The organism is Brevibacillus sp. NSP2.1 (assembly GCF_000470975.2).
In the GTDB taxonomy this organism is placed as follows: Bacteria; Bacillota; Bacilli; order Brevibacillales; family Brevibacillaceae; genus Brevibacillus; species Brevibacillus agri.
The window spans coordinates 2,369,459-2,598,667 of the sequence record NZ_CP048274.1; the positions used below are offsets into that span (position 1 = coordinate 2,369,459).

235 protein-coding genes, 3 tRNA genes and 4 pseudogenes (2 of these 242 only partly in view) are annotated in these 229,209 nt (G+C 53.7%); 178 read left to right on the forward strand and 64 right to left on the reverse strand.

The genetic code is table 11. From position 1 onward, the window contains the following. The 42 genes from uppS to M655_RS12160 form a co-directional block, all read left to right on the forward strand. Nucleotides 1–271 carry the end of an undecaprenyl pyrophosphate synthase gene (gene uppS / locus M655_RS11955; RefSeq protein ID WP_005834189.1) on the forward strand. 500 nt of this gene lie to the left of the window's left edge, so the window shows 271 of its 771 coding nt (coding positions 501–771); its start codon lies off the left edge, out of view; it ends in the stop codon at nt 269–271. 17 nt (nt 272–288) lie between these two features. Beyond that, a complete protein-coding gene (locus M655_RS11960) occupies nt 289–1,074 on the forward strand; it encodes a phosphatidate cytidylyltransferase (RefSeq protein WP_007786826.1) in 786 nt (261 codons plus the stop codon). Nucleotides 1,075–1,113: 39 nt separating this feature from the next. Next, on the forward strand, nt 1,114–2,262 hold the full coding sequence (locus M655_RS11965; protein WP_005834185.1) for a 1-deoxy-D-xylulose-5-phosphate reductoisomerase: 1,149 nt from the start codon (nt 1,114–1,116) through the stop codon (nt 2,260–2,262). A 42-nt stretch (nt 2,263–2,304) separates the two neighbouring features. Next, nucleotides 2,305–3,576: an RIP metalloprotease RseP gene (gene rseP, locus M655_RS11970; protein ID WP_026557317.1), complete on the forward strand. Its 1,272-nt coding sequence runs from the start codon at nt 2,305–2,307 to the stop codon at nt 3,574–3,576. Between the two features lie 50 nt (nt 3,577–3,626). Then, the gene (gene ispG, locus M655_RS11975) at nt 3,627–4,709 is read left to right on the forward strand and encodes a flavodoxin-dependent (E)-4-hydroxy-3-methylbut-2-enyl-diphosphate synthase (protein ID WP_005834181.1); all 1,083 of its coding nucleotides are present in this window, start codon (nt 3,627–3,629) and stop codon (nt 4,707–4,709) included. Between the two features lie 43 nt (nt 4,710–4,752). Further along, the gene (locus tag M655_RS11980; protein WP_141333627.1) at nt 4,753–6,501 is read left to right on the forward strand and encodes a proline--tRNA ligase; all 1,749 of its coding nucleotides are present in this window, start codon (nt 4,753–4,755) and stop codon (nt 6,499–6,501) included. A 99-nt stretch (nt 6,502–6,600) separates the two neighbouring features. Continuing rightward, nucleotides 6,601–10,905 carry a PolC-type DNA polymerase III gene (locus M655_RS11985; protein WP_026557316.1) on the forward strand — a complete coding sequence of 1,435 codons (4,305 nt, stop codon included), beginning with the start codon at nt 6,601–6,603 and terminating at the stop codon, nt 10,903–10,905. A gap of 165 nt (nt 10,906–11,070) precedes the next feature. After that, the gene (gene rimP, locus M655_RS11990; RefSeq protein WP_005834175.1) at nt 11,071–11,529 is read left to right on the forward strand and encodes a ribosome maturation factor RimP; all 459 of its coding nucleotides are present in this window, start codon (nt 11,071–11,073) and stop codon (nt 11,527–11,529) included. A gap of 45 nt (nt 11,530–11,574) precedes the next feature. Continuing rightward, the gene (nusA, locus tag M655_RS11995) at nt 11,575–12,666 is read left to right on the forward strand and encodes a transcription termination factor NusA (RefSeq protein ID WP_026557315.1); all 1,092 of its coding nucleotides are present in this window, start codon (nt 11,575–11,577) and stop codon (nt 12,664–12,666) included. A gap of 2 nt (nt 12,667–12,668) precedes the next feature. Further along, on the forward strand, nt 12,669–12,959 hold the full coding sequence (gene rnpM / locus M655_RS12000) for an RNase P modulator RnpM (protein WP_005834172.1): 291 nt from the start codon (nt 12,669–12,671) through the stop codon (nt 12,957–12,959). Beyond that, a complete protein-coding gene (locus M655_RS12005; protein WP_005834170.1) occupies nt 12,956–13,255 on the forward strand; it encodes a YlxQ family RNA-binding protein in 300 nt (99 codons plus the stop codon). Before rnpM ends, M655_RS12005 begins: the two co-directional genes overlap by 4 nt. Nucleotides 13,256–13,276: 21 nt before the next feature. Beyond that, nucleotides 13,277–15,832 (forward strand): translation initiation factor IF-2, encoded by a 2,556-nt coding sequence (infB, locus tag M655_RS12010; RefSeq protein WP_026557314.1) that lies wholly within the window; start codon nt 13,277–13,279, stop codon nt 15,830–15,832. Further along, entirely contained in the window at nt 15,832–16,113 is a 282-nt protein-coding gene (locus tag M655_RS12015) for a DUF503 domain-containing protein (RefSeq protein WP_005834164.1), read from the forward strand. Before infB ends, M655_RS12015 begins: the two co-directional genes overlap by 1 nt. A 24-nt stretch (nt 16,114–16,137) precedes the next feature. Continuing rightward, nucleotides 16,138–16,503, forward strand: a complete 366-nt coding sequence (rbfA, locus tag M655_RS12020; RefSeq protein WP_005834162.1) for a 30S ribosome-binding factor RbfA — start codon at nt 16,138–16,140, stop codon at nt 16,501–16,503. Further along, complete coding sequence (locus M655_RS12025) at nt 16,493–17,488, forward strand: DHH family phosphoesterase (RefSeq protein ID WP_005834160.1); 996 nt, start codon at nt 16,493–16,495, stop codon at nt 17,486–17,488. Before rbfA ends, M655_RS12025 begins: the two co-directional genes overlap by 11 nt. Next, complete coding sequence (gene truB, locus M655_RS12030) at nt 17,481–18,407, forward strand: tRNA pseudouridine(55) synthase TruB (protein WP_007786841.1); 927 nt, start codon at nt 17,481–17,483, stop codon at nt 18,405–18,407. Before M655_RS12025 ends, truB begins: the two co-directional genes overlap by 8 nt. A gap of 3 nt (nt 18,408–18,410) precedes the next feature. Beyond that, entirely contained in the window at nt 18,411–19,352 is a 942-nt protein-coding gene (locus M655_RS12035; protein WP_026557313.1) for a bifunctional riboflavin kinase/FAD synthetase, read from the forward strand. A gap of 133 nt (nt 19,353–19,485) precedes the next feature. Further along, on the forward strand, nt 19,486–19,755 hold the full coding sequence (gene rpsO / locus M655_RS12040) for a 30S ribosomal protein S15 (protein ID WP_025846085.1): 270 nt from the start codon (nt 19,486–19,488) through the stop codon (nt 19,753–19,755). A gap of 265 nt (nt 19,756–20,020) precedes the next feature. After that, nucleotides 20,021–22,168, forward strand: coding sequence for a polyribonucleotide nucleotidyltransferase (gene pnp, locus M655_RS12045; RefSeq protein ID WP_007786846.1), 2,148 nt, complete (start codon nt 20,021–20,023; stop codon nt 22,166–22,168). Between the two features lie 143 nt (nt 22,169–22,311). Then, nucleotides 22,312–23,283: a polysaccharide deacetylase family protein gene (locus M655_RS12050; protein ID WP_005834148.1), complete on the forward strand. Its 972-nt coding sequence runs from the start codon at nt 22,312–22,314 to the stop codon at nt 23,281–23,283. Nucleotides 23,284–23,400: 117 nt separating this feature from the next. After that, the gene (locus tag M655_RS12055) at nt 23,401–24,654 is read left to right on the forward strand and encodes a M16 family metallopeptidase (protein WP_007786849.1); all 1,254 of its coding nucleotides are present in this window, start codon (nt 23,401–23,403) and stop codon (nt 24,652–24,654) included. Between the two features lie 88 nt (nt 24,655–24,742). Then, nucleotides 24,743–25,003, forward strand: coding sequence for a YlmC/YmxH family sporulation protein (locus M655_RS12060; protein WP_005834144.1), 261 nt, complete (start codon nt 24,743–24,745; stop codon nt 25,001–25,003). Between the two features lie 137 nt (nt 25,004–25,140). Then, nucleotides 25,141–26,040 carry a dipicolinate synthase subunit DpsA gene (gene dpsA / locus M655_RS12065; RefSeq protein ID WP_005834142.1) on the forward strand — a complete coding sequence of 300 codons (900 nt, stop codon included), beginning with the start codon at nt 25,141–25,143 and terminating at the stop codon, nt 26,038–26,040. Beyond that, nucleotides 26,037–26,633 (forward strand): dipicolinate synthase subunit B, encoded by a 597-nt coding sequence (locus M655_RS12070; protein WP_007786853.1) that lies wholly within the window; start codon nt 26,037–26,039, stop codon nt 26,631–26,633. The genes dpsA and M655_RS12070 overlap by 4 nt, the downstream gene beginning before the upstream one ends. Before the next feature lie 55 nt (nt 26,634–26,688). After that, nucleotides 26,689–27,729, forward strand: a complete 1,041-nt coding sequence (locus M655_RS12075) for an aspartate-semialdehyde dehydrogenase (RefSeq protein ID WP_005834140.1) — start codon at nt 26,689–26,691, stop codon at nt 27,727–27,729. An 11-nt stretch (nt 27,730–27,740) separates the two neighbouring features. Beyond that, on the forward strand, nt 27,741–28,967 hold the full coding sequence (gene dapG, locus M655_RS12080; protein WP_026557312.1) for an aspartate kinase: 1,227 nt from the start codon (nt 27,741–27,743) through the stop codon (nt 28,965–28,967). 58 nt (nt 28,968–29,025) lie between these two features. Continuing rightward, nucleotides 29,026–29,892 (forward strand): 4-hydroxy-tetrahydrodipicolinate synthase, encoded by an 867-nt coding sequence (dapA, locus tag M655_RS12085; RefSeq protein ID WP_005834137.1) that lies wholly within the window; start codon nt 29,026–29,028, stop codon nt 29,890–29,892. A gap of 155 nt (nt 29,893–30,047) precedes the next feature. Continuing rightward, nucleotides 30,048–31,724, forward strand: coding sequence for a ribonuclease J (locus M655_RS12090; protein WP_026557311.1), 1,677 nt, complete (start codon nt 30,048–30,050; stop codon nt 31,722–31,724). A gap of 123 nt (nt 31,725–31,847) precedes the next feature. Next, nucleotides 31,848–32,681 (forward strand): ClpP family protease, encoded by an 834-nt coding sequence (locus tag M655_RS12095; protein WP_005834133.1) that lies wholly within the window; start codon nt 31,848–31,850, stop codon nt 32,679–32,681. Next, nucleotides 32,678–32,908, forward strand: a complete 231-nt coding sequence (locus M655_RS12100) for a YlzJ-like family protein (RefSeq protein WP_005834131.1) — start codon at nt 32,678–32,680, stop codon at nt 32,906–32,908. Before M655_RS12095 ends, M655_RS12100 begins: the two co-directional genes overlap by 4 nt. Nucleotides 32,909–33,029: 121 nt before the next feature. Continuing rightward, nucleotides 33,030–35,396 (forward strand): FtsK/SpoIIIE family DNA translocase, encoded by a 2,367-nt coding sequence (locus M655_RS12105; RefSeq protein WP_035422725.1) that lies wholly within the window; start codon nt 33,030–33,032, stop codon nt 35,394–35,396. Nucleotides 35,397–35,600: 204 nt separating this feature from the next. Next, on the forward strand, nt 35,601–36,326 hold the full coding sequence (locus tag M655_RS12110; protein ID WP_005834128.1) for a GntR family transcriptional regulator: 726 nt from the start codon (nt 35,601–35,603) through the stop codon (nt 36,324–36,326). A gap of 58 nt (nt 36,327–36,384) precedes the next feature. Beyond that, on the forward strand, nt 36,385–37,443 hold the full coding sequence (locus M655_RS12115; RefSeq protein WP_005834125.1) for a BMP family ABC transporter substrate-binding protein: 1,059 nt from the start codon (nt 36,385–36,387) through the stop codon (nt 37,441–37,443). 119 nt (nt 37,444–37,562) lie between these two features. Next, nucleotides 37,563–39,077: an ABC transporter ATP-binding protein gene (locus tag M655_RS12120; protein ID WP_174435221.1), complete on the forward strand. Its 1,515-nt coding sequence runs from the start codon at nt 37,563–37,565 to the stop codon at nt 39,075–39,077. Next, nucleotides 39,070–40,143: an ABC transporter permease gene (locus tag M655_RS12125; RefSeq protein WP_026557310.1), complete on the forward strand. Its 1,074-nt coding sequence runs from the start codon at nt 39,070–39,072 to the stop codon at nt 40,141–40,143. The genes M655_RS12120 and M655_RS12125 overlap by 8 nt, the downstream gene beginning before the upstream one ends. Next, nucleotides 40,143–41,102 (forward strand): ABC transporter permease, encoded by a 960-nt coding sequence (locus M655_RS12130; RefSeq protein WP_005834119.1) that lies wholly within the window; start codon nt 40,143–40,145, stop codon nt 41,100–41,102. Before M655_RS12125 ends, M655_RS12130 begins: the two co-directional genes overlap by 1 nt. 87 nt (nt 41,103–41,189) lie before the next feature. After that, nucleotides 41,190–42,380, forward strand: coding sequence for a stalk domain-containing protein (locus M655_RS12135; RefSeq protein ID WP_026557309.1), 1,191 nt, complete (start codon nt 41,190–41,192; stop codon nt 42,378–42,380). A 50-nt stretch (nt 42,381–42,430) separates the two neighbouring features. Further along, nucleotides 42,431–42,586, forward strand: a complete 156-nt coding sequence (locus M655_RS12140) for a hypothetical protein (protein ID WP_167333252.1) — start codon at nt 42,431–42,433, stop codon at nt 42,584–42,586. Nucleotides 42,587–42,814: 228 nt separating this feature from the next. After that, nucleotides 42,815–44,110: an EF-P 5-aminopentanol modification-associated protein YfmF gene (gene yfmF, locus M655_RS12145; RefSeq protein ID WP_007786875.1), complete on the forward strand. Its 1,296-nt coding sequence runs from the start codon at nt 42,815–42,817 to the stop codon at nt 44,108–44,110. A 2-nt stretch (nt 44,111–44,112) separates the two neighbouring features. Then, nucleotides 44,113–45,405 carry an EF-P 5-aminopentanol modification-associated protein YfmH gene (gene yfmH, locus M655_RS12150; protein ID WP_005834111.1) on the forward strand — a complete coding sequence of 431 codons (1,293 nt, stop codon included), beginning with the start codon at nt 44,113–44,115 and terminating at the stop codon, nt 45,403–45,405. A 9-nt stretch (nt 45,406–45,414) separates the two neighbouring features. Continuing rightward, nucleotides 45,415–46,149 (forward strand): elongation factor P 5-aminopentanone reductase, encoded by a 735-nt coding sequence (ymfI, locus tag M655_RS12155; protein WP_005834109.1) that lies wholly within the window; start codon nt 45,415–45,417, stop codon nt 46,147–46,149. A gap of 111 nt (nt 46,150–46,260) precedes the next feature. Beyond that, nucleotides 46,261–46,530, forward strand: coding sequence for a DUF3243 domain-containing protein (locus M655_RS12160; RefSeq protein WP_005834108.1), 270 nt, complete (start codon nt 46,261–46,263; stop codon nt 46,528–46,530). A gap of 738 nt (nt 46,531–47,268) precedes the next feature. Here M655_RS12160 and M655_RS28060 read toward each other — a convergent pair. Then, entirely contained in the window at nt 47,269–47,460 is a 192-nt protein-coding gene (locus M655_RS28060) for an S-layer homology domain-containing protein (RefSeq protein ID WP_081414703.1), read from the reverse strand. Nucleotides 47,461–47,484: 24 nt separating this feature from the next. Between M655_RS28060 and M655_RS12165 the strand changes: the two genes are divergently transcribed. From M655_RS12165 to M655_RS12235, 14 genes and pseudogenes are all read left to right on the forward strand, one after another. Further along, nucleotides 47,485–48,264: a YmfK family protein gene (locus M655_RS12165; RefSeq protein WP_005834105.1), complete on the forward strand. Its 780-nt coding sequence runs from the start codon at nt 47,485–47,487 to the stop codon at nt 48,262–48,264. A gap of 12 nt (nt 48,265–48,276) precedes the next feature. Next, a complete protein-coding gene (locus tag M655_RS12170; RefSeq protein ID WP_005834104.1) occupies nt 48,277–49,182 on the forward strand; it encodes a helix-turn-helix domain-containing protein in 906 nt (301 codons plus the stop codon). Between the two features lie 112 nt (nt 49,183–49,294). Further along, complete coding sequence (rimO, locus tag M655_RS12175) at nt 49,295–50,641, forward strand: 30S ribosomal protein S12 methylthiotransferase RimO (RefSeq protein WP_005834102.1); 1,347 nt, start codon at nt 49,295–49,297, stop codon at nt 50,639–50,641. Then, complete coding sequence (gene pgsA / locus M655_RS12180; protein ID WP_005834099.1) at nt 50,642–51,217, forward strand: CDP-diacylglycerol--glycerol-3-phosphate 3-phosphatidyltransferase; 576 nt, start codon at nt 50,642–50,644, stop codon at nt 51,215–51,217. It begins immediately after the preceding gene. Nucleotides 51,218–51,325: 108 nt separating this feature from the next. Then, a complete protein-coding gene (locus M655_RS12185) occupies nt 51,326–52,570 on the forward strand; it encodes a competence/damage-inducible protein A (RefSeq protein ID WP_026557306.1) in 1,245 nt (414 codons plus the stop codon). A 7-nt stretch (nt 52,571–52,577) separates the two neighbouring features. Next, nucleotides 52,578–54,167 carry a DEAD/DEAH box helicase gene (locus M655_RS12190; RefSeq protein ID WP_007786887.1) on the forward strand — a complete coding sequence of 530 codons (1,590 nt, stop codon included), beginning with the start codon at nt 52,578–52,580 and terminating at the stop codon, nt 54,165–54,167. A 169-nt stretch (nt 54,168–54,336) separates the two neighbouring features. Further along, on the forward strand, nt 54,337–55,395 hold the full coding sequence (gene recA / locus M655_RS12195; RefSeq protein WP_025846053.1) for a recombinase RecA: 1,059 nt from the start codon (nt 54,337–54,339) through the stop codon (nt 55,393–55,395). 75 nt (nt 55,396–55,470) lie between these two features. Further along, a complete protein-coding gene (locus M655_RS12200) occupies nt 55,471–56,118 on the forward strand; it encodes a RecX family transcriptional regulator (protein WP_005834091.1) in 648 nt (215 codons plus the stop codon). Nucleotides 56,119–56,398: 280 nt separating this feature from the next. Continuing rightward, nucleotides 56,399–57,940 carry a ribonuclease Y gene (gene rny / locus M655_RS12205; protein WP_005834089.1) on the forward strand — a complete coding sequence of 514 codons (1,542 nt, stop codon included), beginning with the start codon at nt 56,399–56,401 and terminating at the stop codon, nt 57,938–57,940. A 74-nt stretch (nt 57,941–58,014) separates the two neighbouring features. Beyond that, nucleotides 58,015–58,809: a TIGR00282 family metallophosphoesterase gene (locus M655_RS12210; protein ID WP_005834087.1), complete on the forward strand. Its 795-nt coding sequence runs from the start codon at nt 58,015–58,017 to the stop codon at nt 58,807–58,809. Nucleotides 58,810–58,927: 118 nt separating this feature from the next. After that, nucleotides 58,928–59,188 carry a stage V sporulation protein SpoVS gene (spoVS, locus tag M655_RS12215; protein ID WP_003385776.1) on the forward strand — a complete coding sequence of 87 codons (261 nt, stop codon included), beginning with the start codon at nt 58,928–58,930 and terminating at the stop codon, nt 59,186–59,188. Between the two features lie 107 nt (nt 59,189–59,295). Next, nucleotides 59,296–59,964: pseudogene (locus M655_RS12220) on the forward strand (dipeptidase). Between the two features lie 193 nt (nt 59,965–60,157). Next, entirely contained in the window at nt 60,158–61,936 is a 1,779-nt protein-coding gene (locus M655_RS12230; protein ID WP_005835612.1) for a 2-oxoacid:acceptor oxidoreductase subunit alpha, read from the forward strand. Continuing rightward, a complete protein-coding gene (locus M655_RS12235) occupies nt 61,908–62,774 on the forward strand; it encodes a 2-oxoacid:ferredoxin oxidoreductase subunit beta (protein WP_005835614.1) in 867 nt (288 codons plus the stop codon). The genes M655_RS12230 and M655_RS12235 overlap by 29 nt, the downstream gene beginning before the upstream one ends. 46 nt (nt 62,775–62,820) lie before the next feature. Here the strand turns inward: M655_RS12235 and M655_RS12240 are convergent, their stop codons facing one another. Next, a complete protein-coding gene (locus M655_RS12240) occupies nt 62,821–63,858 on the reverse strand; it encodes a YkvI family membrane protein (RefSeq protein WP_026557305.1) in 1,038 nt (345 codons plus the stop codon). Between the two features lie 53 nt (nt 63,859–63,911). Here M655_RS12240 and M655_RS12245 point away from each other — a divergent pair, with 53 nt between their 5' ends. From M655_RS12245 to M655_RS12255, 3 genes are all read left to right on the forward strand, one after another. Further along, complete coding sequence (locus M655_RS12245) at nt 63,912–64,661, forward strand: MBL fold metallo-hydrolase (protein WP_026557304.1); 750 nt, start codon at nt 63,912–63,914, stop codon at nt 64,659–64,661. A gap of 31 nt (nt 64,662–64,692) precedes the next feature. Further along, the gene (gene mnmM, locus M655_RS12250) at nt 64,693–65,253 is read left to right on the forward strand and encodes a tRNA 5-(aminomethyl)-2-thiouridylate-methyltransferase MnmM (RefSeq protein ID WP_005835620.1); all 561 of its coding nucleotides are present in this window, start codon (nt 64,693–64,695) and stop codon (nt 65,251–65,253) included. Between the two features lie 165 nt (nt 65,254–65,418). After that, nucleotides 65,419–66,519 (forward strand): YheC/YheD family endospore coat-associated protein, encoded by a 1,101-nt coding sequence (locus tag M655_RS12255; protein ID WP_026557302.1) that lies wholly within the window; start codon nt 65,419–65,421, stop codon nt 66,517–66,519. 242 nt (nt 66,520–66,761) lie between these two features. Here the strand turns inward: M655_RS12255 and cbpB are convergent, their stop codons facing one another. The 4 genes from cbpB to M655_RS12275 all read right to left on the reverse strand — a co-directional run bounded on the left by cbpB (nt 66,762) and on the right by M655_RS12275 (nt 70,883). Beyond that, the gene (cbpB, locus tag M655_RS12260; protein WP_005835623.1) at nt 66,762–67,238 is read right to left on the reverse strand and encodes a cyclic-di-AMP-binding protein CbpB; all 477 of its coding nucleotides are present in this window, start codon (nt 67,236–67,238) and stop codon (nt 66,762–66,764) included. A 212-nt stretch (nt 67,239–67,450) separates the two neighbouring features. After that, entirely contained in the window at nt 67,451–68,590 is a 1,140-nt protein-coding gene (locus M655_RS12265) for an acyltransferase (RefSeq protein ID WP_007786904.1), read from the reverse strand. A 53-nt stretch (nt 68,591–68,643) separates the two neighbouring features. Then, entirely contained in the window at nt 68,644–69,486 is an 843-nt protein-coding gene (locus M655_RS12270; protein ID WP_005835627.1) for a lipoate--protein ligase family protein, read from the reverse strand. 164 nt (nt 69,487–69,650) lie between these two features. After that, entirely contained in the window at nt 69,651–70,883 is a 1,233-nt protein-coding gene (locus M655_RS12275; protein ID WP_026557301.1) for an S-layer homology domain-containing protein, read from the reverse strand. Between the two features lie 463 nt (nt 70,884–71,346). Between M655_RS12275 and miaB the strand changes: the two genes are divergently transcribed. The 9 genes from miaB to hfq all read left to right on the forward strand — a co-directional run bounded on the left by miaB (nt 71,347) and on the right by hfq (nt 82,824). Further along, nucleotides 71,347–72,858, forward strand: coding sequence for a tRNA (N6-isopentenyl adenosine(37)-C2)-methylthiotransferase MiaB (gene miaB / locus M655_RS12280; RefSeq protein ID WP_005835632.1), 1,512 nt, complete (start codon nt 71,347–71,349; stop codon nt 72,856–72,858). A gap of 3 nt (nt 72,859–72,861) precedes the next feature. After that, nucleotides 72,862–73,305 (forward strand): YlbF/YmcA family competence regulator, encoded by a 444-nt coding sequence (locus tag M655_RS12285; protein ID WP_005835634.1) that lies wholly within the window; start codon nt 72,862–72,864, stop codon nt 73,303–73,305. A gap of 137 nt (nt 73,306–73,442) precedes the next feature. After that, on the forward strand, nt 73,443–74,003 hold the full coding sequence (cotE, locus tag M655_RS12290) for an outer spore coat protein CotE (RefSeq protein ID WP_005835636.1): 561 nt from the start codon (nt 73,443–73,445) through the stop codon (nt 74,001–74,003). 127 nt (nt 74,004–74,130) lie between these two features. Beyond that, entirely contained in the window at nt 74,131–75,399 is a 1,269-nt protein-coding gene (locus M655_RS12295; RefSeq protein WP_007786911.1) for a putative amidoligase domain-containing protein, read from the forward strand. An 85-nt stretch (nt 75,400–75,484) separates the two neighbouring features. Continuing rightward, a complete protein-coding gene (mutS, locus tag M655_RS12300) occupies nt 75,485–78,058 on the forward strand; it encodes a DNA mismatch repair protein MutS (protein WP_026557300.1) in 2,574 nt (857 codons plus the stop codon). 25 nt (nt 78,059–78,083) lie between these two features. Further along, the gene (gene mutL, locus M655_RS12305) at nt 78,084–80,444 is read left to right on the forward strand and encodes a DNA mismatch repair endonuclease MutL (RefSeq protein ID WP_026557299.1); all 2,361 of its coding nucleotides are present in this window, start codon (nt 78,084–78,086) and stop codon (nt 80,442–80,444) included. Between the two features lie 369 nt (nt 80,445–80,813). Then, on the forward strand, nt 80,814–81,599 hold the full coding sequence (locus M655_RS12310; protein WP_025846033.1) for a class I SAM-dependent methyltransferase: 786 nt from the start codon (nt 80,814–80,816) through the stop codon (nt 81,597–81,599). Beyond that, nucleotides 81,596–82,555 (forward strand): tRNA (adenosine(37)-N6)-dimethylallyltransferase MiaA, encoded by a 960-nt coding sequence (gene miaA / locus M655_RS12315; protein WP_005835646.1) that lies wholly within the window; start codon nt 81,596–81,598, stop codon nt 82,553–82,555. The genes M655_RS12310 and miaA overlap by 4 nt, the downstream gene beginning before the upstream one ends. Before the next feature lie 29 nt (nt 82,556–82,584). Then, on the forward strand, nt 82,585–82,824 hold the full coding sequence (gene hfq, locus M655_RS12320; protein WP_005835647.1) for an RNA chaperone Hfq: 240 nt from the start codon (nt 82,585–82,587) through the stop codon (nt 82,822–82,824). A 137-nt stretch (nt 82,825–82,961) separates the two neighbouring features. On the opposite strand, the gene M655_RS12325 is transcribed toward hfq, so the two are convergent. The 5 genes and pseudogenes from M655_RS12325 to M655_RS12340 all read right to left on the reverse strand — a co-directional run bounded on the left by M655_RS12325 (nt 82,962) and on the right by M655_RS12340 (nt 85,618). Further along, nucleotides 82,962–84,008 (reverse strand): vWA domain-containing protein, encoded by a 1,047-nt coding sequence (locus M655_RS12325; RefSeq protein WP_235694684.1) that lies wholly within the window; start codon nt 84,006–84,008, stop codon nt 82,962–82,964. Nucleotide 84,009: 1 nt separating this feature from the next. After that, nucleotides 84,010–84,333: a hypothetical protein gene (locus M655_RS28325; RefSeq protein WP_025846027.1), complete on the reverse strand. Its 324-nt coding sequence runs from the start codon at nt 84,331–84,333 to the stop codon at nt 84,010–84,012. 280 nt (nt 84,334–84,613) lie between these two features. Next, nucleotides 84,614–84,844, reverse strand: a complete 231-nt coding sequence (locus M655_RS28330; protein ID WP_007786926.1) for a hypothetical protein — start codon at nt 84,842–84,844, stop codon at nt 84,614–84,616. Continuing rightward, a pseudogene (locus M655_RS28335) lies at nt 84,840–85,136 on the reverse strand (MFS transporter); the annotation flags it as partial. The pseudogene M655_RS28335 and the gene M655_RS28330, both read right to left, overlap by 5 nt. 2 nt (nt 85,137–85,138) lie before the next feature. Continuing rightward, complete coding sequence (locus M655_RS12340) at nt 85,139–85,618, reverse strand: DUF6530 family protein (protein ID WP_005835649.1); 480 nt, start codon at nt 85,616–85,618, stop codon at nt 85,139–85,141. A gap of 272 nt (nt 85,619–85,890) precedes the next feature. Between M655_RS12340 and M655_RS12345 the strand changes: the two genes are divergently transcribed. Further along, nucleotides 85,891–86,247 (forward strand): GIY-YIG nuclease family protein, encoded by a 357-nt coding sequence (locus M655_RS12345; protein WP_005835651.1) that lies wholly within the window; start codon nt 85,891–85,893, stop codon nt 86,245–86,247. 134 nt (nt 86,248–86,381) lie between these two features. Here M655_RS12345 and M655_RS12350 read toward each other — a convergent pair whose 3' ends face one another. The 3 genes from M655_RS12350 to M655_RS12360 all read right to left on the reverse strand — a co-directional run bounded on the left by M655_RS12350 (nt 86,382) and on the right by M655_RS12360 (nt 88,717). Further along, nucleotides 86,382–86,807, reverse strand: a complete 426-nt coding sequence (locus tag M655_RS12350; protein ID WP_026557297.1) for a VOC family protein — start codon at nt 86,805–86,807, stop codon at nt 86,382–86,384. A 158-nt stretch (nt 86,808–86,965) separates the two neighbouring features. Further along, nucleotides 86,966–88,195, reverse strand: a complete 1,230-nt coding sequence (locus M655_RS12355) for a multidrug effflux MFS transporter (protein WP_025846021.1) — start codon at nt 88,193–88,195, stop codon at nt 86,966–86,968. 51 nt (nt 88,196–88,246) lie between these two features. Beyond that, entirely contained in the window at nt 88,247–88,717 is a 471-nt protein-coding gene (locus M655_RS12360) for a MarR family winged helix-turn-helix transcriptional regulator (RefSeq protein ID WP_005835655.1), read from the reverse strand. 203 nt (nt 88,718–88,920) lie between these two features. Between M655_RS12360 and infC the strand changes: the two genes are divergently transcribed. From infC to glnA, 7 genes are all read left to right on the forward strand, one after another. After that, nucleotides 88,921–89,412 (forward strand): translation initiation factor IF-3, encoded by a 492-nt coding sequence (gene infC, locus M655_RS12365; protein WP_005835657.1) that lies wholly within the window; start codon nt 88,921–88,923, stop codon nt 89,410–89,412. 147 nt (nt 89,413–89,559) lie between these two features. Further along, on the forward strand, nt 89,560–90,318 hold the full coding sequence (locus M655_RS12370) for a DUF4184 family protein (protein WP_026557295.1): 759 nt from the start codon (nt 89,560–89,562) through the stop codon (nt 90,316–90,318). A 173-nt stretch (nt 90,319–90,491) separates the two neighbouring features. Beyond that, the gene (locus M655_RS12375; protein WP_005835660.1) at nt 90,492–91,451 is read left to right on the forward strand and encodes an AAA family ATPase; all 960 of its coding nucleotides are present in this window, start codon (nt 90,492–90,494) and stop codon (nt 91,449–91,451) included. 229 nt (nt 91,452–91,680) lie between these two features. After that, the gene (hflX, locus tag M655_RS12380) at nt 91,681–92,973 is read left to right on the forward strand and encodes a GTPase HflX (RefSeq protein WP_025846016.1); all 1,293 of its coding nucleotides are present in this window, start codon (nt 91,681–91,683) and stop codon (nt 92,971–92,973) included. An 8-nt stretch (nt 92,974–92,981) separates the two neighbouring features. Next, nucleotides 92,982–94,259, forward strand: coding sequence for a methionine gamma-lyase family protein (locus M655_RS12385; RefSeq protein WP_007786938.1), 1,278 nt, complete (start codon nt 92,982–92,984; stop codon nt 94,257–94,259). A 320-nt stretch (nt 94,260–94,579) separates the two neighbouring features. After that, complete coding sequence (locus M655_RS12390; protein WP_005835664.1) at nt 94,580–94,990, forward strand: MerR family transcriptional regulator; 411 nt, start codon at nt 94,580–94,582, stop codon at nt 94,988–94,990. A gap of 34 nt (nt 94,991–95,024) precedes the next feature. After that, nucleotides 95,025–96,359, forward strand: coding sequence for a type I glutamate--ammonia ligase (gene glnA, locus M655_RS12395; protein ID WP_005835665.1), 1,335 nt, complete (start codon nt 95,025–95,027; stop codon nt 96,357–96,359). A 278-nt stretch (nt 96,360–96,637) separates the two neighbouring features. Here the strand turns inward: glnA and M655_RS12400 are convergent, their stop codons facing one another. After that, entirely contained in the window at nt 96,638–96,976 is a 339-nt protein-coding gene (locus tag M655_RS12400) for a hypothetical protein (protein WP_238504402.1), read from the reverse strand. Nucleotides 96,977–97,178: 202 nt separating this feature from the next. On the opposite strand from M655_RS12400, the gene M655_RS12405 reads away from it, so the two are divergent. Further along, entirely contained in the window at nt 97,179–97,574 is a 396-nt protein-coding gene (locus M655_RS12405) for a MerR family transcriptional regulator (RefSeq protein WP_007786942.1), read from the forward strand. Nucleotides 97,575–97,592: 18 nt separating this feature from the next. Beyond that, on the forward strand, nt 97,593–98,582 hold the full coding sequence (locus M655_RS12410) for an arsenic resistance protein (RefSeq protein WP_026557292.1): 990 nt from the start codon (nt 97,593–97,595) through the stop codon (nt 98,580–98,582). 272 nt (nt 98,583–98,854) lie between these two features. On the opposite strand, the gene M655_RS12415 is transcribed toward M655_RS12410, so the two are convergent. Next, a complete protein-coding gene (locus M655_RS12415; RefSeq protein ID WP_286086011.1) occupies nt 98,855–99,028 on the reverse strand; it encodes a hypothetical protein in 174 nt (57 codons plus the stop codon). A gap of 122 nt (nt 99,029–99,150) precedes the next feature. Here M655_RS12415 and M655_RS12420 point away from each other — a divergent pair, with 122 nt between their 5' ends. After that, nucleotides 99,151–99,624, forward strand: coding sequence for a hypothetical protein (locus M655_RS12420; protein WP_005835811.1), 474 nt, complete (start codon nt 99,151–99,153; stop codon nt 99,622–99,624). 614 nt (nt 99,625–100,238) lie between these two features. Here M655_RS12420 and M655_RS12425 read toward each other — a convergent pair. The 3 genes from M655_RS12425 to M655_RS12435 form a co-directional block, all read right to left on the reverse strand. Beyond that, nucleotides 100,239–100,877 carry a FusB/FusC family EF-G-binding protein gene (locus tag M655_RS12425; RefSeq protein ID WP_025846005.1) on the reverse strand — a complete coding sequence of 213 codons (639 nt, stop codon included), beginning with the start codon at nt 100,875–100,877 and terminating at the stop codon, nt 100,239–100,241. Nucleotides 100,878–101,048: 171 nt separating this feature from the next. Continuing rightward, nucleotides 101,049–101,312 carry a CD3324 family protein gene (locus M655_RS12430; RefSeq protein ID WP_005835805.1) on the reverse strand — a complete coding sequence of 88 codons (264 nt, stop codon included), beginning with the start codon at nt 101,310–101,312 and terminating at the stop codon, nt 101,049–101,051. A gap of 342 nt (nt 101,313–101,654) precedes the next feature. Next, on the reverse strand, nt 101,655–102,221 hold the full coding sequence (locus tag M655_RS12435; RefSeq protein ID WP_026557290.1) for a DUF4269 domain-containing protein: 567 nt from the start codon (nt 102,219–102,221) through the stop codon (nt 101,655–101,657). Nucleotides 102,222–102,348: 127 nt separating this feature from the next. Here M655_RS12435 and M655_RS12440 point away from each other — a divergent pair, with 127 nt between their 5' ends. Then, the gene (locus tag M655_RS12440; RefSeq protein WP_005835801.1) at nt 102,349–102,834 is read left to right on the forward strand and encodes a DUF456 domain-containing protein; all 486 of its coding nucleotides are present in this window, start codon (nt 102,349–102,351) and stop codon (nt 102,832–102,834) included. A gap of 61 nt (nt 102,835–102,895) precedes the next feature. Here the strand turns inward: M655_RS12440 and lexA are convergent, their stop codons facing one another. Further along, nucleotides 102,896–103,519, reverse strand: a complete 624-nt coding sequence (gene lexA / locus M655_RS12445; RefSeq protein WP_005835798.1) for a transcriptional repressor LexA — start codon at nt 103,517–103,519, stop codon at nt 102,896–102,898. A gap of 588 nt (nt 103,520–104,107) precedes the next feature. On the opposite strand from lexA, the gene yneA reads away from it, so the two are divergent. From yneA to M655_RS12465, 4 genes are all read left to right on the forward strand, one after another. Further along, complete coding sequence (gene yneA / locus M655_RS12450) at nt 104,108–104,449, forward strand: cell division suppressor protein YneA (protein WP_026557289.1); 342 nt, start codon at nt 104,108–104,110, stop codon at nt 104,447–104,449. Between the two features lie 92 nt (nt 104,450–104,541). After that, nucleotides 104,542–104,739 (forward strand): DUF896 domain-containing protein, encoded by a 198-nt coding sequence (locus tag M655_RS12455; protein ID WP_005835795.1) that lies wholly within the window; start codon nt 104,542–104,544, stop codon nt 104,737–104,739. A gap of 99 nt (nt 104,740–104,838) precedes the next feature. Beyond that, the gene (gene crcB, locus M655_RS12460) at nt 104,839–105,204 is read left to right on the forward strand and encodes a fluoride efflux transporter CrcB (RefSeq protein WP_005835794.1); all 366 of its coding nucleotides are present in this window, start codon (nt 104,839–104,841) and stop codon (nt 105,202–105,204) included. 39 nt (nt 105,205–105,243) lie between these two features. Then, nucleotides 105,244–107,484 carry a HelD family protein gene (locus tag M655_RS12465; RefSeq protein WP_026557288.1) on the forward strand — a complete coding sequence of 747 codons (2,241 nt, stop codon included), beginning with the start codon at nt 105,244–105,246 and terminating at the stop codon, nt 107,482–107,484. Between the two features lie 73 nt (nt 107,485–107,557). Here the strand turns inward: M655_RS12465 and M655_RS12470 are convergent, their stop codons facing one another. Further along, nucleotides 107,558–107,860, reverse strand: a complete 303-nt coding sequence (locus M655_RS12470; protein WP_005835790.1) for a HesB/IscA family protein — start codon at nt 107,858–107,860, stop codon at nt 107,558–107,560. A gap of 130 nt (nt 107,861–107,990) precedes the next feature. Between M655_RS12470 and ltaE the strand changes: the two genes are divergently transcribed. The 4 genes from ltaE to M655_RS12490 all read left to right on the forward strand — a co-directional run bounded on the left by ltaE (nt 107,991) and on the right by M655_RS12490 (nt 110,771). Beyond that, entirely contained in the window at nt 107,991–109,028 is a 1,038-nt protein-coding gene (gene ltaE / locus M655_RS12475; protein WP_026557287.1) for a low-specificity L-threonine aldolase, read from the forward strand. Nucleotides 109,029–109,286: 258 nt separating this feature from the next. Continuing rightward, on the forward strand, nt 109,287–109,508 hold the full coding sequence (locus M655_RS12480; RefSeq protein WP_005835787.1) for a hypothetical protein: 222 nt from the start codon (nt 109,287–109,289) through the stop codon (nt 109,506–109,508). Continuing rightward, a complete protein-coding gene (locus M655_RS12485; RefSeq protein ID WP_051353888.1) occupies nt 109,505–110,551 on the forward strand; it encodes a peptide ABC transporter substrate-binding protein in 1,047 nt (348 codons plus the stop codon). The genes M655_RS12480 and M655_RS12485 overlap by 4 nt, the downstream gene beginning before the upstream one ends. 19 nt (nt 110,552–110,570) lie before the next feature. Then, complete coding sequence (locus M655_RS12490; protein WP_007786962.1) at nt 110,571–110,771, forward strand: hypothetical protein; 201 nt, start codon at nt 110,571–110,573, stop codon at nt 110,769–110,771. Nucleotides 110,772–110,814: 43 nt separating this feature from the next. On the opposite strand, the gene M655_RS12495 is transcribed toward M655_RS12490, so the two are convergent. After that, on the reverse strand, nt 110,815–111,549 hold the full coding sequence (locus M655_RS12495; protein ID WP_026557286.1) for an alpha/beta hydrolase: 735 nt from the start codon (nt 111,547–111,549) through the stop codon (nt 110,815–110,817). 334 nt (nt 111,550–111,883) lie between these two features. On the opposite strand from M655_RS12495, the gene pdhA reads away from it, so the two are divergent. From pdhA to M655_RS12520, 5 genes are all read left to right on the forward strand, one after another. Beyond that, on the forward strand, nt 111,884–112,969 hold the full coding sequence (gene pdhA / locus M655_RS12500; RefSeq protein ID WP_007786964.1) for a pyruvate dehydrogenase (acetyl-transferring) E1 component subunit alpha: 1,086 nt from the start codon (nt 111,884–111,886) through the stop codon (nt 112,967–112,969). Between the two features lie 3 nt (nt 112,970–112,972). Then, the gene (locus tag M655_RS12505; RefSeq protein ID WP_005835781.1) at nt 112,973–113,953 is read left to right on the forward strand and encodes an alpha-ketoacid dehydrogenase subunit beta; all 981 of its coding nucleotides are present in this window, start codon (nt 112,973–112,975) and stop codon (nt 113,951–113,953) included. Between the two features lie 102 nt (nt 113,954–114,055). Further along, nucleotides 114,056–115,459, forward strand: a complete 1,404-nt coding sequence (locus M655_RS12510; protein WP_005835779.1) for a dihydrolipoamide acetyltransferase family protein — start codon at nt 114,056–114,058, stop codon at nt 115,457–115,459. A gap of 6 nt (nt 115,460–115,465) precedes the next feature. Further along, entirely contained in the window at nt 115,466–116,875 is a 1,410-nt protein-coding gene (gene lpdA / locus M655_RS12515; RefSeq protein WP_026557285.1) for a dihydrolipoyl dehydrogenase, read from the forward strand. Nucleotides 116,876–117,006: 131 nt separating this feature from the next. After that, on the forward strand, nt 117,007–117,168 hold the full coding sequence (locus tag M655_RS12520; protein WP_007786969.1) for an aspartyl-phosphate phosphatase Spo0E family protein: 162 nt from the start codon (nt 117,007–117,009) through the stop codon (nt 117,166–117,168). 22 nt (nt 117,169–117,190) lie between these two features. On the opposite strand, the gene M655_RS12525 is transcribed toward M655_RS12520, so the two are convergent. Then, nucleotides 117,191–117,913, reverse strand: coding sequence for a hypothetical protein (locus M655_RS12525; RefSeq protein WP_005835775.1), 723 nt, complete (start codon nt 117,911–117,913; stop codon nt 117,191–117,193). A 131-nt stretch (nt 117,914–118,044) separates the two neighbouring features. Continuing rightward, nucleotides 118,045–118,194 carry a small acid-soluble spore protein P gene (locus M655_RS12530; RefSeq protein ID WP_005835773.1) on the reverse strand — a complete coding sequence of 50 codons (150 nt, stop codon included), beginning with the start codon at nt 118,192–118,194 and terminating at the stop codon, nt 118,045–118,047. A gap of 208 nt (nt 118,195–118,402) precedes the next feature. Between M655_RS12530 and M655_RS12535 the strand changes: the two genes are divergently transcribed. Next, nucleotides 118,403–119,260 (forward strand): HEPN domain-containing protein, encoded by an 858-nt coding sequence (locus M655_RS12535; RefSeq protein WP_005835771.1) that lies wholly within the window; start codon nt 118,403–118,405, stop codon nt 119,258–119,260. Between the two features lie 32 nt (nt 119,261–119,292). Further along, complete coding sequence (locus M655_RS12540) at nt 119,293–120,864, forward strand: ABC-F family ATP-binding cassette domain-containing protein (protein ID WP_007786972.1); 1,572 nt, start codon at nt 119,293–119,295, stop codon at nt 120,862–120,864. 68 nt (nt 120,865–120,932) lie between these two features. Here M655_RS12540 and M655_RS12545 read toward each other — a convergent pair whose 3' ends face one another. Together M655_RS12545 and M655_RS12550 are read right to left on the reverse strand one after the other, a co-directional pair. After that, nucleotides 120,933–121,445 carry a DUF6886 family protein gene (locus M655_RS12545; protein ID WP_026557284.1) on the reverse strand — a complete coding sequence of 171 codons (513 nt, stop codon included), beginning with the start codon at nt 121,443–121,445 and terminating at the stop codon, nt 120,933–120,935. Between the two features lie 32 nt (nt 121,446–121,477). Beyond that, on the reverse strand, nt 121,478–122,542 hold the full coding sequence (locus M655_RS12550; RefSeq protein ID WP_026557283.1) for a phosphodiester glycosidase family protein: 1,065 nt from the start codon (nt 122,540–122,542) through the stop codon (nt 121,478–121,480). Between the two features lie 127 nt (nt 122,543–122,669). Between M655_RS12550 and M655_RS12555 the strand changes: the two genes are divergently transcribed. From M655_RS12555 to M655_RS12565, 3 genes are all read left to right on the forward strand, one after another. Next, the gene (locus M655_RS12555; protein WP_165328990.1) at nt 122,670–122,816 is read left to right on the forward strand and encodes a hypothetical protein; all 147 of its coding nucleotides are present in this window, start codon (nt 122,670–122,672) and stop codon (nt 122,814–122,816) included. Between the two features lie 160 nt (nt 122,817–122,976). Further along, nucleotides 122,977–124,248 carry a DEAD/DEAH box helicase gene (locus M655_RS12560; protein WP_005835763.1) on the forward strand — a complete coding sequence of 424 codons (1,272 nt, stop codon included), beginning with the start codon at nt 122,977–122,979 and terminating at the stop codon, nt 124,246–124,248. A gap of 36 nt (nt 124,249–124,284) precedes the next feature. After that, on the forward strand, nt 124,285–124,440 hold the full coding sequence (locus M655_RS12565) for a hypothetical protein (protein WP_005835761.1): 156 nt from the start codon (nt 124,285–124,287) through the stop codon (nt 124,438–124,440). A gap of 57 nt (nt 124,441–124,497) precedes the next feature. Here the strand turns inward: M655_RS12565 and M655_RS12570 are convergent, their stop codons facing one another. After that, on the reverse strand, nt 124,498–125,898 hold the full coding sequence (locus M655_RS12570; RefSeq protein WP_051353887.1) for an amino acid permease: 1,401 nt from the start codon (nt 125,896–125,898) through the stop codon (nt 124,498–124,500). A gap of 304 nt (nt 125,899–126,202) precedes the next feature. Then, complete coding sequence (locus M655_RS12575; protein ID WP_025845981.1) at nt 126,203–127,051, reverse strand: serine/threonine protein kinase; 849 nt, start codon at nt 127,049–127,051, stop codon at nt 126,203–126,205. Nucleotides 127,052–127,160: 109 nt separating this feature from the next. Here M655_RS12575 and M655_RS12580 point away from each other — a divergent pair, with 109 nt between their 5' ends. From M655_RS12580 to M655_RS12590, 3 genes are all read left to right on the forward strand, one after another. Then, nucleotides 127,161–128,279, forward strand: coding sequence for a DUF3900 domain-containing protein (locus M655_RS12580; protein WP_005835755.1), 1,119 nt, complete (start codon nt 127,161–127,163; stop codon nt 128,277–128,279). 21 nt (nt 128,280–128,300) lie between these two features. Continuing rightward, nucleotides 128,301–128,891, forward strand: coding sequence for a DUF1444 family protein (locus M655_RS12585; RefSeq protein WP_005835753.1), 591 nt, complete (start codon nt 128,301–128,303; stop codon nt 128,889–128,891). 168 nt (nt 128,892–129,059) lie between these two features. Then, entirely contained in the window at nt 129,060–129,980 is a 921-nt protein-coding gene (locus M655_RS12590; RefSeq protein ID WP_312027485.1) for an apurinic/apyrimidinic endonuclease family protein, read from the forward strand. 6 nt (nt 129,981–129,986) lie between these two features. Here M655_RS12590 and M655_RS12595 read toward each other — a convergent pair whose 3' ends face one another. From M655_RS12595 to M655_RS12605, 3 genes are all read right to left on the reverse strand, one after another. Continuing rightward, complete coding sequence (locus M655_RS12595; protein ID WP_005835750.1) at nt 129,987–130,925, reverse strand: hypothetical protein; 939 nt, start codon at nt 130,923–130,925, stop codon at nt 129,987–129,989. Between the two features lie 19 nt (nt 130,926–130,944). Further along, nucleotides 130,945–132,000, reverse strand: a complete 1,056-nt coding sequence (locus M655_RS12600) for a DUF2515 family protein (protein ID WP_026557280.1) — start codon at nt 131,998–132,000, stop codon at nt 130,945–130,947. A gap of 112 nt (nt 132,001–132,112) precedes the next feature. Further along, complete coding sequence (locus tag M655_RS12605) at nt 132,113–132,253, reverse strand: hypothetical protein (protein ID WP_007786995.1); 141 nt, start codon at nt 132,251–132,253, stop codon at nt 132,113–132,115. A 103-nt stretch (nt 132,254–132,356) separates the two neighbouring features. Here M655_RS12605 and M655_RS12610 point away from each other — a divergent pair, with 103 nt between their 5' ends. Beyond that, nucleotides 132,357–132,665: an iron-sulfur cluster biosynthesis family protein gene (locus tag M655_RS12610; RefSeq protein ID WP_005835746.1), complete on the forward strand. Its 309-nt coding sequence runs from the start codon at nt 132,357–132,359 to the stop codon at nt 132,663–132,665. Nucleotides 132,666–132,670: 5 nt separating this feature from the next. On the opposite strand, the gene M655_RS12615 is transcribed toward M655_RS12610, so the two are convergent. Both M655_RS12615 and M655_RS12620 read right to left on the reverse strand, forming a co-directional pair. Continuing rightward, complete coding sequence (locus tag M655_RS12615) at nt 132,671–133,120, reverse strand: DUF441 domain-containing protein (RefSeq protein WP_025845972.1); 450 nt, start codon at nt 133,118–133,120, stop codon at nt 132,671–132,673. A 114-nt stretch (nt 133,121–133,234) separates the two neighbouring features. Further along, nucleotides 133,235–133,546, reverse strand: coding sequence for a YfhH family protein (locus tag M655_RS12620; protein WP_005835742.1), 312 nt, complete (start codon nt 133,544–133,546; stop codon nt 133,235–133,237). A 98-nt stretch (nt 133,547–133,644) separates the two neighbouring features. Here M655_RS12620 and M655_RS12625 point away from each other — a divergent pair, with 98 nt between their 5' ends. The 3 genes from M655_RS12625 to M655_RS12635 are packed head-to-tail and all read left to right on the forward strand — an operon-like array spanning nt 133,645 to nt 134,909. Continuing rightward, entirely contained in the window at nt 133,645–134,409 is a 765-nt protein-coding gene (locus tag M655_RS12625; protein WP_005835740.1) for an SDR family NAD(P)-dependent oxidoreductase, read from the forward strand. Between the two features lie 30 nt (nt 134,410–134,439). Further along, on the forward strand, nt 134,440–134,649 hold the full coding sequence (locus M655_RS12630; protein ID WP_007787000.1) for a hypothetical protein: 210 nt from the start codon (nt 134,440–134,442) through the stop codon (nt 134,647–134,649). Further along, nucleotides 134,595–134,909: a GNAT family N-acetyltransferase gene (locus tag M655_RS12635; RefSeq protein ID WP_157179557.1), complete on the forward strand. Its 315-nt coding sequence runs from the start codon at nt 134,595–134,597 to the stop codon at nt 134,907–134,909. Before M655_RS12630 ends, M655_RS12635 begins: the two co-directional genes overlap by 55 nt. 302 nt (nt 134,910–135,211) lie before the next feature. Here M655_RS12635 and M655_RS12640 read toward each other — a convergent pair whose 3' ends face one another. Beyond that, nucleotides 135,212–135,835, reverse strand: a complete 624-nt coding sequence (locus M655_RS12640; protein WP_026557279.1) for a cell wall hydrolase — start codon at nt 135,833–135,835, stop codon at nt 135,212–135,214. Nucleotides 135,836–136,078: 243 nt separating this feature from the next. Beyond that, nucleotides 136,079–136,783: a peptidylprolyl isomerase gene (locus M655_RS12645; protein WP_005836293.1), complete on the reverse strand. Its 705-nt coding sequence runs from the start codon at nt 136,781–136,783 to the stop codon at nt 136,079–136,081. A 135-nt stretch (nt 136,784–136,918) separates the two neighbouring features. Between M655_RS12645 and M655_RS12650 the strand changes: the two genes are divergently transcribed. From M655_RS12650 to M655_RS12690, 9 genes are all read left to right on the forward strand, one after another. After that, entirely contained in the window at nt 136,919–138,067 is a 1,149-nt protein-coding gene (locus M655_RS12650) for a trans-sulfuration enzyme family protein (RefSeq protein WP_007787007.1), read from the forward strand. A gap of 132 nt (nt 138,068–138,199) precedes the next feature. After that, a complete protein-coding gene (locus M655_RS12655) occupies nt 138,200–138,763 on the forward strand; it encodes an RNA polymerase sigma factor (protein WP_007787010.1) in 564 nt (187 codons plus the stop codon). Further along, the gene (locus M655_RS12660) at nt 138,760–139,833 is read left to right on the forward strand and encodes a TolB family protein (protein WP_026557277.1); all 1,074 of its coding nucleotides are present in this window, start codon (nt 138,760–138,762) and stop codon (nt 139,831–139,833) included. The genes M655_RS12655 and M655_RS12660 overlap by 4 nt, the downstream gene beginning before the upstream one ends. Nucleotides 139,834–139,850: 17 nt before the next feature. After that, complete coding sequence (locus M655_RS12665) at nt 139,851–142,088, forward strand: DUF8725 domain-containing protein (RefSeq protein ID WP_005836302.1); 2,238 nt, start codon at nt 139,851–139,853, stop codon at nt 142,086–142,088. Then, on the forward strand, nt 142,082–143,014 hold the full coding sequence (locus tag M655_RS12670; protein ID WP_005836304.1) for an ABC transporter ATP-binding protein: 933 nt from the start codon (nt 142,082–142,084) through the stop codon (nt 143,012–143,014). Before M655_RS12665 ends, M655_RS12670 begins: the two co-directional genes overlap by 7 nt. Continuing rightward, nucleotides 143,011–143,877 (forward strand): ABC transporter permease, encoded by an 867-nt coding sequence (locus M655_RS12675; RefSeq protein ID WP_005836305.1) that lies wholly within the window; start codon nt 143,011–143,013, stop codon nt 143,875–143,877. Before M655_RS12670 ends, M655_RS12675 begins: the two co-directional genes overlap by 4 nt. A gap of 31 nt (nt 143,878–143,908) precedes the next feature. Continuing rightward, a complete protein-coding gene (locus tag M655_RS12680) occupies nt 143,909–144,082 on the forward strand; it encodes a hypothetical protein (RefSeq protein ID WP_005836307.1) in 174 nt (57 codons plus the stop codon). A gap of 124 nt (nt 144,083–144,206) precedes the next feature. Continuing rightward, nucleotides 144,207–145,685, forward strand: coding sequence for a PAS domain S-box protein (locus M655_RS28340; protein WP_286086012.1), 1,479 nt, complete (start codon nt 144,207–144,209; stop codon nt 145,683–145,685). Between the two features lie 40 nt (nt 145,686–145,725). Next, entirely contained in the window at nt 145,726–146,031 is a 306-nt protein-coding gene (locus M655_RS12690) for a DUF1292 domain-containing protein (RefSeq protein ID WP_005836311.1), read from the forward strand. A 92-nt stretch (nt 146,032–146,123) separates the two neighbouring features. Here M655_RS12690 and M655_RS12695 read toward each other — a convergent pair whose 3' ends face one another. Beyond that, nucleotides 146,124–146,501: a YflT domain-containing protein gene (locus M655_RS12695; RefSeq protein WP_005836313.1), complete on the reverse strand. Its 378-nt coding sequence runs from the start codon at nt 146,499–146,501 to the stop codon at nt 146,124–146,126. A gap of 513 nt (nt 146,502–147,014) precedes the next feature. Between M655_RS12695 and M655_RS12700 the strand changes: the two genes are divergently transcribed. The 11 genes from M655_RS12700 (at nt 147,015) to M655_RS12750 (ending at nt 161,872) form a co-directional block, all read left to right on the forward strand. Continuing rightward, nucleotides 147,015–148,985, forward strand: coding sequence for a DNA gyrase/topoisomerase IV subunit B (locus M655_RS12700; protein WP_026557276.1), 1,971 nt, complete (start codon nt 147,015–147,017; stop codon nt 148,983–148,985). A gap of 2 nt (nt 148,986–148,987) precedes the next feature. Continuing rightward, nucleotides 148,988–151,537, forward strand: coding sequence for a DNA topoisomerase IV subunit A (gene parC / locus M655_RS12705; protein ID WP_007787021.1), 2,550 nt, complete (start codon nt 148,988–148,990; stop codon nt 151,535–151,537). Nucleotides 151,538–151,543: 6 nt separating this feature from the next. Beyond that, nucleotides 151,544–151,870 carry a hypothetical protein gene (locus tag M655_RS12710; RefSeq protein WP_005836319.1) on the forward strand — a complete coding sequence of 109 codons (327 nt, stop codon included), beginning with the start codon at nt 151,544–151,546 and terminating at the stop codon, nt 151,868–151,870. A gap of 209 nt (nt 151,871–152,079) precedes the next feature. Continuing rightward, nucleotides 152,080–152,727 (forward strand): nitroreductase family protein, encoded by a 648-nt coding sequence (locus M655_RS12715; protein WP_025845950.1) that lies wholly within the window; start codon nt 152,080–152,082, stop codon nt 152,725–152,727. 153 nt (nt 152,728–152,880) lie between these two features. After that, nucleotides 152,881–153,561 carry a metallophosphoesterase family protein gene (locus M655_RS12720; RefSeq protein WP_007787028.1) on the forward strand — a complete coding sequence of 227 codons (681 nt, stop codon included), beginning with the start codon at nt 152,881–152,883 and terminating at the stop codon, nt 153,559–153,561. 224 nt (nt 153,562–153,785) lie between these two features. Beyond that, entirely contained in the window at nt 153,786–154,826 is a 1,041-nt protein-coding gene (locus M655_RS12725; protein ID WP_026557275.1) for a Gfo/Idh/MocA family protein, read from the forward strand. A gap of 46 nt (nt 154,827–154,872) precedes the next feature. After that, nucleotides 154,873–155,085, forward strand: a complete 213-nt coding sequence (locus tag M655_RS12730; RefSeq protein WP_026557274.1) for a hypothetical protein — start codon at nt 154,873–154,875, stop codon at nt 155,083–155,085. Nucleotides 155,086–155,216: 131 nt separating this feature from the next. After that, entirely contained in the window at nt 155,217–155,708 is a 492-nt protein-coding gene (locus tag M655_RS12735) for a MarR family transcriptional regulator (RefSeq protein ID WP_007780352.1), read from the forward strand. Between the two features lie 82 nt (nt 155,709–155,790). Continuing rightward, nucleotides 155,791–156,984, forward strand: a complete 1,194-nt coding sequence (locus tag M655_RS12740) for an MFS transporter (RefSeq protein WP_081414701.1) — start codon at nt 155,791–155,793, stop codon at nt 156,982–156,984. A gap of 65 nt (nt 156,985–157,049) precedes the next feature. Then, nucleotides 157,050–159,458 carry an AAA family ATPase gene (locus M655_RS12745; protein ID WP_026557271.1) on the forward strand — a complete coding sequence of 803 codons (2,409 nt, stop codon included), beginning with the start codon at nt 157,050–157,052 and terminating at the stop codon, nt 159,456–159,458. Nucleotides 159,459–159,601: 143 nt separating this feature from the next. Then, nucleotides 159,602–161,872: a S8 family serine peptidase gene (locus M655_RS12750; RefSeq protein WP_051353907.1), complete on the forward strand. Its 2,271-nt coding sequence runs from the start codon at nt 159,602–159,604 to the stop codon at nt 161,870–161,872. Between the two features lie 306 nt (nt 161,873–162,178). Here M655_RS12750 and M655_RS12755 read toward each other — a convergent pair whose 3' ends face one another. After that, nucleotides 162,179–163,822, reverse strand: coding sequence for a PucR family transcriptional regulator (locus M655_RS12755; RefSeq protein ID WP_005831009.1), 1,644 nt, complete (start codon nt 163,820–163,822; stop codon nt 162,179–162,181). A 165-nt stretch (nt 163,823–163,987) separates the two neighbouring features. Here M655_RS12755 and M655_RS12760 point away from each other — a divergent pair, with 165 nt between their 5' ends. After that, complete coding sequence (locus M655_RS12760; protein WP_005831007.1) at nt 163,988–165,496, forward strand: CoA-acylating methylmalonate-semialdehyde dehydrogenase; 1,509 nt, start codon at nt 163,988–163,990, stop codon at nt 165,494–165,496. A gap of 14 nt (nt 165,497–165,510) precedes the next feature. Continuing rightward, a complete protein-coding gene (locus M655_RS12765; protein WP_005831005.1) occupies nt 165,511–166,875 on the forward strand; it encodes an aspartate aminotransferase family protein in 1,365 nt (454 codons plus the stop codon). A gap of 136 nt (nt 166,876–167,011) precedes the next feature. On the opposite strand, the gene M655_RS12770 is transcribed toward M655_RS12765, so the two are convergent. Beyond that, nucleotides 167,012–167,326, reverse strand: a complete 315-nt coding sequence (locus tag M655_RS12770) for a MazG nucleotide pyrophosphohydrolase domain-containing protein (protein ID WP_005831003.1) — start codon at nt 167,324–167,326, stop codon at nt 167,012–167,014. Between the two features lie 95 nt (nt 167,327–167,421). Here M655_RS12770 and M655_RS12775 point away from each other — a divergent pair, with 95 nt between their 5' ends. The 3 genes from M655_RS12775 to M655_RS12785 all read left to right on the forward strand — a co-directional run bounded on the left by M655_RS12775 (nt 167,422) and on the right by M655_RS12785 (nt 171,068). After that, a complete protein-coding gene (locus M655_RS12775; RefSeq protein WP_005831001.1) occupies nt 167,422–168,006 on the forward strand; it encodes an LOG family protein in 585 nt (194 codons plus the stop codon). A 197-nt stretch (nt 168,007–168,203) separates the two neighbouring features. Continuing rightward, complete coding sequence (locus tag M655_RS12780; protein ID WP_051353886.1) at nt 168,204–169,538, forward strand: hypothetical protein; 1,335 nt, start codon at nt 168,204–168,206, stop codon at nt 169,536–169,538. A 258-nt stretch (nt 169,539–169,796) separates the two neighbouring features. After that, nucleotides 169,797–171,068, forward strand: a complete 1,272-nt coding sequence (locus M655_RS12785) for a hypothetical protein (protein ID WP_005830997.1) — start codon at nt 169,797–169,799, stop codon at nt 171,066–171,068. A 43-nt stretch (nt 171,069–171,111) separates the two neighbouring features. Here the strand turns inward: M655_RS12785 and M655_RS12790 are convergent, their stop codons facing one another. Together M655_RS12790 and M655_RS12795 are read right to left on the reverse strand one after the other, a co-directional pair. Next, on the reverse strand, nt 171,112–171,519 hold the full coding sequence (locus M655_RS12790; protein ID WP_007780332.1) for a hypothetical protein: 408 nt from the start codon (nt 171,517–171,519) through the stop codon (nt 171,112–171,114). A 9-nt stretch (nt 171,520–171,528) separates the two neighbouring features. Beyond that, nucleotides 171,529–172,044 carry a hypothetical protein gene (locus tag M655_RS12795; protein WP_026557269.1) on the reverse strand — a complete coding sequence of 172 codons (516 nt, stop codon included), beginning with the start codon at nt 172,042–172,044 and terminating at the stop codon, nt 171,529–171,531. 190 nt (nt 172,045–172,234) lie between these two features. Between M655_RS12795 and M655_RS12800 the strand changes: the two genes are divergently transcribed. From M655_RS12800 to M655_RS12825, 6 genes are all read left to right on the forward strand, one after another. Continuing rightward, entirely contained in the window at nt 172,235–173,581 is a 1,347-nt protein-coding gene (locus M655_RS12800) for an NAD(P)-dependent oxidoreductase (RefSeq protein WP_025845926.1), read from the forward strand. A 117-nt stretch (nt 173,582–173,698) separates the two neighbouring features. Then, the gene (gene preA / locus M655_RS12805; RefSeq protein ID WP_007780322.1) at nt 173,699–174,976 is read left to right on the forward strand and encodes an NAD-dependent dihydropyrimidine dehydrogenase subunit PreA; all 1,278 of its coding nucleotides are present in this window, start codon (nt 173,699–173,701) and stop codon (nt 174,974–174,976) included. Between the two features lie 101 nt (nt 174,977–175,077). Further along, a complete protein-coding gene (hydA, locus tag M655_RS12810) occupies nt 175,078–176,463 on the forward strand; it encodes a dihydropyrimidinase (protein ID WP_026557268.1) in 1,386 nt (461 codons plus the stop codon). A gap of 33 nt (nt 176,464–176,496) precedes the next feature. Beyond that, nucleotides 176,497–177,387: a nitrilase-related carbon-nitrogen hydrolase gene (locus M655_RS12815; protein WP_005830984.1), complete on the forward strand. Its 891-nt coding sequence runs from the start codon at nt 176,497–176,499 to the stop codon at nt 177,385–177,387. A 98-nt stretch (nt 177,388–177,485) separates the two neighbouring features. Continuing rightward, nucleotides 177,486–177,998: a hypothetical protein gene (locus M655_RS12820; RefSeq protein ID WP_005830982.1), complete on the forward strand. Its 513-nt coding sequence runs from the start codon at nt 177,486–177,488 to the stop codon at nt 177,996–177,998. Nucleotides 177,999–178,105: 107 nt separating this feature from the next. Beyond that, on the forward strand, nt 178,106–179,818 hold the full coding sequence (locus M655_RS12825) for a methyl-accepting chemotaxis protein (RefSeq protein ID WP_026557267.1): 1,713 nt from the start codon (nt 178,106–178,108) through the stop codon (nt 179,816–179,818). A gap of 80 nt (nt 179,819–179,898) precedes the next feature. Here the strand turns inward: M655_RS12825 and M655_RS12830 are convergent, their stop codons facing one another. Both M655_RS12830 and M655_RS12835 read right to left on the reverse strand, forming a co-directional pair. Further along, nucleotides 179,899–181,389 carry an NCS1 family nucleobase:cation symporter-1 gene (locus M655_RS12830; protein WP_005830978.1) on the reverse strand — a complete coding sequence of 497 codons (1,491 nt, stop codon included), beginning with the start codon at nt 181,387–181,389 and terminating at the stop codon, nt 179,899–179,901. Nucleotides 181,390–181,563: 174 nt separating this feature from the next. Continuing rightward, nucleotides 181,564–183,327, reverse strand: a complete 1,764-nt coding sequence (locus M655_RS12835) for a UbiD family decarboxylase (protein ID WP_026557266.1) — start codon at nt 183,325–183,327, stop codon at nt 181,564–181,566. A gap of 135 nt (nt 183,328–183,462) precedes the next feature. Between M655_RS12835 and M655_RS12840 the strand changes: the two genes are divergently transcribed. The 15 genes from M655_RS12840 (at nt 183,463) to M655_RS12910 (ending at nt 196,296) form a co-directional block, all read left to right on the forward strand. After that, nucleotides 183,463–185,061 carry an ATP-binding protein gene (locus tag M655_RS12840; protein WP_206699192.1) on the forward strand — a complete coding sequence of 533 codons (1,599 nt, stop codon included), beginning with the start codon at nt 183,463–183,465 and terminating at the stop codon, nt 185,059–185,061. Continuing rightward, the gene (locus M655_RS12845) at nt 184,997–185,746 is read left to right on the forward strand and encodes a response regulator (RefSeq protein ID WP_051353885.1); all 750 of its coding nucleotides are present in this window, start codon (nt 184,997–184,999) and stop codon (nt 185,744–185,746) included. Before M655_RS12840 ends, M655_RS12845 begins: the two co-directional genes overlap by 65 nt. Nucleotides 185,747–185,883: 137 nt before the next feature. Further along, complete coding sequence (locus M655_RS12850) at nt 185,884–186,921, forward strand: tripartite tricarboxylate transporter substrate binding protein (RefSeq protein WP_026557265.1); 1,038 nt, start codon at nt 185,884–185,886, stop codon at nt 186,919–186,921. A 111-nt stretch (nt 186,922–187,032) separates the two neighbouring features. After that, complete coding sequence (locus M655_RS12855) at nt 187,033–187,497, forward strand: tripartite tricarboxylate transporter TctB family protein (protein ID WP_005830968.1); 465 nt, start codon at nt 187,033–187,035, stop codon at nt 187,495–187,497. A gap of 12 nt (nt 187,498–187,509) precedes the next feature. Further along, on the forward strand, nt 187,510–189,036 hold the full coding sequence (locus M655_RS12860) for a tripartite tricarboxylate transporter permease (RefSeq protein ID WP_005830966.1): 1,527 nt from the start codon (nt 187,510–187,512) through the stop codon (nt 189,034–189,036). Nucleotides 189,037–189,212: 176 nt separating this feature from the next. Further along, nucleotides 189,213–189,803, forward strand: coding sequence for a GNAT family N-acetyltransferase (locus M655_RS12865; RefSeq protein ID WP_026557264.1), 591 nt, complete (start codon nt 189,213–189,215; stop codon nt 189,801–189,803). 94 nt (nt 189,804–189,897) lie between these two features. Then, the gene (locus M655_RS12870) at nt 189,898–190,314 is read left to right on the forward strand and encodes a DUF3054 domain-containing protein (RefSeq protein WP_007783927.1); all 417 of its coding nucleotides are present in this window, start codon (nt 189,898–189,900) and stop codon (nt 190,312–190,314) included. A 59-nt stretch (nt 190,315–190,373) separates the two neighbouring features. Beyond that, nucleotides 190,374–190,505, forward strand: a complete 132-nt coding sequence (locus M655_RS12875; protein ID WP_260507540.1) for a hypothetical protein — start codon at nt 190,374–190,376, stop codon at nt 190,503–190,505. Nucleotides 190,506–190,623: 118 nt separating this feature from the next. Continuing rightward, the gene (locus tag M655_RS12880; protein WP_007783929.1) at nt 190,624–190,992 is read left to right on the forward strand and encodes a hypothetical protein; all 369 of its coding nucleotides are present in this window, start codon (nt 190,624–190,626) and stop codon (nt 190,990–190,992) included. Next, on the forward strand, nt 190,970–191,611 hold the full coding sequence (locus M655_RS12885; RefSeq protein ID WP_237716644.1) for a thiamine phosphate synthase: 642 nt from the start codon (nt 190,970–190,972) through the stop codon (nt 191,609–191,611). Before M655_RS12880 ends, M655_RS12885 begins: the two co-directional genes overlap by 23 nt. Further along, complete coding sequence (gene thiE, locus M655_RS12890; protein ID WP_005830956.1) at nt 191,608–192,270, forward strand: thiamine phosphate synthase; 663 nt, start codon at nt 191,608–191,610, stop codon at nt 192,268–192,270. The genes M655_RS12885 and thiE overlap by 4 nt, the downstream gene beginning before the upstream one ends. A gap of 89 nt (nt 192,271–192,359) precedes the next feature. Continuing rightward, nucleotides 192,360–193,268, forward strand: coding sequence for a hypothetical protein (locus tag M655_RS12895; RefSeq protein WP_026557262.1), 909 nt, complete (start codon nt 192,360–192,362; stop codon nt 193,266–193,268). A gap of 79 nt (nt 193,269–193,347) precedes the next feature. Further along, the gene (locus tag M655_RS12900; protein WP_005830951.1) at nt 193,348–193,638 is read left to right on the forward strand and encodes an antibiotic biosynthesis monooxygenase family protein; all 291 of its coding nucleotides are present in this window, start codon (nt 193,348–193,350) and stop codon (nt 193,636–193,638) included. A gap of 344 nt (nt 193,639–193,982) precedes the next feature. Beyond that, nucleotides 193,983–195,521: a two-component system sensor histidine kinase NtrB gene (locus tag M655_RS12905; protein WP_007783935.1), complete on the forward strand. Its 1,539-nt coding sequence runs from the start codon at nt 193,983–193,985 to the stop codon at nt 195,519–195,521. Between the two features lie 271 nt (nt 195,522–195,792). Beyond that, nucleotides 195,793–196,296, forward strand: a complete 504-nt coding sequence (locus M655_RS12910; RefSeq protein ID WP_206699193.1) for a hypothetical protein — start codon at nt 195,793–195,795, stop codon at nt 196,294–196,296. A 17-nt stretch (nt 196,297–196,313) separates the two neighbouring features. Here the strand turns inward: M655_RS12910 and M655_RS12915 are convergent, their stop codons facing one another. Beyond that, entirely contained in the window at nt 196,314–196,991 is a 678-nt protein-coding gene (locus M655_RS12915) for a response regulator transcription factor (protein ID WP_007783939.1), read from the reverse strand. After that, nucleotides 196,988–198,190, reverse strand: coding sequence for a sensor histidine kinase (locus tag M655_RS12920; RefSeq protein WP_007783941.1), 1,203 nt, complete (start codon nt 198,188–198,190; stop codon nt 196,988–196,990). Before M655_RS12920 ends, M655_RS12915 begins: the two co-directional genes overlap by 4 nt. Before the next feature lie 196 nt (nt 198,191–198,386). Between M655_RS12920 and M655_RS12925 the strand changes: the two genes are divergently transcribed. The 11 genes from M655_RS12925 (at nt 198,387) to M655_RS12975 (ending at nt 206,879) form a co-directional block, all read left to right on the forward strand. Further along, nucleotides 198,387–198,773 carry a MarR family winged helix-turn-helix transcriptional regulator gene (locus M655_RS12925; RefSeq protein ID WP_005830943.1) on the forward strand — a complete coding sequence of 129 codons (387 nt, stop codon included), beginning with the start codon at nt 198,387–198,389 and terminating at the stop codon, nt 198,771–198,773. 77 nt (nt 198,774–198,850) lie between these two features. Next, nucleotides 198,851–201,976: an efflux RND transporter permease subunit gene (locus tag M655_RS12930; protein WP_026557260.1), complete on the forward strand. Its 3,126-nt coding sequence runs from the start codon at nt 198,851–198,853 to the stop codon at nt 201,974–201,976. A gap of 30 nt (nt 201,977–202,006) precedes the next feature. Continuing rightward, a complete protein-coding gene (locus M655_RS12935; RefSeq protein WP_007783945.1) occupies nt 202,007–203,236 on the forward strand; it encodes an efflux RND transporter periplasmic adaptor subunit in 1,230 nt (409 codons plus the stop codon). Between the two features lie 249 nt (nt 203,237–203,485). Further along, on the forward strand, nt 203,486–204,196 hold the full coding sequence (locus tag M655_RS12940; RefSeq protein WP_007783947.1) for a cytochrome c biogenesis CcdA family protein: 711 nt from the start codon (nt 203,486–203,488) through the stop codon (nt 204,194–204,196). Nucleotides 204,197–204,220: 24 nt separating this feature from the next. Then, complete coding sequence (locus tag M655_RS12945) at nt 204,221–204,754, forward strand: TlpA family protein disulfide reductase (protein ID WP_005830934.1); 534 nt, start codon at nt 204,221–204,223, stop codon at nt 204,752–204,754. Nucleotides 204,755–204,925: 171 nt separating this feature from the next. Next, nucleotides 204,926–205,123 (forward strand): hypothetical protein, encoded by a 198-nt coding sequence (locus M655_RS12950; protein WP_005830933.1) that lies wholly within the window; start codon nt 204,926–204,928, stop codon nt 205,121–205,123. A 157-nt stretch (nt 205,124–205,280) separates the two neighbouring features. Next, entirely contained in the window at nt 205,281–205,451 is a 171-nt protein-coding gene (locus M655_RS12955) for a YycC family protein (RefSeq protein WP_005830931.1), read from the forward strand. A 153-nt stretch (nt 205,452–205,604) separates the two neighbouring features. After that, a complete protein-coding gene (locus M655_RS12960) occupies nt 205,605–206,171 on the forward strand; it encodes a thioredoxin family protein (RefSeq protein ID WP_007783950.1) in 567 nt (188 codons plus the stop codon). Nucleotides 206,172–206,252: 81 nt separating this feature from the next. Beyond that, nucleotides 206,253–206,564 carry a hypothetical protein gene (locus M655_RS12965; RefSeq protein ID WP_005830927.1) on the forward strand — a complete coding sequence of 104 codons (312 nt, stop codon included), beginning with the start codon at nt 206,253–206,255 and terminating at the stop codon, nt 206,562–206,564. A 94-nt stretch (nt 206,565–206,658) separates the two neighbouring features. After that, nucleotides 206,659–206,743: transfer RNA gene (locus M655_RS12970), tRNA-Tyr, on the forward strand. Between the two features lie 50 nt (nt 206,744–206,793). Then, nucleotides 206,794–206,879, forward strand: a tRNA-Leu gene (locus M655_RS12975). Nucleotides 206,880–206,932: 53 nt separating this feature from the next. Here M655_RS12975 and M655_RS12980 read toward each other — a convergent pair. Both M655_RS12980 and M655_RS12985 read right to left on the reverse strand, forming a co-directional pair. Continuing rightward, complete coding sequence (locus M655_RS12980; protein ID WP_286086013.1) at nt 206,933–207,544, reverse strand: site-specific integrase; 612 nt, start codon at nt 207,542–207,544, stop codon at nt 206,933–206,935. Further along, nucleotides 207,541–207,924: an Arm DNA-binding domain-containing protein gene (locus M655_RS12985; RefSeq protein WP_202801634.1), complete on the reverse strand. Its 384-nt coding sequence runs from the start codon at nt 207,922–207,924 to the stop codon at nt 207,541–207,543. The genes M655_RS12980 and M655_RS12985 overlap by 4 nt, the downstream gene beginning before the upstream one ends. Nucleotides 207,925–207,999: 75 nt before the next feature. Between M655_RS12985 and M655_RS12990 the strand changes: the two genes are divergently transcribed. Further along, nucleotides 208,000–208,458, forward strand: a complete 459-nt coding sequence (locus tag M655_RS12990; protein ID WP_242507351.1) for a transposase — start codon at nt 208,000–208,002, stop codon at nt 208,456–208,458. A gap of 81 nt (nt 208,459–208,539) precedes the next feature. On the opposite strand, the gene M655_RS12995 is transcribed toward M655_RS12990, so the two are convergent. Further along, nucleotides 208,540–208,749 (reverse strand): PilZ domain-containing protein, encoded by a 210-nt coding sequence (locus M655_RS12995; protein ID WP_286086014.1) that lies wholly within the window; start codon nt 208,747–208,749, stop codon nt 208,540–208,542. 627 nt (nt 208,750–209,376) lie between these two features. After that, entirely contained in the window at nt 209,377–209,817 is a 441-nt protein-coding gene (locus M655_RS13000) for an EAL domain-containing protein (protein WP_007781794.1), read from the reverse strand. A 323-nt stretch (nt 209,818–210,140) separates the two neighbouring features. Here M655_RS13000 and M655_RS13005 point away from each other — a divergent pair, with 323 nt between their 5' ends. The 3 genes and pseudogenes from M655_RS13005 to M655_RS13015 all read left to right on the forward strand — a co-directional run bounded on the left by M655_RS13005 (nt 210,141) and on the right by M655_RS13015 (nt 212,342). Next, complete coding sequence (locus tag M655_RS13005) at nt 210,141–210,479, forward strand: helix-turn-helix domain-containing protein (RefSeq protein ID WP_005836684.1); 339 nt, start codon at nt 210,141–210,143, stop codon at nt 210,477–210,479. A gap of 309 nt (nt 210,480–210,788) precedes the next feature. Next, nucleotides 210,789–211,337 (forward strand): helix-turn-helix domain-containing protein, encoded by a 549-nt coding sequence (locus M655_RS13010; RefSeq protein ID WP_005836683.1) that lies wholly within the window; start codon nt 210,789–210,791, stop codon nt 211,335–211,337. 42 nt (nt 211,338–211,379) lie between these two features. Then, nucleotides 211,380–212,342, forward strand: a pseudogene (locus M655_RS13015) (NtaA/DmoA family FMN-dependent monooxygenase). A gap of 323 nt (nt 212,343–212,665) precedes the next feature. On the opposite strand, the gene erm reads toward M655_RS13015, so the two are convergent. The 5 genes from erm to M655_RS13040 all read right to left on the reverse strand — a co-directional run bounded on the left by erm (nt 212,666) and on the right by M655_RS13040 (nt 216,108). Then, nucleotides 212,666–213,514 (reverse strand): 23S ribosomal RNA methyltransferase Erm, encoded by an 849-nt coding sequence (erm, locus tag M655_RS13020; RefSeq protein WP_007781805.1) that lies wholly within the window; start codon nt 213,512–213,514, stop codon nt 212,666–212,668. Between the two features lie 545 nt (nt 213,515–214,059). Then, nucleotides 214,060–214,133: transfer RNA gene (locus tag M655_RS13025), tRNA-Gly, on the reverse strand. 398 nt (nt 214,134–214,531) lie between these two features. Next, the gene (locus tag M655_RS13030; protein WP_081414716.1) at nt 214,532–215,020 is read right to left on the reverse strand and encodes a GNAT family N-acetyltransferase; all 489 of its coding nucleotides are present in this window, start codon (nt 215,018–215,020) and stop codon (nt 214,532–214,534) included. A 78-nt stretch (nt 215,021–215,098) separates the two neighbouring features. Next, nucleotides 215,099–215,623 carry a GNAT family N-acetyltransferase gene (locus M655_RS13035; RefSeq protein WP_005834815.1) on the reverse strand — a complete coding sequence of 175 codons (525 nt, stop codon included), beginning with the start codon at nt 215,621–215,623 and terminating at the stop codon, nt 215,099–215,101. A gap of 290 nt (nt 215,624–215,913) precedes the next feature. After that, complete coding sequence (locus tag M655_RS13040; RefSeq protein WP_005834816.1) at nt 215,914–216,108, reverse strand: hypothetical protein; 195 nt, start codon at nt 216,106–216,108, stop codon at nt 215,914–215,916. Between the two features lie 224 nt (nt 216,109–216,332). On the opposite strand from M655_RS13040, the gene M655_RS13045 reads away from it, so the two are divergent. Together M655_RS13045 and M655_RS13050 are read left to right on the forward strand one after the other, a co-directional pair. Beyond that, nucleotides 216,333–216,539: a hypothetical protein gene (locus M655_RS13045; protein WP_026557257.1), complete on the forward strand. Its 207-nt coding sequence runs from the start codon at nt 216,333–216,335 to the stop codon at nt 216,537–216,539. Between the two features lie 241 nt (nt 216,540–216,780). Beyond that, nucleotides 216,781–216,963 carry a hypothetical protein gene (locus M655_RS13050; RefSeq protein ID WP_026557256.1) on the forward strand — a complete coding sequence of 61 codons (183 nt, stop codon included), beginning with the start codon at nt 216,781–216,783 and terminating at the stop codon, nt 216,961–216,963. Between the two features lie 328 nt (nt 216,964–217,291). On the opposite strand, the gene msrC is transcribed toward M655_RS13050, so the two are convergent. Further along, nucleotides 217,292–217,771 carry a free L-methionine (R)-S-oxide reductase MsrC gene (gene msrC / locus M655_RS13055; RefSeq protein ID WP_005834822.1) on the reverse strand — a complete coding sequence of 160 codons (480 nt, stop codon included), beginning with the start codon at nt 217,769–217,771 and terminating at the stop codon, nt 217,292–217,294. 205 nt (nt 217,772–217,976) lie between these two features. Here msrC and msrA point away from each other — a divergent pair, with 205 nt between their 5' ends. Next, entirely contained in the window at nt 217,977–218,501 is a 525-nt protein-coding gene (gene msrA / locus M655_RS13060; protein ID WP_005834824.1) for a peptide-methionine (S)-S-oxide reductase MsrA, read from the forward strand. A gap of 223 nt (nt 218,502–218,724) precedes the next feature. Here the strand turns inward: msrA and M655_RS13065 are convergent, their stop codons facing one another. Further along, complete coding sequence (locus M655_RS13065) at nt 218,725–218,922, reverse strand: hypothetical protein (protein ID WP_005834826.1); 198 nt, start codon at nt 218,920–218,922, stop codon at nt 218,725–218,727. A 324-nt stretch (nt 218,923–219,246) separates the two neighbouring features. Next, the gene (locus M655_RS13070; protein ID WP_007781960.1) at nt 219,247–219,594 is read right to left on the reverse strand and encodes a YkgJ family cysteine cluster protein; all 348 of its coding nucleotides are present in this window, start codon (nt 219,592–219,594) and stop codon (nt 219,247–219,249) included. 147 nt (nt 219,595–219,741) lie between these two features. Between M655_RS13070 and M655_RS13075 the strand changes: the two genes are divergently transcribed. Further along, the gene (locus M655_RS13075) at nt 219,742–220,020 is read left to right on the forward strand and encodes a DUF3862 domain-containing protein (RefSeq protein ID WP_005834830.1); all 279 of its coding nucleotides are present in this window, start codon (nt 219,742–219,744) and stop codon (nt 220,018–220,020) included. 66 nt (nt 220,021–220,086) lie between these two features. Here M655_RS13075 and M655_RS13080 read toward each other — a convergent pair whose 3' ends face one another. The 3 genes from M655_RS13080 to M655_RS13090 all read right to left on the reverse strand — a co-directional run bounded on the left by M655_RS13080 (nt 220,087) and on the right by M655_RS13090 (nt 221,635). Then, nucleotides 220,087–220,764: an O-methyltransferase gene (locus M655_RS13080; RefSeq protein WP_005834832.1), complete on the reverse strand. Its 678-nt coding sequence runs from the start codon at nt 220,762–220,764 to the stop codon at nt 220,087–220,089. A 102-nt stretch (nt 220,765–220,866) separates the two neighbouring features. Further along, nucleotides 220,867–221,307 (reverse strand): hypothetical protein, encoded by a 441-nt coding sequence (locus M655_RS13085; protein WP_005834833.1) that lies wholly within the window; start codon nt 221,305–221,307, stop codon nt 220,867–220,869. A gap of 31 nt (nt 221,308–221,338) precedes the next feature. Further along, complete coding sequence (locus M655_RS13090) at nt 221,339–221,635, reverse strand: hypothetical protein (RefSeq protein ID WP_148039194.1); 297 nt, start codon at nt 221,633–221,635, stop codon at nt 221,339–221,341. A 749-nt stretch (nt 221,636–222,384) separates the two neighbouring features. Between M655_RS13090 and M655_RS13095 the strand changes: the two genes are divergently transcribed. Then, a complete protein-coding gene (locus tag M655_RS13095; protein WP_005834837.1) occupies nt 222,385–222,831 on the forward strand; it encodes a YhcN/YlaJ family sporulation lipoprotein in 447 nt (148 codons plus the stop codon). Between the two features lie 140 nt (nt 222,832–222,971). On the opposite strand, the gene M655_RS13100 is transcribed toward M655_RS13095, so the two are convergent. After that, a complete protein-coding gene (locus M655_RS13100) occupies nt 222,972–223,211 on the reverse strand; it encodes a hypothetical protein (protein WP_005834838.1) in 240 nt (79 codons plus the stop codon). A gap of 282 nt (nt 223,212–223,493) precedes the next feature. Here M655_RS13100 and M655_RS13105 point away from each other — a divergent pair, with 282 nt between their 5' ends. The 3 genes from M655_RS13105 (at nt 223,494) to M655_RS13115 (ending at nt 224,988) form a co-directional block, all read left to right on the forward strand. Further along, nucleotides 223,494–224,426, forward strand: a complete 933-nt coding sequence (locus M655_RS13105; protein WP_206699211.1) for a bile acid:sodium symporter family protein — start codon at nt 223,494–223,496, stop codon at nt 224,424–224,426. A 78-nt stretch (nt 224,427–224,504) separates the two neighbouring features. Then, complete coding sequence (locus tag M655_RS13110) at nt 224,505–224,711, forward strand: hypothetical protein (protein WP_376744031.1); 207 nt, start codon at nt 224,505–224,507, stop codon at nt 224,709–224,711. Next, complete coding sequence (locus tag M655_RS13115; RefSeq protein WP_005834845.1) at nt 224,695–224,988, forward strand: YolD-like family protein; 294 nt, start codon at nt 224,695–224,697, stop codon at nt 224,986–224,988. Before M655_RS13110 ends, M655_RS13115 begins: the two co-directional genes overlap by 17 nt. A 237-nt stretch (nt 224,989–225,225) precedes the next feature. Here the strand turns inward: M655_RS13115 and M655_RS13120 are convergent, their stop codons facing one another. The 3 genes from M655_RS13120 to M655_RS13130 all read right to left on the reverse strand — a co-directional run bounded on the left by M655_RS13120 (nt 225,226) and on the right by M655_RS13130 (nt 226,893). Continuing rightward, nucleotides 225,226–225,450, reverse strand: coding sequence for a hypothetical protein (locus tag M655_RS13120; RefSeq protein ID WP_005834846.1), 225 nt, complete (start codon nt 225,448–225,450; stop codon nt 225,226–225,228). 162 nt (nt 225,451–225,612) lie between these two features. Then, nucleotides 225,613–225,813: a hypothetical protein gene (locus M655_RS13125; RefSeq protein WP_007781980.1), complete on the reverse strand. Its 201-nt coding sequence runs from the start codon at nt 225,811–225,813 to the stop codon at nt 225,613–225,615. Between the two features lie 69 nt (nt 225,814–225,882). Continuing rightward, nucleotides 225,883–226,893, reverse strand: coding sequence for a glycerophosphodiester phosphodiesterase family protein (locus tag M655_RS13130; RefSeq protein WP_005834848.1), 1,011 nt, complete (start codon nt 226,891–226,893; stop codon nt 225,883–225,885). A gap of 167 nt (nt 226,894–227,060) precedes the next feature. On the opposite strand from M655_RS13130, the gene M655_RS13135 reads away from it, so the two are divergent. Both M655_RS13135 and M655_RS13140 read left to right on the forward strand, forming a co-directional pair. Continuing rightward, nucleotides 227,061–227,306 carry a hypothetical protein gene (locus tag M655_RS13135; protein WP_005834849.1) on the forward strand — a complete coding sequence of 82 codons (246 nt, stop codon included), beginning with the start codon at nt 227,061–227,063 and terminating at the stop codon, nt 227,304–227,306. A 28-nt stretch (nt 227,307–227,334) separates the two neighbouring features. Further along, complete coding sequence (locus M655_RS13140; protein WP_005834851.1) at nt 227,335–227,685, forward strand: DUF952 domain-containing protein; 351 nt, start codon at nt 227,335–227,337, stop codon at nt 227,683–227,685. A 4-nt stretch (nt 227,686–227,689) separates the two neighbouring features. Here M655_RS13140 and M655_RS13145 read toward each other — a convergent pair whose 3' ends face one another. Continuing rightward, nucleotides 227,690–227,911 carry a hypothetical protein gene (locus tag M655_RS13145; RefSeq protein ID WP_005834853.1) on the reverse strand — a complete coding sequence of 74 codons (222 nt, stop codon included), beginning with the start codon at nt 227,909–227,911 and terminating at the stop codon, nt 227,690–227,692. Nucleotides 227,912–228,031: 120 nt separating this feature from the next. Here M655_RS13145 and tlp point away from each other — a divergent pair. Beyond that, nucleotides 228,032–228,253 (forward strand): annotated as a pseudogene (gene tlp / locus M655_RS13150) (small acid-soluble spore protein Tlp). 139 nt (nt 228,254–228,392) lie between these two features. Continuing rightward, nucleotides 228,393–229,209: the 5' portion of a tRNA 2-thiouridine(34) synthase MnmA gene (gene mnmA, locus M655_RS13155; protein ID WP_005834859.1), read on the forward strand. It continues 296 nt past the right edge of the window; the window shows 817 of its 1,113 coding nt (coding positions 1–817); it begins with the start codon at nt 228,393–228,395; its stop codon lies off the right edge, out of view.

A 229,209-nucleotide genomic window follows, 5' to 3' on the forward strand; every position in this document is an offset into this window, starting at 1 on the left:
GTTGGCACAGAAAGTAAAAGCGGGGGAGCTCGATCCGGGAGAACTGGATGAAGAAGCGATTTCCCGTTATCTTTATACAAGCGACATTCCGGACCCTGACCTCTTGATTCGCACCAGTGGAGAAATTCGCTTGAGTAACTTTATGCTTTGGCAGTTGGCTTACACAGAATTGTGGTTTACGGATGTGCTCTGGCCTGATTTTACCCGTGAACACTTTTTTCAAGCGATTGTGGAATACCAAGGCCGAGCTCGTCGCTACGGGGCGGTATAGCCGAGAGGTGGAATCAGTTGAAGCAACGAATCATAACAGGCCTGATTGGTGGAGCGGCTTTTCTCTTTTTTATCTACCTAGGTGGAGCCTGGTACTCACTATTGGTGTTTTTGCTGGCCGTCATAGGCCATTTTGAATTTATGCGGATGGCTGGCATTCAGCCATTCCATGTGGCAGGAATACTCGGCTACGCGCTCGTGGTCAGCTTGCTCTGGCCGTCGCTCGCGTTTTCGGAATGGCTTCGCATCAGTATGCCGGATCTGTTGCTGCCTGTCATCCTGCTTTTGTTGATTTACTCCGTTTTGCGGAAAAATCAGTTTCACATTGAACACGTCGCCCTTACGCTGGTGGGGGCGTTATACATAGGCTTCGGTTTTACATACATGGCCGCAGCCCGCAACCTCCCCGACGGACTGATGCTCACCGCGCTGGTGATCGCAGCGATCTGGTCGACGGATTCGGGGGCCTATTTTGTCGGGAAAGCGATCGGCAAGCGCAAGCTGTGGCCGGAAATCAGTCCCAACAAAACGGTCGAGGGTGCGCTTGGCGGCTTGGCAGCGGCTATTTTGGTCGTCATCGTCATCAATGCAAGCTTCGGCAGCTTGCCATTTGACAAGGCGCTCGTCATCGCGCTGGTCGCCGGTGTCGTCGGGCAGTTGGGCGACCTGGTAGAGTCGGCGTTCAAACGACATTTTCACGTAAAAGATTCAGGACAGCTCATTCCCGGACACGGCGGCGTGCTGGATCGTTTCGACAGTTTTTTGCTTGTCTTTCCGGTTTTGCATCTGCTAGGTATCGTCTGAAACCTGGTGCATATAGAAGAGATATAGAGGGTGAAATCAGTGAAAAAAATAGCGCTCTTGGGTTCAACCGGCTCGATTGGAACAAGCACGCTGGAAGTCGTGGAACAGCATCCCGAAGAGTTTTCTGTCGTCGCCATGGCAGCAGGGACGAATGTGGAGCTGCTCGCCCAGCAGGTCGAAACGTTTCGGCCTGAGCTTGTTTCGGTGGGGAACGAGCAGGCGGCTGCCCGGCTTCGCGAACGACTGGGGAGCGGATACAAGCCCGAGATTGTCTGCGGTTCAGAAGGGCTTGAGTTGGTTGCCCGCCATGAAGCCGCCAGCATGGTCATGACCGCTGTCGTTGGCAGTGTAGGGGTCGCTCCTACACTCGCGGCGATCGAGGCAGGAAAAACGATCGGGCTTGCGAACAAGGAAACGCTGGTGAGCGCAGGACCCGTCGTGATGAAGCGGGCGAAGGAAAAGGGCGTGGCGATCATCCCGGTTGACAGCGAGCATTCCGCTGTTTTTCAATGTCTGCAGGGAGAGCGGGCAGAAGATGTGGCGCGGGTCATTTTGACGGCATCAGGCGGTTCTTTTCGCCATTTGAGCCGCCAAGAGCTGCAGAAGGTGACAAAAGAGCAGGCATTGGCGCACCCGAACTGGAGCATGGGCGCAAAAATCACCATTGACTCGGCTACGATGATGAACAAAGGCTTCGAGGTGATCGAGGCCCACTGGTTGTTTGATTTGCCGTACGAACAAATCGACTGCGTGCTGCATTATGAAAGTATCATTCACTCTATGGTAGAATACAAAGACCGGGCCGTGATGGCGCAACTGGGCACGCCGGATATGAAAGTGCCGATCCAGTACGCCATGAGCTATCCCGGCAGAAAAAATCTGACTACGGAACCTCTTGATCTGGTCAAAATCGGCTCGCTTCATTTTGCTGCCATGGATTTTGAACGCTATCCTCTGCTACAATTGGCATATGAGTGCGGGAAAGCGGGAGGCACGTACACCGCTGTCCTGAATGCAGCCAATGAAGTGGCTGTCGATCTTTTCCTCAAGGGGGCGATTGCCTTCCTCGACATCGAAAAGGTCGTCAGACAGACGTGCGAGGCTCATAAGGGCGTGCATAATCCTGAACTGGAAGAGATTTTTGAAGCTGATCGGTGGGCGCGCACGCATGCGCTTGCGTCCGTATAACAAAACTGGATCTAGACACTCCAACGAAAGGTGGCTGTTCACTTGCCTTTTCCCAACATGGATTCCGTTGAATCAATTCTCGCGATCGTCGTCGTTTTTGGTGCGCTCGTTTTCGTGCACGAGCTCGGACACTTTCTTTTGGCAAAAAAAGCAGGGATTCTGTGCCGCGAATTTGCGCTGGGAATGGGGCCAAAAATTTTTCGCGTGAAGCGGGGAGAAACGGAATACACTCTTCGCCTCTTACCTATTGGAGGTATGGTCCGCATGGCGGGCGAAGACCCCGAGATGGATATGTTGAAGCCGCACATGGAAGTAAGCCTGGAGCGGGATGCGTTAGGAAAGGTAACCCATTTTTTGCTGGATGGACCGGGGAGCGCTTCCCCTCGGGCGATTACAGGTACGGTTGTTCGCTTTGACTTGGAAAAAGATTTGCATATCGTGCTGGATGTGGGCGGGGAAGAGCGCCAGTTTTCCGTTCATCCCCAGGCGCAACTGGTTAAAGATGGACAAGAGGTGCAAATCGCGCCTTTGAACAGGCAGTTTAAAGGCAAGACGATCTCGCAGCGCTTCTGGGCCATTTTTGCCGGGCCTTTTGCCAACTTCCTGCTGGCGTTTGTCCTGTTCATCGCGATCGGGCTTTTGTATGGGGTGCCAAAAGACATCCCGTATTTGGGCGAGGTCAGAGCAAACGGCCCGGCGGCCGAGGCGGGCTTGATGCAGGGGGACAAAATTATTTCCATTCAGGGACAGCCTGTGGCTTCCTGGAAAGAAATCGTCCAGATTATCAGTACGTCGCCGGGTAAAGAAATGAAGTTTGAGTACGAGCGCAATGGACAGCGCAACTCGGTTTTGGTCAAGGTCGCAAAAGACGAAAATAACGTGGGCAAAATCATGGTGACGAACCCATTGACGTATGCCCCGGGAGAAGTGTTGAAGTACGGCGCTTCCTCGACTTATGAGTTCACGGCGATGATTTTGAAAAACTTAGGGATGCTCTTTACCGGCTCTGTAGGGCTTAACGACCTGAGCGGTCCGGTGGGCATCTTCAAAATGACCGGAGAGTTCGCCCAGCAAGGCATGGCGATTTTGATGAAGTGGGCAGCCGCCCTCTCGATCAACCTGGGGCTGTTCAATTTGCTGCCGCTTCCGGCCCTGGACGGCGGTCGACTGGCATTTCTCGCGGTAGAAGCGCTGCGCGGGCGTCCGGTTGATCCGCACAAAGAAGGCATGGTGCATTTTCTCGGCTTCGCCTTTTTGATGCTGTTAATTTTGGTTGTAACCTGGAACGATCTGCAACGGTTGTTCTTTCAATAACGTACTATCATGATGAGTAGAAAACAGACAAAATTAAAGGATGGTGCAAAATGTACAAGCGCGAGGAGACGAAACCGGTTTTTGTGGGAGGCGTGCAAATCGGTGGCCAAAAAAGCGTAGTAATTCAATCGATGACGACAGCAGACACGCGTGATGTAGAGAAGACACTGGCCGAGATTCAAAGACTTCATGATGCCGGTTGCCAAATTGTCCGCCTGGCCGTCATCAATGAAGACGCAGCCCGCGCCATCAAAAAAATCAAGGAGCGTTCCCCGCTGCCGCTCGTTGCGGACATCCATTTCGACCACAGGCTGGCACTGATCGCTCTTGAGAGCGGCATCGACAAAATCCGGATCAACCCCGGAAACATCGGTTCCAAGGAAAAAACAAAACGCGTGGTCGAAGCTTGCCGCGAGCGCAATGTACCGATCCGCATCGGGGTAAACTCCGGCTCCGTGGAAAGAAGGCTGCTGGAGAAGTACGGCTATCCTTCGCCGGAAGCGATTGTCGAGAGCGCAGTAGACCACGTGGAAATTTTGGAAGACTTGAATTACGATAATATCGTCATCTCCCTGAAATCTTCCGACGTGCCGACGATGATCCAAACGTATTCGCTGATGGCGCAAAAGCGCAACTACCCGCTGCACGTAGGGGTGACGGAGGCAGGTACGCAGTTTTCCGGCGCGATCAAGTCTTCCGTCGGGATCGGGACCGTGCTGTCGATGGGTATCGGCGACACGATCCGCGTATCGCTGACGGCCGACCCGGTGGAGGAAATCAAGGTGGCGAAGCAAATTTTGCGCAGCCTCGATATCGTCAACAACGATCCGGTCGTCATCGCGTGCCCGTCTTGCGGCCGTTGTGCGATCGACTTGATCGGACTGGCGACAAAGGTTGAGGACGCGATCTCCACTTTGAAAGTTCCGCTGAAAGTAGCTGTCATGGGCTGCGCCGTAAACGGGCCGGGCGAAGCGCGCGAAGCGGATGTCGGCGTTGCGGGCGGCAACGGCGAAGGGCTGATTTTCCGCAATGGTGTCATTGTTCGGAAAGTGAAAGAAAACGAACTGTTTGAAGAGCTGATGAAAGAAATTAACGAAATGGTCAACGAGAAAAAACCTACCGAGGTAGGCTGATCGTCGTTGATTGCTGACGAGGCATAAGGAGGACACGCACGTGTTGAAGCAAAGTCAAATGTTGATTCCTACCTTGCGGGAAGTGCCTGCGGATGCGGAGATTGCCAGCCATAAGCTGCTTCTCCGCGCCGGTATGGCCCGCCAACTGGCTTCCGGGATTTATACGTACCTGCCATTGGCGCTTCGTACCCTGCATAAAATCCAGGCCATTGTGCGTGAAGAGATGAACAAGGCAGGGGCCCAGGAGCTGTTGATGCCTGCCATGCAGCCTGCTGAGCTGTGGCATCAGACAGGCCGCTGGGATGTGTACGGCCCAGAGCTTGTGCGTTTGCGCGACCGTCACGACCGCTCCTTTGCGCTCGGACCGACTCACGAAGAAGTCATCACCAGCCTGGTTCGCGACGAGATCAACTCGTACAAAAAGCTCCCGATCAACCTGTACCAAATCCAGACGAAGTTTCGCGATGAAGTGCGTCCGCGCTTCGGCTTGATCCGTTGCCGCGAGTTTATCATGAAGGACGCGTATTCGTTTGATACGACCCAGGAAGGACTGGATCGCAACTTCCAGGCGATGTACGACGCCTACACGAACATTTTCACCCGTGTCGGCCTGAATTTCCGCGCAGTAGAAGCGGACGCAGGCGCGATTGGCGGAAAAGGCACGTACGAGTTTATGGCCTTGTGTGACATCGGCGAAGACACGATTGCCTACTCCGAAGAAGGCGATTTTGCAGCCAACCTGGAAAAAGCGGAAGTCGTGTACAAGCCATCCGCGAAGCCGACGGAAGAAGCGCCAGCCCGCGAAAAAGTACATACGCCGGGGATCAAGACCATCGACCAGCTCGTCCAGTTCCTGAACATCGAAGCGAAGCAAATCATCAAGAGCCTCCTCTACCGCGTCGATGACAAGCTGGTAATGGTGCTTGTGCGCGGTGACCACGAGCTGAATGAAGTGAAGCTGAAAAACTTGTACGATGCGACAATCGTCGGTTTGGCATCCGAAGCGGATATCGTTTCCGTGACAGGGGCGCCTGCCGGATTCGTTGGCCCTGTCGGCTTGGATGGCGAAAAAGTGGAAATCATCGCGGACAACTACGTCCAGGATGTGTATGACGGCATCGTTGGCGCAAACGAAACCGACTACCATCTGACTCATGTTGTGCCAGGCCGTGATTTTGCCGTTTCCCGTTTTGCTGATTTGCGCAACATCACAGAAGGCGATGAGTGCCCGCGTACAGGCGGCGCGATCAAGTTTGCGCGCGGGGTGGAAGTCGGCCATGTGTTCAAGCTCGGAACGAAGTACTCAACAGCGATGGGAGCAACGTACCTGGATGAGAACGGCCGCAGCCAGCCGATGATTATGGGCTGCTACGGGATCGGCGTATCGCGGACGATCGCTGCTGTCATTGAACAAAACAACGATGAGAATGGCATCATTTGGCCTGTAGCTGTCGCTCCTTTCCATGTACATGTGATCCCGGTCAATGTTAAAGTAGAGGAGCAACGCCAAATCAGCGAACAAATTACCGAAGCTTTGCAAAAAGCGGGCGTGGAAGTTTTGTTCGACGACCGCCCGGAGCGTGCTGGCGTGAAGTTCAAGGATGCTGATTTGATCGGCCTGCCGCTGCGCATTACCGTATCGGACAAAGCGGCGCAAGAGGGCACCGTCGAAGTTCGCGTCCGCAAAAACGGGGAAACCGTGAACGTGAAGCTGGAGGACCTCGTATCTGAAGTGAAAACGATGCTTGCTCGTGTAGACCATACCGGGGCAGCCCTGTTCGGCAACGAGTAACTAGCAGGATTGAAGGAAGATTTTGTCGAATTTTACGGGGTACTCCCCTGGACACAATGGGAGTACCTCTTTTTCTTGTTTTTGGGAGGGTGGAATACCGTGGACCGTACACAAGAGCAAAAACAGCGCTTCTCTCTGCTGCTCAAGCAAATGGAAGTGCCTGACGAATGGGTCAACCGCTATTTTCTTGACGGACAGATTGACAAGCTTGAGCTTTACAAGCAAAACAAGGAATGGGTCTTTCATTTTACCTTGCCCAAGCTGCTGCCCGTAGAAGCCTATGCAGCGTTCACGAAGCGCCTGACGCAAACCTTTTCCCACCTGGCAAAAGTCGATGCCAGATTCCGCTACAAGCAAAAACCAGAGCTAGGCTTCGTGGTAGAGGAGTATTGGGATGCGCTGGTCGCAAGCTTAGAGCCGACGCTCAATTCGCTGGCCGTCACGCTACGCTCTGCCAGAAAGCAGGTCGAGCAGCAGGAAGTGAAGGTGTACTTACCGACAGAGATGACCGTCGAAGTCGCGAAGCGCAAACGGGCGGACAACGAGCTCTTAGCCGCTTTTCAAAAGGCGACGGATTGCTCCATGCGCTTTTCCTTCCACGGCGAAGAAAGCGATGAGGCTTATCAGGCGTTTGTCGAGCAGCGCAACGAGGAAGAGCGCGCGCTGGTCGAAGTCGTCATGACAGCCGCTGCCCAGGAAAGCAAAGGCTCGGAAAAGACAGAAGCCATCACGACCTTGATGATGGGCTACGAAATCAAGGACGCGCCGATTCCGATCTGCGAGATTCAGGAAGAAGAGCGCCGCGTCGTGATTCAAGGTACGGTTTTCAACGTCGAGGTCAAAGAGCTGCGTAGCGGACGTCATCTGTTGACCTTCAACGTGTCCGACTACACAGACTCCCTGACCGTGAAGATGTTCTCCCGCGACAAGGAGGACGTCAAGATGCTGGAGGCGCTCAAGGACGGCATGTGGGTCAAGGTGCGCGGCAGCGTGCAGCATGACACCTTTATCCGCGAGCTGGTGATGAACGCCAACGACCTGAACCAGATCGAACAGGTCATTCGCCGGGATCAGGCCGAGGAAAAGCGCGTCGAGCTGCATTGCCATACTCCGATGAGCGCGCTGGATGCGGTAGCTTCCGTCAAGTCGCTGATCTCGACCGCGTCGAAATGGGGGCACAAGGCAATTGCCATCACCGACCATGGAGTGGTGCAGGCGTTCCCAGAGGCGTACTCGATTGCCAAGAAGCACAACATGAAGTGCATCCTCGGCATGGAGGCGTATGTCGTGGAGGACGGCATCGACATCGTTTACAACCTGAACGCCGACAACAACTTGCCGATCGACGAGACGACCGAATACGTTGTCTTCGATACGGAGACGACAGGTCTGAATGCCGCCGAGCATACGATTATCGAAATTGCTGCCGTGAAGATGAAAGGGGCAGAGATCGTCGACCAGTGGACCGAGCTGATTGACCCGCAGTTGGAGATCGGCCCGAAGACGACAGAAATTACCGGGATTACGAACGACATGCTCCGCGGCAAAGACACGCTCGATGTTGTGCTGCGCAAGTTCAAGGAGTTTACCGGAGATGCCGTGCTCGTCGCGCACAACGCGGAGTTCGACAAGGCGTTCATCAATGCTTGCGCGAAGCGGATCGGCATGGAGCCGTGGAACAACCCGTTTCTGGACACGCTGCCTCTGGCGCGGATGATGTACAAAGGAATGCGCAACTACCGCTTGGGCTCGCTCGCCAAAAAGTTCAATGTCGAGCTGATTAATGCCCACCGGGCGTTGGACGATACAGTTGCGCTCGCCCACGTGTTCCAGCAAATGCTCAAAGACATCAAGGAAGCGCAAATCAAGACGCTGGCCGAGTTGAACGAGAAGAGCAACGAAGAAGCCGACTACAAGAGCGGCCGTCCTTTCCATGCGACGATTCTCGTGAAAAACAAGGCGGGGCTGAAAAATTTGTACAAGCTCGTCAGCCGTTCGCATGTGGAGACGTTTTTCCGTTGGCCGCGCATTCAGCGCAGTCAGTTGACCAAATTCCGCGAAGGCTTGCTGATTGGAACCGCATGCAAGGAAGGCGAGCTGATGCAGTCGATCCTGCGCGGGAAATCGTCTGAAGAGTTGAAGGAAGTCGCTGCTTTTTACGATTTTCTGGAAATTCAGCCGCTTGACCATTACTCGCCACTGCTTCGCAATGAAGAAATTCCGTCGCTAGAGACGATGAAGGGCTACCATAAGATGATCGTGGAAATGGGCAAGGAAATGGGCAAGCTCGTCGTCGCGACAGGGGATGTTCATTTTCTGAACCCGCAGGATGAGATTTTCCGCGATGTGTTCCTGTTGTCAAAAGGCGACCCGACTGCCGGGAATCAGCCGCCGCTGTATTTGCGCACGACAGATGAAATGCTGGAGTCGTTTTCCTACCTCGGCGAAGAGCTGGCCAAAGAAATCGTCGTGACAAATACGAATGCGATTGCGGACATGATCGAAGACGTCAGCCCGATCCCGGACAAGCTGTACACCCCGGTCATCCCGGGCGCAGACGACGAGTTGCGCGAAATGTGCTACAACAAGGCAAAGCTGCTGTACGGCGATCCGTTGCCGGAGCTTGTGGAAAAGCGGCTGGAAAAAGAACTGAACAGTATTATCACGCACGGCTTCGGCGTCATTTACTTGATCTCGCAGCGGCTGGTAACGAAGTCGCTGCAGGATGGATACCTGGTCGGCTCGCGTGGATCGGTCGGTTCTTCCTTCGTCGCGACCATGGCGGAGATTACCGAGGTCAATCCGTTGCCGCCGCACTATCGCTGCCCGAATTGCAAGCACAGCGAGTTTATTACGGACGGCTCGATTGCCTCCGGCTTCGACTTGCCCGACAAGGAATGCCCGCAGTGCGGCACCAACTACGCCAAGGACGGGCAGGACATTCCGTTCGAGACGTTCCTCGGCTTCAAAGGGGACAAGGTTCCCGATATTGACTTGAACTTCTCCGGTGACTACCAGCCGCGGGCGCACAAGTACACGCAGGAGCTTTTCGGCGAGGACTACGTGTACCGTGCGGGGACGATCGGCACCGTTGCGGAAAAGACAGCGTACGGCTACGTCAGAAAGTACGCCGACGAGCGCGGACTGACGCTGCGCAATGCGGAAATTTCGCGGATCGTCAACGGCTGCACAGGGGTAAAACGAACGACGGGACAGCACCCGGGCGGGATTATTGTTGTTCCGGACTACATGGAAATTGAAGACTTTTGTCCGATCCAGTTCCCGGCAGACGACAGCGAGTCCGAGTGGCGTACGACGCATTTCGACTTCCACTCGATTCACGACAACTTGCTGAAACTCGATATTCTCGGACACGACGACCCGACCGTCATTCGTATGCTGCAGGACTTGACCGGCATGGACCCGAAATCGATTCCGCTCGACGACAAAAAGACGATGTCTATCTTCAGCTCGACGGAAGCGTTGGGCGTGACGCCGGAGCAAATCGGGACGAATATGGGCACGCTCGGCATTCCCGAATTCGGAACGAAGTTCGTTCGGCAGATGCTCGAGGATACGAAGCCGACGACGTTTGCCGAGCTTGTGCAGATTTCCGGTCTGTCCCACGGTACGGATGTATGGTTGAACAACGCGCAGGACTTGATTCGCAACGGCATTTGTAAACTGCCTGAAGTAATCGGTTGTCGCGACGACATCATGGTTTATTTGATCTACAAAGGTTTGGAGCCGTCGCGCGCCTTCAAAATCATGGAGTCGGTGCGGAAAGGGAAAGGCGTGCCGGAAGAGGATCAGGAAGAAATGCGCAAAAACAACGTGCCGGAATGGTACATCCAGTCTTGCCAGCGCATCAAATACATGTTCCCGAAAGCGCACGCCACCGCGTACGTCATGATGGCCGTGCGGATCGCCTACTTCAAGGTGCATCGCCCGCTCGAATTTTACGCGACGTACTTTACCGTGCGCGCCGACGACTTCGACATCCCGCTGATGGTCAAAGGCTCGGCAGCGATCCGGCAAAAAATCGAAGAAATCGAGGACAAGGGTCACGACGCACAGCCGAAGGAAAAAGCGCTGCTCACCGTGCTGGAGATGGCTTTGGAGATGGTGGAGCGCGGCTTCCGTTTTGCCAACGTCGACCTGTATGAATCCGACGCTACCCGCTTCCTGATTAAAGGCGACTCGTTGATTGCGCCGTTCAATGCCTTGCCAGGTCTCGGGACGAACGCCGCGATCAGCATCGTGCAGGCGCGGGAGGAAGGCGAGTTTTTGTCCAAGGAAGACCTGTTGTCCCGCTCGCGTATCTCCAAGACGATTCTGGAGTATTTGGAGGAGCAGGGCGCGCTGAAAGGTCTGCCGGAATCGAACCAGTTGTCGCTGTTCTAGGGCAGCGAAGCGATGCAGCCGCATCCAAAGGTTGTCAGCGGAGGGCTGTTATGCTATAATTTTTTTGGAAATACTGGTTTTATACGCACGACAGATCGAGAGTGGGGAAACCCACTCTTTCTTTCTGGCTGCACCTCATGGTTCAAACGTAAAGGAGGTACTTGCTTGAGCAAGGTAACGGGCATCGTCACCGAACTGGTCACGCCCATTGTTGACGAATTGGGTTTGGAACTGGTTGACATCGAGTACAAAAAGGAAGGCAGCAACTGGTTTCTGCGCGTGTTTATCGACAATGAAACTGGCAACATCGACATCGATGACTGCAGCCTTGTCAGCGAGAAGCTGAGTCAAAAACTTGACGAAGTAGATCCGATTCCGACTGCATACTTTTTGGAAGTATCTTCGCCGGGTGCTGAGCGTCCGTTGCGCAAGGATAAGGATTTTACCAAAGCTGTCGGCAGGCACGTGCACATTACAACCAAAGAGCCGATAGAAGGAGCAAGCCTGTTCGAAGGCGAACTGATATCGTACGAGGACGGCAAGCTGACTGTTAAGGAAGCGAAAAAAACGTACGTGATTTCCCAGGAGCAAATTGACACGGCACGCATGGCCATCGTCTTTTAGATGCCAGCGGCCGGTGGGTAAGTAAAGGAGGAGGCAACGAAAGTCATGAACGGCGATTTTATCGAGGCTTTAGAAGCCATTGAGAGAGAGAAAGGCATCACCAAAGACGTGCTGATCGAGGCCATCGAAGCGGCTCTTATCTCTGGATACAAACGTAACTTCAACTCGGCCCAAAATGTGCGGGTGGATGTAAATCGTCATTCAGGTATGGTTCGCGTGTATGCACGCAAAAACGTGGTGGAAGAGGTTTTGGACCCGCGTCTGGAGATTTCTCAGGAAGCTGCCCAAGAAATCGATCCGAACTTCCGACTGGACGATATTGTGGAAATCGAGGTGACGCCTCGCGACTTCGGCCGCATTGCCGCGCAAACGGCAAAGCAAGTGGTGACCCAGCGCATTCGCGAAGCGGAGCGCGGTCTCATTTACAGCGAGTTCATCGAGCGCGAGGATGATATCGTCACAGGGGTTGTTCAACGTATGGACGCCCGCAATTACTACATTGATCTGGGCAAAGCGGAAGCGGTTATGCCGATCACCGAGAAAATGCCTTCCGAGGAGTTCAAGTCACAAGATCGGGTGAAGGCATACATCATTAAAGTAGAAAAAACCACCAAGGGACCGCAAATCGTCGTTTCCCGTACCCATCCGGGACTTTTGAAGCGCCTCTTTGAATTGGAAGTGCCAGAGATTTACGATGGTGTGGTTGAAATCAAGTCCGTTGCTCGTGAAGCAGGCGATCGCTCCAAAATCGCTGTCCATTCGATCAATCCGGACGTAGATCCTGTAGGAGCATGTGTAGGGCCAAAAGGCATGCGTGTACAGACAATCGTGACGGAGCTGAAAGGTGAAAAAATTGACATTGTTCGTTGGTCCGAAGATCCTGCCGAGTACGTGGCAAACGCGCTCAGCCCGGCCAAGGTGCTGCACGTAGATGTCAATCTCGCAGAAAAAGTAACCCGCGTCATCGTGCCGGATTACCAGTTGTCGCTTGCGATTGGCAAACGCGGACAAAACGCTCGTCTCGCTGCCAAGCTGACCGGCTGGAAGATCGACATCAAGAGCGAGTCTCAGGCAGAGCAGGAAGGCATCGACTACCCGAAAGAAGTAGAGGGCGATGAAGGAGTCGACAACGAATAGTCATGAAGCAAAAAAAGATCCCTTTGCGTAAATGCATTGTTTGCCAAGGAATGTTTCCGAAAAAGGAATTGATCCGCGTAGTCCGGACGCCCGCTGAGGAGATTGTCATCGACCTGACGGGAAAGGCGGCGGGACGCGGTACCTATGTGTGTCGGCAGGAAAGCTGTCTGAAGCCGGATGCGTTCGCATCGGGAAAATGGAAAAAAGTGCTGGAACGTGCCCTGAACATGTCCATCTCCGAAGAGAAGTACGATGCTTTTCGTGAGAAATGGCTGGAGATGATGGGACGATGATCCCTAAAGCAGCTCAGTTGCTCGGCATTGCGATGCGCGCGCGCAAAATCGTGACCGGGGAGGAATTGGTCATCACGGCTGTTCGCAACGGCCAGGCCCGTCTCGTTTTGCTCGCATCGGACGCATCTGACAATACGGCCAAAAAAGTCAAGGATAAATGTTCCTATTACGGGGTCTCATGTGTAACCACAGGCGACCGATATTCATTGGGACACGCAATCGGAAAAGATGGGCGCGTTACCGTGGCGGTGACCGATGGGAAGTTGGCTGAAAGCATTCAGCGTCTGCTCACCTAACTTAGAAAGGGTGAAGTTTATTTGAAGACACGTGTGTATGAATATGCCAAACAGCACAACATGAGCAGTAAGGAAATCCTCAATTTGCTAAAACGATTGAACATAGAAGTAGCAAATCATATGAGTATTATGGAAGAAGGGACGATCAAGCGGATCGAGGATCACATGGCCAAACTGCGTGCCGGCTCCAAGCCGGAAGCGCGCAATACGCCTGGCGATGCAAGATCAAAACAAATGGACGATCAACGACGCCCCAACGAATCCAGAGGACAACAAACCCAGTCCCACGCAGGGCAGGGGCAGCCGTCACAAGCTGCAAAAAACGACAGACAAAACGAACGCGATCGCGGCGATTTTTCCAGCAACAATCGTCCAGGCAGCACCAGCGGAAATCAGCCCGATCAGCATAGTCCTCAACACGGAAAAAATCAGGGGAAGAATCAGGAGAGAAGACCAAACCATATGAGAAGTCAACCAGCAAAACCGACTGACCGTAAGCCGCAAAACCAACAACGTCCACAGAGCCAACAAAGACCACAAAACCAACAAAGACCGCAAAACCAGCAGCGTCCTCCGCAACAGGCAACTGCCAGCCAAACGGAAGGCCGCACCGGGGATGAGTTTGAAGACAAAGTAAAACTTCCATCCAATGTCGGTTTGGAAAAACGCGAGAAAATCAAAAAAGCTCCACAAACGCAAAAGACGTTTGAAGACAACAAAAAGAACACGCCTTTCCGCGGCGGAAATAACCGCAACCAAAACAACCGTCGTGGCGGCAACAACCACCAGCGCGGCGGACAAAAGCCACAGCGTCCAGTGCTTGAGACGCCTAGCAAAATCACCTTTACCGAGTCGTTGACGGTGAACGAGCTGGCTGTGAAACTGCGCAAGGAACCGGCGGAAATCATCAAAAAGTTGTTTAATTTGGGGATCATGGCAACGATCAACCAATACCTGGAACGCGAAGCGATCGAGCTGATCTGCGCTGATTACAACGTAGAAGTCGAAGAAAAAATCGTCATCGACGAAACCAACTTCGAAACGCTCGAAGAAGTAGATCCGCCTGAGTCGCTCGTAGAGCGTCCGCCAGTCGTCACCATCATGGGTCACGTTGACCACGGGAAAACAACGTTGCTCGACGCCATCCGCTCCACGAACGTAGTAGCGGGGGAGGCAGGCGGGATTACCCAGCATATCGGTGCTTATCAGGTCGAGATCAAAGGCAAGAAGATCACGTTCCTCGATACACCTGGTCACGCGGCGTTCACGACCATGCGTGCCCGCGGTGCGCAAATTACCGACATTACGATCCTCGTCGTTGCTGCCGATGACGGCGTGATGCCACAAACCGTAGAGGCGATCAGCCACGCGAAAGCGGCAAACGTGCCGATCATCGTCGCTGTCAACAAGGTGGATAAACCGGAAGCCAACATCGACCGCATCAAGCAAGAGCTTACCGAGTATGAGCTCGTTGCGGAAGAGTGGGGCGGGGACACCATTTTCTCTCCACTGTCTGCGAAGCAGCGCACTGGGATCGAAGAGTTGCTTGAGTACATCTTGCTCGTCGCAGAGGTTCAGGAGCTGAAAGCAAACCCTGACAAGCGTGCGCGCGGTACGGTAGTCGAAGCTGAGCTCGACAAAGGCCGTGGTCCTGTAGCGACCATTCTGGTACAGCAAGGAACGCTGCGCGTCGGCGATCCGATCGTAGTCGGCTCTACCTACGGCCGTGTACGTGCGATGGTCAACGACAAAGGCCGCCGTCTGAAAGAAGCAGGTCCTTCTACCCCTGTGGAAATTACCGGTCTGAACGATGTACCGCAAGCGGGCGACCAGTTCCGCGTGTTTGAAGACGAGAAAAAAGCCCGTGCAATCGGGGAAGCGCGCGCAGCCAAGCAGCGTGAATCCGAGCGCCGTGCAAGCTCTCGCGTATCGCTGGACGATCTGTTCCAGCACATTCAGGAAGGCGACATCAAAGAGCTGAACCTGATCGTAAAAGGCGACGTGCAAGGTTCTGTAGAAGCTCTGCGCGGCTCCCTGGAAAAAATCGACGTCAACGGTACCCGCGTGAAAATCATTCACACTGGCGTCGGCGCGATCACCGAGTCCGACGTTACGCTGGCAAACGCATCGAATGCGATCATCATCGGTTTCAACGTGCGTCCTGAGCCAAACGCTCGCAGCATGGCTGAACAGGAGAAAATCGACATTCGTCTGCACCGCGTGATCTACACCGTGATCGAAGAGATCGAGCAAGCCCTGAAAGGCATGCTGGACCCTGTGTACAAAGAAAACATCATCGGTCAGGCAGAAATCCGCGAAGTCTTCAAAGTATCCAAAGTCGGCAACATCGCCGGTTGCTATGTAACCGAAGGAAAACTGAGCCGCGATGCAGGTGCTCGTCTGATCCGCGAAGGCATCGTCATCTACGAAGGCAAGCTGGACACCTTGAAACGCTTCAAGGACGACGCCAAAGAGGTAAACGCAGGCTACGAGTGCGGTCTGACCTTGGAACGCTTCCAGGACCTCAAAGTCGGCGACGTGGTCGAAGCCTTCGTCATGGTTGAAGTGAAGCAATAATGGTAGCAGGGGTGCAGATTGAACTGTTTCTGCCCGCTTGCCAAAACTTGAAAGAAAAACGGGCCATCGTCAAAAGTCTCATTGGCAAGCTGCGAAGCCGCTTCAACGTCTCCGCAGCGGAGATGGCTTATCCCGAGCAGTGGCAGCGTACCGTGTTGGGTATCGCTGCCGTTGCTAATGAAATGTCATTTTTGCAACAAGAAATGCAGGCTGTCGTGCGGTTCGTGGAAAACCATCCCGATGTGGAGTTGATTCGGGTCGATACGGAATACTACGAATAGGGCAGCCAGCGGAGGTGAGAATAGATGAACAAAACACGAATGAGCCGCGTCGGCGAAGAAATCAAAAAAGAACTGAGCCTCATCTTGCAACGTGGACTGAAAGATCCTCGCGTCGGCTTTGTTACGGTAACGGATGTAGAAGTGAGCAGCGATCTCCAGCTTGCGAAAGTATTCGTCAGCATTTTCGGCAGCGAGGAGCAGCGCAAAGACTCTCTGGCAGGACTGACGAAAGCCAAAGGCTACCTGCGTACCGAAATTGGCAAACGCGTCAAGTTACGCCATATTCCCGACTTCGTCTTCAAGTTGGATGAGTCGATTGACTACGGTTCCAAAATTGAGTCGATCCTGCGGGAAATCTCCACAGAAGGAGAGAAACAGGATGAATCCTAATCGAGCAGCAGTAGAGGAAGCGGCCCGCTTTTTCCGGGAGCATGACCGCTTCCTGGTTCTTTCCCATGTCAATCCAGATGGCGATGCTACCGGCTCTGCGCTTGGAGTCGTGCTCATGCTTGAACAGTTGGGAAAAGAGTACGTAGTGGTGAACGAAGGGGAAACGCCGCTCAAGTTTGACTTTTTGCCGCGTTTTGACCGCTTGCGCAACCTGCGCAAACAACCGCTGACCGAAATGTTCGAGGCCGTAATCGCCGTAGACTGTGCCGATGAGTCACGGATGGGCGATGTGCGGCCTTTATTTGCATCTGGCGCCGCTGTCCTCAATATCGACCACCACCCGACCAACGACATGTTCGGAACGGTCAACCTGGTGCGGCCGGAAGCGGCGGCGACAGCGGAAATTTTGTTTGAAGTGGCGGAAGAGGCGGGAATCGCGTTCAACGAAGAACTCGCCTTGTGCATCTATACCGGCCTTTTGACAGACACAGGCGGCTTTCGCTACTCCAATACGACGCCACGGGTAATGGAAATCGCGGCCCGCTTGCTGACCTACGGGGTGAAGCCGGGCGAAGTGGCGGAGCGATGCCTGGAGGAAATCACGTTTGCGCATGTCAAAGTATTGCGCCGCGCCCTGCAGACGTTGCAGTTGTCCCACCAAAACCTCGTCGCCTCCATTTGCGTGTCGGTCGATGATTTTGCCGAGGCAGAGGCGAAGCGCGAGGATGCAGGCGGACTGGTGAACTACTGCCGCAACATCGAAGGCGTCGAGGTCGGCGTTTCCTTTGTGGAGTCGGAGCCGGGAATCGTCAAGGTCAGCATGCGCGCGAGAGATCGCGTGGACGTGTCGGCTGTTGCCAAGCAACTCGGCGGCGGAGGGCATGCCAAAGCTTCCGGCTGCACGGTCAAAGGGACGATCGCGGAAGCGAAACAAAAAGTATGGGACGTACTGGAGCCAGCATTAGGAGTGAAACACGATGAGTAACGCGCACGGCGTGCTGGTAATCGACAAGCCGGCGGGCATGACTTCCCACGATTGTGTGGCGCGCATCCGCCGGCTGTATGGAACGAAAAAGGTAGGACACACGGGAACGCTCGACCCCGATGTGACAGGCGTGCTGCCGATCTGCGTGGGCAACGCGACTCGCCTGGTAGAGTATTTGCAGGATTTGCCCAAGCGCTACAACGTCGTCTTGCGGCTCGGCTCCGCGACGACGACGGAGGATGCCTCCGGTGAAGTGCTGGAGCAAGCTCCGGTAGACGCAGCCGCGATTACGGTAGAGCGCATCGAGCAATTGCTGCAATCGTTTTTGGGAGAGATCGAGCAGGTCCCGCCGATGTTTTCCGCGGTAAAAGTAAACGGGAAGCGCCTCTACGACCTGGCCCGCGAAGGCACGGTCATCGAGCGCCAGCCGCGCAAAGTGACGCTGTACGAGCTGACGCTCCACGAGATCAAGGCAGACGGGGACAGCGTCGATATCTCGTTCACGTGCACATGCTCGAAAGGGACGTACATGCGCACCTTATGTGTTGACCTCGGTCGCGCTCTGGGTTATCCTGCCCATATGAAACTGCTTCGGCGAATCAAGAGCGGTCCGTTCGTAGAGGAGGAGGCGATTCCTCTTCAGGAACTGGAGGAGCGGGCTGCGAGTGGGGAGGACCTCTCCCGTTATCTTGTCTCCATCCCACAGGCGATTTCATTTTTGCCGTCTTATCAGGTCAAACCGGAGCGAACCCGTGCGGTGCGCAATGGACTGGCGACTGCGCTGCCAGGAGTCGATGCCGAGGTAGGCAGCCTGATCTGCCTGTTTGCAGGCGAAGAGCTGCTGGGGATTCATCGCGTGTGCCGTGGGGACAAAGGTCTTTTCGCCAAAGCAGAAAAAGTCTTTCCAGCCGAGGTGTAAACCGTGAAAACGATCTCCCTGACCTATCCACTACCAAATGAGTTGCAAGCGACGCCATGCGCGATTGCGCTTGGCTATTTCGATGGCGTACATATTGGACATCGCCGGGTGATTCAAAAGGCGATTGACACCGCAAAAACGAACGGATGGGAGAGTACGGTGCTGACGTTCGACCCCCATCCGCGCGAGGTTCTTGGGCAAAGCGGCTATACGAGCTACCTCACTCCGCTTTCCGACAAGCTGGAGCAATTCGAAAAGATGGGGGTAGACAGGACGTATGTCATGAAGTTCGATATCGGGTTTGCCGCGGTTTACCCGGAGGACTTCATTACCGAGTGCATGCTTCCCCTCGCGTGCCGGCATGTCGTGGTCGGCTTCGACTACACGTTTGGCTACAGGGGAATGGGAACCGCCCATACGCTGCAAGAGATGAGCAAAGGCCGCTACGGGCTCGACATCATCAGCCCGGTCAACCGGCTGGGGGAAAAAGTGAGCAGCACGATCATCCGCGAGTATCTCCACCACGGAAATGTCGAGCAGGTGCGCCATCTGCTGGGCCGCCCGTACAAGGTGCGCGGCAAGGTCGTTCACGGCGACAAGCGCGGGCGCACGATCGGCTTCCCGACGGCGAACGTCCGGGTCGGACAGCCTTATCTCATCGGCAAAAACGGCGTGTACGGCGTGCGCTTCACGGTCGATTCCAAGAGCTACTTCGGCGTGATGAATGTCGGGATCAAGCCTACGTTTGAGCTGGAGAAGAAAGAAAAATCACTAGAAGTGCACATTTTCGAGTTCTCTGGTGACATTTACGACAAGGAAGTCGAAGTAGAATTTCTGTTCTACATCAGGGAAGAGCAAAAGTTCGGCGGTGTGGATGCGCTGATCGCGCAAATCGGCCGCGACGTAGACATGGCGAAACGAAAATTTGCCGAGGGAATCTCGTAACGGAATCTCTTTGCTTTTCCTGAAATGATATGCTATAATTCAAAACGTTGTACAGATAACCGTAGCTTGGCTGTCCGATGCTCACCGACGGCAGACTCGGCTAACGGGATATAAAATAAGGAGGTGAGTCATGATGGCATTGTCTCAAGAACGTAAAACTCAACTGATCCAAGAGTTCCGTACTCACGAGAACGACACCGGTTCGCCGGAAGTTCAAATCGCTATCTTGACCGAAAACATTAACAACCTGAACGGACACTTGCGTACGCACAAAAAAGATCACCACAGCCGTCGTGGTCTGTTGAAAATGGTAGGTCAACGCCGCAACCTGTTGACATACCTGCGTGAAGCAGATGTTCAACGCTATCGTTCGGTAGTAGACCGCCTGGGTCTGCGCCGCTAGTCAGCGTTTTGTAAAAAGCGGGTTCTTCCCGCTTTTTCTATCGTGTAGGAGAGCTTGGCGCTTCTTGCTGTCAGGCTCTCTGAAGCGATAACACAAAGCATGCGATACAGGCGCAATGGAATTGGCTTCAACAGAAGCTTTTTTTATTATCCAAAACGACTGCCAAAGCTCACCATTTAATTTTCACGGTGGCAGGAAATAATACATACAGGTAGAAAACAAAGTGTAGATATGCACATTGTCGCAAAGGAGGACTGCTAGCATCATGGAGCAACAATACCGTACATATGATTTTGAACTGGCAGGCCGCAAGCTGACGCTGGAATTTGGCAAAATGGCCAAACAGGCGAACGGCTCGGTTCTGGTTCGGTACGGCGATACGGCAATCCTGTCTGCAGTTACAGTCTCGAAGGAGCCGAAAGCGCTCGACTTCTTCCCGTTGACTGTCAACTATGAGGAACGTCTCTATGCGGTCGGTAAAATTCCCGGCGGCTTTATTAAAAGAGAAGGTCGCCCAAGCGAAAAAGCCATTTTGGCAAGCCGTTTGATTGACCGCCCGATCCGTCCCCTTTTTGCAGAAGGATTCCGCAACGACGTACAAATTGTCAATACTGTTCTGTCGGTTGACCAGGACTGCTCTCCGGAAATCGCCGCTATGATCGGGACGTCTGCCGCTTTATGCGTTTCCGAGATTCCGTTTGAAGGACCGATTGCCGGTGTCATCGTTGGGCGCATTGACGGCGAGTTCATCATCAACCCGACTGTGGAGCAGGCAGAAAAAAGCGATATTCACCTCGTAGTCGCAGGTACACACAAAGCGATCAACATGGTGGAAGCAGCCGCTAACCAAGTGCCAGAGTCCGTTATGCTGGAAGCGATCATGGCCGGCCATGAGGTTATCAAGCAACTGGTGGAGTTCCAAAACCAGATCGTAGCCGAAATCGGCAAAGAAAAAATGGAAGTCATCCTGCATGAAGTCGATCCGGAAATCGATCAGGCTGTGCGCGAATTTGCAGAAGCACGTCTGAAAGAAGCCGTTCGGATTGAAGAGAAGCAGGCGCGTTACGACGCGATTGACAACATCAAGGAAGAGACGAAGGAACATTTCGCTGCCAAAGATCCGGAAGCTTATCCAGAGCAGGAGAAAATGATTAGCGAAGTGCTGGGCAACATCGTCAAGGACGAAGTTCGCCGTCTCATTACAGAAGAAAAAGTTCGCCCGGATGGACGAGCTTTGAACGAAATTCGTCCGCTTTCCAGCGAGACTGGCATTTTGTCCCGCACGCACGGTTCCGCGATGTTTACCCGCGGTCAAACACAGGCGTTGAGCGTCTGCACACTGGGCGCGCTGGGCGATGTGCAAATTCTCGATGGTCTTGGACTGGAAGAATCGAAACGATTCATGCACCATTACAACTTCCCGCCTTACAGCGTAGGGGAAGCTCGTCCGCTGCGTCCTCCAGGCCGTCGCGAAATCGGGCACGGAGCGTTGGGTGAGCGTGCAATCGAGCCGATCATTCCTTCCGAGCACGAGTTCCCGTACACGATCCGCCTAGTTTCCGAAGTCATTGAGTCCAACGGCTCGACATCGCAAGCTTCCATTTGCGCGAGCGTGCTGGCTCTGATGGATGCCGGGGTACCGATCAAGGCTCCTGTAGCCGGTATCGCCATGGGCTTGATTATGAGCAAGGATGAACAGTCTTTCTCCATTTTGACAGACATCCAGGGCATGGAAGACCATTTAGGCGATATGGACTTCAAGGTAGCAGGTACCGAGGCTGGCGTAACGGCGATTCAGATGGACATCAAAATTTCCGGGATCAATCGGGAAATTTTGCAGCAAGCGCTGGAGCAAGCGCGCGAAGGTCGCCTGCACATCCTCAAGCACATGATGAGCACGATTTCCGAACCGCGCAAAGAGCTGTCTCCTTACGCGCCGAAGATTTTGACCATGACCATCAACCCGGACAAAATCCGCGATGTAATCGGCCCACAAGGTCGCGTCATCAACAAAATCATCGAAGAAACCGGCGTCAAAATCGACATCGAGCAAGATGGACGTGTGTTCATCGCTTCGATCAACCACGAAGCGAACATGCGCGCGAAGCAAATCATCGAGGACCTGGTTCGCGAGGTTGCGGTCGGCCAGATTTATCTGGGAACCGTCAAGCGCGTAGAGAAGTACGGGGCGTTCATCGAGCTGTTTGCTGGCAAGGAAGGTTTGTGTCACATCTCCCAACTGGCTGAGGAACGCGTAGCCAAGACGGAAGATGTCGTAGCAATTGGCGACAAGGTACAAGTAAAAGTAACCGAGATCGACGATCAAGGTCGCATCAACTTGTCCCGCAAAGCCGTGCTCAAGGAACAAGCGGCCGCAGCTCAGGCCGACAAGGCACCGACCCAAGCAGAATAAACGACAAACAAAAGGCTTCGTCACTCGAAGAAATTCGTGTACGGAAGCTTTTTTCTTTTGGCCAAAATGTCTAAGTCACTCGCCTCGTTCATACATTGGACAAAGAGAGACTTGTACGTACAAAGAGGAGGGCTGGCTCCACGATGGCTGAAAGAAAGAGGAGGCTGTGGGTTACGGTCTTTGTCGCAGGAGCGATGGCGCTGCTGCTGCAATACCAGCCGATCCACCAATACATCAGCTTTGTCAAAAACGATCAGGTCGTGACGGCGGAAAAAATTTTGGATGAAAAAGAGCGGTTGCGGGCCCAGATTGAGCAGTGGAAGGAAGGACGGGAGGAAGCGCCTGTCGATGCCGTCGTGGATCAGACGTGGAAAGCGATCCCTGGCTACAACGGACGCGTCGTGGACGTGGAAGCGTCCGTGGAAAAGATGCTCGCTGCCGGAGTGACCGGGCCGGAAATGCTGGTCTACAAGGAAGTTCCGCCAGCCGTCTCGCTCGATCAGCTTGGGGCGCAGCCCATCTACCGGGGAAATCCGAAGAAGCCGACCATTTCCTTCATGATTAACGTAGCCTGGGGCAATGAATACTTGGATTCGATGCTGGATACATTGGATAAGCACAAAGTGAAGACGACGTTTTTTCTGGATGGCTCGTGGGTCAAGCGCTATCCGGAAGAGGCGAAAAAAATTGCCGCGCGCGGCCATGAGATCGGCAATCACGCCTACTCGCATCCGGACATGAGCACGCTGGGGACGCAGCGCATCCACCAGGAGATCAGCCGCACACAGGACGTCATTTCCAAAACGCTGGGGATCAAGCCCGCCTTGTTTGCTCCCCCTTCCGGATCGTTCAACAAGCAGGTCGTGCAAATCGCGCACGCCTCCTACCAGATGAAGACGATCATGTGGACGGCCGATACCGTGGACTGGAAAAAGCCTTCCCCAAGTTTTGTCATCAAAAAAATCAGCGGCTTGATGGGCAACGGCGTCCTTGTGCTGATGCACCCGACAGCAGCCTCAGAGGCCAGTCTGGACCAGTTGCTCACGATTGCCAAGCAAAAGGGCTTGCACCCGGTCACCGTATCCGAGGTGCTCTCCAGCCGCCGCCTGCCGTGATGCGAAAACGTGTTCATTTTATTGTGGAGATAAAAGAAGTTTGCTATAGTTAGACGTGTTTACATTCACTTCCCGAAAGTTTGCGGATAGAGAGATGATTAACCGAGGAGGATTTGTGTGATACAACGTCATACGTGTGATAACGGTCTTAGAATTGTGACGGAACGTATTCCGTCTGTTCGCTCTGTTGCGCTAGGCATCTGGGTGGGGACCGGTTCGAAATATGAGAACGAGAAAAACAACGGGATTTCCCATTTTCTTGAACATATGTTTTTTAAAGGAACGAGTACGCGCTCTGCGAAAGAAATCGCGGAGACTTTTGACGAGATCGGCGGAAACGTAAACGCCTTTACTTCCAAAGAATATACTTGCTACTATGCGCGGGTGCTCGACCAGCACGCTCCGATTGCGCTGGACGTGCTGGCCGACATGTATTTCGACTCCGTATTCGATCCGGAGGAGCTGGAAAAGGAAAAAAACGTGGTCATCGAAGAGATCAGCATGTACGAAGACACGCCTGACGATCTCGTCCACGATTTGATCGCAAAAGCGACTTACAGCACGCATCCGCTCGGCTATTCGATTTTGGGAACGGAAGACGTGCTGCGCAGCCTGAAGCGTGATGACCTGCTCAGCTACATCAACGCCCACTACCTCCCGACGAACACGGTCGTAACGGTTGCCGGCAATTTTGACGACAGCCTCATTGAAGAGATCAAAAAGCGTTTCAGCGGCTTCGAGCGACCAGGCAAGCTCGCGCCTTTAGCGGAGCCTGCGTTCGCGGCAAACGCGATCGCCCACAACAAAGCTACAGAGCAAGCGCATCTGTGCCTGTCGCTGCCGGGCTTCAAGGTGGGGCATCCGGACGTTTACTCGCTCATTTTGCTGAACAACGTCCTGGGAGGCAGCATGAGCTCGCGGCTGTTCCAGGAAATTCGCGAGGAGCGGGGGCTTGCCTACTCGGTCTACTCGTACCATTCCTCCTACAAGGAAGCGGGCACGTTTACCGTCTACACGGGCACGGCGCCTGAGCACGTGGGGCAGGTGTTCGATATCGTGACGAACGTCTTGCGCGATGTGGCCGATCACGGCATCACCGACAAGGAGCTGAACAAAGGGAAGGAACAGTTGAAAGGTAGCCTCATGCTCAGTCTGGAGAGCACCAACAGCCGGATGAGCCGCCTCGGTAAAAATGAGCTGCTGCTGGAGCGCCATCTCAGCCTCGATGAAATTATCGCCAAAATCGACCGTGTCTCGCACGAATCGGTCCTGGCTGTAGCGCAAGAGCTGTTCCGCTCGAAGCTGGCGATGGCGATGGTAAGCCCGCTGGATGGATACCCGTCCAATGTGAAAAACGATCTGTTGCTCTAATAGCTTCCTCTGTGAAAAATCCGGCATAGCCCGGATTTTTTTGCGTATATCAACAGTAACGTACACAAGGACAAAGGGGGGCTTCTCCATGCGGCTTAGCGAACTGGGCGGGAAGGAAATCATCGGTTTGGACAACGGGGAAAAAATGGGGGTCATCAGCGACTCCGACCTCGTCATCCACCCGGAAAACGGCGTCATTCAGTCGATCATTTTGCCCGGCGGCAGCTTCTTTGGCTTCGGAAAAAAACGGGAGGACCTGGTTATCCCGTGGAGCTCGATCGTGAAAATCGGTCCGGACATGGTCATCATCTCGCTTGCGCAGGTAGAGACACAAGCTACGCAAAAGTAGGCGGGGGTGTCACCGAAGTAGCGGGAGTCGAATAGGATGGGGGTAGACCGCATGGATTTCCGTCAACTTTTTCAAGAGGAAAACCTTTGCGTTCCGATCATTTAATGCAGTAAAATGTGTGGAAAGGGGAACGCAGCATGCTAACGGGCATACATGTTGCCTTCATTGGCGGAGACGCTCGCCAGTTGGAAGTCATCAAGCGATGCATTCAACTGGACGCCAGTGTCACGTTAGTTGGCTTCGACAACCTGGAAAGCAATTTTACAGGGGCAACGAAGAGACCATTAACATGCGATGTGTTGAAAGACGTGGACGCCCTCATCCTGCCCATCGTAGGAACCGATGACCAAGGCTTTGTGGAAAGCATCTTTTGCTCGAAACAATTGCAGCTTCTGGATCAACACGTGGAAAGCTTGCCGAAGCATTGCGTGGTATATACGGGAATGGCAAAACCTTACCTGAAAAAACTGTTGGCATCCAAGCAGACTCCCCTCGTGGAGCTGCTGGATCGCGATGACGTAGCCATCTATAACTCCATCCCGACGGTGGAGGGAGCACTCATGATGGCGATTCAAAATACGGATATCACGATTCATGGATCTCAGTCAATCGTTTTGGGATTAGGTCGAACAGGTTTGTCTATGGCCCGGGCCCTGCATGCACTGGGAGCGCGTGTTAGAGTGGGGGCTAGGCGTCAGGAACACTTGGCACGCATCTATGAGATGGGATTGACTCCCTTCCCGATCAGTGAGCTAAAGCAACAAGTCACGAATGCTGATTTCATTTTTAATACCGTCCCGCAGTTACTCCTCACGGCAGAGATCATTGCGCAAATGCCGCAATCGGCGTTTATTCTCGATCTTGCCTCCAAGCCGGGAGGGACAGATTTTCGATACGCCGAAAGACGAGGCATCAAAGCGCTTCTCGCTCCCGGATTACCTGGAATCGTTGCACCGAAAACCGCAGGGCAGATTTTGGCCCAGATTTTGTCGCGTCTCATTGCGGAGCAGAGGAGAACCAGGGGGGAGTCAACATGAGCATGCTGCAGGGAAAGACCATTGGCTTTGGATTGTCAGGATCGCATTGCACGTTTGAAGAAACCATGCCGCAAATCAAGCGGTTTGTGGACGCCGGAGCGAGAGTGATTCCGATCGTTTCGAATACGATCATGACGACGGACACGCGCTTTGGAACCTCGCAGAGCTGGCAACAGCAGCTCAAGGATTTGACAGGGGAGGAACTGATTTCGACGATTCCCCAGGCAGAACCTTTGGGACCTTCAAAATTGTTGGACGTGATGGTGATTGCTCCCTGCACGGGCAGCTCGACCAGCCGTCTGGCAAATGCCATCACCGACAGCGCGGTACTCATGGCGGCCAAGGCGACCATGCGCAATTTGCGACCGCTTGTCATCGCAATCTCCACCAATGATGGTCTGGGATTAAACGCTGCCAATATTGCCAAGCTGTTGGCGGCGAAGAATATCTATTTCGTGCCGTTCGGGCAGGATGCTCCGGACAAAAAGCCAAACTCGCTCGTTGCCCGCATGGACCTGTTACTGGAAACATGCGAGGCGGCATTGGAAGGTAGGCAATTGCAACCCTTGCTCATCGAAAGATTCAACTACTAAACCAAACACAAAAAAACAATTCACCTGCTTTTCGCGATTAGGAGGAGAGTAAGAGATGGCTAACCAACTGACTTACAATGTAGCAGTAGTCGGTGCGACTGGCGCAGTCGGACAACAAATGATTCGCTTACTGGAAGAGCGCAACTTCCCGATTAAACAGCTCAAGCTGCTTGCTTCCGGACGTTCTGCCGGCAAGACAGTCACGTTCAAGGGACAAGAAGTTGTCCTGGAAGAAGCTACTCCTGAGAGCTTTGCGGGAATCGATTTTGCCCTGTTCAGCGCGGGAGGAGGCGTGAGCAAGGAACTGGCTCCTCACGCTGTGCGTCACGGCGCCGTCGTAATCGACAACACCAGCGCATTCCGGATGGACCCGGATGTGCCGCTCGTTGTGCCAGAGGTGAACATGGACGCCGCTCTCGCTCATAAAGGAATCATTGCGAATCCAAACTGCTCTACCATTCAGATGGTAGCCGCTCTGAAACCCTTGTATGATCGTTTTGGAATAGACCGCATTATCGTTTCTACTTACCAGGCAGTGTCTGGTGCCGGCCAGTCCGCAATCAACGAGCTGCGCGACCAGAGCCGCGACGTTCTGGACGGAAAAGAAGCAGAATGTCATGTCCTGCCTGTAGGAAAACTGCCTGTTCACCATCAAATTGCCTTCAACGCGATTCCGCAAATTGATGTGTTTACTGACAACGGCTTTACTTACGAAGAGATGAAAATGGTCAATGAAACCAAAAAAATCTTCGGTGATGACACTGTGCAGGTTTCTGCCACATGCGTACGCATTCCGGTCGTTTACGGACACAGTGAGTCAGTTTACGTGGAGCTGAAACAGGATTACGACCTGAACGAGGTAAGAGCTCTCCTGGAGAACGCCCCAGGCGTTGTGGTGGTAGATGCGCCGCAAGAACAGCAATATCCTCTGGCTACGGATGCTACCGGCAAGCTAGATGTGTTTGTCGGCCGCTTGCGTCGTGATCTCCATCATCCTCGAGGACTGCATATGTGGATCGTTTCTGACAACCTTCTCAAAGGTGCAGCATGGAATACAGTACAAATCGCTGAAGAACTCATCAAAGCAAGAGCATAGGGGAGAGGTTTGTGAAGATTCTCGTCCAGAAGTTCGGTGGTTCTTCCTTGACGACGGAAGATTGCCGGATGAGGGCAATCTACCATATAGAAAAAGCGATCGACGAAGGCTATGCCCTCGTCGTTGTCGTATCGGCCATGGGGCGCAAAGGCGACCCGTACGCAACCGATACACTTTTGCAGTTGGTTCGCAGCAATGGGAACCAACTGCCTCGCCGCGAGATGGATATGCTGATGCATACAGGGGAGATCATCTCCGCGACTGTCATGTGCAGCATGCTCAATTCCCGCGGCATCAAGGCTACTATCTTGACTGGCGGCCAGGCCAACATCGTGACGAGCGACGATTTTACGAATGCGCAAATTATGTCGATTGACCCGAGCCGCATTTTGCAAGACCTGCATGCAGGCCAAGTCGTGATCGTGCCCGGCTTCCAGGGGCGGACAGAGAATTGGGAAATTACGACGCTGGGACGCGGTGGCAGCGACACGACAGCTACAGCTCTCGGCGTTGCCCTGCAAGCGGAGATGGTAGACATTTTTACGGATGTAGAGGGCATCATGACAGCGGACCCGCGCATCGTCGAAGAAGCGCAGCCGCTCGAAATGGTGACGTACACCGAGATTTGCAACATGGCTCACCTGGGAGCAAAAGTGATTCATCCGCGGGCGGTAGAAATCGCGATGCAGGCCAACGTGCCGATTCGCGTTCGCTCTACGTTTTCGGACGACCCTGGCACACTTGTGACGACCATGCTGGAGATCGGCAAGAAGGGGTATTCGGTTCAGGACAGGGTCGTCATAGGGATTGCCCACGTGCCGAACATTACCCAGATCAAGGTGGCCAACAAGGAAGGCTACTACGATACACAACTGCAAGTATTCAAAACGATGGCAACGAATAACATCAGTGTCGATTTCATCAACGTGAATCCGCTGGGGGTTGCCTACACCGTTCACGACGAGATGGGACCGAAAGCAGCGCGGCTCTTGACAGATATGGGCTACGAACCGCAACTGCTGCCGCATTGCGCAAAGGTTTCCGTCATCGGGGCAGGAATGACAGGAGTGCCGGGCGTCATGGCACGAATCGTTGAGGCTCTGACGCAAGAAGACATTCAGATTTTGCAATCGGCCGACTCCCATACGACCATTTGGGTACTGGTGCATGAGGCGGAAATGGTGCGGGCCGTACGTGCCTTGCATCAACAGTTCAATCTGCATGCCCACCATATGTGAGCACTCTTATTTTCATTTTTGATGCCTACTGATTACAACAAGAGGAGTTGGAAAGCTAGTGGCACGTTTTGGTCGGCTGGTTACCGCCATGGTAACGCCTTTTAATGAACAATTACAGATTGATTTCGATAAAACGGAGCGCCTGATCGATCACCTGATTGCCAACGGGACGACAGGCATCGTACTGAGCGGAACGACAGGCGAGTCGCCGACGCTCTCCCGCGCTGAGAAGCTGGAACTGTTTCGCCACGCCGTTGCGTATGCAAAAGGCAAGTGCCACATTATCGCCGGAACGGGCAGCAACGACACCGCGTCCAGCATCGAGTTCACCCAGGAGGTTCAGTCCATCGGCGTAGACGCTGTCATGGTTGTGGCTCCTTACTACAGCAAGCCGTCCCAGGAAGGTCTGTACGCTCATTTCAAAGCATTGGCAGAGTCGACGGACCTCCCTGTCATGCTGTACAACGTACCTGGCCGCTCGGTTGTGAACATGACGGCAGAGACGACCTTGCGTCTGGCAAAGCTGCCCAACGTCGTTTGCATCAAGGAAGCTTCCGGCAACCTGGGGCAGATGGCGCAAATTATCGAGCATGCTCCGGAAGGCTTCGAACTGTACAGCGGTGACGATGGCTTGACGTTGCCCATCCTGTCGATTGGCGGGGTAGGCATTGTCAGTGTGGCGAGCCACGTTGTCGGCCCGCAAATGACCGAGATGATGGACGCCTTCTTCCAAGGAAAACACGCGGAAGCGGCGAGCATTCACCGCAAACTGATGCCTGTGTTTGAAGGGCTGTTCGCGTATCCGAGCCCGGGGCCGACCAAAGTCGCGCTGGAAAAGCTCGGCGTTTCCGTGGGGGGAGTACGTCTGCCATTGGTGGAGCTGAACGAACAGGAAAAAGCATTTGTTCACTCGTTGTTTGCCTAACTGAAAAAAGCACGAGATGCGTAAAAGAGCCATTCCACAATTGGGATGGCTCTTTTTCCTTGTGTTCGGGTTTTCACTTCGGGTATAATGAAAATAAGTGATTTGGGGCGGTTTTTTTGAGTGGACATGACAACTAAATATAGGAGGTTACACGTTTGGCAAAGTCGAATCACTCTGTTCTCATTTTCGCCCTGGGCGGAGTCGGCGAAATTGGGAAGAATATGTATGTGGTACAAAGCGGGGACGACATCGTAGTGATTGATGCCGGATTGAAATTCCCGGAAGAGGAAATGCTGGGAATTGACATGGTGATTCCGGACATCACCTACTTGGAAGAGAACCGCGACAAAGTTCGGGGTATCATTATTACGCATGGACACGAAGATCATATCGGCGGCCTCAGCTATGTGCTGAAGCATTTGAAAGTCCCGGTTTATGCGACAAAACTTACCCTCGGCCTGATTGATGCAAAATTGAAAGAAGCGGGTATTCTAAACGAAACGAAGCGAGTATTGATTAACAGCGATTCAGAGGTCGTCCTCGGAAAAATGAAAGCGACTTTTTTCCGGGTGAATCACAGTATTCCGGATTGTGTGGGAGTATGCCTGGAAACGCCTGAAGGCTACGTCGTCCACACAGGAGACTTCAAGTTCGACCAAACACCGATCAACAACCAGGCTGCCGATCTGGCAAAAATGGCCATGATTGGCGATCGTGGTGTATTGTGCTTGCTGTCTGACAGTACGAATGCGGAACGGCCTGGATTTACCGGATCGGAACGCTCTGTCGGCATCGCGATCAAAGACGTCTTCAGCAAGGCGACGGGACGAATCGTCGTCTCTACCTTCGCGTCGAACGTGCACCGCATCCAGCAAGTCGTGGATGCAGCCGTGCAGTTCAACCGCAAGCTGACAGTTGTCGGCCGGAGCATGCAAAACGTCATCAATATCAGCAGAGAGCTGGGCTATTTGTTCGTTCCGGAAGGCTTGATTGTCGAGAGCGACGAAATCAACAAGCTGCCTGCTGAGCAAGTCGTTATTTTATCTACTGGAAGCCAAGGAGAGCCAATGTCTGCGCTCACACGCATGGCCCGATCCGCCCATCGGAAAATTGACATCCTTCCAGGAGATACGGTCATTATTGCAGCGACCCCGATTCCGGGAAATGAAAAGTATGTAGCGCGCACGATTGACCAGCTTTCAAGAATTGGCGCTGATGTGATTTATGGCGGCCATGGACCTAACGGAACCGTCCACGTCTCCGGTCATGGCAGTCAGGAAGAACTGCGACTGATGCTGAATTTAATGAAGCCTAAGTACTTTATTCCCGTTCACGGCGAATACCGGATGCTGAAAATGCATTCCTTGCTGGCTGAACAGGTGGGCATTCCAGAGGAGAACATCTTTTTGCTGGATAACGGCGACGCGGTGGAAATCTCCGGGGGCCGGGCGCGTTATGGCCCGAAAGTCCACGCAGGCAATGTCCTGATTGACGGCCTGGGTGTCGGCGATGTTGGAAACATCGTACTTAGAGATCGCAAATTACTGTCCCAAGACGGCATACTGGTAGTTGTCGTTACACTCAGCAAACAAAATGGCACGATTTTGTCTGGTCCAGACATCATCTCTCGCGGTTTCGTCTACGTGCGTGAATCCGAGGAGCTGCTGGATGAAGCGAATCGCATAGTGACCCAAACACTTGTCAAGTGCATGGAAGAAAATGTAAACGAATGGTCATCCCTCAAAAACAACGTAAAAGAATCATTGGGACGTTATTTGTACGAGCAAACTCGTCGCCGTCCGATGATCTTGCCGATTATCATGGAAGTGTAAGGCTAGGAAAAGAGTCAGGAATCCCCCAAAACAACGGGGTTCCTGGCTTTTTTTGGTCTTTCGCGGCGCATGATTTTCCCATCTGCTATCCATACTACAGAGGAAAGGGAGGGAGGATCATCCATGTCGAAGCAACCGTACAACCAATTTTTAAATAGGCCGCCTTTTACAAGCTCACTGGCGAACAACGACAAAGGCGCAGCCTCGGAAAGCACGCCTCCGGACGGACAGGAGCCTGCTGCTACGCCGCCTGCGGAAGCGCCAGCCCAGGAAGATCCGAAGAAAAAGCTTCTGGACTCGATCAGCCAATTGGGGCAAACGAACGTACCGCAGTTGGAAAGCAATATTTATTGTATGACCATTATCGGACAAGTAGAAGGGCATATTCAGTTACCGCCGCAAAACAAGACGACCAAGTACGAACACCTCATCCCGCAACTGGTTGCAGCCGAGCAAAACAGCAAGATCGAAGGAGTTCTCGTCATTTTGAACACCGTGGGCGGAGACGTGGAAGCAGGACTCGCGATTGCCGAGATGGTAGCCTCGATGTCCAAACCTGTCGTGACCCTTGTTCTCGGCGGCGGTCACAGCATTGGCGTTCCGATTGCGGTTGCCGGCACGTATTCGTTTATTGCGGAAACGGCGACGATGACGATTCACCCGATTCGGCTGACCGGACTCGTGATCGGCGTTCCGCAAACCTTTGAATACTTGGACAAGATGCAGGATCGCGTCGTCAGCTTTATCGCCCGTCATTCGAATATTTCCGAAGAGAAGTTTCGCGAGCTGATGACGCGCACAGGCGAGCTGACGCGTGACATCGGAACGAATGTCATCGGCGTCGATGCCGTCAAGTACGGCTTGATCGACGAGGTCGGCGGTCTGGGCAAGGCGCTGAAAAAACTGAATGAGCTGATTGAAAAAGCAAGAAACGGGGAGGGGCGGGTTCTTCAATGATTTTATACTCGATTATCCCGACGGAGACGGTTTTTGCCAACATGGACCAGGTGGAAAAGCAGGAACTGGAAGAGATTACGAACGGCCATGCGACTATGCTGGTGGAGCGGACCGGACCGTATGAGGGAAGAATCGTCAGGCTGATTAGCCCGGACCCGCAAGACTATTTGAAAGCCCATTACGCCCCCGGACAAAAAGTTCAGTTTCACCCCGAATGGCTCGTCTAAGAAGTCCTGTATTTCTATGAATTTCCTGTGTTATACTAATGATGTACGAACAGCAGCCGAACAAAATACGGCTGCCTTTTTACCATTTTTGTACATAGCGTTAGTGAGCACAGAAGGAGGCGTGCCATTGAGTAGGAGAAAAAGAGAGCGGTCACAAGCGGCATTGGCCTCGGTTGTCAAAATAGAGCTGCTCGGATTGCTCATTATTGTGCTGTCCTTGATCGGACTTCTGGAAAGCGGATGGCTGGGCAAAAATATTCTGGCGTTTATGTTCCGGTTCGTTGCCGGCTCCTGGGATTTTCTCATCCCTGTGCTGATGATCGGAATGGCTGTCCACATGATGTTTACGAGACAGGCGCCGCGGCTCACCTATCGCGTGCTTGGGATTGCGCTGATCGGTGTAGCGATCCTGACGTGGGACCATATGATTTTGTACAAGCAGATCACGGCTGACGGCAAATTCGCCGAGCAGAGCATCATTCGGGTCACATGGGACAGAATTTGGCTCGATCACAGCCAAAAAGTGTCCACGACCGGAGTGGGCGGGGGCATGGTGGGGGCGCTTTTCTTCGCTGTCACAAACGGCCTCGTCGGAACGATCGGGACTGGCTTAATTATCGTCTTTTTGTTTCTCGTCGGTCTTATGTTTCTGTTCAATCTTTCTTATGTGAACATTTTGATGTTTGTCCGGGACAAAATCGCACTTTTCTACGGCAAGGCGAAGGAGACGGTCAAAGACTCCGTGCAGCTTTTGCAGGAAGAGGGCGAGCGCCGGAAAAAAGAGGCGAAGGAAGCGGACGCGCAGCGCAAGCAGAAGCTGGCAGAAGCTGGCGAGCCTGACCCGGATGCGATTTCTGTGCGAGAGCTGAAGGCGAACTTCGACGAGCAGGCAGCGGAGCAGCCTGTCATTCCTGTCATTCACGATTTTGCCGACCGGATCGCGATGGAAGACGATGGGGGGCCGGCAGAGCCTGCGCAAACGCCCAAGCCTGTTGCCGCACAACCGAAACAGGAAATTACGTTTGCCCTGGAAGGCGACGAAGAGATTTTCGGGACGCTGGAGACGGCAGAAGAACAGCCAGCGGTGCCATATGAGCTGCCGAGCTTGCAGATGCTGTCCAGACCGCGTTCAACGGGAACGGCCAAAGATGTGGACCACACCTCGAATGCGCTCAAGCTGGTGCAAACGTTGAAAAGCTTTGGCGTAAGCGCGACGGTTTCCGAAGTGCATCGCGGCCCGGCCGTCACCCGCTACGAGGTGCAGCCAGCCACGGGGGTAAAAGTGAGCCGGATTGTCAGTTTGACAGACGACCTGGCGCTGGCGCTTGCAGCCAAAGACATTCGCATCGAGGCGCCGATTCCAGGCAAATCGGCGATCGGTATCGAGGTTCCCAACTCCGAGGTAGCCGTCGTGTCGCTTCGCGAAGTGCTGGAATCGCCGCAATATCAGGATGCGCCAGGCAAATTGACCGTTGCTTTGGGCCGCGATATTTCGGGCCAGCCGATCGTGGCCGATCTGACGAAAATGCCGCACTTGCTGGTGGCCGGAGCTACGGGCAGCGGGAAGTCAGTCTGCATCAACGGCTTGATTATGAGCATCTTGTTCAAGGCGAAACCGGACGAAGTCAAGCTGATGATGGTTGACCCGAAAATGGTCGAGCTGAACGTTTACAACGGCATCCCGCATTTGCTGGCCCCGGTCGTGACAGATCCGAAGCGGGCTTCGGTCGCGCTGAAAAAAGTCGTGGCCGAAATGGAGCGGCGCTACAACCTGTTTGCGAAAACGGGCAGCCGCAACATCGAGATGTACAATGCGCAAGTGCAGGGCCCGCCTTTACCGTACATCGTCGTCATCGTCGACGAGCTGGCTGACCTGATGATGGTCGCCCCAGGCGAGGTCGAGGACGCGATTTGCCGCCTCGCGCAAATGGCGCGCGCTTCCGGCATTCATTTGATTATTGCGACACAGCGTCCTTCTGTTGACGTCATCACAGGGGTCATCAAGGCGAACATCCCTTCCCGGATCGCCTTTGGCGTCTCCTCGATGGCGGACTCCCGCACGATTCTCGACATGGGCGGAGCGGAGAAGTTGCTGGGCAGAGGCGACATGCTCTCCTTGCCGATGGGAGCCTCCAAGCCGATTCGCGTGCAAGGCGCCTTCGTCTCTGACAAGGAAGTCGAGGAAGTTGTCCGCTTTGTCAAAGAGCAGCAGGAAGTGCGCTACAACGAAGAAATGATTCCGGGAGAAGTGCAGGAGGAGCAGCAGGCTGTCGTGGATGACGAGCTGTACGATCAGGCTGTCCAGATCGTGTCAGAAGCGCAAACGGCCTCGGCCTCGCTTTTGCAGCGGCGTTTGCGGGTAGGCTACACGCGCGCGGCCCGGTTGATCGACATGATGGAAGCGCAAGGAGTCGTCGGCCCGTACGAAGGGTCGAAGCCGCGAGAGGTCCGTGTGCCTCGTCCTTCCATCGAATCCAATATTTCCTAAATCCCTTGACTTTGCTGGTGTCGTGCAACTGGCAAAGTCATTTTTTCTGGCCGCAGTTAAAAATATTTGACTTGCATGATGGACGACCCTCATGTAAAATTTTTAACAGATTGAGGGGAATTGTTGTTATCACGTCTCATGAGAATCAGAGGTCTGACGTCCTACCTGTTGGGATGGCTAGCGGACAACAGGAGTGAATTGACGATGAGCATCAAAGGGAATGTTCGATCACTTTTCCTCTTGGTTATGGACAAAATCAAGAGTGATATCGAAACCGGACAACTGCGTCCCGGTGAACGCCTCCCATCCGAAGCCGAACTATCCAAGCAGTTAGGCGTAAGCAGGGCAACCCTTCGCGAGGCGCTCCGTCTTCTGGAAGAAGAGAAAATTGTCATTCGCAGACACGGTGTAGGGACATTTATCAATTCCAAACCTGTTTTTTCAGGCGGAATTGGGGAACTCTTTAGTGTGACGGATGCAATTGAACGCCAAGGATACACAGCAGGAACGATGATCCTGAAGACGTACTTTGGCGAGGCAGGAGACGAGGAGCGGAAAAGCTTGGCCTTGAATCCGGGCGAAGGCGTGCTGACGGTAGAGCGCATTCGGACGGCCGACGGCGAACCAGTGGTCTACTGTATCGACCGTATTCCTGCGCGCTTGGTGCCAGAAGGCTACACGGCTGGCGGGGAGTCCATTTTCAAATGGCTGGAGAGCGCTACAGGGGTGCGAATTTCGTATGCAGTGGCTCACATTGAACCCATGGGCTACAATGAAAAGGTTTCCAATCTGCTGCACTGCGACAAATCTACACCATTGCTCTTGCTCAAGCAGATTCATTACGACGAAAGTGAAAAGCCGGTTTTATACTCCCATAACTACTTCAGAGCTGACAAAATTCACTTTCACGTCGTGCGGAGACGGTTGTAATCGTGGGGGAAACCTCACTCAACAATTTTCATCAACCAAAAACAGGGGGTAATCTCAGATGAAGAAAGTTCTATCCGTGCTTTCTGTGGCAACACTCAGCCTGTCGCTTGTTCTTGCTGGCTGCGGAAGCAAACCAGAAGCACAACCTCAAGGTCAGACTGGCGCAAGCAATGGCGGCGCTGAAGGCGGTGCCAAAACAGCGATCCGAGTTGGTATGGTTACGGACGTTGGCGGCGTAAACGACAACTCCTTCAACCAAAGTGCCTGGGAAGGTCTGCAACGTTTCCAAACCGAGCTGAACCTGCCAAAAGACAGCGTAAACTATCTGCAATCCACCAGCGATGCTGAGTATGTACCTAACCTGACTCAATTTGTAAAAGACAAATGGGATCTGACTTGGGGTATCGGTTTCCTGATGGGCGATCACCTGAAAAAAGTAGCTGACGAAAACAAAGATGCGAAACTGGCGATCATTGACGCGGAAGTAGATGCGCCTAACGTGGAATCCGTTCTCTTCAAAGAGCACGAAGGTTCCTTCCTCGCTGGGGTAGTAGCAGCGAAAATGACCAAAACGAAAACAGTCGGTTTCGTTGGTGGCGTTGAAATCCCGGTTATCAAACGTTTCGAAGTTGGTTTCGAAGCAGGGGTAAAAGCGGCTGATCCTAGCGTTAAAGTAATCAAAGTGTACACAGGTGCATTTGACAAGCCTGACCTTGGCAAATCCACTGCTTCCCAAATGTACGGTCAAGGCGCTGACATCATCTTCCACGCTTCCGGCGGTACAGGTGATGGCGTATTTAACGAAGCAAAAGACCGCAAAGCTAAAGGCGAAAACGTTTGGGTAATCGGTGTAGACAAAGACCAATCCCTGACATTCGGTGACGAGATTACTCTCACTTCCATGGTAAAACGCGTTGACGAAGCTGTATTCCGTGTATCCAAAGACCTGTCCGAAGGTAAATTCGAGGGCGGTAAAATCAAATGGCTCGGTCTTGCTGAAGACGGTGTAGGCTTGGCTTCCACTTCCAATAAGAACGTTCCAGAAGACGTACTGAAGCTGGTTGAAGAATACAAGCAAAAAATCGTTAAAGGCGAAATCTCGGTGCCAGACAAGTAAAACGATGAAGCGGCAAATGGACAAGGCTGGTTCTAGGAACTGGCCTTGTTCTTTACCTTCACACTAAACCCAAAAAAATGGGGTGAGCATGGTTGAGTTCGGTAAAAAAAGTAGTTGAGATGCGAGGGATTACCAAGCGGTTCCCGGGGATTGTGGCAAACGACAACATCACGCTTTCTGTCAAGCAAGGCGAAATTCATGCGCTTCTCGGCGAGAATGGCGCAGGCAAGTCGACGTTAATGAACATTTTGTTTGGCCTGTATCAACCAGATGAAGGCGAAATCCTCATCAACGAAAAAGTAGTGAAGATTACAAGCCCTAACGTTGCCAACGAGCTTGGCATCGGGATGGTGCACCAGCATTTTATGCTTGTGGAGACGTTTACGGTAACAGAAAACATTGTATTAGGAAACGAACCGAAAAACGGGTTGCAAATAGATATCCAAAGCGCTGAAAAAGCGGTGGAAAAGCTGTCAAATCAATACGGGCTAAAGGTTGATCCTAGAGCAAAGATTCAGGATATTTCAGTAGGGATGCAACAACGCGTAGAGATCTTGAAAACGCTTTACCGCGGGGCCGACATCTTGATTTTTGACGAGCCGACTGCTGTTCTTACCCCTCAGGAAATTCATGAACTCATCGAAATCATGCATAACTTGGTCAAAGAGGGCAAGACCATCATCCTGATTACCCACAAGCTCAAGGAAATCATGGCCGTCTGCGACGCCTGCACGATTATCCGTCGCGGGAAAGTGATTGACTCCGTGCTGGTTAAAGACACGAACCCGGACGAACTGGCAGCCAAAATGGTGGGGCGCGAAGTCAACTTCCGCGTGGATAAAACCGCGGCGAAGCCGAAGGAAACCATCCTCGCTGTCGAAAACCTCACCGCCATGGGCAACCGCGGCGTCAATGCGCTGAACAATCTCAGCCTGGAAGTGCGGGCGGGCGAGATTTTGGGGATTGCAGGCGTAGACGGCAACGGGCAGAGTGAACTGATTGAAGTTTTGACCGGGTTGCGGAAAGCAACCAGTGGCCGTGTCCTTCTCAATGGCAAAGACATTACGAACCAGTCGCCGCGGGATATTTCCGAATCGGGCTTGTCGCACATTCCGGAAGACCGTCATAAGCGCGGATTGGTTCTCGATTTTACCATGAGCGAGAATATGGTGTTGGAAACGTATTTCCACCCGACGTTTAACAAAAACGGCTTTCTCGACTATGGCGCGATTGACAAGCATGCGGCCAAGCTGATTGAGGAGTTTGACGTGCGCACGCCGTCGATCTACACGCCAGCGCGAGCATTGTCCGGAGGGAACCAGCAAAAGGCGATTATCGCCCGGGAAGTGGACAAGAACCCGGATTTGCTGATCGCGGCGCAGCCTACACGCGGTCTGGACGTAGGGGCGATCGAATTTATTCATCGCCGTCTGATCGAGCAACGCGACAAAGGCAAAGCGGTTCTGCTGCTTTCCTTGGAGCTGGATGAGGTCATCAACGTCTCTGACCGGATTGCCGTGATTTATGAAGGTAGCATTGTAGGAATTGTCGATGCGAAATCGACGAGCGAGCAAGAGCTGGGCTTGATGATGTCCGGCGGAAAACGAATGCCTGGAGGAGGAAACGATGAATAAAGTGATTGCCGTCTTTACAAAAGAATCGTTCCTCGTTCCTGTCGTCGCGATCATTCTCGGCCTGCTGACCGGGGCGATCGCCATGCTGGCAGGCGGCTTCAACCCGATTCAGGCTTACATGGCCCTGATTGAAAAGGTATTCGGAAGCGCGTATAACTTCGGGGAAACGATCCGGCAGATTACACCGCTGATCTTTACGGGTCTTGCAGTGGCGTTTGCCTTTCGGACAGGACTGTTCAACATTGGGGCAGAGGGGCAGTTTATTGTAGGGATGATCGCTGCGACGACAGTAGGGGTTTCTTTTGATCTTCCTGCTTACATCCACGCTCCTCTCGCTGTGATTGCAGGTGCGGTAGCAGGCGGCCTGTGGGGCTCGATTGCCGGTTACTTGAAAGCCGCTCGCGGCGTGAACGAGGTTATCACCAGCATCATGCTGAACTGGGTCGCGCTGTACTTGGCAAACTGGGTCATGAATGCGTTTTTCATCCCGGCCGGACAACAGCGTTCGGAAATGATTAAGGAATCATCCATGATTACGATTAGCTGGCTCTCGCAAATGTTTGACAGTGCCCGCTTGCACTGGGGAACCTTGCTTGCTGTGCTTGCCGCTATCTTTTTCTACGTCATTCTTTGGAAAACGAAGTCCGGCTACGAATTGCGTGCCGTAGGTCTGAATCCGCACGCTTCCGAATATGCGGGGATGAACGTAAACCGCAACGTCGTCAATGCGATGTTCATCGGCGGCATGTTCGCGGGGATTGGCGGCGCTTGCGAGATTTTGGGCGTGTTCCATTACCAGGCGATCATGACTTCGCAGCCAGGCTATGGCTTCGACGGTATCGCTGTCGCGTTGATCGGCGGAAATACGCCGCTTGGCGTCGTGCTTGCCGCCATCTTGTTCGGGATTCTCACTTTCGGGGCAGCCGGCATGAAGTTCGGCGCTGGCGTGCCTGTTGAGCTGATCCGTGTCGTAATCGCTTCGGTCATCTTCTTTGTGGCGGCGCACGGCATCGTGAAAATTTTTGTCAAACCAATCTTGAAGAAGAAAAAGGAAGGTGGAAACTGATGGATTGGGGAGTCATTCTTAGCAACCTCGTTCATGATACCATCGTGTTTTCCACTGCCCTGATTTTTGCCTCTCTGGGCGGGCTCTACTCCGAGCGCTCTGGTGTCGTGAATATTGCGCTGGAAGGCATGATGATTATCGGTGCCTTTACAGGTGCCGTCATTACGTACGCGTTCCAAGATTCGCTGGGAGCATTCGCTCCGTGGATCGGCTTTATTTTGGCGGGGATCGCCGGTTCGATTTTTGCCCTTCCGCACGCTGTCGCTTCCGTTACCTTCAAAGCGGACCAGACAGTCAGCGGCGTGGCCTTGAACTTTTTGGCGGCAGGTCTGTCCGTGTACTTGACCAAAATCATCTTTAACGGCGCGGGCCAGACAACGACCTTGTCCAGCGTCTTTGCTAAGTGGGAAATTCCGCTTTTGCACGACATCCCGTATTTGGGACATGCTATCTTTGAAGCGTATCCGACGAGCTATTTGGCGTTTATCGCGGTCTTTTTGACCTGGTACCTGATCTTCAAAACTCCGTTCGGCTTGCGTCTACGCGCGGTCGGTGAGCATCCGCGCGCTGCTGACACGGTAGGGATCAACGTGAAAAGAATGCGTTATACCGCTGTCATGATTAGCGGTGCGCTGGCTGCTTTGGGCGGGGCGACAATCTCGCTGACGACGACGAGCAACTTTTCCCATAACACCGTATCCGGCCAAGGGTTTATCGCGATTGCCGCGTTGATTTTCGGAAAATGGCATCCGGCCGGAGCGATGGGCGCTGCCTTGTTCTTCGGGGTTGCCCAAGCGATCAAGTCTTTGGTGCAGATTTTCGGACTGACCAAGTTCATTCCGACCGAGTTTATTTTCATGCTGCCGTACGTACTGACTATTTTGGTCATGGCTGGTCTGGTTGGACGCTCCAACGCTCCTGCCGCACTGGGCAAACCGTACGATACCGGCTCTCGTTAAGGATCAGTTGACATAATTTGCGTCTGGAACCCGTTCCTTTCCGTATGCGATAATTTTTCTTGTGAGATTGCGCGGGGAGGGAAAGAAATGAACTGCTGGCTACATAAGCGCAGCCGTTTACGTTCTGCCGGGATTCTGGGCGCTTTTTTTGCCTGTCTTGGTCTGTGGCTGTCTGGCGGACTAGCCAGTACGGCAGCGGCAAAAGAGCCAGGTCCGGTCATATCGCTGGTAGTGGATGGCAAAGGGGTGGAGTCTGACGTTTTGCCGCTGCGCCAAAACGGACGGATGCTCGTGCCGATCCGGGTGATTGCCGAAGCGACAGGGTCGCAGGTCGAGTATGATGCCGAGCAACAGCGCGTGTCTTTTGGCCAAAAAGGCAAGCATGTCTCGCTCGATGTCAACAGTCGGCTGGCGTATGTGAACGGGGAGCGGGTTACGCTGGAGGCGCCGCCGATTATCGTCAATCAACGTACGCTCGTGCCGCTGCGCTTCGTCAGCGAGGCGCTCGGCTACCAGGTGGAGTGGGACGCGACGTCGTCCGTGGCGCACGTGCAGACAAAGCCTGTGGAGGATCGTGCCGTCACGGTAGAGGAAGCCGCCAATCCGTACGTGGTGCAGCCAAATGACACGCTCGGGGCCATTGCGCTTCGCCACGGGACGACGATGAGTGCGATCAAGAAAAACAACTACTTGTCCAGCGATCAACTGACGATTGGGCAAATTGTGTTTTTGCCGCACGCGGCGAAAAAAGCGGAGCATCCTCTGGCAGACAAGGTCGGAAATAAACGCTTGCTCGGTCAGGAATACTTGTTTCCGTTCAACGATGCGAGCTGGTACGAGCCGTATGGCGACAGCTTCGGTTCCGATCGCGAATGGACGGAGAGCCACAACGGCAGTGTCCGCAGGCATGAAGGCATCGACATCATGGCGCCAAAAGGGACGCCGATCTATTCGGTTTCGGACGGGACGATCAATCGCGTAGGCTGGAATACGTACGGCGGCTGGCGGATCAACATTACCGATAAAAACGGGCAGTTTCGCATGTATTACGCCCACCTCAGCGCCTACGCTCCCGGCCTTCGCGTCGGGGGGACGGTCAAGGCAGGACAGTTGATCGGATTTGTCGGAGATACAGGCTATGGCGGTCCAGGTACGGTGGGGATGTTTGCGCCTCATCTGCATTTCGGGCTGTATCGGAATGACAACGGACGAGCTGTCGATCCGTACGACTACCTTCGTTACTGGGAGCAAAACAAAGTGGTAAGCTTGTTTGGGTAATGGGACAGACTATACGGTAAGGAATCCTGACGAATAGGAGGGCTTTTCGTATGTGGATCTGTCCATACTGTGGAGGAAATCACGGCTTGCCTTTTCACGACGAGCAGTTGGAGGGCGTGCTTTGCCTGTCTTCTGATTGCGGCCGGTTCGTGGAAGAAGGCGTCACTTCGGAAGACACCAGAGATTGGGATTATATGGATATGTAGCATCGAGAGCGAGCACGCGCCCGAAAAGGCCGGCTTGCTCTTTTTCTTTTTCGCGAAAAAAACGCAGGAACAGCCGGACGCCAAAGGACGAAAGCGAGGAGTCTTACGGCGGGCCGCAGGCGCATACGATGGAAAACAGGCAGTTATAATGGAAGATTCTGATGAAAGATGGCCTGCCAATTGGTTACAATAGAGAAGTATAAGCAGATGGAGAAGGGAGAAGTTGCCATGAAAGCACAGACGTCTGAGATCGCGTTTCAAAGCTCCCAAATGAACGGGATGAACGTACATATTCTTCCGACCGCCAAATTCAAGACTACGACGATCGTGACGATGATTGAACAGGCTCTGTCGGAGGAACACGTGACCAAGACCGCGCTGCTGGCGAACGTCATGAAGCGGGCGAGCGCCCGTTTTCCGGAGACCAAGCTGTTGCGTGCGCACCTCGACTTTTTGTACGGCGCCATTTTTGATGTAGATGTCATGAAAAAAGGCGAACGGCAAATCCTGCAAATTTATATGGAGGTGCCGAACGAGAAGTACTTGTCTAAAGAGGACGCGCTATTGGAGCAGGCGATTCAGTTCGTCGGCGACATGCTGGTGCGGCCGTATGTGCAAAACAATGCGTTTGCCGAGAAGTATGTGACGCAGGAAAAAGAAGCGCTGCGAAAGCGGATCGAGAGCCTGATTGACGACAAGATGAAGTACGCCAATCAGCGCGTCACAGAAGAGATGTGCAAAGGAGAGCCGTTCTCCCTGCTGGTCCAGGGGCGAGTGCAAGACTTGCCGGCGATCACGGGCCAGGAGCTGTACCGCTATTTTCAGGAAATCACCACAACCAATCCGATCAACATGTTTGTCGTCGGGGATGTCGAGCCGCAAACAGTGGCCGATGCGATCCGCACGCACATCCCGCTTGCGCGCAAGGCAGCGGGCGAGTTGCAGCTCGGTGGCGCGACCAAGCAAGTTGCGGAAGAAAAGGAAGTCGTCGATCGCCTCGATGTGAACCAGGCCAAGCTGAATATCGGCTGCCGCACGCAGGTGACGTACAAGGATGACGACTATCCGGCCTTGCTGTTGTACAACGGCATTTTGGGCGGATTCCCGCATTCCAAGTTGTTTGTCAATGTCCGGGAAAAAGAAAGCCTCGCTTACTACGCTGTATCGCGCCTGGAGAGCCATAAAGGAATCATGATGATTATGTCCGGCATCGACGTCGGCAAATACAAGCGCGCAGTCGAGATCATCAAGGAACAGTTGGAGCAGATGCGGGCAGGCAATATTTCCGAGGAAGAGCTGACGCAGACGCGAGCTACCTTGTCCAACCAGTTTCGCGAGCTTTTGGACAGCGCCCGCGGCATGATTGATTTCACTTACAACGGCGTGATTAGCGGCCGCAAGCGCAAGCTGGATGAACTGCTCGCGGGAATTGAGCAGGCCGGCATCGAAGACATCAAACGGGTGGCGAATAAGGTAGCGATCGATACGATCTACTTGCTGCGCGACAAGAAGGGAGAGGCGTAATTATGCAGACGACTGTTTTTGAGCAAGTAAACGAAACCGTCTACCACGAAACATTGGACAATGGGCTGCAAGTTTTCCTGGTTCCCAAGCAAGGCTTCAGCAAGACGTACGCCGTATTTACCACACGCTATGGCTCGATTGACAGCCACTTCAAGACGCGCAGCGGCGAAGAGATTAATGTGCCGGACGGAATCGCGCATTTTCTTGAGCACAAAATGTTTGAGAAAAAAGATCGCGACGTCATGCACGAGTTCAGCAAAAACGGAGCCTCCTGCAACGCGTTCACCAGCTTCAACCGCACCGCTTACCTTTTTTCGTGCACAGACAAGCTGGACGACAACCTGAATCTGCTGCTCGATTACGTGCAGGAGCCGTACTTCACGGATGCCAGCGTGGAAAAGGAGAAAGGGATCATCGGTCAGGAAATTACGATGTACGACGACAATCCGGACTGGAAAGTGTACATGAATCTGCTCAAGGCGATGTACCAAAAATATCCGATCAACATCGAAATCGCGGGCACGATCGAAACGATCTCGCACATCACCAAAGAATACCTCTACCAATGCTATGAAACGTTTTACCATCCGGCGAACATGCTGCTTCTGGTCGTAGGCTCGTTTGAACCGGAGGCGATCATGAAGCTGATCCGCGAGAACCAGACGAAAAAGGAATTTCCGCCCGCTCCGCAAATTACCCGGGTATTTCCCGAGGAGCCTGCCGCACCGGCTCAGGAAAAGATCGAAGCGTTTCTCACCGTCGGTCTGCCCAAGTGCATGATCGGCATCAAGGAAAAGGAAACGGGACTGACCAAAGAAGCGTTGCTGCGCAGAGATTTGACGACGAAGCTCGTGCTGGATATCGCGTTTGGCACCAGTTCAGCCATTTACGAGCGGCTGTATGAGAGCGAGCTGATTACGGACAGCTTTGATTTTGACTACAGCAGCGAACAGGACTACGCCTATACGATCATCGGCGGAGACACGCCCGACCCGGATCGGCTCGTGGCGACGATCAAGGCAGAAATCGCGCAGCTCAAGCAAAAAGGGATCGGCCAGGAGGAGTTCGAGCGGGCCAAGCGGAAAAAGATCGGCCATTTCCTGCGCTCGCTCAACTCCGTGGAGTTTATCGCCAATCAGTTTACGAGCTTCAAGTTCAACGGAAACGATCTGTTCTCCGTGGTGCCAACGTTGGAGTCAATTACACGCGAAGAAGCGGAGACGCGCCTGCAGGAGCATTTTCTCGAGGAGCAAATGGCGGTATCCATCGTGCGTTCCGCTTCGCCGCAGGAGTAGAACATGAGCATGACGGAAAAAATGCCTTGGGCATTGGTGACGGGGGCTTCCGGAGAAATCGGCCAGGCGATCGGTACCTACCTGGCGGAAGCAGGGGTGCCCCTTTACCTGCATTACAACCGCTCAGAGCACAAGCTGGACCGGCTGGTGCATCTGTGCTCTGAGCGCGCTGTCCCTTGCGTCAAGCTGCAGGCTGACTTGCGCGATCCTGGGCAGATCGCGGCGATGTTCGGGCAGATGTCAGCGCCGCCGCTTCTCGTTGTCAACAACGCCTCGGCCGATCACGTCGGGTTGTTTACCGACGTGTCTGTCGAGACGTTTGACGAGCTGGTGGCGATGAACGTTCGCTCCGCCTTTTTGGTTTGCCAGGCTGCCTTGCCTGCGATGCTGCGCGAGCGCTACGGACGAATCGTCAATGTCTCGTCGATCTGGGGACTGACTGGCGGCTCCTGCGAGGTGCTTTACTCTTTGACCAAAGGCGCGATCAACACGTTTACCAAAGCGCTCGCCAAGGAAATGGCCCCGAATGGCATCACGGTCAACGCGGTTGCTCCCGGAGCGATCCAGGGCGGGATGATGGAGCGTTTTTCCCCGGATGAAGTGGAGATGATCGCGGACGAAATCCCCGCGAACCGCCTGGGCGACCCCCGCGAGGTGGCGGCTGTCGTGCGTTTTTTGCTGTCCGCAGACGCAAGCTACGTCACAGGCCAGATCATCAGTCCAAACGGCGGCTGGTACACGTAAGTCCTGTTCCCGCTCTCGTGAATAATTTCCGAGAAATGGTGGAAGTCTACCTCTTGTGTGGGCGGTCGGTAGAAGACCGTTGCCGCAACGAAAAAAGGAGGGAATTTCCTAATGTCGATTTTGGACAACTTTCGCGACTGGAAAGAGTTTCTCGGAGAGCGAGTAGAGCAGGCGAAACAGGCTGGTATGGAAAGCCAGACACTGGAAAACGTAGCGTACCAGATTGGAGGCTATCTGGCAGAGCAGGTCGACCCGAAAAACGAACAAGAGCGTCTGTTGAAGCAGCTCTGGGATGCGGGCGATCAGCAGCAACAGCAAGCACTCGCTTCCCTCATGGTGAAGCTCGTTCAAAATTCCGATAATGTCAATCGTGGCAACTAGACGTTTAAATCCCCTATTCATGGGGATTCCAGACTGTCGACAAAGTACCTGTCGGCAGTTTTTGTTTTGTCAAGCGTCTTTATTTATGAACTACGTTAACGCATTAAAGTGGAAGAGGAATTACCATATAGGAGTTGTTGCGATTGTTACGAAAGACAGGCTACGAAAGACGGACTCAAGTTTCTTTCGTCTCTTTGGACGAACTTGTTCCGCAAGATCATCTGGTACGGAAAAAGTTTGCTCGTCTGAAACGGTGTAACCTTTGGTAACGTTAAATCCAACACCAGCACTACTTTTGGTATAATATACCAGTACTTTTAGAAGGGAATGGATATTCCAAAAAAATACAGGAGTGTGATTCATTCATGGAAAAAATGATAGTGAAAGTCGTGCTATACAGCTTTATTGTCAGTTTTTGTGCTCAAATTTTATTCAAAAGTCGATACCAAAGTGTACCTAAACCGGGTACGGATTTATTCGATATTGTTTATCTTCCCGTTGACGAGTACGTACTATCAATTCTTCGAAATTGTATTGTTGTTTCATTTGTTACCATGTTCGTGTTTATCCTCTGCTACTATCTTTATAAAATAATCAAAGCAAAAAAGAAATCTCAGTCATAAGTAAAACTCACCATGCAGAATAGTATGCCTTTTCGTGTGCTCTTAATCAATTTCCGCCTATGGGTACGATTCAGTCACCGAATGTGCATGTTCATCCCAAAATCTTGTTGAAACATTACGCCCGACCACTAGGCCCTCGCCTTCTTCGTTCGCACATGACTGACAAATCGGCTGCCTCTGCCCTGGTAATTGGATCATTCGGGCGAAGATTCCCTTTATCGTCACCCTGAAATCCCCTATTCATGGGGATTTTTCTTTTCGCGTTTGTCGAATGATACGAACGTGATATACTACAGAAGAAGATCATTTTGGGTGGCGGAGAGGATTGTATATGGAAGCGAAAAAAGAATGGTACATGGAGTACGAAATTGCCCGCAACCGTCCGGGTCTGTTAGGGGACGTGTCTTCTATTCTGGGGATGTTGAACATTAATATCGTGACGATCAACGGCGTGGATACGATGCGACGCGGCATGCTGCTCTTGACGGACGACGATGAAAAAATGGAGGTTTTGCGCAATGTTGTGCAAAAAATGGACAACATAACCATAACGAGGTTGCGTCCCCCGACCATGCTCGACCGTCTTGCCGTTCGGCATGGCCGGTACATCGAGCGTGACAGCGAGGACAAAAAAACGTTCCGTTTTGTGCGCGACGAGCTGGGGCTTTTGGTAGACTTCATGGCCGAGATTTTGAAAAAAGAGGGCCATCAGCTAATCGGCATCCGGGGAATGCCTCGCGTGGGGAAGACGGAGTCGATGATTGCAGCAAGTGTCTCGGCGAACAAGCGCTGGACGTTCATTTCCTCAACTTTGCTGCGACAAACGGTGCGAAGCTCCTTAGCCATTGATGAAATGTCTACCGATCATGTATATTTGATAGATGGGATTGTTTCAACGCTGCGATCGACAGAGAAGCACTACACCCTGCTTCGGGAGATTATGAACTTTCCTGCCGCGAAAATCATTGAGCATCCGGATATTTTTGTGCGGGAGTCTGAGTACGAAATGTCTGATTTCCACTACATTATCGAACTTCGCCACTATCCAGATGAGGAGATTACATACGAGCTGATTAACAATCGCGGCTTTGATAATTTTGACATGAATTAAGGAGGGGCAACTGTGTCTGAGCTAGGTCAAGTCTTGCAAAGGGCCCGCGAGGAAAAAGGAATCACGCTCGACGACATCCAACGTATCACCAAGATACAGCGGCGATATTTGGAAGCCATTGAAAGAGGTCATTTTCATGTACTTCCTGGCCACTTTTATGCGCGTGCGTTCATAAAGAGCTATGCGGAAGCCGTCGGTTTGGACCCGAATCACATCCTGACGCATTTTCAGGCCGATTTGCCAGCCCAGCCGCCAACGGAGCAAGTGGAGAGATTGCGTCGCCGGAGAGTTGCTTCCGCGAATAATCCGCTGCAGGCGGGGCGTTGGGTCACCAAAACTTTGCTGGTGTTGTTCATTGCCTTGATTATCGGCGTTATTTACATCGCAGCAGTAAATAACAACGGCAATATCAGCACGCAGCCTGTACCGAGCGGAACAGTCACTCCTGGAGCGGAAATCGTCACTCCGGACAAAGGTGGAGGGGTTCCCACCTCGCCGATCGCGCAGCAGCCGCAACCGCCATCTACTGTCACGCCTCCCCCTGAGCCGGGAACGACGACACCCGAGCCGGGAGAGGTCACTTCTCAGGCGACGATCACGTTCGATTCGCAGCAAGGTTCCATGTACAACTACTCCCTGCAGGGTGGAGAAAAAATCACCGTCCACCTGAAAGTGAAGGAAGACAGAAGCTGGTTCGGGGTATCGGAAGGAAAAGGCAAAAAGTACGTCGAGGAAGGCGAACTGAAAAAGGGAGCCAAGGAAGAAATCACGATTGAACTGGGGAAATCGGCGTATGTGCGTCTCGGAAAGCCGACCGTTGTCGAATTGACGGTGAACGGAGCGGTAGTCGATACGTCCAAAATGAAGTTCATGCCGTCGAACATCACCATCAAAATGAAAGAAGCAGCAGCACAGTAGGCAAGCGTAATGCTTGCCTTTCGTACTTTCGTCTCTTTTGACACTTCCTTTAGGCTTATATTATACTGGATAGGTGTAATATGGGCTGGTGTGACCAATTGGAGGAAAAAAGATGGCAGAGAAGGTAGGTACGCGAGAAAAAGTAGCGATTGTTACGCTGGGCTGTGAAAAGAATCTTGTCGATTCGGACATGATGGCCCATCTGATAGATGAAAAAGGCTATGAACTGGTTGACAATCCGGAAGAAGCAACCGTGGTCATCGTCAATACCTGTGGTTTCATCGATGCAGCCAAGGAAGAATCTGTGAACAAGATTCTGGAAATGGGTGAATTGAAGGAAACCGGCAAGCTGAAATCGCTTGTGGTGGCAGGCTGTCTCACACAACGCTACAAAGAGGATATCTTGAACGAGATTCCCGAGGTGGACGGCATTGTCGGTACAGGCGATTTTATGTCGATTACAGGGATCATTGAAGAATCGCTGGCGGGCAAGCGTCCGATTTTTGTGGGCAACCCGATCTTTACGTACGAAGATGTAGTAAAGCGGAAGGTGAAGGAAGGCACGTACTCTGCATACATTAAAATTGCCGAGGGCTGCGACAACGCCTGTACCTTCTGTAGTATTCCCCTGATGCGGGGTGGCTTCCGCAGCCGGACGATTGAATCCATCGTCGAAGAGGCGCGCCACCTGGCTGCGCAGGGGATTGTGGAAGTGAGCCTGATCGCTCAAGATTCCACGAACTACGGTACAGACATTTACGATGGAAAGCTGATGTTGCCAGAGCTGTTGAACCGTTTGGCGGAAGTGGATGGAATCGAGTGGATTCGTCTGCACTACGCCTATCCGGGCTTTTTTACAGACGAGCTGATCCACACGTTTGCGACCAATCCAAAAGTGTGCAAATACGTGGACATGCCGCTGCAACACTCGGAAGACCATATCCTGAAAAGAATGCGTCGTCCGGGGCGACAAACGGATATTCGCGAGCTTGTGGCGAAAATCCGCGCGCAGGTGCCGGATGTAGCGCTGCGCACCTCGTTGATCGTAGGCTTCCCTGGAGAGACAGAAGAGGACTTCGAGCGCCTTTGCGAGTTTGTGAAGGACATCCGCTTCGATCGACTGGGCGTGTTTACGTATTCGAATGAGGATGACACTCCTGCTTCCCGCTTGCCCGACCATGTCGACGAAGAAGTCAAGGAAAAGCGCGCGAACATGCTGATGGAAATTCAGCGTGAGGTTGCAGGCGATCGCAACGGTCGCTTCGTCGGCCAGGAGCTGGACGTTCTCATCGAACGCTACGAGGGACGCAACGATATTTATGTTGGCCGGACGCAATACGACGCCCCGGAAATTGACGGGGAAGTATTCGTCACAGGGTTCAAAGGCAAATTAGGCTCTATCGTAAAAGTGAAGATCACACACTCCTATGAATACGATTTGGCCGGGGAGGTAGTCTAGGTGAATCTCGCCAACCGCATCACCCTCGCCAGGATTTTCCTGGTGCCGGTAGTCATGTTTTTTCTGCTGGTGCGTTACAACATCGGGACATTTTCCATTGGCAGCCTGACGATGACGTATAACGAGCTGATTGCGGCTTTGGTGTTTATCCTAGCAGCCAGTACGGACGGACTCGACGGTTACATCGCTCGCAAACGCAAGATCGTGACGAATCTGGGAAAATTTTTGGACCCGCTTGCAGACAAATTGCTGATCTCCGCAGCGCTGATTTCCCTCGTGGAGATGCAGCGTCTGGAAGCGTGGATCGCGATTGTCATCATCAGCAGGGAATTTGCTGTAACAGGTCTGCGCCTGGTCGCTGCGGCAGAAGGTCAGGTAATTGCTGCCAGCGCATTGGGTAAACTGAAGACATGGGTTCAGATTGTGGCGATTACCGCTGTCATGATCCGCAACTTCCCCTTTGAATTTTTCGGGATTCCGTTTGACGAAGTCGCCACGTGGGCTATGGTCGTTATCACGCTTTATTCCGGGTACGACTACTTTGCGAAAAATCGCAACGTCATCCAATACTCGTAGCTACGGGTATTGGTCTCTTTTTTCACAAGACTCTTCTCTATAGCCGCTATCGGTGATAAACTGTTTGGTTAGAGGCTTTTCTACTCTCAAAGAGAATGGATGAGGAAAATGAGAGCGGAGATTATCGCAGTAGGTACCGAGCTTTTGCTAGGCCAAATTGCCAACACAAATGCCCAGTTTCTGTCGCAGAAGCTGGCGGAAATTGGCGTGGGAGTCTATTTCCATACGGTTGTGGGAGATAACTCAGAGCGATTGCGGCAGGTCATTGCGCTCGCATCCGGCCGATCCGATCTCGTCATTTTGACAGGGGGGCTTGGACCGACCCAGGATGACCTGACAAAAGAAACGGTGGCAGCACACGTGGGCGTCGGGCTGGAAACGAACCAGGAAGCCATGGAAAGAATTGAACAATTCTTTTTGCAACGTGGGATTGTCATGACGGAGAACAATCGGAAGCAGGCGCTGGTGCTCTCAGGCAGCCTTGTCTTTTCCAACGACTTCGGGATGGCGCCTGGGATGGCGATCCGTCATGACAGTTGTACGTTCGTGCTGCTCCCTGGACCGCCAAGCGAGCTGTACCCGATGGTGGATCGCTACGTGATGCCGTACTTGACAGACCTGTTGCCAGAGAAGCAAGTATTCCATTCCCATGTGCTGCGCTTCTACGGAATCGGGGAATCCGCTCTGGAGGAGCGGCTGCTGGATTTGATTGAAAAGCAGGACAACCCGACGATCGCGCCGTATGCCAAGGAGTTTGAAGTGACACTCAGGCTCACGGCGAGAGCGGCTACGGCAGAAGAAGGGGAAGCGCTGATTTTGCCGGTGGAAGAAGAAATTCGCAAGCGTGTTGGCGAGTATGTGTACGGGATGGGAGAAGATTCGTCCCTGCATGCCGTCTTGGTGAGCGAGCTGAAAAAGCGAAACGAAACGATCGCATGTGCGGAAAGTTGTACAGGCGGCACGGTCGCTTCGCTGATTACGTCCGTTCCCGGCAGCTCGTCTGTTTTTCAAGGCGGCGTAGTCTGTTATACAAACGATGTGAAAAACCGGCTGCTTGACGTGCCCGAAGAGGTTTTGAATACGGACGGTGCGGTCAGTCGGCAAACGGCGCAGTTGCTTGCAGAAAATGTGCGAGCCAAGCTGGGAGCCACATACGGCGTGTCCGTGACGGGTGTGGCTGGACCCGACCCTTCGGAGGGCAAGCCTGTTGGCCTTGTCTACGTCGGAATTGCGGGTGAAGGGATGCCCACAGTAGTAAAAGAACTGCGCCTGGCTGGCAGAAGACAGGCGATTGTTGGGCGTGCCGCCAAATTTGCGCTATTTTATGCGCTGCAAATGCAAAAAGAAAGGTGACGTTTTCATGACGATGTTTTCTGATTTTCCTTTACATAAATCCATTTTGCAGGCGATCCACGATATGGGCTTCGAAGAGCCATCGCCGATCCAGGCCGCTTGCATTCCGAAAGTGCTGGCTGGGGGAGACCTGATCGGCCAAGCACAGACGGGAACGGGTAAGACCGCAGCTTTCGGGATTCCGCTCGTGGAGAAAATTACGCCAGCCAACCGCGTACAGGCTATCGTGCTGACTCCGACGCGCGAGCTTGCCATCCAGGTTGCCGGAGAGCTGCTGCGCATCTCCAAATACAACAAAGTACGCACGCTGCCGATCTACGGCGGACAGTCGATCGGCCACCAGATTCGCGCCCTGCGCCAAGGCGTGCAGATCGTAGTCGGGACGCCCGGCCGCGTCATGGACCACCTGCGCCGCAAAACATTGAAGCTCGATCATGTACATACACTCGTTCTGGATGAAGCGGACGAAATGCTGGACATGGGCTTCATCGAAGATATCGAAACGATCATCACACATATGCCGGAAGAGCGTCAGACTCTGCTTTTCTCCGCAACGATGCCGCCTGAAATCAAGCGCCTGGCGACCCGCTACATGAAGCAGCCGCAAACGATCGCGGTCAGCCGCGAAGAAGTGACAGCGCCATTGATCGAACAAGTGTATTACAAAGTGTTTGACCGGAACAAAGTAGAGAGCCTGTGTCGCATTCTCGACAGCGAGGACGTGGAGCTTGGCATCATCTTCTGCCGCACCAAGCGCGGGGTGGATGAGCTGTCCGAAGTGCTGCAATCTCGCGGGTATTTGGCGGACGGCTTGCACGGCGATCTTTCCCAGGCGCAGCGCGACAAGGTGATGAATGCCTTCCGCGAAGGCTCCATCGAGTTTTTGATCGCCACCGACGTAGCGGCGCGCGGGATCGACGTAGGAAACGTATCCCACGTCATCAACTACGACATTCCGCAAGACTCCGAGAGCTACGTGCACCGGATCGGGCGTACAGGCCGCGCCGGACGCAAAGGAATCGCCATGACTTTGGTGACTCCGCGTGAAGTTAGACAGATGATGTTCATCCAGAAGCAGACAAAAGCACAAGTGCTGTCCCGCAACGTTCCGTCGCTGGAGGAAGTGGCTGAGCGCAAGCAGGAGCAGCTCCGCGAGCAGTTGACCAGCCTGCTGGAAAGCGATGCGATTGCGGATATGTACCAAAAAGTAGCGGAAACGCTCGTTGGCCAATACCCGGCTGAGAAGGTTGCGGCTGCGGCACTGCACCTGGCTTTCCATACCGAAGCAGGGCAAATTCAGGAGACCGAAGCGTACAACTTCGGAGAGACGGGTGCGGCAAAAGGCATGGTGCGTTTCTTCCTGAACGTAGGCCGCAACGCGAACATGAAGCCGCAAGATTTGGTTCGCGAAATTTCCGAGTCGGTCGGCATCCCGGGCAAAGCGGTGGGCCGCATCGACATTTTCGAAAACTTCACGTTTGTGGAAGTGCCGGAGGAAGTGGCGGCGTTCGTCTACGAATCGCTCCGCCAAACCCGGATCAACGGCAAGCGCATCAACCTGGAGCCGGCGAAGCCGCGCGGTGCGAAGCGCTCCTAACTTCGCTACAGGTGAAAAACAGACAGCCATTTCGCTGGAAACCTCCAGGAAATGGCTGTTTTTTGTGATGCGAATATTTGTTCGCAAAAAACACTTGGCAAACGGTTCTGTCTCGATGTATGATGAAGACAAGCAAAAGAGATGCGAATAGTGAAAGGGTGTGTACCATTTGTCAGATCGTCGCGCAGCTTTGGAGAGTGCATTGCGTCAAATAGAAAAGCAATTTGGAAAAGGTTCCATCATGAAGTTGGGAGAAGTGTCCAACGTTCAGATTTCTACCGTTTCCAGTGGAGCGTTAGCTTTGGATATCGCATTGGGTGTGGGTGGATTCCCGCGCGGCCGGATCGTCGAGATTTACGGTCCAGAGTCTTCCGGTAAAACAACCGTAGCACTGCATGCCATCGCAGAAGTGCAAAGACAAGGCGGACAAGCAGCTTTCATCGATGCCGAGCACGCGCTGGACCCTGTCTATGCAGCGAAGCTGGGCGTGAACATTGACGAGCTGCTGCTCTCCCAGCCGGATACCGGGGAGCAAGCATTGGAAATTGCCGAGGCGCTCGTACGCTCCGGTGCAGTCGATATCATTGTCGTGGACTCGGTAGCGGCGCTCGTTCCGAAGGCAGAGATTGAAGGCGAAATGGGAGACTCCCACGTAGGTCTGCAAGCCCGCCTCATGTCGCAAGCCCTGCGCAAGCTGTCCGGTGCGATCAACAAGTCCAAGACGATTGCGATCTTCATCAACCAGTTGCGTGAAAAAGTAGGCGTGATGTTCGGGAACCCGGAAACAACTCCTGGTGGACGCGCCCTGAAGTTCTACGCGAGCGTGCGCCTCGATGTCCGCAAAGCCGAAGCGATCAAAGTCGGCAACGACATCATGGGTAGCAAGACCAAGATCAAAGTCGTGAAAAACAAAGTAGCGCCACCGTTCAAGGTCGCTGAAGTGGACATCATGTACGGGGAAGGGATCTCCAAAGAGGGCAGCATCCTCGATATCGGTTCCGAAATCGACGTCGTGCAAAAAAGCGGTGCGTGGTACTCCTTCAACGAGGAGCGCCTCGGCCAAGGACGGGAAAACTCGAAAGTCTTCCTCAAGGAAAACCCGCATATTGCAGCGCAGATCGAGGCAAAAGTTCGCGAGTACTTCAGCCTCAACCCTGGTTCCGTTCCAGAGGCAGAGCCGGTGATCGATCCGGAGCAAGAGGAAGAGCCAGCATTTGACCTCGATTAATGAGCGAAAAGTCAACAGCCTGTCGATGAGACAGGCTGTTTTGTGTGAAAAACGACTGGAGAGGAGCGAGAGCGCATGAAGAGCGGCCAAATTACTGCCGTTCACCGCGATAACAAGCAGAGGCAGCGCTACCATATAGATTTGGACGGGGAGTATGCGTTTACGGTACATGAAGACATACTGGTAAAGTACAACCTGTTTAAAGGCACGGAGGTAGACGAGGCATTTTACAGCGAGGTGCTGGTCGCAGAAGAAAAGCACAAGGCGTATTTGGGTGCGTTGAAGTATTTGGGGATGCGTCCGCGCACGCGCAGTCAACTGCATGCGTACTTGCTGGAAAAGGGCTTCGAGATCCGCGTCGCCGACGAGATTTGCCAGCGCTGCGAGGAGCAAGGGTACATAGACGACGAAGCGTTTGCCAAGCAATGGGTGGAGGAGAGGCTGCGCCTGAAGCCGCGAAGCTCCTATATGCTGCGGATGGAGCTGGCACAGCGCGGAGTGGACAAGTCGATTGCAGAAGATGCCGTGCAGGGCGTTTCCAGAGAGGCTGAACTGGAAGCGGCGCGCGCTTTGGTAGAGAAGAAAGCGCGGCGCATCGAAGGAGCGCCGAATCCTGACGAGGAGAGAAAGCTGTTAGCCATGCTGATGCGCAAAGGATTCTCGCATTCCATCATCCAACAGATTCGGGGAGAATTGCGCCAGAGAAGGGTTGGAGAGGATTGACTCTATTTGCATGTTCTTGACAATTCTTGTTCACAAATAATAAAATAGGTTTGTATTTACTTGGTGTATCATAACTTTTTGCGCTTTGCTCACTCGTTGCCTGTGAAACAACTGAACAACCGTGCGACAGCAGTACGGATTCAGCGGACCGAGTAAAATCGGTCCTGTTTTTTAGCGAATGTTCAAATGCGAGAGCAAAACGAAAGCGGCACTCCATGAAAAACGAATGCTTGGAAAGCGGGGAGATGTCTTACAATAAGGAGGTGAAACGAAAAAGCCTATGGATCCTATACTAACAGTTGTCATCGTGCTCGTCGCCCTGCTCATCGGCTTGGGTGCTGGCTACTTCATTCGTAAATCGATTGCGGAAGCAAAAATCTCCAGTGCGGAGGAAGCTGCGCGCCAGATCGTCGAGGAAGCGAAACGGGATGCCGAAGCCGTAAAAAAGGAAAAGGTGCTGGAAGCCAAGGATGAAGTGTTCAAGCTTCGTTCCGAAGCAGAAACCGAGTTGCGTGAGAGACGCAACGAGATCCAGCGTCAGGAACGGCGTATTCTTCAAAAAGAGGAGACGCTGGACCGCAAGATGGAACAGTTGGAGCGCAAGGAAGAAGAGTTGTCTGAGCGCGACCGTACCATCGCAGAACTGCAAAGCAAGGTAGAGCACTTATATAAAGAACAAGTTTCCGAGCTGGAACGCATTTCCGGACTGACGCAGGATGAAGCGAAAAATATCATTCTGACCGATGTGGAAAATACCGTTCGCCACGAAATGGCTGTGATGATTAAAGAAATAGAGACACAAGCCAAAGAAGAGGCGGACAAACGCGCTCGTGAAATTATTACCACCTCCATTCAACGCTGTGCAGCCGATCACGTCGCAGAAACCACCGTTTCTGTCGTGACGTTGCCAAACGATGAGATGAAGGGCCGGATTATCGGACGGGAAGGCCGAAACATTCGCGCGCTTGAGACGTTAACCGGTATCGATCTGATTATCGACGACACGCCAGAAGCCGTCATCCTGTCTGGCTTTGATCCGGTCCGCCGGGAAATCGCCAAAACAGCGCTTGATAAGCTCGTAGCGGATGGCCGTATCCACCCTGCCCGTATTGAGGAAATGGTGGAAAAAGCACGCCGTGAAGTAGACGAGCGCATTCGCGAATACGGAGAACAAGCAACATTTGAAACCGGAGTACACGGCCTGCATCCAGACCTGATTAAGATTTTGGGACGCCTGCGTTACCGTACCAGCTATGGTCAGAACGTGCTCAAACACTCCATGGAAGTGGCTCATCTCGCTGGCTTGATGGCTGCCGAGCTGAAAGAAGACGTGAAGCTGGCCAAACGTGCAGGTTTGCTGCATGACATCGGAAAAGCGATCGACCACGAAGTGGAAGGTTCCCACGTCGAGATCGGTGTGGAACTGGCCAAGAAATACAACGAGCATCAAGTGGTTGTCAACAGTATTGCTTCTCATCACGGTGATACCGAACCAACTTCCGTCATTGCTATGCTCGTGGGAGCTGCAGATGCTCTGTCTGCTGCACGCCCAGGCGCACGCCGTGAGACATTGGAAACTTATATCAGACGTTTGGAGAAACTCGAAGAAATCTCTGAGTCGTTCGATGGCGTCGAAAAGTCTTATGCGATTCAAGCAGGACGCGAAATTCGCGTGATGGTTCAACCTGACAAGATTGATGATGCGGAAGCTACCCGTCTGGCACGGGAGATTACGAAACGAATTGAAAATGAACTGGACTACCCTGGTCACATCAAAGTGACAGTCATTCGTGAAACAAGGGCGGTCGAGTATGCAAAGTAAAGTGGCTGACGGCCACTTTACTTTTTTTCTAATCACGCAATAGTTGTGTATACTAGCAATGAGGTGAATGGTAGATGAAGCTTTTGTTTATCGGAGACATTATGGGATCGCCCGGCAGAGACATCGTCAAGACGTACCTGCCGCTTTTGAAAAGAAAATACAAGCCTACGTTCATTGTCGCTAACGGCGAAAATGCGGCGCATGGCCGAGGCATTACCGAGAAGATCGCCAAAGAGCTGTTCGAGATCGGTGTTCAGGCGATTACGCTCGGAAACCATACGTGGGACCAGCGCGAGATTTTCGATTTTATTGACGAGGAGCCGCGGATGATCCGCCCGGCGAACTTTCCTGCGGGCGCGCCCGGAAAAGGCATTACGTACATCAAGCAGTCGGAAGGAGAGCTTGCAGTCATCAACCTGATGGGCAGGACGTTTCTCCCGCCGCTCGACTGCCCTTTCCAGATGGCAGACAAACTGGTCGAGCAGGCACGCAAGCGCACGAAGCTGATTTTTGTCGACTTCCACGCCGAAGCTACTTCGGAGAAACAGGCGATGGCCTGGTATCTCGACGGACGCGTCACGGCTGTAGTCGGTACGCACACGCACGTGCAGACCGCGGATGAACGCGTTTTGCCGCAAGGGACAGGATTTTTGTGCGATGTAGGGATGTGCGGTCCGAGCAATGGCATCCTCGGGATGGAGCGCGAGGCGGTCATCCGCAAATTTTTGACCCAACTGCCTGTCCGCTTCGAAGTGGCGCCAGATCCTGCGCAGTTGAACGCCGTCCTGATTACGCTCGACAAGGCAACCGGGCAAGCGAAGAAATTGGAGCGAATCAGAATTGACGTAGACCATCCCTTTATGGAATAATGAACGTAAGATTAGAATTTTTTGAATCTTTCTAGCGAGTTAGCAGGAATTTTTAGGGGTTATGCGAATATCATTCTAATGATGACAGGATTCCTATCAGACGGGAGGTTCAAAAAGGATGGAAGTATTAAAAGTTTCAGCAAAGTCTAACCCCAATTCCGTTGCTGGTGCCCTTGCCGGCGTTCTCCGTGAACGCGGTGCAGCCGAAATCCAAGCCATTGGCGCTGGGGCGCTTAATCAAGCTGTGAAGGCCGTAGCAATCGCACGAGGGTTTGTAGCGCCGAGTGGAGTTGACCTCATTTGTATTCCAGCCTTTACGGACATCGTGATTGATGGAGAAGAGCGTACTGCAATCAAACTAATCGTAGAACCCAGATAATAAAACTGCAAACGTATCGCCTGCCTGTTTGTTCGAAGAATGAACAGGTTTTTTCGTGTCCAAAAAAGCGGCTACAGACAAGTAGGAAGAAAAAGGGGAGAGCATGCATGAAAATATTCGACGCGCATTGCGATGTGTTGGGCAAGCTGTGGAAAGAACCGGAGCGTGACTTCTATAAAGAAGACGATTTTTTGCAAGCGGGTTTTCCTGCGCTCGCAAAAGGGAATGTGGATATACAGGTGCTTGCCTGTTTTGTGCCTGTTCACGTGCCGTATGGCCGCCGTTTTCATACGATACTAGAAATGATCGATATCTTTTATGAAAAGGTGGCGAGTGAACAATTCCGCCCGATTTACACAATGGCTGATTTGGACGAGCGCGTATTAAAGGGGGAGAAAGGGGCTATTCTGTTTGTAGAAGGGGCACATGCTCTGGAGGAAAGCCTCGTACAGCTTCGCACGTGGTATCGTCTCGGCGTCCGCGGCATGACGTTGACCTGAAATCATGGCAAATGCGTGGCGGATGGCAGCGGCGAACCGAATCCGGGCGGACTTACTGCTTTTGGTCGACAAGTAATAGAAGAGATGAATCGGCTGGGGATGGTCATCGACGTTTCCCATTTGGCGGACCCGGGGTTTTGGGACGTGATGGACCTGTCATCAGCAGCGGCGTATTCCCAGTTACTAGAAGCGCTGCTCAGACATTACAAAGAGGCGGAAGTATTGAAATTTGTGCAAGGAAATTGGTTGCGTGTTTTCGGAAACGTGCTACAATAATACATGAGGATATTAATGTACCAAGTTCAACATTAAAATTCAGGTCAAAAGTAAGTTGAGTAAAAGCACTTGCAATTTGACAGGGACAGGACTACAATTGTTACTGTCTATGCACAGAATTGTCACATCTTATCAATCTTTTTTTAGGTAAGATGGGCAGCTTGCTCACAGTCACTGAAAGGGTGGAATCTGAATGATTAGTCAACTTTCCTGGAAAGTTGGAGGACAGCAAGGGGAGGGCATCGAGAGTACTGGTGAGATTTTCTCGATGGCGATGAACCGGATGGGTTACCATCTGTACAGCTACCGCCACTTCTCTTCCCGTATCAAGGGTGGACACACGAACAACAAAATTCGCGTGAGTACAACGCCAATGCGTGCGATCTCCGACGATCTGGACATTCTCGTAGCGTTTGACCAGGAGACAATCGATTTTAACGCGCATGAGCTTCGCGAAGGTGGCATCATCATTGCTGATGCTAAATTCAATCCAAAGTTGCCGGACGGGTTGAAGCCAGTTCGCTTCTTCACTGTACCACTAACTGAGATCGCTGATGAACTGGGAACTTCCCTGATGAAAAACATGGTGTCGATTGGTGCGTCCAGTGCAATCCTCGGCATTCCAGTGGAAAGTTACCGAGCAATCGTTGAAGATATGTTCCTCCGCAAAGGCGAAAAAGTAGTAGAAAAGAACATGGAAGCGATTCGTCGCGGATTTGATTTTGTAAATGAACTGACTGGCGGCCAACTGCCTGAGTTCCAAATGGAAAAGGCTGACCCGCAAAAACAACTGTTCCTGATCGGTAACGATGCGATCGCTCTGGGTGCTGTAGCAGCAGGCTGCCGCTTCATGCCGGCATACCCGATCACACCGGCTTCCGAAGTTATGGAATACTTGATTAAAAAACTGCCAAAACTCGGCGGAACCGTTATCCAAACAGAAGACGAAATCGCCGCTATTACAATGGCGATCGGCGCTAACTTCGCAGGTGCTCGTTCCTTGACTGCTTCTGCAGGTCCTGGTCTGTCCCTGATGATGGAAGCAATCGGTCTGGCTGGTATTACAGAAACACCAGTTGTGATCGTAAACACCCAGCGTGGTGGCCCATCCACAGGTATGCCGACCAAAATCGAGCAATCCGACGTGAATGCGATGATCTACGGTACACACGGTGACATTCCAAAAGTCGTAATCACGCCAAGCACAGTAGAAGAGTGCTTCTACGATGCTGTTGAAGCGTTTAACATTGCGGAAGAATACCAACTGCCAGTTATTCTCATGACGGACCTGACTCTGTCTTTGGGCAAACAAACCGTTACTCCATTTGACTACAGCAAAGTAGAAATCCGCCGCGGGAAGCTGCTCGCTGGACAAGAATTGCCAGAAAAAGAGCAAAACGACCTGTTCAAACGTTATGAAGTAACCGAAGACGGCGTTTCTCCACGCGTCATTCCTGGTCAAAAATACGGTTTGCACCACGTAACAGGGGTAGAGCACGATCAAACCGGTCGTCCTTCCGAGAATGCTGCTAACCGTATCCAACAAATGGATAAACGTATGCGCAAGCTGGATGGCGTTTTGAAAACGTTCAAAAACCCTGTAACAGTCGATGCTCCTCATGCTGACGCGGATGTTCTGGTAGTGGGGATCAACTCCACCATCGGTACGATTCAAGAAGCAAAAGGCCGTCTGGAAAAAGAGGGAATCAAGGTCAACCATGCACAAATCCGTTTGCTGCATCCATTCCCGACCGAACAAATCAAAGCACTTGTGGACAAAGCGAAAAAAGTGATTGTTGTTGAGCATAACATCCAAGCACAAGTTACAAACCTCATCAAACAACACGTGGGAAGCGCTGAAAAAATCCAATCTGTGCTGAAATATGACGGTAACCCATTCCTGCCGAAGGAAATCTATGCTGAAGTGAAGGAGCTGGTAAAACATGGCGACTATGAAAGAGTTTCGAAATAACGTAAAGCCTAACTGGTGCCCAGGCTGTGGAGACTTCTCCATCCAGGCGGCGATTCAACGCGCCGCAGCGAACGTAGGTCTGGAACCTGAAAATCTGGCGGTTATTTCTGGTATCGGGTGTTCCGGGCGTATTTCCGGCTACATCAACTGCTATGGTTTCCACGGTATTCACGGACGTGCCCTGCCAATCGCACAAGGTGTGAAAATGGCAAACCGCGAGCTGACTGTTATCGCGGCTGGCGGCGACGGGGATGGATTTGCGATCGGTATGGGTCACACCGTTCACGCAATCCGTCGCAACATGAACATCACCTACATCGTGATGGATAACCAAATTTACGGTCTGACAAAAGGTCAAACCTCTCCGCGTTCCGCGACTGGTTTCGTGACCAAGTCTACGCCGCAAGGCTCCATCGAGTCCTCCATCACTCCAGTGGAACTGGCGCTGTCTGTTGGTGCAACCTTCGTTGCCCAATCGTTCTCCAGCGACCTGAAAGGCTTGACTGAGCTGATCGAAAAAGGAATCAAACACGAAGGCTTCTCCCTGATTAACGTGTTCAGCCCTTGTGTAACCTACAACAAAGTAAACACTTACGACTGGTTCAAAGAGAACATCGTGCCAGTAGACACGATTGAAGGCTACGATCCTCATGACCGCATCAAAGCGATGTCTACTTCGATGCAGTACAAAGGTTTGATTACCGGTCTGATCTATCAAAATACCGAGCAAAAACCTTACGAGGCGCTCGTAAAAGGCTTCAAAGAAGAAGGCTTGGCGAACCAAGACATCCGTCTGTCCCAAGAAGACTTCGACAAACTGGTTGCAGAATTTGCATAAGGTTTCGATGAAAAAACCTCTCCATCTGCGGAGAGGTTTTTTTGTACTACCAGGCGCGGTCACGCCACTGTCTGTAGACGAGCATCACCAGGAACAACACGACGAGCTGGCCAAACAGCGGGTACAAAAAGCGCAGCAGCGAGCTGAAGCCGATAAAGCTGACCAGGTAGCAGATGACGAGGATGCCGAGAATGATCGTGGCTCCGCGCAGTCGCGTCACCTGGCGAATTTGCTGCGCCAAGCCGAACACATTGGCTACGAGCGTCGAGAAAATTTCCGCGTACACCAGCAAGGAGAACAAAAACGGGATTCCCCTTCCCAGCCCTTGCAGCAGGGCGATCATCGGCATTTCCGCCTCCTGAATACCCGGCATTTTTACCGTCAACGAAGAAAAAGCCAGCAGCAAGAGCAGCCCAATTCCCAGCCCGCCGATGATTCCCCCGACGATCAGAGGCTTTTCGCTTGTGCTGTGCCGGCCGATCGGCACAAGAACCGCTTGTGTCAGCGTCACATTTAAGGCAACATAGTAAAGAGGGGAGCTGAGCCAGGCCCACGGCCGCAACGCTTCTATCGTGACGCCTGTATCCAGCCATGGTTTCGAGTACAGAAACACGAGCAGGGTAAAGGCAATGAGCAGGGGCACAAAAATGCTGTTCACTTGATGAATGGCAAACAGCCCTTTGCGCGTGACGAAAAAAATGAGAATCATGCTCAGCCAAATGCCAATTTGCGGGGACAAATGAAAAGACTCCCAGAAAATAGCGCCGGTAGCCGCTAGCATCACGGACGTCGTTCCTAGCATAACGGTTAGCAGCAGCGTATTAAAAACGGTGCCAAAAGGGTGCCCGAACAAATACGTGCTGACCTCTTGATAGGAATTGGCCTGGATCCGGTAGGAGATGAGCATTACCCGAATACCAGCCCACATGAATAAACTTGTCGCAATCACAATGCCAATCAAGCCATGTGTCCCGTATTGCACAAAGAACTCGACGATTTCTCTGCCTGATGCAAAGCCGGCTCCTACGACTGTTCCGATATACGTAAAAGCGATTTGCCATGAGGCTCTCCATGTTCCTTGCATCTCAGACCTCCTGTCCCACCTTATTCCATCCTATGAACGGGAGTGAACCGAATATGCGCGTAACCGTGCTTGGCTATCAATCTCCATATCCAGGCCCTGGTGGAGCGACACCGGGGTACTTGATCGAGACGAACGAAGTGAAGCTGCTCGTAGATTGCGGCAGCGGCGTGCTTTCCCAGCTCGGTGTCTATTTGCCTATTTACGAGCTGGATGCCCTGCTTTTGTCTCATTATCATCACGACCATGTGGCAGATGTGGGGGTGCTCCAGTATGGACTGATGGTGCATCAGTTGTTCGGGCAACGGCCTGCTGACCAGCCGCTTCCCATCTACGCGCCAGCGTTGCAAAAGCAGCAGACGAAAACGTTGACCTACCGGAATGCGACCCGCTTTTTCCCGGTCGAGGAGCAAAGCCAGCTCGCCATCGGGGATGTGCACGTTTCCTTCCTGCGCACGGATCACGGTGACGGGGACCTTTGCTACGCCATGCGCCTTGTGGCAAACGGGAAAACGATTGTCTACGGCGCCGACAGTGGGCCAGGGACAAACTGGCGAGGCTTTGCCGATCGGGCAGACTTGTTTATATGTGAAGGGACTTATTTGGACCATAATCGCCCAGCGAAGCCGAACGGGCATTTGTCCGTCCGCCAGGCAGCAGAGCTGGCGCAGGCGCACGATTGCCGGTCGCTTCTGGTCACCCATCTGTTCCACGGGTACGAAGAGAGCGAGGTACTAGGTCAGGCGGAGGCGTTTGTGGCAGGTCCAGTGTATGCGGCCCGCATCGGTTTGCAAATCGAGCTGTAGCAGCATGGATAGAAAGAGAGGAGAGAACGTTATGTTTCCAAATGTATTGGAAGTAGCACGAAAACTGATCCGCGAGCGCGTACAACAAGGCGAGACGGTGATCGACGCCACGATGGGCAACGGCAATGACACGCTGTTTCTCGCCCAGCTCGTTCAGGAGACGGGAAAGGTCATCGCCTTCGACATTCAGCCGCAGGCGATCGCCAAAACGAAAGATCGGCTGGAGCGGGAAGGCTTGGCAGACCGCGTAGAGCTGAAGCTGGCGAGCCACGAGGAAATTGAGAGCCTGAACGTGCAAGCCGCCGCGATCATGTTCAACCTGGGCTATTTGCCCGGAGGCGACAAAGAGATTACGACCCAGGCCAGCAGCACGATCCGCGCCATCGAGTCCGGCCTGCGCGTACTGCGGCCAGGAGGGATCATGACGGTAATGATCTACTGGGGCCATGCCGCAGGCGAAGTAGAAAAGGAGGCCGTGGAGGCTTTTTGCCACGAGCTTAGCCAGTTGGAGTTTCTCGTGTTGAAATACCAGTACATCAACCAGCAAAACCAGGCGCCGTTTCTTTTGGCGATCGAGCGCCGGGCCCAGTAGCGCATGTCCCCCTTTTCCCGGGCAAGCGCATATTCCGACAGGCTGCGTAAGCCTGGGCAAAAATTTTGTCAGCAGGCACAATAGGCTTGGCGGCTGCAAAATAGGCACGCCCTTGCCGTTTTTGGCACATACCCTATGTTGAGGAATGGAGCAAGGGGGATCTTTGTGGACAGAATCGGCATTATGTTAGATTGGGCCATTATGCAGAAAGGGATCAAAGGAGACATGTCGTACGAGCGCCTGCCGTATTATGTGGAAATCGGCAAAGAGCTGGGGCTGGAGCCTGTCTTTTTTCATCCAAGGCATGTCCTTGCAGGCGAGGAACGGGTGCAAGGCTATTTTTGGAATGGCAGCAGGCTCGTTTCCCGACTGGTCCCGATCCCGCGGGTCATCCACAACCGCGTCCTGACCGGGGACCAAAAAGCCCGCGCTGTCATTTCCCGGCTCAGCAAAAAGAAGACAGTCTTCAACGGTTTGGTTGTGCGCGACAAGCGAAAGGTGCACCAGATGCTGTGGAAGAACGAGCACATTCGCAAATACTTGCCCCACACCGTTCCCTATTCAGGTGAACAGCTTCGCCAGTTTCTCGATAAATACCAGGTGGTCTATGTCAAGCCGTCAATCGGTTCTGTGGGCATCGGTGTGGCAAGAATCGAACGCCACGGGAGCGACTACCACTTTATCGCCTCGAAAAAGCGCAAAGTGATGTCGCGTCCGGCGCTGCTGGCCGCCGTCCGGCGCTGGGTCGGCAACAAACGCTTTCTCATCCAGCGAGGCATCCCGCTGGCCCGCTACGGCGGAAAAACGTTTGACATTCGCGTGTCCGTGCAAAAAAATCGGGAGCGGGACTGGACGGTCAGCGGAATGGTCGCCAAAGTCGCCAACAGCAAAAACAAACTGAGCAACCTTTCGCGCGGCGGCAGGGCAGTGCCTTTCACAGAAGCGGTGGCAACGTTGTTCACGCCTGAGCAGCAAGCGGAGACGATCCAGCGCATCAGCGAAGCGGCTGTCGCTATTGCAAAGCAGTACGGCCGCCATTTTTCCTCGCTGGCGGATCTCGGGATGGACATGGGCATCGACGAGAAAGGCAACCCGTACTTAATCGAGGTCAATGTGCGGGACCAGCGGTATTCTTTTTTCAAGGCAGGGGAAAGGGCGATGTTCAAACAGACGTATCGCCATCCGTTGGAATACGCCTTGACCTTGCTGGAGGAGCAAAAGCTGCGCAAAAAACACGCGGCCCAATTTTTGCGGCTGCACGGATAACGACTGAAAAGCAGACGGTTGCCAGAGCGACGTCTGCTTTTTGCATTCTGAAGCAGGAGCTGTGGATTGACGAATAAAGATCGAAGTGATACAGCACGGCTATGTGCTCACTGACGAAGGAGAACAGCGGGGATGGCAGGAAAGCGACCTGAAGCACGATCATCGCAACGAGTAAGCTTGAGAGCGGAGAGTCGAAAAGAAAAGGACGGTGGCGCGGGCCTCCGTCTTTTTTGCATGCGGTATTACGCTTTTTCTTGTTGGGGCTGCTGGTTCTCGGCCAATGGATAGGGCAGGTTGCGAAAATGGCGATAAGCCAGGGCCAAAATGGATTTGCGCGTCAAAATTCCTTGGAAGTAATGGTCGGCATCTGCAATACAGACAAACGGGTGGTTAATGGACACTTCCAACGCCTTCAAAAATTCATCCGTATCGTGCAGGCGCGGCACTTTTGTGTCCATGACATCGTCGACGACGTACTCGGAGATTTTTTCCAGTTCAAAGCGTTCAAGTCCTAGCGATTTGTTGATAATCATGTTCGTGCTAATCAACCCGTGCAAACGGTATTGGTGGTCCAGCACCGGGACGGCCGAGTAACCGGATTTGATGAGAACGAGCAGGGCGTGCTCAAGCGAATTTCCTAATTGCACATGAGCAACTTTTGTGGACGCGATTATGAGCTCTTTGATCGGAGTATGTAACAATGGGATATCCTGATTCATCAGATCGACCACCTTTTCTGTCGTCTACGGCAGCTACACGCCGCCAGTGATCCTCTTCTATGATACCGTAAGAAAGAGGCCAGCGGTAGATGTGAACGAAAAAAGCCCGGCAGTTTGCCGGGCAAAGAATCGAGGTGTGGAACAATTGTCCCTAGTTCTAGTATGCAAGAACGGCTTCTTTTTTACATTAGGAGTTTGGAGGAAAGCAGGCGCTACGCCTTGTAAACCTCCGTTTTGTAGACCGGCTTGGACTTCGGTTTGCCTTTGCCTCCCGTCCAGTACGAGAACAGCGTGTGTTCGTACAAGAAAATACAGAGCGGCGGCGTAATCACGAACATGGCGAGCATGATGAGCGGCGTGGACCAATCCAGCCGGAAAATGACGTAGCTCTCCAGCAAAAACAGGATCAGTGGGTGGACGATGTAGATCGCCATGTTTTGCCGGGCCATGCGCGATAGCCATTGGCCGAGCTTGGGCAGCTTCCCGAGGTAGCGGGAAAGCGAGTAGAAGCTCACCAGGAAGCTCGCCGTGTAGAGCAAGTAGAGCGGTTTGAAAATGTTCAGGCTGTCGTAATACGAGACGGTGCCGTTCAAGTACTCGTAGGCAATCCAGGCAGCGGTCGCCAGCGTCACGATACAGGCTGGCACTTGCAAACGCCAGGTCCACGCGCGCCATTTTTCCAGGTTCAAGCCGGCATACGCCCCGAGAGCAAACGTAAAGATGTACATGTGCACGTAGTTTTGCCCGGCTACATAGGTGTGTTCGACGAAGGCAAAAACAGGAGACGCCGTCCAGTCGATTTCCCAAAGCGGGTTGATAAACAAGTACTTGTACAGGACGTACAGGCTGATCTGTCCGACGAACAGCACCACCAGGACGCGAAAGCTTAACAATCGCTCAAACCACGGTTTGAACAGGCAAAACAGCAAATTCAACTGCAGGTAGAGCGGAATGTAGTACAGATGGTAAAACGCGCTGCCCGTAAACAGGCTTTCGAAAAACGGCGCCGCCAAAACGACAGGATCGACGGTTTGCAGCTTGAATCCGGTAAAGATCGCGGTCCAGATGACGTAGGGCAAAACGATGGTGCGCCAGCGCTTTTTCCAGAAGGCAGCCCAGTCCAACTCCCGCTTTTGGTACCAGTAAAACAGCAGCAGCCCCGTGGCAAAAATAAACAGGGAGCGCCCAAAGCGCAGCAAGATGAGCAGGACGGCCTCCACTTCGCCGTTCCACGGGTAGTCCTGTTGATTTTCAATGAAAAAACCGAGAATGTGAATCGCAAGTACGGTCAGTGCTCCAAAAACAAAAAGGGCATTCAGATCCTGAAACGTCCCCTTTCGATCGCTATTCATAAATCCTCCCAAAGTCTCACCGGCTGCACCACCTGTCAAACAGATGGAACCATTTACTTGGGCAAACGCCATTGCGGTGTAGCCAGTTCTTTTGCGGTAAAGGAGAAAAGCTGCAAACGGTTAGCCAGATGGTGCTCTGACTCCGCCAGCAACTCATCCTGTACAGAAAAAGGAACGGGGAGTGCGGGCCACTGGGAGCGAATCGCAGCGAACAGCCGCGCCTTTACGTCGTCGACCGTCGTAGGCTGTCCCGTCAGCCCAGCAATGCTTCCGACTGTCGAGCCAACGATGGTCGGGATCGGCTTGTGGGCTTCCATCTCGTCAAGCCCGGCGATCGCGTAAAAGCGCTCCATCCACTCCCCGCGCGGCCTTTCCTCTATATTAATGCAAATCTGCAAAATGGACCCGTAGCGGGTACGACGCTGCGCCATGCCGCCGATTTTTTTGCCGTGCAGCGAAAAATCGTACTCTCCGGCACAGTAGGAGCCGACAACTTCTCCAAACTCCAGCACGCCATAATCGCGAAGTCCGACCCGCAGCATTTCGGCCACAAAGGAAAAAAACGAATCAATCGAAATCGTCGTGTCTGGCAAAAGCCAGGCGACATTGAGAACACCGGCATCCAGCGGGACACAGGCGCCGCCGGACGAACGCAGCACACATCCGAAGCCATCCTGGCCAAACTGGCGCAAAGCCTCTTCCAAATGGGGCAGCCTCGCGTCTCTGCGGCCCAAATACAGGGCCTGATCGTACACCCACAGGTGGATGACCGGCACGGCCGATTCGGCCTGCATACCGGCTGCCAATGCTTCGTCGCGAGCCAAAGGTTCGAGCGGTTGGCCCCGATAGACGCCCGAATCCATCCAGTGGAAAGGCTGATTGACAGAAAATGACATAAAAAAGGCTCCTTCACAGGACAAGAGTAGCTACCATTATACAACTGAACTGCGTACATTTCTAGGTTTTTGCCTGCCTTTTTTCTGGATGGGAAAAGCTTGCAGGCGAGTGCGGAGAAAAAAACACCCGACATGCAAGCTCGTGCGCGCCGGGTGTAGGAACATTATTTGACTTCTTTCAGGCTGAAATTGTCCAGATAGGTCATTTTGCGAGGCGCTTCTTTGGTTGCGTCCTCCTGGATGTACAGGCCGAGCTTCGTTCCTTCCTGCTTGACCTGTTGCTGGCCGAACAAATATTGATCGTTGACGTAGATCGAAACGGTGTTGCCTTTGACAGCTACCTTCAGTTTGTTGCTCGCTTTCAGCTTGTAGGAGCCGGATGCGATGATTTCGATGTCGTCTTTTTCAACATCGGTAACCTTGCCGAGAACGACGCGGTCTTTTTGCACGAAGACGACATTGGCTTTGCCGTCTTTGCCGTTGAAGTACAGACCTGCGAGGCCGTCTGTACCGGAGACGTTGACATCGACGCTCAACTCGTAATTTTCCGGTTTGGCCGACTCGTTCCAGATGAGCGGCAGGAAGTAATGATCGACATCATCGTCAATGGAGACAGCCGTTACTTGCTTGTTAAGGACGCCCCAGCTACCTGTAGCCTTTTTCGTATCCCAGTTTTTCAGGTCAGCGGCGGAAAAAGCGTCGCTGATGCTGATTGGCTCAGGCTTTGGCGGTTCCGGATCCGGGAAGACGACTTTTGTCTCGTCATCTTTGCGCTCCAGAATGGCGCGGTACAGCAAGGAAGCAGCTTCCGCACGGGTGATCGGGTCCTGCGGACGGAAATAGTTGTTGTAGCCTTTCATCAGGTCCGTTTGCAGCGCGATGGCGATGTACGGACGCAGAGCTGGCGAAATTTCGCCTTGGTCGCGGAACTTTTTGAGCTGATCGAGATCGGCTTTGTGTTTTTTGTCGTAGCCAAGCAGGCGAACGAGTGCGATCGCAATATCTTCGCGGACTGCAGGCTGATCCGGTTTGTACGTGTAGGTCGAGCCGGATTTGTAGCCAGTCAGGTACGGCTTGGCGTATTCGACGTAATAAAATGCCCAGTGGGAGCGCGGAACATCTTTGAACGTCTGGGTGACAGAGCTTTTCTGGATGTCCACATCGGCTGCCGCAATCATGATTTTGGCAAACTCTGCGCGGGTCACCTGGTTGTTCGGACGGAATGTGCGGTTGTCGTATCCTTTGATGATCCCTTTTTCAGCCATTTCTGTAATTTCCTTGTAGGCCCAATGGCTACGCGGAACGTCTGAGAACGACGGAGTCGAAGCGGCACTGACAAAAGGGATGGCAGTCAGGAACATCAACACCGATAAAAATAAGGCGAATGCTCGTTTCATGCTGACCTCCTCAATATGGCTCGTGGTTTTGGTAGCTGCTTCTTACGACGACGTCTGGGTTTGGAATGTTGCACAGGACAAGGCGAAAAGGGCAAAATAGGAAAAAAGACGGAGGTTGTCTGCAAAAACGTAAGGGAGCCAGTCGCGCGTAAATGGGGAAAAAGGCGGGGAGAGCGCAGGCAAAAGGGACGAGGGCATGCTGACAACCGCGACGATTTTTCGCGGTCCGACAGGCAGCCGTTTCGCTATCCCGCTATCCCGGCTTCGGCACGGCGGTCAGCTTTTCGTGCAGGGCATGGCGAAAGCCGATCCGTCCCGGTCTGGCAGCCGCGAGAAAATCGTGCAGTCATGGCCGTTTCGTACATTTTTTGCCTCATTATGCATTAGCTTTTGTATCCTCCAAAATGCTATAATTGTTTATTGGTGACTCATTAAACGAAATTACTAGCTGAGGTGATACATGATGACGGAATCGAAAGTGGCGACTCCGGACTTAAAATCCGCCAAGTCTCCGAAAACAACGGCGGACTATGCGAAATACTTTCAGCCGCCATCCTTGAAGGATGCGAAAAAGCGGGGAAAAGAAGAAGTGCAGGTGCACTACGATTTCGCGATTCCGGAAGACATGCGCGAGATCGGAAAAGGTAAGCGTTATCACGTCCGCACGTACGGCTGCCAGATGAATGAGCACGACTCCGAGACGATCGCAGGCATTTTGCAGCAGATGGGCTACACCTCGACAGACGAGGTAGAAGCGGCCGATGTCATTTTGTTCAACACTTGTGCGATCCGTGAAAATGCGGAGGACAAAGTGTTTGGCGAACTCGGCCACATGAAGCGGCTGAAAAACAACAACCCGAACCTGATTCTTGGCGTCTGCGGCTGTATGTCGCAGGAGGAGAAGGTCGTCAACAAAATTTTGAAAAGCTACCAGCAGGTGGACCTGATTTTTGGTACGCACAACATTCACCGCCTGCCGCAGTTGATGCGCGATGCGATGTTCAGCAAGGAAATGGTGATCGAGGTCTGGTCCAAGGAAGGCGACATCGTCGAGAACATGCCGAAGCTGCGCGAAGGCAACACCAAGGCATGGGTCAACATCATGTACGGCTGCGACAAGTTCTGTACGTATTGCATCGTGCCCTATACGCGCGGCAAAGAGCGGAGCCGCCGTCCGGAAGACGTCATCGCCGAGGTGCGCGATCTCGCCCGCCAAGGCTTCAAGGAAATCATGCTGCTCGGTCAAAACGTCAACGCGTACGGAAAAGACTTTGACGACATCGAGTACGGCTTTGGCGATCTGTTGGACGAGATCCGCAAAATCGACATTCCGCGCATTCGCTTTACGACGAGCCATCCGCGCGACTTCGACGATCATCTGATTGAGGTGCTGGCAAAAGGCGGCAACCTGGTGGAGCAAATCCATTTGCCCGTTCAGTCCGGCTCCACGGAAATTTTGAAGCGGATGGCCCGCAAATACACGCGGGAGCACTATCTGGAGCTGGTGCGCAAGATCAAGGCCGCGATTCCGAATGTCTCTCTTTCTACAGATATTATTGTCGGCTTCCCGGGCGAAACCGACGAGCAGTTTGAAGAGACGATTTCCCTGGTCGAAGAGGTCCGGTACGACTCGGCGTATACTTTCATTTATTCCCCACGGGAAGGGACGCCGGCCGCCGTCATGGAAGACAACGTGCCGATGGAAGTGAAAAAAGCGCGCCTCTACCGCTTGAATGAAGTGCTGGCCCGCATCGGTCTGGAGCAAAACAAAAAGCTGCAAGATCAGGTGCTGGAAGTGCTGATCGAGGGCGAATCGAAAAACAACCCGGATGTACTCGCAGGACGCACGCGGACGAACAAGCTCGTTCACTTTACCGCAGACAAGTCGTTGATCGGCGAGTATGTCCACGTCAAAATTACAGATGCCAAAACGTGGACGCTTCACGGCGAACTCGTTACCAAAGTCGAGGTGTAGAATATGGAACAAACAAACTTGTACACACAAAAAGAGATTCTGGACAAAGCGCGCGAGCTGGCTGCGATGATTTCGCGCACCAATGAAGTCGATTTTTTCAAACGCGCGGAACTGCAAATCAAGCACAATGAGCGCGTCCAAGACTTGATTGATAAATTGAAGCAAAAGCAAAAGCAGATGGTCATGTTTGAATCCATCAATAAGCCGGAACTGGTGAAAAAAGTCGAAGAAGAGTACAACAAGCTGCACGAGGAGCTGGACTCGATTCCGATCGTAACGGAGTTCAAGCAATCCCAGGTGGATGTGAACGATCTTTTGCAAATGGTGACGAATGTCATCACGAACACCGTATCCGAGCGTATTATTTTGGATACAGGCGGAAATCCGCTGACAGGCGAAACCGGCGGCGGGCCGGAAAAGAAACATAGCGGCGGCTGCTGCTCGTAAGGCAGGCGGCAGACGCGAAAGACGCTGACGCGATGGAGTTTTCCAAACAAGATACCCAATTTCAGGTGGGTGTTTGCACCCTAGCCGAATGCCCTGCATACAAATGTACAGAAACGTTGTATGGAGGAGGTAACGAAATGTCGGGTACAGACAAAGATCTACAGTGCCGGGAACTCATCGCGAAAGCTGTCTGCGGTAAAGGCCATAAATTCTCTACTACCACCCACACCATCATACCGTCGCAAACTCCTTCGACGATCCTCGGATGCTGGATTATAAACACGAACTTCCAGGCAGAGAAAGTCGGAGACGCGGTTGAAGTATCTGGTACGTATGACGTCAACCTGTGGTTCTCGTTTGCAAATAACACGCAAACCGAAGTCAAGCGGGAAACTGTCAAGTTCTCCGTACTCGTTCCGCTTACGTTCTTCGACAAAAACTGCAGAGGCGATCTGGAAATTGTCGCTCGCGCCGTGGAACAGCCGAAGTGCGTAAAAGCCGAGTTGAGTGCTGGAGGCACCATCACAGTCAGGGTTGAAAGCGAATTTGCCGTAGAAATCATCGGAGAAACCAAAGTCTGCGTAGTCGTCTGCAACAACTGCGATGACAAAGACTTCCACATGATTGGTGACTATGAAGAAAACAGCGACGAATTTGACGACTTTGATTCAGCCACCATGCTCGACGAGCTTGACTAAAGAGGAGAGACTCATCTCCTCTTTTTTCTTTTTTTCGCGGCGAAAAACCGGCAAGCGTCTACGCTCTCACTCTTCCCTGGGCGCAAACATAAGATATCGAAGAATACAGCATGGGAGTGTGGAGAGCATGATACGAGAAGGGTTGCAGGAGAGCGCCGCATCGCAGCCAATGACAGCCAACGCCAAAGAAGCGGTCGCTTTTTTGCACCGCCCCGAGGTCGGACGCTGGTTGCTGAAGCTGAGCGGGCTGCCTGTGGCTACGGGACGAACAGCGCCTCCCGGATGGCGAACCTACAAGCTTTGTCTCTATCAGGACCTGGTGCTGGACGTGGTGCGGAGCATGGAGCATCCGCAATGGCTGTTGCATCGTCTGGAGGAGCCTGACTACGAGCCGATTCCGTTTCCGTCCACCGATCCGGAGGTGCAGATGGTCAAAGCGCTGGCTGTCCGCAGCTTGTATGCTGTCGGAGCGGAAGCGGGGCAAGTCACGATCATAGCGGCATCTGCTCACCGGGCGAAGGTGGTTTCCGTGGCGCCGGATTGGCCGGCAGAGAAGGCGGATCGCTACATGCAGCGTGCGCGCGACTGGTGGCAGGAGCGCATGCGCAAGCAGCCGCAGGAGCTGAACAAACTGGGCGCCGACCCGGAGTTTTCGTTGCGCAGGGCAACGGGGGAAATGGCGCTCGCCTCTGATTTTTTGAAAATTAACGGGACGGTCGGCTGCGATACGACACGCTACCGGGAAGACCTGGCGCTGCATCAGCATCCGGTAGCCGAGCTTCGCCCTGCCCCGTCGGAAGACCCCGATGAGCTGTTTCTTCATATTTATGAAGCATTGATTTTCGCCATGAAAAAAATCGCCAACAAAGAGATCGAGTGGCTGGCGGGCGGGATGCCGTTTCCTGGCTATCCGATTGGCGGGCACATTCACTTTAGCGGAGTGTCGCCTACTTTTTCCTTGCGGCGGAAGCTGGACGCCTATCTCGCGTTGCCGCTCGTGCTGATCGAGGACGTCGGCTGCGTGTTGCGACGGCAACGCTACGGCTTTTTGGGCGACGTGCGGGAAAAGGCGTACGGTTTCGAGTATCGGACATTGCCCAGTTGGCTCGTGCATCCGGTCGTGGCGCGGGGAATATTGCATTTAGCCAGACTGGTCATCACGAGCCACGCCCAACTGAAAGCGACACCGCATTTGCAGTTGCCGCTGGTCAAGGCGTACTACCGCGGGGACAAGGAAACGCTGGAACCGTACGTCAGACAGGTGCGCAACGAGTTGCGGGAACTGCCGGGCTATTCGCTTTCGCGGGTTCATCTGGAAGCGTATTTTTCCTGCCTGTTGCGCGGGGACGTGTGGCTCTCTGACTTGGATCTGAAGAGCGCGTGGAACTTGCATTGAATTTTTCAACTGGAATCGAACATCAACATCGTGGCGCGATCATGGTATAATAGCGTCGAGATTGGAAGGCTAGGAGAAGAAAAAAATGGCGCAATATACCCCGATGATTCAGCAGTATCTGGCTATCAAAAAAGAGTACCCGGATACTTTCTTATTTTTCCGCTTAGGCGACTTTTACGAACTGTTTTTTGACGATGCTATCCTCGCGTCCCGCGAGCTGGAGATTACGCTCACAGGGCGCGACGGTGGCGGGGATGAACGCATCCCGATGTGCGGCGTCCCGCACCATTCGGCAGATGGCTACATCGCCGAGCTGTTGAAAAAAGGACACAAAGTAGCGGTGTGCGAGCAGGTGGAAGACCCGAAAGAAGCAAAAGGGGTCGTTCGCCGCGAAGTGACCCGCGTCATTACGCCCGGCACGATGATGGAGGGCAAATGGCTCACGGACAAGGAAAACAACTACATGGCGGCCTTGGCAGCCCTCGACGGCCGCATAGGGATCGCAGCCTGCGACATGAGTACAGGGGAAATGTACGTCACCTCCCTGCTCGGACAGACGGAGGCCGCGCTCGATGAGGCATTGCAATACCGTCCGAAAGAACTGGTGTTCTTCGGCTTTGATTCCTTGCCGAAAACGTCTTTGCCGTCAACGGTCGTGGAAAGCCAGCAACTGGATGCGTTTGCGGTGGACAGCCAGTACCCGGAAGCGGGAAAAGAGCTGGACGTCGCTATGCGCGCAGCCGTCAATGCGCTGCTCTACTACATCGGGACGACGCAAAAGCGCAGTCTCGCGCATATGCGGCTGTTGAAACGTTACGACAGCAAGCAATATTTGCAAATGGACGGCTTTTCCAGACGAAACCTGGAACTGACGGAGACGATCCGCGACAAGACGAAAAAAGGCTCCTTGCTGTGGCTGTTGGATCGGACGCAAACCGCCATGGGCGGACGGCTGTTGCGCAGATGGATCGAGCGGCCGCTGCTCGGACGTGCAGAGCTGGATGCCCGCCTGGATGCCGTCGAAGCGCTCAAGAGCGATTTGCTGCTGCGCTCCGATCTGCGGACTTGCCTGGACAACGTGTACGACCTGGAGCGGCTGGCTGGCCGCATCTCGTACGGAAACGCCAATGCCCGCGACCTGATCCAGTTGCGTTTGTCGCTGGAAGCAGTGCCGGAGCTGAAACGGCACTTGAGCCAGACGAATGCCCCGGTGTTGCAGGAGTTGGCCCAGGGCATGGATGAATGCGCGGACCTGGTCAGCTTTTTGCAGGCGGCGCTCGTCGACGATCCGCCGATCTCCGTGCGCGAAGGCGGGATGATTCGCACCGGCTACGATGAGTATTTGGACAAGCTGCATTCCGCAAGCCGCGACGGGAAGACGTGGATTGCCCAGCTCGAGCAGAGCGAGCGGGAAGCGACAGGCATCCGTTCGCTGAAAGTCGGTTTCAACAAAGTGTTTGGCTACTATATCGAAGTGTCGAAGTCGAACATCGCCAACGTGCCTGCGGGACGCTACGAGCGCAAGCAGACGCTCGCCAATGCCGAGCGCTACATCACGCCCGAACTGAAGGAACGCGAGGCGCTCATCCTCGAAGCGGAAGAAAAGATGATCGAGCTCGAGTACCAGTTGTTCACGGCTGTGCGCAGCGAGATCGCCGGACATATTCCGCGCTTGCAAAGCCTTGCCGAGCGAATCGCTTCTGTAGACGTGCTGCAGGCGTTTGCTACGGTCAGTGACGAGCGCGGCTTCGTGCGTCCACAGTTCGCAGACGACGGCGAATACGTCATCGTCGACGGACGCCACCCTGTCGTGGAAGCCGTGCTGGAGCGGGAGAAGTACGTAGCCAATGACGTGCGGATGAACCAGGACAGTCGCCAGGTTCTGCTCATCACTGGACCGAACATGGCGGGGAAAAGCACCTACATGCGCCAGATCGCACTGATTACCGTCATGGCGCAAATCGGCTGCTTCGTGCCTGCAAAAGAAGCGAAGCTGTCGATTGTGGACCAGATTTTTACGCGAATTGGCGCTGCCGACGACCTCGTTGGCGGACACAGTACGTTCATGGTGGAAATGCTGGAAACAAGGCACGCGCTGCAAAAGGCGACTGCCAAAAGTTTGATCTTGCTCGACGAGATCGGGCGCGGGACGTCCACGTACGACGGGATGGCACTGGCGCAGGCGGTCATCGAGTACATTTGCCAGCGAATCGGAGCCAAGACGCTGTTTTCCACGCACTATCACGAGCTGACGGGGCTGGCTGACACGATGAAGGGCGTCGTCAATGTGAACGCCCGCTGCGAGGAGCGGGACGGCAAGCTCTTGTTCCTGCACAAGATTGAGGAAGGCCGGGCAGATAAAAGCTACGGCATCCACGTGGCTGAATTGGCGGAAATGCCTGTCTGGGTCATTGAGCGCGCCCGCAGCATTTTGGCGGGCTTGGAGGCGGGCAGCCAAGCGACAGCCGACATGCAAATGTCGCTGGAAACATTATGGTCGGCCCCGGTTGCCGCCGTGCGCGAGGAGCCCGTATCGCTGTTGTCGCCGGAGGAAGAGGAGATTTTGCGCGATTTGCGCGAGCTGGATTTGAACGCGACGACCCCGATGGACGCAATGATGAAGCTGTATGCATGGAAGCAGCAACTGAAAAAACGATAGGACGATAGGCAGAGGGGAGGAGCTCATGGGAAACATTCGAGTGCTCGATGAGCAGCTCGCCAATATGATTGCGGCAGGCGAAGTGGTGGAGCGTCCGGCTTCTGTCGTGAAGGAGCTGGTGGAAAACGCGATTGACGCTAGCGCCACCTCGATTGAGATTCATGTGGAGGAAGGCGGCCTGGAGCTGATCCGCATCGTCGACAACGGACACGGGATGGATCGGGACGATTGCCTGCTCGCTTTGGAACGGCATGCGACGAGCAAAATCAGCACCCCGCGGGACTTGTTCCGGATTCGCACGCTCGGCTTTCGCGGCGAGGCGCTGCCGAGTATCGCGGCTGTCTCGCGGATGGAGCTGACCAGCAACCGTTCGAGCCGCGAGATCGGCACCCGGCTGCTGGTGGAAGGCGGCGAGGTCAGAGAGGTGGCGGATGCGGCGGCGGTGCAGGGGACGGAGATTTGCGTCCGCAGCCTGTTTTTCAATACACCTGCCCGGTTGAAGTACATGAAGTCGATCGCCACAGAGGTCGGCCACATTTCCGACTACGTCAACCGACTGGCGCTGACGCATCCCGGCATTTCTTTTACGTTGACCCACAACGGCAAGACGCTTTTGCAAACGACGGGCGACGGCAAGCTGCTGCACGTCATGGCGGCCATCTACGGCGTGCAGGTAGCCAAACTGCTCCTGCCGATTTCGGGAGAGACGCTCGATTTTCGCTGGGACGGCTTTTTGTCCAAGACAGAGGTGACGCGGGCGAACCGTTCCTATTTATCGACGCTGGTGAACGGCCGCTACGTTCGCAGCTACTCGCTCAACAACGCGATCATGCGCGGCTACCACACGCTGCTGCCGATTGGACGCTTTCCGATCGTCGCGCTGCAAATTGAAATGGACCCGACGCTGGTGGACGTCAACGTGCATCCCGCCAAGCTGGAGGCGCGCTTCAGCAAGGAAGACGAACTGTGCAGCGCGATCGAGCAGTCGGTGAAAACGACGTTGCGCCAAGGCTTGGGGATCGTACGGCCGATGGCGACCCAGCCAAAAGCGAAAATCTCCACGCAAGTCGTGCAGCCGCAGTTTGACCTGACATTTACGAAGCCAGCCATTGAGAAAAGCTCGCTGTTGGAGGCTAGTCCGAGGTTGCAGGAATGGATGGCGAAGCAGGAGAGCAACAAGGCGCAGGCGGGGCAGCCAGCGGGCATGGCAGACGCGGCAAGCCCTGCACACCTGGCCAACGCGGCAAGTCCTGCAAACCCTCTCTCTCCTGCCGGCCTGTCTTTCCAGGAGACGGAAAAGAAAACGGTACACGAGGCCGCTTCGCCCTATCCGCGTCCAGAGCAAGCTTTGCAAACTGGTGTTGGGGGCGGGGAGGCAGCAGGGCATACGGGGACACAAGCTGCGGCAGCGACGGGGAGCGCGTCTGCGGGTGTCGGCGAAGGGAACGAACATGGTCAATATCGCGAGCAAGACTATGCCCAAGCCCTAGACCAAGCCCAGGCTCAAGCTGGGACTGGGACGAATGCCCAGACTCTAGCTGCAGCCGAAACCCACGCACAGCCCGAAGCGGTTCAGCAACAGCCGCAGCTCCAGTCTCAGCGCTTCCAGCCGCTCAACCGAGCCGAGGAAACGGAGCCAGTCGCGCAGCCGATAAACGCACAGGCAGGGACAGCGGAACCGCCGACGGGCGCAGCATGGGCCCAAGCTGACGTCACCCGGCTTGACGAGCCAAGCGAACAGCAAGGCCAGGCGGCAACTCCAGCAGCACCAGCCAACGAAGAAACTACTACGTCGGCTGTTCCCGTCATGTACCCGGTCGGACAGGTGCACGGAACGTACATTGTGGCGCAAAACGATACGGGGATGTATTTGGTCGATCAGCACGCGGCGCAGGAGCGGATTTTTTATGAATACTTCATGGCCAAGCTGGCCGAGGAAGGCGTCGCGAGCCAAATGATGCTGTTCCCGCATACCGTCGAGGTGACGGCAGCAGAGGCAGCGCGGCTAGAAAAACGGTTGCCGCTGTTGCAGTCGTTTGGCCTGGAGGTCGAAGCTTTCGGCGGGCGAACGTTTATCGTGCGCGCGCACCCGCACTGGTTCCCGGAAGGAGCCGAGCTGGAAGTCATCGAGGAGCTGATCCAGTTTGTGCTGGAAGCAGGCGAGCACGGACAGGCTAGTGTCGTCCAGATGCGGGAAAAAGCCGCGATCATGATGTCGTGCAAAGCTTCGATCAAAGCCAACCGCTATTTGACGCACGCAGAGATGGAAAGCCTGCTGAACCAACTGCGCGAGACGAGCAGTCCTTTTACATGCCCGCACGGCAGACCGATCGTCATTCACTTCAGCGGCTACGATCTGGAGAAAATGTTCAAGCGCGTCATGTAGGCAAGCGCACAGACGCGAAGCAAACACCCCCCTTAGATGCTCTAGGGGGTCTTTCTGACTGAATCGGAAAGCATAAACGGCAAGAACAAACAACCCGATTCAGCAAGAATAACCTTCCGCTAAAACGCGTTCGCTCATCCTTGAGATGGCCGCGATAAAGGTTTTGTTATGGCTTGTCGGCAGACCGCTTTGTTTTCTCCTTGTAAAAAAATTCACAAGCCCGTAACTGGCGGAAGAAAACGTGATATGATAGCAGGTGATCGGACAAAAGTTTGGTACAGATTCTATTTGACCGCCAAATTAATCCTGCTTACAATAAAAGAGTTTCCGTCCAACAGGACGCAGACACACGGAAAGGAAAGCGGATACGTGATCGTAACGACGGGACTTGAGCCTGCTGAGGACACCTTGCGCCATGCGCTGGCATTGGCCGATGCGTTTGGCGTACCTGTAGTGAGACGCGGTGACTTTTCCCTCAGCCAGCTACGAAAACGGCATGGCGACGACGAAGTATTGGTCGTCTCTGCGCAAGGAGCGCGCCTGGAGGTGCCGGGGAAAAAGCCGTTCTTTTTTCACCCGAACACTGCGGCTTTTCGTATAAAGCGGCTGATGCGCGGCGATACTGATACTATGCTTGTTGCTTGCCAAATTCAACCAGGGGATGAAGTGTTGGATGCCACGCTCGGACTAGGGGCGGATGCGATTGTGTTTTCCCATGCGACAGGAGCAGAGGGGAAAGTGGTCGGCATCGAATCTGAACGAGTGCTTGCTATCATGGTCGAAGATGGACTCAAGCACTGGGCGTCTGACTCGGAACAACTGGAGAGAGCCATGCGTCGTATTGAAGTGCGGTGCGAAAACCATCTGGAAGTCTTGCAGGGATTGCCGAGCCGCTCTTTCGACGTCGTTTACTTCGATCCCATGTTTGAAATGACGGTTCACAGCTCGCAAGGAATCGCAGGAGTGCGCGAGTTTGCCAACCCGCAACCACTGACGGAGCAGGCCATTTCAGAAGCGCTCCGCGTAGCGAGAAGACGCGTGGTTATGAAGGAAGGAAAAACAGGCAAAATCTACGAGCGTTTTGGCTTCGTTCCATTTCGCTCCCGCGGCCAACAGGTCGTGTACAGCTACAAAGAGACAGGTGGAGGGGAGTGACCTTGCAGCAGAAAGAAAAGCTAGTCGTCATCATCGGCCCGACAGCAGTCGGCAAGACCCAACTGAGTCTGGATTTGGCCCAGCAGTTCAACGGCGAGATCATTTCCGGGGATTCCATGCAAGTCTACCGCGGCATGGACATCGGGACGGCCAAGGCAGAGCCTGCCGAGCTGGCGCTGGTGCCGCATCATCTCATTGATATCAAAAATCCGGACGAAGAATATTCTGTCGCCTTGTTCCAGGAAAGCGCCACCCGGCTGATTACGGAGATCAACCAACGGGAACGCCTTCCTTTTATCGTAGGCGGTACGGGTCTCTACATAGAATCGGTTACCCATCGGTTTCAATTTTCGCAAGCCGCCCAAGATCCGGAGCTGCGCGAACGGCTGCAGCGTCTGGCAGATGCGGAAGGCGTGGAAGCGCTGCACGCAAGGCTCGCTGACGTTGACCCGATTACAGCACAGCGCTTGCACCCGAACGATGTAAAACGGGTAATTCGCGCCTTGGAAATATACGAAAGCACGGGCTACAAAATGTCGGACTTTCAACTGCGGGCGCAGCACTCTCCGTACGATCTCGTCATGATCGGACTCACGATGGAGCGTGCCGTGCTGTACGAACGGATCAATCGCCGCGTCGAACTGATGATCGAAGAGGGGCTGGTCGAGGAAGTGCGCGGGCTTTTGGACAAAGGCTACGACGCTTCCATGGTGTCGATGCAAGGGCTGGGGTACAAGGAGTTGATCCCTTACCTGTACGGCGAAATTACGCTGGAAAAGGCGATCAACGACATCCAGCAGCGGACGCGGCATTTTGCCAAACGGCAGTTGTCCTGGTTCCGCCGCATCCCGGAAGTGCAGTGGTTTGACATGACCGATCCGGCTGGTCAAGCGAAGTCCGTGGAAACTATCAAGCAGATATTGGCAGGAAAGTTTCAACAATTGCCGAATATATAACATACAAGTCCTTTTAGGGGGTAGTGTACATGAAACAGACGATCAACATTCAAGATACGTTCTTGAATCATTTGCGGAAAGAAAACATCGCGGTTACCATTTACCTTGTGAACGGATTTCAATTGCGCGGGTATATTAAAGCGTTCGATAATTTCACGATTGTGATTGATAGCGAAGGCAAGCAACAATTAGTATACAAGCATGCGATCTCCACTTTCACTCCGCAACGCCCTGTATCGCTCATGTCTTCGGAAAACAACCAGCAATAAATCGCAAAACGCTCTGCCCACCAGCCAGGACTCTTGAAGTCCTGGTTTTTTCTTTTAGAAACCAAAAGGAAAAGGCGCCACAAAAGGCTTTCAGCGTCTGCACGGAAAGCCTTTGCGGCAAACCTGTTTATGAAAAGCTACAGATAGCGGGCGATCATCCGCACAAGCTTGGCAGGGAACTCGTGAAGGTTGGTCATATCCAAAAAACGTTCCTTGCCGTAGATGCCGCTAATCACCTCCTTGTCCTGGCCGATTGCGGCGGCAAGAAAGGCAATTCCTTTCCGTTCGTATTCCTGGATCGTTTGCTTCATGTCGGCAACGGCATAGCTTCCGGTATAGTCGTCCATCGCTTTCGGCTGCCCGTCGCTGATGCTGATGAGCAGCTTGGTCTGCTGTCGGCAAGCGGCCAGCCGTTCCGCCATAATTCGCAGAGCCATTCCATCGCGATTATTGCTTCTGGCGCGAATTTGCATCAGTCGGAAACGGTCGCTCGCGTCCGGTTTGTCCAGGTCTACATAGGCGAAGATGGACATTTGCTCCAAGCGGGAAACATCCGCGGTATCGCCAAAGATCAAAACAGAAATCTGGCAGAGCTGGCAAAATTCATACACCGCGATGACGGCCCGCTTGGCTGCTTCCAATCGCCCGAAGGCAGACATGGAGGCGGATTCGTCTACCCTTAGGCCCACTACCAGCGAAGGGGATTCAGCGGGCGGGCGCTTTTTGGCAAAATATTTGTAATCCCTGTAAGCGACGCTGTCTGCCTGAAACTTGCTGCCATAGTAACAATTCCGCGAAAAGTCGGAAGCCAGCTCATGCTCCAGGTAGGGCATTGTTTTTCTGGCAAGCTGTTGCACGATCGGCATCAGTTCTTTGCTCAGACGGACGTATTCCTGTTGGTCCTCCTGATCGTAGTCCGGACGGTGCACAATCAGCTTTACTTTTTTATGGATGGAATCAGCAACGACTTCTCTTGCCGCTTGATTCAGCTTTTTACGGAAGTCGCGTTCCTTTTGTTTTTCATCCTCCTGCAAAGGCGCTGGATTGGCCTGATGATAGCGGGGAGCTCCCGAAGTGGAGGTTTTTGTATGGGCAAAATCATCTGCCATATAGGAAGAGCCGTTGTCGTCGCTGTCGGCTGATTTTTTCAGGGCGATTCCTTTTTCAGCCAAGCCGTTGTCCATGTCAAAAGCCGTGTCGTCTATTTCTCCCGAAGTCTTGATTTCGATAGCATCCGGAGATTCTCGTTTTTTTTAGCTCCAGAGAGACTGCTTCTAAGCTGGCGAATAATCCTTGCTGGATAAGTGCTTCTTCCAGAAGCCGAATTTCTTCCGAGTCGGTCGTTATTTTGTAAATGATCTTGTGGTAAAGCGATTGTTTTGCGGAAGCTCCGCTGGCGATGGCATCTGCCCAGTAGAAGAAGGAGCGCATTCCCGCCACGCCTTTGATCGCGTTAGCCCGTGCGGTTTTGTCCAAAAGCAGAATCACATCCGCCAATACGGCCAGCATCTTCTCGTCATGAAAACCGGGCTGCCATCCAGTTCCAGGGCAGAGTTTAACGTCATTAACACCGCAGCGTCACGAATAACGTTCGGTTCCTGAATTTCCAATAAATATCCCTTTTGATAGGCCCTGACGATTTCGGAAGGGTAAAAGCGGTACTCGACATTTTCCCCCACGGTTTGTTCCGCCGCAAGCTTCAACAAATGCTTCATTATCCGTCAACTGTCTGTCCGGTGACAAATGATAGAGACTGTTTTCCGTCATTTTCTTTTCCTCCGAATCGTAGTTATGTGGTGCGATTCTCGCCCCTGCGCTTCTTCTCCACGACGAGGGGGAGCAGCAGAGCCGCACCGACGAAAATGAATCCTCCGCTTGCGGCATAGACCGCGCCAAGGGAGAACATCTCCTTGAGATAGCCGGACACGGACATGCCGATGACCATCATCCCCATGAAAACAGGCGTGATCGTGCCCGATACGCGGCCGATCAAGGCGCCTTCCGTGTTGCGGACGAGCAATCCACCCGCCGTTCATCAGCACGAGCAGCACCGCACCCACGGACAGGGCAGACAGTAGATCGCTCCAGACCATCGTCCGCTTTGGCTGCCAGCGATCGGCAAAAGTTCCGCCAATCAGCCCAAACAAAAAGATCGGAGCGAACTCTGCGACCGAGATCAGCGATACGTAAACAGGATTGTTGTTCGTCCATTCGCTTACGAACAGCAGAACGGCAAAATTCCGGACCCAGATGCCCAACTGCAACAGCACGCGGGAAAGGATAATCGTTCGTACATCAGGATTCCTGAACAATGTCAATACCCCATATCTTTTAATAGTCTCGCTAATGCGTGCAGACGTTCGCCTATCAGTTCATCGTCTTCGCTCAACACGCGGCTGAATTGCTTGATATCGTCATGAAGCGTGTCATTGTCCGTGCAGATCGCCACGTTCAACGCATCGCCTTGCAGAGCAATCCTGTCGATAACGGGCTTTTGCGGGTCGTAAAAATGCTCGTATCTGTATGCCTCGCGAAAATGGTTCAACGTGCGGCAAACGAGCAGCGACAGATCGAGAATGCGATGGAGCGGGAGTTCCTCCGATTCCGTCGACCAGGCTTCGCCTGTGGATTTCCATGCTTTGGCAGCGATGGCGGCTTTGCCGGTGTCGTTTTTCGCAGCCAAGCCAAGCGAAAGCGCTTTGACATCCGTATTTCTGGCAGAATGGCCGTCAACCCGATCGTAGTTTTCTGACACGACGACAGGCTTGTGTTGTGAAGTAGTTGGTAGTTTCATTTTCTTTCCCTCTTTCCTTTTCGAAATTACTGCAAAGTGTAGCGGAGATTTCATCGCGAAGCAACAGTTTTTTGTTAGGATTGACAAACATTTTTGTTTTGTGTTTATTATTATACAAACCAAACAGCAAAATGTTTGTTGTTTTTTTCTTCCCGGTTTCCTGGTCCGTCTCCTTTGTCGAGACGGAAGCCAGGCGAAGCTGATGTTCGAAAATCGCACAGGAAGTCGAATACAGGCTACAGGTGTAGCGGCGCGAAAAGAGAGGAGAAACCATGAAGCGGAAAGATGAACTGAAACAGGCGTTTAAAGAAGCGAAGACAGAGGCAGGGGTGTATCAAATTAAAAACACCCGAAATCAAAAAGTGTGGATTTGCAGCACCCGCAATCTGAAAACGATGAACGGAAAGCTGTTCACGCTTAAACTCGGTTCCCATATGAACAAACAGCTTCAAAGCGAGTGGGACGAGTACGGAGAAGAGGCGTTCGTCTGCGAAGTGCTGGAGGTTTTGAAGAAGAAGGAAGAGGGATACTTTGACGAAAAGGAGGAGCTTGAGAAAATGGAGCAAAAATGGCTCGACAAGCTTCAGCCGTACGGAGAACGCGGATATCACCAGAAGAAAAAGCAGTAGCAGCAGGGGCGCGGTGCCTCCGTAGCTAACCGAGTTTGCTCGCCAAAATAAACGAGGGCCAGTCTACACACGTTTTCGCGCGTTTCGACTGGCCCTCTGGTCTGGCCCTTTACAATCTACAAGCCAAGGAGCAGTTATTGCTTGTCTTCAGTAAAAATCTGGAAGGTGATACCGAACTTGTCGCGCACACTGCCATAGGCAGGGCTGAAAAATGTCTCTTGCAGAGGCATATGTACTTGCCCGTCCTCTTGGAGTGTGGCGAAGATGCGCTCCGCATCAGCTTTGTCCCCTATGGAAATGCAAATGGTCACCTGATCGCCTACTTGGTGAGGCAGTCCTGGGAACGTATCGGAAAGCATCAGATGGCTCTCGCCAATTTTGAGGGTGGCATGTCCCACGAGATTTTTCGCTTCCGCAGGCAAAGGGTACTCAGGGTTTTCCGGCATTTCGCCAAAGGTCTGCTTGTACAGCACTTCGGCACCCAGTGCTTGTTCGTAAAAGGCGATTGCTTCACTTGCTGTTCCGTTCAGGACGAGATAAGGGATCAAACGCAAAGTCATTGAGGAATCATCTCCTTGGGATATGGGCTTGTTTATGGAGGGAGCAAAAGCAGCGGCTTCTCCATATCCAGATTGTACCATAAAGAACGTTTGTTCGTAAACAGGGGGTTAAAAAACCGAGGACTGGCAAAGCGTCCTCGTCTGGCAGGAAAAGCTTTTTATGCCGCCGTCTTCCTGCGAATCATCAGGAGGTAGCAGAGGATGGCGCCGAGTGTAGCGAGCGCGATGACGATCCCCATCGGAACGGCTGTGCCTTCTCCGCCAATCCCGACCAACGGCGCGACGATTCCGCCGCTGATGAAGGAGAGCAGACCTTGCAGGGCAGAAGCGCTGCCTGCGGCCTTGCTCTGGTTTTGCATCGCCAGCGAAAAGCCTGTCGCACCGACGATCCCGACGCTCGATACGACGAAGAACAGCGGAACGAGGACAGCGACCAGCCCGGCCTGGAGCAAGATCATAGCGAGCAGGGCGACACCGCCGACTACGGCCAGCGAGATGCCGGTGACGAACAGTTTCGTTTCTTTGACTTTTCCTGCGAGCCTTCCGGTAATTTGACTGGCAATAATAATTCCGAGCCCGTTCATGGCGAAAATCATGCTGAAGCCTTGCGGAGAGACGCCAAAAATTTTCTGGAAGACAAACGGCGAGCCTGCAATGTAGGCGAACATCGCGGCTGTGACCAAGCCTTGCGACAAGGCGTAGCCCATGAATACCCGGTCTTTCAGCAGTCCGCCAAACGTTTTCAGCGTGTTGCCAATCCCGGCTTTGGAGCGGCGATGGACGGGCAACGTCTCAGGCAGGCCAAGCACGACGACAAGCAGCATGATGGCACCGATCAGCCCGAGCGCGACAAAGACGCCGTGCCAGGTAGTAAATTCCAGCAGTTGACCGCCGACAATCGGCGCGGCAATCGGCGCGATCCCGTTGATGAGCATTAGCAGGGCAAAAAATTTGGTCAGCTCGGTCCCGGAATACAGGTCGCGAACAGTCGCGCGGGCGATGACAATCCCCGCCGAGCCGGCCAGCCCCTGAACAAAACGAAGAAAGACAAACGTGTAAATCGAAGGCGCAACCGCACATAAAAAAGAAGACAAGGCATACAAAATCAGTCCGATCAAAAGCGGCATTCTCCGCCCGCGCACGTCGCTGATCGGTCCGGCAAAAAGCTGGCCGACCGAAAGCCCGATCAGGCAAGCGGTGAGGCTGAGCTGGGCCAGTGAGGTGCTCGTATGCAGGTCATCTGCGAGCAGCGGCAAAGCCGGCAAGTACATGTCCAGCGACAGCGGGCCGAATGCCGAGAGGGAGCCTAAAATGGTCGCGATCCACAGACGGCGCGACTTGCTGCCGGCAAGTGACGAGGAATCCAGTTCTTTGGCTACATGGTTCAAAGCAATGTTCAAACCTTTCTCTTGTGGAATGGGGAGAGCGACAACACCTGGCTACTCGTTTGGTTCAGCAGATGGCTCCGTATTTTCCAGGTAAAAGGTTTGCAGGTTGTTGTGCATTCTTTCCAACATGCCTTGCAAGACGATTTTTTCTTCGTCTGTAAAGCACTCGAAGCATTTCAGTTCGAGAATGCGCAGCGCTTCCTTGACGGCTTTTGTCGCCAGCCGCCCTTTGTCGGTGAGGAAAACCCGGGAGATGCGCTGGTCGCGCTCGTCGGCGCGCCGTTCAACCAGCCCGCATTTTTCCATGCGATTAATCATGACCGTAAGCGTTGCGGGTTTTACCTGGATACGTCGGGCCAGCTCCTTTTGCATCAAGCCGTCTGTTTTGGCGAGACGCATCAGGAGAATCGGCTGCCCTGGGTAGACGTCGTAGTTTTGAATGAGATATTCAACGTTTTTCTTATGAAGCTTCATCACATGGCCCATCGCATGTGTCAAAGCAGTAGAATAATCAAATTCCACCAAAGTACCCCCGTTTTGTTAGCTGGCTAACTAAAAATTAATGTAAATGACTCTCAATCCACAGTCAATACTGATCTATTATACAAAAACGAAGCACGTTCGTCATGAGGGAGTAAAAGAATGTTGTCTCCGAAGGAAGGAGAGAAAGTAGCGGTTGTAGAAACTAACCATTCCGAAACAGGAAAGGACAGGGTGACAACGCGATGATTTTGAATGAAAAAATAAAAGCGGCGGAAGTCAGCCTGACTGGCGTGAACGGAGAGGACCTCGGGATCGTCGACACGAAAGTCGCGCTGCAAATGGCGAAGGAGCAGGGCGTCGACCTCGTTTGCCTTTCGCTCGCCGCAAGCCCGCCGCCGTGCCAGTTGGTTGGCCGCACGAACTATAAAGAGCAGCTCAACCGCGAAAAGGCCAAGCAGCGCAAAGAGGAAAAAGGCAGAAAAGTAAAGGAGCTTCGCTTGAGCGCCTATATCGAAGAGCACGACTACGATACGAAAAAGCGGCAAGCGGAAAAAATTCTCGCGGCAGGGGACGCGGTGCAATTGACCGTGCGCCTGGAGAAAAAAGAAAGCCAGGAAGCGAAAAAATTGATCGAGCAACTCGTAAAAGAGCTTGCGCATTGCGGCGTGCAGGAAAAAGGCATTCAAGTAAGCGGCAAGCAAGTGGTCGCTGTCCTGCTTCCGAAGGAGCAATAGCTGTACGGGAAGGCCCGGCTCGTAGTGACAGATGGTATTGTCGCTTCGGCCGGGCTTTTTTTCGCAAGTGTAGCCATTGGCTTGCTTGCCGCGTCTTTTTCTAATAGAAAAGACAAGCAACCACCAAACAGAAAAGCGAGTGATTTCATGCCGTTTACCTTTTCGCACCCGGCGATCGTCCTGCCGCTGCGCAGACTGGGATGGGTATCCTTTCCGGCTCTCGTCTTTGGCAGCATGGCGCCGGATTTTGAATATTTTTTGCGCATGCAGCCGTGCAGCGTCTACAGCCACACGCTGCTTGGCCTGTTTTGCGTTGATCTTCCGCTCGTGATCGTCCTGTATGTTTTGTACCGCTACATCGTCGAAAAAGGACTGCTCGCCGTCTTGCCGCTGTGGGCGGCAAAAGGCTTGGCTAGCGGGCGGCCGCAGACACGAAGCCGCAGGCGGACGTGGGTATCGCTGGTAGTGTTCGCTTACTCCGCGCTGCTCGGAAGCTACAGCCATATCGCCTGGGATGCTTTTACCCACGACGGAGGCAGCATGGTCGAACGGTTCGCTTTTTTGCAACAGCGCATCCCGCTCCTTTTTCTCGACGTGCCTGTCTACAAGCTGCTACAGCACGGCAGCACGCTGCTGGGCGGGCTTGCCATCGCGTTTGTGCTCTGGCGCACCGGACGCAAGAACGATCACGTCGAGATCAAACAGGCCACACTGTACGGAAAAGGGCTGTTCTGGCTAGGAGTGGCTGTAATCGGACTGGGCGTCGTCGTTTGGCATGCCTTTTTCGTGAAAGGGGTGTCTCCCCTGATTCATCCGTTGCAGCAGGTCGTTCCTTTTCTGTCCGGAAGCCTGCTCGGGATTTGTCTGCTTGCTCCGCTGGCGAATCGGCCAGGTTTGAAAAAATAGGGCAGGTTTGCCTAGCTTCTGAGTATATTAATGTATGGCTGAAAAAGCATGTATTCGCACTGGCCCAAACTGGATGACACTTTTGAACATAAAGCATGGCTGCGCATCTGTAAGGACTGACAGGCAGGGACGAACGAACGTTTAGAGTGATGCACAAAGGCAGGTGACCGAACATGAGACATTCGGAAAGCAGTCTCTCCATTGATCCCAGCTCTGCTTCCACCTCTTCCAACTCAAACAGGATTCAAGTCGTTTTCAAGCGCAACGATTTATCCATCAAGAAGCCCGAAACGCTGCCCGAATACGTAAATGCATCCGCACCCAGCGAATTGGCCTCCTTGTTTGATGAGCTTGAAAATTTGATCGGTCTGCAAGAAGCGAAGAAGACCATGTATGAGATTTACGCGCTGATAAAAATCAACAAGGAACGGGAAAAGCATCACCTGAAAATTGAAAAGCAAGTGTTTCATATGGTGTTCAAAGGCAACCCGGGCACGGGCAAGACGACGGTTGCCCGTTTGTTCGGCAAAATGTTCCGCGAAATGGGCATCTTGAGCAAAGGCCATCTGATCGAAGTGGAGCGGGCCGATCTGGTCGGTGAATTTATCGGCCATACGGCGCAAAAAACGCGGGAACTGGTCAAAAAGGCACTCGGCGGCATTTTGTTTATCGACGAGGCGTATTCGTTGGCCAGAGGGGGCGAAAAAGACTTCGGCAAGGAGGCGGTTGACTGCCTGACGAAAGCGCTGGAAGACTCGAACAAAGATTTCATTTGTATTATTGCCGGGTACAACGACGAAATGGAGCAGTTTCTGGAGCTGAACCCCGGCTTGCCTTCCCGTTTTCCGGTTCACATCAACTTTTCCGATTATAGTGTGGAAGAACTTTTGGACATCGCCACTCTGATGACCCGCGAAAAGGATTTTGAGCTGACGAGAGAAGCGAAAGAAAAAATCCGCCGTCTGCTGACCGGAATCGTGAATGACCCGTTCCAGCAAAATTTCAGCAACGCTCGGTTCGTGCGCAATTGCATCGAGAAAGCGATCCGGGTGCAGGCGGTCCGGCTGATGAAAGCAAACGAGCTGACGCGGGAAGAGCTGCAGCGGCTAAGAGCCGAGGACTTTCAAGTGTGACTTCTCTACGATCCATCCGATCCCTCCGCTGCGGGGGATTTTTTTACAGATAAGAATTCTAGAAGCTTCTTATCCAGTATAAGGGCAACTAAAGCTGCACCAAAGGCTTGGCGCAGCCAAGTTTTCTAACCCTGCGCTTTGTTCTGTAGCGAATAGGGGCGGGGTGCATCGCGACCGTAACGAAATGGGCAAAATGTGGTATGATAGGGAGAAGAAAGGGCGTGAATCGGTGAACGAACTTATCAAAACAAAAGAAACTGCGATCTTGGTCGGGTGCTACCTGGATGGCCGTGATGAGGAACGGACACGTCTCTCCATGGAAGAACTGCACGAGCTGGCTGAAACGGCTGGCGTCGAAGTGCTCGATGTCGTGACGCAAAACAGAGATCGAATCGACTCTGCCTGGTATTTGGGGACGGGCAAGATTGATGAAATTGCCGAAAAGGCGCATGAGCTGGATGTGGACGTCATCATTTTCAACGATGAGCTGTCCCCGAGTCAGACGCGCAATCTGGACAAAATTTTTGATTGCAAGGTCATTGACCGGACCCAGCTCATTCTTGATATTTTCGCGGGGCGAGCGCAGTCGCGCGAAGGGAAGATTCAGGTCGAGCTGGCCCAGTACAACTATTTGCTGCCGCGTCTTGCGGGCCAGGGCAAGCAGCTTTCCCGGCTCGGGGGCGGAATCGGGACGCGCGGTCCGGGTGAATCCAAGCTGGAAAGCGATCGCCGCCACATTCGCAAGCGGATCAGCGAGCTGAAGCAGCAGTTGGACGACACGGTCCGGACGAGACAGCTCCATCGGGAACGCCGCAAGAAAAACAACGTGTTCCAGATTGCGCTGGTCGGCTATACGAACGCGGGCAAGTCGACGATCCTCAACCAGTTGACACAGGCCAACACGTTGCAGGAAGATAAGCTGTTTGCCACGCTGGACCCGACGACCCGCCAGCTCGTGCTGCCGAGCGGCCTGGAAGTGCTGCTGACGGATACAGTCGGCTTCATTCAAGATTTGCCGACGAGCCTTGTCGCCGCTTTTCGCTCCACACTGGAGGGCGTGAAGGAAGCCGACCTGATTTTGCATGTCGTCGACAGCCACCACCCGGATTTGCGCGTGCACATGGAAGTCGTGGACAAAATTTTGCGCGAGCTGAAAGCAGAAGAAATCCCGCAGCTCGTCGTATTCAACAAGGCGGACTTGCTGACCGAAGGCGCCTACCTGCCGCATGCAGACGAATCCATTCTCGTCTCTGCCATTCGCGAAGAAGATCAGCAACGGCTTTTGGCGAGGATCGAACAATTTGTGCTTTCCTCTTATAATGAAATGAAGTTGCGCGTCCCGGTCGAGCGCGGGGACATTTTGTCGCTCTTGCACCGCGAAGGCGTGGAGATGGAGCAGCAATTTAGCGAAGAGGAAGAATCGTACCTGGTCACCGTGCGCGTGAACCGGGACAATCCGATCTACGGCAAGATCGCTCCTTTTCTCCTGGACAAACCAGAGACTGTTGAAGAGAGTTGGTAAGATAGCAGATGTTTCAATACTTTTCCCACGGAGAAAAGCTTCGTCCGCTCGTACTGGAAGTAGAAGCGACGATCTCCGAAAGACATCGTCAAATTTCCGCGCTCGTGGACACCAATCAGTTGAAGGTGTTGCGGTCTTTTCAAAAGCATGAAGTAAACGAGTTTCACTTTTCACCGTCAACCGGCTACGGCTACGACGATTCCGGGCGGGCTACGCTGGAATCAATCTACGCAGACGTTTTTGGCGGAGAGGCGGCACTGGTTCGGCCGCACATTATATCCGGCACGCACGCGATTGCCATTTCCTTGTTCGGCATGTTGCGTCCTGGCGACGACTTGCTCTACATCACGGGCAAACCGTACGACACCTTGGAGGAGGTCGTGGGGGTGCGCGGCGAAGGACAAGGCTCGCTGAAAGACTACGGCATCGGGTACAGCTTCGTGCCGCTGACGCCTGAGGGCGAGATTGATTTTCTCGCGGTAGCGCAAGCGATCACGCCGAATACAAAAGTAATCGGCATCCAGCGTTCGCGCGGCTACGCGGATCGTCCGTCCTTCACGATCGCCAAAATCCGGGAAATGATTCGCGCTGTCAAAGAAATGAAGCCGGATGTGATCGTCTTTGTCGACAACTGCTACGGCGAATTTACGGAAGAGCAGGAGCCGCTGCACGTGGGCGCGGACATCATGGCCGGCTCCCTGATTAAAAACCCGGGCGGCGGGCTGGTCAAAACGGGCGGCTACATCGTCGGCCGGGAAGACCTCGTCAAGCTTGCTTCGTACCGGATGGCAGCGCCAGGCATCGGTGCGGAGGGCGGAGCTTCGCTGTACTCGCTGCTGGAAATGTACCAAGGCTTTTTCCTTGCGCCGCACGTCGTCGGCGAAGCGCTCAAAGGCGCGGTGTTTTCATCGGCTCTCTTGGAGCGCCTCGGCTTTCAGACAAACCCGCTCTGGCACGAGCCGCGGACAGACTTGATTCAGTCTGTCGCCTTTGGCAGTGCCGAGCGACTGATTGCCTTTTGCCAAGGGATTCAAAAGGCAGCCCCGGTCGACTCACACGTGACGCCGTATCCGAGCGAAATGCCCGGCTACGCAGACCCGGTCATCATGGCTGCGGGGACGTTCATTCAAGGGGCGAGCATCGAGTTTTCCGCAGATGGCCCGATTCGTCCCCCGTACCTCGGCTTCGTGCAGGGCGGTTTGACGTATTCGCACGTCAAAGTGGGGATTTTAACGGCATTGAACGGCATGCTGGAAAAAGGCTTGCTCGACCTGCCTGAAAAGTAAACCGGGTACAAGCGACGGCGCGGTCATAGACGAGACGGCATTCTCTACGCAGGGGATGCCGTTTTTTTGCGGCTGACACGCCGGAGAGCGGGTAGCTCCCCGCAGGAAGCGCCGACTGCGGAAAAAGCAAGCGGCTCAATGTCCTCATGAGGCGGTTTTAAGCGAAAGCGCCGGGGTTCGAGTGCCTGGCAGCGCGGGACAAACGTGGATTTTTACCAATGCGGGTCACTTTCTGCGTGATATTTTCTAACATCCGTTGACAGTGTTTATGCTTTTGCATAAAATAAGGCATAAGGATAACGATAGAGGAGGGACAAGTCATGAGTGATGACCTTCGCCGGAATATGGCCCTCTTTCCCATTGGGATCGTCATGAAGCTGACCGATCTCACTGCGAGACAGATTCGCTACTACGAGCAAAATGACCTGATTCAACCGGCTCGCACGGAAGGGAAGCAGCGGCTTTTCTCCTTCAATGATGTAGACCGACTGTTGGAGATCAAGGAACTGATCGAAAAAGGACTCAACATTGCCGGCATCAAGCAAGTGCTGAAGCTGCAAGAACCGGTCACCGAGCCGACGGAGATTACGCAAACGTCCGAAGGCAAGCGCAAGGACATGTCTGACAAGGAACTGCACCAGTTGCTCAGACAACAGATCATGTATCGCAATGCTGCCCGCCCAGGCGAGGACGCATTGATTCGTGGAGAGCTATCCCGCTTCTTCCACTGATATAAAGTTGTGAGAGAGACAGGAGGAGAGAAATGTGAGCAAGTACACAAGAGAAGACATTATGCGATTGGCCCAGGAAGAGGACGTGAGATACATCCGTCTGCAGTTTACTGACCTGCTGGGGATTATCAAAAACGTGGAGATTCCTCTGTCCCAACTGCCAAAAGCGTTGGACAACAAAATGATGTTTGACGGTTCTTCCATCGAAGGGTTTGTTCGTATCGAGGAATCGGATATGTATCTGGTACCGGACCTGGACACCTGGGTTGTATTCCCGTGGGGCAACGAGCATGGGAAAGTTGCACGTCTGATCTGTGATATCTATATGCCGGATGGCTCTCCGTTCGAGGGTGACCCTCGCTATATTTTGAAGCGCGCGTTGAAAGAAGCAGAAGAAATGGGCTTCTCTGCGTTCAACGTGGGACCAGAACCTGAATTCTTCCTGTTCAAGCTCAACGAAAAAGGCGATCCTACGCTCGATCTGAACGACCAAGGCGGCTACTTCGACTTCGCTCCGCTCGACACCGGCGAAAACTGCCGTCGCGACATCGTATTGACCCTGGAAAAAATGGGCTTTGAAATCGAAGCTTCCCACCACGAAGTAGCGCCAGGCCAACACGAAATCGACTTCAAATACGCGAACGCGCTGCAAGCAGCAGACCAGATTTTGACTTTCAAGCTGGTTGTAAAAACGATCGCGCAAAAACACGGCCTGCATGCAACCTTCATGCCAAAACCGCTCTACGGTGTGGCAGGCTCCGGTATGCACGCGAACCAATCCTTGTTCCGCGGCAACGAAAATGCGTTCTACGACGAGACAGACGAAATGGGCCTGAGCCAAACAGCGAAGCATTACCTCGCAGGTATTTTGCAGCACGCTCGCGGCTTCACAGCGATCACCAATCCGCTCGTGAACTCGTACAAACGTCTGGTACCTGGCTATGAAGCACCTTGCTACGTGGCATGGTCGGCGAAAAACCGCTCTCCATTGATCCGTATCCCAGCCTCCCGCGGCATGGGAACCCGTATCGAAGTGCGCAGCCCAGACCCGGCAACAAACCCGTACCTCGCTTTGGCTGTCATGCTGAAAGCCGGCCTGGACGGCATCAAAAACAAAGTGACTGTACCACCAGCGATCGACCGCAACATCTACGTGATGACCGAAGAAGAGCGCGAAGCAAACGGCATCGTCAACCTGCCAGCTACGCTCAAGGAAGCGATCGAGTGCCTGAAAGCCGATCCAGTAATCTGCGAAGCCCTGGGCGAGCACGCGCTGGTACACTTCATCGAAGCAAAAGAAATCGAGTGGGATATGTTCCGCACACGCGTCCACGACTGGGAGCGCGAGCAGTACATGAGCACTTACTAAAATGGAAAAATCCCCTTGCGCCTGCTGGTGCGAGGGGTTTTTGCTCTTGTGGGCAGCTTTCGAAATTCACGTCGATGTATTGCTTTTGCCCACAATTCGCCCACAAATTTTCTAGTTGTAGATTGTTAATATGTGTTTTTCAAATTTGTCCATCCTATCTGTTTTAATTTTTTGGAAATGTGGACGAACATATCCGGCAGGTTGGGATATCACACCAGCACCTGCAAACGGACCAGGCGAGACTGGGAAAGTATGCTCCACTAATCGTGGAGCTTTTTTTATTTGCATGTTATTCGTTTCATTTCCGCCTCCATTTCATTGCGTAAGAATGCTTTCGCTTCTTCGTTTCCGGTAAGCTCCAGCAAAATCGGGTTCTCTTCGCTGCTTGCAATGACCGTAAACGTTAAAAACGGGCAGCATTTTCGCTCCAGCCGCACCCATTCCTGCACAAGCCGTAACGTATCTTGATCCCCCGGAAATTGATACTGAACCCCTTTTTCAAGCTCCGCAATGCTAATCCTTCTCGAATCAAGCTCTTCCCAAATGCTTTTGTACTCCACTCGCTCCGCTTCCGTAAAGACTGTGTGGCAACAAGCGATAGGCATTTTTGGGCTCATTTTGTCTTCCCCTTTCACGTTTCAGCAAGAATGCCTGATTTTCTACAAGCTGAACGCCCAGAGCTACCGCACCACTGACTGGAAAAGCACAAGCACAGAGCGTATGCAACTAGCAACTGATTTCATTTACAGCACCTTCCGCAAAGAGATATAATCGAATCGTAAAACTTAAAGTTAACTTTAAGTCAAGGGGGGAGTTGTTATGTCTGGACTTAGCATTGGGCAACTTGCGGCAAGGGCAGGGGTAAACGCATCGACGCTGCGTTACTATGAATCCGTTGGCTTGCTTCCTGCTCCGGAACGTCAAAATGGGCAACGCCGGTATGATGAACAACTACTCGAACGTATCAGTTTTATCAAGATCGCGCAGCAAACAGGCTTTAGCATCCAGGAAATCGCGATTTTGCTAGAAGGTTTTGAAACCAGTGGACCACTGTCTGAGCGCTGGGAACAAATGGCGAAGCAGAAACGCTCCCAACTTGAGGAAAGAAAAAAACAGCTTGATTGGATGATACAAATATTAGACAGCGGGCTAAGCTGCAAATGCCTTACGTGGTCGGAATGCCTGAAAAAAATAGAAACTACGGGTTCGCGATAGGAAAGGGCTGGGCGAGAAATGATTTCAAGAGAACAATTAGAAAAGAATCAAGTGTGGCTTTATGCGTTCGTGCTCGTGATTGCTGCTGGATTCGGGTTGTTATGGCCAGAATCAGGCGAGAGCCTTGATCGTACGATTTCGTTCGTGCTTGCCATCTTGATGTATGGAATGTTTGCCCAAATCCCTTTTTTTCGTTTAAAAGAGGCACTCTCGAATCGAAAGTTTATGTATGCGCTCCTTCTCGTCAACTACATAGCCGTACCAGTCCTTGTCTGGGGGTTAACGCGGTTTCTTCCGGCCGATCCAGCAATCTTGTTAGGGGTATTTCTTGTTTTGCTTACCCCCTGCATTGACTATGTGATTGTCTTCACCCATCTTGGGCGTGGGAACGAGAAACTCGTGTTGGTTTCAACCCCGATCCTTTTTGTCACCCAAATGCTTTTTTTGCCCGTTTATCTATGGCTTTTTATGGGCGAGAAAGCAGCAGAAATCGTGAGTGTCGGGCCATTTCTCGAAGCGTTTTTCGGGCTTATTGTCGTCCCGCTGATTCTTGCTCTACTTACGCAATGGTGGTCAACAAGACAACCACGGGGAGAACGGTTTCTTGATGCGACAGCATGGCTGCCTGTGCCTTTTATGGCGCTAACGCTTTTTGTTGTCGTTGCCTCGCAAATTGCCAAACTGTATAGCTCTTTTGATTCGATCATCCAAGTGATTCCTGTCTATGCAGCATATATGGCGATTACACCGATTATTGCGCGGATTGTTTCCCATCTATTCCGTTTGGATACCGGAGCAGGGCGAGCTTTGATTTTTAGTGCAGGCACGCGTAACTCTCTGGTCGTTCTTCCGTTTGCACTGGCGCTGCCGGAACCGCTAAACGGAGTGGCGTCGGCAGTGATCGTGACGCAAACCATTGTAGAGCTGATTGGGGAGCTAGTATATATTCGGCTGGTTCCAAAGGTGCTTTTGCGAGGGGCGGAGGGAATTGCGGAGAAACAAAAGTGATTCGTTTACATAAATGAGTTAGTAGAACATTTTTTATTGGGGTTTTAACGAGGCTGATCCGCTCCTGCAACCAAGAGTGGGAGTGGATCAGAAGGAACTGGCGATTTCCTGCTTTCCGGACTAGCTAAAAAGAGAGAAAGCAGAAGCTACCATGAAAACAGCACTCAAGCTGCTTATAATGAAAATAGTCCCTCTTGTTCTTTTTGACCAGAACGGATTGAGCCAGGAGGGAATCCGAGCATTGTTGGCGAGGAACTATTTCTGGCGCTTTTTCACGAACAGCACAGCGCTGCAGCGACGACGCCTGCGAGGTAAATAATTGCGTACGATATGGCGCGCAAATAAGACAACTCTGAAGGAGTTCCGTTATAAATGGCGGTAGTAGCCGAGACGAGGATGATGCCGATGACGTAAACGGCCAGCCCGATCAAAATGCTTTTTCCCATGTCAATCTCTCCTTTGTGGCCTAGCTAGTGAGAGCATAACATGAATAAGGATTCTTTTCTATTTTTTGTAAAGGGTACAAAATCAAAAAGATAACATTGTTTCTTATAGGAAAGGAACCTTTATGAACCCGCAACTAAAACAACTCCTGCTCCACTTCGACGACGCAGCCGAATGGTATGCCCCGAAAGACTTCGATTACCGAAAAGAAATGCAGCAAGTAAAAATGGTAAAAGCCCGCTTGGAAGCTGAAACAGACAACCGTTTCGAACTGGACGACTGCGTACAGGACGCCTCGTTTTTCGCAGAGATGTACATCCTGGAAAAAAGCCAACACGATGCGAAAGCGAGCGGGGGAAGCTATGCGATGTGCTACGAGCTGGCGATCCGCTTTTCGGCCTTTGGACGGTTCGTGACGATCCATGGCGCTTTTGACGAGACGGGAAAGCAACCAGACCTGAACCGCATCATCGCCACGCTGCAGGAGAACGGCTACCGCTACATCCCCGCAGACGAGCTGAACACCTTGTACGATGGGAAAAATCAAGCGATGATCGGCGAATACACCTGGTGGAACCGATTTTTCGACTACTTGTAACAGCCGCATCCTTCTTTTGCCCGCCGCTTTGGACGAACCATTTTTGTCTAGCGGGGCTTAACCTATCCGATCCACGTACATTCAGTTCGCCCGGCATGCCGAAACAATCGTTATCTCGCTTCCGACCGGCCTATCTGGCTGTACCATGCTCAAGCCAATGGAAGCTGAGAGGGCAGTTCCCCCGCCTAAACAGCGAGTGGCGGAACAGTTTGGATGTACTCGCCACGCTGGCAAAATAAGAGAAACGCTAGCAACTCCCGTGAAAAAGATTAACCTCACCTAACTTTGGTCAGGAGACAGCAAATAGAGAAGCAAAGTATAGTAAAGGTACCCGAAAGGAAAATCCTCCCTTTCCGTTGATGGACGCCATTGTCGATGAAAATCGCCCTCCTGATGGCGTGGCCTTTGTGGAAGCTCTATTTCTCCGCGCAGTTTTCGCAAAGATAGCGGGCTTCATCAAAGATTCGGTCAAAAGAACGAATGCATCCTCTCGCCCGTTTGCCGTCAACTGCCCCTTGAGTTGCTTGAGGGGTATTTTTTATGAAAACGGCTCCTTGTTCGCTAAGCTTGAACAAGGAGCCGCCACTGTTTTTCGCGCATGATCGTGTTTCTGCTCATTTGACCATCGTAGCCAGAAAATCATGCAGTTTTTCCAGCGAACGAATATTTTGATTGCAAGTGACGCTGTCTTGACACAAGTAGTTTCCTTTTTTCAAATACGTGCCGTCGCCCGCCCCCCGCGCTTCCAGGACGAACATGCCGATGTCGGTAATTTTGTTGCAGATCGCACAAATCCCTTTTTTGGGCAGGGGAGTAAAAACGCCGTGAATGCCGATCAGCTTGTCAGGGTAGTAGGCGATAATGTACTTTTTGTCTGCCCCGCTGTCGAACCAGCTTACATACGACGTTTCGGCATACGGGATTTCCGCTGTCGCAGGCGGCTTGAGCTTCTTGACCTTCGGGAACATTTTTTTGATCGCTTGCTCGGTCAAAGCGGGAAAAGGGATGATATACGGCGAGAGCCGCAGCAAAAACTGTTTGGCTTCGTTCTTTTCCTTGATGGCTGCGAGTGGCGCAAGCAGTTGTTTTTGTTCCTCTGTCATGCCGGGGAAGAGCTGGAACACGGATTCCTGGGCGATTTCTTTGCGGGCCCGGATGACGTTAGGGTCTGTGCTGCTTGTGTATGCGTTCAACAAGGTTTGCACCTGTGCTTTGATGAAGTGATAGTGGTGGGGTGAAATAAATGGTTGCATCTTTCTGGTTCCTCCTTGCAGCGTACTCCGTCGGGCGTGAGGAGTCGTGATGGTGTTTGTACCTTCTACTGTAAAAGGAGCGGAGTGCGCTGCAAAGGGAAAGAACGATTGTAAAAAGAACTCGGCATAGGAAAAGCACTGACCGTCTCGTGGACGCGCCAGTGCTTTTGTCTATTTGGCATACACAATCTTTTTGATCGTTTCCGTCGAGAGAAAGTACTGCTCGGCCAGCTCCTGGATGGAGGCGCCTTCGCGAAAAGCGTTGCGGATCGCGCTGTTGCGTTCATCCAACTGTTTTCTGCCGCCGGTCCGGGTCCCCCATTTGTGATGGGCCGTCTTCGGTTTCGGAATGTAGATGATTTCTCCCTGCACGTACTTTTGGATTTCTGCGATCAAGGTTTCTGGCAGCATGCTGGCTGCATTCACATATTTCATTTCCGCTCGCTCCTTATTTTTAAAGTGAAAAATAAGGGGCAAAGCCAGGAAATAAGAAATGAGATACGTTAGAGAAGGCGATGAATTGTCTAAACGACTGTCCACCTCATGCAAAGTATCGCCTTATTCCCAGGCTTTGCATGAGACGCTGCAGTATCTGGCAAACCAATTCCATTCACCAACCACACACCCCCTCGTTCGCGTTTTCTCCCTGCGCGCCGCCAAGTGCCCGCGCAGTAGTTCCCATTATAAATCATCTGTCCGCCATTTGCACCGCGGCTCTGGCGATTTTTTCGCCACGCGCGCGCCGTCCGCCTATGCGACAAAGGAGCGGGGGACTCTTTACCTGGTCACAAGAGTGCGGAGCTGTTCTTCCGTCCACTTTTCCACATCCAGCAGCGCCTGGTATGGATCGTCTCCCGGAATGTTAAAATAGGAGGCAAAAGCAGGTTCGGTTTTCAGGCCGTCTTGCTTGAGCTGGCGGATGGCGCGGAGGGCGTCAGCGCCACCGAGCAGCAGCAAACGGTGCTCGACGACCATGTGCCGATACGCATTTTGCTGTTCGACCGGGCGCGGTTGGGCAAACAGCTCAAACCAGAAGCCGCAGGCAAAAAACGCAATCAGGCAGGTGGGCACGCCTTGCACGAGCAGACGAGCTTCCTCGTAGCCTTCATACGCCGCATACGAAGCGCGGACGACGTCGGCAAACTGCTCGAGGTCGTGGCACTCGCAAATAATGTCCAGATCGCTGTCCGCAATGTCGATGTCCAGAGGGATCGTACCTGCGAGCACGGGATCGAACGCTTGCAGCCGCTGCATGACCGCGGATTGGGCGATGGCCTGGCCCGCAGCTTTTTGTTTCGGTGTCCCGTTGTGCAAATAAGATAGGTCGCGCCAGTTTCGCGTCATAGTAACCCTCCGCTTTCGTTAAAATAGGCAGGTACTCCTCGCAGACGGCCTCACGGATTCGCAAAAGAAGAGTGCAACTTCAATCGGCTTTTTCTCGTATTACCTATGTGAGAGGAGTGCATAGAGAATGGATATTGTTCTTTGGATTATCGTGTTGGTGCTTTTCGCGCTAAGTATCGCCGGTATATTTTTGCCAGTACTACCCGATACGATTTTACTGTGGGCAGGCTTTTTGCTCTACCACTTTTTCATAGCCGATCCGGGAGCGGGGTTGCCAGCGTCTTTCTGGTGGGGGATGGTGGTGCTCAGTATCTTGCTGTACGGTGCGGATTTGTTGACCAACATGTTTTTCGTGAAAAAGTACGGCGGCTCCAAATGGTCTTCGGTGGCTGCGGCCGTAGGGATTGTTCTCGGAATCTTCGTGTTCCCGCCGTTCGGGATGCTGATTATGCCGTTCGTGCTCGTGGTGCTGGTGGAGTTGCTCGTGCAAAAGCAGCCGATAGAGAAAGCGGTAAAGGCAGGCTTTGGCTCGCTGATCGGCTTTTTGGGAAGCGCAGTTGTCAAAGTCGTGTTGCAGGTGAGCATGATCGTCTGGTTTTTCCTTGCCAGATAAATATAATGATAGAGACGAAAAAGGACAGCGGAGGCTGTCCTTTTTTCATGCGCTGGAACGATTAGTGGATGAGGCGATAGACGCCAATGACTTTTCCGAGAATGGTGACGTTGTCCAAAATGATCGGTTCCATCGTCGCGTTTTCCGGCTGGAGGCGGAAGTGGTTCTTCTCTTTGAAAAAGCGCTTGACGGTCGCTTCGTCTTCTTCTGTCATGGCGACGACGATATCGCCGTTGTTGGCGACGTGCTGCTGGCGCACGATTACGTAGTCGCCGTCCAGGATACCGGCGTCGATCATGCTGTTCCCGGAAATCCGCAGCATGTACACCTTGTCTGAAGTCACGATATTTTCTGGAAGCGGGAAGTACTCTTCGACGTCCTCAATCGCGGTGATCGGCTGCCCGGCGGTTACTTTCCCGATGACGGGAACGCGAACGACAGAGTCCTCGAAGTTGTCCTGGAAGCGGTCTTCCTCAGACAGCAGTTCGATGGCGCGAGGCTTGGTAGGGTCGCGGCGGATCAGCCCTTTCTTTTCCAAGCGCGCCAGATGACCGTGCACAGTAGAGCTGGAGGCAAGTCCGACAGCTTCGCCGATTTCGCGGACGGATGGAGGATAGCCTTTGTCCCGGACTTCCTTGCGAATAAATTCGATTATGGCTTGTTGTCTGCTGGATAATTTTGACATAGAGAGACACCCCTGATTTCTCGAACATGTTTTCCTATATTATACCATGGGAGCTTGCGTTCGACAAACATAAGTTCGATTTTGATGCGAACAGGAATTTTTGACAGGGTAAATGCATTTGATTCGACAGCATCGGCCAAATCTCGAAAAAAGCGCGGGCGGGCGGCCGGAGCCGTAAGTTGCAGCCGTTCCATTGTAATAGAGCCGGGCTAACTCCAAGTCGGCAAACAGTTCCATCGTCGCGGAGCCGGGCTTACGTCGAGCCACAAGCCGCTCCACTGTCGCAGAGTCGAGCTCACGTCAAACCGCCAGCCGCTCCAGTACCGAAGAGCCGAGCTTACGCCAAGCCACAAACCGCACCAACGCGGCACACTTGGACTTCTGTTCAGGTAGCAAGCAACCAGCTAGAAACGAGCTAAATCCACCCCAATAGAGTCGCCCGGCAGCGTCATCCGAAGCAAAAACGGCTGCGCACAGCAGCTCCGCGCGAATTTGCGAGACGGCGGTTTTTGTATTGACATGAACATATGTTCTCATTTATGATAGGGATACGAACTTATAGAACGTATGTTTGTAGGGGGTCATATTATGAATGCCATGTCTATCCATAACCGTTTCGAGAAAAAGCAGCCTCGCCGCGTCCGTTTGGGCATCACGAGAGGACAAGCTATTTTGTTTTTGCTGACGTTCTCTCTCTTTTTTTACTTGCTTACCGAACTGGTGTTTGCCTCTTCTGCGCATAAAGAGACGCTAAAAGGAAAAGAAGTGACCGTTCGCTCCGGCGACAGTCTTTGGACGATTGCTGTGCGCCATCATCATTCGGAAAAGGTGGATGTGCGCGATCTGATTTTCGATATCAAAATGGCGAACAACCTCGACAGCAATCTCATTTATCCGGGGCAGACCTTGTTCATCCCGGAAACGGACTGATTCGAGCACTTGCCCGCCATCCGCTCTCTTGCCAGTTCCGACTGATATGATATAATAAAGCGGCATTACTACAGAGTGGGAGGAACCGGAACGTGGTATCTGACGCAGAAATTAAACGAATCAACGAACTGGTCAAGAAATCTCGCGAGGTTGGCTTGACTGACGAGGAGAAGCAGGAGCAAAAAGCTCTGCGCCAAAAGTACATCGATGCGGTCAAGATGTCGCTTCGAGCGAATCTGGATTCCATCCGCTATGTGGAAGATCTTGAGGAAAATCGTCCAAAACAGTAAACTTACTTGTATTGATACGGCAGACATCCTTGCTTGACGCTCGGGTGTCTTTTTGTTCCTGACGACTTCTGCCAGTTTTGCAATTGAGGAGGGGGACCAATGGCATGGGTGGCTGTAGCGGTTGGGGGAGCAGTCGGCTCGTTGCTTCGTTATGTGCTGGCGCTGGTTGCCAATCAGCCGGGCTGGCCTGTAGGCACGTGGCTGGCGAACATCATTGGCTCGTTTGCCATCGGCGTTTTGTTTGTGATCGGCAAGGAGCGGGGAGGCTTCTCGCCTGAGCTGTATCTTTTGTTTACGACAGGCATTATGGGCGGATTCACGACGTTTTCCACATTTTCGCTGGAAGTGGTTTCGTTCTGGGGAGAGGGACAATGGCTGCGCGGGCTCGTTTACGCCCTGCTCAGTATCGTGGTCGGCCTGCTCTCTTGTGCCGCGGGAATCTGGCTTGCCAGACAAATGCAATAACGACCATCACATTGATAAAAGACGAGAGGGGGGATGGGTGTGAGTACCCAACACCGCGATTACGAGGCAGAACAGAACAAGCTGGATGAGACGATTGCATTGATCGATGGGGAGATCGCTCGGCTGCGCGAAGAGATTCGGGAAGCGACCGACGATTACGTCAAGCAGGTCGTGAACGCAAGCAAGGCAAAAGACCTGCGTTATTTGGAGGATCACGGACGCGACAAGCCGTACTTTGGCCGAGTCGATTTTCTCAAGGACGAGGTTTACGAGCTTGACCAGGTGTACATCGGAAAAAGAGGGATCGTCCGCAGCGATACGTTTGATTCGATCGTCGTGGATTGGCGAGCGCCCATTGCCAGTCTCTATTATTCCGGAGAGAGCAAGGATGCGTTTTACCGGATGGGGCGCGAGATCGTGCGCGGCGAGGTGAGATTGAAGCGCAACTTCGCGATTGAGGACGGAAAAATCGTCGGGATTTACGATGGCGCTGTAAAAGAGACGATCAACCGCGAGATGGGGCACCCGGACGAGTTTTTGCAGGAAGGCTTCATCGACGAATTTTTGAACGCCAATCTGAACTTGACGAATGACAGCCGCTTAAAAGATATCGTCGCGACGATCCAGTCGGAGCAAAATGACATCATTCGCGCGGAAAAAGATCGGCCGATCGTCGTGCAAGGGGTTGCGGGCAGCGGAAAGACGACGATTGCGCTGCATCGGCTGTCGTACCTGATTTACAACTACCAGGATACGATGATGTCGAAAAAATTTATGGTGTTCGCCCCGAACCGGATGTTTCTGACGTACATATCAGAGGTGCTACCCGAGCTTGGCGTCGACGATGTTCAGCAATCGACGTTTGTAGACTGGGCGGCGCGGCTCGTGAAGCCGCTCATGCCCAAAGGCTGGCGGATCGTGAGCCCGGACAAACCGCTGCAGTTGTTTTTTGAAGAAGGGCAGGACGAGCGGGAGCAGGAAATCACCCGCCATCGGCTGCGTTTCAAAGGCTCGCTGGCGTGCCGGGAAGCCATGGAAGAGTACATACGCTACGTGATCGAGACGAGAATCCCGTTCAAAAAACTGAGTTTTCTTTACAACAAGACGAAGCAAGTGTTCTCCATCCCGGGCGAGACGATCCGGCAGTTTTTTCTGGAGCAGTTCGGGTCCTTGCCGTACCATCGGCGCGTCGATGCGCTGCGCAAGCATTTGAAGCAGGAGATGAACAAACAGCTATTTTCGCATTTGCGCGAGCGAAAAGTCGACCTCGACAAGCAAGGGCTGGCCAAGTTTGAAAAAATGCTGGAGCAAATTTTGGATACGTACCTCGTCTCCTTCCCGCGGCTGGACATTTTCGAGTCGTACCGCGAGCTGATCGCAGAGGAGGAGCTGTTGCGCAAGCTTGTCCCTGCGGACATTTCCGACGAAGTGGTCCGCGATGTGAGCCGGTCTTCTGCGGCGCTGTTTGCCCAGGAGCGGCTGGAAGCGGAGGATATCGCGCCGCTGTTGTATTTGCAGCATATCATCGAAGGGATGAACAAGGCCGGGCATTTCGACCATACCGTCGTGGATGAAGCGCAAGACTTGAGCGCGTTGGAGATTGCCGTGATTGCGCTCGCGACGAAGCGCCACTCGCTGACGATTGTCGGCGACATCGCCCAAGGCATTCACAGCTACCGCGGCATTCACGCGTGGGAGGAGCTGACCCAGGGTATTTTCGAACAGCTTCGTCCCGCCTACTACACGCTGGCGCAAAGCTATCGCTCGACAGTTGAGATCATGCTGTGCGCCAACGAAGTGCTGCGGCAGATTGAGCTGCCGGAAGCCGTCTTGGCGAAGCCCGTCTTGCGCCATGGCGAAAAGCCGGTCATGGTCGAGGCCGATTCGCGCGCCAAGCTGTGGACGGAAGTCAGCTCCCGGGTGGCCGCTCTGCAAAAGGAAGGGTTGCAAACGATCGCGATCGTCACCAAGACGATTCAGGCGAGCAAAAAGGCGCACAAGGCGCTTGCAAAGAGCATTGCCGATTTGACGCTGCTCGGCAGCAAAGACAACCAGTTTCCGGGCGGCGTAACCGTGATGCCTGCCTATTTGACAAAAGGCTTGCAGTTTGACGCGGTCATCGTGGTCGATGTGGATGCGTATCAAAGCAACGAATGGGACGCGAAGCTGCTCTACGTGGCGATGACCAGGCCGGTGCATCGCCTCGTGCTGACGAAGATGGCAGGGGAGCAGGCGCCACTGCTGGCTGAGCTTTCGCCCGAGCTGTACACGCAGGCTTGAACGTGGCAAATAGTAAAAACCCCTCTGGCTGAATAAGCAGCAGAGGGGTTTTTGCGTGTGTGGCTCAAAGCGATTAATGGTCGCCTGTGTTTCCTTTGGACGGGTTGGTGATGACGAAGCCTTCTTGCGGCAGATACAGGTAGTCGACGATGATGCCGTCCAGAAGCGGCTCGTCTTTTTTCACGACAACGTCGATTTCCTTGTCAGTGGAGACTACTTCATCCTCTTCGGTCGGTTTGTCCAGCGCCAGGCCGTAGTGTGCATGATCGCCGTGCGCGTGAGTGATATAGACACGCAGCTTCAGGTCTTTGTCTTCTTCCTGCTCCATGATCGTGGTCAGTTGCTTCGCTGCATTGCGAGTGATCTTTACCTTCATCGGTCAAGTCTCCTAACTGTATGTATGTGAGTTTCTTCTCCATCTTAGCAAAGAGGGAATTGCAGTTGCAATGTGGAAAGTGTTCTGGAACATAGAGTTGCTAGACGAACATGCGGAAGGGGACGCTTTTATGAAAATGGATTTGCGCAGCGATACCGTCACGAAACCGACTGAAACGATGCTTCGCGCGATGGCGGAAGCCGAAGTGGGCGATGATGTTTATCGCGAAGACCCGACGGTAAACCGACTGGAGCAGCTTGCAGCGGAACGGCTCGGGAAGGAGGCGGCCTTGTTTGTCACCAGCGGCACACAAGGCAACCAGGTCGCTGTGCTGACCCACTGTGTCAATGGTGACGAGGTGATCGCGGAAGCGGAATCGCATATTTTTTATTACGAAGGGGGAGCGATGTCGGCTCTGGCTGGCGTGCAAACCCGGACACTCGCGGGAGAGCGCGGTGCCTTGCGCCCGGAAGACGTGGAAAAAGCGATCCGCGGCAACAACATTCATTTTCCGCGAACGAAATTGATTTGCCTGGAAAATACGCATAACCGGGCTGGAGGCGCGGTGGTCACTGTCGAGCAGATGAAGGGCGTCTATGACGTGGCGCAAAAGCACGGGATTCCGGTTCATCTAGACGGGGCGAGGCTGTTCAATGCGGCGGTCGCCCAAGGAGTCGACGTTTGCGAACTGAGCCAATACACGGATACCGTTCAAGTTTGCCTGTCCAAAGGGCTGAGTGCGCCCGTAGGCTCCATTTTGGCTGGGGACCGCGCTTTTATCGAAGAAGCGAGATGGTGGCGAAAAAAGCTCGGCGGAGGCTTGCGCCAAGCGGGCTATTTGGCTGCGCCGGGAATCATCGCCTTGACCGAGATGGTCGAGCGGCTGCGTGAAGATCACGAGCGGGCACAGCAGTTGGCCGCAGGCTTTCGCAAGCTGTCCCTGACTGTCGAGCCTGTCGAGACGAATATCGTGCTGGTCAGGACCGATTCGATCCAGGAGACAGCGGTTGACTTTTTGCAGCGGCTCGCAGACAGAGGGGTGTTGGCGGTCGACTTCGACGAATACGTGATCCGCTTTACGACGCACCGTCATATCGACGAGCAAAGCGTCGCCAAAGTGCTGGAAGTCGTAGAGAAGCTGCTGGGAGCAGCGAAGTGTTCCGGGTAACGATACAGGCTGTTTGAGCGAGAGCGAAAAGCCAGTCCAGCACCAGACAAGGGGCGGACTGGCTTGTTGCTTGGGAAGCGCTGAAGAAATAGAATGAATTTTTTGACAATATGTATAAAAATCTTTCGCCGCTAGCACATGATTTTCTACCAACTCGTCCGATTCCTTTTTTGCGGTGATGCGATAGCATGGTGGAGAGCAAAAGACTGTCAATCAGTCATCTTCGCGAACTCGACACAGACGAGGAGGACGCGAGAGTTGAAGAAACGAACAGGCGCGCTATTGATTGGGTTTCTGATTTTTCAATTCGTTGCAGGCTGTAGTTCGTCCCAGCCGTCGGCAACTGACAACCAGGGCACAGAAACAACGAAATCCGAGCAAGCCAAAACGCAAGAGATGGTCTTGAACTGGAATGCGGAAGGGGGAGAACGCCGACGGCAGACCCGGGCCTGGCATCAGACGGGACTTCCTTTGACGTGATTACGGCCTGTTTTGAAGGGCTGACGCGCTACGGGCCTGACGGAAAGATTGCGGGAGCGCTGGCCGAGAACTACTCCGTTTCCCCCGATATGCTGACGTACACGTTTCAATTGAAAAAAGACGCCCTCTGGTCCAACGGTGATCCCGTCACCGCGCACGATTTTGAATTTGCCTGGAAGCGCAATCTCGACCCGCAAACAGGCTCGGAGTACGCCTACATGCTTTATTTCATCAAAGGAGCGGAAGAATTTAACACGGGAAAAGGAAGCAAGGATGCCGTCGCGGTCAAAGCGCTCGATGACCACATGCTGGAAGTGCAGCTCAATTCGCCCGCGCCGTTTTTTTTCGAGCTGACCGCTTTCCCGACGCTGTTCCCGCTGCACCAAAAAACGGTCGAGTCCAATCCGGGCTGGGCGGCTTCTCCCGAGAACTACATCGGAAACGGCCCGTTCAAGATGGATGTTTGGGAGCATAAAAACAAGCTGGTGCTGGTCAAAAACGACAAGTACCATGACAAAGACGCGGTGAAGCTGGACAAGATCGTCTGGAGCATGATTACCGACACCAACACGTTGCAAGCGCTGTTTGATTCCGGCGATCTCGATTGGGGCGGCCACCCTGCCTATACGCTGCCTGTCGATTTGCTGCAAAGCTTGCAGGATGAGGGCAAAATTGTGCTCGACCCGTATCCGAATACCGTAGCGGTTACGTTTAATACGACCCAGCCGCCGTTTACGAACAAAAAAATTCGCCAGGCGTTTTCCTACGCGATTGAGCGCCAGCCGTTGGTCGACGGAATTGTCCTGCCGGGTGTTCCCGCTGCCTACGCCTGGGTGCCGCCCTCGATGAAGCTCAGCAGCAACGATTACTTCAAGGAAGATGCCGCCAAGGCGACGGAGCTGCTCGCAAGAAGGCTTGAAAGAGCGAAAAATAAATCCAGAAAGCCCCCGTCTGTCCAAGAGCGGCTCTTGCGGCATGGCGGGGGTTTTTCTCCGTCGTTCGCGTGTATTTCCCTTCTTCCAAAGAAATACTATAGCCATTGACTCTTGAGGGAAAAGAGGGATGAACATGATATCGGCCAAAGAGCGTGAGCGGCTGCAAAACCAGATGAAGCGCGACGAGAGCAAGATCGTCAACATCGTTCTCCAAAATGCGCAGCAGGTAGCAGGAGAAATTGAAAAAGCCACCCACCAGGGCATTTACATGGTAGATGGCCGTTATTACGGATACGAAGAGATCAAGGAAATCAACGGCTCGCTCTAGCCGAAAACGGACACGTCGCCAAGCCAGCCGAGTCTGGAAGCGGCTACAGGCGCGGCGGCGGGAAAAAGTGGCGAAGGGCATCCGGCAGCTCCTTTTGCCACAGGCCCCAGACGTGATTGCCCGGCTTTTCGGCATAGGACAGGTTGGCCTGTTTGGCCGTGAGCAGCTTTTTCGCTTCCCGGTTCCATTCGACGAAGTCAAACGTTCCGATATGCGTCTCCACGGCGGTTTCGTCCAGTCCCACGACCATCCAGATGCGCAGCCAGGACAGGCTCTCGCGGCTTTGGATGGCGTCGAGCGTCGGCTGGAAAAAGGCTCCCGACAGCGCAAGCACCTGCGAAAACAGCTCAGGCTGGTCCAGGGCGAGATGCAGCGCCACAGTGCCTCCGAGCGAATCGCCTGCAAGCACGCGGGACGCTTTGTCGCGCCTAACGGGATAGCGCTCCTCGATGTACGGCAGCAGCTCTTCGCAAAAAAAGCGTTTGTACTCTTCGTTTCTTGCGCCGACGGGGGAGTATTCGCTCGTCCGCTTGCTGCGGTCTACCGAGACGCCGACGACGAGGAACGGCTCGATGCCTTCCTCCAAAATGAGCTGGTTGGCGATGGTAGCGATTCGTCCCATCGTAAAAAAGTCATTCCCGTCCTGGCAGTAGACGACAGGATAGGACAGAAGCTCGTTGTAGCCCGGCGGGAGGTACACTTTGACCGAGCGGGGAGTGTCCACATGAATGCTTGGCACTTCTTCTTTTATGATCGTTCGTTTTACATATTCAGACATCGATTTACACTCCTGTTTGCTCAAATGTAAAACTAAGCCTTGAAAAAAACTGATACAGCTTTTATAGTAAATGATAACAGAGAGGAAATAAACCCTGTAATATCAATACTATAACACATTAAACAGACAATTTGTCTGCAGTATAACAGGGTGGTGCAAACGGCGCTGTAAGCCCTTTCTTGCACGAGACAACTTTTCTTCTGCTTTTTCCATTATTGGGGACACTTCCGACATCGTTCGCACTCGCCGCCATTGATTGAGCATCTGCTCGGTGAAACGCGGCAGGGCGCACGGCAGGCAGGAAGCCCCTTATTCTAGTGACGAGGTGAATGAGATGAGCGTAACCACTGCTGTTGAACAAACAGAGAACAACGCCCCGCTGCAAATTCTTGCACCGGACGGTACGGTTGTTCGTCCTGACTTGATGCCTGAGCTCTCTGATGATGAGTTGCGTGAACTGATGCGTAGAATGGTCTTTACCCGCGTGTGGGACCAACGCGCTATCAGCCTGAACCGTCAAGGTCGTCTCGGCTTTTACGCGCCTGTAGCGGGTCAAGAAGCAAGCATGATCGGCTCCGAGGCAGCGCTTTCCAAAGAAGACTTCATCCTGCCAAGCTACCGCGACATTCCGCAAATGGTATGGCACGGTTTCCCTATGCACAAAGCGTTCCTCTACTCCCGCGGACACATCGAGGGTGGACGGATTCCGGAAGGCGTCAACGTACTGATGCCACAAATCATCATCGCTGCGCAATGTACGCAAGCGACAGGTGTGGCGATGGGCTACAAGCTGCGCGGCGAAAAGCGCGTGGCGATCAACTACTTCGGTGACGGGGCAACCTCCCAAGGTGACTTCTACGAGGGCATGAACTACGCAGGCGTTTACAAGCTGCCTGTCATCTTCTTCTCGCAAAACAACGGTTACGCGATCTCCCTGCCGTTCGAAAAGCAAACGGCTTCTGAAAACATCGCCGTAAAAGCAGTGGCTGCCGGTATCGCCAGCGAGCGTATCGACGGTATGGACATCCTCGCTGTTTACTACGCGGTGAAAAAAGCGAGAGAACGCGGCGTGAACGGCGAAGGCGCGACACTGATCGAAGCGCTGACCTACCGCTATGGTCCACACACCATGGCAGGTGACGACCCAACCCGCTACCGCTCTGGCGAAGAGCAAAGCGAGTGGGAACTGCGCGATCCATTGATCCGCTTCCGCAAATTCCTCGAAGGCAAAGGCCTCTGGAGCGAAAAAGACGAGGAAGCTGTCATTGAAGAAGCAAAAGCAGCAGTTGCGGACGCGATCAAAAAAGCGGACGAAACGCCGAAAATGAAAGTGACCGAACTGATCGATGTAATGTTTGAGACACTGCCGCCTGCACTCGAAGAGCAAAAGGCAGAATTCCTGGCGAAGGAGTCGAAATAAGCCATGGCACAAATGACAATGGTTCAAGCCATTACGGATGCAATGCGCGTAGAGTTGAAGCGCGATGAAACCGTACTTGTCTTCGGGGAAGACGTAGGGAAAAACGGCGGGGTATTCCGTGCGACAGAAGGTTTGCAAGCTGAATTTGGCGAGCAGCGCGTATTCGATACGCCGCTCGCTGAGTCCGGAATCGGTGGACTGGCTGTAGGCTTGTCCATCAACGGCTTCCGTCCTGTAGCGGAAATTCAGTTCTTTGGCTTCGTTTTTGAAACATTCGACGCGATCGCTTCCCAGGCGACTCGTATGCGCTACCGTTCCGGCGGTCGCTTTTCCAGCCCGGTAACGTTCCGCTCCCCATTTGGTGGCGGCGTGAAAACACCTGAGCTGCACGCTGACTCCCTGGAAGGCTTGATGCTGCAAACGCCGGGTCTGAAAGTGGTTATCCCTTCCAACCCGTACGATGCAAAAGGTCTGCTGATCTCCGCGATTCGCGACAACGATCCGGTCGTGTTCCTGGAGCACATGAAGCTGTACCGTTCCTTCCGTCAAGAAGTGCCAGAAGGCGAGTACACCATCCCGCTGGGTAAAGCGAACGTAGTAAAAGAAGGCAGCGATGTTACCATCATCACCTATGGTGCTATGGTGCATACCAGCCTGAAAGCCGCAGAAGAAATCGAAAAAGCGCGCGGCGCGAAGGTAGAAGTCATCGACCTGCGCACCATCAGCCCGCTCGATATCGACACCATCGTCGCATCCGTGAAGAAAACAAACCGTGCGATTGTCGTGCAGGAAGCGCAAAAAACTTCCGGTGTTGCTGCGGAAATCATCGCGCAAATCAACGAGCGCGCCATTCTCCACCTCGAAGCGCCTGTGCTGCGTATCACTGCGCCGGATACAGTCTATCCGTTTGCACAAGCAGAGGATATCTGGCTGCCTGACGTGAAACGCGTGGTAGACGGACTCACGCAAGTGCTCGATTTTTAATCGGAAACAGACATAATGGCGGAAAAGTTGAGAGCTTTCCGCCTTCTTTCCGAAATTTGCAGGCTGTTCATTGAAGCGTAGTGTTTAAAAGGAGGAGATACTGTGAGTCGTTTTACATTCAGACTCCCGGAGCTCGGCGAGGGTATCCATGAAGGCGAAATCGTCAAATGGCACGTACAGCCCGGAGATTCCGTAGAAGAAGACCAAGTCATTATGGAAGTGCAAAATGACAAGGCGGTAGTAGAAGTTCCATCGCCTGTAAAAGGAAAAGTTGTCGAGCTGAAAGTGACAGAAGGGACTGTTTCTGTCGTCGGCGATCCTTTGATCGAGTTCGAAGTAGAAGGCGAAATTCCAAACCTGCCAGACCACGGTCACGGTGATGCGCATGCGGCTGAAGCTGCACCAGCTCCTGCTGCTGACAAAATGGAGCCGGGCTGCGACATCGGCTCCCAGGTGAGCGCAAATGCAAACCAGGCGCTGGAAACGCCAATGGCGCCGCAAGCGACAGCGACAGCGGTTGCCGCTCCAATCGACCGCAAGCACGTGTTGGCTACTCCTTCCGTGCGCAAATACGCGCGTGAAAAAGGCGTGCAGTTGACACTGGTACCTGGTACGGGCAAGCTCGGCCGCATCACCCGCGAAGACGTAGACCGCTTCGTAGCGGGCGGCGCTGTCGCATCCGCTCCTGCCGCACAAGCAGTAGAAACGGCTGCTCCAGCAGCAGTCGAAGCTCCGGCAGCGGCTCCAACTGGTGTTGCCCAAGCAGCATCTGCGCCAACCGTTCACTACAGCGCACAAGCTGGCGAACTGGAAGAGCGCGTTCCGCTGAAAGGCATCCGCAAAGCGATTGCCAAAGCAATGGTGAAATCCGCTTACACAGCGCCACACGTAACGATCTTCGACGAAGTGGACGTAACCGCACTGGTTGCGATGCGCAAAGATGCGAAACCACTCGCAGAAGAGCGCGGCGTGAAGCTGACTTACCTGCCAATGATCGTGAAAGCAGTCGTAGCGGGTCTGAAAAAGTTCCCAGAGCTGAATGCTTCCATTGACGATGAAAAACAAGAAATCATCTACAAAAAATATTACAACATCGGTATCGCGACTTCGACAGAAGACGGCCTGCTCGTTCCTGTCGTCAAAGCGGCTGACAGCAAGTCGATTTTCCAAATCGCTGGCGAAATCAGCGAGCTGGCGAAAAAATCCCGCGAGCGCAAAGCGAGTGCTGACGAGCTGAAAGGCTCTACCTTCAGCATCACCAACATCGGTTCCGCTGGCGGCATGTTCTTCACGCCGATCATCAACTACCCAGAGGTTGCAATCCTCGGCGTTGGTCGCATCAGCGAAAAACCAGTGGTGAAAAACGGCGAAATCGTGGTTGGCCAAATGCTGCATCTGTCCTTGAGCTTTGACCACCGCTTGGTTGATGGCGAACCTGCGCAGCGTTTCGTCAACTACGTGAAGCAGCTTCTGGAAAACCCGACGCTGCTCGTCATGGAGGGATAAGAGACAATGGTAGTAGGTGAATTTACGACAGAAGTAGACGTGCTCGTCATCGGTGCGGGCCCAGGCGGATATGTGGCGGCGATTCGCGCCGCCCAACTGGGGAAAACCGTAGCGGTTGTGGAAAAAGCAGAGCTGGGCGGCGTGTGCCTGAACGTAGGTTGCATTCCTTCCAAAGCGATGATCCATGCGGCACACACGTATGAGCACGCTCAACATACCGAATCCATGGGGATCACCATGGAAAACGTCAAAGTGGATTTTGCCAAAGTCCAGGAATGGAAAAGCGGCATCGTGAAGCAGTTGACAGGCGGCGTTGGCTCCCTGTTTAAAGGCAACAAAATCCAGGTAATCCCAGGTGAAGCGCTGTTCGTCAGCGAAAACGAAGTGCGCGTCTTCCACGGTTATGACGTGAACCGCTATCGCTTCGAGCATTGCATCATCGCGACCGGGTCCCGCCCGATCGAGCTGCCTGCCTTCCCGTTCGGCAAGCGCGTGCTGTCCTCGACAGAAGCTCTGTCCTTGACCGAGCTGCCGAAGAGCATGGTCGTGATCGGCGGCGGCTACATCGGCATCGAGCTGGGTACGGTGTTTGCGAAATTCGGTACCAAAGTGACGATTCTCGAAGGCTCCGATCAAATTTTGCCTGGCTTTGAGCCAGACATGCCGCGTCTCGTGGAGCGCAAGCTGAAAAAGCTCGGCGTGACCATCCATACCAAAGCGCTGGCGCAAGGCATGGAAGAGACCGAAAACGGCGTGATCGTGAAAGCCGAAGTCAAAGGCGAAGCGCAACAAATCGAGGCAGAATACGTGCTCGTCACCGTTGGCCGCCGTCCGAACACCGATGAGCTGGGCGTTCGCGATATCGGCATGAACTTGACCGATCGTGGCCTGATCGTCGTTGACAAGCAAGGCCGCACGAACATTCCTAACGTGTACGCGATCGGGGATATCGTGCCAGGTCCTGCGCTCGCCCACAAAGCTTCCTACGAAGGAAAAGTGGCTGCCGAAGCCATTGCCGGACATCCGGCTGAGGTGGACTACAAAGCGATTCCTGCGGTTGTCTTCTGCGATCCGGAAATCGCAAGCGTGGGTATCAACGAACGAGAAGCAAAAGAAAAAGGCATCGATTATGTGGTGGGACGCTTCCCGTTTGCTGCAAACGGCCGCGCTCTGTCTGTCAACGCAGGCGAGGGCTACGTGAAGCTGATTGCGGAAAAAGGCTCCTACCTCGTCCTTGGCGCGCAAATCGTAGGTCCGGAAGCTTCCAACATCATCGCGGAAATCGGCCTGGCGATCGAAATGGGCGCTACGCTTGAGGATATCGAGCTGACCATCCACGCTCACCCGACACTCGGGGAAGTGACGATGGAAGCGGCTGAGCTGGCGCTGGGTCGTCCGATCCACGTGATGAAATAACAGCGGCACCTGCGAAAAAAGCCTTGTTCCTATACGGATACAAGGCTTTTTTCTTCCACATCTTACCCTTTCCACCTGTTCTTATATAATGTAAAATAGTGGGAGACTGACGTGGGTGGAGGCTTGGCAGCATGGAAACTACGAGTAAGATGATTGATGACTTGCGCCAAAAGCTGGAACGTGCAGCCAAAGAAGCAGGCTACAATTTTCTTGACCCAGAAATCGTGAAAATAAGTCAGCAACTGGATAAATTGATCGTTGCGCATATGTTGCATGAAAAACGCCCTTCTTAAAGGGCGTTTTTAGTGGAAAAGCTCAGGAGAAGGAGTACAGCAGGTGAGCGTTCGTTCCCTTTTTGCTGAGACAAGGCTCCTGGGCATAATAATAGCTGGGATACAGGATTAACTGCTGCGCATGGTCGTCTGGGCCATGGCTCGGATATGTCAGGTGGCAAGTCTCTTCATCCAGGGAGAAGGCGGGAGAGAGCGACTGTAGGTAGGAAAGCAGGGCAGGAACGCTTTGCACGGCATAGTAAATGCGCTCCGCCTCTTTCACAAACTGCGGCGCGATGCTCTCCCAGTTCTCTTCAAAAAACAGTTGCCAGTAAGACGAGACGAACAGGCTGAAACGGCCTTTTACATAATCAGAGTCTTCCTTTATGTCCAAATACACTTGCGGAATCTCGTGCTGCTGCATCCATTGGTCGAGCATCGGAGTCACACTGCGGACAAATTGCTCGGTCGGCAGCGACACGAAGTATTCGTATTGATCGTCCACTCCCATCACGCCTTTTGTCTGGACGGGATCGAAGGAGTCGGGGAGACCATAGCGGAAGAGCGGGAGCAAATACTGCCATTCTTGCTTGAGGCGAGCGGATTCAAATTGCTCCAGCTTGTCCTCTGACCATGAAAAGAAGCGTTCAGGGGGAGTCGGCTGGGCGAGAGTGTGCAGGCTGGCTGCCAGCTCGTACAAAGGAGAGACGCTGTAGCTGATCGCGTTCGAAAGCGGGCCGTTGCCCGGAAGTGGAATGGTAATCATATTGGGCTAAACCTCCATTATGGATACTGCATCCATCATAGAGCATCCCTGTGGGACAATTCAATCATTTTGTTGTAAGAAAAAGGAAAACCCGAACGGACTGATTCCGCTCGGGCCTTTTAGCCAACAGCTTACCCTTCCCGCGTTTTGATGGAGCGGGAATGATTTTTTTGCTTGACTTTTTTGGAGCCAGCCAGCGGTTCGCCGGTCTGCTCCTGTGGCTTTGCCGCATTGTTGTATGTTTGGTGCGGATTTTCGTCGAGAATATGATCCTTTTCCATCAAATCATCTCCTTCTTTTCGTAGTTTGTCGCAATCCGATGGTGACGAACCATAGGAATTGCTGGTATTCTATAAGGAAGCGTGTCTGCGATTAGTAGGAATTGATATGTTGTCAAAAGAGCAGAAAGGCACGATACTGTTTATGTAGCGTCCGTTTGATTATGTAAACAAGAACCGCGCTTTTTTACGGATCTGAAAGGAGCAGCCAATGCCACTGTTGATTGCGCCCGTGTTTAATTCGATGACGACACAGCCCATTCGGATCGAGCTGCCTAATGCGTATTACTTGATCTCGGGGGCTGAGCGGCCGTACGAGATAGCTTCGCGTTATTTGCGAAACGAGATGGACGAGAACAAGCGCATTTTCGATTCGCGGGTCAACCGCAACAGCCTGTTTTTGGTTGCGGAGCACGCGGAGATGAAAGTGACGGATGACCGTCCATGGATCGAAGAGATCGAAAACAAGCTGAATTTGTCCGCCATAGATGGGACATGCTCGATTCCGTACGTCCTGACGATCAATGGCAACATGTGCGGGATCACGTACTTGAAGCGCTCCCTCGACGGAAGCAAATTCGAGTTTGACGAGGCGACCCAAAACGTGTTCGAGCGACTGATAAATCATCAACTGCCGTCGCTTGCTTTTCGCCGTTATTCCCTGTCGCTGGAGAAAAAAAGCAACGAAGACCAACTGCTCGATTTGTGGATTGCTCTGGAGTCGCTGTTTGCTCCCGACGGAAAAAAGGGCGAAATCACCTATAAATTGCGGGTGCGAATGGCGTATTATTTTGGAGAGTCGTACGCGCAGCGGCAAAAAATTGCCCAGTTTGTAAAAAAATCGTACAATCATCGTTCAGAGATCGTGCACAGCGGAAAAATGTTCGGCAACAAGCTGACAGATGAAGTCAATACGCTGCGGTTGATGGCGAGAGCGACGATTCTGAATACGGCGATGCACGGCATCAGCCTGCAGGATATGCGCGTGAGATTGGACGAGTTGATATTGACAGGCGAAACCTATGCACAACGGTATGCGCCGTCTTATTTTGAAAGTATTATTTTGTAGACCTCACAGAGGAAACAGGAGGAAGCGTTTGCATGAGTGTTTTGATTGTGGAAGATTTGTCCCATGGCTTTGGGGATCGCATTTTGTTTCGGGACGTGTCCTTTCGCCTGCAACCGAACGACCGCGTAGGTCTTGTGGGGGCTAACGGAACAGGCAAATCTACGATGATGAGCATTTTGACCGGACAAAACATCCCGGACAAAGGCCGCATCGAATGGATGCCGAAAATCCAGTACGGCTACCTCGACCAGCACACGAAGCTGCAAGCAGGGAAGACGATTCGCGACGTACTCAAGGATGCGTTCTTGCCGCTGTTGGAGCAGGAGCAGGAGCTGATGGCGATCGGCGAAAAAATGGCCGAGGCGTCGCCGGAGGAACTGGAAGAACTGCTGGAGCGCATGGGAGAAATTCAGGATAAGCTGGAGACGAGCGGGTTTTACCTGATCGACGCCAAGGTGGAGGAGATCGCCAACGCGCTTGGACTGAGCGCGATTGGGCTGGAGCGCGACGTCGCATCCTTGTCCGGCGGTCAGCGCACAAAAGTGCTTTTGGCGAAGTTGCTGCTGGAGCAGCCGACCGTCCTTTTGCTAGATGAGCCGACGAACTACCTGGACGAAGAGCATATCGTCTGGCTGAAAAACTACTTGCGGGAATATCCGTACGCCTTCATCCTGATTTCCCACGACACGGCGTTCATGAACGAAGTCGTCAACGTCATTTACCATCTGGAGTTCACGAAGCTGAACCGTTACACGGGGAACTACGAATCGTTTCTGGCGCAGTCCGAGATGAAGCGCAGCCAGCATTTTGACGCGTTTGAAAAGCAGCAGGAAGAAATTGCGCGCATGGAAGATTTTATCGCCCGCAACAAAGCGCGTGCGTCCACGACAGGCCGCGCGAAAAGCCGCCAGAAGCAGCTTGACAAAATGGAGCGGATCGACAAGCCGGAGACAGCGGCGAAGCCTTCCTTCATTTTCAAGGAAGCACGCGCGAGCAGCCGCTTTGTCATCGAAGCGGAAGACCTGGAGATCGGGTATTCGCATCCGCTGCTGCCAAAGCTGAGCGTGAAGCTGGAGCGCGGCGAAAAGGTAGCGATTGTCGGGATGAACGGCGTGGGGAAATCCACTCTGTTGAAAACGTTGCTCGGCATCATTCCGCCGCTCGGAGGCAAGCTGGAGCAAGGCGATTTCCTGCACCCGGCCTACTTTGAGCAGGAAGTCAAGCCGAAGCCGATCACCGCACTGGACGACGTCTGGAACGAGTTCCCGTCGATGAACAACCACGAGGTGCGCGGAGCGTTGGCGCGCTGCGGCCTGAAAAACGAGCATATCAACCGCAACATGAACGCCCTGTCCGGGGGCGAGCAGGCAAAGGTGCGCCTCTGTAAGCTTTTGCAGCGCGAGAGCAACTGGCTTGTCTTTGACGAGCCGACGAACCACCTGGATGTAGTCGCGAAGGAAGAATTGAAGCGGGCCTTGAAAGAATTCAAAGGCACTGTCCTGCTCGTCTGCCACGAACCTGAGTTTTACGAGGATTGGGTCACGCAGACGTGGGATGTAGAAAAATGGAGTCTAGAGCAAGCGAAAACTCCGATTAAACTGTAAAAACAAACAGGCAGCCACATTCGTGTGGACTGCCTGTTTCATTTGGCAAAAAACTACGTGGAAAGCGATCAGGTAACGGCGTTTCGCATGGTAATCATAGAAAATTGCAGGCTGCTGTCGAGCAGCGCTGCTTTTAGCGGCATCAGGGACGGGGTGATCCGCAGTTCAATGTTCGCCTGCGCGAGCCGGGCGAGCAAGTTGCCCATCGCGGTGACCTCCACAGGCTGAACGGACTTGCTGGAGACGAAGTAGCCCGCCCCTTCGTCGAGACAGGAAAACAGATCGGCAGCAAACGTGTACTGGTAAAGCACGGTCGTGGCAAGCGTACTGTACCAGCGGCTTTCTATCGCAATGACCATCCTGGCACTGCCAAGGCCGAGAAAGCGCTCCTTGTCTGCCGCAGTCGAATCCGCTTTGGCATAAAAAGCAATGCGCGGGCAGTCGCGCGGGAAGTAGTACATCGGCGCGCGTTCCGCGTCGATTGCCCAGACCGAAGGAGGCAGGCTGGGATGGCTGGGATGCGCGCGCGGGTGAAACGTCGCAATCGAAGGGTCTTCACTGTAATGAAAGACGTAGTCCATGGCAGCTCCTTTCGTCGACCGTCTGACGAGGGCTAAATCACCGCCCAGGCGTTCGGGAGGTAGCGGCCGCGGTAATACGGGCAAGACGTTTTCGTAATCGCCTCGCCGTTGTACAGCATCATCGAGCTGGAGCCGCCGTCCATCGCCATGGCGGTTACGATGCCGCGCTCTTCCAGCAATTCTGCCAGGTCGTTCATGCTCGCGCCGATTGAGTGGCCAGGCTGGCGGCCGTCGATGACGACGAAGACGATCGTGCCGTCCGCTTTTTGCCCAATCGCTGTTCGCGGCTGGATGCCCCAGCTTTTCGCAGGCTTGTCCTTGAACAAGTTTTTCCCGTTCACAATCAGTTGCGGGCGGAAGCTCATCGCATCGCGAACGCCCATTTTCACCAATTGCTCGGCCGTATAGCTGCCGGTAATCAGCTTGCCGTCGTAGGTGATGCCCAAGGCAGTTTCTCCGCTTTTTGGATTGTAGCCCTGGAGAATTTTCCCGTCGTGGATCACCACGCCGTATGCTTTGGCGCCTTTTCCGTAGCCATCCGGGTCGGCGAAGCCGCTCGCGTTGACGATGCCGATGGCGTTTGTCTTTTTGACGAACTCGTCGAGCAGATCGCCGCGGTCCTTGCGGTTGGTGACGACTAATTGTACCCGTTTCGGGTCGCTGATGTACATGATTTTTCCTTTGAAGTAGTAATTGCCTTTGGAAACGTCGATGTCTTCCACCTCGATCAATTGTTTCGGCTTTTCCGGTGGCGTTTCGACCACGGGCTGCTCCTGCGGCGATTCTTCCGGCTTGGCTGTTTCATCCGGCTCGGAGTTGATGACTTCCGGGTTGCGGATTTGTTGCTTCAAGGCGTTGAGCTTTTCTTCCGGCAAAAACGTGTACGGTGCCCAGTAGTCGTGCTGCGTCGTCAGGAGCGTCCCTGCCGCCCACTCGCGCAGCTCCTCGCCGCTTCTGGTGCCAAACAAAAAGATGATCCCGATGAGTGCAAGCGTAGTGCAAGTCAAGGCCGACACCAGTATCAGGCGCTTTACCCAGCGCCAAGGTCTTTTTCGTGTTGCGAGCTTGCGCGATCGCGCGCGTGACAAGGTTTGCATGAGTTCTCCACATCCATCTGACAATATGATTGGTTATTCCTTATAAAAGGACGAATGAATGGGTAAAAAGTTTCAGCAAAATAATAAAGGATCACCAGGGGAAAAATAGAAGCGGGAGGTGATGGCTGTGCGCGGCTATGATGAAGCTTTTCAACAGGAAGTAGAGGAGTATCGGAACAATCCCGACAAGGGCACACGCAACCAGACGACGAGTCGGGACCGTCACGACCTGGCCGAAAAGCAGGAAACCCGTAAGGACTCGAACAACGGGTAAAGCACGCCAGGCGAAGTCCGAAACACGGATTTCGCCTGTTTTTCCACATCCGGGACTTGCAGCCTGGGCAAGCGGTCATTCGTGAGCCGGGCCCTCTGTTATACACGGGCAAAGTGTGGTAAGCTTACCCAATGTACGAATATACGCCAGGAGGGTTCTTGTGAGCACCACGTTTGCTGATTTACAAATTAGCGCGCCGCTTGTTGCGATTTTGCGCGAACGAAAAATGGAGACGCCGACCCCCGTGCAAGCAGAAGCGATCCCGTTGATCGCAGCCGGGCGGGACGCCTTGATCGAATCTCCGACTGGGACAGGCAAAACATTTGCCTATTTATTGCCGCTGCTGACAAAAATGGATCTGGATAAAAAGGACGTGCAGGCGCTTGTGCTGGCGCCGACGCATGAGCTGGTCGTTCAAATTGCGAAAGAAGCCGAAAAGCTGTTGCCAGGAGCCGATCATGCGGTCGTTCCGATCATCGGCGGTGTCGATGTCAAGCGCCAGGTAGAGCGTTTGAAGAAAAAGCCGGTGCTGGTTGTCGCCACGCCAGGCCGTCTGCTGGAGCTGATCGAGCAGCGAAAGCTGAAGGTGCACGAAGTCAAAACGGTAGTCGTGGACGAAGCGGACCGAATGCTCGATGCGGGCTTCGGCAAGCCGGTCCAGGAAGTGATGAAAAAAACATTGCGCGACACTCAGCGTCTGCTGTTTTCCGCGACGATTTCCGAGCAAATTGTCGAGGCGGCCAAAGCTTTTACAAAAGACGCTGTGCTTGTGCGGGCGCAAGCACCAGAAGGCGCAGCCGGAGTCGCCCATCTGTACCTCGTCTCCGATCCGCGCAAAAAAGTGGACACGCTCAGACGCTTGCTGCGGCTCGTCAATGTTCGCTCCTCGATCGTGTTTGTCAACCAGATCGAAAAAGTGGACGAGATTGTTTCCAAACTGAACTACCATCATCTGGCCTGCCGACTGTTGCATCGCGATGCGTCCAAGGAAGAGCGGGCGCGGACGCTCCAGCAGTTCCGGGACGGCGTGTTCCCGGTATTGATTACGACAGACGTGTCCGCACGCGGCATTGACATACCGGAAGTGGAATGCATCGTGCATTACGACCCGGCACCAGACGCAGATACGTACATTCACCGCAGCGGACGCACGGGACGGATGGGACGCGCCGGGCTCGTCTTTTCGATCATCAGTCCGCAGGAGCGGTTTATCATCCAGAAGTTCGCCAAACAGACAGAGCTTGCCATCGCAGAAAAAGTGATGTCGCACGGCGCCCTGGAAGATCCGCGACCGGAGCGAAAGCCAGCAGGCAAGCCAACGGCAAAAGGCAGACCGCAAAACCGCCAGCCGGAAGCGGGCAAGCCGGTTGCCGCGAAAAGCGGCTCCTCCTCAAAACGCGTACATAAGAAGGGCGGCTTTGGAACAAAGTAGGACAAGAGGTACACATCTTGTCTGCAGGAGGTTTCCATGCGCAAAGATCGCTTGTATGAAGAGGATTTGCTGGTGAACGGCACGGTCGGCGGAGAGGTTTTGTCGAAGCAGGAGCGGCAGGTGCTTCGCCGCGAAGCAGGAGAATTGAAGGAAAAGATGGAAGCGGCCAAGCAGGAGCCGATTTCCGAGTAACCAAAAACAAAGGAAAGAGCAGAGCAGCCGACGCAAGCGGTGCCCTGCTCTTTTTTCCTAATGCTCGTCGCGGGTGAGATTGCACTGCTGCAAAGGAATCACCTTTGTCTTTTTCACGAATTTATAGCCGAGCCAGAGCAGGAGGAACATGGGCAAGCCGATGTAGGAGACGAGAATGCCGTTCCAGTCGATCGTCTCGCCTGTGAATGCGCTGTAGTTTTGCCCGACGATAATCACCGTACAGAGAATGAAGGCGAACACGGGGCCAAACGGATACGCTTTTGCCCGATACGGCAAGTCGTTCAGATCGCGGCCTTGGGCGACATACGCCTTACGGAAGCGGTAGTGGCAAATAGCGATGCCGACCCAGGCGATGAACCCGGACATGCCGCTGGCGTTGAGCAGCCACATGTACACGACGCCGTCGCCAAACAGCGACGCCAGAAAAGCGAGCATGCCAACCGCCGTAGTCGCGTACAGCGCGCGTGTCGGGATGCCTCGCGCGTTGATTTTGCGCAAAAACTTCGGGGCTTTGCCTTCCATCGCCAAAATCCACAGCATCCGCGCCGAGGCGTACATCCCGGAGTTGCCACAGGATAAAACGGACGTGAGAATTACCGCATTCATCACGGAGGCCGCGAACGCCAGCCCCGCTCTTTCATAGACGAGCGTGAAAGGGCTTACAGAAATGTTTTCCAAATCGCCGCTCATCAGGTTCGGGTCTGTGTACGGGATGAGCAGGCCGATGATTGCAATGGACAAAATGTAAAACAGCAAAATGCGCCAAAACACTTGCCGGATAGCTCGCGGCACGTTCACCCGCGGGTTTTCGCTTTCGCCAGCCGCGACACCGACCAGCTCGGTTCCCTGAAACGAGAAGCCCGCGACCATGAACACGCCGATCATCGCCATAAAGCCGCCGTGAAACGGAGCGTCGCCGACCGTGAAGTTTTTAAAGCCGACCGCTTCGCCGCCCATGATGCCGACGATCATCATCAGCCCGATCGCGATAAAGCAGATAATCGCAATCACTTTGATGAGTGCAAACCAGTATTCCCCTTCGCCGTATGCTTTGACGGAGAGGAAGTTCAGCGCGAACAAAAGTGCGAGAAACAACGCGCTCCACAGCAAGGAAGAGCTTTCCGGCAGCCAGAACTTCATGATGAGCGCGGCAGCGGAAATCTCCACGGCGATCGTCACCGCCCAGTTGTACCAGTAGTTCCAGCCGAGCGCGAAGCCAAGCGCCGGATCGACGAAGCGGGAAGCGTACGAGCTAAACGACCCGGAAACGGGCAGGAACGTAGCCATCTCGCCCAGGCTTGTCATCAAAAAGTAAATCATGATGCAGATCAAGCCGTAAGCAGCAAGCGCACCGCCTGGCCCTGCGGAGTGGATCGTCGAGCCGCTGGCGAGAAACAAGCCTGTACCGATGGAGCCGCCGATGGCAATCATCGACATGTGCCTTGCGCGCAGCCCTCTTTTCAACTCATACTGCTCTTTGTTCTCTCGTGTGTGCAGTGGAGTATGACTCAATATGATGCCCCCTTTTTTACAACGAATGAAAATTTATAATATTCAGGTTACAAATAGGATAGTTGATTTGGAGCCGATAATCTATTCGACGGGGTGTCATAAAAATGGGAGTGATTATTATCCAACATGTACAAAAATCCCCTTTTTCCTCACTGGGAATTGGCTGCTGTCCATGCACATAAAAAAGCAGAGCAGCCGTTGTCGGGACGGCGCTCTGCTTTTGCCGGGGTCATGTTTGTTGCGGGCGACTCTCGCTGCGCTCGTGGCGTTGCAAGTACAGCGCAAGCTCCTGCAGCCATTCGCGAACGCTGCCATAAGGCTCGTCCATCTGGAGCAGCTTGCGAATCATGCTGCGGATTTCTGGAGACAGCGCTAGCTCCTCCTCCCAACTGCGTTCCGGCGCGCCTTCCTCGGGAGAGTAGCCGGAATAGAGCAAAAACAGGAAAAAGTGCCCAAGCGCATACAAATCGCTGGCAGGCGCCACTTCGCGCTTCAACTGTTTTTCCGACGGATAGGCGCTGAGCGATTCGGCCATGTACGTCGGCTTGTCGCCGATGAACCGCGCCAGCCCGAAGTCGATCAAATACGGCTGTCCGTCCTGCCAGATGACGTTTGGAATGCGCACATCGCGGTGGATCAGCCCCTGGTCGTGCAGATGGGCAACGAGTTGGCCGATCTGCTGCATGTAGCGGGCGCACTCGTACTCATCCACTGTGATGCCGCGCTCGAACAGCATCTCCTCCAAAGTAGGCCCTGACAAATACGTCATCACGAGAAACGAGTCTTTGCGATACGTAAAGGCGTCCAGGCAGCGAGGAAATTGCGGATGGGACAAGGAGGACAGCACCTTGCGCTCATACGCTTGCATGGCCGCTCCCTTTGGCGTATGGCGCAGGCTGGGCTTGACCTGCTTGAGCACGACCTGTTCTCCTGTAGGCGTGTGGGTGGCGAGATAGGCGATTCCGTAGCTGCCCATCCCGAGTACGTGCTGAATGTTATAAGCGCCGATCGTCGTGCCCGGGCGATAGGGCTTGTCCAGGAAGGTGTTCGTCCACCATTCTTTTACGTGCGTCCACATAGCCGCTTCTCCTCCTGTTGTCATCTTACCACGAATGGAAAAAGCCTGACCTTTTTTCGTGCAGGTTTGCTATAATCAGGTTCGGTACATGTAGACAGGAGCGACGAGTATGAATTTTATCATTGACTGGTTATCCTTTTATTTGATTGAACAGCCTGAGGAAGAAGACGGCATCAAGCAGGTGCGCATGACGCGCTACCTGGGCCATGATGAATATCAGCGCAGCGAGCTTCGTGACTTTTTGGACGGGGAGTTTGCCCGCATCGCCAAACGCAAGGTCGAAATGAATCCGAAGACGGAAGGGACGCCGACCAAGCTCGGCCAATTCGTGGTGGAGCCGGGACATCCGCTCGACTCCAATCCGAACTACGCGCTGCTGAACCGCTTGCTTGCGGCCGAGACGCCTGGCGAGAGCAAGGAGCCGTGCCAGGAGCTGGTGCAGTCGTACTTGCGAACCTCGCAGGTGCGGGGCGGCGTGCTGATTGTCGTGCGCACGCGCCTGGAACTGCTTGATGAACGCTACGTGTTCATTTTGAAATGCGATTTTGAACAGAAAACGGCAGTCATTACGGATGAAAAAAGCCTGATTTCCAATGTGCGAATGGCGATCAACGCGAAAAACATGAAGTCGCTGATGTATCCGTACATGATCGAATCCGGGATGAACGATCCGTATCACGTGAAAATTCACCAGTTTTCCCATGCGCGCTACTTCGAGGAATTTTTGCGCTTTATTGAATATCCGCAAACGGTGACGCAACTCGTCTCCGATGAGGTCATTTCCTTGGCCCGTCAGCATATCGAATACACGTATCCTGAGGAATCCGAGGAAAGGGTGCGGGAGGAAGAAGCGATCGAACTGATCGCAGCAAGCCCGAAGCGGGAGCTGGCGGAGAAGTGGGAGCACGAGACGGTCATGGAAGCGATGCACATCATTACCGACCGCCAGCCGGAAGTCGAACTGAAATTCAAGCTCGATCACATGCAAATTCGCACACTGCTCGCCGATTACGGCTCGAATTTGCACATTGCCAAGGTGAACGGACGGTATTTGGTCGTGTTGGAGGGGGAGCAGCTCCAGTTTGAGCGGGGAGTGTCTCCGGTGGAGTTTGCGAAGCCAAAATCATTGGCCGAGGTCGTCAAGGAGATCGAGGAGCGCAGCAGCCACTACGCAAAGCCAATGGTCAGCATGCCAAGCGCCGTCGACGATACACCGCCTTGGGACTAAACGATGAGGGGGACTACCGCCATGCAGGAAAAAGGACTGATTCTGATCGGGCAGGAACAAAACGTGTATCCTGTCCTGCGCCATGTCTCTATCGCCGAGAAGTTTCCCGGTCGCTTTGTCGTCCGGGAGCACACAGCAGATACGCGCGTGCTGTATGCGCTTGACCGTGGCGAAGGCTACGCGCTGATTGAGACGGGCATGCTCGCTCAGGTCGGTTGGACAAACGAACAGCTCCACCAGTACGCGATGGACAATTTGCAAAAGCTGCCGTACACGGTGAAAACGCAGGAAGTGGCGGGCAACCGGATTCATTTTATCAGCCCGCCGGACGGCTACGCGGCAAGCCGGATTCTCCTGGACTCTCTGCTGCGCCGGTTTGACCAAGAAAAACGTGGAGACTCGCTCGGCGTGGCCATTCCGCATCAGGATGTGCTGATCGTAGCGGACATGACCGGGGAAGTCGGCGCGAACTTGCTCGCCCGCCTGACCTACGATTTTGCCTCCAAAGGCCAGGTGCCGATTGCCGTGTTGCCGTTTTTTTGGGAGGATGGAGAGTTGACGCCGTTTCTCGTCGTCTCGCACGACAAAGACAGCAAGCCGAATAACAAGTAGAAAGCGCGAGGGGCTCTCGCGTTTTTTTGTTTTGCAGCCGGGCAAGCAGGGGTTAATGCAGGCTCTAGCGGTCGAAGTTTGTTGCTTTTTTTGTCTGAGTTATCTTGTGGTAGAATCTGACTGGAAGCAAAAATTGCCAGGCAGGTCTGAAAAAGGGAGCGTCACTATATGCACATGCGCAACTTCATGATTGGCCAATACGGTCAATTCGATCACAAAAAGTACAAACGAGACTTTAAAAAAGGGTTTTACGGAATCGAGGCGTGTCTGCTTGCCGCAGAAGAAGACGTTCAAACCTTGCAGCGGGAAGCGCAAGTTAAAGGTTTTCAGATCGGCGTTCATTTTCCCCTCAGGGCGGGAGAATCTCCATTCAGGGACGCGTTGTTCATGCACCCCGATGATGGACTGCGAAGCGAAGCATTTGCGCTTGTCGAGCGCGAATTGCAGTACATGCAAGTGCTCAAGCCCGTTTATGTTTTGTTCCATTATCCAAAGCCCGTCATTTTGGATGATCGCGTCGACTGGCAAGAGTGGCGCTTTGCAGACGCCAGCGAGTACGTTTTTGAATCGGAATATTCAATTTCCGCTTTTGTGGAAAGAAGCGAGAGGTTGTTTGCTTGGCTTAGCGAAAAGGGAGAGGCGTATCAGTTTGTCCCCGTCTTGGAATTTGATGCGCTCAATCGGTACGTATATGAGACAGATGTGGTAGAAAAACTGCTTATGAAATATCCGAAGATCAAGCTGTGCCTGGACAGCGGCCGACTATTTTTGCAAGACAAAATCGACCCGCACTTCGATTCGAGGCGAGTGGTGAAGATGTATGCGAAATACGCCTGGAGTCTCCATCTGTGGACGATGAAAGCGACGGATGTTTTTTCCCACAATCATTATCCTGTGCTGCCAGCCTGTAAGCCTGAATTTGGCTGGGCGCCAATCGAAGACTACTTGCGGATTGTGAGGGAGATAAACTCGGATGTCAAAATTATGTTCGAGCATCGCTCCGAGCTGATCGACGACAAGCAACTGATGACCTGCTACACCTGGGTGGAACAACTGCTGTACGGGGAACGGGAGCGGGCCGATAGCTAAGCCAATCTACTCGCCAAGCAACAACTCCACAAACCGTCCCGCCTCGTGAATCAGCCAGTAGGGCTGCCGCGGTCCGTATATGTACAGGTCTGTCGCAACAGTAAGCATGTTGCGCACACGCTGCTCATCTCCCATCATGCGGGCACACACGCCCATGACCATCCACGGATACGTGTCGCCAGTCACAAACGCATCGAAGCGAGGAAATGCTTTCGTTATCCGCTCATAGAGCATGGAGGGGACTGTAGGCTCGCACAAGCTGTACACAATTGGAAACGCCTGTGAGGTGACATCTGGATACCATTTTCGCCAGCCGGGATGGGAGCGGTCGTACATTGCGTACGAACGGCGCAGGCGGCTGTACATGCCGGCAATTCCGGCCTTGCAGGCGGCGGCGCGCACAGAAGCCTCCTGTGCCAGCAGCGCATTGCCGAGCGAGGCAAACAAGTAGTGCGCGTCATCCAGTCCTTTAGCGACCTCGCAATTGTCCATCAAATATTTGACGCGAAACGAATGTTTGGCCCAGGTCAGGCCGTCTGTTTGCTGCAGCCGGGCAATCCCTTGCAGCAAGTACGCGAGCACGTCCTGATTGGCTTCGAGCCAGGAGCAATCGCCTGTGCTGCGGGTCCACTCCGCGACGACAGAGAAAAAAGTCGCGTGGTAGCTGTCTTCGCTGTCGGCTGCCCCCGTGTCGAGCTCTTGTCCGCGATCGAGGCGAAAGTCGTTGATGTAACCGTCCGCATTCAAATGCTGCACATACCAATCCATGTAAGCGCGGACCGCCTCCCACTCTTGTAGCCGGACAAGCGCGATCAAGGCCAGATTGGTAAAATACGGATTGATCTGATCCCGGCCAGGTCCCAGCAGAAAAGCCCCGCCAGGAAGCTGGCAGGACAAAAGATAGTCACGTTGATGGGCAAGCAGATCGCTGCGGGCGTCGTACATAGAGGTGTGGCCTCCATTCTCAGGTGAACGTTGTCACCAATTTTACGCCGTATTCCATCCAGTGCAAAGCCCGCATGTACGAGGCGGCGTCAATCGCAGGCAGTTGTGCGGGCTTTTCCACCTCCTGATGCCATTTTTCGTCCCGGAACCAGTCGACGCCATCGGCGGGCGCGTGCTCGACGTCAGCCCAGACGGCGTGCAAGGAGGGACTGTACAGCTTGGGCTGTCCGGGCATTAGCTGGTCGCCCTCCAGTCGCAGCTCGTAGCCTTTGTCCGCTTGCCTAGAGCGGCGGCGCGGGGTAAACAGATGCGGCCAATAGTCTGCGCGCGAGCCGGTATGCCGGATGCGCGTGCAAAACGTGCGCATTTTTTCCAGCCGCTGGCGATCTGCGAACAAAAGCTGGTACAAAGTCTTCCCGATGGCGATGCGCTGGATGAGATCCGGAAAATGATGGACGTTCACTCCGGCGATACTCAGTCTTTTGTCAGTAGGGTGCGCCTTGTAGGGAAACAAAATCTGGTTGAGAGAAAAAAGCGATTGCGTAAAAAACGCATACGTGGAAAAAATGCGTTTCATCGTAAACGGTTTATGTACGACGCGCTGCTCAATGTACTGCTGTTCGTTGACGATCAGGGCGCGCGTGAGCCGCGAGCTGTCGCCTGACGCGAGGAACTCCTGCCAGTACGGCTGCATGAATACGGAGACGCCAAGTGGTGCGAGCAGTGAAGTCAAATCCTCGCCACGCCGCTTCATCTCGGCATACAGGAGCAGTTGCGGGTAGGCATCGTAAAAAATCAGCCAGTTGCTTCGTTCCAGCATCCAGAAAAACGGCTCGATTTCCGCTTCGTCCAAGATGGCGGGAAGCCATTCGCCTTTCAAATCGGTCATGTTCCAACCGCCGTTGCGCGAGACGAGGTGGGCGAGCAGCGCCCAGTGGACTTCCTCATGCTGGCGGTAAAAATTGAGATACGCCTGGGTGCGGGTGACGTTGTTGCGGTTGGCGATGTCCGTTTGCCGCCTGATCTGGGCGACGAGTCCTTGGTGGTCGAGAGAAGTAATCGTTGTCATGGTCATGAATGCTCCTTGCCTTTTGCCATTGGAACAGGCCAGCGAGGGGAAATGGGGAAATGCTTTAGTTGTTGAGAGGGTGAAAAAAGCAGGTCATGAAAAACGACCCGCTTTCGTTTCAACCAATCATTTCCAGGACCAGAAGCCGAACGAGCAATTTTTCCTTGGCTTCTTCCCACGATTTGGCGAAGATGACAACATGCTCGGATTGAAACTGGGTTTCTGCGACAAACATGCCGTCCTGTTCGTAAATGTTCATAGATGATCGTCCTTTCCGCTGCCTTTCAAGCATTGTATGCTATCATCAGAGAGATGATGCATACAAAAGTGCTGGAAAAAGCAAGCAGGAAGGTGGAAACACGGTGAGAATCAAGCTGACGAAGGAAGCTGTAGACCAATTGCAAAAAGCGACGCGACCGGTGCGGATCAACGGCGAGCTGGTAGGCGGCTGTGGAATGACGGTCGAATACGCGCTCTGGCTCGATGAGGCGACACCGCAGGATCAGGTGATACAGGTCGAGGGGATGACGCTGTTGCTCGACCCGGAGACGATCGCGTACATCGGCTCGGAGGCGCTGACGATTGACTACCGTCCGCAGCAAGGCTTTCGCCTGGTCACGCCTGAGCAAATCGTGGCTTACGGCCTGTCGCTCAAAGAGCGCTGGGGCTGACGTTTTTACTTGGGCAAAAATTGCAGGATGAACGCGAGAATCCCGGCAGCGATGAGCGGGCCGACTGCGACGCCGCGGAAAAACGTGACGCCGATGATCGTTCCGAAAAGCAGTCCCGTGACGATCAACGGATTGCCAGCCATCAGCGCCGTTCCTTTTCCCGCCAGATAGGCGACGAACACGCCGATGACGACGGCCAGCACCGTTTGCCAGTGGGTGAACAGGTCCAGCATGGAGGCGGGAGTGATTTTTCCGCTCGCAAGCGGCGTGAGAATGCCGATCGTCAAAATGATGATGCCAATCTGCAAGCCATGCTGCTCAAGCACCGGGAAAAACCGTTCCAGCGACAGAAGCCGCATCAGCAAAAGAAGCGCTACCGCGATCGAGACGGTCGCATTATTTCCCACGATGCCGAGCGCAAGCAAAAGCAGCAGCGCAAGATTGATGACGTCCATGGCGATTGTGCTCGCTTTCGTTTTTGCCAGTAGTATATCCAGACGCGGCGGGGCTCGTGTTCGGCCAACAAAAAAAGAGATCAGCATGCTCATCGGCGCTGATCTCTTTTTTCGTTAGTCGTACCAAAGTTCCAGCATGCCGACCGGAAAGCCGGTCTGCTCGTCCGAATCAGGAAAGCGGCCCCAGGCAAACACGCCGTTGAAATAATCAATGGTAAACGGCTGATCGTAGTTGGCGACACTGTACTTTCCGCCAATGCGAAATTCTCCCGTCCCCAAGTAATACGACTTCGCCATGAAATACTTTTGCGTAATAATGGCAAGCTGTGACTCGTCACCCAGTTTCTTTTTCTCCTCGGCTTCCACGTGCAGGCGTTCCATCTCCTCCTGCAGCTCAGCGAGAGTCATTTGACTGTACAAACGCAACGGACTGCCTCCTTTCCATACAGGTATATTGTAGCAAAAGACAGGGGAAAAGGCGATGGATGGAGAATGCTCTAACGGGAATGGAGGAGAAGAAAACAATGACACGATTTGACTTGACTGGAAAAAAAGCAATCATTACCGGAGCGGGCAGGGGCATCGGAAAAGCGCTGGCTGTCGGTCTGGCGGAGGCAGGCGCACAGGTTGCGGTCGTCTCCCGAACCGAGTCGGACTTGCAGGAAGTCGTGCAAGCGATTGAGGCAAATGGCGGGGTAGCTTGTCCGATCGCAGCGGATGTGACGGAAGCAGGGGCGGCGGAAAAAGTCGTAGCCCAAGCCCTGGACGCTTTGGGCGGCTTGCATATCCTCGTGAACAACGCAGGCATGAACATCCGGAAAAAAGCCCATGAAGTGAGCGAGGCAGAGTGGGATCGCATCATGGACCTGAACCTGAAGGCGGCGTTTTTCTTGAGCCAGGCTGCCGCGAGGACGATGTGCGAGCAGCGCTACGGACGGATCGTCAACATCGCGTCTGTCGCAGGGCTTGTGGCGCTGCGCACGGGAGTGGCCTACGGAGCGAGCAAGGCAGGCGTCATTCAGATGACGCGCGTGCTTGCGCTGGAGTGGAGCAAATTCGGCGTCAATGTCAACGCGATTGCGCCGTGGTATTTCCGCACGCCGCTGACGGAAGCGCTGTTGAATGACGAGGCGTTTGTGCAAGAAGTGTTGCAGCGGACTCCAAGCGGACGGATTGGCGATGTGGAAGATTTGGTTGGCCCTACGATTTTCCTTTCGTCCGATGCGGCTGCCTACATATCCGGTCAAACGATTGCGGTAGACGGCGGAATGTCCGTGTACGGCTTTTGACGATTCGCCATGAAAAAGGAGACGGCAACCATGAATATGCGCATCGCAAGCGCCAAAGACGCACCGATTTTGACTTCGCTCATGCACGCCGCGTTTCAGGCGGCGGTTCCGCCATCGAGCGCCCTTTCGGAGACGGTGGAGGATGTCGCGACACAACTGGCAGAGGGGAGAGAACAAGCGGCCATTTGCTGGGAGGACGATCATCCGGCAGGGATGGTGCGGTTTTTAGTGGAAAGCTGACTCGCTTTACTTTTTTTCGGCTCTCCGTCGATCCTTCCCGGCAAGGCAGAGGAATCGGCCGTTCGATCATTCGCTGGCTGGAAGCGTGGGCGGCCCAAAACGGAAAAGCAGCGTTGACTTGCCGAGTGAGGATGGAAATGGAAGCAAACATGAGGCTGTACCGTTCGGAAGGCTTCGTGGTGACGCAGGAGGAAATCGTGCAAAGGGAAGGGACGACAGGCATCCCTACTGCGCATATGCGAAAAACCATCGGTAACTAGCAAAAAAAGGGGCATTCCCGCAGGGGGAATGCCCAATTATTTGGGGGCGATTGAGAAAAGGCACGATTGGCGCATGTGACTGGATTGCTCTCACCCAATACAGTCAATCAGCCAGCTACTGTTAGCGTAGGCATACGTAGATGGAACACTTCGATCTACCCATGCTTACGTTAAAGAAGTCATTCTAGGAAGAACATCGTACTTTTTCTCAATGCGTTGAAAAAGTGCTTACACTGACAAGATATCAGCTAAAAGTAAAATTGTGATAAAATGAAAATAAAGTATTATTAAATTTTTCGCGATTAACGGGCAAAACGGTGGTTGCCGATCACGACTGTCTGGGGCCTGGACCAGATCCATTTGGATGTGGCGGTATCAGGATTGAAGAAGTAGAGGGAGCCATTGGTCGGATCCTTTCCATTCACCGCATCCGCGACTGCCCTTCTGGCGCTCTCATTTGTTTGGGACGAGAGTCTGCCGTTACGGACTGGCGAAAACGCGTTGGGAGCGAAAATGACCTCCCGTACCGTATTTGGAAATTGTGAAGAAGCTACCCGATTCAATACGACAGCGGCAATCGCTACCTGTCCCTCATACGGTTCACCCCGGCCTTCCGCATAGACCAACCGGGCAAGCAGTTCCATATCCCTATCTGAAATTTTTCCTTTTCCATGCCGAATCACTTTGCGGCGATCGTCCCGGCTGACTTGGACAGAATCGCGCTTTACTTGTGTGGCAGGGATAGCAGTTTTTGTTTCCTTTTTGGCAGCCTGTACGGGAGCCGCTGTGGCTTGTACCGGAACAGGCGCTGTTTTCTTCACGTGAGGTGCCGAAGCGCTCGTCGGCGTGACGAACAGGCACAGAAGAAGCAAGGCAAAACTGTTGAGAAAGAAGAAAAAGCGCATTCGCGCTTCTCGTGTCTTCATGGTGAGAACCACTCCTTTTCGCTTTTTGCTTTTGATTGCGGAAGCGAATCGGGTCTTTAGCAAGTCTAGCGGGAATGGTTGGATAGCGCAAGAGGAAATTGGTCCCACGGTACTATTTACTAAAACAGAAAGTTGTGAAAATGAGAGGGGCGAAAAGCAGCAGATGCTTGTATCTCCTGTGCTCTCAAAGCAAAACACCACTGTGCAAGCACAGTGGTGTTTTGCTGTTCTAGTCTGAAAGTCTTACTTTTCGGTAATGGTTACGGTGTTGATTTTGATCGGTTGCTCCGGCACGCTCAGTTCGCCCGTTTGCGGATTTTTCTTCACTTTCGTGCCCGCAATTTTTTGCACGACATCCATTCCGCCTACGACTTTTCCGAAAATGGTGTAATTCGGTACGTTTTCCAAACCTTCTACATCTTTTCCGGAACCGATGAAAAATTGGCTGCCGTTTGTGTTGCGTCCAGCGTTAGCCATCGCGACCACGCCGACTTCGTATTTGTGGCCGTTTTTCAGCTCGTCCTCGAACGTGTAGCCAGGGCCGCCGGTTCCGTTGCCCAGCGGATCGCCCGTCTGGATCATGAAATCTTTGATGACGCGGTGGAAAGTCAGACCGTCGTAAAACTTGTCTTTGGCCAAAAAGACGAAGTTGTTCACGGCAATTGGCGCGTCTTTGGCGAACAGATCAATCGTAATGTCTCCCATTGTAGTGGAGATTTTCGCTTGATAAGTCTTGTTTTTGTCGATCTGCATGGCAGGAGCTTTGTCGTACTTTTTCTCGCCAGTAGGGCCTGGAGGCTGGGCAGGCTCCTTGGAATCAGGTTTTGCAGTTGGCGTAGTCGGCTGAGTAGGCTCTGTCGGAGCCGTTTCGTTGCTTGCACTGGAACAACCCGTAACCAAGGCGATTGCCATCAGACATGTGAACAGGGTCATGAAAAACTTTTTCATCTTGTGCACCTTCCTTTGTTTCTTACCTATTGGGTAGTTCGGTTTCGAATTATAGCACAAATGGACAGGCAAATGCCAATCAGCTAGTCTGTCCAGCTTCTGGCATGGTATGATGGTAGAAAAAGGGTGATCGACGTGGGCGAACGATTCGAAACGACTACCGTGCATATTGGACACGCGCCTCTGAGGCAAGCGGAGAGCAAGTCTACCCCGATTTACCAGACATCTGTTTTTGCCTTCGATAGCCTGGAAGAAGTCGAAAAGTACTACGCGGGCGAAGGCGAATATTTGTACACGCGCAACGGCAATCCGAACCAGGCCGAGCTGGCTTTTGCCGTTGCCCGTCTGGAGCAAGCGGAGGCGGGGGTCAGCGCGGCATCCGGCATGGGGGCGATCATGGCTGGCTTGCTTTCGATCCTCTCCCCCGGCGATCACGTTCTCGCCTCTCACGAAATATACGGAGGCACTTACGCGTTGCTGCAAAAAGAACTGTCGCGTTTTGGCATCGAGCTGGAGTGCATCGTGCTTGACGAGGGGACCCATTTGGCGAGCCGCGTACGGCCTACGACAAAGCTGTTTTTCGTGGAAACGATTACCAATCCGCTGCTCACGGTGGTCGATCTGCCTTCCTGGATTCGCCAGGCAAAAGAACTCGGCCTGTTTGTCATGGTCGACAATACGTTTGCGACGCCGTATCTCGTCCAGCCGATCACCTTTGGCGCGGATTTGGTCGTGCACAGCGGAACCAAGTACATCGGCGGGCACAGCGACGTGACGTGCGGTGTGCTGGTCGGAAGCCGTCCGCTCATCGAGCGCGCGACGGAAATCGTCGTCAATTACGGCGCGTCCCTCAGTCCGTTCGAAGCGTGGCTGGCGGCGCGCGGGCTGAAGACGTTGGCGGTCCGAATGGAGCGGCAATGCGACAATGCGCGCGAAGTGGCCAGGTTTTTGCAAAGCCATCCGGCTGTCAGCCGCGTCTACTACCCGAGCCAGGAGGCGACGTCGTTTTTCGCCAGACCGAAGCAAGGGGCGATGGTGTCGTTTGCGCTTCGGGATGAGAGTGAGATTTACGAGTTTTACCGGGCCCTGGACTGGATCCAGTTCGTGCCGTCTCTGGCCGGAGTAGAGACGAGCGTTTCCCATCCGGTTACGACCTCGCATCGCGCTTTTTCCGAGGAACAGCGGCAGGCGACCGGGATTACGATGGGACTGGTCCGCATGTCTGTCGGGATCGAGGCCATCGACGACATTTTGAGCGAGCTTGGCCGTGCTTTAGGGAAGTAATTGAAAAAAGGATGGTCCGTTGTAACTTCTTGACGGGCCGTTCGTATAACTTAAATAGGATGGAGCCGGGAGGAATGGCGTGCTTGTATCCCGGCTCGATGCAACAAAATGGGAGAAACCGAGGAAACCGCAATGGGAATGGCGATAAAGCGTTCCGCGCAACCATCGGACCCAGCATCTGGAGACTATTACGAATCTCGTCCTTTTACCGAACTGTACGACGAGTATTTCGACCGCGTGAACCGTTATTTGCGCTGCCGTGTCCAGAGTACGTGGGATGCCGATGATCTGACCACCGTGGTCTTTTTGAAAGCGCTGGAAAAATTCGATCAATACAGCAGAACGAGTCCGTTTGCCTCCTGGATATTCCGTATTGCTCACAATACATACGTGGACTTTATGCGAAAAAACAGGGAGCTTCCCGTCGACCAGGAGGACTTTTTGGGAAGCGAACCGGATGATACGTGGCAGCCGGAACGGCAGGCGTTGACCAACGAGGAAATTCGTCTGCTTCGTGACCGGCTGGACTTGTTGTCGCAGGATCAGAAGGATGTCCTCATGCTTCGCTATTTTGCCGACCTGAAAATCAGTCAGGTCGCTGAAGTGCTTGGCAAGACAGAATCGAGCATCAAAATGATCTCCTATCGGGGCTTACAAAAACTTCAGAAGATGTACGAAAGGGGGGACTCCGAATGAGAGAGGAGGAGAAATACCCCCAAGGTCACAATGACGATCAGACTGTAGCTCAACTCCTGACCCATTTGAAGCGTATGCGCCGTTCTGTCCCTGTCAACTACCAGTTGAAGGCTGATTTGAGAAAGCAGTTGCTGGAACGAATGAAAGAACTGGAAGCAAAAAAAGGGCAGGCTCAAGGAGGACAACAGCCGTGGAAGAGACGCAAGCTGCTCTGGATTAGCTGTGCGGCGCTGGTTGTTGCGCTGTCCGTCGGGGTTTGCCTGTGGTGGGGCAGAGGTGCCGTGACGATCCAAAAGCATGAGGTGCTCACTTTGCCTGCCGAATCGTCTGTGGAACAGGTGGATATCGACAGGTCCGCGACACAGATTGCCTACATCGCCCATCAGTCCGAGCTGCGGACGCTTCCGATCGACGGCGACACAAAGCCTGCCACTGTCAAATTGCCTCCGACAAAAGGCAAGTACGTGGCGGTGGCCTGGTCGAACCAGGGCAAGCAAATCGCGGTTGTCGAGCAGGCCGAGCAGATGTCCCGGCTGTGGATCGTGGAGCTGCCAACGGCGTACAGCATGGGCAGCAGTCGTCTTTTAAAGGAAGAAGAAGGCGTCGCCTACAGCTCTCCAAGCTGGTCGCAGCATGACGACTCGATTGCCTATACCCGCTCGAAAGGCGGCAATGACGAAATTTGGGTCAGCAGCACCATTTCCTTTCAGGAATGGAAGCTGACCGAGGGCTCGCAGCCGGAATGGTCCCCAGATGGACGCTTTTTGGCGTTTCGCAAGGAAGGGGCCGTGCAGGTCATGGAAATGCGCACAGGGCTGATTTCGATGCTCGGACAAGGCCAGTGGGCTTCCTGGCGCTCCGAGCAGGAGCTGACCTATACGCAGCCGGACGGCCAGTTAATGGTAGCCAACGTGGGAGACGAGCCTTTCGTGACAAAAGAGCTGCAACTGCGCAACCAGCATGCTGCCGAGCTGATCCGCGGGAATTGGGCGGCAAAAGGAAAGCAAATCTTGCTTATTTCGCGTGAAAGTCAGCCGCGGGAGCTGGTTGTTTCACTGGCGTCACGATAACGAGCGGAGGAACAAGCATGAAATGGAAATGGATGTTGGTCTTTGCGGTCGCCTGGTTCGGCCTGGGCTTTGCGGGACAGCCGGCGCTGGCGGAGAACAACATGGATATAGAAGTGAATTTGCCTTTGGGCGGCATCGTCAAGTACGAATCATGGGTGCGGCTCGGTGTGACGATCACCAGCCAGGAAACAGACATCTCGGGCTTCGTGGAGCTGTCGCGAAAGCCTCTGTCCAAAAATTTGCGGCAATCGAACTTTCGTCGGCCAGTCAAGCTGGAACAAGGCAAGAGCACGACGCTGTTTTTCGACTTGCCGATGCAAATCTTGCTCGATAACTGGTACGTTCACGTCACGCAAAACGGACAGGTCCTAAAATCCGAAAAGCTGCGCCTCCCTTATCCGAAAGACGGGCAGACGATCGGCGTCGTGGATGAGGGCGGAAACGCGTTTCATTTTCTCGCGGTGAACGCCTCCCAATCGAAAATGAATCGGCCGATCTCGGTGCAAAACTTGACTCCGGACATGCTTCCGGACCAGTCGTGGATGTACGAGAGTCTCGACGTGCTGGCGATTAGCGGCAAGCAAGGAGCGTTGATCGACGACGCGCAGCTTGCCGCGATCAAGGAGTGGATCAAGCTGGGAGGAGTCGTCATCCTGTCGGCAGGGCCGGGGCAGGATGGACTGGTGCAAAGGTTCGCGGACATTTTGCCGATTCAGGCGGGACAAAAAGGGAGCGTGCCACTTGCAGAGGCGCTACGCACGTATGCAGGTGACAAGCCCGCCCCGCCCGGCAAGCTGGGCGTGTACAACAAGGAGCTGCCGCTATATGTCGCGAAAAAGAGCGGCCAAGGAGTTTTTCTGTTCGTCAACTACGATGTGACCGCTGAGCCGCTGGCTTCCTGGCAGCACAATTTGCCGTTGTGGCAAAACGTCATGGTCCAGCAAGGCGTGACGACTGTGTTGGAAAACAAGCGCTATTTCGACCAGATGTCGCGTTCTTTGTTGGAGCTGAGCAAAAAAATCCCCGACGTGCAAACTCCGCCTCCTGTCTGGATGGTGGTCATGTGGGGCGGCTATGTGCTTTTGGTGGCGCCGCTGGCTTATTTCGTGCTGAAAAAAGCCGGCAGACGGGAATGGGCGTGGGGAATCATTCCGGGAGCGGCCATTCTGCTGACGGTCGGGATTTTCGCGATCGGAAAGCCGCTCGTAGTGAAAACGAACGTCAGCTACACGATTTCGGAAATCAGCGTTTTGGATGAAAAGTTGGCCAAAGTGCGAACCGGGACTACTTTTTTGGCAGTCGACAAGGACGGCTATGACGTGATCGTGGAGCCGTCGATTGTCGCTGTTCCGTTGACGCAGGGCCGAAACGACTACGAGCCGGAAGGAATAACAGACGGTTCACGGCTGTTGTCTTACCGCAATCTGCCGTACCTGACTCCGAAACAGGCAATCGGCTTTGGCGTCATGCACGACATCGGCGCGTTTGAGGTGGATGTGCATGTCGAGGAGAACAGGCTGGTCGGACAGGTGAAAAACAACACGGTGTACTCCTACGAGCAGTCGTTTCTCGAGGTCGGCTTGCAGCGTATTCCGATTGGCGCGCTGAAAAAAGGAGAAGAGAAACAGATTGACGCCGTGCTGGAGTCGCTGTTTATGCCGCGGGATCAGCAGCAGGACGAACAAGATTCGCCCGAAAAACGGCGCAAAGAAATGCAGGAGAACATCATCGGCTATGCCCAGGGCGGCCAGGTGCGGCTGATCGGGATTACGACAGAGCCGGTTCCGCTGATGAAAATGCAGGAGCCGCATCAGGCTCACTACTGGAATGTCGTCAACCAGACGGTCCAACTCCAGCCGCAAGCCGAAGGAGATGTGATCCTGCCGTACGGACTGCTCAATGCAGAGCTGTTTGAAGCGAGCGGCGACTACGAATCGAACTCGGGCTACCTCTGGCAGCTCGGAAAAGGAAGCATTACGTTTGAATTGCGGACGGACGCGACGAACCTGGAGTTGAAGCGGTTGCTTGTTCCGCTTGACCACAGTTCGTACCGCCCGTTCCGAATCGAGTACTTCCACCAGAAAAGCGGGAAGTGGCGGACGGTGGAGCACGGGACAAAGCTGGTGCTGGAGCAAGAACTTCAGGATGCCTTGACAGCCAACCGCACGCTGTTGCTTCGTTTTTCCAACAGCACAGCTTCGCGCCTGTCGCTGCCAACGCCGTTTTTCCAGGTTGAAGGGGTGAGAAAGTGGTAATTGAAACCGTGCATCTGGGGAAGCGCTACGGTACCCTGCAAGCTTTGTCAGACTTGAATCTGTCCATCGCGCCGGGAAAAGTGTTCGGCTTCATCGGCCCGAATGGCGCCGGAAAATCGACGACGATGCTGATTTTGTCCACGCTGCTGGAACAGAGCGAAGGCGAAGCGTACGTCTGCGGCTACAACGTTCGCAAGGACCCGGCCAGCGTGCGCCAGTCGCTCGGCTACATGCCCGACTTTTTTGGCGTGTACGACAACTTGACGGCTGTGGAATATTTGGAGTTTTACGCGGGCGCCTTTAAAATCCCGGCGCGCAAAAGACGCTCGCTCGTAGCCGACCTGCTGGAGCTGGTCAACCTGGCGCACAAGGCGGATGCGTTTGTCGATTCCTTGTCGCGGGGGATGCAGCAAAGGCTGGGGCTGGCGAGATGCCTCGTCCACGATCCGGCGGTCCTGATTCTCGACGAACCGGCGTCTGGCCTGGACCCGCGGGCGCGCATCGAGCTGCGGGAGATTATCAAGCAACTGCGCGAGATGGGCAAAACGATTCTCATCAGCTCGCACATTTTGCCGGAGCTGGCCGAGCTGTGCGATGATATCGGCGTGATCGAAAACGGGAAACTGATCGCGTGCGGCTCTGTCCACGAAGTAAGCAGCAGAGAGACAGGCGGAAGCGTCATGCAGCTTCGCGCGCTGCGCAACCTCGACAAAGCGGCGCTGCTGTTGGAAAGCTCGCCGCATGTGAACCATCTGGAGGAATACATGGGCGGCTTCCGCTTTTATTTTCAGGGCGCCGAGCAGGAAAAGGCCGACCTGTTGCAAGAGCTGATCGACGAGCAGGTGGCGGTCGTCTACTACGGTGACGCGAAGAAAAACTTGGAGGACGTTTTCATGGCGATTACGGAAGGAGTCGGTATGGAATGAACGGCTTCCTTTTCAACCCGATTCTCGTCAAGGAAATGCGCGAGCGGTTTCGCTCCCGGAAAACGGTGTGCATCCTGGCGATTTACCTGCTCATCATGGGCGGGATTCCGCTTGGTTTTTTGCTGACAGATACGTTGCGGGCAGAGGCGCTGGGCGAGAATCGCAACCTGTTTCTCATATCGGCGGCGATTCATTATGCGATGGTCTGCTTTGTCGCGCCTGCCCTGACGGCGGGGGCCATCAGCGGCGAGCGCGAACGGCAGACGCTGCACATTTTGCTGACGACGCAGTTGTCGCCTGCCACGATTGTGTGGAGCAAGCTGATTACGTCGCTGGCTTTTTCCACGCTGTTGCTCGTCGCCTCCATGCCGCTGTACAGCATTGTCATGCTGTACGGCAGCGTGTCGCCGGAGCAGATGGCGCAGTTGATTCTGTTTCTGGCCGTCAACATTTTCTTTTTGGGCTCGCTTGGGCTGTTTTGCTCGACATGGATCAAACGCACCTCGATTAGCACGATTACTTCGTACGGGATCGCTTTCTTTTTCGTCGTCGGAACCGGGCTGCTCTTTTTCTTCATCGGCGAATGGCTACAGCAAAGCTACCCGGACATGTACCCCGATCAAGGCGTCTGGAATTTGCCGGAGCTGCAAGTGCTGGCGGGGATGAATCCGATCATCGTCCTGTTTGGCATACTGGGAGAGACGCTGGACCACTCCGAGCAGCTCGCCTTTTCGCCGTGGCTGTTTTTTTCCTGCTTTTACGTCGTGCTGGCGCTATTGCTGATGGTGTGGAGCGCGTATTTGCTCAAGCCGATCCGGCGAAAATGGTGGAGTTGGAAGAAATGGTCTGTTCGTGTAAAATAAAGGGTGTGTGTCGGAAAAGGGAGGGCTTTTTGTGAGCAAACAGGAAGAAGTGCAAATTATTGATTTTGAAGAATTGCTCAGATCGATTGAGAGTCGTCTCGCTTCTGCGGGCATGTACGTGCAGCGTGAAGCGATCATTACGATTCTGCAAGCCGAGGAAGCGTTTTTGCTGGAAAAAGGCGTGCTTCAAGAGTACAGCGAGTAAAAAGCGGACAACCTGCCATGACGGTAGGTTGTTTTTTATAGCGGGAAGGTTTGCCCGGAAAAAAGAGGAAAAGCGTCTTCTGTGGTGAATTTGTCCATATCCTTATGACAGAAGAGGTGAATGGTTGTTGCGTGCACAAGGCGTCGAGGCTGGGGTGCTTTCACCCAAAGAGGAATGGTTCCACATTATTCAAAACGTACATAATCATATTTTTACCTTTATCCGGAATGAACAAGACGAATTTGTCCTGGATCTGTCGGAAGGCAAGCTCGCGTATGAGTTTGGCGTTGACACGGAAAAATTAAAAGGAATGCGCGCAGAAGATATTTTACGCCAGTACGGGATCGAATCGATCATGCCTTACTACCAGCTCGCTTTCGCTGGACAGACGATCGAATACGAGCTTGCGTTTGGTGAACGCTACTTTTCCTCCGTCCTGACGCCGATTTGCCGCAATGGCATCGTCACTGAAATCATAGGCTCTGCCACAGAGATTACGGAATACAAGCAGATGAAGCAGCAGATGCAGGAGGCAGAAGAGCTGTACCGCAGTCTGGTCGAGGATACACTGGTCGGCGTCTACATCGCGTATGTGGACGAGCCGGGGTTTGTTTACGTCAACCCGAGGCTCGGCGATATTTTCGGCTACAGTCAGGAAGAACTGGTGAAAATGACCGCTTCCGACCTCGTCATCGAGGAAGAGCGGGACATTGTTCGCACGCATCAGGAGCGCAGAATCAACGGGGATCGCTCGAACATTCACTACCAGTTTCGCGGTCTGTGCAAAAACGGCAATCGGATTGATGTCGAGGTGCTGCAAAAAACGAGCACGTACAAGCAAAAGCCGGCTGTGATCGGGATTGTGCAAGATATTACCGAGCGTAAACAGGCAGAAGAGCTGGTGCGCAAGTCCGAGCTGCTGTCGGTGATCGGGCAGATGGCCGCGGGGGTGGCCCACGAGATTCGCAATCCGCTGACGTCGCTGAAAGGGTTTGTCCAACTGCTCCGGGCACACTCCGGCGGCAAGGACGAGTATTACCGGATCATGTTGTCCGAGCTGGATCGGATCGAATTTATCATCAGCGAATTTCTCGTGCTCGCCAAGCCGCAGGTCGTATTCCAGCGGAAAAGGGAGATGCAGCCGCTCCTGGAGCAGATCGTCATGATTGCCGACACGCATGCGATCATGTACAACGTCCAGATACTCACCAGCTACGCCGACAATCTGCCTGCCATCGTCTGCGAGGAAAACCAGTTGAAGCAAGTGTTTCTCAATTTGTTGAAAAATGCAGTGGAAGCGATGCCGAATGGCGGGGTCGTGACCGTGTCGGCGAGTGTCGAGGACGGGATGATGCTGATTGCCTTTACCGACCAAGGCTGCGGCATCGCCGAGGAACAACTGCTGAAACTGGGCGAGCCATTTTTCACCACGAAGCCGAACGGGACGGGGACTCGGGCTTATGGTCAGCTACAAAATCATCGCCAATCACGGCGGGACGATTTCTGTGTGCAGCAAGGAAGAGACAGGGACGACTTTCGAAATCAGATTGCCGGTGCGATAGCGCCATTCACCTGTTTGCTTCTGCCGGAAAAAAAGGTATGATGGTGTAGAGAACCAATATCAGCATAAGGACGTGAACGCATTGACAGAAGATAGCAAAGACCTCGAATTGGGCGATATCATTACGCTGGACGATGAAAACGGTGAACCGTTGGGTGATTTTGAAGTAGTGGCGATGTTCGACCTGAACGGTAAAGAATATATTGCCTTGACGGAAGCGCTCGAAGACGAGGAGGCCGAAGAAGAGCTGGATGAAGAAGTAGACATCTTCGTATTCCAGATCGACGGCGGCGAAATGGTTCCATTGGAAGAAGACGAAGAAAGCGCTGTGTACGCGAAGCTGAACGAGGTTCTGGAAGGCATTGAACTGATCGACAAAGGCGAATAATCGTGTGCCCGCGTTGTTGCGGGATGCTCGCAAGCGTAAAAAAGCCACTGCCTGGTTTGAACAAACCGGCAGCGGCTTTTTTGATGGGCAGATCAGTCGTTCATTTTGATGATGTTGTCTTTCAGGTCGCGGACGACCAAAAGGCAGGTGTAGTCCGTTTCTTGCAGCTCCCTGACCAGCGCGGAGCATTCATCCTTGGTCAGCCCGAGCTTTTCGAGCCGGGTGCGCAGCTCCTCGCCGCCGTTGTCGAAGAAGTGGGCTTTGCTGTCGATGTCGCCTACAGCACTTTCAAAATGCGTACTGTATTTATAAAAATTGTCGCGTTGATTCGAGTGGTTTTTATCGGGATTCCACTTCAACACCCAAATGTCATCCTTATGATAGCCGGACGAGTTCAACGCCTGAATGTCCGAAACCAGCTCCTGATCGTACCGATGAAACTTGACAAACGGCTTGGTCGCACTTATCAACGTTATTCCCCCCTATGTCGCCTCAGGAATCGATGCTCTAATAGGTTGCCCGCCCGCGCGGTATAGATGAATGGAAATAGTTGCGTGCGCGATGTCGGAAGAAATTGCTTGAACGAGCAGGGATTTTCCAAAACGAGCAAGAAATAAAGTAAAGAGCGCAGGCGGGGACTGGTTTCGCTTTGACCTCGCTTTGCTGCAAATGCTACACTAATGACGAAGCGTCATATGCTTGGGCTAAACGGTTTCGGCCTGACGCCAGTGGATACGGGGAATACTGTGCAGGATCGGCCATCTCGCTAGGGGCGGGGTGGTTTTTTTGCCCCATTTTGTGACTAGCGTTGAATACTATGGGAAGCATACGGTACAATAGCGATTAAGTGTTCGCTTTTTTTGTGAAATATTCCCTTTCGGACGGAAAGGATGTTTTCCCAAGAGCAAGGCGATGACCTGTGCGGTTACCAAAACGAAAGCCTGTTTTGGACGCTTTTTCGAAAAGTAGAGGGGAGAGCGCGATTGAAGGAAACAGACACACTACATACACTGACCTATACCGAGGAAGATATCCAGGTACTGGAGGGCCTGATCGCCGTCCGCAAGCGCCCTGGGATGTACATAGGCTCGACCGGAAGCAGAGGTTTGCACCATCTCCTGTGGGAAATCGTCGACAATGCCAAGGATGAGGCGTTGGCTGGCGTCAATGATACGATCATCGTCACGTTGTACAAGGATGGCAGCGTCAGCGTCGAGGACCACGGTCGGGGAATTCCGACGGGGATGCACAAGACGGGACGGCCCGTTCCGGAAGTCATTTTTACGACGCTTCACGCCGGAGGAAAATTCGGCGGCGGCGGCTATAAAAAAAGCGGCGGTTTGCACGGCGTAGGCTCCAGCGTCGTCGTGGCCTTGTCCAAGTGGCTCGAAGTGGAGATTCACCGCGAAGGCAAGATTCACAAGCAGCGCTTTGCCTACGTAGTCGACGAAAAAGGCACCGAGCACGTCGGCAAGCCCGTTACAGACCTTGAAGTGACCGGAACGACCAAAAGGACAGGTACGACTGTGCGCTTCCTGCCGGACGAGGCAATATTTGGAAGCGCGCGCTTTGACTACGAGACGATTCGCGATCGTTTCCGGGAAACGGCGTTTTTGCTCAAGAAACTGCGCATGGTGCTGATTGACGAGCGCGGCCCGGAGAAGAAGCGGGAAGAATTTTACTTCGAGGACGGTCTGAAGTCGTACGTCTCCTATTTGAATGAGGGGAAAAACACGCTGCACCCGATCGTTTATTTTGAAGGGGAAAAAGACAACGTCTACGTCGAGCTGGCTTTTCAGTACAACGACGGCTACGCGGAAACGCTCGTCTCCTACGTCAACTCGATCGTCACGACAGACGGCGGTACGCATGTCACCGGATTTCGCAACGGAACGACCCGGATTTTCAACGAGTTCGCGCGGAAAAAAGGGTATTTGAAGGACAAAGATCCCAACTTGACAGGAAATGATTTGCGGGAAGGTTTCCTCGGTGTGCTGTCATTGCAAATGGCTGATGTCCAGTTCGAGTCCCAAACCAAGGACAAGCTGGGCAACGAAGAAGCGCGGGCGATCGTCGAGCAAATTGTCTCCGAGAAGCTGGGCTTCTTCCTCGAGGAAAATCCGGAAATAGGCAAGCTTTTGATCGACAAGGCGTTGCGCTCCGCTGAAATTCGCGAGGAGCTGCGCAAACAGCGCGAAGCTCTGCGCGGAGACAAAAAAGGCAAGACGGCGAAAAAACGCAAATCCATTTCGGAAAAATTCACGCCGCCGCAATACCGGGATTCCAAACGCAATGAACTGTTTCTCGTCGAGGGTGACTCTGCGGGCGGCTCTGCGAAGCAGGCGCGCAACTCCGAGTTCCAGGCGCTGTTTTCTCTGCGGGGAAAACCGTTGAATACGGAAAAGGCCAAGCTGTCTGAAGTGTTGGCGAACGAGGAGTTCCGCACGATTCTGGAAGTGCTGGAGACGGACATCGGGGAAGACTTCGACATCGAAAACTGCGCGTTTGACAAAGTCATCATCATGTCCGATGCGGACGTCGACGGCTCCCACATCCAGACGCTTTTGCTTACGTTTTTCTTCCGCTACATGCGCCCGATGATCGCCGCCGGTCATCTGTACATCGCCCAGCCGCCTTTGTACCAGGTGAAAAAACAGGTGAAGGGCAAGCAGACGGAGTCGATCTACTGTTGGAGCGACCACGAGCTGGAGCAGGCGTTAAAACGGGTCGGACGCGGCGCAGAAGTACAGCGCTACAAAGGCTTGGGCGAGATGAACGCCGATCAGTTGTGGGAAACTACGATGAACCCGGAGACGCGAAAACTCATTAAAGTCGAGCTAGAAGACCTCGCTCACTGTGAAAAGCTCGTGACGGTTCTGATGGGGGACAAAGTGCCTCCGCGTCGCGAGTGGATCGAGAACCACGTTACCTTTGAAGTGGGAGAGGATGAATAAACATGTTGTCCAATCAGATCATTAACCAGAGCTTCGCGGAAATCATGGGCAAGCGGTTTGGGGATTACGCCAACCTGGTTATCCTCTCCCGCGCGATTCCCGACGCCCGCGATGGCCTGAAGCCAGTGCAGCGCCGGATTTTGTACGCGATGTACCAGGAAGGCAATACGCACGACAAGCCGTACCGCAAATCGGCCAAAACAGTCGGGTACGTCATGGGTACGTACCATCCGCACGGCGACTCGGCGATTTACGAAACGATGGTGCGCATGGCGCAATGGTGGAAAATGCGCCAGGTGCTCATTCAGGGACACGGCAACTTCGGAAGCCTCGACGCCGACCCGCCAGCGGCGATGCGTTACACGGAGTCGAGACTGTCCGCGCTCGCTAACGAGCTTTTGCGCGATATTGAAAAAGATACGGTCATCTTCATCCCGAACTACGACAACTCGGCGCAGCAGCCGGCCGTGTTGCCGTCGCGCTTTCCAAATTTGCTGGTGAACGGCGCTACCGGGATTGCCGTCGGCTTTGCCACCGATATTCCTACCCACAACCTGGGCGAAGTCATTGACGCGGCGATCGCGCAGATGAAAAATCCGAACATCTCGCTCGACGAACTGATGAAGCACGTCAAAGGCCCGGATTTTCCGACCGGGGGCATCGTCCAAGGGGTGTCGGGTATTCGCAAGGCGTTTGAGACAGGCCGCGGCCAGTTCATCATTCGCGCGAAGACCCACATGGAAGAGCCAAAGGGCGGGAAAGTGAAAAAGATCGTCATTTCGGAAATTCCTTTCGAAGTGGTCAAGTCCAAGCTGGTCGCGCAAATAGACGAGCTGGTGATGGACCGCAAAATCGAAGGCGCGATGGCCGTCCGCGACGAGACAGGGCGCAAGGAAGCGGAAATGAACAAGGTCCGCATCGTCGTCGACATTCGCAAGGAAGCAGATGAGCAGGCGATTCTGAATTACTTGTACAAAAACACCGACCTGCAAATTTACTACAACTACAACATGAACGTGATCCACGAAGGAACCATCCGCCAGATGGGACTTAAAGCGCTGCTCGGCGCGTATATCGACCACCAGAAAGAAGTCGTGACGAATCGCTGCAACTACGACCTTGAGCGCAAGAGCAAACGCAAGCACATCGTCGAGGGGCTGATTCGCGCCAAATCCATTTTGCGCGAAATCGTCGATACGATTATGGATTCCGAAGACCGGTCCGACGCCAAGAAAAACATCATGGAGAAGTACGGCTTCACGGATGAGCAGGCCGATGCGATTTTGAGCATCCAGCTCGCCTCCCTGACCCGGCTGGACATCGTCAAGCTGGAAAAAGAGCTTTCGACTTTGGCCAAAGAGATCGAGGAGCTTGAAGCGATTCTCGCCAGCGAGAAAAAGCTGATTCAGGTCATCACAAGCGAGCTGAACGAAATCAAGAAAAAGTACGCCGAAGAGCGCCTGACCGAAATCCAGGGAGAGATCGAGGAAATCAAGATCGACATCGCGATGCAGATCAATGCGGAAGACTGCATCGTCACGCTCACCAACGAAGGATACATCAAGCGGACGAGTCCGCGCTCCTTCAAGTCAGTGGGCGGAACCCTGGAAACGTGCGGGGTCAAGGAAGGGGACAAGGTCCGCTACTTCGTGGAGACGAATACGTCCCATACCGCCTTGTTTTTCACGCAGGACGGGAAGTATTTCGCCACGCTCGTCAATGCTTTCCCGGACGACAAGTGGAAGGACATCGGTTCCGCGCTGGTCAACGTCATCCCGCTGGAAAAAAATCAGCGCATCGTCGGCTTTACGATCGTGGAAAACTTCAAGCAGCCGCTGTTTGTTTACCACGTCAGCAAAAACGGGCTGATTAAAAAGACCGCGCTGTCCGAGTACGAGACCAATCGTTCGAGCGCGTTGGTGGCTGCCAAGCTGAAATCAGAAGATGACGAATTTGTGCATGTATTTGTGACAGGCGAAGCAGGCGGCATTTTAGGGGCGACCCGAGACGGCATGGGCATTCGCTTCCCGCAGGGAGAAGTCAGCCCGACCGGCCGCGCTTCCAGTGGCGTTAAGGCGATTACGCTCGCGCCTGACGATGCGGTCGTCACCATGCTCCCGATTGAGGAAGAGGACAGCCGCGCCTTCACGCTATTGACAGCCGAAGGTGTGGTCAAGCGGACAGCGATTGCGGCCATTCCGCTGCAAGGCCGGGCCGGAAAAGGCGTACAGCTTATTCGCAAGCGCAAAAACCACCCGCACCAGCTTGCGGCAGTGTTCATCGACGAGACGGTGTACGCGTGGACGGCGCAAAACGAATGGACGCTGGTCGACACGAGCCTGGTCAACGTCAACGAGCAGGGCGGAATTGGTCGCCACCTGGTAGAAGGCGGCGTCAAATCCGTTGTGTTCGAAACCGTCCTGCCGACAGAGGAAGCAAAAGAAGAACCAGCAAAAGGCTCTGGAGAGGGCGAATCCGCGAGTGTGCAACCGAAGTCGACAGCGGCGCCTGTCACTTTGTTCGATCTCGAACCTGGCGAAGAGAAGGAATGATGGAAAATGGCAACTCCGTTTGAAGCTTTTGTATCCCCATTGAGCTGGCAGCAGGTGTCGCTTTTGCTCGATACCGTCCTGTATTTTGAAGACGCGCCCAAGCTGCTTTCGCTTCCGCAGGAGGAAGGCCCGAGCGTGCCTGTTCCGGTGACGGCAGACACGCTGAAAAAGATGCTGGCGAGTCTCGATGAGAACGACGCTTTTGAGCGCAAGCCATTCGCGCTTCGCTGGGAAGGCGGCGAGGATGCGGACAGCGGCCACCTCATCGTGCAACTGCCGAACAACGAAACCGTGAGACAACCCGCCGTCCTGTCGGCGTTCTCGCCTGTGTAGGCAAAAAGAGCGGATGAAGCAAACGCTTTGGCTCTCGTCCAGGCACCTGTACATGTTTTTTGTACAAGTGCCTGGACGTGCCAAAGCGTTTTTTTACGTTTTCTTACAGTTCAAAGGATTGCCAAAAGATTGGCAGATATGATACAGTTTGAACACTTCCGTTTTTTATAAACAAAGGTTAGTTACTTACCGATTGGAGGAGTAAGGAGATGGAACAAGTCATGAACAAAAAGGCTTTTTTTGACGTCATTTCTGAACGGCGATCGGTGCGTCATTACGATCCAACGGTGAAAATTTCCCGCGACGAGCTGAAAGAGATGCTGGCCGAAGCTACGTTGGCGCCATCCAGCTCCAACCTTCAGCCTTGGCGCTTCCTCATCATCGACGAGCAGGAGCTGAAAGAAAAGCTGCTGCCGATTGCGTTCAACCAGAAGCAAGTCGTCGAGGCTGCGGCGATCGTCGCCGTGCTGGGCGACTACGAGGGCTACAAGCAGGCTGAGCAAATTTACCAGAAAGCCATCGACGCAGGCTACATGACCGAAGAGGCGAAGGCGACGATGATCGCCAACATCAATCGCCGCTACGAAAATCGCGAGCGCAGTCTGATTAAGGAAATTGCTCTCGTGGATGGCGGGCTTGTTTCCATGCAGTTCATGCTCGTGGCAAAAGCGCGTGGCTACGACACGGTGCCCATGGGCGGCTACAACGCCGAATTGTTCAAAGAGGCGTTCAACATTTCCGACCGCTACGAAACCGTCATGCTGATCGCCGTGGGCAAAGCGGCGCAGCCAGGTCATCCGACCACCCGGCTCGATGTGGACGACATTACGTTCTGGAACGAAATGCCAAGCAAATAAACGGGCGTACGCACGACAGTCACGGGTCTTTTCGACCGTGGCTGTCTGTTTTTTGCCAGACAATCTTGCCCGCAGGGTAGAAATCGGGCGGGAGGGAGCGTACAATGAAACAGAAAAAGCGGAAGCGTACAGACAGAAGAAAGAAGGGTTAGGATGAATCGGATATTGGCAATCAGCGATATTCACGGGGAGCTGGACAAGCTGGAGTCGCTGATGGAGCTTGTGAATTACGATCCGCAGCACGACCAGCTCATTTTGCTCGGCGATTATGTCGACCGCGGGCCGAAGTCCAGAGAAGTCGTGGAAAAAGTGAAGCAGCTTCATGCGCAAGGGGCGATTGTCCTGATGGGCAATCATGACCATATGATGGTGAAATCGTTCGAGCAGGACCCGGTATTTATCGAGCGCTGGTTTCGCAATGGCGCCCAGGCGACGTTGGCCAGCTACGGCCACGCGGCTGCACAGACCGAATCGGGGACGCCAGCGTCTCTGGAAGTGACGCCGGAAGTGCAGGAGCACCTCGATTTTTTGGGCGAACTGGCCCATTATCACGAGACGGATGAATACATTTTTGTCCACGGTGGCGTGCATCCGCAGACGCCTGTGGCGGAAACCGACCCGTACAAGCTGATGTGGATTCGCGACGAGTTCCACAAAGGCTACCAAGGGGAAAAGACCGTCGTGTTCGGGCATACCCCGACGGAAAATTTGCACGGGAAGCACGACGTCTACTTCGGCGAAAACAACATCATCGGCATTGACGGCGGCGCTGTTTTCGGCGGGCGGTTGCATTGCCTGGAGCTGCCCAGCCGCAAAGTGTACTCGGTCGAATAAAACAACCAGTGGGAAAGGACGGCAGGCCCTAGGAAGGGCTTGCCGTCTTTTTCAGTCGCATGCCACGACAAAAAAGCGGGCCGAAGCGAAGTTTTCCAATGGAGCAAATATCTGTATAATGAGAATATTGCGAAATGATTTACCGACAAGCTGGACAACCTGCGACTTCAGCCTTGCTTCTGTCAAAAGGCGGACAGGAACCAGGAAAAAGGGGAGAGGATACCGTGACATTGAAAGTCGGCATTATCGGCTGCGGTTCGATCGCTACGCATCGCCATGCGCCTGAGTACAGCAGCAATCCGTACACACAAATCCACCTCGTCTACGACCCCAATCCCGAGCGCGCGCAAAAACTGGCAGCCCAGTACGGCGGACAAGTAGCTGGCAGTTGGGAAGAAGTCGTCCACCATCCGGAACTTGCAGCGATCAGCGACTGCTCGACAAACGAGATGCACCACATCATCACCACACAGGCGCTGCTCGCCGGGAAGCATGTGCTGTGCGAAAAGCCGATGGCGACGACGAGCGAGGGGGCGGAGACGATTCTCGCCGCAGCGCGCGCTTCGGGGAAGATTTTGATGGTCGACCACAACCAGCGCCTCGTACCCGCCCATCAAAAGGCGCGGCAACTGATCGCGGCAGGCGAGCTGGGAAAAATTCTTTCGTTCAAGACGAGCTTCGGGCATAAAGGTCCGGAGTATTGGAGCGCCAATCGGACAAAAGGCACGTGGTTTTTCAAAAAAGCGCGCTCAGCGCTCGGAGTGGCAGGCGATTTGGGCATTCATAAGGTGGATCTGCTGCGCTATTTGCTCCAGGACGAGATCGTTCAGGTCAGCGCGTTTGCAGACGTCCTGGACAAAAAAGACGAACAGGGCCAGCCCATCGAGGTGTGCGACCATATGGTATGCCTCCTGAAAACGCAGTCGGGCGCAGTAGGCACGGCGTCGTTCAGTTGGAGCTATTACGGCGATGAGGACAACAGCACGATTTTATACGGCGAGCGCGGCATCATGAAAATTTTTGCCGACCCGCAAAAGGACATCGAGGTCGTGACCGCAGGCGGCGAGCGAGCGGTTTACCAGATCGGTGCGATGCAGACCAATGACGCACAGACCAAAAGTGGCGTCATCGACACGTTTGTCGAGGCGATTCGCACGGGAACTGCTCCGGCGGTGACAGGAGAAGACGGGCTGTACGCCCTGCGCATTATCGAAGCGGCGATGGAGTCCGCTGCGACGGGGAGAAGCGTCGAGCTTTTTGTCTGATCGTAGCATGAGGGAGAAGAGCGTTGGTCACACTAGGAGGGGAGGTGTGACCGCTGTGGAAGGAAACATTCAGGTCAACGGCAAGGACTATCAGTGCGAATGCACATACGATGGCGATTCGCAGTACAACGTGCAGGTGCGAAACGGCAAAAAGGTGGTTGCGAACTATAAAATTTCGGCAGGCTCGGAAGGCGAAGTGCTGGAGTTTGCGCGCGCCCATTTTGCCGCCGACGTGGAATTGGGAAATGTGCAAGGGTAACGCTCAAGCAAGACCGCAGCTCGGGACGGCAGGGCTGCGGTTTTTTGCTTGCCACTTGTCTTCAAACGTGATACAGTGAGAATGTTTCCGAGGAAACAAAAAGGCGATTGGCAAAGGAGCTGACTTCTGAATTGGATCAGAAAACGAAAATTTGGAATCAGTGGCTCGCGCTTCTCCATAAACAGGAGGAGCAGAGCAAACGCCGCGAAGCGCTGCTCTTGCGCCTCATCCAGAACAGCATTCCCGAATACCAGCATCTGGGCAGCCTCTCGGTCACGGAGCTGCACGTCATTTCCGCGATTGGCCGAGATACCCGGATGAACGTAACGACGATTGCGCAAAACATCGGGGTCACGAAAAGCGCGATTTCGAAAATTACGGTGAAGCTGCTGAAAAAAGGGCTGCTGGAGCGCTACCAACTGGAAGACAACCAGAAGGAAGTTTTTTTCCGCCTGACCAAAGTGGGCGAGCTGGTGAACAGCATTCACGATAGCTTTCACGCGCGGCTGGAGAAAAACGTGTACCGCTTTTTGGACAACTACAGCGAAGCAGAGCTGGCGTTTGTCGCGCGGTTCATTGGCGAAGCGACAAAAGAGCTGGAAAAGAACTGGGCAGAGACGTGAAGGGAGACGGATTCGGGTTCTCCCTAACGTTTTCGTAAATTGTTTCCTTGGACACAATTATGAGAATGAGGTGAAACCGCAGATGGATGCGAAAAAAGTACTCGTCTTGTTGGGCGTGACCATTTTGCTCGGAACGTTTGCCCAAAATTTGTTTATGCCGATCCTGCCTGCCATGCAAAAGGCGTTTGCGACGAGCGAATACTGGATCAACCTGACAATCTCGCTGTTTACGGTCATGCTGGCTGTGATGCAGATCGTCTACGGGCCGCTCGTGGATCGGTTCGGCCGGAAAAAGGTGCTGATTCCGGCACTCGTCCTGTATGCGCTCGCTTCCGTCGGCTGCTATCTGGCTGATTCGATTGCTTCCTTGCTCGTTTTTCGCGCGATTCAAGGCGCAGGCTTCGCCGCGATCCCGATTGTGGCTGCCACGATGATTGGCGACCTGTTTGCGGGCAACGAGCGGGCGAATGCGATGGGAACGTACCAGATGATGCTGGCGGTAGGACCAGCCATCGGCCCGTTGCTCGGCGGCTGGATCGGGGGAGTGGGCGGACATTCGGCTGTCTTTGCGTTTTTGGCCGTAACCGCAGTTCTTTTGCTCATCGGGAACGGACTGTTGCTGCCGGAGACGAAAAACAGCCAGACAGCCGCGAGAAGCTTTCACTTGCGCGCCTACTGCGATATTTTCCGGCAGCCGACGGGAGCGGCCGTGATTTTGCTCGGCTTTGCGCAAATGTTTACGTATTACTGCTTCCTGCTGTTCATCCCCGTCGAGCTGACGCACCGCTACCACTTGTCCAGCGAGCGAATCGGTCTGTTGTTTTTGCTCACATCGGTCGTCTTTATGATTAGCAGCAAGCTGGCTGCCCGTGTGCAAAAGCGGTGGGGATCGCGCAAAGCACTCGTCTGGACAGCCGGAATGCACGCTGTTGCGACTTTTTTGTTCATGGCGGCAGCAGATGCATCGCTCGTCTTGCTCGTCGTGACAAGCGCGCTGTTCGCTCTGGCGCTCGGAATCGGGATGCCGGTGCATACTACGCTCTTGTCGGAAGTGTTTGAACAGGAACGGGCCACCGCGATTGGCGTCTACAACCTGATCCGCTACATGGGCATGGCGGCGGGACCCGTAGCGGGAGCGGCGATGTACGGAGCGGGCGGCACCTGGCTGGAGTTTGGCGCAGCGGGACTTCTGCTCGTGCTCGCGGTTCTGTTTGCCGCGAAAACGCGGGCGGGCTGCGCCTTGGCAAAAGCGCATAGCGGCAAGTTTGCCGCGTAACCTTTTCTTCCACCTGCAAATGTGCTACAACAAAGAATGACACAAAAGCGGGAGGAGCAAAAAGCATGCAACAACAACACGAGCGAGATCGGCAGCCTGCCAGAGAAGGCGCGCTGGTCGACCCCGCACAAATTCAAGCATACACAGAGGCCGAATGTTTGGCCCTTTTGCAAAAAATAGAAGAGGCACGTACCGACAGTCCGGACGAGCAGCGCGATCGGGCAGAAGCGGCGGTCCTGACCAGGCTGTCCGTTTTGCGCATGGCGAAAAAAGGCGGCTATGCGCTGGCGCAGGAGTGGCTGGAGCGGGCGCTGTCGCTTAAGCCGAACGATCTGTACGCACTGGGTGTACAACTGCGGCTCGCCTTTTCGCAACTGCGCAGCCATCCGTTTGAAACCGGGTTTCCGACCGTTCGCGAGACGGATAATGTCGTCGCCAAAAGACGAGCCGTAGAGGTGCTGCGCGAAAAAGCGCTGCTCGCCCAAGCGGAAATCGAACAGTGGCAGGCGATTGCCAAAGAAGCGCTGCATACGGCACATAAGCTGGGGGACGAGCAGGCGAGAGCGACAGCGGAACGTCTGGTCGACCTGTACGGCAGGCGGCAGAGGCTGCTGGCCGAGCTGCTGGAGCGCGTCCAATCGTACGGGGCATCGCTCTCCGGCGTGTTTTTCTCGGCAGAGATGTTGAACCAGTTGCAGGAGACGATTCGCGCCCTGAATTTGCAGGCACAGGAAAAGGTGCAGCTTTTGCCGGAAGACGAGCCGGACGTCGCCAGCGAAGCGCCTGCAGCCGAGCGCCACAGCAAGCTGTCAGCGCTGGAGCAGTTGGAGAGCCTGATCGGACTGCGTGACATCAAGCAGCGAGTGCGCCAGCTTGCCCAGTTTTTACAATACCGGAAACTGCGCGAGGAAAAAGGCTGGCACATGCACGATCAACTGCCGCTGCACCTCGTGCTGATGGGCAATCCGGGCACGGGCAAGACGACGCTGGCCCGTTTGATCGCTCGCCTGTACCACGAGCTGGGGCTGCTTGCCAACGGGCAGTTGATCGAAGTGGACCGCTCTCATCTGGTAGGCGGATACGTCGGGCAGACGGAGCAGCGGGTGATGGAGGCGATCAAGCAGGCGGACGGCGGAGTGCTGTTCATCGACGAAGCGTACAGCTTGAAGCGGCCGGACAGCTCGGGCAGCGACTACGGGCAAAACGCGATCGACACGCTGGTGGCTGCGATGACGAGCGGGGAGTACGCCGGACGGTTTGTGGTCATGCTCGCCGGCTACCCGGAAGAAATGCGGCAGTTTTTGTACGCCAATCCGGGCTTGTACAGCCGCTTTCCGCAGGCAGGCCACTTTGTTTTGCCGGACTACGACGCAGACGAGCTGGTGCAAATTGCGGACGCGGTAGCGGCGCGAAACGACTTTACGCTGACGGATGCTGCCAAGACGGCGTTGCGGGAGCGCATCGAAAAAGCGCAGGTGGACGATACGTTCGGCAATGCCCGCACCGTCACCAATCTGGTGCTGGACGCGATATTCGCCAAAGGGCGGGCGACCGCGGGCAAAGCGCTGCAATGGGACGACTTCACGATTTTGCGGCCGGAGGATGTCAGCGAAGCGCCCCAGCCGACTGCGGAATCGTCCGCCGAAGCACAGCTCCAGTCGTTGATCGGGCTTGAAGCGGTGAAGGCCGAGCTGAAAAAAATCGCCGCCTATGTCGCCGTGCAGCAGGAGCGGGCGGCCAGAGGCTTGCCCAAGAACGCGATTGAGCTGCACGCCGTGTTTACAGGCAATCCGGGCACGGGGAAAACGACGGTAGCGCAACTGTACGCGCAAATGTTGCAGGAGGTCGGGTATTTGAAGCGCGGTCACCTCGTCACGGCAAGCCGTGCGGATCTGGTCGCAGGCTTCGTCGGACAGACGGCGGCGCTCACCCGCAGAAAAGTGCGCGAGGCGTTGGGCGGTGTGCTGTTCATTGATGAAGCATACGCCCTGCTCGGACCGGGCCAGCAAGACTTCGGCCAGGAGGCGGTCCACACGCTCGTCGAGGAAATGACGAGACACGCGGAAAACCTGGTTGTGGTGCTGGCAGGCTACTCCAGGGAAATGAACGGGCTGCTCCTGAGCAATCCGGGACTTTTGTCGCGATTAAAAAAGTACATCCACTTCCCCGACTACTCCGTGGAAGAGCTTGTGCAAATTTTAGAGCAGGCGGCACAGAAGGCGGGCTATGTGATCGAGGACAACGCCGTGGCGGCGATTCGGCAAAGGCTGGAAAAAGCGTCCCAGGAGCAGCGGCTGCATGGAAACGGGCGGTTCAGCTACAATCTTTTGCAGGAGGCGATCCAGAACCAGGCGCTGCGCATTACGGGCATGTCCCGCGAGAGCTGGGACCAGGAGCTGCTGGCGACGCTTTTATGGAGCGACTTTCAACCGTTGCTGACATGGGAAAGCGAGGAAAATGGGACAAAAGCCTAGTTTTTGTCCCAGGCGTCTGCCTTCCTACTCTTTTGACAATTCACCCGATCCCGTATAATGGAAAAACAAGGCCATGAGGGGAAGGGTGTTTTTCTTTGCAAAAAAGATGGCAGGCAACATTATCGACAACAATCGCTTTGAGCATGCTGCTGGCAAGCTTGCCGGCAGAGGCCAGGCAGCAGCAGGGAGAGAGACGGGGACATATCGAGATCGAAGCCAAGGAAGAGCTGGCGATAGAGAAAACATCGTCGAGACGGAGCGCTTCTGACCTCGTCGTCATCCAGTTGTCCGGCCCGGTGCGCGAACAATGGAAAGAACAACTGGAAGATTTGGGTGCTACTCTGGGCGATTACATACCGGATTACGCCTTTTTGGCCAAGCTGGCTCGCGAGGAGCAACGCGCAGAAATCGAGCGGCTTTCCTTTGTGAAAAAAGTGATTCCGTATCATCCGCAGGCCAAGCTGGCTCCGCAGTTGCGATCCACCCTGGGAAAAACGAAAGCCGTAGAGGTAGCCGTAATTGGCTTCGACCAACAGGTGGACATGCTGCGCACCGTCAGCCGGCTGGCGGATGAAGCAGATATAAAAGAGATCGAGTCGCCAAAGATCGCGCCGCATATCTCCATCGTCACGATGAACGAAGACGCGATTGGACAAGTTATCGAATCGGAGGACGTCATCGCGATCGTCCCTGTCCCGGAAAATGAACTGCACAACGACATCGCAGCGACGATCATCCATGCGGACGAGCTGGCTTCTACAGGCTACACTGGCAAGGGACAGATCGTCGGCGTAGCGGATACAGGGCTGGATACGGGCGACCTGAAGTCGATGCACCCGGATTTTCAAGGCCAGGTCAAAAGCTTGTACGCCATGGGCAGAAAAGACGATGCCAGCGACAGGCACGGGCATGGCACGCACGTGGCCGGGGCTGTTCTTGGCACAGGCGAGGCATCGAACGGGCAGTACAAAGGGATGGCTCCCGACGCGAAGCTCGTCTTTCACTCGATTGAAGACCGCAGCGGCAAGCTGGTGACCGACGTGGAAACGATTTTGCAGGAAGCGTACGAGGACGGCGCCCGGATTCATTCGGATTCTTGGGGCGCCAATGACAAAGGAGACTACAGTTTAAGCTCGTTTTTGTTTGACCGATTTTTGTGGGAGCATCCGGACATGACCGCGCTGATCGCGGCGGGCAACTTTGGAGTGGCTGGCTATCAGAGCGTCGGCAGCCCGGCTACCGCCAAAAATGTGATCGCCGTTGGCGCGTCGGAAAACGTCCGCCCGAGCCTTGGCGACCACTCGGATAACAAGGACGAGGTATGGGAAGACAGCAGTCGCGGACTGACAGCGGACGGACGTTTGAAGCCGGATATCGTGGCTCCGGGCACGTCGATTTTGTCGACCCGCTCTTCGCTTGCGCCGAGCAAAAATTTTGACAAGCGCTTCAACGACTACTACGCCTATATGAGCGGTACGAGCATGGCGACACCGATTCTCGCGGGCGGCGTCGCGCAAGTCCGGCAGTATTTGGACGAGCAGGGGGAGAAGGAGCCGAGCGGTGCCCTGCTCAAAGCGATGCTGTTGACGAGCGCGGATGATCTCGGCGAAGACATGCGCAAGCAAGGCTTCGGACGGGCGAATTTGGAGCAGGCGATCCAGACGAGCTACAAAGACGTCAAGGACGGGTTGCGGACGCGCGAAAAGGCCGAGTACGCGGTCAAGGTGACAGACAGCTCGAAGCCGCTTGCGATCACGCTTGCCTGGACGGACTATCCGGCTTCGTTTGCCGCCCGGCGCACTCTGGTCAACGACTTGAATCTGAAGGTCACGACCCCGAGCGGCGAGCGCCTGAACGGAAACGACTTTTTCGAAGCGCCGTACGACGACCAGGTAGACAACCTGAACAACGTCGAGCAGATTTGGATTTTGCAGCCGGAAAAAGGGACGTACACCGTGACCGTGGAAGGCTACAACATTCCAAAAGGCCCGCAGCCGTACGCCATCGCCACGACCGGGAAATGGGCGAAGGTCAAGGATGAGGACGAAGACGGCCAGGAAGAGGATGACGACAACAGCGGTCAAGAGGGCAACGAAGACTATGAGATCAGAAGCGAATGGAAAAAAGGGACGCTGAACAAAAAGACTCCTTACAAGGAGTACGTCATCCGCAGCTTTGTAGCGGGAGAGATGAGCTTGTCGCTGGAATGGGACGAGGAAGCGGACCTGCAAGTGTACGTGTACGACAACAACAAGAAGGAGCTGGCTGTCGCGACGGGGACGGACAATCCCGAGGCGCTGTCGGTGAAGCTGCCGAAGTCCGGTCTGTACAAGGTGCGAGTGGAGCTTGCGGACGGCAAAGAAGCGAATTTTCGCATGGACTTGCGGTATCCGGGACGAACGAAAAAGCGCTAGTTACTCCCGACAGCGTGGCGAGCGCGATGAATAAACGGAAAAGACACAGCCTTTGCTCTTGACGCGAGCGAAGGGCTGTGTCTTTTTTTGTACAGATAAGAATGCATAAGCTTCTTATCCGGTATAAGGGCAAGTAAGGCAGCGCCTGGCCATTGGCGTAGCCAAGTTTTCTCATCCGCTTTCAGATGTGTGGTGGTCAAAATGCGTCTTTGCCCAAAAGGCGGCGAGAGCGTCGGCAAAAAGGGCGAATGCCTGGTTGTCCAACGTCGCTGCGCAAACGGTGAACGGCACGGGAGCTGGCCTTTTTTACGCAAGGACGCCTCCCTCTTCTTTTTGCAGCCATTCCCGCGCGCGCAGGGCGATCTCCAGACAGATGCGGCGCTCCGGGGAGGCGTAGTCGTCCCCGAGCAGCTCCGCGATTTTTTCCAGGCGGTGGTAGAGCGTCTGGCGGTGAATGAACAAGCGCTCGGCAGCCTCCTGCTTGGACAAGTTGGCGTCGAGGTAGACGCGCAGCGTGTGCACGAGGGCGGAGCCATGCTTTTGGTCGTGCGCAAGCAACGGGCCCAGATAGTCCGCGATGAAGCTCGCCAGCACAGGCTCGGTCGGGATATGAAACAGCAGGCGAAACAAGCCAAGGTCCGTGAAAAAAGGGCTCGTCGCTTCGCGCTGAAAAGCGAGGGCCTGCTCCGCTTCCGCCAAGTGTCTTCCGGCGTCAGACAACCGTTTGCCCACCCGCCCGATCCCGCAGCAAATCCTGGCGTCCGCTCCGAGCATTTGTCCGGCGATCCGCTTCATGTCTGCCCACGCCTTTTCCAGCGCCCGCCGTGCGTTCGCCGTTGTCTTTTGGTCGATCAGCAAAACGTAGAAGCGGTTGCCCGTGCAGCGGATGAACGGCCGAAAGCCTTGCCGCGTCAGCAGTGAGCGGAATATCGCCGTCAGATCGTGCGGCGGGAGGGCATCGTCTGTCTGGTCGGTGTTTTTTTCGCAAGACATAATGAGCGTGTAGTATGCAGGCGCCTTGCTGCTGCCGGACAGGCCGAGCAACGTGCGCATATGCTCCTCGGGCATCGCGCGGTTGGCGATGAGTTCGTCGAACAGACGGTTTTCCATGGCGCGCGTCTGTTCCTCGGCAAACATTTTGCGCAGGAAAAACTGGGCCATTGCCGAGACGGTGTTGTCCAGCGTCAACAGCAAATACTCGTCTGCCTCGCGCTCGTACAAGATCAGTCCGACGTAGGCCAGCAGGTGGCCCATTGCCATCACCGGCTGATAGATCAACTGCTTGGTCTGTGACAACGCGTGAAAGCGGACGCTGGCGTCGTTCGTGTCTGCTTGCGCAAAATGAGCGCGCATCAGCTCGGTCATCTCCAGTTGGACTGCGTGCGGCAAGGCCGGAACGTACTGGGCAGCGACGTCTGGCGAGTAAAACAGCACCTGGGTTTGCACTGCGGACTGGAAATGCTGGAGCAGCTTGGGGATGCCCGCCGCCTGCAGGCTGAGCTGCTGCAAGCCGCGGGAATACGCTTCGAGGTCGCGCAGCGCCTGCATTTGCCGATTGATGAGATGCTCGTGCAAATCTTGCGTAATATCGACGAAGCGCACAGGCTGATGGAAGACGATGAGCGGAAACTCGTGGTGGTTGGCCATCTCCAGCATGTCCGCCGGAATCGACGGGATGTACACTCCCAGCTCCACGCACAAGCCGGACGCTTTGCGCCGGATCAACTCGGCCAAATAGGCGAGCCGCTTTTCTTTCGCCTCGCCGAAGCCGAGTCCGGTGGAGAGAATCAGCTCGCCGCCATTTAAAAATTGGCCCGTATCGGCCGTCTCCAGAACGTGAACCCAGCGCACAGGCCGGGCCAGGCCCCGGTGGCCCGCCACGACCTCGGCGTGCCGAAACAACGGACGTTTGATCGCCTCGGCGATGGTCAGTCGCCAGTCATTGCTCATAAGCAGCCCCCTATCTGCCCGTCTTCCACAAACGATCCGAGGACGGGCAATTGACATGATGTATGATGAATCCTACCGAATGATTGTCATTTTGTCTAGTGATGAGCGGTTTTATTTTTTGATAAAATGGAATTGTCAAACAAATGATCGCAAGGAGTTGAAAGGATGAACACAGCCGCTGTTGGAAATCCATTGAAGAATTACGTAGGGGGACAATGGGTGGAATCGCAGGCAGCCCGCTTTGAGGACGTGCCCAACCCGGCGACGGGCGAACTATTGTCCCGCGTGCCGCTGTCGACGAAAGAAGACGTGGACAAGGCCGTTGCCGCTGCGAAGGAAGCTTTCGCAGGGTGGAGCGCGACTCCGGTCGTGGATCGGGCGCGCATCATGTTTCGTTTTCACAGCCTGCTGGTGAAGCACGAGGACGAGCTGGCGCGGATGATTACGCTGGAGAACGGCAAAAACCTCCCGGAAGCACAGGCAGAGCTGTTGCGCGGGCTGGAAATGGTCGAGTTTGCGTGCGGGATGCCGACGCTGCTCATGGGCGAGACGCTGCCCAATATCGCGGCGAATATCGACAGCCAGGCGATTCGCTTTCCGCTGGGCGTCGTGGCCGGGATTACCCCGTTCAATTTCCCTGTGATGGTTCCGATGTGGATGTATCCGATCGCGATTACCGCGGGCAATACGTTCGTCCTCAAGCCGTCGGAGCGCACGCCGCTGTCCTGCATTCGCATCGCGGAGCTGCTGAAGGAAGCGGGCTTGCCGGACGGGGTGTTCAATGTCGTGCACGGCGCCCACGATGTCGTCAACGGGCTGCTGGAACACCCGGATGTGAAGGCGATCTCGTTCGTAGGCTCGCAGCCTGTGGCGGAGTACGTGTACAAGACAGCCGCCGCCCATGGCAAACGGGTGCAGGCGCTGGCTGGCGCGAAAAACCACCATCTGGTCATGCCGGACACCGACCTGAAGCGGGCAGCGAAAACGATCGTCAGTTCGGCGTTTGGCTGTGCGGGCGAGCGCTGTATGGCGGCGAGCGCGGTCGTCGCTGTCGAGGACATCGCTGACGAACTGGTGGCGCACCTGATCGAAGAATCCAACGCGCTTGTGATGGGCAACGGGCTTGAGGCAGGCGTCGATCTCGGTCCGGTCATTCGCGATTCGCATTTGGCCAAAGTGCACAGCTACATTGAAAAAGGGCTTGCATCCGGTGCTGCGCTCGTGCGCGACGGACGGGAGGATGCGAAGCAGCACGAAAAAGGCTACTTCCTCGGCCCGACGATTTTTGACCAGGCCGATGCGGAAATGGTCATCGTGCGCGACGAGATTTTCGCGCCTGTGCTCAGCGTCATGCGCGTGAAAAATTTTGAAGAGGGCCTGGAAACGATTAGCCGCTCCCGCTTTGGCAACGGTGCGACGATTTATACCAACAACGGAAAATGGGGCAGGGAGTTCGTGCAGCGCGTGGAGGCCGGCATGGTCGGCGTCAATGTGGGCGTGCCTGCGCCAATGGGCTTCTTCGCCTTCTCGGGCTGGAAAGAATCGTTTTACGGCGACCTGCATGCAAACGGCAAGGACGGCGTCCTGTTTTACACGAAGAAAAAGACGGTTACCTCCAGATGGTTCGAAGATGGCGATACGAGCATCGGCTCGCAAAAAGTGTTCGTAAAATAAAGGAGGCTTAGGCGATGGAGCAAGATCAACTGTTGCAAGAGTACGACAAGGACAGCCTGCTTGCGGCCGACCGCGAGCACATGTGGCATCACATGTCGCCCTACAACCCGAATCCGATGATCGTGACAGGCGCAAAAGGCTCCTGGATCACCGATATCGACGGCAACCGCTACCTGGACGGCATGTCCGGCCTGTGGTGCGTCAACGTCGGGTACGGTCGGCAGGAGTTGGCAGATGCCGCCTATGAGCAGTTGAAACAGCTCGCCTACTTCCCGCTGACGCAAAGTCACGTGCCGGCCATTCGCCTCGCGGAAAAAGTGAGCGAGTGGCTGGGCGAGGAGTATCGCGTCTTTTTCTCCAATAGCGGATCGGAGGCAAACGAGGTCGCGTTCAAAATCGCCCGCCAATACCACCACCAGAACGGTGAGCCGGGCCGCTACAAATTCATCTCGCGGCACCGCGCCTACCATGGCAACACGATGGGCGCGCTCGCTGCCACGGGCCAGGCTGTGCGCAAAGAAAAGTACGAGCCGCTCGCGCCAGGGTTCCTGCACGTGCCGCCGCCTTATTGCTACCGCTGTCCTGCGGGCAAGTCGTACGGCAAATGCAATCTGGAATGCGCGCAATACTTCGATCAGGTCATCAACTGGGAAGGCGAAAAAACCGTCGCCGCCGTCATCATGGAGCCGACGATTACAGGCGGGGGCGTGCTCGTGCCGTCGCCGGAATACATGCCGAAGGTGCGGGAGATTTGCGACAAGTACGGCGTGTTGATGATCGTCGACGAGGTCATCTGCGGCTTTGGCCGCTCCGGCCAAAAATTCGGCCACCAAAACTTCGGGATCAAGCCGGATATCGTCACGATGGCCAAAGGCATTACGAGCGCCTACCTGCCGCTGTCGGCCACGGCGGTGCGCGCCGAAATCGCCGACAAGTTCAACGAGCAGGGCAACAACCTGCATTTCCGCCACGTCAACACGTTTGGCGGAAATCCGGCGGCTTGTGCGCTCGCATTGAAAAACTTGGAGATCATGGAAGAGGAAAAGCTGGTGGAGCGCGCCGAGCAGTTGGGGGACGAATTGCGTGCCAAGCTCGCCTTCCTGGCCGATCACCCGAATGTAGGCGACATTCGCAGCTTCGGCTTTTTGATGGGCATCGAAATGGTCGAGGACCGCAAAACGAAAGAACCCGCCGCGCCTGCGAAGCTCACGCAGGTCATCGGCGAGTGCAAAAAGCGCGGGCTTATCATCGGCCGCAACGGCGATACCATTCCGGGCTTCAACAACGTGCTGACTCTTTCGCCGCCTTTTTCTACAACCAGCGATGACATCGACTTTATCGCCCGCGTCATGAAGGAAGCGTTTGACACGTTGGAATAGGAGTTTGAGATAGAGCCTTTTGGCAAAAAATCAGCAGACGCCCCTTGCAGGTACCTGTGTGTGACTTGCAGGCCGGGGCGTCTGCTGTCATGTTTGGCTGTTCGCGACGGCGGAGGCGAACAAACCGTTCCGTCCGCTACTCGTACCGCTTCTGCAGCTTCGCCTTGTGGGCATCGAGAATCTCTTCAAACGGAATGTTGTACTGGTTGGCGAGCAAAATCAGGTTGCCCAGCACGTCGCCGAGCTCTTCCACCAGCTCCTGGCGCGCTTCGTCCGCCTGTTTTTCCCCTTCGTCCGGCCGATCGCGCCCGATTTCGATGCCGCGCACGGCGCGGGCAAGCTCGCCGGCTTCTTCCATGAGAAAGCCTACGCGAATAAACGGCCCGTACTGCGTCCAGCCCCGCTCCTCGTAAAAATCTCCTACCCATTTCTGAAATTCCGTGATATTCACATGTATCTGTCCCTTCTAGATTTTTGTATAATTGTACTATACACCAAAAAGTGGTGACGAAAGCCACTCAACTTTAATGGATCCAGGAGGATGGCATGAAACGTATCTGTGTGTTTGCGGGTTCCAATCCAGGCGTAAATCCGGCTTATGCCCAATATGCAGAAGCGCTGGGGAGAGAACTGCTTGCAAGAGAGCTGGAACTGGTTTACGGCGGCTCCAACATGGGGCTGATGGGACGAGTGGCGAATACGGTGCTCGAAGGCGGCGGCAAAGCGATCGGTGTCATGCCGACCGGACTGTTTCGCGGCGAGATCGTACATACGGGTCTGACAGAGCTGCATGAAGTCGTCACGATGCACGAGCGCAAAGCGAAGATGAACGATTTGTCCGATGGCTTTATCGCCTTGCCCGGGGGCTACGGCACGTTTGAAGAAATTTTTGAAGTGGTGAGCTGGGGGCAGATCGGGCTTCACTCGAAACCGATCGGGTTGTTGAATGTGGACGGCTTCTATACGCCGCTGATGGAAATGGTGCAGCACGCTACAGAGGAAGGCTTCATCCCGCGGATGCAAGGAGAGCTGGTCGTGTGCGAGAGCGATCCGGCTGTTTTGCTCGACCGTCTGCGCGACTACAAGCCGCCCGTCAAAGTGAACAAATGGTCGGAGTTGACCGAGAAGTAGTTGCGTTGAAAAAAAGCAGTTCGCATTGGCAGATGGAGCGAGCTGCTTTTTTGCTTGGCGGAAGGGCGTTTTTGCGTTGAACTAGAAAGGATTGACACACAGTAAGAACAGGTGATAAGGTAGATGACAATATATCATAGTGAACGCATAGGAATAGTAATGATATGTTTGGGCTTCATACATAAGGAGGAACCGTCATGATGAAATCGAACAAGTGGCTTCAGCTTTCCCACAAAGCGGCGCTCATCGCTGCGCTGGTTCTCCCGGCGACAGCGGGAGCAGCGGCTGCGAATCAGCCTGTGGCAGTCTTGGCCAAAGAAGCGGCGAGCGCATCGGCCGAGGCAGAGTACGGCAGCTTTTTGTTGCAGCAATACGGCATCTCGCTTGACAAGGCGGTGACGCGCGGGCAATTTTCCCAGGCACTCGCCAAGGTAGTTGCGGCTACCCAAAGTATAACGGAAAAAGAAGCGAGCGCGAAAGCCTACGTTCCCGAAGCGCAGGCGCAAGCGACGAAAATCGCAGCCTGGGAAGCAATCAGCGCGGCTGTGAAGGCAGCGGACTTGTCCGAGCTGGCTTACACGTACAGCGAGGATAAAGTGGCAGCGTCGCTGAAAGCGGCGGGCATTTCCTACCAAAAGGGTGGAGCGCTCTCCCTGCAGGCCGCACAGGAAGTAGCGGTTGCCCTTGACACCGGGCTTGTGTCCGCGAGCACGCTGGCCGCGATCAAGGCAGACGGGGACACGACCGGAGAGCTGGCTGTCCAACTATTGGGGAAAGTCGTGGAGTTCCACGGCGACTACAAAAACTACCTAGGCAGCGTGCAAGAGGCGGACATTTACGGCAAGCTCGCGCAAGCCTGGAGCGAATCGTCGATTATCAAGGCAGGAGAGCTGCAACAGATCATCGACACGGGCCTCAAGCAAAACCTGATTACCGGCTACAACCTGAAGGATGCTGCCTTCGATCCGCACTTTGATCCGGAGCGCACCATTACTTACGGACACAGCGATATCGCGCACGCCATTCAACTGATTGGCCTGTTGAAAAGTGAAGGCATCGACGCCAAAGTCCAGTTCGAGCCGAAAACATCCGCCTTCATCTATTTGAAAGAGTGGGGCGAGCCGACCGAGTCGGATGACTACCAGGTCGTGCAAATCGAAAACGGCAATTTTATCGCCTATGCAAAAGAATACGACCTGAGCTTCGAGTTTGCGAGCAAGGAGGAGAAGGAGCGCTTCCAGCCATTGGTGCTGAAATACGCGAAAAGAAACCAGGAAGACGTAACAGGGCTGTTGAAAGCGTCCTGGTGGCAGCCGCTCTACCACTCCCGCACGGAGCTGGCAGACTATCCGATCATTACGAACAACGTCATCAAGGAAGGCCGCTACATCGTCCAGTCGTTCTCCCTGAACGAAGAGTCGCCAAAAGTGGTGGCGGGCCTGAAAAAACTGAGCGACAAGCTGAACGTGGAAACGTACAAGTTCTGGGTTGACCAGCCATTCTACAACTACCTCCACGGCGAATCGAAATAAGCCTGTCCGTCTACGGAGAGGATCGGATAAATAGCGAAAAGCCTTGCTTTGCCCAAGCAGTGGGAAGCAAGGCTTTTTTCGCTCGCCCGCTGATCCGGATGGAGCACTAACGTATAACCCGCTGGCAAAAGCTTCAGGCTGTCCAGCAGTGGCCATTTTCACAAGGGACAAACAAAGAGAAAATGTTCGCAAAAATCCGGCATGTTTTGCTAAACTGGGATAGATAGACAAGGAAAGGCTGATCGGGGAGGGACTACCGTGTTCGCGAAATATGTGTTTCTTTTGCTTACGAGCTTTAGTTTGGCTGCAACCGCAACGGCAATCGGTTCGGCAGCCAGCGTGGCGACGGGCCTGCAACAGACTGCGCCGAGCCAGACCGCAACAGGTCAAGCGAATGCTGCGCAGGAGCTGGCGCAAGTTTCGCTCGTCCACGCGTTCCAGGGCGGCCAATGGCAACAGGACGCGCTGGGCAAATTTTTGGGACAAGCCGTCAAGTCGTTCGACGATTATGTGTATTATCAGGCGGGGATTGCCGTCAAGTGGGATGAAAACGGGCGAGCGTTCGGGGTGTTGGCAGAGCCTGGCTTCAAGGGAGAAATCGTTCCGGGCATTACCGTTCAGACGTCGCAGCAGGAGATTTTGCGCAAGCTGGGCACGCCAGCCTTCACAGAACAGGAGTACGGGCTGATCGGCTATTCTTACCAGGATTACTACTTGTTTGTCACGTTTGCCGAGCAAAAAGCGAAGGCGTTTTCCCTCTATCGCCGCGATCGCGTTCCCGACACGCGGGCGCTCGTCGATATGGCGCAGCATTTGCAAGCGTATGGCGAAAAGCTCGCCGAGCCGGCTGCTTCCGGGCCTTTTTCGATTTTTGCCGCCTGGGGTCAGCCTGATTTTACTTACCATCTGCACGGAATCGGCACGTATGCCTGGGAGTATCCGTCCAGAGGAATCGCCTACGACGGTGCGCCGGAAGAGGCGACATTGACGATCTACAGCAATTTTCCGGCAAAAGACGCGCTGCCTGCCTTGGCGAAGCTTCCCTATGTGAGCATCTCCCCGGAAGATGCGCTGTTTGTGGCCGAAAAGCAACGAATCGAGCAGGAAAAGGCCAATCTTTTGCAAGCGAAAAGCGAAGGGATTTTTGCGCCGGACCGAAAAACGGTGGCAGTCATCGACTCGGAAGTTCTCTACAGTTCCGCCAGCATCCGTTTTTACGATCCGAATGACAAGCCCGTCGCCCAGTTGTTTCCGGGGCATTACGTGAATAAAGCCGTCTGGCTGGACAACAACTGGATCTATTACGAAACGATGATGGGGGCTGGTGTCTACCATGTACCCACGCAAAAGGCGACTGTCATTTTGTCCTGGGACGAGCAGCAGGCGGCGCCGATCACGATGTTTGACGTCAACGAAACGCATCTCGACCTGGCGAAAAAGGAGATTGCGTTCGTGAGCGCGGACAGCCGCACGTACACCGTGCAATACCAGCTTGCCGGGGAGCGCGTCTTCCTTGCCTGGAAAAAATAAAGCCACCTCCACGTGTACTGGAGGTGACCAAACCGCTGTCTGTTCATTCGCTTTGCTCGCCTTCCTTTTCCGCCAAATACGCGCGCATGCCGCGCACGAACAGCTCGCGGATTACCTCATGCTGTGTCTTGCTGCTGACGAGCGCGCGAATTTGCTCCAGCTCTGCAACCAGCTCGGAATCCAGGTGCAGGTTGACGGTCTTTCCTTTGTGGCGCGGGTGAATTTCCCCGTGTCCGCCGCTCTCGCGGATTTGTCCGTCTACAATCGTGCGCGGATCGAGCTGCGCCGGGTCCGGTATGTACAGGCAAGGCGCTTCCAAAATAATATGGGTCAGTTCTTCGCTGAAACGAATGGCGAGGGGCTGCCCCTTTTTTTTGTGAAAATCGCGAATTTGTCGGGACAACTCCTGATTGTCCGCGGTATTTTCCAGCATGATGACGGCCAGTTCCATAGTGCCTCCTTACGGGAGAAACAACTCTTCTTCCGGTACTTGAAGCACGACTTCTCCCGTTGTCTCCAATTGAACTTGGTAGAAAAAGCGCAGGTCACGGCGCGACACAGCAGTGACCAATGCCCAGTCTGCGTCCCGGCTGGCACGGCGAAGCTGCACGCGGTCCAGCACTTCGTACGCGGGGACGAGCAGTCCTTTTTCGTACAAAAACGACAGCACCGCCTCGCGCGGATACAGAAACCGTTTGTTGCCCTGTTTGCTCGCCAAAAGCGGAAAGGCTTCCCGTTCGTCCACGCCCTCGCCCAAATAGCCGTGATCCGACCATCGTTTGATCGTGGCCATGCTGCCGATGCGGACCTGCTTTTGCTCCAATAGCTCGAGAATTTCCCGCGAGGACATGTACGCTTTGCGCTGTTCCGACTGCTCGTGATAGCGTTGTTGCTCGTTTTCCAGTTCGGCAAGCAGCGCGGCAAGCTCTGCGATTTGCTGTTTGACCTGCGCGATTTTGCGGGCGTAGTCCTTCATCGTGACAGACTCCTTTGCCGACGTGGTTACTGTTAGCCTATTCGGACGTGAAATCATTCATGACTGCGAGCGGCGATTGATTTCACTGCGAACATATGGCGATAGGAAATGAAACAAGCATAAAACGGCGATGTTGCACATTGATTAATAGCAAGCATCTTATTCGAGCTGGCAAGGAGGCTGTATATGGATGAGCGTCCCGAATGACCTGCAAAAAAACTTCAGCGAAGTGGTGAGCGCCCTCAAGCCGAAGGAAGCGATCGATGAAGCGAATCGCTGTCTGTACTGCTACGACGCGCCCTGTATCAAGGCTTGTCCCACCTCGATTGACATTCCTTCGTTCATTCGCAAAATCGCGACAGGCAATCTGCTCGGCTCTGCGAGGACGATCATGGAATCCAATCCGGTTGGGGCAAGCTGCGCGCGCGTTTGTCCGACGGAGGAGCTGTGCGAGGGAGCCTGTGTGCTCAATCACGCCTCCAAACCGATCATGATCGGGCTATTGCAACGCCATGCGACAGACTGGGCGATCCGCAACAACGCGGCCTTGTTTCAAAAAGGCGATCCGAACGGCAAGCGGGTGGCGATTATCGGAGCGGGGCCAGCCGGGCTGTCGGCGGCGCGAGAGCTTGCCCGGCTCGGCTACGAGGTCACGATCTACGAGGCAAAAGAAAGAGCGGGCGGGCTGAACACATACGGCATCGTGTCTTTCCGGCTGCCGCAGGAAATATCGCTCTGGGAGGTCGAGCAGGTCGAGGCGTTGGGCGTGACGATCAAGACGAACACGCGGATCGGCGTCGACATCATGCCAGACGAGCTCGTTGCCAACTACGATTCGGTGTTGCTGGCGGTGGGGATGAGCAGCGTGCCTTCCTTGCATATTCCCGGGGAAGAGCTGGAAGGGGTACTGGATGCGATTGCCTTGGTAGAAGATACGAAAACGAAGCCGCTTACCACGGACATGGTCGGCAAAAAAGTGGTCGTGATCGGCGCCGGAAATACGGCGATTGACGCCGCGACCTGTTCGAAGCGGCTGGGGGCGGACAATGTGCAGATTTTGTACCGCAGAACGGTGCAGGAAATGAGCTGCTACCAGTTCGAATACGAGTTCGCCAAGCAGGACGGCGTGGAGTTTCGCTGGCTCGTGGCTCCGACGCGCGTTTTGGGGAACAAAGGGCGCGTGACAGGGCTGGAGCTGATCCGGATGGAGCTGGGAGAGCCGGATGCGAAAGGCCGAAAACGTCCGGTACCGATCCCGGGCAGCGAGTTTTTCATCGAGGTGGACTTTGTCGTTAAAGCGATTGGGCAAAATCGCCACCTGTCGCTGATCGACCAGCTTGGCCTGCAGCATCAAAACGGCACCGTCACCGTCGAGGACGGCACCTACCGGACGTCGCACCCGAAAGTGTTTGCCGCAGGGGACGTCATTTTTGGCGGAGGAAAAACGGACGCGATGGTCGTCGACGCGGCCAATCACGGAAAGCGTGCCGCTTATGCCATCGACAAGGCGATCCGCGACCAGAAGCAGCTTGTCTAGGGAGGTAATGTACAGAAGATTCTGACCGAAATCTGAAAGCGTTATTTGCAGAGCGTGAACCTAGCAGGGGAGTACGGCGTGCCCGTGGCAGCGCCAAAAAGATGGAGGAGAGCAATCATGGCCGATCTTTCTATCAATCTAGCAGGGATTACATCCCCGAATCCGTTCTGGCTGGCATCTGCGCCACCGACGAACTCGGGTTACCAGGTCCAGCGGGCTTTTGAGGCGGGCTGGGGCGGAGCTGTCTGGAAAACGCTGGGAGAGCCGATCATCAACGTCACGTCGCGGTTTGCCGGACTGACTTTTGGCGGGCAGCGGGTATTCGGGTTCAACAACATCGAGCTGATTACCGACAAACCGCTTGAGGTCAATTTGAAGGAAATGGATGAGACGAAAAAACGGTTTCCCAAGCATACGCTGATCGCCTCGCTGATGGTCGAGCACAAGCAGGAGGCGTGGCATGAGATCGTCAAAAAAGTGGAGGCGATTGGCGTCGACGGCCTGGAATTGAACTTCGGCTGTCCGCACGGCATGGCGGAGCGCGGCATGGGTTCGGCTGTCGGGCAGCACCCCGATCTCATTCGCCAGCAGGTCGAATGGGTAAAAGAAGTGGCCCAGACGCCTGTCATCGTCAAGCTTACCCCGAACATTACCGATATTCGCTTTACTGCCAGGGCGGCTTCGGCGGGCGGAGCGGACGCGATCAGCATGATTAATACGATCAACAGCCTGATGGGGGTAGACCTGGACAAATGGCTGCCGATACCGCACGTGGACGGAAAAGGAGCGCACGGCGGCTATTGCGGACCAGCGGTGAAACCGATAGCCCTGAACATGGTCGCCGAGTGTGCGCGCGATCCGTTTGTCGGCGTGCCGATTTCGGGCATCGGCGGGATTTCCAACTGGCGGGATGCCGTCGAGTTTTTGCTGATGGGTGCGACTGGCGTGCAAGTCTGTACCGCCGCGATGCACCACGGCTTTCGGATCGTCGAAGACATGATCGACGGCTTGAACAACTACCTCGACCAGCGCAAAATCGCCTCGGTCATGGACATCGTCGGCAAGGCCGTGCACACGTATTCGGACTGGGGCCATTTGAACCTCAACTACAAAGTAGTCGCCCGCATCCACGAAGAAACCTGTATCAACTGCAACAAATGTCATATCGCCTGTGAGGACACTTCGCACCAATGCATTGATATCGTCAAGGACGCCGCAACGGGAAAAGAGCGGTTGGTAGTGCGCGAGGAAGACTGCGTCGGCTGCAACCTGTGCTCGATTGTCTGTCCGGTGGAAGGAACGATCGAGATGGTGGAGATTCCGACGGGCAAGCCGCCGCTTTCCTGGAACCAGCGCCAGGCTGCTTTGGCAGGCGGGGGCAGTTGCGAGACGTAAGTTCTAGGGCCGATGGCATGAATGGGGCGTCTGCGGCATAGCATGTACGAGGAACGGGATGTCTCATTTATGCACGGCAGGGGAAAGGAGCGAGGAAGGTCATGAAAAAATGGATTCGCAACGGGACGGTTGTGACGGCGTCAGACACGTATCAGGCAGACGTGCTGATCGACGGCGAAAAAGTCGTCGCGATCGGCTCGGACCTGCAAGCAACAGATGCGGAGGTTATCGACGCAACCGGGTACTATTTGCTTCCGGGCGGCATTGATCCGCACACGCACCTCGACATGCCGTTTGGCGGCACGGTTACATCCGATAACTTTTTCACGGGCACAAAAGCCGCCGCATTCGGCGGGACGACGAGCATCGTGGACTTTTGCCTGACGAGCAAAGGGGAGTCGCTCCACTCCGCGATTGCGACCTGGCACGAAAAAGCGAGAGGCAAAGCCGTCATCGACTACGGCTTTCACCTGATGGTGTCGGATGCCAACGACCAGGTGTTGGAAGAGCTGGAGTCGGTCGTGAACAACGAAGGGATCACGTCGCTCAAAGTATTCATGGCGTACAAAAACGTGCTGATGGCCGACGACGAAACTTTGTTCAAGACGCTGATCCGCGCCAAGGAGCTAGGGGCGTTGGTCCAAGTGCACGCCGAGAACGGGGACGTGCTCGATTATTTGACCAAGCAGGCGCTGGCCGAAGGAAATACCGATCCGATCTACCACGCCTACACCCGTCCGCCGGAAGCGGAGGGAGAGGCGACAGGCCGCGCGATTGCGCTCACGGCGCTCGCGGATGCCCAGTTGTACGTCGTGCACGTGTCCTGCGCCGACGCCGTTCGCCGGATCGCCGAGGCGCGCGAAAAAGGCTGGAACGTCTACGGAGAAACATGTCCGCAATATTTGGTGCTCGATATCACCGCGCTGGAAAAGCCGGACTTCGAAGGGGCGAAATACGTCTGGTCCCCGCCGCTGCGGGAAAAGTGGAACCAGGACGTACTGTGGAGCGCGCTGAAAAACGGGATTTTGCAAACAGTTGGTTCCGACCACTGTCCGTTCAACTTTTCCGGGCAAAAAGAGCTGGGCCGCGGAGATTTTACGAAAATTCCGAATGGCGGCCCGATCATTGAGGATCGCATGACCATCCTCTTTTCCGAGGGCGTGCGCAAAGGCAAAATCAGCCTGAATCAATTTGTGGACATCACCTCCACCAAAGTCGCCAAGCTGTTTGGCATGTTCCCGCAAAAAGGCACGATTGCGGTTGGCTCCGATGCGGACATCGTCTTGTTCGACCCGACTGTGCAGCGGACGATTTCGGTGGAGACGCACCATATGAATGTGGACTACAACCCGTTTGAAGGCATGCAGGTTCACGGCGACGTCATTTCTGTGCTTTCCCGCGGCGCGTTCGTCGTCCGCAACAAGCAGTTCGTCGGCCATGCGGGGGCGGGCCGCTACGTGAAGCGGTCGACGTTTGCCAGACCATAGCCAAATGCAAATGCTGGGGTGAGGAGGAGCAAGATGGCGGATAAAGTGACGATCGGGCTGATTCAGGCCAAAAATGACGTGCACGGCGACGAGCCGGTTCATCTTCACAAGGAAAAGGCGATCGAAAAGCATGTGAAAATGGTGCGGGAGGCTGCTGGCAAAGGGGCGCAGATCATCTGTCTGCAAGAAATTTTTTACGGCCCTTATTTTTGCGCGGAGCAAAGCACGAAATGGTACGAAGCGGCGGAAGAGGTGCCGAACGGCCCGACTGTGCAGCAGTTTTCCGCGCTGGGCAAGGAGCTCGGGACCGTGCTGATCTTGCCCGTGTATGAAAAGGTCGGCATCGGCACCTACTACAACACGGCGGCCGTCATTGATGCAGACGGCACGTACCTGGGCAAATACCGCAAGCAGCACATCCCGCATGTAGGGGTGGGCAGCAGCGGCTGCGGCTTCTGGGAAAAGTATTACTTCAAGCCGGGAAACTTGGGATACCCGGTGTTCGATACGGCTTTCGCCAAAGTCGGCGTGTACATCTGCTACGACCGCCATTTTCCGGAAGGGGCGCGGCTGCTTGGCCTAGGCGGCGCCGAGATCGTCTTCAATCCTTCCGCCACCGTCGCCGGCCTGTCCGAGTATTTGTGGAAGCTCGAACAGCCCGCACACGCGGTGGCAAACGGCTACTACGTCGCCGCCATTAATCGGGTTGGGACGGAAGCGCCGTGGAACATGGGGGAATTTTACGGACAGTCATACCTGGTCGATCCGCGCGGACAGTTTGTCGCTGTCGGCAGCCGCGATCAAGACGAGGTGATTGTGGCGGAGATGGACCGCGAAAAGATCAGAGAAGTGCGGGATACGTGGCAATTTTATCGCGATCGTCGCCCGGAGACGTACGACGACATGGTGAAGTTGCTGCCGTAAGACGAGGTGAGGGAGGCGCCAGGCATGCGTCTTCCTCCTTTTCCTATGTGGGCACGATTTTGGTTTTGCGAAAAACGCCGGAAAGGAGCGGCCAGATCATGAAGCAGACCGTTTATCGCGGAGTGGAGTATCAGGAAGCGCTGCGGGTAGTCAGGGCGCAGCGCTACGAACGGGCAGAACGCCGCCAGTTTACGAATGGAGCGAGCGCAAAGGCGGTGTTCGGGTCGGGCGTCTATTTGGTGAGCAATCCGGTCGTCGCGGCACAGTACGCGATCTGCCACGCCGAGACGATCGGGGACAAAGCCGCCGTGCTTCAGCAGCAGGTGGCTTTGCCGGGGCTGTTCTGTTTGGACGAGCGCTTCGGCGAAAATGAATTGCGCAGCGAGGCGCTGCGGCACAGGCACGGGGCAGATGAGCTGGCGCGGCGCGCGGCCGGGCTTGCGCACGAGGAATGGCTGGAATGGACCGGAGATGAGGTGCGGGCCTACCTGCTCGCCTGTGGATACCGGGGGATTCGCTACTGGATCAGCCCGGAACTTACGTACTATGTTTGCTATGAGCCTGACGCGCAAATCGAAGACATTTCGCTTCTCTCTGTGCTCGAAGTGTGAGAAATCACCCAAGACTATCGACGGATTCGCCAGAGTTTGGTAAGATTTGGACAGTATTCGAGCTTTTTCAACTTACTACTATGGACACGGGAGGATTACCTACAGCAATGAATCTACTACGTAACCTCAGCACTAGAGCCAAAATGTTCAGCTTGGTCGTCTTGATGGCGATCTTCTTGTGCAGCATCGGCATCACGGGTTATTTTCACGTGAAAGTATCCGGGGAACGGATGCAGGCCATGTATGAGGAGCAACTGCTTCCAGTGAAGTGGATTAACGACTGGCGACAAGACATTCGGGCTATTGACGGGTTGATCTACAAAATGATTCTCGATCCTGCCCCTGCTGTCTTCGCGCAGTACAAGGCCGAGCTGGACCAGCGCATCGCCTCTGCCGACCAGACGTTTAGGTACCTCCAGAACTCTCGCCTGGACGAAAAAGAACAAGAGCGCGTCAGTAAGCTGAAGGAGCTTCTGGAACAGTACAGCAAAGACCAGAACGAGGTTGTCCAACTGATTAAGGAAAACAAGACCGATCAGGCTTACGCCTACTATCGGGCGACGGACAAAACGCTCAGTTGGATCAATCAGGAACAACTGGAATGGGCGAACTACAAGTCTTCCCAGGCGGATCGGATGCAGCAGCAAAACTGGGACGATTCGAAAAAAGCGGTGCTGCTTTTGCTGATCGTCGGGGGAGCTTCGATCGTCCTGGCGGGCGGACTCGGATTTTTGATCTCCCGGATGATTGCCGATCCGCTGCGCGTCGTCGCAAGCCGCATGGAAGATTTGGCTCAGGGGAACTTGGCGGTTGCTCCGGTGACTTACGTAGCAAAAGACGAGGTCGGCAAGCTCGGGATTGCCTTCAACGAGCTGGTCGCCAACTTCCGTTCCTTGATCGAGCAAGTAAAAGTCGCAGGAGAGCAAGTCGCAGCTTCCTCCGAGGAACTGTCGGCAAGCGCCCAGCAATCCGTGCGGGCCACAGAGCAGGCGATGGGAAGCGTCGAGCAGATTGCGACGACGGCCGAAGTGCAGACCCAGCGCACACAGGAAAGCGTGCGCGTCATGGAGGAAATGTCTGTTGCCATTCAACGGATTGCCGACACGTCCAGCGCCGTTTCCGAAGCATCGGTAGTGGCAGCGGATGATGCGCAGCAAGGGAATATCCAGATTCAGCAAGCGGTCTTCCAAATTGATTCTCTCTCCCAAGGCGTGAACCACGCGGCAGACCTCGTTCAGCAGCTCGGCGTCCGCTCGGAAGCGATCGGGAAAATTGTCGATGTAATCACAGGCATCGCCTCCCAGACCAATTTGTTGGCGCTGAATGCGGCGATTGAGGCAGCGCGGGCCGGAGAGCAGGGCCGGGGCTTTGCCGTGGTGGCGGATGAGGTTCGCAAGCTGGCGGAGCAATCCGAGGAATCGGCGCGGGAAATCGCCCGCCTGATCGGAGAAATCCAGCACGAGACAACCCAGGTCGTCTCCGTCATGCTGGCCGGGACCGAAGAGGCGAAAAAAGGGGCTGCCGCCGTTCAGGAGGCGGGAAAAACGTTCGAGCGCATCGTCGTTTCCTCCAAGGACGTGGCAGGCCAAATCCAGGAAGTATCCGCAGCGACCGAGCAAATGTCGGCGAGCGTGCAGCAGGTTGCTTCCGCCATGGACGAGATGAACAGGCTGTCGGAGGAAGCGGCCGTACATACGCAGTCTGTCTCGGCCGGAGCAGAGGAGCAGCTCGCTGCGATGCAGGAAATTGCCCGCTCCAGCAACAATTTGAACGAGCTGTCCCACGAATTGCAGGAATCGATCAGCCAATTCAAATGGTAGTGTGTTTTTGCGGCAACAAGCAAAAGACTGGCAACCCGTTATGGTTGTCAGTCTTTTTTTGCCGTGATGCGGATTCCGATTCAGGAAGCGCGCGACTCCTGCGCTTGTGTCGTGATCTGGTCGTACTCTTTTTGGCTCATGATCGAGGCGTCGTTTTTCATCATCCACGTGTAGATCGCAAGCGAAATCAAGAGCCCGACCGTCCAGGCGTTGTCCCAAATGATATGGAAGCCGGGGATGTACTTGCTGACAAACGGAATCGCAATCCCGATCAGCATGGCCCAGATCGCTCGCATGTTAAAGCCTGTCTTGTAGGCGTACATGCCGTTCGGTTTGTACAGCTCCGTCAGATGGATGCGTCTTTTGCGCACGAGCCAGTAGTCAGCAATCGCAATTCCGTCAATCGGGCCAAGCAACGCGCCATACGTACCGAGCCAGAGGAAGATATAATTACCGAAATTTTCCAAAATATACCACGGCTGCATGAGCAGGGAGACGACACCGGCGATGATCGCTCCGGCCTCGTAGGAGAGACGGCGTGGCGCGAGGTTTTCCACGGCGCGGGCGGGGGCGACGATGTTGGCGGCCACATTGGTGGTCAAGGTGGCGAGAATGATGCCGATCGTGCCGAGGAAGATGGCGAGCGGCGAAAACTTCGCCAGTACGGCGGCAGGGTCCCACAGCGCTTCTCCGTAAATGACGACGGTAGCGGAGGCGACGGCTACCCCGATGAAGGAGAAGAAGCCCATGGTCGTCGGCAAGGACGAGGATTGGCCGACGATTTGCGCTTTTTGGCTTTTCGCGTAGCGACAGAAGTCCGGAATATTGAGCGCCATGGTTGCCCAGAAGGCGATCGCGCCTGTCAGTGCCGGGAAAAAGACCTTCAAAAACTCGCCGGCAGAGGTGAATGTGGATGGAGCGGAGAGCATCGGCCCCCATCCGCCTGCTTTGGTCAGCGCCCAGACGAGCAAGGCCAGGCTCATGATAATCAGGATCGGCGCTGCCCAGGCTTCCATCTTTTTGATCGCTTCCGGACCGCGATAGGCGACCCATACGTTCAGGAGCCAAAAGCCGAAAAAGGAAATCCACAGATGGCCGGGGACACTGGCCCAGTCTGTCATCGACATGAGCAGCGTATCAATGGCGGCTCCGCCGAACCAACAGTTGATGCCAAACCAGCCAGCTCCGATCAGCCCGCGAGCGACCGCTGGAATGTGAGCGCCCTTGGAGCCGAACCAGAGCCGGGCGAACACAGGGTAGGGGATGCCGAATTTCGTCCCGGCATGGGAGTTGAGAAGGATAGGGATAAGGACAATACAGTTTCCGAGAATAATGGTCAAGATCGCCTGCCACCAGTTCATGCCCAACGAGATCAGCCCGGCTGCCATCGCGTACGTGGGAAGACAGATCGACATCCCGATCCAGAGGCTGGCAAAGTTGTACGCGGTCCACGAATGCTCAGCTTTCGTCGTCGGCCGCAGCCCTTCATTGTAGAGCGAGCTGTCTTTGATAAGGTCTTCCCCTGCTTTTGTCAGGGTGACAATTCCATTTGCATCTTCCTGCGTCTTCATTTTCTTTCCCTCCTTTTTTTGACAAAATCGCTGGCATTCGGACAACCGCCCCCAGGTTGTCTCGAATACAAGTTGTAACATTATATTGGGGGAAAGAAGCCCTAAGTACAGCTTTTTCCCGGGCAAAAAAAACGTCTGGAACGATTCGTTCCAGACGTACGGCAGGTGGCAATGCTATGCTTTTGGGAAATATTCGTTCCAGCGTTTGTCGACCAATGCCGATATTTCCGGCAGCGTCTCTACTTCATCCGGGTAGAAAGGCTTCATCCGCGCATCGACGACCAGCGGCCCTTCGTAGCGGATTTTGTTGCGGACAATCGTCGACTTGGCGTACAGATCGTGAGCCGGGTCGAAACGAGTGAACACGGTCCAGAGGAAGCTGCTTTGCTTCTCGGCAATCGCCGCATCGTCCACCATGCAGATCATCGGCCAGTCTGCCAGATTTTCGTTGAGATAGGACAGCAACTCTTCGCCCAGCTCCGGCCTTTCGCTGAAGCTCGGCCCGGAAATGACCAGACATCCGGGGCAAAACGCGCGAATATCGGTTATGCTCGGAATGCCTTGTCCTTTGTACTCGCGTGGCAGCTCGCGGACGGGGTCGCCGATGCCGAGCATGATTCCTTTGGAGCCGTGGTTCAGCTTCCGTCCGGTGTAGTCGAGCGTATCGTTCGACGTATCGTTGACGATGAGCAGGTCGCGCTCCGGCTGGAAGCGAGCCAGGACGATTTCGAGGAAATGCTTGAAATTGCTCAGGTCACACGGCACATCGGTCACCATCAAAAACTTCGTCAACGTGAGCTGGCCTTCTCCCATGATGCGGAAGGCGTGCGCCATCGCTTCCTTATAGTAGCTTTCGCGCACAATCGCGCCGGCGAGCGCGTGGAAGCCTGTTTCCCCGTATGTCCAGAGCGCTTTGACACCCGGCATGACGACAGGGAAGAGAGGCGACAGCAGCCGTTGCAAATATTCCCCGATGTAATAGTCTTCCTGGCGCGGCTTCCCGACGACGGTGGCCGGATAGATCGCGTCTTTGCGGTGCCACATCTGCTTCACGTTGAACACCGGGAAGTCATGCTCCCAGGAGTAATAGCCGAAGTGGTCGCCAAAAGGCCCCTCAGGGCGTCTGATGTGCGGAGGAACTTCTCCCGCGAACACAAACTCGGCTTCCGCGACGATCCGGTGCGGATGGTTCGGCACCTCCGCCATTTTCAGCTTGTCGCCCATCAAGAGCGAGGCGAAGACCAGCTCCGGCACCATTTCCGGCAGGGGCGCGATCGCGGAGACGATCAGGGCAGGAGGGCCGCCGATCGTAAGGGTAACAGGCAGCGACTGGTTCCGTTTTTCGGCTTCGTGGTAGTGGAACCCGCCGCCTTTTTGGATTTGCCAGTGCATGCCCGTCGTGTTTTTGTCGTAAATCTGGATGCGGTACATGCCCAGGTTGTGCTCTTTTGTATCAGGGTGCTCTGTATAAACCAGCGGCAAGGTGACGAATGGACCGCCATCCAGGTGCCAGCTTGTCAAGGCAGGCAGCTTGGTCATGTCAACATCGGTTGTTGCGATTTGGGTCACAGGCGCTTGGGAGGCAGACACGGTTTTGGTGCCCGTGCGCATGACTTCCAACAGCGGCTCGCGCAGCTCCCACAAGCCGGAGAGCTTTGGCGGCAACAGCTTGTCCATCCCGTGCACCAGGTTGCGGACGACAGCCTCGGGTTTTGGCCCAAACGCCATGTCGACCCGCTCTACGGTCCCGAACAAGTTCGTGACCACGGGAAACGATTTTCCTTTGACATTGGTGAAAAGCAGAACAGGTCCGCCCTCTTCAATGACTCTGCGATGAATCTCGGCCAGCTCCAGATGGGGATCGACTGGTGCGTCGATCTCCACGACTTGTCCGGCGCGGTGCAATTGTTCTATGAACGAACGAAGGTTCGCGTGCATCTGTAGATACCTCCACATCCCCGTAATTCCCTTTTAACTGTACACGAACATAGGCGATGAAGCTACCTTTTTATCGGCCCGGGATGGTAAGATGAACCAAGAGGTGAGCGATTTGTGACTACTGCCCGAAAAGTGATGTCTCTGCAAACGAGAATGATTTTGCTCATTACGGTCGGCATTATTTTGATTATTTCGTCAGTTGGCGCCGTCTTCTCTTCCATCGTAGCCTCGTCGATCGAGGAACAGATCGGGAAAAAGGCGCTGAGCGTAGCCAAAATCGTCGCCCACGACCCCGAACTGCGCCGGGCTTTTCAAAGCAGCTCGCCGTCTGCGCTGATCCAGCCGATCGCGGAAAACGTCCGGCTGCAAACCGGAGCGGAATTTGTCGTCGTGGGCAACCGGGAAGGCATTCGCTACGCGCATCCGCTGCCTGACCGCATCGGCAAGTCGATGGTCGGCGGCGACAACGAGCCGGGGCTGACCCACGGACAGTCGTACATTTCCAAAGCGATCGGGAGCATGGGCCCTTCCTTGCGCGGCAAGGTGCCGATTCGCGACGACAATGGCGCGGTGGTCGGCATCGTGTCGGTCGGCTTTTTGCTGGAGGATATCGAAGAAGCCATTGGCGATTACCAGAAAAAAGTTCTGCTCATTACGCTGATCGCGCTCGTCTGCGGGATCGCCTTTGCCATCGGGCTGAGCCGCTATTTAAAAAGGCTGACGCTCGGACTGGAGCCGGAAGAGATCGCCGCTCTGTACGTGGAGCGCAACGCCGTGCTCGAATCCGTCCGGGAGGGGATCGTGGCGATTGACAGAAACAGCGAGATCACGATGATGAACAAGGCAGCGATCCGCATTCTCGAATTGCCGGAGGAAGACATTCACCGCAAGCACATTTTGGACGTGCTGCCGGATAGCCGCATGCCGGAGGTGCTGAAGACGGGGGAACAACAGCTCGACCGCGAGACGATCACGAGCGGCAAAGAAATCATCGTCAACCGCCTGCCGATCAAGCTCGGGGACAAGGTCGTTGGTGTCGTCAGCAGCTTTCGCCCGAAATCGGAGATCGACAAGCTCGCCTCGGAGCTGTCCCAGGTCCGGCGCTATGCGGATGTGCTACGCGCCCAGACGCACGAGTTCCACAACTTGCTGTACACGATCTCCGGGCTGTTGCAGCTCGGCTCGGTGCAGGAGGCGATCGAGCTGATTACGAGCGAGACATCGGCGCAGGAAGAGCTGATCCTGTTTGTCGCCAGACGGATTCCGGACCCGATGATTGGCGCTCTTTTGCTCGGCATGCACAACCGGGCGAAAGAGTTGAAAGTCCAGTTTGTGATCGACCAGGACAGCCATCTCGAAGCGCTTCCCGCGCATATCAACCGCCAGCAGGTGATCGTGCTGCTCGGCAATCTGCTGCAAAACGCGCTGGAAGCGGTCAACGATGCAGCCGTCTCGCAAAAGCGCGTCGACATTTACTTGGCCGACACGGAAGAAGAACTGCTGTTTGAGATAGCCGACTCCGGGCCGGGAGTGCCTGACGCATGGCGCGAGACCATTTTTGAAGACGGGTTTTCGACGAAAGCGGGCGAGGAGCGGGGGCTTGGCTTGGCAAAAGTGCGCGGAATCATCGAAGAGATGGGCGGCTACATCGTCGTCGGAAAAAGCGACTATGGCGGCGCGCTGTTCACCGTTTCCTTGCCGCGAGAAGGGAGGACTGGCAGTGAAGAAGCTTGAAGTGCTGATCGTCGAGGACGATTTGCGGATTATTGACATTAACCGAAGATTCGTGAGCAAGATCGAGGGATTCGAAGTGATTGCCACCGCCACCAACGGCAGCGACGCCAAAGAGCTGTTCGCCGCCATACGTCCCGATCTGGTTTTGCTGGACGTGTACTTGCCCGATATGCTCGGCACAGAGCTGGTCTGGTACATCCGCCAGCATTATCGCGAGGTGGACATCATCATGATTACGGCAGCCAAGGAGATGGAGATGGTCCAGGAAGCGCTGCGCGGCGGCGTTTTTGACTACATCGTCAAGCCGCTTGTGTTCGAGCGCTTTCGCGAGCGGCTGGAGAGCTATCGCGCCCATCTGGCACGGACGCGAGAGGCGACAGAGGTCGATCAGGATGTCATCGACCAGATGCTGACCAGGCGGCCGATCCAGGCGAAAATGCGCGAGTCAGCCGTGCCAAAAGGCATTGACCAGTTGACACTGGAAAAAGTGATCGAGGCGATCAGGCAGACAGGCGACAAAGGTGTCTCGGCAGAGGAGATCGGCCGCGAGATCGGCACCAGTCGGACGACGGCTCGGCGCTACCTGGAGCATCTGGTGCAGGAAAAAAAGGCGCGAGCCGACCTGATCTACGGCAGTGTCGGCAGGCCGGAGAGAAAGTACCGTTTTTTGCAAGAGCGGGCATGAACAATATGAACAAAAAGTTTAAAATTTTCTAAATATACCTTATGCACGAAAACTATTCCCCGCAAGACCCGGCATGATACGTTAATGACAAGCGTGGTAACGCTTACAAAAACGACGGGTTCGAGGGGGATTTTTGTTTGAAAAAGAAAAGATGCATGCTCATTACTTTGTCTGCTTTCTTTACGCTCGCGCTGGCCGCCTGTGGCGGGGTGAACAGCGGCTCGTCCGGCTCGGGCGCGCAGCCTGTGCCTACTGCATCCAACTATCCGGAAAAGCCGATCGTGTTCGTAGCTCCATCCGGGGCAGGCGGCGGCTGGGACAAGACAGCCCGCTCGCTTGGCAAAGTATTGAACGAGAGCAAGCTGGTGACCGAAGCGATTACGGTAGAAAACAAGCCAGGCGGCGGCGGGACCGTCTTCATGGCGGAATACGTCAGCAAAGACAAAGGCAACCCTTACAAGCTGTTCGTCAGCTCTCCGCCGATTCTCATCAACCATAACAAAAAAGAGGGGAACAGTCCGTTCGGTTTCCAGCATGTGACGCCACTGGCGCAAATGACGAAAGACTTTGGCGCCCTGGTCGTGCGAGCAGATTCGCCGTACAAGGATATGAAAAGCTTTTTGGACGAGCTGAAAAAAGACCCGACGAAAATGACGCTCGCAGGCGGTTCGGCTCCGGGTTCGATGGATCACCTCGTCAGCGTGTTGCCCGCCGCCAAATACGGCATGGACCCGAAAACGGTCAAGTACGTCTCCTACGACGGCGGCGGAGAAGCGATTGCGGCCTTGCTCGGCGGCAATGCCGACATGATCGCGACCGATGCCTCCGGCGTAGGAGAATATGTGAAGGCAGGCAAGGTTCGCGTGCTCGGCGTCACGTCGGAAGAGCGAATGGGCGGAGAGCTGAAGGACGTCCCGACCTTGAAAGAACAAGGAATTGATGCGACGTTTACGATCTGGCGCGGCGTATTCGGCCCGGCTGACATGCCTGCGGATGCCAAAGCGTATTGGGATACCAAGCTGAAAGAGTTGTCGGAGAGCGAAGCGTGGAAGCAGGAGCTTGCCGCAAACGGCTGGGAGAGCGAGTACAAGGACGCGGCGACCTTCACGGCGTTTTTGGAGGAGCAGGATCAGCTAGTAAAAGAGCTGTTGACCTCGCTTGGCATGGCGAAATAGGGAGAGGGCACTCCTCTCCTTTTTTTGCCCCGCTTTTTGCGGCGCGCGTCCGCTTTTCCTGGTGGAGAGAAAGACGCGTCTGCAACTCCCTTATCGAAAAAGGAGGTACGTATGAACGCAAGGTTTGATCGGTACGGCAGTATCGCTTTTGCGCTAGTGGGCGCTTTTTTCATCGCGGAGAGCCAGCATATATCGACCAGTGCATACGGCAGCCAGGTCGGGCCGAACATGTTTCCGTTCGGCTTGGGCATCTTGCTTGTCCTGCTCAGCCTGCGCCTGTTTTGGGAGACATTCCAGGCGAAAAACCGTGCCGTGGCAGAAGCGCCCGAAAAACTTTTGTACAAACGGTTTCTCCTGATGCTCGTGGCGACGGTGCTGTATGTCCTGCTTTTGGAGCCAATCGGGTATGTGATCGCTACCGCTCTGTTTCTTTACGTCACGTTTCTGGTCATGGGCAGCAAAAGCCAACTGCAATCGGCGGTTGTCTCCTTGCTGTTTTCCGTCGGCGTCTACGTGGTGTACGTGCAATTGCTGAAAGGAACGCTTCCAGGACTTCCAACCTGGCTCGGCGTCTAGGGAGGGATCGGAATGAGTGCGCTGGACTATTTGGCCGATGGATTTCTCATCGCTTTTCAATGGCATAACTTGCTTTACGCGTTTATCGGGGTGCTGATCGGGACGGCTGTCGGCGTGCTGCCGGGCATCGGGCCGATGAGCGGAGTGGCGCTGCTGATGCCGGTCACAGCTTCCTTGACGGCGGGCTTGCCGCCGGAGATGGCCGCGGCGAGCGCCCTGATTTTGCTGGCAGGCGTGTACTACGGCGCGATGTACGGCGGTTCCACCACGTCGATTTTGCTGAACACGCCAGGCGAATCGTCTTCGGTCGTCACGACCTTGGACGGGTATCAGCTCGCGCGGCAGGGACGGGCGGGAGCGGCGCTGTCGATTGCGGCCATCGGCTCGTTTGTGGCCGGGATCGTGGCGCTGGTCGCGCTCGTCTTTCTCGCCGATCCGCTCTCTGACCTCGCGCTGCAGTTCGGTCCGGCCGAGTATTTTTCGCTCATGCTGCTCGGCCTGTGCGCCGTGAGCGGGCTTGGCGGCAAGTCAATGACCAAGGCGCTGCTGATGACCGTCCTCGGGCTTTTGCTGGCCACGATTGGCATCGACAACGTATCGGGAGTCGCCCGCTTCACCTACGACATCCCCGACCTGTATCAAGGGCTGGAGTTTCTGACCATCGCGGTCGGCCTGTTCGCGCTAGGAGAGGTTTTCAAAACGATTCTGGAAAACGACCAGTCCTCGCAGGAAATTATCAAGGTCGGCCGGATTCTCCCGACGAAGCAAGACCTCAAGGAGAGTGCCGCTCCGATCGCGCGCGGTTCTTTGCTCGGCTTTTTCATCGGCGTGCTGCCGGGAGCAGGCGCGACGCTGGCCTCTTTCTTTTCTTATATTTTGGAGAAAAAATGGAGCAAGCACCCGGAGCGCTTCGGAAAAGGCGAGATCGCCGGAGTAGCCGCCCCGGAATCCGCGAACAATGCCGCCTCCGGAGGGGCAATGATCCCGTTGTTGACGCTCGGAATCCCGGGATCGGGGACGACCGCGATCTTGATGGGGGCACTGCTCATGTACAACGTCCAGCCGGGGCCGCTGTTGTTCAGCGATCATCCGCAAATCGCCTGGGGACTGATCGCGAGCATGTTCATCGGAAATCTGATGCTGCTCGTGCTGAACATGCCGTTGGTCAAAGTGTTTGCCAAAATTATTGAGACGCCGCCGCATTTTTTGATTCCGATGATTATCGCCATCTCTGTTTTCGGCGTCTACGCAGTACAGATCAGCACGTTCGACCTCATCCTGCTCGTCAGTTGCGGCATTCTCGGCTACTTTTTGAGCAAAAACGACTTTCCGCTCGCCCCGCTCGTACTGGGGCTGGTGCTCGGCCCGATGATCGAAAACAACATGCGCCGCGCGCTGACGACATCCAACGGCGACTTCTCGATTTTTTACACGAAGCCGCTGTCCGCCGTCTTTCTGCTGTGCGCGCTGGCCTGGCTCGTCGTGCCGCTGTTGTTGAAGCGGCGAGGAAAACAAGTCGTGATTAACGAAGAAGCCTGATTTTCCTTCAGGCATACAGCAGGGGATCCGTCCGCAAGCTGTTCGTCTGCCGGCTCGTTTGTCGCAAAGCTTCCTATCGCTTCTTGACAACGGCTTCCTCCCCCCTTATCATAGGAAAAATTTCGGGAAACTGTACTGCCCGGACAGCCGGGCAGTACAGCAGAGGAGAGACGAAGATGCGAACAATCGAGCCTGTCACATTGGAAGGAAAGCGGGTCAGACTGGAGCCGCTGCTCCCGGCGCATGTGGACGGAATTTTTGCTGCGGGGGCCTTTCCGCCAATCTGGTCGTACATGTCGGTGGAGATTCAGACGCGCGAAGACGCGCAAGCTTTTATCGAGCAGGCGCTGAAAAACGAGGCGGAGCAAACCGAGCTGCCCTTTGCCATCGTCAACCGCGCGGACGGGCAGGTCATCGGCAGCACGAGGTTTCTCGCCATTTCCCGCAAAGATCGCGGACTGGAAATCGGTTTTACGTGGCTGACCCCCGCCGTCTGGAAAACGGCTGTCAACACTGAGTGCAAATGGCTTTTGCTGCGCCACTGCTTCGAAGAACTTGGCTGCATTCGCGTCCAGTTGAAAACCGATGCGCGCAATCTCAACTCCCAGCGCGCCATCGCCCGCATCGGCGGCATCCGCGAGGGCGTGCTTCGCAATCATATGGTGATGCGGGACGGATACATTCGCGATTCGGTTTATTTCAGCATCCTCGACAGGGAGTGGCCGGAGGTGAAGCAACGGCTGGAAATGTTGCTGTTTGGTGAATAAAGGGGCGGGGCGATTGTAGGTCCAAAGCTGCATGTGTACAATAGGGATGAACCTTGAGGAATACCTCTAGTTGCGCTTAGAAAAGAGGGTGTACATGAGACTCCGCATCTTGCCAACCGGCTGCGTCCTGCTCGCCGGGGATCTGCTCGCCTTTTTGCTGTTTGTCTACTATGGAAAGCTGGCCCACAACTTGCCAGTCACGTTTCTCGGAATAGGCGAGACGCTGGCTCCGTTTTTGATCGGCTGGATCATCGCCATCCTCGTTTTTCGCACCTATGCGGAGCGCGCCTACTCGTCCTGGGGACGGCAGTTGCTCACGATGCTGTTCACGTGGACGCTGGCGGCTCCGATTGGCCTATTGATCCGCTCCTGGTGGACGGGCGTGCCGATCACGCTCATTTTTGCCGGCGTGACCTACTTCGTGACTCTGGCCTTTCTGCTTGGCTGGCGTCTGCCCTTTGCGCTGGTCCATGCGCTGTGGAAGCGGACCCGGCACCAGACCGTTCACTAATAAACCGTGCCAAATTGGTTACGCTATCCTGTGTGTGATGACCACAGGAGGTGAATCCGTTGGGCAAAAACAACAACAGCAAAGACTTGGGGAAAAACCGCGGGAAAACGCTCGATCACAACGATCAGAACACGAACCTGCGCCAATCCCACCACAATGACCGTAACGAAGGTACCTCCAAAGACCGCTGAGCTTTCAGCGGTTTTTTTCTGCTTTTCACCAGCCTGGCCCGCACAGCAAATGGTTCGATTCCGGACGAGTTGTGTTATAATAGGTTTTGTTTTTCAAGCGAGTGGAGGGGAAAACAGTATGACGGAACCGTTGCATGACGTACAGCCGGTGACCATGTCGTCACAGGCGTTTTTGATTTTGTGCCGACTCTACGACGGATGCTACGACGAGTTGAAGCAAAACGAGCAGCTTCGCGAGCTGGTCGAATCCATCGGGGATATGCTTTTGGCCGGAGTGGAGACGCTGGAGAAGCAAGAGATCAAGCCAAAAACGATTACCTTTCCACTGACGGTGCAGCAAGCGTTTTTCGTGCGGAGGCTAGTCGTGGAGCTGCTCGCGCAAGCGCCTGCCGGCAACGACGACAAGACGACGCGATGGCTGCAGGAATGCTTGACGGCGTTGTCCGGAGGCGGTGCCAGTGCCGATGCCAAAGCAGATGCGCACTAGCCGGGAGCTTCACGTCATTACGAGCGGCAGGCAAACGCTCGAAGAGGTGCTGCGGATGGCCGAGGCGGCCTATGCCGGAGGGATGGATTACCTGCATATTCGCGAAAAGCAGCGAACCGCCAGGGAATGCATGGACTGGGTTCGGGCTTTGGCGAATGTGGTTCCGCTCGCAAGCCTGCTGGTCAACGATCGGGTCGATGTGAGTGCCGCGTCCGGCTGTGCAGGCGCCCATCTGGCGTACCACAGTCTGGAGGTCAGCGACGCGCGGCAAGTGTTGCGGCGGGAACAAAAAGTAGGTCGCTCTGTCCATTCCTTCGCGGAAGCCGAACAGGCGGTGACAGCAGGGGCAGACTATTTGATGTACGGACACATTTTTCCAAGCGGCTCGAAGCCGAATCTCGCGCCCAGAGGGACGGGCGAGCTGATGAAAATAACGGCCAGGTGGACGGTTCCCGTGATCGGGCTTGGCGGGATTACGCCGGAGCGGACTGCTGAGGTACTCGCCGCAGGCTGCGCAGGCGTTGCCGTACTATCGGGAATTACCAATGCGGCAGATGCGAAGGCAGTGGCTATGGCTTATCGCGAGGCATTGGATCGTTGGGAGGGGAATGAAAAATGAACGACAGGCAAACACTTCGGGAAAAGATGGGCGTTTATTTGGTGATCGGCACCCAGGATTGCGGATTTTCCAGCGAGAAGACAATCGAAATCGCGCGCGAGGCGCTTGCGGGCGGAGTCGGTACGTTGCAGTTGCGCGACAAAGGCAGCAAGCTGACTTCCGAGGAGCGCCACGAGCTGGGACGGCAGCTTCAGCAGCTTTGCCGCGAAGCGCAAGCGCTGTTTTTCGTCAACGACGATGTGGAACTGGCTGTTCGGCTGCAAGCGGACGGGGTACACGTCGGACAGGATGACATGCAGTTGGCCGAGGTGAGAGCAAAAGTAGGCGAAGCCATGTACATCGGCGTGTCCGCAGGGACGGTGGAGGAAGCGCTCGCCGCCAAAAGCGGTGGTGCAGACTGCATCGGGGTAGGAGCGATGTTCGCCACTTCGTCGAAGGCAGATGCGGGCGAGCCGATTGGACCTGAGGGACTGCGCGCCATCCGGGAGGCTGTCGGCAGCGACTTGCCGATCGTGGGCATCGGCGGGATCACGCTTGAGAATGCAGAGCAGGTGCTACGCGCGGGAGCCGATGGCGTCGCTGTCATCAGCGCGATCAGCCGGGCCGACTCGCCCAGGAAAGCGGCGGCAGACTTGCTGCGGATTGTACGCTCGATCTAGCACGGACAAAGAGACGAATACATATGGTAGGGTAACATTACTCATTCACGAAGGAAACCGATACTGGCGACCAAAAGGAGGTGGAACCGATGAAAAATCGGATTTACCGGATCGGATACGAATGGGTCAGCAAACGGGAGTTGCTTGAGCGACTGTACTTGAACGACTGCATCCTGATGGAGCACAAGCGGCTCCAGCCGCCTCCGGACGATCAGGATACCGAATTGCCGCCGGAAAAAGAAGTCCATGCTGTCCTGATTCGCAGTCAGCGACGTCCGGGCGAATGGGTGACGTTTAACGGACTGTACGAGATTCAAACCCGCGAACCGATTCCGTGGATTGATTCTCCCCTGGAGTATCACCAGTTCGGAACGGAGTTGATTCCGGGCAACATCCGCCGGGAAAAAGCGCCCCAGGGCCGGATTCCGGCGAGGACGAAGCTGCAGATTGCCGCTGTTCGCCAGGATACCGTTTTTGTGACGGTACCCGGGCATCCATCCCGGCGCTACGAGATGGCTTTGGCTCATGCGCGCTTCGCCAAAGATTTTCCGACGGAACTTGAAATGAAGCTGCAAGTGTATGCGTTTCCACCGCGCCACGACATCTTCGTCGACTGGCTTTTGAAGGAAGGGCGGAAATCGGGAATCATCACACGGCCGAATCAGGAGAGAGTGGAGCGGTCCGCTTTCCAAGTATGGGATGACTTGCGCCAGGAGTACGGGCTCAGCGTCAGCGCGGCACTACTTGCGATCAAGCAGGCGCTGATCGTGCTGGATCGGGCAGGCGTGGAAACCGATTTTCCTTATCCGGTCCAGGAGCGCTCGGACCTTTCCTTGTTCAGCGAGACGGAGCGCGACGCTTTTTACTCGTACCAGTCCGTGCGCTGCGCCATGGCGGCTGTCGCGGCTTTGCTGACGGTTGATCCAAAAGACCCGTTGCAGGACACTTTGTTGATGGATATTATGCTGGAGCAGCAGATCAACCGCAGACGTGACTGACGCGTCTGCGGTTTTTTGTTTTTCGCTGCGTCGTTGTATAATGGAAGGGCAACCCATTTAGAAAAGGACGTGGACAAGCATGTACGTATCAATGAACCGATTGAAAGTTCCTGCCGATTACCAGTCTCACCTCGAACGCGCTTTTGGCGGCGGTGGCGAGCGGATGAAGGAAGTTCCAGGGTTTTTGGAGTTTCTCTTCCTCGCGCCGACAGAAGGCGACGAGTACATCGTCTTCACGAAATGGACAGATGAACAGGCGTTCCAAAACTGGACGCAGAGCGAAGCGTTCAAGCGCGCTCACGCTGGCACAAACCAGAACAGCCCGGTCAAATCCGACTTGCGCAACTACATCGTGAAAGCTCACTCATAGGAAAAAGGAAGCATTTGTCGTTGCTGGGCAAATGCTTTTTTTCTTAATCGTTGAACAATAAACGTTTTTTTGCCAAACTCATGCATGATCGTGATATGATAGAAGTAGATAAGAGAGCGGTTTCAATTAGCTTTCTGGCAGGAAAGTTGTCTACAAACAATCGCCGGCAGACGGCATGCGCGGCAACCCTCTCACGTCAGCGGGATCGGCTGGCGATAATCTACCTGTTTGTTGGACACTCTTCTTTACATCATGTCGGTTTTGTGTCCATAATAGAATCATTATCATACATACTTGAAGGAAGGCCTCAATGAAGCAAGAAGAAGAAAAGGAGTCAGAGCGTTTTGAAAAATCGAATAAGTAAGTATCTTACTCATTTGGCCCCTGCAGCGGTGGCCAAAACGTTTTCTTTTCTTTCTGAAAAACACGACCACTCTGCTTCGCTTCTGGGAGACCGCGCACATACTGAGGCTTTGCTTGTCCAACTGCTCTTTCGCTGGGCGGAAGTTGTGGAAGAGAATGATCCAACAGCAGCAGAACAAGAAATTAACGAAATCGCTTACAAGTGTTTGCTTCAAGGATTGAATCTTGCGACGCTGGTACAATGCCTGCGGGTGTGCCGGGACAGCATTGTCGAGCAGATGAACAACGACTCTGCCATGCTGGTGCAAAGCGAGGCGGAGCAGCTTGAGCTTTTACGGGGACAATACGCGTTTTTTCTGGCGATGGACCAGTTGATTGCCCAAGTCGTGGGCGTCTACAGCCAGGAGCATCGACCGCCGAGCCAGCAGCCACATACGGGCACGGCTCTGGAGCGGGCGCAGGGGGAACAATTCGCCCTGCTTGCCGAGCAGGAGCTGGTCCAACTGGTGCTGCATTCGAGCGACATAGCCGTTTTGATGATTGATCGCACGCTGAAAATTATCGAGGCCAACCATGCGTTGTGCCATCTGTTTGGCGTCAAACGCGAGCAAATTATCGGACAGAACATTGACGAAGCTTTCTTGCCGCACGAGAGTGAAAGGTTCGTCCAATGGGTCGTCGAACGCGGACAGTCAGGCCATTACATGGCAGAATACCGTGCAAAATGGACGACAGTCAGCACCAGTCCGATTTTTTACATGGGCGAGATGTGGGGAGCAATCGCCGTTTTTCGAAATATTACCGAGAGCAAACGATACGAGGAAGAGCTGAACAAGCGGGAAGCTTTGGCGGCTGTAGGACAACTAGCCGCAGGGATGGCGCATGAAATCCGCAATCCGCTTACTTCGATCAAAGGCTTCATCCAGTTGTTGCGCGAGCAGGGAGAGGCGGGGCGCAGCGAGTCCTACTTTTCCGTCATTTTGACGGAGATCGAACGCATCGACGGATTGTTGAACGACGTGCTGGTTTTGGCCCGGTACAGGGATGACAAAATCGTTTCCGAACGTTTTCTCGTGCTGGACGAGCTTTTTGGGGTCATTCGTTTACTGGAGCCAGAAGCCAATCGCAGGGGGATCAAGCTGGAGCTCGACATCACCCCTGGCGAATGGTACGTGTTCGGCTACCGTTCCCGCATCAAGCAGGCGATCCTGAACATCATGAAAAATGCGTTTGAAGCGCTGCTGACCCAAGGCAGCGTGGTGCGCGTCACCGTCTGCGCCTCCATCAGCCAGGTCGTCATCGTCGTCGAGGACAACGGGCCGGGACTGAGTACCGCTTGTCTGGACAATTTGTTCGTGCCGTTTTTTACGACCAAGCAGGAGGGGACAGGACTTGGCTTGTCCACGACCCAGCGCATCATTGCAGATCACGGCGGCGAAATTTTTGCCGACAACTCGCCGCGACTGAATGGAGCGCGCTTTGAAATCCGCCTGCCTCTTTCCGTATCGGAAAACACATAGAAGCTGTTTCCTTATCCAAAAAGACGGAGCAAACCATCCGTCTTTTTTTGTTGCCTTCCTCCGAAAAATGCGGCGTCTGTCCAATCCGGATTTCACGCCAAAAGGCGCAGTTCTGTGCGGGTTAATCTGTTTGAAGTAGGCATGAAGTCCTTTTAGCTCAAAAGGTTGCAAGTCTTTCGAATCAATCTCTATGTAAGATGTTGTCAAACTGTGTCGTTTGGTGGAATAATTTACAAAAAGGCTGAACGGAGTTGAACGTAGAGTGATCCGGATGTTGCATAAAAACGAAAAGAGGTGGAGCTACTGGGAAGCGTGGTATGACGAAAAAGACCGTCTGTACACGGTCCATTACGGTCAGGTAGGCGAGAGCGGCGACCACTATGCGATCGTGGCTGAGCAAATCGAAGGAAAGCCGACTCATGTGCTGCAAAACTGGGCGGAAGAAATGAAGGAAAAAGGCTATGCGGAACTGGCAAAAGAAGACTGGCAGAAGCTGGTGGTGAGCTTTCCGCACCTGTCGGAAGCAGATGTGGAGATGAGGTATGCTATCGAGGCGTTGCTCGATGAATGTCTCGGCCGGACTGGAAACGGGCATAGTGACGGAGGAGACGACAGCCGGGACGAGCTTGCCGTCATTTGCTGCGTGATCGACATGGAAAAAGCAATTGCCGCCGTCCAGGAAGCCATGTCTGCCGCCCGCCTGCACGACGGGCTGGTGATATGGCGCTTGCAGGACGACGGCACGCGTGTCTCGCTCTATCCTTCTGCCTGCTGAAACGAAAATGTTTCGTCTTACTTCACGATTTTGAGTCGAAGGGCTTTGGCGACTGCCTGGGTGCGGTCCTCGACGCCCATTTTTTGCAAAATGCGGTGCACGTGTGTTTTTACCGTGCCTTCCGAAATAAACAAATTTTGCGCGATCTGATCGTTTCGATACCCGTAGGCGATCTGTTGCAGGACGTCAAGCTCGCGGTCTGTCAGCTCATCGAGCAGGGCTGAAGGAGCAGAGGCGTGTTCGGAAACGCTGCGCTGAACTTGCAGGGCTTCCGCCAGCGCCTTGGCTGCTGTCGCGGTATGAAAAAGAGCTTCCCCCTGGGAGGCTCTGCGTATCAGGTCGAGCATCTCCTGCGAGTCGGCGTCCTTCAGCATGTAGCCGACAGCGCCTGCGCGGATTCCTTCCACGACGTAATTGTGGTTGTCAAAGGTGGTGAGAATCAATACTTTGACGGCCGGATGCATGTTCATGATCTCCCGTGTCGCTTCAATCCCCGACTTTTTCGGCATTTGCACGTCCATCAACACTACGTCTGGCACGATTTTTCCTACCAGCTCCACAGCTTCTTCCCCGTCAGAGGCTTCTCCGACGACCTCCATATCTTGCTGCATTTGTATCACGTAGCCCAACCCTTGGCGAATCATGTTTTGGTCGTCTACCAGGACCACACGAATTTTTTTGGCTTGGTCTGTCATGTTCGTATGCTCCCTTCTTTTTCCAGATGTTCCAGCGGCAATCTTACATCGAGTTTGAATCCATGCGGTTCTTTTGCCGAATAGGACAGGCTGCCGTTCAACTGCTTGATGCGCTCGGCAATCCCTGTCAGTCCAAACCCAGGCTTGATTTGATCCTGGGGAGTGATGTCACCGTCGTCCTGTATCGAGAAGTAGAGGGAGCCTTCCCGCTGCTCGATCATGACCTGAATTTCTTTTGCATTGGAGTGGCGCAGCGTATTTGTAATCGCTTCCTGTAAAATCCGGTAAAACGTGATCGTCAGCTCCTGGGACAGCGGGATATCCAGCTCGGATGAGATGAGCTCCATCTTGATCCCTGTATGCTTTTGCGCCTGCGACAGCAAAGCGCGCAGCGGAGTGAGTCCCAGCGATGTTTTGTCCATGGCGAGCGTATGCACGGAGGTGCGGATTTCTTCCAGGCTTTGCTTCGCTACGCCGAGCATGTTGCGCACGGCTTCCTGCGCGTGCTCCGGTCCGTCCTGCAGCATGTACTTCAGCGCGTGAAGCTGGACAATCAGCGAGGTAAGACTGTGACCCAGCGCGTCGTGAATGTCGCGGGCAATCCGCGTCCGTTCCTCCAGAACCGCTACCTGCAACGAGTGCAAGGCCGCTTCCTGAAGCTGGGAATGCGCTTCCTGCAGCTCGGTATGGGCTTGTTGCAGCTCCTCCAAATGGGCTTGGTTCGTTTTGTACGCCTCGCTTTGAATCCGGTATCCCCGCGCCCCGATATAGCAGCCGATGTACGTCAGGATAAACGGAATGATATGCGGAAATTGGAGGATGCCGTAAAAATACAAAAACAACGTGGTGCACGCGCCAAAAAAACTCGCGTAAGCCAGCGCACGCCGTCCTTCGATGTAAAAGCCGATAAAGACGGCGAGCGGGAGCATCATTCCGAAGCCTTCTCCTCCGGCGAACACGCTTTTTAAGAGCGCCATGGTGCCGAGCATAACCGTAGCTAGTTCAAATTGGTACGGCTTCCAGTTCCTTTTTGAAATCCAGAATACCACAATGTAACAAAAGAATAGTACAATCGTAAGAGAAAACTGTAAGGGAGTCTCGCGCATGAACGAATCTGGCAGCAAGGCCAGCACGATCAAAATGGAGAACCAGATGATTAGCAAACGTTTTTGAATCGCTTTTATACTCAGTTTCAGCAAAAAGATATCCTTCTTTCTCTGGCCGGATGCTCGTTTACTTTCATTCTAGCACGGGGTGTCGTCTATCTCCAGATAGACCCCTCGCTGACGGGAAATCAACCTGCTGATAGACTTCACTACTCATGACTATAGGTAGAATAAATCTTGGCTAATAAAAGATGTAGATGGGTCATGTGGGATAGTGAGGGAGGCTTTCATGAAAGAACTGATTCAGTTGGCTAAGCTCCTGAAAGAAGCGAGTGCCTTGTTTGCGTCCATTTCCAAAAAGGAACTGGACAGCACTGATCTGAACTGGCAGCAGGTGCTGATTTTGGAACAGCTCAGCAACGGTTCAAAAACGATGGGGGAAATTTGCAAGGCTGTCGATCTTCCGTACAGTACCACGTCAGGATTAATCAACAGGCTGGAGCAGGAAAATCTGGTGCGTCGTTTTCGAGACCAAACCGACCGCCGAATCGTGTGGGTTTCCTTAACGGAGCGCGTGTCTGAACAACGGGAATTGAAGCCGGAAGATCCTCACGCGATCTCATCTCTTCATGCGCTGCAACAATTGTTCTCCCAAAAGAAAGAAATAACAGGCTAATTGTCGCTTCCGGCAAATGGCAATGCCGAAAGTGTCACGATTAGCCATGTCAAGTTTTCCAGAAGAGGTGAGTGGATTTGAATCTGTCTGAACTCTCGATTAAACGTCCGGTCACGATGATTATGCTGACCGTGGCCATGCTGATTTTCGGTTTCGTCTCCCTGCCTCGCTTGGCGATTGACTTGATGCCGGAGCTGAATTTTCCGGTTGCCGTGGTCGTCACGTCTGTGGACGGGGGCTCACCCAGTGAGGTAGAAAAACTGGTGACAAAACCGATCGAAAATGCGCTAGGTACGGTTTCCAACCTGGACAGCATTTCATCCGTGTCTATTGAAGGGGCCTCGCAGGTCATCCTCATGTTTAACTGGGGAACGGATCTCGATCAGGCCACTCTCGATATGCGAGAGAAAGTCGATCAGGTGAGGAGCATGCTCCCTGATTCCGCGCATGCGCCGCGGGTATTGCGCATCGATCCGAACAGCCAGCCGATCATCCAGTTTGCCGTCACAGGCGAGCAGGATGTCAACAAGCTGAAAAAGCTCGCGGAAGACATGATCCAGTCGCGACTGGAGCGTATTGACGGCGTCGCGGCTGCTTCCATCAGCGGCGGTCAGGACCGAATCGTCGACGTCATCGTCGATCCGGCCAAGCTCTCCGCGTACGGACTGTCCCTGGAGCAAATCCAGCAGGCGCTCGCAAGCGGCAACCTGTCTGGCTCCGCCGGTTCCGTCCGTGAAGGGGACAGCAAGATGAACATCCGCGTCCAGGGTGAATTTGCCAGCGTGGAGGAAATCGCGCTGACGCCGATTTCGGTAGGGGCCAACTCCATTCGCCTGAGCGATATTGCCGAAGTCAGAGATACGCTCGAAGACATTACGCAGCTCAGCTACGTAAATGGCAAACCGAGCCTCGGTATCTCCATTACGAAAGCTTCCGGCGGAAACACCATCGAGGTGGCCGACGAAGTAAAAGCAGAGCTGGAGAAAATCAAGGCGGATTTGCCGGAGCACGTGCAAATCACTACGACGCTTGACACTTCGACCTACATCAAAGATTCGATCTACACAACAGCGGAGCACGCGCTGCTCGGTGGACTGGTCGGGATCATCCTGCTGTTCTTCTTCCTGGGCAGCCTACAGTCGATGCTGATCGCGATTATCGTGTTGCCTGTATCCATCGTCGCGACCTTCCTGTTGATGTACATGACAGGACAGACGATCAACCTGATCTCGCTTTCCGGTTTGACGCTGGGGCTGGGGTCATTGATCGACTTTGCGGTCGTTATGCTGGAGAACATCTTCCGCCAGCGGGAGCAAGGAAAAGGCATGATGCAAGCCGCGCTCGACGGCTCCAAAGAGGTTGGAACGGCCGTTATGGCCTCCGCCTTGGCGCAAATTTGCGTATTCTTGCCGATTGCCCTGACGGAAGGGATTGCTTCCGAGCTGTTCGGACCGCTGGCTTTGACAGTCGTGTTCTCGCATATTGCGGCACTCGTCTTCTCGATTTTGCTGGTGCCGATGCTCAGCTCGCGCATTTTGAAGAAAGTACCGAATCATGCGAATCACGAAAATTATCGTGGCATCAACCCGGTTACTTGGTTTAACATCGGGTTTGGCAAAGTGGAAAAAGGCTACCAAAAGCTGCTGGCATGGGCTTTGGGCCACAGAAAAACAGTCATGTTTTCTTCTGTCGTCATGATGGTCGGCTCGCTTGCCCTGACGCCGCTGATCGGGGCGGAGTTCATCCCGAGCATGGACCAGGGACAAATTTCTGTATCGGTTAAGATGCCAAACGGAACCGTTTTGGCTGAGACGGAAAAAGTCGCCAAGCAAGTAGAAGAGATTGTGAATCAAGTGCCGGAAAAAGACATTGTGGCGACGTCGATCGGCAGCAACGGTTCGCCGATTGCAAGCACGCTGTCCTCCAACCAGGCAACGATCACGCTGCTGCTCGTCGACGTGACAGAGCGCAAACGTTCCTCAAGCGACATCGCCATAGACTTGCAGCAGAAGCTGAAAAATATTCCGGGGCCGGAAATCAAGGTGAGCGCAGCAGAAGGCATGTCCATGGGCTCGCCAATCGAGCTGAATGTGCGCGGCGACGATTTGGCCGTCCTCAAAGACATCAGTGCGATCATCAAGGGCGAGGTCGAAAAAGTACCTGGCACGAGCAACGTTACAACTAGCCTGGAAGCGTCCAGACAGGAATTTGAAGTCAAGGTCGACGCGGAAAAAGCGAGCTTGTACGGCTTGTCGACAGGACAGATTCTCTCCAGCGTCCGGACGGCCTTCCAGGGGCAAACGGTCACGAAGTATCGTACAGGCGATGACGAGATTGACATTAACCTGAAGCTGCCTGAAAATTATCAAGAAGACATCAACTACTTGAACAACCTGCGGATTGCTGCGCCAGGCGGGGCACAAATCGCGCTGTCCTCGGTGGCTACCATCAGCAAAGTGGACGTGCCGCTCACGATCAACCGCTCCAACCTGACGCGCGAAGTGAAGGTTACGAGTGATCTGGCCGGGCGTGACCTGAATTCCGTCACACAGGAGATTACGGCGAAACTGAACAACCTGAATCTCCCGGACGGTTACAAAGTCGAGTTCGGCGGACAAAGCCAGGACATGGCCGAGTCGTTCGGCAGCCTCGCGCTCGCGATTCTGCTCTCCGTTGTGCTTTTGTACATGGTGATGGCGGCGCAGTTCGAGTCGTTTTACAGCCCGTTCATCATCATGTTCTCGGTTCCGCCGACGGTTACAGGGGTTCTCCTGGGACTTTTGGTTACCGGAACGACGATCAGCGTATCCGTATTGATCGGGTACATTCTCCTGATCGGTCTGGTCGTGAACAACGCGATCGTGCTGATCGACTACGTGAACCAGTTGCGGGCAAAAGGCTGGGAGCTGCGCGAAGCGATTCTCCATGCCGGACCAATCCGTCTGCGTCCGATTCTGATGACGACGCTGACGACGATCCTCGCGATTGGACCGCTGGCTTTTTCCGGCGGATCGGGTACAGAGACACAGGCACCAATGGCTATCACCGTTATTTTCGGTCTGAGCTTTGCGACACTCATTACCCTTGTTTTGGTTCCGGTCGTCACTTCGTGGTTTGACGATATCGGCAAAAAGCGTCGTGAAAGACGCATGAAACGGAAAGAAAAGAAACAAAAGAAAACCGTTCCCGCTTTGGAATCGTAAGAAGCGTTTGTGGGATGAGGAGGGACATTCATGAAACTTAGCATAAAACCCGTCATACTGGCCGTATTGGCCGTAAGCCTCGTGGCAGGTTGTTCCAGCCCGCAAGCGGAAACACCGCAGGCAGAAACGGTGGAAGCGGCAACACCTGTCCAGGTCGAAACAGTCGCCACAGGCTCCGTCACGACAGAGTCGGGCCTGACGGCGAAGCTGGCGCCGAGTGAAGAAGTACAGCTCACTCCGAAAATGGGCGGCAAGATCACTTCGCTGCCCGTGCAGCTCGGACAGTATGTGACAAAAGGCCAGGTGCTGTTTAAACTGGATGAAAAAGATTTGCAAAACAGCGTCAAACAGGCGGAAGCCGCATACGAGCTGGCCCAGGCGAGCTTGAATCAGGCTGGAAGCAGCTCGGATCAGGGACTCGTTCAAGCGCGCAACGGACTGAAGCAGGCGGAAGTCGCTTTGGCTGACGCGAAGCTGAACCAGCAGCGGATGAACCAGTTGTATACGCAGGGAGCGATCTCCGCCCAGCAAATGGAGCAGGCGAACATGCAGTTGACCAACGCGCAAACTGCTTATGACAACGCGCAGCAAAACTTGCAGGTCGCCCAGCAAAAAGCGAACGTGCAAGTGTCGGCGGCTTCGGCGAAACAGGCTGCGGTCAGCTTGCAAAACGCCCGTGAGCAACTGGCGAACGCGACCGTTACTTCGCCAATCAACGGCTTTGTCTCCAGCGTAAACGGAGCGGTCGGCCAAATGGCAGGGCAGCAGCCAGTCGTGGTAGTAGTCAACACCAACCCGCTGCTCGTAAAAGCGAACCTGTCCGAAGCGGACATCACGAAAGTCAAAGTCGGCACCGTCGTGAAAGTGAACGTGCAATCGACTGGAAAAACGATTGATGCCAAAGTAACGGCAGTCAGCCCTGTGATGGATTCTGCGCTCAAAGCGTATCCGATCGAAATTACGATCCCGAACCCATCCAATGAGCTGAAGTCCGACATGGTCGTCAATGTGACGTTCCCATCCGACGGAGCGAGCGGCGCGAAAGCTCTCGTCATCTCGCGCAAAGCAGTCTTTGACCGCGACGGCAAGCAATACGTGTTCAGGCTTGAGGGCGACATTGCGAAGCAGGTAGAAGTCACTACGGGAAAATCGTCCAGCGACAAGATCGAAGTCACAAGCGGCCTTGCAGAAGGCGACAAAATTGTCGTAACCGGAATCACGATGCTGCAGGATGGCAGCAAGGTTAGCATTCAGCAGTAAAACAGGAGATGGAAGGAAGAGGCGGAGCGATTGTCCGCCTCTTTTTTCTATGAATATGGAAAAAATCTTCGCCCAAGCCGCTGCCGCTGGGAAAAAGGGCGGAGGAATCGGTGCGTGTAGCCCATAACGGTGATAATGGTAACGTAATTGTCACGGATTTAAGACAAAGTGCCGGTTTCGCTTTTGAAGGGGAGAAAGATTCGTTACAATAAGGAATATAGTGGAGGAAACAACCATTCGGAGGTACATATGACTGGGAATCTTACGGTGTTTTTGGCGTTTGCGGCGGGGTTTCTCTCGTTTATTTCGCCTTGCTGTCTGCCGCTTTATCCGTCTTTTTTGTCCTACATCACCGGAGTGACAGTGGATGAAGTGAAAAAAGGGAAAGCCGTCTTCCAAAAGCAGGCCCTTTTACATACGCTTTTTTTCATCATCGGCTTTTCCATTATTTTTATTGCCCTGGGGCTGTCTACCTCGTGGATTGGCAATCTGTTCGTCAACCAAAAGGACCTGATCCGGCAGCTTGGCGGGATTTTGCTCATCATTATCGGCCTTGTCATGCTGCAAGTGTTTAAAATGGACTGGATGATGCGGTCGTTCAAGATCGATTTAAAATCGCGCCCTTTGGGGTATACTGGGTCCATACTGGTGGGAATGACCTATGCTGCTGGATGGACGCCTTGTGTCGGACCGATTCTCTCCGGCATTATCGTGCTCGGAGTCACCGATCCGTCTCGGGCCTTGACGTACACGTTGGCCTATACACTCGGGTTTGCCATTCCGTTCTTCGTCATGACGTTTTTCATCAGTAAAGTGAGCGCGATCGTCAAGTATTCGGATCAATTCATGAAAGTCGGCGGCGGCGTGATGATTTTGTTCGGCGTGCTGTTGTACACGGACAAACTGACAGACATTACGCGCGTGCTCATTCAATTGTTCGGAGGCTTTACAGGATTTTAAGATCAGTCATGCAGAGGTGACGAAATGAAAAAGCTGTTGCTGGCGGTGCTGGTGATTGCGGGAGCAGGAATCGCGGTATGGGAGAAGCCGGAGTCATCAGCGTCAGTCGTAGCAGATGTTCAGAAACCGGAAGTAGGCTACATGGCGCCTCACTTTACCCTGACTGGCCTGGACAATCAGACGTACAAGGTCGAGGGAAAAAGGAACAAGCCGTTGCTGCTCAACTTTTGGGCATCCTGGTGCGGGCCATGCCGGATGGAAGCGCCGGATTTGCAGAAAATCTATGAGAAGTACGGCGGACAGATTGACATGTACGGGGTGAACGTGACGAGCAGCGACAACCCCGAAGCCGCGCAAGCTTTTGTGCAAACTTACAAGTTAACCTTTCCCATCCCGATGGACGTAAGCGGCTCGGTGTCCAACCGTTATCTCGTACAGGCTTTCCCCACGACTTACTTGATCGACGCACAGGGCATTATTCGCAAAAAAATCATCGGAATGATTGACGCAAGCACGCTGGAGCTGGAGCTTCGGCAGCTTCAGAACGAGAAAAAGTAGCGAACGAAACATCCGAACCGCTGGCGCACGCTGCCCGGCGGTTTTCTTTTGCCGTCAAAGCGAGCGTTGGCCCATTTTGCCGACAGCGATCCCGTTTTGTATGTTTGCCTAAAGAACAGGGTTGTTCTCCCTCATAGACTGGAGTGAACCAGGGCAAAGGGAGGGGATCGGATGGCCAAGGGCAAAAAGGTAAAGAAAAGAAACAGTCGGCAGCACCCCAATCAACTGAATTTGAAAATCGTGACCTCCAGCACATGCCTGGCATGCAAGCAGCAATGCGCGCGCGGCTTGGCGTATTTGGAGCGCATGTCCCAGCCTGGTGCGATTGGAAACGGGGTTCCCTGTATTCTTACCAAACCAAAGGCGTAAGTGAAAACAGGTACCCGATCGTCAGGAGATAATCCCTGCCAGAAGGCTTAAAGCAGGGGATTATCTCTTTTTGATTGGGGCAGCCCTCTCTGGCAGCTTCGGACGCCATGTATTATACTGAAAAGACCGCATTTCGCAACCGAAAGGAGCTGTTTTCATGCGTCCCTTGCAAATCTCGCCGGAAACCGCAGTGAAGCTTGCCGAAGCCTTGAATGTTCCATTGGAGCGGCTGATGCACATGCCGCAGCACATTCTTTTGCAAAAAATGATGGAGCTGGCCAAGCAGGAGCAGGAAGCGGACAAGCAAGCGCCTGGCAAATCCGAGTAAGCTAGACAAGCCAGCGTCGCGTTTGTCGACCGCACACAGCCGCATCTCCGGGCAGGAAAAACGGCGAGCCGCTTTTCGCAGAAAAAGGACTTTTGCTCCTGCTGTGGAAAAGATACTAGAACAAGTCCACATACATACATGGGAGGCAAGCACATGGCTGCAAATGTCGCACATAAGTTTCGCACGGGACTGACGCCAAAAGCGTTCGTCGAAGGCATGACCAAAAATCAGGAGGCTTTCCAAAGCTGGTCGGAAGCGTTTGCTTGGGCAGATGAGCAGGAGCGGGCGTTTTTTGCCTCGCTGCAACATCGGGATGACCTCAGATGCCTGATTCTCGCCGCAGAATGGTGCGGGGACGTGGTACGAAACTTGCCCGTCGTTCTCCACGCGCTGAAAGAAACGGACATGCCTGTCGAAATCATGGTCATGGAAGACCACCTCGACCTGATGGATGAGTTTTTGACCATGGGCGGCCGCGCGATCCCGGTCGTTATTTTCGCAGATACAGGCGGACATGTCCTGGCCAAATGGGGCCCGCGCCCAAGCCACGTCCAGGCAGTCATGACCGCATTCAAGCAGCAAAATCCCGACCGCAACGCGCCGGACTACGAAGAAAAAATCAAAGTAGCGCGCGCGGAAATGCTCAAGCAGTACGGCGAAGGAACCGGCTACCAGCAAGTCATCGTCAAGGAATTGAAAGAGCTGCTTTCCGCGATTTAGGGAAAGGCAGAAGCGAAAAGGACGAATACAGGGCGGAGTCGCGGCTCCGTCCATTTTCATGCAGAAAGGCGGAGAAAGTGCATGCACTACTATGGAAACGAAACGATCATGTCGCTGGAGCAAGTTTTGCGCTTGCAGCCCTCTGAAGTGCAAATTTTGGAGTGGGTGCGCACGTACGAGTTTTTGGAAAATCGCTTCGGCATCGACGAGTCTGTGCCGTATTTTTTGGAGATCAAATGCGAGGCAGGGCAAGTGCTCATCCGCAAAAACCGCATCCTCGAATTTCCCGACTACGCCTGTGAGGAGCAACGTCATTTTCCGGAGGTGGAGCAGGCTCTCGCCGTTTTTCAGCAGTGGGCGCAGGAAATTTTGCAGCAAACGGAAATTCATTGAGTAAAATTTATTGAAGGATCAACTTGTTCATGGTAGATTTAAAAGCGTCGTCTCTGATAGATACAAGTGAAAATCAGCAGGCGCACGCTAAGCTGGGGAGATAGTGAAGTGGCTAAACACGGCAGACTGTAAATCTGCTCCCTCCGGGTTCGGCGGTTCGAATCCGTCTCTCCCCACCATTGATTTTTTAGCGAAAATGTGCTAGTATTAAACTACAGCTTGTTTACATGCCGGTGTGGTGGAATGGCAGACACGCTTGACTCAAAATCAAGTTCTCGCGAGGGAGTGGAGGTTCGAGTCCTCTCACCGGCACCATAATCTAGGAGAATGTTCTTTAGGATTAATAACCTAAAGAATTTTTTTGTTTTTTAAAGCTGTAAACATTCGCTCATTGCATGGGCTGAAGTGATTTTCGTACTGACATCCAAATGGGCATAAATATTTGCTGTTGTTGAGAAATCGCTATGCCCCAACCATGCTTGTATTTCTTTCATGCTAACTCCATTGGCCAGAAGTAGGCTGGCGCAGCTATGCCTCAAATCGTGATAGCGAATTCGTCGCAAATTATGCCTTGAGAGTACGATGGGAAAGTGTTGCGTAATATATCCTGGCTTAATTCGATGCCCTAGCTTGTCCAAATAAATGTAATCGAGGTAATCGGTGCAGTAAGAATCTTTATATAGGTATCTGTCTTGTTCTTGTTGTTTCTTTATCCGTAATAGAAGTTCTTCAAATGCTGCAACCAGCGGCAAGGAACGATGACTTGATTTATTTTTGGTACGGTCTTTCTCTACGATAATAAGTTTCCCTTCAACAGACGTTTCGATCACAGTATGTTGAATGGTTATGGTTTTATTCTTGAAGTCAATCGCATCCCACTTTAACCCGACTACTTCACTTCGACGTAAGCCATAAAATGCAGCGAGCAATACGGCTAATTCAATTGGATCGCCTTTGACCGCGTCGAATAACCTGTTCATCTCTTCTTTGTCATAAAAACTGCCGACAAATTTATTTTTTTCGGGCGTTCTACTTTATCCGCGGGATTCGATGGAATCATATCCGTTTTAAACGCATATTGAAGCGCTTTTCGGATGTTAGCGTGGTAGTGAATACGATGTTTCATCATTTCCAGCCACTGAAGCATAAAATCAGAAAACAATGGGTTTTCTTGATCTACTTGTTGGGGAACTTCAAAATTTTTACGAGCTTCAATAAGCAATGCTTCGGCTTTCTTCTTATTGCCTTTCACAGACAAACCCGTGGAAATCCACTTATTTTTCCTCTTTCCGCATTCGTCTTTATAATTTAAGACGATGTAGAAATAACCTTTCTTCTCCTGTAGGTGGCCTGCTACCAAATCATGTCCCTCCTTGACATAGCAGCCCCAATCTCCTACCATTGACGATAATCGGCAATTCAATACACTAAAGCGTTGGAAGCTACCCGAAAACGCACTCATGCTCGTGGGACACATCGTCGGGGCAGACATGAGCAGCGCCTGCTCCATACGATTCCTGACAAGCTGAAGCCCGAAGAGCTTCAGGAACTGAAGATTTGGTTAGCAGAAGATCCACATCTGGAACGACTCTACTTTGCGCTTCAAGACATAAGAACCGTGTATGCCGTTGAAACCCAAGAGGCAGGGGAGGAAGCGCTTCAGAAATGGATTGTCGACCATCTCTATTCTCCGACTCCTGCGGTTCGTTCCATTGCCAAAACGATTGTCCAGTGGCAAGAGCCCATTCAGCATTATTTTTCCTTTCGGGTAACGAATGCCAAGATTGAAGGGACACACAACAAAGTGAAGGTAATCAAACGAAGAGCCTACGGCTACCGCAATCTAGAGAGATTCAAGATTCGCATTAGACTGGAGTGTAAACCGGCTACATAACTACGAAAAACTGCGATAGAGGGAGATCAAGCACGTTTTACGGTGAAGAGCTCTTGAAACAGGTGCGCAACTTTATTATGGTTATTCCGTCTTCTTCCTTCTTTCAATTTCCATTCTTTGTATCACCTGAAGTAATCGTTGTTCTTCTTTGGGATCCGCTTCAATAAAGTCAATTCCATAAATTATTTCATTCATCAGTTCCTCTTTTCGTATAATCTTTCCTTTAAAAGTAAACTCCTCATCATCAAGCACAAAATAGAGTTGCAAAAAAATCTGTTTTCTGACAGGCAAATCAATTCACAGCTCAATTTTATACCTGTACGGCCGATGTTCTTTATCTTCCCTTCTCCTTTTCTTTGCATCAAAGGTTCCAATAATTTATCACCAAAATCGATAAACTCAAATATGCATACCTGATCCAGAAGATTTATTCGGAAAGCCCTTCTTCTTTCCGTATCTCTCAATTTGTGAACGCTCACCAAAATGTTGACCACTTTGCTCATCATAAAGTTACCCACCTGACAGTTTGAGCACACGTCATCATTTTCACACCTAATTGCAAATGTTTTTACTGAGCCAAGGATCGTCAAGGGCTTGCGTAGCAAGGGGTTTACCCTTTATCCTTGACGATCCTTGGTGCAGGAAATAAAATGCTACTTTGTGTGAAAAAAAGCATCGTAGGTGGTCAACTCGAAGATGAGCGTTTGCTCCAAAAATGGTCAACTTTTTGATTAGCATTCACATCAATTTGGCTTTTAGGTCAGTCAGTGACTCTTTTAATAGATAGATTTGGTCATCCTTTCTTCTTAATTGCCTCATATAGATCCAGTGTATTAGCAAAAGTATCAGAATAATCAAAAACACAGTCAGGATACTTCCCCATATCACCTTTTCCATATCACACACTTACCCCTTCTTTTAGTGAATCTCGCTGATCGGCAAGGGTTCTCCTAATAAGTATCCTTGCCCTAAATGAACTCCCAATAACTTAGCCATTGCTAAATTGGTTGGCTCTTCAATCCCTTCCAATATCAATTTCATGTTTTTTTGCTGGCAAAGCTTCAAGAGCATCTGAATCTCGTTTTGTTTTTTAATTGAAGCGGAAAGTTTCACGGCATAATATCGATCCAATTTCACAAAGTCTGGCTCAAGTTCAATGACAGTCTGCAACGATGACTCCCCTTTACCGAAATCATCAATTGCAATGGCATACCCCTTATCCTTCAAAAGATGTACCACTTTTAGCCAGAGCATGATGAACGGAGCAAATATCCAAGTCATACAATCTGTTTTTTTCAATTGCCAAACGAAAAAACAATTCGGGATTTTTGAAAAACTTGCAACGTAACAAAGCTTCATACCCGAATACTTTCCAATTTTCCATTACATACAGCGGTTGGAAAACATGTTGAAACATTTTCTTTCGTATGATGTCCTCTAAAAGATTTCCATTTTCGTCTGACGTGGTGAAAACTCCCAATCTTTTCACTTGAATCACCAGTTATAAAAGAGAATAGCGCTAAAGGCATGGGTATTTAAACCCATTACACGACTTTATTCGCCTTTTTTCGACGTTTTTTGCAAAAAATAATACTTATACTATATCATCGTTTTATTTTTTATATCTATTGTCTCTTGGGGGAGCCTAAGACTAAAGATACAGTTACCTAAGAGGTGGTAGAATGAGTGACTTGCCAAAGCTTATTGGGGAAAGGATTCGAAAATACCGCAAAGCAAAGGGATTGAGCCAAGAGGAATTAGCCCACTTAGCCAATCTCCACACTACATATATTGGGCAATTGGAACGTGGAGAAAAAAACGCCACTTTGGGGAGTGTAGAAAAGGTGGCAAACGCCCTGGGGATTCCGTTAGAAAATCTTTTTCGGTCAATCCACTCTAATCCAGATTCTCAAGAGTATACATTGTCCCGAATCGTCACCCGCTTGCAAACAAGGAGCATTGAGGATCAAAAAATCTTCCTCAAGTTACTAGATCTATTGCTGGACTGGAAAGATCTGTGAAAAACATTCGTTTAGCAAGTATTCTTGAAATGTCAAAAAAAGGCGGAACCACATTCTTCGACCCTCTATTTCATATTGCGTATTCAACATCATTAAGTTTTGCTTGTATCTCGTCCACTGTGGTTACTGCCCCCTCCACTTCAAACTAAGTTTGAGCAAATTTACAATAATCGGAGACTAAACGGGATCCCCATGCCTTAATATTCTGGTAATTTGTACCGCCTGTTATTTCGGACAGTCTCCGCCGATTCCAGCAAACGAAATAAGTAAGAGGAAACGTTTTGCTTCCCGTTCGATCGCGTTTTCCGGATGAAGCCGGCTCATCGCGTACTCGTCGATTGTCAAGCTTTGCTGCGGCGCTGGCCGAGCGAAGATGAGCTGGAGCAATTCAAAGGGCAGATCGCTTTCCAGCAGTTGCTGTGCTCCCTGTTCGAGCAAACGCGAACGGTAGAAGAAGAGGACTCGGCGGCTGCAATCGAGCGTTCGATTGAGTATGTGCACGAGCATTACGCCGAAGAGCTGACCGTGCAGCAATTGGCGAGGCAAGCGAATCTCAGCGTTCGTCAGTTTACCCGTTTGTTCAAAAGGGCGACGGGAAAAAGCCCGATCGGTTACTTGACCGCCTACCGCATCAACCGCTCGAAGGAAGAACTGCTTAGCGGCGGCGAGCTGTTGCATACGATTTCGCGCAACAGCGGATTCAAAGACACCCATTATTTCAATCGGCGGTTCAAACAAATCGTCGGCCTTCCCCCGAAACAATATGCGCGCTTTCGGGGCTACGATACGAAAATCGTCACGCTGCACTATGTGGGCCTACGACGCGATTACGCTGGAATGGCAACTGGAGATGGTTGACCGTCTCTTATTCGATTTACCAATGACTGGGGTGGGTCCATCATGAGCAATGGCAAGAAGCAGTTGAAGCTGTCTACTTCGCTCATTGCGCCGGGTTCTTCCGGCGGGGGCTGGCGGGATCAGGCGGCACAGCCGGAACGAATCCTGGACTTTGCCTTTAATCGTGTGCTGGCGCGAACGGCAGAGGAAGGCAAGCTCGACTATATTTTTCAACCGGATAAATATACGGTATCAGCGAACAGCCCCGAGGAACTGCGCCGGGGGATCAACATTTGGCCCTGACCGTTGACGTTGCTGTCTGCCCTTGCAGGTGCGACTTCGCATATCGGCTTGTCTGCGACGGTGTCGACGACCTACCATGAGCCGTTCCATGTCGCGCGCATGCTGGCGACGCTCGACCATCTGAGCGGCGGCCGTGCTTCCTGGAACGTCGTCACCTCGATTGGCGATCTGGACGCGCACAACTTTCGCAACGATCACCGCCCGCGACACGAGCAGCGGCACGCGCATTCCGAGGAATTTCTCGATGTGGTAAAAGCACTGTGGGACAGTTGGGAGGACGATGCGATCAAGATAGACCGGGAAGCGGGCGATTTCGCCGATCCTGGCAAAATTCATGCGTTGCATCACGAAGGGACGTGGTTTTCCGTGCGCGGTCCGCTGAACGTGGCAAGGCCGATTCAAGGGCATCCTGTCATTGTCCAGGCGGGGCGGTCCGATACGTTCAAGGAACGGTCGGCCCAGGGGGCAGACGTCGTGTTCACCGCTTTACGCACCTTGCCGGAAGCGCAATCGTTTTATTTCGACCTGAAACGGCGCTTGGCCAAATACGGCCGGGCTGAGTCTGATCTGCTGCTGATGCCGCCGCAATCGCTGGACGATCTCGTTCACTACGTGATCCCCGAACTGCAAAACCGCGGCATTTTTCGCACGGAATACAGCGGTAATACGCTGCGTGAACATCTCGGCTTGCCGCGCCCGTCCAATCGCTTCGTCGTCCGCTGACGGGAAAAAACGAGGGTGACGCCTTTTCCCAACCGGAGAGCCATCCAAAAGTGCCATTGGCGATGGAAAAGAGCGAGAAAATCGTCAGTTTTTCGAAACCGGGGAGCAAAAAAGGGTGCTCATCGGGGGCTGGGGGCTTTTCGCCAGTTTTCGCCGTTCTTTTAAATGCGTGCGTTATGCGTTACGGTATGCGCCTGAGAAAGAGTGCAAACGGAAAAGCCTGTCAGCTCCAAGGGGATGAGGCCCCAAGAGCTGGCAGGCTGTTTTTGCTTGCACATGTTCGGCTGTTCGGCAACGGCTTGAGACTGCGCGCTGATGTTTGGCTACTTTTTTCTCCCTTTTGGCCATCTGAACGGCGGAACGTATTTGACCATCGTCTCAAACATTACGCCCCACTGCTCCTCGCTTAAAGACTCCACCCGCAAATCCGCTGTTCCCTTCAGGTTTCGCTTTAAATGCGTGATTTGCGGAGGGGTAAAAATGCCCCGAACAGCGTCGTCGATCGCTGCCTTTGGCGCTTTCAGGATGTGTTCGGCAAGTCGGTGGAAAAGGACGTGATGTTTCAGCGGGACAAGCGGCTTTGCTTTTCGCGTAATGGAAAGCATGGCCGAATCCACCTTCGGAGGGGGAGCGAAACATTCCCTCGGCACGGTTTTTACGTAACAAATGTCAAACCACATTCTCCAGGCGGCCACATACGCATCTTTGACCGCTTTGGCTGTAAATCTTTTGGCGGCTCCTTTTTCCATAACGAGAACGCCTCTCTGAAAGCCGCTCGCCGGGTGGTTTAACAGCATTTTCATGATCGGAGTCGTGATGGAATAGGGGATGTTGGACACGACAACAAAGTTTTCTTTGGGAAGCTGCAGCTTTACGATATCTTGCTGAATGATCGTCACATTCCCGTTGTGCGCTGTTTTTAGCTTCAAAGTTTCGATCAGGCGGCGATCATACTCGACTGCCACTACTTTTCCGGCTTTTTGAAGGAGAACCTCGGTCAAAGCGCCTTTTCCGGCCCCCAGATCCAGCACCGTATCCGCCCGGCTTAACCGTGCCTGATTGGCAAGCTCATGAATCAGCTTTTTCGTGTGGAGAAAATGCTGGCCTAAAAAATTCGGGGCGTCTTCACGACGGGTTTTTTTGCTATGGTACGTATGCTTCTTTTTGGTCACGGTATCTCTTCCTCTCCAAATGGAAATCACGGGCACTCTGCCTGTGATGGAGAGCAAACGGAAGAAGACCTCCGCGTACGCCAATTTACGCGTAAGTGGCCATAGCGAAACAAGATCCCCTGTGCCATACGAAAAGAAAAGGGGAAATGTGCATAACAAAAGAAAGGCAGTATGATCTACCTTTCTACACCTTGCCGTATATTTCATGCAAAATGAAGATTATTAAAAGAAGGCAGACTAATCCCGTTTACCCTGCTCACACAAGCAGAGCCTTTGAATATACAATTACTTATTCAAAGTCAGGGAACGTAGTCTCATATAATCCATCTTTTAATAATCCTCTTTCGAAATTTTTTACATACATTTACAATGTAGCATCATCTTTGCAGGGGAGTCAACACCATTTGCGTGTTTGACCCAAGAAATGGCCTCGCATGAGCTTTTAACCAGGGGGTTAAACCGCTTTTTGGGCTTGTGGTGCATGTCTATGCGGAAGAAGGAAAAGAAAAAACCTTGCATCAGCAAGGCTTTCAAAAGCTTTTGTATGGAGCGGGTGATGGGAATCGAACCCACGCCGCTAGCTTGGGAAGCTAGAGTTCTACCATTGAACTACACCCGCAAAACGTCGAGACTGGCTTGTCCTGTTTGTTACACACAGTGAAAATGTTTCATTCCTCTGTTATTTATTATAGCAGCAGCATCCTCCAAGTCAAGGAAAAGATATCCATAAAGGTTTGCTTGGGGCAAAAAAAGACGAAAAATGTTACGCCAGCCTGTTCGTCGGGCTGTTGTCGATGGGGGATGCAGGTCTGACAGGCAACGATGCGTTCTGTGTTGTCTCGGATATCCAGCATAGCTTCTATTATCAACGGCTCTGTTAAAACGGCGGTGTTGAGTTGATAGGCAAGCAAAACGAAACCCCACAGACGAATGGTGGGGTGTATGCCGTTTAAAAGCTTGTCAAAAGCTTGCGAGCGATATCCGTTCGCTTTCTCATCATGGCCCGTACGCGAAAAATTACGATAATGCTTTTATCATGTTGTACCACTTCTCTCCGGCATGTTCAGAACTGGAGAGCCCCTTGTTGACGTAACCATGCTTTTCGTAATAGCCAATTAAGTTTTCTTTGCAGGTAAGGGTGATCGTTTCACGATGTTTCTGTCTTGCTTCTTGTTCCAGGTGCATCAGCAGCTTTGCTGCGATGCCGTGCTTTTGAAACTGCGGGTGGACCGCCAGTCCCAGGATGCTTTGATGCCCGCCGGTTGCCGGGTTTTTCTTTATATGCGTAAACAAATCGTCGGTTATGTAGGCGGTTTCGATGACGGGGCCGTTAATTAACCCTACAATTTCCCCGTTTTCTTCGGCAACATAAAAGCTATCTGGAATCATCTGAATCCGCTTTGCAAACGCCGCTTTCGTTGCCGCCTCTTCTTCCGAAAAACAGAGCTGTTCAATGACGACAAGCTGCGGCAAATCTTCCATCTGGACATTTCGAATGTGGAACACGAATACCACCCTTTGCATTTTGGTAGGAAGCAGGCTACTGGTAGAGAGATTTCTCCCTGCCAAAAGCCGACGAAAGACTCACTTTTCCAACGAATAAAAACAGTCATTCACCAGCTTTCCGGCAATTTCCGTATTCTCCGGCACGATTTTATCCAGCTTCATCCCGGCCTTTTCCAAAACGCGCCTGGAAGCGGCGTGCTCTTCCGAACAAACGGCCGTAAACACTTTGAATCCATACGTACTGGCAGCGAAGTCGAAGACGAGCTGGAGCGCTTCGGTAGCATAGCCTTTGCCTTTGTGCGCTTCTACGATGATGAAGCCTGCTTCCGCCGTGAGCGGCTCGCGCCTGCGGGTGCAGAGGCTCATCAGACCGACGTCGCTGCTGGTCGCCGCCTCGCGGATGATCCAGGTGAGCCAATGCGTCGAATCGAGGCTCCACGGAGCGAGCTCTTTTTCGAAGTTGCGGCGAATTTCTTCTTCGCTCATCGCTGCCCCGATGTGTTGCATGAGCGCCGGGTTGGAGTAAATGGAGCGGATCAGCTCCCAATCGGTTGGGGCCAGTTTGCTCAAGGTGAGGTGCGCACTGAAAAGTTGCTCGTTCATCGGATTCTCCTTTGGGGGCGGTAGAGTAGTCGACAAAGCTGCCGGCGATACGGACGCAGCTTTGTTGAATGGCTCGCAAGCTGCTCAAGGACAGGAACAGGGATGGTCTTTCGGGGAACGCCGGACACATCCAGCCAGACATCGAGCGAAGCTTCTTCCCAGGCGGCGCGGAGATATTGTGCTGGCTTGCACGAAGTTGGACAAATTGGTCAGCAAATTCGCTCGCAGAATGGATTTCTTCCATTGATTGCGTTCGGATGCGGGGACAGCAATGACAGATAAACGCTTCGCTATTGTTCTTTTCGAAAAAGACTTTTTATCGCTTCAACGCCAATCGCGAGTCCGAAGAAGGCCAGGAAGAGAACGCCTACTACGTTGAGAATGGCGAGGAGAGCCTCGACAAAGTCAATCCGATGCCTCGGTTCAAACAGGAGAAACAGGACGCCTGTCAACAATCCCGCCCCTAAATAAGCCAGTCTTTTCATAAAAAAGCCTCCTCTCTGCCTTACGATATATAGGGTATCATTTTCCAAGAGGGAATGGAATAAAAAGGGAGATTTTTTGGCCTTTGGCAGTCCGAAGGGAACGAGCGACGCACTGCTTGCGTATTTGGGAGATAGTGGTAATATTAAAAAGGAATTCTGTCTTCTGGAAAAATATTCAGCCTGGCAATGGGGCTGCATCAAGAGAGAGAAAGGGGGCTGGAACTGTGCTGGATTTTGGCGCTGTCGCTTTGGAATGGAACACAATGCTGGTCCAATTGATCGTTTTCCTCCCGGTGCTGCTGTTTTACGCGTTTGTCATTTATGCGATAGGGAAAACGCTCAGTTTCATGAAAACAAAAATACAGCTTGACCGCGAGCGCAATCAAAAGCTCGATGAACTGCTTGAGAGCCAAAGACGTACGCAAAAGTAAACGGCTGGGATATCAAGGAAAGCAACATGGAGAAAAGCAAGCGATTGATACCCGCTTAGAAAAGGCGTCCCTCGCCATGGGCAACAGCAGGTGCGCCAGCAAGATCGAAAAAACGCCGCTTTTTGCCTCTTCCGATAGACACGGCCAGGCCAAATGACAGAATCGTTGCAAGCTAATGAAACCTGGGAAGAGGATGGCGTTTCGATGCAAAACGTAGACTTTACAGAAGCTGCACCAATATTTGAACGATCTTTCCGCAAGTGTCCGGCAAGCAGGCGACGTAACAAGCCATTCCTTGTCGGAGGTGACGAGGCAGCTCGCTTCGCTGCAGGAGCAAATCCAGACCACGAATTACTTGCTGACGGGCTTATTGATGCTGCACGTCGCTTTCCTCGTTGTTTTGATCTGGAAAAAGAGCAAGTAACGAGGCAAAAAGCCGCGCGTTTCGGTTCTATGCGCCGATTCCGGGGGCGATTTGCAACTGGGAGACGAGCGCCGTGCAGCGAATAAGAGCGAAGACGAAAAAGCAAGTGATAAAAGAGCGGGCAAAACACTACTGCCGAAAATGAAAGCAAGTCCATGAAAGCAAAAAAGAGCAGAGGGAGCCTGCTCTTTTTTTACTAGCCAAGAAGAGAGAAACAGTCGCATCGACAGGAAGGCAACGAAGGCTGCACCAAAGCCCCAAAAGATGGACGAAGCTACATTCCGCACACGGAGGGGCAAGCATTCGTTCCTGCCCTGCGGAAGCGCGCCTACAAAAAGCGAACGAGCGCCTGCACGAACTTTTCCAAATAAAGCTGATCGACTTCGTCAAATCGGTTTTTTCGCGGGCTGTCGATGTCGAGCACGCCGAGAAGCTGGCCGTCTTTTATGATCGGCACGACGATTTCCGATTCGGATGCGGCGTCGCAGGCGATATGGCCGGGGAACAAGTGCACATCTTCCACGCGAACAGTTTCCCGCTTCTCCGCCGCGGTGCCGCATACGCCTTTGCCAAACGGAATGCGCACGCACGCAGGCAGCCCCTGGAACGGTCCAAGCACCAGCTCATTCCCATCATTGAGGTAAAAGCCGACCCAGTTTACTTCCTCGAAAAATTGGTTCAGCAAAGCGGCGGCGTTTGCCAGATTGGCGACCTGGTTGGATTCGCCTGCAAGCAGCGCTTCTAGCTGTTTGATGACCAGTTCGTAGTTTTCTTCTTTTTTTCCTTGAAACTTTTCGAGTTTGAACATGAAAGCTACCTCCCACCCGCTGAGCATCTGTTGATCTACTCCGCCATTATAAACCATCCGGGTGAGAAATGGCTCCGGCAAATTCGCCGAGAGTATGCGGCTGGCCCCAAGTTTTGCTAGAAGCTGGTAGAGAGCTCTAGTACAATGAAGGGAGATATACCGAATTTTCTCGTGGGCAAGGCATGGATAGGAGGCAAAAGACAGCATGGAAAAAGCGACATTTGCCGGAGGGTGCTTCTGGTGCATGGTTACTCCGTTTGAAGAGTTGCCAGGGATCGGAGGCATCGTCTCGGGTTATACAGGGGGCTCGGTCGAGAACCCGACCTACGAACAGGTCAAAACGGGGCAGACCGGGCACTGGGAAGCGGTTCAAATTACGTTCGACCCGGAGCTGTTCCCTTATGAGAGACTGCTCGAGCTGTATTGGCAGCAAATTGATCCGACAGATCCTGACGGGCAGTTTCATGATCGCGGCAGCCAGTATCGCACAGCCATTTTTACGCACAATGAAAAACAGCACGAACTGGCAGTCCAGTCCAAAAAAGCGCTGGAGGCGAGCGGCCGCTTCTCGAAGCCGATTGTCACGGAAATTTTGCCTGCTGCTCCGTTTTATCCGGCAGAAGAATACCACCAGGGCTACCACAAGAAAAATCCGAAGCATTACAAGGAAGACCGCGAGAAATCCGGGCGCGACGCGTACATTCAGGAGCATTGGAAGGAAACGACATAAGCGCGGCAGCAAAAACAGCACAGTAGCAGAGCCGAACAGGCTGCTGGCAGTCCCCGTCTTTTGGCAAAAGGCGGGTTTTTTTGTTCGCTCATCCAAACGACTCTTAGCGAACGCTTCGGCCAAGCCAGGTGTGTGATCTGGAGCGCCGTTCGTACGTGCTGCTGCCGACCGCCCGATACAGCTCTGTCTCCTTCGTCGTGCAAGCTTTTTCGAACGGCACCGTTTAGAGTACAAACAGGCCGCTAAACCACGGCAACGCAAAATAGACGAGCGCACACACGAGTAGAAACAACATCGTTTTTAACAGCATGCCTGCCAAAAAGCTGTCAGTGGGCAGGCTGCGCTCGATCAGCCTTTCGAATGCGAGAAAAAGCGTGATAGCCAGACAAGCGAGCAGGCCAAAGCCGATGAACGGTCCCATCTAGCAGACACCTCCCGGAAATTTCAACAGCGCCTTCCTTCTCTTTACGTCTAGTGTCCATGCCGGTGGATTTCGGCTTCAACCCCGGAAAAGTCCCAAAAGATCGAGAAGATGAGCAACCCGATAGCCAGGACATACAGCCATCTGATTCGGTAAGACGGTGACGCGACAATCAATACCCAGGCGATGAAAAGCAGCCAAAGGATTCCGTTGCTTATAATATCGTCGAACATAGGCGAAGATCCCTCCCCATGGACAATACGGTTTTGGGGATTTTTGGTTACAGGAGAGGGGGAGAAGCGACGCGCCATGGCAAGCGGAGTGTCAGCGAAAATCTTTCCACGTAAAATCAATGCTCAGGTGGCCGATGTACCTCTCTTTGATTGCGACCTTTCCTTTGGTGGCCAGCTCCGGCTTGCGAAAGCAGACGAGGTCTTCGTGATAGCCGAACATGCGGCATATCTCCGGACGAAACGAATGAATGCCGCACTGATCTTTGTTCATGTCATAAAAAATACAGGTTCCGCTAAAGCGGGGCTGCTGCTCCAAGTTTTCGCGCAGCTTTTTCGGCATGGCCTTCAGCTTCTTATGTATGTGCTTGCGCTCTTTTTCCGTGATCGGCACAGGACCGCAGCATAAGCCTTTGCAGTCTTGGCATGGCAGTGTATTCACAAAAGCACAACCTTTCTATCTGTTCTTTGCTGTTTGTTGTGTAAAGAATAGTATGAAAGGTTTATTTTGAATTGTAAATAAAAATAATTCCATCTTATCACAAAATGAAATTTTTGTCAATGTGCAATTTGTTTTAAAAGTTGCCATTTGCGGCGAGAAAAAAGGGCGGCCAGCACGGAGTCGGCGAACAGCGACAAGGCGAAAATTACAAAAGCAGCCTTTGACCAGATAGAAAACGGGATGACGTATGACGAAGTGAAAAACATCATCGGCGGAGAAGGTGAGCTGCTCTCCGAAGCGGGCAATAAAGGAGAGCAATTTCATGCCGTGGTCTACATGTACGAAGGGGAAGCGGCAGGCAGCAACGCCAGCTTTACCTTTCTGGATGGCAAGCTGCAAGTCAAAGGCCAATATGGGCTGAAATAAACCAAACCCGTCTTTGCAGCAAGCGCAAACGACGGGTTTTTCTTCGCAGGATGTCTGTACGGCTCGTTAACGCGGATCTTCCGTTACCAGCGCGATGGCAAAGCCGTCGTAGCCTTTGCTGCCGACCGTTTGAATTGCGGTCGCGCTAACCGTCGGCTTGTTTGCGACCAGATCGGCGAATTGCCGGACGCCGACAATGTTCGGATCGCTGGTGGCTTCGTCGACGACGGCACCTTTGCGCACCACGTTATCGGTAATGATGACGCTGCCTTTTCGCGAGAACTTCAGCGCCCAGCGGAAGTAGTCCGGATTGTTTTTCTTGTCGGCGTCGATGAAGATGAGGTCAAACGGTCCCTGTTTTTCATCCGCGAGCGCAGAAAGGCTGTCCAAGGCGTCTCCAAGCCTGATCTCGACCACCGATTCCAGCCCGGCACGGGCGATGTTGGCTTTGGCCACCTCGGCATGCTTCGGTGCCGCTTCCAGCGTGATGAGCCGACCGTCGGCAGGTAAGGCGCGGGCTAGCCAAATCGTACTGTAGCCGCCCAGTGTCCCGATCTCCAAAATCGTCCGGGCTCCCTGGATTCGTGCCAGCAGATGGAGAAATTTTCCCTGATTGGGCGCGACGTCGATAGGCGGGAGGCCAGCGGAAGCGTTGTTTTCCAGCACGGCTTCCAGGATCGGATCGGCTGAAACGAATTTTTGCGTAAAATACTCGTCTACGGCTGTCCATTGTTCGCGATTCATGGTTTCCCTCCTTTTTATGACAAGGCTACGAAAAGAGCATATGGCAAAAACAGCATATCATAAAAGCTGCATCGTCGAAATATTGGAAATGCAAAGGCGATTTCAGCGCAAGAAATTGAGGAAGCCAACGACGATGAGAAAGCCCAGAAACGCTATGATTCCGTAAACCAAATACGTTGGCAGCCTGTCAAAGCCTCCCGTCGCTGCTTCAGCTTCGTGCTCTCGCGCGCCAATGGACGAAGCATTCCCCCCGGAAGGATTCGCGGCGCCCGACTCGTGACCTGGACGAACGGATGGCTGCTTGGGAGTCGACAAAACGATCCCGACGATCAAGAGAAAAAGGCTTGCCGCCAGAAAAAAGGTCACAAAGCCGTTGGTGAACAGGGAGGGAAGCTCCGGCTGCGTGGGAAACTGCCCGGTGGCAGAGGCGGCTTGCATTTGCCCGATCCAGATGTAGTAGGCGAGCATTCTTTCAAGCGTGTAGAGCAACCCGCTGGCTAGAAACAAAATCGTGCTGAGCGTATAGGCATGCTTTGCGGTCAATGGATTTGCACTCACTTTCTGTCAACGACAATTATTGGAGGTACGTCATGTAGATGGCTGCGAAAAAGCATGTGGCTGCACTAAAGGAGAGCAGCGCGGTAGCCATCCTGGAAAGCGGGTGGTTGTGCTTGCTTGGAAACCAGCTAGATTGCTGCAGCCGATTGCGGTAGTAAACGAGCAGGAGGAGAAACAAGGCGGCGTGCGCCAAAAAAATGCCTTCCCCCGGCGCTTGTTCGGGAAAAAACAAGGTGACCACCGGGCCTGTCACCACCAAAAAAATGGCCATGCAAATCAGTATGCGAATGATTTCCAAAAAAAATCGAAACAAAATGAGCATCGTTATCACCATGTACATTGTAACATAATTGGATATTTTGAGGAATAATGGTATTTGTTATGGAGCCTTACGGAAAAATAGAGGAAACAATTGCGTCCGTTACCATTATTTTCGCATGGTATTATCGTCCAATTCTAGCGATAATAGAAAAGTAATCCAAGCTAGCTAGTATAATCCAACTTGGGGATTCGATGCGTTCGACTGAATTTATGCAGATAGGTCGACGCTATTTTTTTGTTCCATACATAGGTATAATTACCTAAAATTGATCGTTGTTTAGGGGAAGATCGTACTTTATGATTAGATCATTCACGTATGACATATGCGTACTACCCCGTACGCCCCGGCCGGAAGTTGCGGCTGGGATTTTTTTTGCCGTCCGGCATCCAATGATCTCCTATCGCGTTTTGACGCGCTTTTGGTATATTCTATACGAGGACTCACAATGTTCTTGGGGTCCGCGGTGGCTCAAAAATGCAGAGGAGCCACCGCTTTTTTTATACAGATTCTTATCCAGTATGAGGGCAACTAAAGCCTTGCCAATGTCTTGGCGCAGCCAAGTTTTTTGCTGCGACGAAAGCCTTACTTGCAACAAAAGCGAGCCATACATATTCAGGTCTTTTGTACCATACTTTCGGCTGTACGTTGGCGAGAACTTGCCATGGAAGGATCGCGCATTCATACATGCTCCATTTCCGGTCATCCTAAAGAAAGGGAAAATTGATCTGGAGGTGTTTCGCATGCGAACGATCCTTGCTGTTTTGGCGCTTGTCTTGGCGATTACGGGCTGCACGGGCAAGAACAACGCGCAAACCCAGCAGAAAAACGACGCGGAGCCGTTGTGCACTCCGGCGCCCGTGCGCCATACCGAATGGGAGGAGCAGGCAAAGGCGATTGCAGGCAGGGTGGATGGCATTGACGAAGTGGCAGCCGTCCACATCGACAAAGACCTGAACCTGGCGATCAAGGTGAGCAATTTCAACCGCTTTCGGCTGGAGTCGATTGAAAAAGAAGTCTCTGGCAAGCTGAAGGAGGCTTTTCCGGATTCAAAAATCCACGTGACCTCTGACAAGAAGCTGTTTATGGATTTGCAAGCGATGAGCGGCGCTCCGTGGCCAACGGATGTCAAGGAAGCGTGCCAGAAAAAGAAAGCGAGCAAAAAGCTGGAAAAGAAAATGAAAGGGTAATAGCGGTCTAGCGCCTCGGCTTGCCAAAAAGGTGGCCGAGGCTTTTTGCGGTCGGTGAACAAGCAGGCGAGGCGAACGGTTGCCGATGAACAACGCATCGAGGGCAAAAGAAAAACTCCCGGGATGGGAGTTGGATTCGTTTAATAGCAATCGCCATGAACACGGTCACGGTCATGATCGCGGTCACGATGCAAGTCGACGCCGCGCAGCTCGTCTTTCGCTTTCTCAACCAGCACTTGATAATCCCTTACCACTTCGGTCAGGGCAGAAACGGATTCTTTGTAATCCGGCTCATTACAAATCCCATCAATGGCCCGATGGAGGTGGTACATTTTATCTTCGGTTTTGCGGATAAATTCTACCCAATCCATTCCGTTCATAAAAATACCTCCTTTCCTTGCCTTAGGCTTTACCCGATGACAGAGAAGTATGCAACGATTTGTCTGGCAGCCTGCGCAAGAGCGGATAAAATCATTTTTTTCGACACTTTGTCTTACCATGTTTATCTCTTTACTATGGAAATAAACTTGCCTAGTGCGTAATATAAGAGGATGGAATTTTTCGTTGAGCCGTGAGAGAAGATCCGTGGAGCGTTTTCGGAAGCGAATGAGGTGGAGAGTGTGGATGTTTTAGCAAGAGTAAACAAGTCATTGGAAAAAATAATGCCGGTATTGACTCCGAGCAGTGTGGCGATTGGCGTGTTGGCCGGGACTCATCTTCAGCCCTATGCCTTTTTGTCGCCGTGGGTGTTTGCCTTTATGACCTTTGCCGGGAGTTTGGGAGCGGGGTTCAAGGAATTTGCCAAAGTATTGACACGGCCGCTGCCGCTCGTCGTCAATTTGCTGATTTTGCATGCGCTGATGCCGTTTATCGCCTGGGGAGTGGCTCATCTGCTCTACCCGGACGACATGCATGTCGTCACAGGCTTTTTGTTGGCCGCACTTATACCGACCGGGATTTCCAGCTTTCTCTGGTCGTCGATTTACATGGGCAATATTGCCCTGACGCTTTCGATTATTTTGCTAGATACGATGATTTCGCCGCTTGTCGTTCCGTTTGGCATGTACGTTTTGCTCGGGGCAAAGGTGGAGATGGACACGTGGGACATGATGCAGGGGCTGTTTTACATGATTGTGCTGCCGTCGCTTGCCGGGATGCTGCTGCATCATTTTTCGCAGGGGAGGGTCAAAAAGACGTTGGCTCCCAAGCTCGCTCCGTTTTCCAAGCTGGGCATGGGTGTCGTCGTTGCCATCAACAGCTCGATGGTCGCAAGCTATTTCCACGCCTTTGATGCCAGGCTGCTGGGAATGGCGCTGGTCGTGCTTTTCCTCGCGATTTTGGGCTACCTGCTCGGGTGGTGGATCTCCCGGCTCTTTGGCTGGGAGCGCGATGTGATCGTGACCTTGACCTTTAACAGCGGGATGCGCAACATCAGTGCCGGAGCGGTCATGGCGATTACGTATTTCCCGGCGACAGTCGCGCTGCCTGTCGTGCTCGGGATGCTGTTCCAGCAGACGCTCGCTTCCACCTTTGGCAAGTTTTTGGACGTCGTGGAGAAAACACCGAAAAAAATCATCCAGGAAGCCGCGCAGTAGAAAGCAGGGAAATCCTGCTTTTTTTTATTGCTTGTTCGCATGTTGTTCGTATATAATACATACAAACGTACGTTCGAGGTGAGGCTTTTGCTGGAGACAATAGTTGTGCCCGTCCACAATGTGATGAAGCGGGTTCCGGTGCTGACAACTGTACATCTTCGTGTCTACAAAATGCTGGAGAACGGAATAGAGATCAACACAATCGCGGCGGATCGCCAGATGAGGCGCGCCGTCAACGATTTGTGCAGGTTAGGGTGGGTGAAAGCAAGTGGGGATCGGAACTAGCTATGCGGGACGGCAAGCTTCCCGGCAGCGCACTACTCCGCCGGGGGTCACGAAGCAGGAGCGCGAATCGTTTTTGTATTTGCTTCGCGACTCGGGCAGGGAGGATTACGCGGTGACGGTAAGCTGGTGGGTTTCGTTGGACGGCGAGTGCGGCAACACGCAAAGCATGTGGGGCGTGGTCAAGTGGGTCGATCCGAAAGCGCGCAAAGTCCAGTTGGTCAACGAAACGAGAAGCGAATGGATTGAGCTGGAGCAGATCGTGAATGTGCGCGGCTGAGCTTGGAGTTTTAGCGGCAGGCACAAAAGAAGGAGGGCGACTATGCCCTCCTTTTTCGTTTGGATGAGGAAGTAAAAAAGATATTATGTAAGAAAACCTAACACAAAATCAAGAAAATTGCCAAAAAGCGTTGACAATCGACTGTGATATGTTAGTATATATTACATAGCATGCATTCTCTCCACTTCCTATCTTCGACCCAGAAATGGGTCCTTTTTTTTTGCCCGGATAGCTTGCCTATTGCGGATAAGGCTTGCCATCGCCCTTGAACAGCTTGCTCACCATCTCGTACAGACGGCCCGGCATGTTCGGGAACACGAACGAATACTGATCGGCTCCCTCCTTTAGCAAAGCGACAGGGGCTTCGATCGTGTAAGGAATTTTCATCAAGTCGAGCATTTTTTTGTACTCATCCACCATGGCGTGATCGACTGTATAGTAAAACGATTTGGAAGGGTTCATTTGTGCACGCTCCTTTTCCATATTGTAGCATAGGAAGGCGTTTGTTTGAACGAGACATAATATTTATTATGTTAACTAAATGACCGTCTGAACGACAAAAAACACTCTGCTGTCAGGCAAACAGAGTGTTTTTACGCGTGCGCATGCAAGGGACGGGACCGCCTAGCTGCTGAAAAAACTTCTGCTGGAGTGCTTCCGCTTGTAGTGGGAGCTGCCGTAATGGGAGTGCCCATGCCCGTGCCGATGTCCGTGGCTGGAACCGTATCCTTTGCGATACTTGTAGTCGCTGCTGCTGTATTTCCGGTATTTGTGGGAAGAAGTCGAGTGATTACCCAGTAAATTTTTCAATAGCTTTTTTAACATCTCCATCACTCCCAGTCGTCGTGTAGGATCGGTTTATATTCGTATTTACGAATATGCTTGGCAATCGTTTCAGTTCCCTGCGAATTTTTCGGGAAAAACAGGTCCGATCCGGTCAATCCGGTTTGTCCAGATACCGCCCGTAAACGTAGCAGGCACCCGGTCGAGGTCAGCAGGCGTATCGAAGCCTGCGGAAAAATCGCCGCTTCCGGCTACAAGGATGGCGCGCGTATTTACTGCTTCCATTCTCGCCATGAAACGGTTCGGCCAACCCCACAGCCATGGCGCGATTTGATCGGGAATGTGGAGCTGGGTGTGGGCGCAGGCGTCGGGAACGTAACCGGACCAGCCCGCCGCTATGTACGGGATCAGACAGCTTTTCATCGTATCCATCGAGATGACGCGCAGCTCCGGGATTTGGCTCTTCACCGCGGCGATCGGCTCGTCGCCTCCGTAGACTGTCAGCTTTTCCAGCCGTTCTTTTGGCAGAGACTGCAAGGCGTCCGCGAGCGCCTGTCCTTCGTTTGGATCGTTGCTCTTGATATGGATGAGCAGAGACTCGTCGGGGAACGCTTTGAGCACATCGGTTAACGACGGCATCAGCCCGATGCCTTTTCCGCGAAACGGATAGGTGCGTCCTCCGTCTGCCGTATAGTTGTAGCCGATATCGAGCTTCTGCAGGTCGGCCAGGGTAAAATCTCTGGTGACGCCGTCGCCGTTCGTGCGACAGCCGAGCGTCCAGTCGTGGAACACGGCAAATTGCCCGTCTTTCGTCCAGTGGACGTCAAATTCCACGACGTCGGCACCTGCTGCGAAGGCGGCTTTCATGGACGGCAGTGTGTTTTCCAGATACGGATGCTCCGGCGGGTAAATTCGTTCGGCTGTACACGTCTCGTTCGTCAGCCCTTCCATGTGAAAGGTCTGCGTCATTCCGCGGTGGGCGAGCAAAAAGGGAGAGCCGGCAGGCGGAGCAGCCAGGTAGGAGCTGTTGACGAAAAAGACGTAGGCGACAAACAAAAGCGGGATCCAGACCACTTTTTTGCGGTACCATTGCTTGCGCGGTCTGTTATCGGAAGTGGACATGACTTGTAATCCTCCAGCGTCGTGACTTTTTGTGCGTTCATTCTATCAAAATGCGGACGCAAGCGGAAATCCTTTTTCGCCGGAGAGAGCAGGGGTTGGCATGGAGGAAAAAGACTGGCAAAATAGATGAATAATTGAAACCAGAATGGACAGAGCAGGGGGATTCCATGAAAATAGCGCTACACCAGATCGCCTATCAGATCGGGATGCACCCGGCAGAGATGGCGAAGCTGGTCTACGAAGGAGAAGTCACGGGCGAAGTGCCTGACCGCAACCCGCAAGCGAAGGATGCGTGGGTAGATTTGCATTCGTTGAAAAACTTCATTGAATGGAAGTTCGATCAGGGCGCCTTCGACCAGATGTTTTTCGATAAAGCCATGCGCCATCTCAACAAGGCGATGGGGAAAAAATAAAGCGGTGCGACAAGGGAGAGAACACAACATGCAGCCATCGATCATTTATTGTATGTGCCCAAAAGCTTATTGGGAGAAATGGGCGGACAAAGACCATTACCTGCCTCGCGACTACGAGCAGGAAGGGTTCATTCACGCCACAAAAGGCGAGGAGCTGCTCGGCAAGGTAGCAGACCGGGTGTACGGCGCGTTCGATGAGGAGTTGTACGTGCTCATCGTGGACGAGACAAAATCGCCTTCGCCCGTGAAGTACGAGCAGGCCAAGGACGGGCTTTTGTATCCGCACATTTACGGCCCGCTCCATCGCGAGGCGATAGTAGACGTGAGGCGCATGCTGAAAACAGACGGGCACTGGCACATCGGTCCGTCCATCCGCTAATGCCCTATCCGTTCCAGTTGAACTGCGCGAGCAAATCCAGCACCTCGCGACGCTTGGCTGGCGGCAACTTGTCGAGCCTGCGCAGCAAGAGGGCGATTCGTTTGCGCTGCTCGCTTTCGCCGGAAGACTCGGCGCGCTTGCTCACCCATTGGCGTTTGAGCCGGACAGGGTCTGTCTCCGCTATGATCCGCAGCAGCTTTCGTTCCAGAAAATCCAGAGAAGCCATGTGAAAAACCTTCTTTTTCGCAAAGTCCGTTCTCTCTATCCTATCATACATAATTGTTCCGCGAACGAAGCACAATGGTACAGGTAGTGAATCATACTGGCAAAGTGAGGAGTGTTTTTCATGGCAAAACCGGACGATCGTTCTGACAACGCAGCCAAGCTGCAAGAAATGCTGCAAAACACGGAAGAGAGCATTCGCGAGTCGGAAGATTACCTGGCGGCACACGCGGGCGAGATTTCCGAAGAGGAATGAGCGAACATCGAGGCGAAAAACCAGCGCCGTGCAGAGAGCATCGAAGGGTTCCGCTCCGAGATTAAAGACGAAGTTTCCCAAAGTGAATAACGTGCTCATCAACGCCTGTCGCTGTCCATTGCGGCAGGCGTTTTTCACATTAGGCCGACAAAAGTGCAACAAAACATGAATTGTTGGACGAAACATGGTAATCTGTAGATGGACAAATTAAATCAAGAGGAGAAAGACTATGAAACGACCAGAAGATACACGCGTCGTTGTCGGCATGTCCGGCGGGGTCGACTCCTCCGTGACGGCTTACCTGCTCAAGCAACAGGGATATGACGTCATCGGCATCTTCATGAAAAACTGGGATGATACCGATGAATTCGGCCACTGCACGGCGGAAGAAGACTTCCAGGATGTCCGGCGCGTCTGTGAACAAATTGGCATTCCATACTACACCGTGAATTTTGAAAAAGAATACATGGACAAGGTGTTCCAGTATTTTTTGGATGAATATAAACGCGGGCGCACACCGAATCCTGATGTGATGTGCAACCGTGAAATCAAGTTCGGCGAGCTGCTCGCCAAGGTCATGGACCTGGGAGCCGATTACATCGCCACCGGCCATTACGCGCAGGTGAAGTTCATCGACGGAGAGTACAAGCTGATCCGCGGCGCGGACAACAACAAAGACCAGACGTACTTCCTCAATGTGCTCGGCCAGGAGCAGTTGTCAAAAACGATGTTCCCGATCGGGCATTTGCCGAAGCCCGAGGTGCGCAAAATTGCCGAAGAAGCCGGGCTTTACACCGCGAAAAAGAAGGACAGCACAGGGATTTGCTTCATTGGCGAACGCAACTTCCGCGAGTTTTTGCAAAACTACTTGCCAGCCAAGCCCGGCAATATCGAAACGGTAGACGGAGACGTGATCGGGCAGCATGACGGCCTGATGTACTACACGCTCGGCCAGCGCCAAGGCCTGGGGATTGGCGGCGGGCACGGCAAGACCGGCCAGCCGTGGTTTGTGGTGGACAAAGACCTGGAGCGCAACGTCCTGATCG

What these genes read in the sequence shown, in the direction of transcription:
- M655_RS12340 (WP_005835649.1), bottom strand. Translation starts at nt 85,618, where the DNA reads ATGAAACTACCAACTACTTCACAACACAAGCCTGTCGTCGTGTCAGAA.
- M655_RS12600 (WP_026557280.1), bottom strand. Translation starts at nt 132,000, where the DNA reads ATGACCATGACAACGATTACTTCTCTCGACCACCAAGGACTCGTCGCC.
- M655_RS13120 (WP_005834846.1), bottom strand. Translation starts at nt 225,450, where the DNA reads ATGAACCCTTCCAAATCGTTTTACTATACAGTCGATCACGCCATGGTG.
- M655_RS12235 (WP_005835614.1), top strand. Translation starts at nt 61,908, where the DNA reads ATGGCGACTATGAAAGAGTTTCGAAATAACGTAAAGCCTAACTGGTGC.
- mnmM (WP_005835620.1), top strand. Translation starts at nt 64,693, where the DNA reads ATGTTTCCAAATGTATTGGAAGTAGCACGAAAACTGATCCGCGAGCGC.
- ltaE (WP_026557287.1), top strand. Translation starts at nt 107,991, where the DNA reads ATGAAAATGGATTTGCGCAGCGATACCGTCACGAAACCGACTGAAACG.
- M655_RS12160 (WP_005834108.1), top strand. Translation starts at nt 46,261, where the DNA reads ATGTCGATTTTGGACAACTTTCGCGACTGGAAAGAGTTTCTCGGAGAG.
- M655_RS12345 (WP_005835651.1), top strand. Translation starts at nt 85,891, where the DNA reads ATGAAGCGGAAAGATGAACTGAAACAGGCGTTTAAAGAAGCGAAGACA.
- M655_RS12185 (WP_026557306.1), top strand. Translation starts at nt 51,326, where the DNA reads ATGAGAGCGGAGATTATCGCAGTAGGTACCGAGCTTTTGCTAGGCCAA.
- M655_RS12070 (WP_007786853.1), top strand. Translation starts at nt 26,037, where the DNA reads ATGAGCATGCTGCAGGGAAAGACCATTGGCTTTGGATTGTCAGGATCG.
- rnpM (WP_005834172.1), top strand. Translation starts at nt 12,669, where the DNA reads ATGAAGCAAAAAAAGATCCCTTTGCGTAAATGCATTGTTTGCCAAGGA.
- nusA (WP_026557315.1), top strand. Translation starts at nt 11,575, where the DNA reads ATGAACGGCGATTTTATCGAGGCTTTAGAAGCCATTGAGAGAGAGAAA.
- M655_RS12880 (WP_007783929.1), top strand. Translation starts at nt 190,624, where the DNA reads ATGACGGAACCGTTGCATGACGTACAGCCGGTGACCATGTCGTCACAG.
- M655_RS12585 (WP_005835753.1), top strand. Translation starts at nt 128,301, where the DNA reads ATGCAGGAAAAAGGACTGATTCTGATCGGGCAGGAACAAAACGTGTAT.
- M655_RS12370 (WP_026557295.1), top strand. Translation starts at nt 89,560, where the DNA reads ATGCCGTTTACCTTTTCGCACCCGGCGATCGTCCTGCCGCTGCGCAGA.
- M655_RS12285 (WP_005835634.1), top strand. Translation starts at nt 72,862, where the DNA reads ATGGAACAAACAAACTTGTACACACAAAAAGAGATTCTGGACAAAGCG.
- M655_RS12110 (WP_005834128.1), top strand. Translation starts at nt 35,601, where the DNA reads ATGAGCATCAAAGGGAATGTTCGATCACTTTTCCTCTTGGTTATGGAC.
- hydA (WP_026557268.1), top strand. Translation starts at nt 175,078, where the DNA reads ATGAAAAAATGGATTCGCAACGGGACGGTTGTGACGGCGTCAGACACG.
- yfmH (WP_005834111.1), top strand. Translation starts at nt 44,113, where the DNA reads ATGCAGACGACTGTTTTTGAGCAAGTAAACGAAACCGTCTACCACGAA.
- rbfA (WP_005834162.1), top strand. Translation starts at nt 16,138, where the DNA reads ATGAACAAAACACGAATGAGCCGCGTCGGCGAAGAAATCAAAAAAGAA.
- M655_RS13135 (WP_005834849.1), top strand. Translation starts at nt 227,061, where the DNA reads ATGAAAATAGCGCTACACCAGATCGCCTATCAGATCGGGATGCACCCG.
- M655_RS13105 (WP_206699211.1), top strand. Translation starts at nt 223,494, where the DNA reads ATGCCGGTATTGACTCCGAGCAGTGTGGCGATTGGCGTGTTGGCCGGG.
- M655_RS12025 (WP_005834160.1), top strand. Translation starts at nt 16,493, where the DNA reads ATGAATCCTAATCGAGCAGCAGTAGAGGAAGCGGCCCGCTTTTTCCGG.
- M655_RS28060 (WP_081414703.1), bottom strand. Translation starts at nt 47,460, where the DNA reads ATGATCTTCTTCTGTAGTATATCACGTTCGTATCATTCGACAAACGCG.
- mutL (WP_026557299.1), top strand. Translation starts at nt 78,084, where the DNA reads ATGGGAAACATTCGAGTGCTCGATGAGCAGCTCGCCAATATGATTGCG.
- msrA (WP_005834824.1), top strand. Translation starts at nt 217,977, where the DNA reads ATGGAAAAAGCGACATTTGCCGGAGGGTGCTTCTGGTGCATGGTTACT.
- M655_RS12140 (WP_167333252.1), top strand. Translation starts at nt 42,431, where the DNA reads ATGTGGATCTGTCCATACTGTGGAGGAAATCACGGCTTGCCTTTTCAC.
- M655_RS12125 (WP_026557310.1), top strand. Translation starts at nt 39,070, where the DNA reads ATGAATAAAGTGATTGCCGTCTTTACAAAAGAATCGTTCCTCGTTCCT.
- M655_RS12520 (WP_007786969.1), top strand. Translation starts at nt 117,007, where the DNA reads ATGGAAACTACGAGTAAGATGATTGATGACTTGCGCCAAAAGCTGGAA.
- M655_RS12400 (WP_238504402.1), bottom strand. Translation starts at nt 96,976, where the DNA reads ATGAGCCCAAAAATGCCTATCGCTTGTTGCCACACAGTCTTTACGGAA.
- M655_RS12895 (WP_026557262.1), top strand. Translation starts at nt 192,360, where the DNA reads ATGAAAAATCGGATTTACCGGATCGGATACGAATGGGTCAGCAAACGG.
- M655_RS12960 (WP_007783950.1), top strand. Translation starts at nt 205,605, where the DNA reads ATGGCTGCAAATGTCGCACATAAGTTTCGCACGGGACTGACGCCAAAA.
- yneA (WP_026557289.1), top strand. Translation starts at nt 104,108, where the DNA reads ATGAATGCCATGTCTATCCATAACCGTTTCGAGAAAAAGCAGCCTCGC.
- M655_RS12925 (WP_005830943.1), top strand. Translation starts at nt 198,387, where the DNA reads ATGAAAGAACTGATTCAGTTGGCTAAGCTCCTGAAAGAAGCGAGTGCC.
- M655_RS12625 (WP_005835740.1), top strand. Translation starts at nt 133,645, where the DNA reads ATGACACGATTTGACTTGACTGGAAAAAAAGCAATCATTACCGGAGCG.
- M655_RS12135 (WP_026557309.1), top strand. Translation starts at nt 41,190, where the DNA reads ATGAACTGCTGGCTACATAAGCGCAGCCGTTTACGTTCTGCCGGGATT.
- M655_RS12115 (WP_005834125.1), top strand. Translation starts at nt 36,385, where the DNA reads ATGAAGAAAGTTCTATCCGTGCTTTCTGTGGCAACACTCAGCCTGTCG.
- M655_RS12830 (WP_005830978.1), bottom strand. Translation starts at nt 181,389, where the DNA reads ATGAAGACGCAGGAAGATGCAAATGGAATTGTCACCCTGACAAAAGCA.
- M655_RS12430 (WP_005835805.1), bottom strand. Translation starts at nt 101,312, where the DNA reads ATGAAATATGTGAATGCAGCCAGCATGCTGCCAGAAACCTTGATCGCA.
- preA (WP_007780322.1), top strand. Translation starts at nt 173,699, where the DNA reads ATGGCCGATCTTTCTATCAATCTAGCAGGGATTACATCCCCGAATCCG.
- M655_RS13125 (WP_007781980.1), bottom strand. Translation starts at nt 225,813, where the DNA reads ATGTTAAAAAAGCTATTGAAAAATTTACTGGGTAATCACTCGACTTCT.
- M655_RS12915 (WP_007783939.1), bottom strand. Translation starts at nt 196,991, where the DNA reads ATGACAGACCAAGCCAAAAAAATTCGTGTGGTCCTGGTAGACGACCAA.
- M655_RS12775 (WP_005831001.1), top strand. Translation starts at nt 167,422, where the DNA reads ATGAAACGTATCTGTGTGTTTGCGGGTTCCAATCCAGGCGTAAATCCG.
- M655_RS12950 (WP_005830933.1), top strand. Translation starts at nt 204,926, where the DNA reads ATGGCCAAGGGCAAAAAGGTAAAGAAAAGAAACAGTCGGCAGCACCCC.
- M655_RS12575 (WP_025845981.1), bottom strand. Translation starts at nt 127,051, where the DNA reads ATGTGGACGCACGTAAAAGAATGGTGGACGAACACCTTCCTGGACAAG.
- M655_RS12410 (WP_026557292.1), top strand. Translation starts at nt 97,593, where the DNA reads ATGATTTCAAGAGAACAATTAGAAAAGAATCAAGTGTGGCTTTATGCG.
- M655_RS12945 (WP_005830934.1), top strand. Translation starts at nt 204,221, where the DNA reads ATGAAAAAGCTGTTGCTGGCGGTGCTGGTGATTGCGGGAGCAGGAATC.
- M655_RS13140 (WP_005834851.1), top strand. Translation starts at nt 227,335, where the DNA reads ATGCAGCCATCGATCATTTATTGTATGTGCCCAAAAGCTTATTGGGAG.
- spoVS (WP_003385776.1), top strand. Translation starts at nt 58,928, where the DNA reads ATGGAAGTATTAAAAGTTTCAGCAAAGTCTAACCCCAATTCCGTTGCT.
- lpdA (WP_026557285.1), top strand. Translation starts at nt 115,466, where the DNA reads ATGGTAGTAGGTGAATTTACGACAGAAGTAGACGTGCTCGTCATCGGT.
- M655_RS28325 (WP_025846027.1), bottom strand. Translation starts at nt 84,333, where the DNA reads ATGCTGGCCGTATTGGCGGATGTGATTCTGCTTTTGGACAAAACCGCA.
- M655_RS12675 (WP_005836305.1), top strand. Translation starts at nt 143,011, where the DNA reads ATGAACGGCTTCCTTTTCAACCCGATTCTCGTCAAGGAAATGCGCGAG.
- M655_RS12050 (WP_005834148.1), top strand. Translation starts at nt 22,312, where the DNA reads ATGGCTGAAAGAAAGAGGAGGCTGTGGGTTACGGTCTTTGTCGCAGGA.
- infC (WP_005835657.1), top strand. Translation starts at nt 88,921, where the DNA reads ATGATTTTGAATGAAAAAATAAAAGCGGCGGAAGTCAGCCTGACTGGC.
- M655_RS12740 (WP_081414701.1), top strand. Translation starts at nt 155,791, where the DNA reads ATGGATGCGAAAAAAGTACTCGTCTTGTTGGGCGTGACCATTTTGCTC.
- M655_RS12505 (WP_005835781.1), top strand. Translation starts at nt 112,973, where the DNA reads ATGGCACAAATGACAATGGTTCAAGCCATTACGGATGCAATGCGCGTA.
- M655_RS12660 (WP_026557277.1), top strand. Translation starts at nt 138,760, where the DNA reads ATGAGAGAGGAGGAGAAATACCCCCAAGGTCACAATGACGATCAGACT.
- M655_RS12935 (WP_007783945.1), top strand. Translation starts at nt 202,007, where the DNA reads ATGAAACTTAGCATAAAACCCGTCATACTGGCCGTATTGGCCGTAAGC.
- M655_RS12440 (WP_005835801.1), top strand. Translation starts at nt 102,349, where the DNA reads ATGGATATTGTTCTTTGGATTATCGTGTTGGTGCTTTTCGCGCTAAGT.
- parC (WP_007787021.1), top strand. Translation starts at nt 148,988, where the DNA reads ATGTTGTCCAATCAGATCATTAACCAGAGCTTCGCGGAAATCATGGGC.
- M655_RS12230 (WP_005835612.1), top strand. Translation starts at nt 60,158, where the DNA reads ATGATTAGTCAACTTTCCTGGAAAGTTGGAGGACAGCAAGGGGAGGGC.
- M655_RS12425 (WP_025846005.1), bottom strand. Translation starts at nt 100,877, where the DNA reads ATGCAACCATTTATTTCACCCCACCACTATCACTTCATCAAAGCACAG.
- M655_RS12350 (WP_026557297.1), bottom strand. Translation starts at nt 86,807, where the DNA reads ATGACTTTGCGTTTGATCCCTTATCTCGTCCTGAACGGAACAGCAAGT.
- M655_RS12855 (WP_005830968.1), top strand. Translation starts at nt 187,033, where the DNA reads ATGAACGCAAGGTTTGATCGGTACGGCAGTATCGCTTTTGCGCTAGTG.
- M655_RS12980 (WP_286086013.1), bottom strand. Translation starts at nt 207,544, where the DNA reads ATGAACAGGTTATTCGACGCGGTCAAAGGCGATCCAATTGAATTAGCC.
- M655_RS12100 (WP_005834131.1), top strand. Translation starts at nt 32,678, where the DNA reads ATGATTTTATACTCGATTATCCCGACGGAGACGGTTTTTGCCAACATG.
- M655_RS12240 (WP_026557305.1), bottom strand. Translation starts at nt 63,858, where the DNA reads ATGCAAGGAACATGGAGAGCCTCATGGCAAATCGCTTTTACGTATATC.
- M655_RS12490 (WP_007786962.1), top strand. Translation starts at nt 110,571, where the DNA reads ATGAACATGATATCGGCCAAAGAGCGTGAGCGGCTGCAAAACCAGATG.
- M655_RS12760 (WP_005831007.1), top strand. Translation starts at nt 163,988, where the DNA reads ATGAACACAGCCGCTGTTGGAAATCCATTGAAGAATTACGTAGGGGGA.
- M655_RS12780 (WP_051353886.1), top strand. Translation starts at nt 168,204, where the DNA reads ATGATGAAATCGAACAAGTGGCTTCAGCTTTCCCACAAAGCGGCGCTC.
- yfmF (WP_007786875.1), top strand. Translation starts at nt 42,815, where the DNA reads ATGAAAGCACAGACGTCTGAGATCGCGTTTCAAAGCTCCCAAATGAAC.
- M655_RS12860 (WP_005830966.1), top strand. Translation starts at nt 187,510, where the DNA reads ATGAGTGCGCTGGACTATTTGGCCGATGGATTTCTCATCGCTTTTCAA.
- M655_RS12470 (WP_005835790.1), bottom strand. Translation starts at nt 107,860, where the DNA reads ATGAAGGTAAAGATCACTCGCAATGCAGCGAAGCAACTGACCACGATC.
- M655_RS12870 (WP_007783927.1), top strand. Translation starts at nt 189,898, where the DNA reads ATGAGACTCCGCATCTTGCCAACCGGCTGCGTCCTGCTCGCCGGGGAT.
- cotE (WP_005835636.1), top strand. Translation starts at nt 73,443, where the DNA reads ATGTCGGGTACAGACAAAGATCTACAGTGCCGGGAACTCATCGCGAAA.
- M655_RS12495 (WP_026557286.1), bottom strand. Translation starts at nt 111,549, where the DNA reads ATGTCTGAATATGTAAAACGAACGATCATAAAAGAAGAAGTGCCAAGC.
- M655_RS12200 (WP_005834091.1), top strand. Translation starts at nt 55,471, where the DNA reads ATGAAGAGCGGCCAAATTACTGCCGTTCACCGCGATAACAAGCAGAGG.
- M655_RS12325 (WP_235694684.1), bottom strand. Translation starts at nt 84,008, where the DNA reads ATGGACAACGGCTTGGCTGAAAAAGGAATCGCCCTGAAAAAATCAGCC.
- msrC (WP_005834822.1), bottom strand. Translation starts at nt 217,771, where the DNA reads ATGTTCAAACTCGAAAAGTTTCAAGGAAAAAAAGAAGAAAACTACGAA.
- M655_RS12825 (WP_026557267.1), top strand. Translation starts at nt 178,106, where the DNA reads ATGAATCTACTACGTAACCTCAGCACTAGAGCCAAAATGTTCAGCTTG.
- M655_RS12820 (WP_005830982.1), top strand. Translation starts at nt 177,486, where the DNA reads ATGAAGCAGACCGTTTATCGCGGAGTGGAGTATCAGGAAGCGCTGCGG.
- M655_RS12615 (WP_025845972.1), bottom strand. Translation starts at nt 133,120, where the DNA reads ATGGACGTCATCAATCTTGCGCTGCTGCTTTTGCTTGCGCTCGGCATC.
- M655_RS13005 (WP_005836684.1), top strand. Translation starts at nt 210,141, where the DNA reads ATGAGTGACTTGCCAAAGCTTATTGGGGAAAGGATTCGAAAATACCGC.
- M655_RS13010 (WP_005836683.1), top strand. Translation starts at nt 210,789, where the DNA reads ATGAAGCCGGCTCATCGCGTACTCGTCGATTGTCAAGCTTTGCTGCGG.
- M655_RS12545 (WP_026557284.1), bottom strand. Translation starts at nt 121,445, where the DNA reads ATGGACTACGTCTTTCATTACAGTGAAGACCCTTCGATTGCGACGTTT.
- M655_RS12270 (WP_005835627.1), bottom strand. Translation starts at nt 69,486, where the DNA reads ATGTCATTTTCTGTCAATCAGCCTTTCCACTGGATGGATTCGGGCGTC.
- ymfI (WP_005834109.1), top strand. Translation starts at nt 45,415, where the DNA reads ATGACGGAAAAAATGCCTTGGGCATTGGTGACGGGGGCTTCCGGAGAA.
- M655_RS12565 (WP_005835761.1), top strand. Translation starts at nt 124,285, where the DNA reads ATGCGCAAAGATCGCTTGTATGAAGAGGATTTGCTGGTGAACGGCACG.
- M655_RS12750 (WP_051353907.1), top strand. Translation starts at nt 159,602, where the DNA reads ATGCTGCTGGCAAGCTTGCCGGCAGAGGCCAGGCAGCAGCAGGGAGAG.
- M655_RS12885 (WP_237716644.1), top strand. Translation starts at nt 190,970, where the DNA reads ATGCCAAAGCAGATGCGCACTAGCCGGGAGCTTCACGTCATTACGAGC.
- dpsA (WP_005834142.1), top strand. Translation starts at nt 25,141, where the DNA reads ATGCTAACGGGCATACATGTTGCCTTCATTGGCGGAGACGCTCGCCAG.
- M655_RS12605 (WP_007786995.1), bottom strand. Translation starts at nt 132,253, where the DNA reads ATGAACATTTACGAACAGGACGGCATGTTTGTCGCAGAAACCCAGTTT.
- M655_RS12715 (WP_025845950.1), top strand. Translation starts at nt 152,080, where the DNA reads ATGGAACAAGTCATGAACAAAAAGGCTTTTTTTGACGTCATTTCTGAA.
- rny (WP_005834089.1), top strand. Translation starts at nt 56,399, where the DNA reads ATGGATCCTATACTAACAGTTGTCATCGTGCTCGTCGCCCTGCTCATC.
- M655_RS12835 (WP_026557266.1), bottom strand. Translation starts at nt 183,327, where the DNA reads ATGCACGCGAACCTTCGTTCGTTCATAGAACAATTGCACCGCGCCGGA.
- M655_RS12665 (WP_005836302.1), top strand. Translation starts at nt 139,851, where the DNA reads ATGAAATGGAAATGGATGTTGGTCTTTGCGGTCGCCTGGTTCGGCCTG.
- pnp (WP_007786846.1), top strand. Translation starts at nt 20,021, where the DNA reads ATGGAGCAACAATACCGTACATATGATTTTGAACTGGCAGGCCGCAAG.
- M655_RS12420 (WP_005835811.1), top strand. Translation starts at nt 99,151, where the DNA reads ATGAACCCGCAACTAAAACAACTCCTGCTCCACTTCGACGACGCAGCC.
- M655_RS13040 (WP_005834816.1), bottom strand. Translation starts at nt 216,108, where the DNA reads ATGAAAAGACTGGCTTATTTAGGGGCGGGATTGTTGACAGGCGTCCTG.
- M655_RS12910 (WP_206699193.1), top strand. Translation starts at nt 195,793, where the DNA reads ATGTTGCATAAAAACGAAAAGAGGTGGAGCTACTGGGAAGCGTGGTAT.
- M655_RS12190 (WP_007786887.1), top strand. Translation starts at nt 52,578, where the DNA reads ATGACGATGTTTTCTGATTTTCCTTTACATAAATCCATTTTGCAGGCG.
- M655_RS13080 (WP_005834832.1), bottom strand. Translation starts at nt 220,764, where the DNA reads ATGAATCGCGAACAATGGACAGCCGTAGACGAGTATTTTACGCAAAAA.
- M655_RS12005 (WP_005834170.1), top strand. Translation starts at nt 12,956, where the DNA reads ATGATCCCTAAAGCAGCTCAGTTGCTCGGCATTGCGATGCGCGCGCGC.
- M655_RS12130 (WP_005834119.1), top strand. Translation starts at nt 40,143, where the DNA reads ATGGATTGGGGAGTCATTCTTAGCAACCTCGTTCATGATACCATCGTG.
- M655_RS12755 (WP_005831009.1), bottom strand. Translation starts at nt 163,822, where the DNA reads ATGAGCAATGACTGGCGACTGACCATCGCCGAGGCGATCAAACGTCCG.
- M655_RS12525 (WP_005835775.1), bottom strand. Translation starts at nt 117,913, where the DNA reads ATGATTACCATTCCACTTCCGGGCAACGGCCCGCTTTCGAACGCGATC.
- M655_RS12390 (WP_005835664.1), top strand. Translation starts at nt 94,580, where the DNA reads ATGAGTGATGACCTTCGCCGGAATATGGCCCTCTTTCCCATTGGGATC.
- M655_RS12530 (WP_005835773.1), bottom strand. Translation starts at nt 118,194, where the DNA reads ATGGAAAAGGATCATATTCTCGACGAAAATCCGCACCAAACATACAAC.
- M655_RS12765 (WP_005831005.1), top strand. Translation starts at nt 165,511, where the DNA reads ATGGAGCAAGATCAACTGTTGCAAGAGTACGACAAGGACAGCCTGCTT.
- M655_RS12550 (WP_026557283.1), bottom strand. Translation starts at nt 122,542, where the DNA reads ATGCAAACCTTGTCACGCGCGCGATCGCGCAAGCTCGCAACACGAAAA.
- M655_RS12275 (WP_026557301.1), bottom strand. Translation starts at nt 70,883, where the DNA reads ATGAAACGAGCATTCGCCTTATTTTTATCGGTGTTGATGTTCCTGACT.
- M655_RS12095 (WP_005834133.1), top strand. Translation starts at nt 31,848, where the DNA reads ATGTCGAAGCAACCGTACAACCAATTTTTAAATAGGCCGCCTTTTACA.
- lexA (WP_005835798.1), bottom strand. Translation starts at nt 103,519, where the DNA reads ATGTCAAAATTATCCAGCAGACAACAAGCCATAATCGAATTTATTCGC.
- M655_RS12815 (WP_005830984.1), top strand. Translation starts at nt 176,497, where the DNA reads ATGGCGGATAAAGTGACGATCGGGCTGATTCAGGCCAAAAATGACGTG.
- M655_RS12645 (WP_005836293.1), bottom strand. Translation starts at nt 136,783, where the DNA reads ATGAAAAAGTTTTTCATGACCCTGTTCACATGTCTGATGGCAATCGCC.
- M655_RS12845 (WP_051353885.1), top strand. Translation starts at nt 184,997, where the DNA reads ATGGCGGCGCGCTGTTCACCGTTTCCTTGCCGCGAGAAGGGAGGACTG.
- M655_RS12710 (WP_005836319.1), top strand. Translation starts at nt 151,544, where the DNA reads ATGGCAACTCCGTTTGAAGCTTTTGTATCCCCATTGAGCTGGCAGCAG.
- miaB (WP_005835632.1), top strand. Translation starts at nt 71,347, where the DNA reads ATGACGGAATCGAAAGTGGCGACTCCGGACTTAAAATCCGCCAAGTCT.
- M655_RS12655 (WP_007787010.1), top strand. Translation starts at nt 138,200, where the DNA reads ATGGGAATGGCGATAAAGCGTTCCGCGCAACCATCGGACCCAGCATCT.
- M655_RS12570 (WP_051353887.1), bottom strand. Translation starts at nt 125,898, where the DNA reads ATGTCGATGATTGCCATCGGCGGCTCCATCGGTACAGGCTTGTTTCTC.
- M655_RS12595 (WP_005835750.1), bottom strand. Translation starts at nt 130,925, where the DNA reads ATGTACGACGCCCGCAGCGATCTGCTTGCCCATCAACGTGACTATCTT.
- M655_RS12630 (WP_007787000.1), top strand. Translation starts at nt 134,440, where the DNA reads ATGAATATGCGCATCGCAAGCGCCAAAGACGCACCGATTTTGACTTCG.
- M655_RS12720 (WP_007787028.1), top strand. Translation starts at nt 152,881, where the DNA reads ATGAATCGGATATTGGCAATCAGCGATATTCACGGGGAGCTGGACAAG.
- cbpB (WP_005835623.1), bottom strand. Translation starts at nt 67,238, where the DNA reads ATGAATCAGGATATCCCATTGTTACATACTCCGATCAAAGAGCTCATA.
- M655_RS12865 (WP_026557264.1), top strand. Translation starts at nt 189,213, where the DNA reads ATGCGAACAATCGAGCCTGTCACATTGGAAGGAAAGCGGGTCAGACTG.
- M655_RS12165 (WP_005834105.1), top strand. Translation starts at nt 47,485, where the DNA reads ATGGAAGCGAAAAAAGAATGGTACATGGAGTACGAAATTGCCCGCAAC.
- thiE (WP_005830956.1), top strand. Translation starts at nt 191,608, where the DNA reads ATGAACGACAGGCAAACACTTCGGGAAAAGATGGGCGTTTATTTGGTG.
- M655_RS12795 (WP_026557269.1), bottom strand. Translation starts at nt 172,044, where the DNA reads ATGAAGGACTACGCCCGCAAAATCGCGCAGGTCAAACAGCAAATCGCA.
- hfq (WP_005835647.1), top strand. Translation starts at nt 82,585, where the DNA reads ATGAAACAGACGATCAACATTCAAGATACGTTCTTGAATCATTTGCGG.
- M655_RS13035 (WP_005834815.1), bottom strand. Translation starts at nt 215,623, where the DNA reads ATGAACGAGCAACTTTTCAGTGCGCACCTCACCTTGAGCAAACTGGCC.
- M655_RS12265 (WP_007786904.1), bottom strand. Translation starts at nt 68,590, where the DNA reads ATGAATAGCGATCGAAAGGGGACGTTTCAGGATCTGAATGCCCTTTTT.
- M655_RS12580 (WP_005835755.1), top strand. Translation starts at nt 127,161, where the DNA reads ATGAATTTTATCATTGACTGGTTATCCTTTTATTTGATTGAACAGCCT.
- M655_RS12900 (WP_005830951.1), top strand. Translation starts at nt 193,348, where the DNA reads ATGTACGTATCAATGAACCGATTGAAAGTTCCTGCCGATTACCAGTCT.
- M655_RS12120 (WP_174435221.1), top strand. Translation starts at nt 37,563, where the DNA reads ATGCGAGGGATTACCAAGCGGTTCCCGGGGATTGTGGCAAACGACAAC.
- truB (WP_007786841.1), top strand. Translation starts at nt 17,481, where the DNA reads ATGAGTAACGCGCACGGCGTGCTGGTAATCGACAAGCCGGCGGGCATG.
- M655_RS12015 (WP_005834164.1), top strand. Translation starts at nt 15,832, where the DNA reads ATGGTAGCAGGGGTGCAGATTGAACTGTTTCTGCCCGCTTGCCAAAAC.
- M655_RS12965 (WP_005830927.1), top strand. Translation starts at nt 206,253, where the DNA reads ATGCACTACTATGGAAACGAAACGATCATGTCGCTGGAGCAAGTTTTG.
- M655_RS12745 (WP_026557271.1), top strand. Translation starts at nt 157,050, where the DNA reads ATGCAACAACAACACGAGCGAGATCGGCAGCCTGCCAGAGAAGGCGCG.
- M655_RS12640 (WP_026557279.1), bottom strand. Translation starts at nt 135,835, where the DNA reads ATGAAGACACGAGAAGCGCGAATGCGCTTTTTCTTCTTTCTCAACAGT.
- M655_RS12415 (WP_286086011.1), bottom strand. Translation starts at nt 99,028, where the DNA reads ATGGGAAAAAGCATTTTGATCGGGCTGGCCGTTTACGTCATCGGCATC.
- M655_RS12075 (WP_005834140.1), top strand. Translation starts at nt 26,689, where the DNA reads ATGGCTAACCAACTGACTTACAATGTAGCAGTAGTCGGTGCGACTGGC.
- rimO (WP_005834102.1), top strand. Translation starts at nt 49,295, where the DNA reads ATGGCAGAGAAGGTAGGTACGCGAGAAAAAGTAGCGATTGTTACGCTG.
- M655_RS12375 (WP_005835660.1), top strand. Translation starts at nt 90,492, where the DNA reads ATGAGACATTCGGAAAGCAGTCTCTCCATTGATCCCAGCTCTGCTTCC.
- M655_RS12940 (WP_007783947.1), top strand. Translation starts at nt 203,486, where the DNA reads ATGACTGGGAATCTTACGGTGTTTTTGGCGTTTGCGGCGGGGTTTCTC.
- M655_RS12840 (WP_206699192.1), top strand. Translation starts at nt 183,463, where the DNA reads ATGTCTCTGCAAACGAGAATGATTTTGCTCATTACGGTCGGCATTATT.
- M655_RS12210 (WP_005834087.1), top strand. Translation starts at nt 58,015, where the DNA reads ATGAAGCTTTTGTTTATCGGAGACATTATGGGATCGCCCGGCAGAGAC.
- rpsO (WP_025846085.1), top strand. Translation starts at nt 19,486, where the DNA reads ATGGCATTGTCTCAAGAACGTAAAACTCAACTGATCCAAGAGTTCCGT.
- crcB (WP_005835794.1), top strand. Translation starts at nt 104,839, where the DNA reads ATGGCATGGGTGGCTGTAGCGGTTGGGGGAGCAGTCGGCTCGTTGCTT.
- M655_RS12590 (WP_312027485.1), top strand. Translation starts at nt 129,060, where the DNA reads ATGCACATGCGCAACTTCATGATTGGCCAATACGGTCAATTCGATCAC.
- M655_RS12405 (WP_007786942.1), top strand. Translation starts at nt 97,179, where the DNA reads ATGTCTGGACTTAGCATTGGGCAACTTGCGGCAAGGGCAGGGGTAAAC.
- M655_RS12245 (WP_026557304.1), top strand. Translation starts at nt 63,912, where the DNA reads ATGCGCGTAACCGTGCTTGGCTATCAATCTCCATATCCAGGCCCTGGT.
- M655_RS12535 (WP_005835771.1), top strand. Translation starts at nt 118,403, where the DNA reads ATGCCACTGTTGATTGCGCCCGTGTTTAATTCGATGACGACACAGCCC.
- M655_RS13095 (WP_005834837.1), top strand. Translation starts at nt 222,385, where the DNA reads ATGCGAACGATCCTTGCTGTTTTGGCGCTTGTCTTGGCGATTACGGGC.
- M655_RS12385 (WP_007786938.1), top strand. Translation starts at nt 92,982, where the DNA reads ATGTTTCAATACTTTTCCCACGGAGAAAAGCTTCGTCCGCTCGTACTG.
- M655_RS12800 (WP_025845926.1), top strand. Translation starts at nt 172,235, where the DNA reads ATGAGCGTCCCGAATGACCTGCAAAAAAACTTCAGCGAAGTGGTGAGC.
- M655_RS13065 (WP_005834826.1), bottom strand. Translation starts at nt 218,922, where the DNA reads ATGGGACCGTTCATCGGCTTTGGCCTGCTCGCTTGTCTGGCTATCACG.
- mutS (WP_026557300.1), top strand. Translation starts at nt 75,485, where the DNA reads ATGGCGCAATATACCCCGATGATTCAGCAGTATCTGGCTATCAAAAAA.
- M655_RS13100 (WP_005834838.1), bottom strand. Translation starts at nt 223,211, where the DNA reads ATGAACGGAATGGATTGGGTAGAATTTATCCGCAAAACCGAAGATAAA.
- M655_RS13145 (WP_005834853.1), bottom strand. Translation starts at nt 227,911, where the DNA reads ATGGCTTCTCTGGATTTTCTGGAACGAAAGCTGCTGCGGATCATAGCG.
- M655_RS12295 (WP_007786911.1), top strand. Translation starts at nt 74,131, where the DNA reads ATGATACGAGAAGGGTTGCAGGAGAGCGCCGCATCGCAGCCAATGACA.
- ispG (WP_005834181.1), top strand. Translation starts at nt 3,627, where the DNA reads ATGTACAAGCGCGAGGAGACGAAACCGGTTTTTGTGGGAGGCGTGCAA.
- M655_RS12790 (WP_007780332.1), bottom strand. Translation starts at nt 171,519, where the DNA reads ATGGAACTGGCCGTCATCATGCTGGAAAATACCGCGGACAATCAGGAG.
- pdhA (WP_007786964.1), top strand. Translation starts at nt 111,884, where the DNA reads ATGAGCGTAACCACTGCTGTTGAACAAACAGAGAACAACGCCCCGCTG.
- M655_RS12955 (WP_005830931.1), top strand. Translation starts at nt 205,281, where the DNA reads ATGCGTCCCTTGCAAATCTCGCCGGAAACCGCAGTGAAGCTTGCCGAA.
- M655_RS12540 (WP_007786972.1), top strand. Translation starts at nt 119,293, where the DNA reads ATGAGTGTTTTGATTGTGGAAGATTTGTCCCATGGCTTTGGGGATCGC.
- M655_RS13130 (WP_005834848.1), bottom strand. Translation starts at nt 226,893, where the DNA reads ATGTCCACTTCCGATAACAGACCGCGCAAGCAATGGTACCGCAAAAAA.
- M655_RS12435 (WP_026557290.1), bottom strand. Translation starts at nt 102,221, where the DNA reads ATGACGCGAAACTGGCGCGACCTATCTTATTTGCACAACGGGACACCG.
- M655_RS13000 (WP_007781794.1), bottom strand. Translation starts at nt 209,817, where the DNA reads ATGAAGCTTTGTTACGTTGCAAGTTTTTCAAAAATCCCGAATTGTTTT.
- M655_RS12060 (WP_005834144.1), top strand. Translation starts at nt 24,743, where the DNA reads ATGCGGCTTAGCGAACTGGGCGGGAAGGAAATCATCGGTTTGGACAAC.